This is a genomic window from Paenibacillus sp. EB106-05-06-XG162 (assembly GCF_058791655.1).
In genome coordinates this window covers 1-230,686 of the sequence record NZ_JBYTDT010000005.1, presented here as the reverse complement: position 1 = coordinate 230,686, position 230,686 = coordinate 1, and the positions used below count along the sequence as shown (strand labels likewise).

General features: G+C 45.5%; 192 protein-coding genes, 4 tRNA genes and 4 pseudogenes (1 of these 200 cut by a window edge). 43 read left to right on the top strand and 157 right to left on the bottom strand.

What is annotated here, in order from left to right; genetic code table 11:
* A protein-coding gene (gene guaD, locus AC3WU2_RS14065) for a guanine deaminase (protein ID WP_492455063.1) crosses the window boundary here: on the top strand, positions 1-980 show its 3' portion. 385 nt of this gene lie to the left of the window's left edge; 980 of the gene's 1,365 nt are visible here — the last part of the coding sequence; its start codon lies beyond the left edge, outside the window; the stop codon is at positions 978-980.
* Positions 981-1,173: 193 nt separating this feature from the next.
* Positions 1,174-1,302, top strand: a complete 129-nt coding sequence (locus AC3WU2_RS14060) for a YjcZ family sporulation protein (RefSeq protein ID WP_492455061.1) — start codon at positions 1,174-1,176, stop codon at positions 1,300-1,302.
* A 241-nt stretch (positions 1,303-1,543) separates the two neighbouring features.
* Here the strand turns inward: AC3WU2_RS14060 and AC3WU2_RS14055 are convergent, their stop codons facing one another.
* Together AC3WU2_RS14055 and AC3WU2_RS14050 are read right to left on the bottom strand one after the other, a co-directional pair.
* Positions 1,544-2,380, bottom strand: a complete 837-nt coding sequence (locus tag AC3WU2_RS14055) for a DNA alkylation repair protein (RefSeq protein ID WP_492455060.1) — start codon at positions 2,378-2,380, stop codon at positions 1,544-1,546.
* 70 nt (positions 2,381-2,450) lie between these two features.
* Positions 2,451-3,128, bottom strand: a complete 678-nt coding sequence (locus tag AC3WU2_RS14050) for a Crp/Fnr family transcriptional regulator (protein WP_492455058.1) — start codon at positions 3,126-3,128, stop codon at positions 2,451-2,453.
* Positions 3,129-3,381: 253 nt separating this feature from the next.
* Between AC3WU2_RS14050 and AC3WU2_RS14045 the strand changes: the two genes are divergently transcribed.
* Positions 3,382-5,139, top strand: a complete 1,758-nt coding sequence (locus AC3WU2_RS14045; RefSeq protein WP_492455056.1) for a glycoside hydrolase family 35 protein — start codon at positions 3,382-3,384, stop codon at positions 5,137-5,139.
* A 62-nt stretch (positions 5,140-5,201) separates the two neighbouring features.
* Here the strand turns inward: AC3WU2_RS14045 and AC3WU2_RS14040 are convergent, their stop codons facing one another.
* The 28 genes from AC3WU2_RS14040 to lpdA all read right to left on the bottom strand — a co-directional run bounded on the left by AC3WU2_RS14040 (position 5,202) and on the right by lpdA (position 42,970).
* The gene (locus AC3WU2_RS14040) at positions 5,202-10,571 is read right to left on the bottom strand and encodes a glycoside hydrolase family 2 TIM barrel-domain containing protein (RefSeq protein WP_492455318.1); all 5,370 of its coding nucleotides are present in this window, start codon (positions 10,569-10,571) and stop codon (positions 5,202-5,204) included.
* Between the two features lie 285 nt (positions 10,572-10,856).
* The gene (locus AC3WU2_RS14035) at positions 10,857-13,223 is read right to left on the bottom strand and encodes a glycoside hydrolase family 95 protein (protein WP_492455054.1); all 2,367 of its coding nucleotides are present in this window, start codon (positions 13,221-13,223) and stop codon (positions 10,857-10,859) included.
* Between the two features lie 83 nt (positions 13,224-13,306).
* Positions 13,307-14,884: an extracellular solute-binding protein gene (locus AC3WU2_RS14030; RefSeq protein WP_492455052.1), complete on the bottom strand. Its 1,578-nt coding sequence runs from the start codon at positions 14,882-14,884 to the stop codon at positions 13,307-13,309.
* A gap of 31 nt (positions 14,885-14,915) precedes the next feature.
* The gene (locus tag AC3WU2_RS14025) at positions 14,916-15,809 is read right to left on the bottom strand and encodes a carbohydrate ABC transporter permease (protein ID WP_492455050.1); all 894 of its coding nucleotides are present in this window, start codon (positions 15,807-15,809) and stop codon (positions 14,916-14,918) included.
* Positions 15,810-15,813: 4 nt separating this feature from the next.
* Positions 15,814-16,755, bottom strand: coding sequence for an ABC transporter permease (locus AC3WU2_RS14020; protein WP_492455047.1), 942 nt, complete (start codon positions 16,753-16,755; stop codon positions 15,814-15,816).
* Between the two features lie 496 nt (positions 16,756-17,251).
* Positions 17,252-18,970 carry a sensor histidine kinase gene (locus AC3WU2_RS14015; RefSeq protein ID WP_492455045.1) on the bottom strand — a complete coding sequence of 573 codons (1,719 nt, stop codon included), beginning with the start codon at positions 18,968-18,970 and terminating at the stop codon, positions 17,252-17,254.
* 26 nt (positions 18,971-18,996) lie between these two features.
* Positions 18,997-20,571, bottom strand: coding sequence for a response regulator (locus tag AC3WU2_RS14010; protein ID WP_492455043.1), 1,575 nt, complete (start codon positions 20,569-20,571; stop codon positions 18,997-18,999).
* Positions 20,572-20,710: 139 nt separating this feature from the next.
* Positions 20,711-23,044 carry a family 43 glycosylhydrolase gene (locus tag AC3WU2_RS14005; protein WP_492455042.1) on the bottom strand — a complete coding sequence of 778 codons (2,334 nt, stop codon included), beginning with the start codon at positions 23,042-23,044 and terminating at the stop codon, positions 20,711-20,713.
* A gap of 116 nt (positions 23,045-23,160) precedes the next feature.
* Positions 23,161-24,789, bottom strand: a complete 1,629-nt coding sequence (locus AC3WU2_RS14000; protein ID WP_492455040.1) for an extracellular solute-binding protein — start codon at positions 24,787-24,789, stop codon at positions 23,161-23,163.
* A 65-nt stretch (positions 24,790-24,854) separates the two neighbouring features.
* Positions 24,855-25,748 carry a carbohydrate ABC transporter permease gene (locus AC3WU2_RS13995; protein WP_492455038.1) on the bottom strand — a complete coding sequence of 298 codons (894 nt, stop codon included), beginning with the start codon at positions 25,746-25,748 and terminating at the stop codon, positions 24,855-24,857.
* 24 nt (positions 25,749-25,772) lie between these two features.
* Positions 25,773-26,648 carry an ABC transporter permease gene (locus AC3WU2_RS13990; protein ID WP_083927156.1) on the bottom strand — a complete coding sequence of 292 codons (876 nt, stop codon included), beginning with the start codon at positions 26,646-26,648 and terminating at the stop codon, positions 25,773-25,775.
* Positions 26,649-26,735: 87 nt separating this feature from the next.
* Positions 26,736-29,186, bottom strand: a complete 2,451-nt coding sequence (locus tag AC3WU2_RS13985) for a glycoside hydrolase family 2 protein (RefSeq protein WP_492455035.1) — start codon at positions 29,184-29,186, stop codon at positions 26,736-26,738.
* Positions 29,187-29,345: 159 nt separating this feature from the next.
* Positions 29,346-30,335 (bottom strand): serine hydrolase domain-containing protein, encoded by a 990-nt coding sequence (locus tag AC3WU2_RS13980; RefSeq protein ID WP_492455033.1) that lies wholly within the window; start codon positions 30,333-30,335, stop codon positions 29,346-29,348.
* A 19-nt stretch (positions 30,336-30,354) separates the two neighbouring features.
* Complete coding sequence (locus AC3WU2_RS13975) at positions 30,355-31,350, bottom strand: ComEC/Rec2 family competence protein (protein WP_492455031.1); 996 nt, start codon at positions 31,348-31,350, stop codon at positions 30,355-30,357.
* Between the two features lie 20 nt (positions 31,351-31,370).
* Positions 31,371-32,204: a carbohydrate ABC transporter permease gene (locus AC3WU2_RS13970; RefSeq protein ID WP_018755956.1), complete on the bottom strand. Its 834-nt coding sequence runs from the start codon at positions 32,202-32,204 to the stop codon at positions 31,371-31,373.
* Between the two features lie 11 nt (positions 32,205-32,215).
* Positions 32,216-33,130 (bottom strand): carbohydrate ABC transporter permease, encoded by a 915-nt coding sequence (locus AC3WU2_RS13965; RefSeq protein ID WP_492455028.1) that lies wholly within the window; start codon positions 33,128-33,130, stop codon positions 32,216-32,218.
* Positions 33,131-33,259: 129 nt separating this feature from the next.
* Entirely contained in the window at positions 33,260-34,576 is a 1,317-nt protein-coding gene (locus AC3WU2_RS13960; RefSeq protein WP_245583784.1) for an ABC transporter substrate-binding protein, read from the bottom strand.
* A gap of 481 nt (positions 34,577-35,057) precedes the next feature.
* Positions 35,058-35,807, bottom strand: coding sequence for a glycerophosphodiester phosphodiesterase (locus tag AC3WU2_RS13955; protein WP_492455026.1), 750 nt, complete (start codon positions 35,805-35,807; stop codon positions 35,058-35,060).
* A 143-nt stretch (positions 35,808-35,950) separates the two neighbouring features.
* On the bottom strand, positions 35,951-36,505 hold the full coding sequence (locus tag AC3WU2_RS13950; RefSeq protein ID WP_379350006.1) for a glycerol-3-phosphate responsive antiterminator: 555 nt from the start codon (positions 36,503-36,505) through the stop codon (positions 35,951-35,953).
* Positions 36,506-36,617: 112 nt separating this feature from the next.
* On the bottom strand, positions 36,618-36,773 hold the full coding sequence (locus tag AC3WU2_RS13945) for a hypothetical protein (RefSeq protein WP_492455023.1): 156 nt from the start codon (positions 36,771-36,773) through the stop codon (positions 36,618-36,620).
* 15 nt (positions 36,774-36,788) lie between these two features.
* Positions 36,789-37,199: a VOC family protein gene (locus AC3WU2_RS13940; RefSeq protein ID WP_492455021.1), complete on the bottom strand. Its 411-nt coding sequence runs from the start codon at positions 37,197-37,199 to the stop codon at positions 36,789-36,791.
* Complete coding sequence (locus tag AC3WU2_RS13935) at positions 37,196-37,693, bottom strand: GyrI-like domain-containing protein (protein ID WP_492455019.1); 498 nt, start codon at positions 37,691-37,693, stop codon at positions 37,196-37,198. The genes AC3WU2_RS13940 and AC3WU2_RS13935 overlap by 4 nt, the downstream gene beginning before the upstream one ends.
* A 73-nt stretch (positions 37,694-37,766) precedes the next feature.
* The gene (locus AC3WU2_RS13930) at positions 37,767-38,768 is read right to left on the bottom strand and encodes a hypothetical protein (RefSeq protein ID WP_492455017.1); all 1,002 of its coding nucleotides are present in this window, start codon (positions 38,766-38,768) and stop codon (positions 37,767-37,769) included.
* Positions 38,769-38,814: 46 nt separating this feature from the next.
* Complete coding sequence (locus AC3WU2_RS13925; RefSeq protein WP_492455315.1) at positions 38,815-38,982, bottom strand: hypothetical protein; 168 nt, start codon at positions 38,980-38,982, stop codon at positions 38,815-38,817.
* On the bottom strand, positions 38,961-39,587 hold the full coding sequence (locus tag AC3WU2_RS13920; protein ID WP_492455015.1) for a sigma factor: 627 nt from the start codon (positions 39,585-39,587) through the stop codon (positions 38,961-38,963). Before AC3WU2_RS13920 ends, AC3WU2_RS13925 begins: the two co-directional genes overlap by 22 nt.
* A 185-nt stretch (positions 39,588-39,772) precedes the next feature.
* Positions 39,773-40,945, bottom strand: coding sequence for an ABC transporter permease (locus AC3WU2_RS13915; RefSeq protein ID WP_492455013.1), 1,173 nt, complete (start codon positions 40,943-40,945; stop codon positions 39,773-39,775).
* Positions 40,929-41,561 carry a biotin/lipoyl-containing protein gene (locus AC3WU2_RS13910; protein WP_492455011.1) on the bottom strand — a complete coding sequence of 211 codons (633 nt, stop codon included), beginning with the start codon at positions 41,559-41,561 and terminating at the stop codon, positions 40,929-40,931. Before AC3WU2_RS13910 ends, AC3WU2_RS13915 begins: the two co-directional genes overlap by 17 nt.
* Positions 41,558-42,970 (bottom strand): dihydrolipoyl dehydrogenase, encoded by a 1,413-nt coding sequence (gene lpdA, locus AC3WU2_RS13905; protein ID WP_492455009.1) that lies wholly within the window; start codon positions 42,968-42,970, stop codon positions 41,558-41,560. The genes AC3WU2_RS13910 and lpdA overlap by 4 nt, the downstream gene beginning before the upstream one ends.
* A 156-nt stretch (positions 42,971-43,126) precedes the next feature.
* On the opposite strand from lpdA, the gene AC3WU2_RS13900 reads away from it, so the two are divergent.
* The 4 genes and pseudogenes from AC3WU2_RS13900 to AC3WU2_RS13885 form a co-directional block, all read left to right on the top strand.
* A complete protein-coding gene (locus tag AC3WU2_RS13900) occupies positions 43,127-43,693 on the top strand; it encodes a TetR/AcrR family transcriptional regulator (protein ID WP_492455007.1) in 567 nt (188 codons plus the stop codon).
* Between the two features lie 453 nt (positions 43,694-44,146).
* Positions 44,147-44,740 carry a TetR/AcrR family transcriptional regulator gene (locus AC3WU2_RS13895; protein ID WP_492455005.1) on the top strand — a complete coding sequence of 198 codons (594 nt, stop codon included), beginning with the start codon at positions 44,147-44,149 and terminating at the stop codon, positions 44,738-44,740.
* Between the two features lie 39 nt (positions 44,741-44,779).
* Positions 44,780-47,779: a YhgE/Pip family protein gene (locus AC3WU2_RS13890; RefSeq protein WP_492455003.1), complete on the top strand. Its 3,000-nt coding sequence runs from the start codon at positions 44,780-44,782 to the stop codon at positions 47,777-47,779.
* Between the two features lie 177 nt (positions 47,780-47,956).
* Positions 47,957-48,333 (top strand): annotated as a pseudogene (locus AC3WU2_RS13885) (LysR substrate-binding domain-containing protein); the annotation flags it as partial.
* Positions 48,334-48,406: 73 nt separating this feature from the next.
* On the opposite strand, the gene AC3WU2_RS13880 reads toward AC3WU2_RS13885, so the two are convergent.
* Positions 48,407-49,243: a YitT family protein gene (locus AC3WU2_RS13880; RefSeq protein ID WP_018755972.1), complete on the bottom strand. Its 837-nt coding sequence runs from the start codon at positions 49,241-49,243 to the stop codon at positions 48,407-48,409.
* A 158-nt stretch (positions 49,244-49,401) separates the two neighbouring features.
* Entirely contained in the window at positions 49,402-49,647 is a 246-nt protein-coding gene (locus AC3WU2_RS13875) for a hypothetical protein (protein ID WP_492455001.1), read from the bottom strand.
* Positions 49,648-49,957: 310 nt separating this feature from the next.
* On the opposite strand from AC3WU2_RS13875, the gene AC3WU2_RS13870 reads away from it, so the two are divergent.
* The 3 genes from AC3WU2_RS13870 to AC3WU2_RS13860 all read left to right on the top strand — a co-directional run bounded on the left by AC3WU2_RS13870 (position 49,958) and on the right by AC3WU2_RS13860 (position 52,363).
* Positions 49,958-50,419: a CcdC protein domain-containing protein gene (locus tag AC3WU2_RS13870; RefSeq protein ID WP_492454999.1), complete on the top strand. Its 462-nt coding sequence runs from the start codon at positions 49,958-49,960 to the stop codon at positions 50,417-50,419.
* A gap of 283 nt (positions 50,420-50,702) precedes the next feature.
* Positions 50,703-51,692: a sensor histidine kinase gene (locus tag AC3WU2_RS13865; RefSeq protein ID WP_492454997.1), complete on the top strand. Its 990-nt coding sequence runs from the start codon at positions 50,703-50,705 to the stop codon at positions 51,690-51,692.
* Positions 51,689-52,363, top strand: a complete 675-nt coding sequence (locus AC3WU2_RS13860) for a response regulator (protein WP_492454995.1) — start codon at positions 51,689-51,691, stop codon at positions 52,361-52,363. The genes AC3WU2_RS13865 and AC3WU2_RS13860 overlap by 4 nt, the downstream gene beginning before the upstream one ends.
* 70 nt (positions 52,364-52,433) lie before the next feature.
* On the opposite strand, the gene AC3WU2_RS13855 is transcribed toward AC3WU2_RS13860, so the two are convergent.
* The 25 genes from AC3WU2_RS13855 to AC3WU2_RS13735 form a co-directional block, all read right to left on the bottom strand.
* Complete coding sequence (locus AC3WU2_RS13855) at positions 52,434-53,063, bottom strand: hypothetical protein (protein ID WP_492455313.1); 630 nt, start codon at positions 53,061-53,063, stop codon at positions 52,434-52,436.
* A gap of 80 nt (positions 53,064-53,143) precedes the next feature.
* The gene (locus AC3WU2_RS13850; RefSeq protein WP_492454993.1) at positions 53,144-54,712 is read right to left on the bottom strand and encodes an extracellular solute-binding protein; all 1,569 of its coding nucleotides are present in this window, start codon (positions 54,710-54,712) and stop codon (positions 53,144-53,146) included.
* Positions 54,713-54,742: 30 nt separating this feature from the next.
* Entirely contained in the window at positions 54,743-55,609 is an 867-nt protein-coding gene (locus tag AC3WU2_RS13845) for a carbohydrate ABC transporter permease (RefSeq protein ID WP_379350039.1), read from the bottom strand.
* Between the two features lie 12 nt (positions 55,610-55,621).
* Entirely contained in the window at positions 55,622-56,557 is a 936-nt protein-coding gene (locus AC3WU2_RS13840) for an ABC transporter permease (RefSeq protein WP_492454991.1), read from the bottom strand.
* A 171-nt stretch (positions 56,558-56,728) separates the two neighbouring features.
* The gene (locus AC3WU2_RS13835) at positions 56,729-59,089 is read right to left on the bottom strand and encodes an AraC family transcriptional regulator (protein ID WP_492454989.1); all 2,361 of its coding nucleotides are present in this window, start codon (positions 59,087-59,089) and stop codon (positions 56,729-56,731) included.
* A 27-nt stretch (positions 59,090-59,116) separates the two neighbouring features.
* Positions 59,117-60,028: an NAD(P)-dependent alcohol dehydrogenase gene (locus tag AC3WU2_RS13830; RefSeq protein ID WP_492454987.1), complete on the bottom strand. Its 912-nt coding sequence runs from the start codon at positions 60,026-60,028 to the stop codon at positions 59,117-59,119.
* Positions 60,029-60,104: 76 nt separating this feature from the next.
* Entirely contained in the window at positions 60,105-62,783 is a 2,679-nt protein-coding gene (locus AC3WU2_RS13825) for a winged helix-turn-helix domain-containing protein (RefSeq protein ID WP_492454985.1), read from the bottom strand.
* A 151-nt stretch (positions 62,784-62,934) separates the two neighbouring features.
* Complete coding sequence (locus AC3WU2_RS13820; RefSeq protein WP_492455311.1) at positions 62,935-63,357, bottom strand: VOC family protein; 423 nt, start codon at positions 63,355-63,357, stop codon at positions 62,935-62,937.
* A gap of 220 nt (positions 63,358-63,577) precedes the next feature.
* The gene (gene tetB(58), locus AC3WU2_RS13815; RefSeq protein ID WP_492454983.1) at positions 63,578-64,393 is read right to left on the bottom strand and encodes a tetracycline efflux ABC transporter Tet(58) subunit B; all 816 of its coding nucleotides are present in this window, start codon (positions 64,391-64,393) and stop codon (positions 63,578-63,580) included.
* A complete protein-coding gene (locus AC3WU2_RS13810) occupies positions 64,390-65,412 on the bottom strand; it encodes an ATP-binding cassette domain-containing protein (RefSeq protein WP_492454981.1) in 1,023 nt (340 codons plus the stop codon). The genes tetB(58) and AC3WU2_RS13810 overlap by 4 nt, the downstream gene beginning before the upstream one ends.
* Positions 65,413-65,566: 154 nt before the next feature.
* Positions 65,567-66,178, bottom strand: a complete 612-nt coding sequence (locus AC3WU2_RS13805; protein WP_492454979.1) for a VanZ family protein — start codon at positions 66,176-66,178, stop codon at positions 65,567-65,569.
* Between the two features lie 200 nt (positions 66,179-66,378).
* Positions 66,379-66,693, bottom strand: coding sequence for a DMT family transporter (locus AC3WU2_RS13800; protein WP_492454977.1), 315 nt, complete (start codon positions 66,691-66,693; stop codon positions 66,379-66,381).
* Entirely contained in the window at positions 66,693-67,034 is a 342-nt protein-coding gene (locus AC3WU2_RS13795) for a DMT family transporter (RefSeq protein WP_492454975.1), read from the bottom strand. The genes AC3WU2_RS13800 and AC3WU2_RS13795 overlap by 1 nt, the downstream gene beginning before the upstream one ends.
* A 65-nt stretch (positions 67,035-67,099) precedes the next feature.
* Entirely contained in the window at positions 67,100-67,747 is a 648-nt protein-coding gene (locus AC3WU2_RS13790; protein WP_492454973.1) for a MerR family transcriptional regulator, read from the bottom strand.
* 181 nt (positions 67,748-67,928) lie between these two features.
* Complete coding sequence (locus tag AC3WU2_RS13785; RefSeq protein ID WP_492454971.1) at positions 67,929-69,179, bottom strand: MFS transporter; 1,251 nt, start codon at positions 69,177-69,179, stop codon at positions 67,929-67,931.
* Positions 69,180-69,356: 177 nt separating this feature from the next.
* Positions 69,357-69,893, bottom strand: a complete 537-nt coding sequence (locus AC3WU2_RS13780; protein ID WP_492454969.1) for a PadR family transcriptional regulator — start codon at positions 69,891-69,893, stop codon at positions 69,357-69,359.
* Between the two features lie 151 nt (positions 69,894-70,044).
* Positions 70,045-70,746 carry a formylglycine-generating enzyme family protein gene (locus AC3WU2_RS13775; protein ID WP_492454968.1) on the bottom strand — a complete coding sequence of 234 codons (702 nt, stop codon included), beginning with the start codon at positions 70,744-70,746 and terminating at the stop codon, positions 70,045-70,047.
* A gap of 27 nt (positions 70,747-70,773) precedes the next feature.
* Positions 70,774-71,427 (bottom strand): TetR/AcrR family transcriptional regulator, encoded by a 654-nt coding sequence (locus AC3WU2_RS13770; protein WP_492455309.1) that lies wholly within the window; start codon positions 71,425-71,427, stop codon positions 70,774-70,776.
* A 284-nt stretch (positions 71,428-71,711) separates the two neighbouring features.
* Positions 71,712-73,304, bottom strand: a complete 1,593-nt coding sequence (locus AC3WU2_RS13765) for a hypothetical protein (RefSeq protein ID WP_492454966.1) — start codon at positions 73,302-73,304, stop codon at positions 71,712-71,714.
* Complete coding sequence (locus tag AC3WU2_RS13760) at positions 73,301-74,185, bottom strand: ABC transporter ATP-binding protein (RefSeq protein WP_492454964.1); 885 nt, start codon at positions 74,183-74,185, stop codon at positions 73,301-73,303. Before AC3WU2_RS13760 ends, AC3WU2_RS13765 begins: the two co-directional genes overlap by 4 nt.
* Positions 74,186-74,264: 79 nt before the next feature.
* Positions 74,265-74,948, bottom strand: a complete 684-nt coding sequence (locus AC3WU2_RS13755) for a DUF4386 domain-containing protein (protein WP_492454962.1) — start codon at positions 74,946-74,948, stop codon at positions 74,265-74,267.
* Positions 74,945-75,862 (bottom strand): NAD(P)-dependent alcohol dehydrogenase, encoded by a 918-nt coding sequence (locus AC3WU2_RS13750; RefSeq protein ID WP_492454960.1) that lies wholly within the window; start codon positions 75,860-75,862, stop codon positions 74,945-74,947. Before AC3WU2_RS13750 ends, AC3WU2_RS13755 begins: the two co-directional genes overlap by 4 nt.
* A 22-nt stretch (positions 75,863-75,884) precedes the next feature.
* The gene (locus AC3WU2_RS13745; protein ID WP_492454958.1) at positions 75,885-76,109 is read right to left on the bottom strand and encodes a helix-turn-helix transcriptional regulator; all 225 of its coding nucleotides are present in this window, start codon (positions 76,107-76,109) and stop codon (positions 75,885-75,887) included.
* A 1-nt stretch (position 76,110) separates the two neighbouring features.
* On the bottom strand, positions 76,111-76,557 hold the full coding sequence (locus AC3WU2_RS13740; protein ID WP_492454956.1) for a hypothetical protein: 447 nt from the start codon (positions 76,555-76,557) through the stop codon (positions 76,111-76,113).
* Positions 76,558-76,737: 180 nt separating this feature from the next.
* Entirely contained in the window at positions 76,738-77,523 is a 786-nt protein-coding gene (locus tag AC3WU2_RS13735) for a CPBP family intramembrane glutamic endopeptidase (RefSeq protein WP_492454954.1), read from the bottom strand.
* A 124-nt stretch (positions 77,524-77,647) separates the two neighbouring features.
* Here AC3WU2_RS13735 and AC3WU2_RS13730 point away from each other — a divergent pair, with 124 nt between their 5' ends.
* Positions 77,648-77,914: a hypothetical protein gene (locus AC3WU2_RS13730; RefSeq protein ID WP_492455307.1), complete on the top strand. Its 267-nt coding sequence runs from the start codon at positions 77,648-77,650 to the stop codon at positions 77,912-77,914.
* A 26-nt stretch (positions 77,915-77,940) separates the two neighbouring features.
* The gene (locus AC3WU2_RS13725) at positions 77,941-78,219 is read left to right on the top strand and encodes a hypothetical protein (protein WP_492454952.1); all 279 of its coding nucleotides are present in this window, start codon (positions 77,941-77,943) and stop codon (positions 78,217-78,219) included.
* Between the two features lie 190 nt (positions 78,220-78,409).
* Here the strand turns inward: AC3WU2_RS13725 and AC3WU2_RS13720 are convergent, their stop codons facing one another.
* From AC3WU2_RS13720 to AC3WU2_RS13700, 5 genes are all read right to left on the bottom strand, one after another.
* Positions 78,410-78,700, bottom strand: coding sequence for a hypothetical protein (locus tag AC3WU2_RS13720; protein WP_492454950.1), 291 nt, complete (start codon positions 78,698-78,700; stop codon positions 78,410-78,412).
* A gap of 3 nt (positions 78,701-78,703) precedes the next feature.
* Complete coding sequence (locus AC3WU2_RS13715; RefSeq protein WP_492454948.1) at positions 78,704-79,312, bottom strand: 4-hydroxybenzoate synthetase; 609 nt, start codon at positions 79,310-79,312, stop codon at positions 78,704-78,706.
* A gap of 20 nt (positions 79,313-79,332) precedes the next feature.
* Entirely contained in the window at positions 79,333-80,355 is a 1,023-nt protein-coding gene (locus AC3WU2_RS13710) for a bifunctional 3-deoxy-7-phosphoheptulonate synthase/chorismate mutase (protein ID WP_492454946.1), read from the bottom strand.
* A gap of 52 nt (positions 80,356-80,407) precedes the next feature.
* A complete protein-coding gene (locus AC3WU2_RS13705; protein WP_492454944.1) occupies positions 80,408-81,649 on the bottom strand; it encodes a phenylacetate--CoA ligase family protein in 1,242 nt (413 codons plus the stop codon).
* Between the two features lie 77 nt (positions 81,650-81,726).
* Positions 81,727-83,070: a phenylacetate--CoA ligase family protein gene (locus tag AC3WU2_RS13700; RefSeq protein ID WP_492454942.1), complete on the bottom strand. Its 1,344-nt coding sequence runs from the start codon at positions 83,068-83,070 to the stop codon at positions 81,727-81,729.
* A 305-nt stretch (positions 83,071-83,375) separates the two neighbouring features.
* Between AC3WU2_RS13700 and AC3WU2_RS13695 the strand changes: the two genes are divergently transcribed.
* The 3 genes from AC3WU2_RS13695 (at position 83,376) to AC3WU2_RS13685 (ending at position 85,272) form a co-directional block, all read left to right on the top strand.
* On the top strand, positions 83,376-83,900 hold the full coding sequence (locus AC3WU2_RS13695; RefSeq protein ID WP_492454940.1) for a tetratricopeptide repeat protein: 525 nt from the start codon (positions 83,376-83,378) through the stop codon (positions 83,898-83,900).
* A gap of 61 nt (positions 83,901-83,961) precedes the next feature.
* Positions 83,962-84,981, top strand: coding sequence for a hypothetical protein (locus AC3WU2_RS13690; protein WP_492454938.1), 1,020 nt, complete (start codon positions 83,962-83,964; stop codon positions 84,979-84,981).
* Positions 84,982-85,059: 78 nt separating this feature from the next.
* Positions 85,060-85,272 (top strand): hypothetical protein, encoded by a 213-nt coding sequence (locus AC3WU2_RS13685; RefSeq protein WP_018756016.1) that lies wholly within the window; start codon positions 85,060-85,062, stop codon positions 85,270-85,272.
* Between the two features lie 287 nt (positions 85,273-85,559).
* Here AC3WU2_RS13685 and AC3WU2_RS13680 read toward each other — a convergent pair whose 3' ends face one another.
* From AC3WU2_RS13680 to nrdR, 15 genes and pseudogenes are all read right to left on the bottom strand, one after another.
* Positions 85,560-85,991, bottom strand: a complete 432-nt coding sequence (locus AC3WU2_RS13680) for a hypothetical protein (protein ID WP_492454936.1) — start codon at positions 85,989-85,991, stop codon at positions 85,560-85,562.
* Positions 85,975-86,448 carry a MerR family transcriptional regulator gene (locus tag AC3WU2_RS13675; protein WP_492454934.1) on the bottom strand — a complete coding sequence of 158 codons (474 nt, stop codon included), beginning with the start codon at positions 86,446-86,448 and terminating at the stop codon, positions 85,975-85,977. Before AC3WU2_RS13675 ends, AC3WU2_RS13680 begins: the two co-directional genes overlap by 17 nt.
* 333 nt (positions 86,449-86,781) lie before the next feature.
* On the bottom strand, positions 86,782-89,220 hold the full coding sequence (locus tag AC3WU2_RS13670) for an S-layer homology domain-containing protein (RefSeq protein ID WP_492454932.1): 2,439 nt from the start codon (positions 89,218-89,220) through the stop codon (positions 86,782-86,784).
* A 487-nt stretch (positions 89,221-89,707) separates the two neighbouring features.
* Positions 89,708-91,198, bottom strand: coding sequence for a serine hydrolase domain-containing protein (locus AC3WU2_RS13665; protein ID WP_492454930.1), 1,491 nt, complete (start codon positions 91,196-91,198; stop codon positions 89,708-89,710).
* 397 nt (positions 91,199-91,595) lie between these two features.
* Positions 91,596-92,582, bottom strand: a complete 987-nt coding sequence (locus tag AC3WU2_RS13660; RefSeq protein WP_492454928.1) for a glycoside hydrolase family 130 protein — start codon at positions 92,580-92,582, stop codon at positions 91,596-91,598.
* A gap of 30 nt (positions 92,583-92,612) precedes the next feature.
* Positions 92,613-92,720, bottom strand: a pseudogene (locus tag AC3WU2_RS13655) (SDR family oxidoreductase); the annotation flags it as partial.
* Between the two features lie 176 nt (positions 92,721-92,896).
* Complete coding sequence (locus AC3WU2_RS13650; RefSeq protein ID WP_492454926.1) at positions 92,897-94,114, bottom strand: M24 family metallopeptidase; 1,218 nt, start codon at positions 94,112-94,114, stop codon at positions 92,897-92,899.
* 38 nt (positions 94,115-94,152) lie between these two features.
* Positions 94,153-94,905 (bottom strand): amino acid ABC transporter ATP-binding protein, encoded by a 753-nt coding sequence (locus AC3WU2_RS13645; protein ID WP_492454924.1) that lies wholly within the window; start codon positions 94,903-94,905, stop codon positions 94,153-94,155.
* A 14-nt stretch (positions 94,906-94,919) separates the two neighbouring features.
* A complete protein-coding gene (locus AC3WU2_RS13640; protein ID WP_492454922.1) occupies positions 94,920-95,564 on the bottom strand; it encodes an amino acid ABC transporter permease in 645 nt (214 codons plus the stop codon).
* Between the two features lie 27 nt (positions 95,565-95,591).
* Positions 95,592-96,425, bottom strand: coding sequence for a transporter substrate-binding domain-containing protein (locus AC3WU2_RS13635; protein WP_492454920.1), 834 nt, complete (start codon positions 96,423-96,425; stop codon positions 95,592-95,594).
* Positions 96,426-96,448: 23 nt separating this feature from the next.
* Positions 96,449-97,093, bottom strand: a complete 645-nt coding sequence (locus tag AC3WU2_RS13630) for a TetR/AcrR family transcriptional regulator (protein ID WP_492454918.1) — start codon at positions 97,091-97,093, stop codon at positions 96,449-96,451.
* Between the two features lie 173 nt (positions 97,094-97,266).
* On the bottom strand, positions 97,267-99,000 hold the full coding sequence (cysI, locus tag AC3WU2_RS13625; protein ID WP_492454916.1) for an assimilatory sulfite reductase (NADPH) hemoprotein subunit: 1,734 nt from the start codon (positions 98,998-99,000) through the stop codon (positions 97,267-97,269).
* 75 nt (positions 99,001-99,075) lie between these two features.
* Complete coding sequence (locus tag AC3WU2_RS13620) at positions 99,076-100,935, bottom strand: assimilatory sulfite reductase (NADPH) flavoprotein subunit (protein WP_492454914.1); 1,860 nt, start codon at positions 100,933-100,935, stop codon at positions 99,076-99,078.
* Between the two features lie 929 nt (positions 100,936-101,864).
* Positions 101,865-101,940 (bottom strand) — tRNA-Ala (locus tag AC3WU2_RS13615).
* A 291-nt stretch (positions 101,941-102,231) separates the two neighbouring features.
* Entirely contained in the window at positions 102,232-102,699 is a 468-nt protein-coding gene (nrdR, locus tag AC3WU2_RS13610) for a transcriptional regulator NrdR (protein ID WP_018756034.1), read from the bottom strand.
* Between the two features lie 114 nt (positions 102,700-102,813).
* Here nrdR and AC3WU2_RS13605 point away from each other — a divergent pair, with 114 nt between their 5' ends.
* The gene (locus AC3WU2_RS13605; protein WP_018756035.1) at positions 102,814-103,032 is read left to right on the top strand and encodes an alpha/beta-type small acid-soluble spore protein; all 219 of its coding nucleotides are present in this window, start codon (positions 102,814-102,816) and stop codon (positions 103,030-103,032) included.
* An 85-nt stretch (positions 103,033-103,117) separates the two neighbouring features.
* Here AC3WU2_RS13605 and AC3WU2_RS13600 read toward each other — a convergent pair whose 3' ends face one another.
* From AC3WU2_RS13600 to xylA, 18 genes are all read right to left on the bottom strand, one after another.
* Positions 103,118-103,687 (bottom strand): lytic transglycosylase domain-containing protein, encoded by a 570-nt coding sequence (locus AC3WU2_RS13600; protein ID WP_379350137.1) that lies wholly within the window; start codon positions 103,685-103,687, stop codon positions 103,118-103,120.
* Entirely contained in the window at positions 103,684-104,286 is a 603-nt protein-coding gene (gene coaE / locus AC3WU2_RS13595; RefSeq protein ID WP_492454911.1) for a dephospho-CoA kinase, read from the bottom strand. Before coaE ends, AC3WU2_RS13600 begins: the two co-directional genes overlap by 4 nt.
* Before the next feature lie 41 nt (positions 104,287-104,327).
* Positions 104,328-105,023 (bottom strand): sporulation membrane protein YtaF, encoded by a 696-nt coding sequence (ytaF, locus tag AC3WU2_RS13590; RefSeq protein ID WP_492454909.1) that lies wholly within the window; start codon positions 105,021-105,023, stop codon positions 104,328-104,330.
* A gap of 111 nt (positions 105,024-105,134) precedes the next feature.
* Positions 105,135-105,965: a DNA-formamidopyrimidine glycosylase gene (gene mutM / locus AC3WU2_RS13585; protein WP_492454907.1), complete on the bottom strand. Its 831-nt coding sequence runs from the start codon at positions 105,963-105,965 to the stop codon at positions 105,135-105,137.
* Positions 105,966-106,019: 54 nt separating this feature from the next.
* A complete protein-coding gene (gene polA, locus AC3WU2_RS13580) occupies positions 106,020-108,683 on the bottom strand; it encodes a DNA polymerase I (RefSeq protein WP_492454905.1) in 2,664 nt (887 codons plus the stop codon).
* 385 nt (positions 108,684-109,068) lie between these two features.
* Positions 109,069-109,950, bottom strand: coding sequence for a phosphate ABC transporter permease PstA (gene pstA / locus AC3WU2_RS13575; RefSeq protein ID WP_492454903.1), 882 nt, complete (start codon positions 109,948-109,950; stop codon positions 109,069-109,071).
* On the bottom strand, positions 109,947-110,897 hold the full coding sequence (gene pstC, locus AC3WU2_RS13570) for a phosphate ABC transporter permease subunit PstC (protein WP_314586873.1): 951 nt from the start codon (positions 110,895-110,897) through the stop codon (positions 109,947-109,949). Before pstC (AC3WU2_RS13570) ends, pstA (AC3WU2_RS13575) begins: the two co-directional genes overlap by 4 nt.
* A gap of 73 nt (positions 110,898-110,970) precedes the next feature.
* Positions 110,971-111,831: a phosphate ABC transporter substrate-binding protein gene (locus AC3WU2_RS13565; RefSeq protein ID WP_492454901.1), complete on the bottom strand. Its 861-nt coding sequence runs from the start codon at positions 111,829-111,831 to the stop codon at positions 110,971-110,973.
* Between the two features lie 33 nt (positions 111,832-111,864).
* Positions 111,865-113,298, bottom strand: coding sequence for a TolB family protein (locus AC3WU2_RS13560; protein ID WP_492454898.1), 1,434 nt, complete (start codon positions 113,296-113,298; stop codon positions 111,865-111,867).
* A gap of 316 nt (positions 113,299-113,614) precedes the next feature.
* Positions 113,615-115,036: an alpha-L-fucosidase gene (locus tag AC3WU2_RS13555; RefSeq protein WP_492454896.1), complete on the bottom strand. Its 1,422-nt coding sequence runs from the start codon at positions 115,034-115,036 to the stop codon at positions 113,615-113,617.
* A 174-nt stretch (positions 115,037-115,210) separates the two neighbouring features.
* Positions 115,211-116,716, bottom strand: coding sequence for a xylulokinase (locus tag AC3WU2_RS13550; RefSeq protein ID WP_492454894.1), 1,506 nt, complete (start codon positions 116,714-116,716; stop codon positions 115,211-115,213).
* Between the two features lies 1 nt (position 116,717).
* Positions 116,718-117,542, bottom strand: a complete 825-nt coding sequence (locus AC3WU2_RS13545) for a tryptophan synthase subunit alpha (RefSeq protein WP_492454892.1) — start codon at positions 117,540-117,542, stop codon at positions 116,718-116,720.
* Positions 117,539-118,513, bottom strand: coding sequence for an ABC transporter permease (locus tag AC3WU2_RS13540; protein ID WP_492454890.1), 975 nt, complete (start codon positions 118,511-118,513; stop codon positions 117,539-117,541). The genes AC3WU2_RS13545 and AC3WU2_RS13540 overlap by 4 nt, the downstream gene beginning before the upstream one ends.
* Before the next feature lie 277 nt (positions 118,514-118,790).
* Positions 118,791-120,287 (bottom strand): sugar ABC transporter ATP-binding protein, encoded by a 1,497-nt coding sequence (locus tag AC3WU2_RS13535; protein ID WP_492454888.1) that lies wholly within the window; start codon positions 120,285-120,287, stop codon positions 118,791-118,793.
* A 71-nt stretch (positions 120,288-120,358) separates the two neighbouring features.
* On the bottom strand, positions 120,359-121,285 hold the full coding sequence (locus AC3WU2_RS13530; protein ID WP_018756050.1) for a sugar ABC transporter substrate-binding protein: 927 nt from the start codon (positions 121,283-121,285) through the stop codon (positions 120,359-120,361).
* A 39-nt stretch (positions 121,286-121,324) separates the two neighbouring features.
* Positions 121,325-122,296 carry a sugar-binding transcriptional regulator gene (locus tag AC3WU2_RS13525; RefSeq protein WP_018756051.1) on the bottom strand — a complete coding sequence of 324 codons (972 nt, stop codon included), beginning with the start codon at positions 122,294-122,296 and terminating at the stop codon, positions 121,325-121,327.
* Positions 122,297-122,516: 220 nt separating this feature from the next.
* A complete protein-coding gene (gene xylB, locus AC3WU2_RS13520) occupies positions 122,517-124,010 on the bottom strand; it encodes a xylulokinase (protein WP_492454884.1) in 1,494 nt (497 codons plus the stop codon).
* A 25-nt stretch (positions 124,011-124,035) separates the two neighbouring features.
* On the bottom strand, positions 124,036-125,349 hold the full coding sequence (xylA, locus tag AC3WU2_RS13515; protein WP_492454882.1) for a xylose isomerase: 1,314 nt from the start codon (positions 125,347-125,349) through the stop codon (positions 124,036-124,038).
* Between the two features lie 212 nt (positions 125,350-125,561).
* Between xylA and AC3WU2_RS13510 the strand changes: the two genes are divergently transcribed.
* Positions 125,562-126,704, top strand: coding sequence for an ROK family protein (locus AC3WU2_RS13510; protein ID WP_492454880.1), 1,143 nt, complete (start codon positions 125,562-125,564; stop codon positions 126,702-126,704).
* A gap of 8 nt (positions 126,705-126,712) precedes the next feature.
* Here the strand turns inward: AC3WU2_RS13510 and AC3WU2_RS13505 are convergent, their stop codons facing one another.
* From AC3WU2_RS13505 to AC3WU2_RS13475, 7 genes are all read right to left on the bottom strand, one after another.
* On the bottom strand, positions 126,713-127,339 hold the full coding sequence (locus AC3WU2_RS13505; RefSeq protein ID WP_492454878.1) for a hypothetical protein: 627 nt from the start codon (positions 127,337-127,339) through the stop codon (positions 126,713-126,715).
* 559 nt (positions 127,340-127,898) lie between these two features.
* Positions 127,899-128,552: a phosphate signaling complex protein PhoU gene (phoU, locus tag AC3WU2_RS13500; RefSeq protein WP_018756056.1), complete on the bottom strand. Its 654-nt coding sequence runs from the start codon at positions 128,550-128,552 to the stop codon at positions 127,899-127,901.
* Between the two features lie 30 nt (positions 128,553-128,582).
* Positions 128,583-129,338: a phosphate ABC transporter ATP-binding protein PstB gene (gene pstB, locus AC3WU2_RS13495; protein ID WP_379350178.1), complete on the bottom strand. Its 756-nt coding sequence runs from the start codon at positions 129,336-129,338 to the stop codon at positions 128,583-128,585.
* Between the two features lie 61 nt (positions 129,339-129,399).
* Positions 129,400-130,275: a phosphate ABC transporter permease PstA gene (gene pstA / locus AC3WU2_RS13490; RefSeq protein ID WP_018756058.1), complete on the bottom strand. Its 876-nt coding sequence runs from the start codon at positions 130,273-130,275 to the stop codon at positions 129,400-129,402.
* 4 nt (positions 130,276-130,279) lie between these two features.
* The gene (gene pstC / locus AC3WU2_RS13485) at positions 130,280-131,209 is read right to left on the bottom strand and encodes a phosphate ABC transporter permease subunit PstC (RefSeq protein ID WP_492454875.1); all 930 of its coding nucleotides are present in this window, start codon (positions 131,207-131,209) and stop codon (positions 130,280-130,282) included.
* A gap of 26 nt (positions 131,210-131,235) precedes the next feature.
* Positions 131,236-132,183, bottom strand: coding sequence for a PstS family phosphate ABC transporter substrate-binding protein (locus AC3WU2_RS13480; protein ID WP_492455305.1), 948 nt, complete (start codon positions 132,181-132,183; stop codon positions 131,236-131,238).
* 160 nt (positions 132,184-132,343) lie between these two features.
* A complete protein-coding gene (locus AC3WU2_RS13475; RefSeq protein ID WP_492454873.1) occupies positions 132,344-133,432 on the bottom strand; it encodes a methyl-accepting chemotaxis protein in 1,089 nt (362 codons plus the stop codon).
* A gap of 140 nt (positions 133,433-133,572) precedes the next feature.
* On the opposite strand from AC3WU2_RS13475, the gene AC3WU2_RS13470 reads away from it, so the two are divergent.
* Genes AC3WU2_RS13470 through AC3WU2_RS13450 form a run of 5 tightly spaced genes read left to right on the top strand, consistent with a single transcriptional unit; the run spans position 133,573 to position 136,552 of the window.
* Positions 133,573-133,698 (top strand): hypothetical protein, encoded by a 126-nt coding sequence (locus AC3WU2_RS13470; protein WP_379350189.1) that lies wholly within the window; start codon positions 133,573-133,575, stop codon positions 133,696-133,698.
* A 16-nt stretch (positions 133,699-133,714) separates the two neighbouring features.
* Positions 133,715-135,058, top strand: a complete 1,344-nt coding sequence (locus AC3WU2_RS13465) for a cytochrome ubiquinol oxidase subunit I (protein WP_492454871.1) — start codon at positions 133,715-133,717, stop codon at positions 135,056-135,058.
* A 3-nt stretch (positions 135,059-135,061) separates the two neighbouring features.
* A complete protein-coding gene (locus AC3WU2_RS13460) occupies positions 135,062-136,084 on the top strand; it encodes a cytochrome d ubiquinol oxidase subunit II (RefSeq protein WP_492454869.1) in 1,023 nt (340 codons plus the stop codon).
* 18 nt (positions 136,085-136,102) lie between these two features.
* Entirely contained in the window at positions 136,103-136,204 is a 102-nt protein-coding gene (gene cydS, locus AC3WU2_RS13455) for a cytochrome bd oxidase small subunit CydS family protein (RefSeq protein ID WP_492454867.1), read from the top strand.
* A gap of 60 nt (positions 136,205-136,264) precedes the next feature.
* Positions 136,265-136,552: a hypothetical protein gene (locus AC3WU2_RS13450; protein ID WP_492454865.1), complete on the top strand. Its 288-nt coding sequence runs from the start codon at positions 136,265-136,267 to the stop codon at positions 136,550-136,552.
* Positions 136,553-136,557: 5 nt separating this feature from the next.
* Here the strand turns inward: AC3WU2_RS13450 and AC3WU2_RS13445 are convergent, their stop codons facing one another.
* The 4 genes from AC3WU2_RS13445 to AC3WU2_RS13430 all read right to left on the bottom strand — a co-directional run bounded on the left by AC3WU2_RS13445 (position 136,558) and on the right by AC3WU2_RS13430 (position 141,780).
* The gene (locus tag AC3WU2_RS13445; RefSeq protein WP_018756066.1) at positions 136,558-137,283 is read right to left on the bottom strand and encodes a response regulator transcription factor; all 726 of its coding nucleotides are present in this window, start codon (positions 137,281-137,283) and stop codon (positions 136,558-136,560) included.
* Between the two features lie 121 nt (positions 137,284-137,404).
* Positions 137,405-139,210, bottom strand: a complete 1,806-nt coding sequence (gene pnpS, locus AC3WU2_RS13440; RefSeq protein ID WP_492454862.1) for a two-component system histidine kinase PnpS — start codon at positions 139,208-139,210, stop codon at positions 137,405-137,407.
* Positions 139,211-139,237: 27 nt separating this feature from the next.
* Positions 139,238-140,233, bottom strand: a complete 996-nt coding sequence (locus AC3WU2_RS13435; RefSeq protein WP_492454860.1) for a bile acid:sodium symporter family protein — start codon at positions 140,231-140,233, stop codon at positions 139,238-139,240.
* An 8-nt stretch (positions 140,234-140,241) separates the two neighbouring features.
* On the bottom strand, positions 140,242-141,780 hold the full coding sequence (locus tag AC3WU2_RS13430; protein WP_492454858.1) for a fumarate hydratase: 1,539 nt from the start codon (positions 141,778-141,780) through the stop codon (positions 140,242-140,244).
* Positions 141,781-141,973: 193 nt separating this feature from the next.
* Here AC3WU2_RS13430 and yfbR point away from each other — a divergent pair, with 193 nt between their 5' ends.
* Entirely contained in the window at positions 141,974-142,567 is a 594-nt protein-coding gene (gene yfbR, locus AC3WU2_RS13425) for a 5'-deoxynucleotidase (protein WP_492454856.1), read from the top strand.
* Positions 142,568-142,910: 343 nt separating this feature from the next.
* Here the strand turns inward: yfbR and AC3WU2_RS13420 are convergent, their stop codons facing one another.
* From AC3WU2_RS13420 to citZ, 4 genes are all read right to left on the bottom strand, one after another.
* Positions 142,911-143,783, bottom strand: a complete 873-nt coding sequence (locus AC3WU2_RS13420; protein WP_018756071.1) for an SDR family oxidoreductase — start codon at positions 143,781-143,783, stop codon at positions 142,911-142,913.
* Between the two features lie 127 nt (positions 143,784-143,910).
* Entirely contained in the window at positions 143,911-144,852 is a 942-nt protein-coding gene (gene mdh, locus AC3WU2_RS13415) for a malate dehydrogenase (protein ID WP_492454854.1), read from the bottom strand.
* A 26-nt stretch (positions 144,853-144,878) separates the two neighbouring features.
* Positions 144,879-146,171, bottom strand: a complete 1,293-nt coding sequence (gene icd / locus AC3WU2_RS13410) for an NADP-dependent isocitrate dehydrogenase (protein ID WP_492454853.1) — start codon at positions 146,169-146,171, stop codon at positions 144,879-144,881.
* Positions 146,172-146,240: 69 nt separating this feature from the next.
* A complete protein-coding gene (gene citZ / locus AC3WU2_RS13405; RefSeq protein ID WP_018756074.1) occupies positions 146,241-147,353 on the bottom strand; it encodes a citrate synthase in 1,113 nt (370 codons plus the stop codon).
* 281 nt (positions 147,354-147,634) lie between these two features.
* On the opposite strand from citZ, the gene AC3WU2_RS13400 reads away from it, so the two are divergent.
* Positions 147,635-149,173, top strand: coding sequence for a Ppx/GppA phosphatase family protein (locus tag AC3WU2_RS13400; protein ID WP_492454850.1), 1,539 nt, complete (start codon positions 147,635-147,637; stop codon positions 149,171-149,173).
* A 117-nt stretch (positions 149,174-149,290) separates the two neighbouring features.
* Here the strand turns inward: AC3WU2_RS13400 and ppk1 are convergent, their stop codons facing one another.
* The gene (gene ppk1 / locus AC3WU2_RS13395) at positions 149,291-151,375 is read right to left on the bottom strand and encodes a polyphosphate kinase 1 (protein ID WP_492454848.1); all 2,085 of its coding nucleotides are present in this window, start codon (positions 151,373-151,375) and stop codon (positions 149,291-149,293) included.
* A 196-nt stretch (positions 151,376-151,571) separates the two neighbouring features.
* On the opposite strand from ppk1, the gene ytvI reads away from it, so the two are divergent.
* Positions 151,572-152,693 (top strand): sporulation integral membrane protein YtvI, encoded by a 1,122-nt coding sequence (ytvI, locus tag AC3WU2_RS13390; protein WP_492454846.1) that lies wholly within the window; start codon positions 151,572-151,574, stop codon positions 152,691-152,693.
* On the opposite strand, the gene AC3WU2_RS13385 is transcribed toward ytvI, so the two are convergent.
* From AC3WU2_RS13385 to AC3WU2_RS13350, 8 genes are all read right to left on the bottom strand, one after another.
* Positions 152,690-153,082, bottom strand: a complete 393-nt coding sequence (locus tag AC3WU2_RS13385) for an FxsA family protein (protein WP_492454844.1) — start codon at positions 153,080-153,082, stop codon at positions 152,690-152,692. The two genes, ytvI and AC3WU2_RS13385, sit on opposite strands and share 4 nt — an antisense overlap.
* A complete protein-coding gene (locus tag AC3WU2_RS13380; RefSeq protein ID WP_492454842.1) occupies positions 153,075-153,578 on the bottom strand; it encodes an acyl-CoA thioesterase in 504 nt (167 codons plus the stop codon). Before AC3WU2_RS13380 ends, AC3WU2_RS13385 begins: the two co-directional genes overlap by 8 nt.
* Positions 153,579-153,659: 81 nt before the next feature.
* The gene (pyk, locus tag AC3WU2_RS13375; protein ID WP_018756080.1) at positions 153,660-155,084 is read right to left on the bottom strand and encodes a pyruvate kinase; all 1,425 of its coding nucleotides are present in this window, start codon (positions 155,082-155,084) and stop codon (positions 153,660-153,662) included.
* 126 nt (positions 155,085-155,210) lie between these two features.
* Positions 155,211-156,176: an acetyl-CoA carboxylase carboxyltransferase subunit alpha gene (locus AC3WU2_RS13370; RefSeq protein WP_492454839.1), complete on the bottom strand. Its 966-nt coding sequence runs from the start codon at positions 156,174-156,176 to the stop codon at positions 155,211-155,213.
* The gene (gene accD / locus AC3WU2_RS13365) at positions 156,166-157,071 is read right to left on the bottom strand and encodes an acetyl-CoA carboxylase, carboxyltransferase subunit beta (protein ID WP_018756082.1); all 906 of its coding nucleotides are present in this window, start codon (positions 157,069-157,071) and stop codon (positions 156,166-156,168) included. The genes AC3WU2_RS13370 and accD overlap by 11 nt, the downstream gene beginning before the upstream one ends.
* 238 nt (positions 157,072-157,309) lie before the next feature.
* Positions 157,310-157,498, bottom strand: coding sequence for a hypothetical protein (locus AC3WU2_RS13360; RefSeq protein ID WP_018756083.1), 189 nt, complete (start codon positions 157,496-157,498; stop codon positions 157,310-157,312).
* 86 nt (positions 157,499-157,584) lie between these two features.
* A complete protein-coding gene (locus AC3WU2_RS13355; RefSeq protein ID WP_018756084.1) occupies positions 157,585-158,088 on the bottom strand; it encodes a phosphatidylglycerophosphatase A family protein in 504 nt (167 codons plus the stop codon).
* A gap of 705 nt (positions 158,089-158,793) precedes the next feature.
* Positions 158,794-162,414 (bottom strand): DNA polymerase III subunit alpha, encoded by a 3,621-nt coding sequence (locus AC3WU2_RS13350; protein ID WP_492454836.1) that lies wholly within the window; start codon positions 162,412-162,414, stop codon positions 158,794-158,796.
* A 101-nt stretch (positions 162,415-162,515) separates the two neighbouring features.
* Between AC3WU2_RS13350 and AC3WU2_RS13345 the strand changes: the two genes are divergently transcribed.
* From AC3WU2_RS13345 to AC3WU2_RS13335, 3 genes are read left to right on the top strand one after another with little or no spacing between them, the layout of a single operon-like run.
* Entirely contained in the window at positions 162,516-162,842 is a 327-nt protein-coding gene (locus tag AC3WU2_RS13345) for a YtrH family sporulation protein (RefSeq protein ID WP_018756086.1), read from the top strand.
* A 7-nt stretch (positions 162,843-162,849) separates the two neighbouring features.
* A complete protein-coding gene (locus tag AC3WU2_RS13340) occupies positions 162,850-163,350 on the top strand; it encodes a sporulation membrane protein YtrI (protein WP_492454833.1) in 501 nt (166 codons plus the stop codon).
* A 55-nt stretch (positions 163,351-163,405) separates the two neighbouring features.
* Positions 163,406-163,708 carry a YtpI family protein gene (locus AC3WU2_RS13335; protein WP_018756088.1) on the top strand — a complete coding sequence of 101 codons (303 nt, stop codon included), beginning with the start codon at positions 163,406-163,408 and terminating at the stop codon, positions 163,706-163,708.
* Positions 163,709-163,803: 95 nt separating this feature from the next.
* On the opposite strand, the gene AC3WU2_RS13330 is transcribed toward AC3WU2_RS13335, so the two are convergent.
* The 5 genes from AC3WU2_RS13330 to AC3WU2_RS13310 form a co-directional block, all read right to left on the bottom strand.
* Positions 163,804-165,141 carry a DRTGG domain-containing protein gene (locus AC3WU2_RS13330; RefSeq protein ID WP_492454831.1) on the bottom strand — a complete coding sequence of 446 codons (1,338 nt, stop codon included), beginning with the start codon at positions 165,139-165,141 and terminating at the stop codon, positions 163,804-163,806.
* Positions 165,142-165,225: 84 nt separating this feature from the next.
* A complete protein-coding gene (locus tag AC3WU2_RS13325) occupies positions 165,226-167,952 on the bottom strand; it encodes an Ig-like domain-containing protein (protein WP_492454829.1) in 2,727 nt (908 codons plus the stop codon).
* Between the two features lie 164 nt (positions 167,953-168,116).
* Positions 168,117-168,410 carry a hypothetical protein gene (locus AC3WU2_RS13320; RefSeq protein WP_018756091.1) on the bottom strand — a complete coding sequence of 98 codons (294 nt, stop codon included), beginning with the start codon at positions 168,408-168,410 and terminating at the stop codon, positions 168,117-168,119.
* A 112-nt stretch (positions 168,411-168,522) separates the two neighbouring features.
* On the bottom strand, positions 168,523-168,858 hold the full coding sequence (locus AC3WU2_RS13315; RefSeq protein WP_018756092.1) for a YlbF/YmcA family competence regulator: 336 nt from the start codon (positions 168,856-168,858) through the stop codon (positions 168,523-168,525).
* 62 nt (positions 168,859-168,920) lie between these two features.
* The gene (locus AC3WU2_RS13310; protein ID WP_492454826.1) at positions 168,921-170,087 is read right to left on the bottom strand and encodes a DUF445 domain-containing protein; all 1,167 of its coding nucleotides are present in this window, start codon (positions 170,085-170,087) and stop codon (positions 168,921-168,923) included.
* Positions 170,088-170,234: 147 nt separating this feature from the next.
* Between AC3WU2_RS13310 and AC3WU2_RS13305 the strand changes: the two genes are divergently transcribed.
* From AC3WU2_RS13305 to AC3WU2_RS13280, 6 genes are read left to right on the top strand one after another with little or no spacing between them, the layout of a single operon-like run.
* The gene (locus AC3WU2_RS13305) at positions 170,235-171,599 is read left to right on the top strand and encodes a YheC/YheD family endospore coat-associated protein (protein WP_492454824.1); all 1,365 of its coding nucleotides are present in this window, start codon (positions 170,235-170,237) and stop codon (positions 171,597-171,599) included.
* Positions 171,600-171,612: 13 nt separating this feature from the next.
* Positions 171,613-172,743, top strand: a complete 1,131-nt coding sequence (locus AC3WU2_RS13300; RefSeq protein ID WP_492454822.1) for a YheC/YheD family endospore coat-associated protein — start codon at positions 171,613-171,615, stop codon at positions 172,741-172,743.
* Positions 172,740-174,113: a YheC/YheD family endospore coat-associated protein gene (locus tag AC3WU2_RS13295; protein WP_492454820.1), complete on the top strand. Its 1,374-nt coding sequence runs from the start codon at positions 172,740-172,742 to the stop codon at positions 174,111-174,113. The genes AC3WU2_RS13300 and AC3WU2_RS13295 overlap by 4 nt, the downstream gene beginning before the upstream one ends.
* A complete protein-coding gene (locus AC3WU2_RS13290) occupies positions 174,114-175,226 on the top strand; it encodes a YheC/YheD family endospore coat-associated protein (protein WP_492454818.1) in 1,113 nt (370 codons plus the stop codon).
* A 21-nt stretch (positions 175,227-175,247) separates the two neighbouring features.
* Positions 175,248-175,715, top strand: a complete 468-nt coding sequence (locus AC3WU2_RS13285) for a GNAT family N-acetyltransferase (RefSeq protein WP_492454816.1) — start codon at positions 175,248-175,250, stop codon at positions 175,713-175,715.
* Between the two features lie 7 nt (positions 175,716-175,722).
* The gene (locus AC3WU2_RS13280; RefSeq protein ID WP_492454814.1) at positions 175,723-176,922 is read left to right on the top strand and encodes a YheC/YheD family endospore coat-associated protein; all 1,200 of its coding nucleotides are present in this window, start codon (positions 175,723-175,725) and stop codon (positions 176,920-176,922) included.
* Positions 176,923-177,032: 110 nt separating this feature from the next.
* Here the strand turns inward: AC3WU2_RS13280 and AC3WU2_RS13275 are convergent, their stop codons facing one another.
* The 5 genes and pseudogenes from AC3WU2_RS13275 to AC3WU2_RS13255 all read right to left on the bottom strand — a co-directional run.
* On the bottom strand, positions 177,033-178,172 hold the full coding sequence (locus AC3WU2_RS13275) for a YheC/YheD family endospore coat-associated protein (protein WP_492454812.1): 1,140 nt from the start codon (positions 178,170-178,172) through the stop codon (positions 177,033-177,035).
* Positions 178,173-178,189: 17 nt separating this feature from the next.
* Positions 178,190-179,536, bottom strand: coding sequence for a YheC/YheD family endospore coat-associated protein (locus AC3WU2_RS13270; protein ID WP_492454810.1), 1,347 nt, complete (start codon positions 179,534-179,536; stop codon positions 178,190-178,192).
* Between the two features lie 188 nt (positions 179,537-179,724).
* Positions 179,725-180,480 carry a GntR family transcriptional regulator gene (locus AC3WU2_RS13265; RefSeq protein ID WP_018756102.1) on the bottom strand — a complete coding sequence of 252 codons (756 nt, stop codon included), beginning with the start codon at positions 180,478-180,480 and terminating at the stop codon, positions 179,725-179,727.
* 38 nt (positions 180,481-180,518) lie between these two features.
* Entirely contained in the window at positions 180,519-182,264 is a 1,746-nt protein-coding gene (locus tag AC3WU2_RS13260; protein WP_492454807.1) for a class I mannose-6-phosphate isomerase, read from the bottom strand.
* A gap of 222 nt (positions 182,265-182,486) precedes the next feature.
* Positions 182,487-182,606, bottom strand: a pseudogene (locus tag AC3WU2_RS13255) (serine hydroxymethyltransferase); the annotation flags it as partial.
* Positions 182,607-182,769: 163 nt separating this feature from the next.
* On the opposite strand from AC3WU2_RS13255, the gene pdxR reads away from it, so the two are divergent.
* Positions 182,770-184,200, top strand: coding sequence for a MocR-like pyridoxine biosynthesis transcription factor PdxR (gene pdxR, locus AC3WU2_RS13250; RefSeq protein WP_492454805.1), 1,431 nt, complete (start codon positions 182,770-182,772; stop codon positions 184,198-184,200).
* A 22-nt stretch (positions 184,201-184,222) separates the two neighbouring features.
* On the opposite strand, the gene AC3WU2_RS13245 is transcribed toward pdxR, so the two are convergent.
* The gene (locus AC3WU2_RS13245) at positions 184,223-184,966 is read right to left on the bottom strand and encodes a YggS family pyridoxal phosphate-dependent enzyme (protein ID WP_492454803.1); all 744 of its coding nucleotides are present in this window, start codon (positions 184,964-184,966) and stop codon (positions 184,223-184,225) included.
* A 20-nt stretch (positions 184,967-184,986) separates the two neighbouring features.
* Positions 184,987-185,523, bottom strand: coding sequence for a pyridoxamine 5'-phosphate oxidase family protein (locus tag AC3WU2_RS13240; protein WP_492454801.1), 537 nt, complete (start codon positions 185,521-185,523; stop codon positions 184,987-184,989).
* Between the two features lie 232 nt (positions 185,524-185,755).
* Here AC3WU2_RS13240 and AC3WU2_RS13235 point away from each other — a divergent pair, with 232 nt between their 5' ends.
* Positions 185,756-186,376, top strand: a complete 621-nt coding sequence (locus AC3WU2_RS13235) for an NAD(P)-dependent oxidoreductase (protein ID WP_492454799.1) — start codon at positions 185,756-185,758, stop codon at positions 186,374-186,376.
* A 112-nt stretch (positions 186,377-186,488) separates the two neighbouring features.
* Here the strand turns inward: AC3WU2_RS13235 and AC3WU2_RS13230 are convergent.
* The 4 genes and pseudogenes from AC3WU2_RS13230 to AC3WU2_RS13215 all read right to left on the bottom strand — a co-directional run.
* A tRNA-Leu gene (locus AC3WU2_RS13230) sits at positions 186,489-186,568 on the bottom strand.
* An 11-nt stretch (positions 186,569-186,579) separates the two neighbouring features.
* A tRNA-Gly gene (locus tag AC3WU2_RS13225) sits at positions 186,580-186,654 on the bottom strand.
* Positions 186,655-186,667: 13 nt separating this feature from the next.
* Positions 186,668-186,742, bottom strand: a tRNA-Glu gene (locus AC3WU2_RS13220).
* A gap of 91 nt (positions 186,743-186,833) precedes the next feature.
* Positions 186,834-187,193 (bottom strand): annotated as a pseudogene (locus tag AC3WU2_RS13215) (manganese catalase family protein); the annotation flags it as partial.
* Positions 187,194-187,262: 69 nt separating this feature from the next.
* On the opposite strand from AC3WU2_RS13215, the gene AC3WU2_RS13210 reads away from it, so the two are divergent.
* Positions 187,263-188,756, top strand: a complete 1,494-nt coding sequence (locus AC3WU2_RS13210; protein ID WP_492454797.1) for a recombinase family protein — start codon at positions 187,263-187,265, stop codon at positions 188,754-188,756.
* A gap of 519 nt (positions 188,757-189,275) precedes the next feature.
* On the opposite strand, the gene AC3WU2_RS13205 is transcribed toward AC3WU2_RS13210, so the two are convergent.
* The 8 genes from AC3WU2_RS13205 to AC3WU2_RS13170 all read right to left on the bottom strand — a co-directional run bounded on the left by AC3WU2_RS13205 (position 189,276) and on the right by AC3WU2_RS13170 (position 203,896).
* Positions 189,276-191,396: a DUF5054 domain-containing protein gene (locus AC3WU2_RS13205; RefSeq protein WP_492454795.1), complete on the bottom strand. Its 2,121-nt coding sequence runs from the start codon at positions 191,394-191,396 to the stop codon at positions 189,276-189,278.
* A 36-nt stretch (positions 191,397-191,432) separates the two neighbouring features.
* Complete coding sequence (locus tag AC3WU2_RS13200; protein ID WP_492455303.1) at positions 191,433-192,302, bottom strand: carbohydrate ABC transporter permease; 870 nt, start codon at positions 192,300-192,302, stop codon at positions 191,433-191,435.
* A 2-nt stretch (positions 192,303-192,304) separates the two neighbouring features.
* Positions 192,305-193,033: a carbohydrate ABC transporter permease gene (locus AC3WU2_RS13195; protein WP_492454793.1), complete on the bottom strand. Its 729-nt coding sequence runs from the start codon at positions 193,031-193,033 to the stop codon at positions 192,305-192,307.
* Between the two features lie 237 nt (positions 193,034-193,270).
* Positions 193,271-194,566: an ABC transporter substrate-binding protein gene (locus AC3WU2_RS13190; protein WP_492454790.1), complete on the bottom strand. Its 1,296-nt coding sequence runs from the start codon at positions 194,564-194,566 to the stop codon at positions 193,271-193,273.
* 137 nt (positions 194,567-194,703) lie between these two features.
* On the bottom strand, positions 194,704-196,254 hold the full coding sequence (locus AC3WU2_RS13185) for a response regulator (protein ID WP_492454788.1): 1,551 nt from the start codon (positions 196,252-196,254) through the stop codon (positions 194,704-194,706).
* Complete coding sequence (locus AC3WU2_RS13180) at positions 196,235-198,052, bottom strand: cache domain-containing sensor histidine kinase (RefSeq protein ID WP_492454786.1); 1,818 nt, start codon at positions 198,050-198,052, stop codon at positions 196,235-196,237. Before AC3WU2_RS13180 ends, AC3WU2_RS13185 begins: the two co-directional genes overlap by 20 nt.
* A 267-nt stretch (positions 198,053-198,319) precedes the next feature.
* Positions 198,320-202,825, bottom strand: a complete 4,506-nt coding sequence (locus tag AC3WU2_RS13175; protein WP_492454784.1) for a glycoside hydrolase family 2 TIM barrel-domain containing protein — start codon at positions 202,823-202,825, stop codon at positions 198,320-198,322.
* A 780-nt stretch (positions 202,826-203,605) separates the two neighbouring features.
* Complete coding sequence (locus AC3WU2_RS13170) at positions 203,606-203,896, bottom strand: hypothetical protein (RefSeq protein ID WP_492454782.1); 291 nt, start codon at positions 203,894-203,896, stop codon at positions 203,606-203,608.
* 651 nt (positions 203,897-204,547) lie between these two features.
* Here AC3WU2_RS13170 and AC3WU2_RS13165 point away from each other — a divergent pair.
* Both AC3WU2_RS13165 and AC3WU2_RS13160 read left to right on the top strand, forming a co-directional pair.
* The gene (locus tag AC3WU2_RS13165) at positions 204,548-206,038 is read left to right on the top strand and encodes an MFS transporter (protein ID WP_492454780.1); all 1,491 of its coding nucleotides are present in this window, start codon (positions 204,548-204,550) and stop codon (positions 206,036-206,038) included.
* A 169-nt stretch (positions 206,039-206,207) separates the two neighbouring features.
* Positions 206,208-206,966 carry an IclR family transcriptional regulator gene (locus tag AC3WU2_RS13160; protein ID WP_492454778.1) on the top strand — a complete coding sequence of 253 codons (759 nt, stop codon included), beginning with the start codon at positions 206,208-206,210 and terminating at the stop codon, positions 206,964-206,966.
* A gap of 673 nt (positions 206,967-207,639) precedes the next feature.
* On the opposite strand, the gene AC3WU2_RS13155 is transcribed toward AC3WU2_RS13160, so the two are convergent.
* The 3 genes from AC3WU2_RS13155 to AC3WU2_RS13145 are packed head-to-tail and all read right to left on the bottom strand — an operon-like array spanning position 207,640 to position 211,520.
* Positions 207,640-208,728 carry a GerAB/ArcD/ProY family transporter gene (locus AC3WU2_RS13155; RefSeq protein ID WP_492455301.1) on the bottom strand — a complete coding sequence of 363 codons (1,089 nt, stop codon included), beginning with the start codon at positions 208,726-208,728 and terminating at the stop codon, positions 207,640-207,642.
* Between the two features lie 27 nt (positions 208,729-208,755).
* Entirely contained in the window at positions 208,756-209,946 is a 1,191-nt protein-coding gene (locus AC3WU2_RS13150) for a Ger(x)C family spore germination protein (RefSeq protein ID WP_492454776.1), read from the bottom strand.
* Positions 209,943-211,520, bottom strand: coding sequence for a spore germination protein (locus tag AC3WU2_RS13145; protein ID WP_492454774.1), 1,578 nt, complete (start codon positions 211,518-211,520; stop codon positions 209,943-209,945). The genes AC3WU2_RS13150 and AC3WU2_RS13145 overlap by 4 nt, the downstream gene beginning before the upstream one ends.
* 400 nt (positions 211,521-211,920) lie before the next feature.
* Between AC3WU2_RS13145 and AC3WU2_RS13140 the strand changes: the two genes are divergently transcribed.
* Positions 211,921-212,094: a hypothetical protein gene (locus tag AC3WU2_RS13140; RefSeq protein WP_492454772.1), complete on the top strand. Its 174-nt coding sequence runs from the start codon at positions 211,921-211,923 to the stop codon at positions 212,092-212,094.
* 402 nt (positions 212,095-212,496) lie between these two features.
* Here AC3WU2_RS13140 and AC3WU2_RS13135 read toward each other — a convergent pair whose 3' ends face one another.
* From AC3WU2_RS13135 to AC3WU2_RS13110, 6 genes are all read right to left on the bottom strand, one after another.
* Positions 212,497-214,941 (bottom strand): glycoside hydrolase family 2 protein, encoded by a 2,445-nt coding sequence (locus tag AC3WU2_RS13135; RefSeq protein ID WP_492454770.1) that lies wholly within the window; start codon positions 214,939-214,941, stop codon positions 212,497-212,499.
* Positions 214,942-215,009: 68 nt separating this feature from the next.
* Positions 215,010-215,372: a hypothetical protein gene (locus tag AC3WU2_RS13130; protein WP_492454768.1), complete on the bottom strand. Its 363-nt coding sequence runs from the start codon at positions 215,370-215,372 to the stop codon at positions 215,010-215,012.
* 344 nt (positions 215,373-215,716) lie between these two features.
* On the bottom strand, positions 215,717-217,489 hold the full coding sequence (locus AC3WU2_RS13125; RefSeq protein ID WP_492454766.1) for an alpha-1,3-galactosidase-related protein: 1,773 nt from the start codon (positions 217,487-217,489) through the stop codon (positions 215,717-215,719).
* A 12-nt stretch (positions 217,490-217,501) separates the two neighbouring features.
* Entirely contained in the window at positions 217,502-218,383 is an 882-nt protein-coding gene (locus AC3WU2_RS13120; protein ID WP_492454764.1) for a carbohydrate ABC transporter permease, read from the bottom strand.
* 18 nt (positions 218,384-218,401) lie between these two features.
* Positions 218,402-219,292, bottom strand: coding sequence for an ABC transporter permease (locus tag AC3WU2_RS13115; RefSeq protein WP_492454762.1), 891 nt, complete (start codon positions 219,290-219,292; stop codon positions 218,402-218,404).
* A gap of 83 nt (positions 219,293-219,375) precedes the next feature.
* The gene (locus AC3WU2_RS13110) at positions 219,376-221,007 is read right to left on the bottom strand and encodes a type 2 periplasmic-binding domain-containing protein (protein WP_492454760.1); all 1,632 of its coding nucleotides are present in this window, start codon (positions 221,005-221,007) and stop codon (positions 219,376-219,378) included.
* Positions 221,008-221,198: 191 nt separating this feature from the next.
* On the opposite strand from AC3WU2_RS13110, the gene AC3WU2_RS13105 reads away from it, so the two are divergent.
* Entirely contained in the window at positions 221,199-222,938 is a 1,740-nt protein-coding gene (locus tag AC3WU2_RS13105; RefSeq protein WP_492454758.1) for a sensor histidine kinase, read from the top strand.
* A 168-nt stretch (positions 222,939-223,106) separates the two neighbouring features.
* Here the strand turns inward: AC3WU2_RS13105 and plsY are convergent, their stop codons facing one another.
* From plsY to pyrH, 4 genes are all read right to left on the bottom strand, one after another.
* Positions 223,107-223,730, bottom strand: coding sequence for a glycerol-3-phosphate 1-O-acyltransferase PlsY (gene plsY, locus AC3WU2_RS13100; protein WP_492454756.1), 624 nt, complete (start codon positions 223,728-223,730; stop codon positions 223,107-223,109).
* 295 nt (positions 223,731-224,025) lie between these two features.
* Complete coding sequence (locus AC3WU2_RS13095) at positions 224,026-224,694, bottom strand: HAD family hydrolase (RefSeq protein WP_492454754.1); 669 nt, start codon at positions 224,692-224,694, stop codon at positions 224,026-224,028.
* A gap of 232 nt (positions 224,695-224,926) precedes the next feature.
* Positions 224,927-225,835, bottom strand: coding sequence for a VOC family protein (locus AC3WU2_RS13090; protein ID WP_492454752.1), 909 nt, complete (start codon positions 225,833-225,835; stop codon positions 224,927-224,929).
* A gap of 326 nt (positions 225,836-226,161) precedes the next feature.
* Entirely contained in the window at positions 226,162-226,899 is a 738-nt protein-coding gene (pyrH, locus tag AC3WU2_RS13085) for a UMP kinase (protein ID WP_018755729.1), read from the bottom strand.
* A gap of 272 nt (positions 226,900-227,171) precedes the next feature.
* Between pyrH and AC3WU2_RS13080 the strand changes: the two genes are divergently transcribed.
* Positions 227,172-227,408 carry a hypothetical protein gene (locus AC3WU2_RS13080; protein ID WP_492454749.1) on the top strand — a complete coding sequence of 79 codons (237 nt, stop codon included), beginning with the start codon at positions 227,172-227,174 and terminating at the stop codon, positions 227,406-227,408.
* 108 nt (positions 227,409-227,516) lie between these two features.
* Here the strand turns inward: AC3WU2_RS13080 and AC3WU2_RS13075 are convergent, their stop codons facing one another.
* Positions 227,517-228,503 carry a phosphotransferase enzyme family protein gene (locus AC3WU2_RS13075; protein ID WP_492454747.1) on the bottom strand — a complete coding sequence of 329 codons (987 nt, stop codon included), beginning with the start codon at positions 228,501-228,503 and terminating at the stop codon, positions 227,517-227,519.
* Between the two features lie 421 nt (positions 228,504-228,924).
* Between AC3WU2_RS13075 and AC3WU2_RS13070 the strand changes: the two genes are divergently transcribed.
* Positions 228,925-230,163, top strand: coding sequence for a hypothetical protein (locus tag AC3WU2_RS13070; protein ID WP_492455299.1), 1,239 nt, complete (start codon positions 228,925-228,927; stop codon positions 230,161-230,163).
* The last annotated feature ends 523 nt before the right edge of the window (positions 230,164-230,686 follow it).

Sequence of the window (230,686 nt, the reverse complement as noted above, 5' to 3'; positions counted from 1 at the left end):
CCAACGGAACGACGACAGCCCTCTACTTTGCAACAGTTCATAAAGAAGCAAGTATTCGACTTGCTGAGATCTGTGCCAAACAAGGACAACGCGGTCTGGTTGGGAAAGTGGTCATGGATCATCCTGAGAATAACCCTGAATATTATCGTGATAAGGATACGGCGTCCGCACTCGCGGATACCGAGGAATTCATTCTTGCGATTCAGGAATTAGCAAGAACAACCAAACAAGGCGTCTACCCAGTCGTAACACCGCGCTTCATTCCTAGCTGTACCGATGAGGGCTTGCAAGGACTTGGCGCTTTAGCAGCAAAGTATGATACCTATGTGCAATCACACTGCAGCGAGAGCGACTGGGCGCATGGCTATGTGCAGGATCGCCACAATAAGAACGATGCATTTGCATTAAATGATTTTGGACTCCTACGTGAGAAATCTATCATGGCGCATTGTAACTTCCTGAATGATGAGGACGCAGATCTATTCGCGGAAAAGGGCACGGCGATATGCCATTGTCCGGTCTCGAATAGCTATTTTGCGAATAGCGTGATCCCGATTGCGCATTTGCAAGCCAAAGGCGTTGAGATTGGACTTGGATCCGATATATCAGGCGGATTCTCACCAAGTCTCTTCGATAATGCGAGACAAGCTGTGATCTCTTCGCGCATGCTCGAAGACGGCGTGAATCCAGCTCTTCCTGCAGCCGAACGTGGTGTTCCGAATTCACGTATTACCATTAACGAAGCTTTCTATCTGGCAACAGCCGGGGGCGGTGAGAGTCTCAGCTTACCGATCGGCCGCTTGGAAGCGAACTATGCATGGGATGTACAGATGATCGATACGACATTAGCGACAGCTAAATTGCCGATCTATCAAGCGGATGAGGATTTGAATGATGTGTTCCAGAAGATCATGTATCTGGCACGTCCTGAGAATATTCGTGAGGTGTGGGTACAGGGCGAGAAGGTTCATACGCGGTAAGTGGATGCTTCTAGCGTATAATTAGCGAAACAATATCATTTGTAACGTTTTCTATGAAAAAGCCCTGAGTTTCAGGGCTTTTTTCGTTCATTTATTAATATAGTGAATTAACCAGTAACAACTACCCAAACAAAGAGAAATCAGCCTTCATAACATAACGAGTAATCAAAATAAGGTTTTGGGAGGTGTTCACATGTCCGGTCTTGGTGGATCTTTTACAAGCACAAGTACAATCCTTGTATTGTTCATCTTGTTAGTCATTGTCGCTTGTGCTTGTGTTGGTGGTATTGGTGATATCGGTGGTGTTGGATGCGGTTGTTAGAGCCTAATGTCGATCATACTACGAATCGACTTAACACATTCTTACTCACAATATATCTCTAGATCACACCGTTCACTTTCCAAATAAAAATGCACTCCTTAGAATCCATCGGATTCCCCCTGTGGGTTTTTCCAATGCCTATTCTAAGGGGTGCACTTCACTTGAAATATGGGTGCTTTAATTTCGGATTGGACGAGACTCGGATTGCTGACCCCGTGAAGTTCATAACTGGACTCCATCGTTATTTCAATTTATCCAAGCTTCGCTTGGCCTTCATCACGATTCTTTTCGTTTCCTTGGTATCCGAGACCTTAAGCCACTGATCACAAATCTGCATAACCCAATCCGGATTCGTCTTGCTGGCATCATTTAACCAATTACCTGCGGAGTCTTGCACATATTTGACTGAGTCAGCCTTTACCCTGTCTAGTAAGGGGAGCGCTATGCGAGGGTTTACTTTTAACTCTTGTATATGTTTGGCCCAGACACCTACGGGACGCGTCGACTCAATGGCAAATCGCCGGATATTCGCATCTGGATCGCATACCCAATCAGCCAGAAGGGCAATCGATTGCTCTAATTCCTTCGCGATCGATTCCCTCACGGCCATCCAAGCAATCTCACGGACTCCAAAATGTGCATCTGCTGCAAATGGACGAATCGATGCTAGTTTCTCTTCAAGGCTTAATCGATGATCTAATCCAATGATGTAAGCGGCCCAGCAGCGAACGCTATCAGAAGGATGTGCAGTCAGTGTGCGGAAGATTCGGGAGCTGTCATGCTGAGGCATTTGATCGAACAATTGCAGCCACTCCGTTGCGATGGAGGGGATCGTCTTCATAATTTTCGATTCCTTCGCTTCATGAAGCCTCTGCATCATGGCATGTGCCTCTTGCTCCAGACCAAGTTCAGTCAGAATGTGCTGGAGTAATGTTAAATGATCTACCGCCAGCCACTCAGTCAAATTCACCGATTGAAGTTGTCCTTGCTGCAGCAGATTCACAACTTCACTCGGAATATCTGCTAGTTTCCTTGCACCTATTCTCTCTTGATAGGCATTTCCATCCTTCGCGGGCATGTTCTCCACTCCATCGTTCATACTTTAATATAGAATACTTCTTTTTGAGGAAGATAAGATGTAGTGTGGATTACAGCTTTTCAAGTTGATCGCGATGTAGATAAATCGTTTTAAATCCTGTTTGAATCAGGTTCTCTTTCACCAATTCTTGCAAAGCTATCGTAACAGCTTCTCTAGTCGCTCCAACAAGATTGGCGATTTCTTGATGCGAAAGTGCGTAATTTATTCTCAAATACTCCTCATCGTGAGTCGAATATCCAAATTGATCCGCCATCTTTTTGACGACATAGATAATTTTTGAATGTAGATTTCCCAAGGCTAAATTTTGCGTTAAATGACTCATTCCAACAATACGATCACTCAATACTTTGATCATATTCATCATAAATCGAGGTCGTTGCATGAGATAACTCTCGAATCGATCTTTATTCATAAGGCAAATATGGCTTTCTTCGATCGTTTCAATGTAATGATCCCGTGTGCCGAGTGAGATCATATTCATCTCGCCGAACACGTTGCCTTCACACAGGATATCCGAAGTAAATTGTTTCCCTTCCGCATTCAACTTGAACAGACGTACCTTCCCTTGTTTCACAAAATAAAGACCTTCTTTGAACGTATCAGGTGTTTGTATATATGTACTTTTTGGCATGATGGTTATCGAAGTTAATTCATCCATCTCGATTAAATCTTCATTAGATAGCGACTTTAATAGATTAAATTGCGATAAATATTCAATGCGATCCATGTCTCCTCCTTGTTGACTCATTCCATATGATCATTATACATAAAAACAAATACGAATTACGATGAGAAGCATTTCAGAGTGTAGTATCGACTTCGTTGATAGAATACAGAAATCGTTGATGAGGAAAGTAGTTATACCTGTTGAGAGACTATAAAATATAGTACATAAGGCGGTGCTAGTGACATTTCAGGAATCGCTTTCATGACGAATCTAGTAGATGATTCTATACCATAAATGAACGGAGGGTATTACTGTGTCTATATTTGCAGTGGAAGGTAATCAATTTGTTTTTGACGGCAAGCCGGTCAGGCTTATTTCAGGTGCAATCCATTATTTTCGCGTCGTTCCCGAATATTGGCGGGATCGTCTGATGAAACTGAAGGCTTGCGGCTTCAATACGGTAGAAACCTATATACCGTGGAACTTGCATGAGCCAAAGGAAGGACAGTTCAACTTTGAAGGCATCGCCGACATCGTCAAGTTTATCGAGACGGCCGGCGAATTGGGGCTATATGTTATCGTTCGTCCAAGTCCGTATATTTGCGCAGAGTGGGAATTCGGCGGATTGCCGGCATGGCTGCTGGCCGATCCCGGCATGCGGTTGCGCTGTTTCCACCAACCATTCCTCGACAAAATTGACGCCTATTACGACGTCTTGTTACCGAAGTTTGTTCCGCTGCTCTGTACCAATGGCGGGCCGATCATCGCGATGCAAATCGAGAACGAATACGGCAGTTACGGCAACGACACGCAATATCTAGAATATTTAAAAGAAAGCAAGATCAAGCGCGGTATCGACGTATTGCTGTTCACCTCCGATGGACCGGGAGACTTTATGCTCCAAGGCGGCATGGTGCCGGGAGTCCTCGAGACTGTCAATTTTGGTTCGCGGCCAGAGGAATATTTCCCTAAACTGCGCGAATATCAGCCGGAAGGCCCGATCATGTGCATGGAATATTGGAACGGCTGGTTCGATCATTGGTTCGAGCAGCACCATACCCGCGATGCCGCTGATGTGGCAAAAGTATTCGACGAAATGCTGGCGATGGACGCTTCGGTCAACTTCTATATGTTCCATGGAGGGACGAATTTCGGCTTCTGGAGCGGCGCGAATGACGACGGCACCACTTATATGCCAACAATCACAAGCTACGACTACGATGTACCGATCAGCGAATGCGGCGATTTGACGGACAAGTTCTATGCCGTACGCGAGGTTGTATCCAAATATGTGGACCTCGGACCACTGGAACTGCCTGAACCGATCAAGAAAAAAGCTTACGGCCAAGTGAACATGTCACAGCAGGCTCCGCTGTTAGAATCGCTTGACAAGCTGTCGACGCCGGTGCAAAGAACTTGCACGGACCCTATGGAGCTGCTCGGACAAAACTACGGGTTTATCCTGTATACAACGCGGATATCCGGACCTCGCCCAGAGACGAAGCTAAATCTGCAGGATGTGCACGATCGTGCGCAGATCTTTGTCGACGGTGAATTCAAAGGTATCGTTGAACGCTGGAACAAAGACGCGGAGCCGATCACTTTCAGTATCCCGCCAGAAGGTGCGCAATTAAGCGTGCTAGTCGAAAATATGGGTCGAACCAACTACGGTCCATCCTTGCGAGATGTGAAAGGGATTACGGAAGGAATTCGCTTCGGGGCGCAGTTCCTGTACCATTGGACGATCCATACACTGCCTATGGAAGATTTGTCGAAGCTGGAATATACGCATACAACCGCGAAATGCGAAGGCAAGCCGACATTCTACAAAGGGACGTTCCAAGTGGATGAGGCGGCAGATACGTTCCTTGAGCTGAAAGGCTGGAACAAAGGCGTCGCGTACATTAATGGCTTCAACCTTGGTCGATATTGGGAAACAGTAGGTCCGCAAAAAACGTTGTATATCCCGGCTCCACTTCTTCGCAAAGGAGAGAACGAGCTCGTGCTCTTCGAGCTGCATGGTGCCGAAGAGCCGGTCGTAATGCTGCGAGACAGCGCTATTCTCGGATAGAAATCCACAAGAAAAAAGGAGAAGGCGATATCACGCCTTCTCCTTTCCCAATTGGGGGGCCTTTACTCAATAATTTTCTGTGCCAGTATTGCTAGGTCTTTAATGTCTACTTGGCCATCGTTATTCAAATCGGCTTGCTTATATTTCGCCCAATCTGGATCCGCTGTTGTCTTGCCATAAGCTGCTGCGACGATTGCGAGATCCCCGATCGAATATTTGCCATCGCCGTTCAGATCGCCCGGCTTCCCTTGGATCATGCTATCGGTAAAGGCCTTCAGTGCTACTGTCAATGCCGATACCGCTTGCTCGACCTGCTCCTTACTCGCATCGTTTAGATTTGCTACAGCTTTGGCTTGATCGATCGCTGCTCGAAGTATCGCTTTGGAACCTACTGGATACTGTCCAGCGCTCGTGCCTTCCACAGCCGCATCATAGATATGCTGTGCTTCTGTAATTAATGCGAGGAGGGCTCCTTTGTCGACTCTTTCTTGAATGATAGTCTTATACGTCGAACCGGTTAGCGGCATTTCCTTACCTTCACCATCCGCCAACACAAGATTCGAAAGTCCAACCGAGGCTTCACCCATCGATTTGGCAGTAAACCGCAGTTTTAATAGATCACCCTGAGCTTGTGCACCCGATGTATTCGCCAAGAGGAGCCGCAGCTTCCCATCAGATGCTTTCTTCTCGACAATTAACGTCTTCTCTTCTACAGTGCTGACGTCCATCAATTCCAACTGCTTCGCATCATAGTTGAACGTTAGATCTTGAGCGTAAACGCTCTGTGTTACATTGTTCAGTCGGTAAGTTAGATCAAAGGATTGGCCTTTAACGGTTGTCGCAGGACCTGTTAGAGATGCCTCCGGCTTATTTTTGATGCTAGGAACAAGTATGGCATCCGCCCAATCGCCATGATCTTCGGAAATGCCGTCACCGTAATCCGCGACGACGAGCTTCAGTTCCTTGACGCCTTTCACAGGGACTTCAATCGCTTTCGCTACCGTCGTCGCCCGCATTAAGCCACTGTCGTAAGCCTTCACGCCGTCCAGGAACACTTGGAAGACAATCGTGTTGCGATCCGATCCTGTTCCGCCGATTTCCTGATCCACCCCGATGACAGCCTTGAAAGCTTCGTAGCTCCGGTCGCTTAGATCATAGACGATTTCGGAGTTCGCATGCGTACCGAGCCCTTTATCGTACGTTACTGCGCCCGAAGGACCACGCAAACGAATCGGATTGCCTTCTACGCTCTGATCCTTCTGCACTGTAAGCCACCCTGACGTAGCACGAACCCACTCCATGTCGCTTAAATATTGATCCGTCACATTGAATTGAATCTCATACGTCTTTGAGAGCAGCCCATCCGAAGAGCTTGCCGTAACAATCGTCTTACCGGATAGATCTGCAGCCGGCGTTACCGTAATCCGTACATCTTTGCTCGTCGCAATAGCTTCAACTGTAGGTACCTTCTGTGTGCCGCGAAGCACGTTGTGCGTGTAGCTCGTTTTCTCCGGATCGAATCCAGTGAGCGCCCGCCCATCTACTTGAATTGAGCTGATCAAATTGACGGTCGAGATCGCTTTGCTCAGTTCCATCAAATTCGAAGTGCCAGCCGGGATCGGACGAAGCGTGTAGCTGTAGCTATATTCCTTGTTCGGTAGCAGAAGGTACGCTGGATGCGGTTTGGCTCCCCAACTGTCGTCACCGCCGACGCCCATTTGCTTATAATTCACGCGCAATGTGATGTCATCACGATGTGTAACTTGATACGGATGCAGCGGTCCATCCAGATCGTCTGGTGTGTAATGCAGCGCATTCGCCTCGATCGTCGGGGAGCCAATGGCCATAATTCCCGCGCCTTCTGGATTGGTTAGCGCTACGAATCGCACATCGGTCTTGTTCCCTGTCTCCGACGGCTCGATGTACGGGAAGAATTGCTCCTCTACCGTACCGCTGTATAACCCGACATCCGATCCCGTATTGCGGTCCTGATAATTTTCGTAAGGTCCGCGGCCATACCATGCCATTTGCTCAAATTCCTGCGGAACGGTCATGAGACTTCCTACTTCAGGAATTTCCGGAAGCGTGCTTGCCCCCGGCTTCAAGCTGTTCGAGACGGTAATGTCGCCATTCCCGAAGATCGTATAAGACGTCTTATACGAGGAGACGGTCGTCGTTGGCAGCGTCCCTTCCACATCGATCCTCACGATTTTTTCGCCGATCTTCGTTACATTCACCTTGGTAACATTTCGATTCTTCCCAGCGTTCTTCCAAGTCGCCATCCGGGATGGGCCGCCGTTACCTTTGTCATTGTCAATCGGGGCACGCCAGTAATTCGGTATCGGCCCGTTTTTGATCAACGATTTGCCTTTATAATTGAAGCTCTGAATCGTTCCTGCCGCTTTATCAAAGGTCAATTCGATGTCGTCATTCTGGATCTTCACTTGCGTACCCTGCTCTTCCGTCGTCAGATTCGGCATCTTCGACAGATCAAGTGCGGTCTGCGCTGGCGTATTCACCGGTAATTTGTACTGCTGCTTCGCCACCACATGGCCCTTGGAAGCCCATAACGTATCGTTCTTCAACGTGAAGCTGATATTGAGCCAATACTCGACACCTGGTTGCTCTTTCGGCCACACATAAGGAACTGTAACTTGCTTAGACGTTAGCGCCGGGATATCCAATCCCGTTAGGTCTCCGTGCTGAACGACTTGATGATCTGCTCTTAACTCCCAAGTAGCATCGTATTGATTAACATTGCTAAATAGAAATTCATTCTTAATCTCGACGAGCCCTTTCTTAAGATCTACGTCCTTCACGTTAATGTTCTGGTAGACCTGCTTAACTTCCCATAGCTCAGGCTGTACGGTGCGATCAGCCGAAATCAAGCCATTGGCCATAAAGTTGCCGTCATTCGGATTGTCGCCGAAGTCGCCGCCGTAAGCGAGATATTCATGCGACTCCAGCGGGATGGACTTGGCATCCGATACATTGAAATCCATCCATAACACGGTACTTGAATCCGGCGAGCGGTCCATATTATTTAACTCCGTTAACGATAATCCGCGATTATAGACACGAACTTTATCGAAGCTCATGTTGGAAGTTCGGCCTCTCTCCGCATCTTTGCCGATCGTAAGCGGATATGAACTTGCGGCAAGACTTCCTGTATAGACTTTAGTTGCGACGATTTGTCCATCAAGATAGAGACTCAAGTTCGAGCCGTCATAAGTACCTGCCACATGATGCCATTGATTCAGCCAATTCGCAGGCAAGTTCGCCGTCGCCGCGGTCCAGACGCCACCTTTGTAGACGAAAAACTCCAATTTGTCCGTACCGTTCATTTTCAGGGCAAATTGCGTGTCGCCTTTGGCGATGATTGGACTATTGGCGATGCTCGCGAGCGGTTTCACCCAAGCCTCGACGGTCAGTGGGCCTGTTAGGTTATACTTGGCATCGTTAGGTAGCGTAACCGAAGCAGAAGCCCGATCTTTCGCCTGTAGGACGCCAGTTACACCATCAGCCTGTTCCACGACACTTCCAGTGTAATCCGCTTGATAAGACTGATTCGCATCCGTCAGATAGAGCTTTTCTGACGGCGTCTTCATGCGCACCGCTTGATCCACCCAATCCCATATGAACCCGCCTTGCAAATTCGGATATTTCTTGATCATATCCCAATATTCTTGAAGATTGCCCGTACTGTTCCCCATTGAATGCGCATATTCGCACATAATATAAGGTCTTGGATCACTACTCTTCGCATACGTTTCAAGCGTCGAAACTACTGGATACATGTGGCTGACCATATCCGTGACCTTCGCGTCATTATAGCCTTCATAATGAATCGGGCGCGTCGGATCTAGACTGCGGATATAATCCGATTCCGTCTTGAAATTCGATCCTTGGCCAGCTTCATTGCCAAGGGACCAGATGAGGACAGACGGGTGGTTCTTATCGCGTTCGACCATGCTGCGGGCCCGATCCTTAATATTCTCGGTCCACTCCGCTTTGTTCGTCGGGACAGATCCGTTGACGCCGTGCGTCTCCAGGTTCACCTCGTCCAAAATATAAATCCCATATTGATTCGCAAGCTCATACCAGAATGGATGATTCGGGTAATGCGAGGTACGGACCGCATTAATGTTAAACTGCTTCATCAATTTGATGTCTTGAATCATCAGATCCAGATCAATCGCATGACCCGTATCCGGACTGCTCTCATGCCGATTGGCACCTTTTAGCATAATCGGCTTACCATTGAGCATCATTTGTTGCTTGCCGCTGTCGCCCACCATCACCTTCACTTCGAATTCCCGGAAGCCAACACGTGTACCAGCTGTCTCAATGACCTTCCCCGTGTCATCTTTAAGACTAAATACGAGGGTATACAAATTCGGTGTCTCGGCTGACCACTTGAGCGGATTCGCGACTAGTTTGGAGCCGCTAGCCTGAACTTCAGCTTGACCGTTCAGATCTGCCTTCATCACGACGGGCTCCGTCAGCACGGGTTGATTGTTCGCGTCATAGAGCATCGCTTCAACGGTATGCTTTTCCTCTGACGCACTCGCACCATCTTTTTTCACGTTGACCTTCAATTGCAGATCTGCATCTTTATAGTCCGCGTCCAAGTCCGTCACGATTGTGAAATCCCGGATATGAACCGACGGCGTACTGTACAAGAACACATCGCGTTGAATGCCACTAACGCGCAAGAAGTCCTGATCTTCAAGCCAACTGCCATCTGACCAACGGTAGACTTCTACGGAGAGTGAATTCTCACCTTCCCTTAAATACGGCGTAATATTGAAATCCTTAGCCGTATAGCTGTCTTCAGCGTATCCGACCTGCTGGCCGTTCACCCACACATAGAATGCGCTTTCAACACCTTGGAACGAAATAAATGTCTGCCGATCCTTCCAATCTGCCGGAATCGTGAAGGTACGCTTGTAAGAACCGACTGGGTTGTACTGCGTTGGAGCGAAAGGCGGCTGGACATTCGGCGTATTGCCGTTGCCCCAGAACGGGTATGTAACATTGGTATAAATCGGAAAATCATAGCCTTGCATCTGCCACTCCCCTGGCACTTTAATGTTCTTCCAACCACTGGAGTCATATGTATCCTGGTAGAAATCCACTGGGCGTGTGGCTGGGTTATTCGCCAGATTGAATTTCCATTCACCGTTCAACGAACGATAATAAGGCGACGGATGTTCGGTCATCGCTGAGATCATATCTGCACCTTTCAATGCGGAATCGACATCCCCAAAGGGAATAAAAGATGCATGTGCTGGCTCACGGTTCACCTGAAAAACGGTCGGATTGTTATTCCATTCGGGGTAGCCATTCGCAGGTGCAGCCCCCGCAGTTAATCCCCAAAATGTATTCGCCACCATGAGCAGCATGAGTAGTAACGACAATCTTTTTTTCATCAACGTTACAAAGCCTCCTTCTCAGATAATTAATGCCGTCCTCCTCTAAATTCTTGCTGTGTGCCTTACAATACCATTATTACGTTGCCCCCGTCGCAATTACATCCAAAATCCTCATATGTTCTAGGGAAATTCTCATCAATTCGTAGGAAAAGAAAAAAGGCAACTCCGTCGAAAGGAAGTTGCCTTAACGTGCATGTCTTCGTTTGGTTCGTCACTACTGATTTAACTCCGGAAGCTCGTCGGCAATTTCATAATCGATGACAAGCTCAACAGGTAATTCCATTAAAACTGAAGAGACACCTTTTGATCTTTGCTTATCTCCAAGGACAGATAACCATCGATCGGTTCAAGGGTCCAGTCTTGCTTCCCATCTTCTTGGACAATTGCCGATTTATCGGATTTCATTCTAAACGTATTGTCGACACAGCAAGAGACCTCCAGCTGACAGACTTGCATGCAATCCCAGACAAGGGATATTTCGAACCCTCCGCGAACGCGAACGCCCGATAACGATCCACTCTGCCAAGCGGAAGGAATCGCAGGCAATAATTCGACATACCCTCTGTGGGATTGAACAATCATCTCTGCAATGCCCGCCGTATAGCCGAAATTTCCGTCAATTTGAAAAGGAGGATGGGAGCCGAGAAGATTCGGAGATATACCGCTGCCTCTCCCCCCATAGGCTGTAACGACGTTAAAAATGCGCTCTAGCAGCAGAAAAGCACGTTCCCCATCCTTCAAACGAGCCCATAAACAAACCTTCCACCCAAGACTCCAGCCTGATCCAGCATCGCCGCGCCTGTTCAACGTTTGCCGGACGGCATCCAGCAAGACACCGTCAGTCAGTTGATTCCCCGGAAAAACTCCGTAAAGGTGGGAAACATGACGATGGTCTTGATATTCATCCTCATAGTCTATGAGCCATTCTTGCAGTTGGCCGTACTTGCCGATTTGCATCGGATGCAGACGTGCCTTGGCCGCAGCCATATGCATCACCCATTCATCTTCAACTCCAAGAATAGCGACCATTTTTAAGCCATTTTCGAATAAATCGTTGATCATCTGAAGATCCATCGTCGCTCCCTGTGTGACAGCTCCCAACTGACCTTCATTCGAATAAAAATGATGCTCCGGTGAGGTCGACGGCGATGTAATCAAATATCCGCTTTCATCCTCTACCAGCCAATCCAGGCAAAATTGAACCGCGCCTTTCATTAACGGATACACTTCTTCGGCAAGAAATTGTTTATCCTGCGTGTACTCGTAGTGCTCCCATAAGTGGCGGCACAGCCAAACCCCGGACATCGGCCAGAACGCCCACGCCGGATCTCCGTGCCGCTCTGCGCCTACAGGCTGTGCATGTCTCCATAAATCCGAGTTGTGATGCGCCGTCCAGCCCTTTAGTCCAAACCGCTCCTCAACCATTTTTCTGCCGTTTACTGACAGCTCCTGAATCGCCTTAAGCAGCGGACGGTGGCATTCGGACAAATTCGTCACTTCCGCAGGCCAATAATTCATTTCCGTATTAATATTCAGCGTGTAATTGCATCCCCAGGGCGGCCGTACCATATCGTTCCATATCCCTTGCAGGTTGGCCGGCTGCGTCCCTTCCCGGGAAGAGGCAATCAGCAAGTAGCGTCCGAAATGAAATAACAAGGCAACCATTGCCGGGTCGCTAGCACCATATTTTTGGATCCGCTTATCGGTGTCAAGTATATCGTCCCCCTGGTCAGTTTCACTTAGAGTGAAATCGACTCGATCAAAAAGCTCGCGGTAATCGCGTATATGCTCTTGTTTCAATTGATCGTACGGAATTTCCATCGCTTTCGAAAGAATCGACTCATTCAGACGGGTCAGCACGTCAAAATCGGTGCCGGGCAATTGATCGTAGCCGTTGAAGGACGTCGCAACCGCAAAGTAAAGAACGACCTTCGTCGCGTGTTGAACGGATAGCTTGCCGTTTCGGTATGCAGCTTGGCCATCTTCGATCGAAGCACCCAATCTCCCCTCGAAATGAATCGCTTTCGTGTTGCCTAATTCTCCATACACAATCGGCTGCAAATCCTCTTCGTAATAACCCGGTGCACAGTATTCGGGACATATCCCTTGCACGAACAATGCATTGTCATCTTGCAACGTAAATGCTCTGTGCGGACTGTCCAAGGTCACATCAAAGTTAAGCTGCTTGGGAATGGAGCTTGTCAGTCGGATTGCCAACACTTGATGGGGATTGGATATGAAAGCTTCACGCGTATATTCGACCGGACCGATCGTGTACGTTACCGAAGAGAGCGCGCGTTCAAGATCTAGCGACCGTTTATATCCCCGGCCTTCCTCGCCGTGCATAAAGCGTATGGTCAAGTTACCAAGAGGCATATACACTTGCGCATAAGGGCCGAACATGTTTTTCGTCTCCTCGTCCGCCTCGCTGTATTGATGTTCTCGAAGGAGCTGCCTCACTTTCTTGAGCGATTCCCGGTCATCATGAGGCTTATACCGATTTGGGGGACCAGACCACAACGTATCTTCGTTCAACTGAAAGCGATCCTCTCCTACGCCTCCAAAATGCATGGCACCTATTCTCCCGTTGCCAAGCGGCAATGCCTCCGACCAATGCATCGCAGATTTGCTGTATGATAAACGTTTCATATCGTTCTCACAACTCCTCATCTCCAATTACAACAAGGAGCGTGACAACATCACGCTCCTAAGTTCAACTCAATTCATATCCATTATTTCTTAAAAGTCTCGTCATAGGCTTTATTGATTAGCTCAAGAGCTCGGTCAGATCCAAGTTTTTTAACCTGTGGAATAACTTCCGAATCCCATTTATCAATGCTTTGCTTACCGATAATTACATTTACCGAAGCTTCCTCTACGTAGGTATCAATAGCCGTTTTGAGGTCGGTATATTCTTTTTTCGCATTCGTATCGCTAAATTTCGCATCAAAGGATGGCTTGCCAAAACCTTTGTTTTCTTCCAAAAATGCTACCGATTTTTTCATGGCAGCACCATTTAACTCAAAAGTATTAATAGCAGCTTGATTTACAACAGCGAAAAGGTTTTGGTCGTTAAGCCCCTGGTTCTTGATCGAACCATTTGGTGTAGCAGGAGTTTGGAAATCCTTTAAAAATTTCACAGTATCATCGGAATTCTTTTGATAAGATTCGCCTTCGATACCAAATTGCATGGCATCGATACCTTGCGGGCTGTACATCCAATTCAGAAAATTAACCAATTCATCTTTGTATTTCGATTGGTTTGAAATTACTTTGTAACTTCCTAAATAGCCACTTAAAACACCGGTACCAACTCGAGTATTGTTGTAAGCAGGTTGAAGCATAGCCGTAAATTCAAAGCCTTGGGGAATTTTGCTTCCCATTTGTTGAACAATCTCGTCGCCAACTTGTGGGTAGTCAAAGGTCACAAAACCTTTGTTTGTAGCTAACATTTCATTCCATTCATCATCTGTAATCGTAGTAAAGTTTGGATTTAATAAGCCTTCAGAATACAGTTTATTCAAGTAAACCAACGTCTCTTTGTAGGCTGGGATTTCTGGACCGAATAAATATTTGTGCTCAGCATCGTCAAGATAGAAAGTGTTATACGTTCCTCTATAGTAAGCTTGGTTGGCAATGAGGTGAGTCGCGCCCCATCTTACAAAATATGGGTAAGAATCAGGGTAAAGTTTCTTCAGTTGAACTAAGGTCTTGTATAAATCGTCAAACGATTCGAACTTCGTGGATAGATTGTTTTTTGCAAAAATATCAGTTCTGCCGAGCATAACTTCATCGGCACGATATGGCACATCATACATTCTTGGGGCGCCATAATATTTGCCGTTAGGCGAACGAGTCAGATCCATAGCAGGTGGATATTTTTCTAACATTGCTTTGTAATTATCAAGCTTCCCTGATTCCAAATACGGCGTTAAATCTAAGAATGCTCCTTGTGGACCATAACGGTCCGCATTATCGACTCCTAACGTAATCAAATCCGGTAGCGATCCAGATGCTAACATGGTATTCAATTTTTGTTTATAATCTGCACGGGCTACAGTAATGGGTTTGATTTTAATATTCGTATACTTTTGAATGGTCTTAAAAATTTCTTCGTCACCAGTGTATGGGGTATTACCCTGTAAGAACCAAGTCACTTCAATTGGTTTTTCGCTAATTTTTTGTTCGGCGGCATTTGAGTCTGATGTCTGTGACGGCTCTGTGTTTTTGGCAGATTCGCTTGGCTTGCTGCTGCACCCTGCAGCAAACAACATCATAACAGCTACAAATAAGACCAATAATCTTTTCATGATATTTCTCCTTTTTAGTAAATTTTATGAGTTACCCTTTAATTGAGCCAATCATAAGACCCTTGACAAAGTACTTTTGTATAAAAGGATAAATACACATAATAGGAAGGGTAGTAATGACAATAGATGCCATTTTCAAAGACTCCGTTGCCGCGTGATTTATATTACCATAGGCATCTTTATCGCTTGGATCGAAGGTTGCAGATACCAAAATACCTCTTAAAATCATCTGCAAAGGATACTTTTCAGTGTCGTTTAAGTAAAGCAACGCATTGAAATATCCATTCCAAATGCCAACAGCTGTAAATAAACCGATGGTTGCCAAGATTGGCTTGGAAAGCGGTAAAATGATTTTTACTAATATTTGAGGATCAGTGGCCCCATCAATGTAAGCAGATTCACTTAAGCTTTCCGGTATATTCCTAAAGAAGGATCTCATGAGAATAATGTTCCATGCGGACAACGCCCCCGGAAGAACCATAACCCAAATGGTGTCTAATATATGCAGGGACTTATAAGCCAGATAAGTTGGAATCATACCGCCACCAAAAAACATGGTTATCAGGTATACCTTGGAGATAAATGAACGCATTTGAAACTTATCTTTGGAAAGCGGATATGCTGTTATGGCTGTGAAAACTAAGGTAAAAAACGTTCCAAGCGCGGTATACACAATCGTGTTTTTATATGCGGTAAAAAAAATAGGATGGTTTATCATGGTCTTGAATGCACCTAGATCAAAACCTTTTGGGAAAAAAGTAACTTTCCCTGCAATGACTTCTGCGGGATCGCTAATAGACACAGAGACAACGTAAACAAAGGGATAGAGCATAGCTAGTACAACAATAGCCAAAATGATGTACACAACGGAAAGAAAGACCCGATCTCCCAATGGTTCTTTGATTCTATAAGGATTTTTCTTCATGACATCACCATAAACTTTCCTTTAGAAGTTTTCTGGAAAAATAGTTTGCTCCAAATACAAAAACAATGGAAACCAAACTGTTAAACAACCCAATCGCACTTGAAAATCCATAATCTTGGTCGATTATACCTTTGCGGTAAACATAAGTAGAAATAACATCGGCAACATCATAGGTGGCAGGGCTATACATTAACAGAATTTTATCGAATCCAACACTGACAATACCGCCAATGGATAAAATTAACAATGTAATGATGGTTGGACGGAGGCTGGGCAAGGTGATGTGAATAACCTGTTTAAACTTAGAACAGCCATCCATCTTAGCCGCTTCATACATTTCTGCGTCAATCCCTGTAATGGCCGCCAAGTAGAGTATGCTGGAATAACCAATTTCCTGCCAAATACCTGAGCCAACATACAAGCTTCTAAAGTAACCGGATTCGTTAAAAAATTGGATCGGCTCAACACCGAAATTTGCTAGCAATTCATTGACAATTCCACTACCACTAAAAATGGATTTCATAATGCCCACAATGACAACAATCGAAATAAAATAAGGCAGATACGTAGCGGTTTGAATAAATCTCTTCATTTTGGGATGTATCACTTCGTTAATTAACAAAGCCAGAATAATGGGTGCGGGAAAAGACCAAAGCAAGTTAGTAAGACCAAGAACAAACGTGTTTTTTATAATTCTAAAAAAGTTTGGATCATTAAAAAATCGAATAAAGTTGTCAAATCCAATCCATTCAGAGCCTTTAATTCCTAAAAACAAACTGTAATTTTGAAAAGCTGTTACGACACCGACCATGGGATAATAAGCAAACAAGGCAATCATAATTAACCCTGGGAACGACATCAACAGAAGAAAGCGGTTACATTTCCAATCATAATTTAACTTAGAAATAAATGACCTTTTGGATAATTTTTCGGTAGTCGTCGACAAGAGCTCACCTCATCCCCTTTTTTTGAAACAATCGAATTGCTTGAGGATCACGCATTCGCTGCCCTCGATCCCCTGGACGGTAGAACTCCTTTCGCGAACGAAGCCCTCATTATTTTACATGCTCTACTAGATGTAAGCGGATTCAAACTATGTCATGAATATCGATGAATCCATGTCATGATTAATACTTAAATCTTACTCTCCCGCCAATGTGAGGTTAATGTCTTCATCCTGGATTCCACATTAAAATAGCGCTTTCAATATGTCTCTACCGAGTTCGTTATCAGCCTCCTATTAATCACATTTTATGGGTTTTTGATATAGAAAAATACTGCACTCAGCAACGATTTCTGCACTCTATCAACGAAATTCATCGCAATGAGTGAAAAAAAGAAAAAATAAAAGGTCAGCCAGAATTGGCTAACCTTTTAGCGCGATGTCCCCATGAACTTGGGCTTCAATATGCAGTTGATAGAATGCAAAAATGGAGGGCTGATTAGATCAACTCTCCATCCTTGTTTCTAGTTAGAACAGACAGCTCCCGGTATAAAGGGATAACAACGCGAACCGTCGTCCCTACACCCAATTCGCTCTCGATCGTGATACCGAACGATTCTCCGAATTGCAGTTTGATCCGTTCATTCACATTTCGGATTCCATAACCAATACTCTGACCTTCAGATCCAAATATTTTACTCACCGTCTCCTCGCTCATCCCGACGCCGTTATCGATGACTTTCATGACGATGGTTCCTTCTTCCTGATAGGCGATGATCCGGATATGAAGGGGCTCTTCGGACATGGCATGCTCCAAGGCATTTTCAACGAACGGCTGTAAAATCAGCTTCACTGTATCGTATTCCAAGACAGAGAATTGAATGTCATAGCTGACATCCAGCCTGTCGACATGCTTTATCTTTTGAATGCCAATGTACGAACGGACCTGCTGAATTTCCTCGCGAATCGGGATGATCGATCTCCCTTGATTCAGGGTTAGACGATAGAACATGGCCAGCTCTGTGACCATTTGGTGGAGCTTCTCCGTTTCGCCTAAACGCGCGAGTCTGCTAATCGAAGATAATGTATTGTACAAAAAGTGCGGTTTAATTTGAGCCTGAAGTGCATCCAGCTCGGCTTCTTTCTTCTGCAAGTTGCTGATGTAGACCTCCTGAATGAGGTCTTCTATATTCTCAGCCATTTCATTAAATGCTATGGCAATTTGCGCAAACTCATCCGATCCAGAATATTGGACCCGCTTCGCAAAATTCCCTTCCTGAAAGACTCGGAGTGAGCGAACAATCCTGGAGATTTGCTTCGAAAACGTATTCGATATAATCGCGCTGATCACCACGAGTACCAAAAAACTTGCTAAACAGACGAGTAGTGTAACATTCTTTACTTTCTGCGCAGCATGTTCCAACTCCTGAAGCGGAACAAGCGCCATAATACGCCATTTTGTTCCGTCGACGGGCTCATGAATTTGCATATAAGCTTCCGCCTCAGATTGCCAATGCTGCGGGAGCGGATTGCTCCTATTCTCGTATACAGTTTCGTTCTGCTCGTTGATCACGGCGAAATACCCTGGGATGCCATCTCTGCTGTCGCTATAATTCAGGTTTCCGAATAAATCATCCATTTTGACGGTAATCCGCATCGTACCAATCGGCTTAATGGTCTGGAAATCCATCATCTTTCTAAGCCAAGAAACATTCCCAAATTTCGAATCCGAACCAACCTGCATCCATATGGAGTCTACAGGCATGTCATCAAAACTTCTCACCCAATCCAACTGCTCGATGCGATGATAATGAATCAGATTATACCGTTTGCCATCCAAGAGCGGGTCTTCACCGGTCTCTGTATCATAAATTTCCGGTAAGCTTTCATTATGCAATAACAAATCAATCACGACGTTATTCGGAGACAAGTTCAATGCCGATTCCAGCTTTGGAATGATCTTATCCTTAACGGTCTGATAACTTTCCAAGGGCTCATACCGTTTGTTGAATGCCCGCTGCAGCGACTGGTCCAGATAAAGCTGATTATCGACCTGCTCTACCGTTTTCATTCTTCTCTCAACATTATCATTAGCCTGCTTTAACGTGCTTTTCACATTTTGAATCGTCTGTTCTTTTACATATTGTACAGAGGTATTATAAGCATAATAACCGATCGTAATAACTGGCACGATAACCAGAAGCATATAAGAAGCCATTAATTTATATCTGAAAGTGAACCGTTTCATAGTTGACCACGGCCTTGCTTACGATAATCGACCGGCGGAAGACCGAAGCTTTGCTTGAAATGTCTGCTGAACATCGTCAGATTCTGGTAACCTACCAGGTGCGCCGCTTCAAATATTTTCAATTTCGGGTCCTGAAGTAATTCCCGCGCTTTCTCCATCCGTTTCTTCGTAACAAAATCACTAAACTGTTCATCGGTTACCTCTTTGAACAAATAACCCAAATAGTTGGGTGAAAATCCGAACAGCTTGGCTACATTCCTGAGTTGCAGTGATTCTACCAGATTCGCTTCAACATATCTTTCAATTTCATCAATCAGCTTCCGGTTCGGATTTTTCTTCTTGTTATGCAGATGCTCAGAAACCTCATACAATTGCTTACGAAGCCACGACTTGATGTCGTCAATCGTCTCAAAATCGTACAGTATGTTCAAATTTTTCAGTTCGATGCTTAATAGGTCATATAGACTGACGTTCAGTGATTGCAGGAAAAAATCCGTTTTGGAAACGACATACAACGCAAAATTATAAACTGATAACTTGTCCTTAAGGCGTTGCACCAATTCGAAAAGCTGTTCCAAGCTGTCATGAATGCGTACAAGGTCATAGTTAGCGGTGGCCTCAAACATCTTGTCCATAATCTGCTCCAGGTTAAGCGATGTTTGAACGATCTCGCCCGCCGTTTGCTCCTGCGTGATGACCCGACATTTGCCGATGAACATTTTCGTTGCAAGCGCCTCACGGGCTTGTAGGTAGGACTCAGGGGCGTCTTGAAGGGAGGCGACCTCTGAGCCCAGTCCAACCGTAATGGTCAAATTAGAATGGTTACAGACATGTTCAACCAAAGACTGCATCGCTTCCGCAGCATCGAGCCTTGCAGCGTTAATGACGATGACAACCTTGTCATCACCTGTTTTACAATAAATCCCCAGCTGCCGGTCTTGAAGATAATCACTGATCAACCGAAATCCATGATCGATGGCGAATCTTCGCTGATCATCTGAAAACGCCTTCAACTTCCAGGCCATGTCATCCATTTCGATAATACCAACGCAGCATGGTCCGCCATGCCAATAGATTCCGCTTCTCTCATAAAGTCTGTACAGGGTGCTATAATCGATCGTCCGCCGAAGCCACTGATACATCATTTCATTCTGCAACAGCGGAATCGATGAGTCCAGTTGCTCTTCCTTCTTCATTTGTTCCTGTTCGTACTTCAATTGCTCTCTGACAAGCTGCAGCGTGTTCAGCAGCTCTTGATCATCCACAGGTTTTAGAATGTAAGAACTGGCATTCATCGCAATCGCTCTTTTGGCATATTGGAAATCCTGATGACCACTAATAAAAATGATTTTCAAATGGGGAAGCAAACTTCTTGCCTGCTCGGCCAGCTCCAATCCAGACATAATCGGCATCTGGATATCGGTGATCAGAATATCAACTGGCTGTTCACGCAACAGGTTCAAGGCTGCCCCTCCCCCGTGTACTGCACCAACGATCGCCATGTCAAGCTGCTCCCAAGGGGTAAAACGCTGCAATACTTCCAAATCTAACTGTTCATCATCTACTAGCAATACGTTATATATGGCAATCAGTCCTTATAAAAATGTATAGAGTATACTATAATAGTATACTCTTCCATTCGACAATTCTGTAGGTATTTGTTTCTATTTGTTACTATTTGTTACTATTTGTCGTTTAATTATAATCAGATTATCCTGCCACTTCTTCTGAACATGTTTCAGCTTTAACTTCATTACTCCATTCACTATAACCAGCAACGTTTTTAGCCCTTACCTGTACCGTATGACTGGAGCGCGGTGAGAGACCCGTTTGTGAGAAATCACTAGTAACATTGCTAATAACACTGCCATCAAACATCATGTCGTATTGCAGAGCTCCCGGTGATTCATCCCATTTTATATTTAGAATGGATTCATTTTCTGCCGCGACTGTCAAATTTTCTGGAACGGGAGGGATTTGAGGAAATTCCCCAGAACCAAACATAAACCAGTTCAGTTTGCACAGATCGTGATTCGCACCATGAAACACAAGATATACCTTTTGAATTCCAATAACTTTTGTAGTAAGATCACTCTTCACATTGACATACTGGTTGATATCACCTGTGTTTGGAATAGGAAGTATACTAATTAAATCACCATCAATGCTGTCAAGTCTTACCTCCATCGTACCTCCAGTGAATGAACTTGCTACACGTGCATTAAACCATGCTGCATCACCAGCACCAAAATCGACCTGATCATATTGCAACCAATCTCCGTCTTTCAGATTAGATATACTTAGATCATATTCACGGTTTGCATCATCACTTGTCCATTCTGTTTTGGCGTTGATTTGCAGTTCCTTATCGGATACAAAATTTTGATCGTCATAGCGCTCTGCATCAATCTTTCTATTGATACCGAAGAGGTTACCCTGATTTTCTGTCGTTGTTAATTCAAAGGAATCTACATCTACATATCCGCCAAGCTTGATGGTTGCATAATTGAAAATACCGAATCTCATTCCGACATAGGTTCCATATTGCATATCGTATCTTCCACCAAGTCTTGTAAAGTGGATGCCGTCTATACTATAGGTAAACTCCATTCGATATTCGTTTCTTGGCGTCTCAGCTCTGAACCATACTTCTTGAATGCTTTTGGGTAAGGTCACGACTGCATGCTCAATCGAATTATCGTTAATCACGATCGATTGATGACCTTCATCATATTTCATTCCGATAAAAGTAAATTCTTTTTGCATCAAGCATAGACCCGCTACATCACCATTCGCCATATGACTCACATCGAGCTTCACGGTCCCTACACAATCCGGCCCAACGACGCGTTGCGTGAGCGTATTTCTCGCGTAGGTTAAGTTATCTGTTACACTTGAAGTATGAAGTCTCACAAATCCTGGTCTTTCTTCAAGACTCCATTTCCTGTTATCCGGATTGTGATTCCATTGCCACTGTAACCCTATCTTATTCGTGCTGAAGTTATCCGAAGTTGGAAGCGCCTTTGGTTCAACATGCTCTAAATTGGGTATGTTAGGCTTTCTATGCGTAACAACAGCTTTTTCACCATCGACCTGCCCCATATACGGCCAGCCATTCTTCCATTCAACAGGCTGCAGTGTAGGTACTCTTCCGAGTTTAGACCGATCTTGGAAGATGATCGCCCACCATTCTGAAGTACCATCCTCCTGAGGAACATCAACAATTCCCCCTTGATGAATGCCATTACCCCAGAAATTCATAAAGCTTGTCATAATATCTTCAACTTCATAAGGTCCATTTGCTAAATCCTTTGTTCGAATGGCAACTTCTTTTTTGGAGCCATGCTTCCAAATCGGCGTCGTTAGAATATAGTAGAAACCATTGATTTTATATACATGAGCGCCCTCATTATACCCATTGTAACGATGACCGGGAACTGGATAAGCATAAATCATCTTCCCGTTTCTCCGGGCATCAGGTTCTCTCTTAGATATGATAGATAGTTGCCCTGATTCTTCATTCACGATCTCTAATTCACTAAGATAGAGTTCTCCTTGTCCATGCACGACATAGATTTTTCCGTCATCATCAAAAAATAATCCTGGATCATAAAGTTCGTCTTCCAGTTTATACAGTGTCCATGGACCTTTTGCGCTATCTGCAATACTTACATATGCAGCATCTCTATTGATATTAAACATAAGATAGAACTTACCGTTATGATATCTTAAACTCGTTGCCCACGGACCCTCATCATAAACATCACCATTGATAAGGTCGTATGGGTCACCTTCCATGCGATCTACAGCATAACTTTCATATTCCCAATTCACTAAGTCTTTAGAACTCATAATGGGACATCCTGGAAATAAATGCATACTGGTGGATGACATATAATAGGTGTCGCCAACTCTTATAATATCATTATCCGGATAGTCACCCCACATGATTGGATTTGTATAGGTACCATTCCCATTGTCAGCAATCCATCCATTTGTAGGAATCATTGTAGTAGTTGCAAGATCTGTAACTTCTCTTCTCATCGTTCGTAGTACCTCCATTTTTTAGAAATTCACGATATTACGCAATAGGCAAAAATATATCAAAAAATGTAAGAGCATACACCAATAGTATACTCTTACATTCGACAAACCTGTAGTTATTTACCGTTTATTTTATTCAGGTTATCCTGCCATTTCTTCGCTACAAAATCGAGTACTTTAGGGAAACCAAGCTTTTGCATTTCTTCATTCGTCTTATTCAGGATCGACTCCACTTCCGCGTCATTCTTGGCATAAATCATGGTGGAGAACGCTTGATCAAACATATCTTTCACCGACTGCAGAATAATGCCTTCTTCAGAGTCCCCTTGCGGGTCCGTATTCGCAAATGCTGTAATGTCCATAGACGTCTTCCAAGCGACGTTCACCTGCTGCTGCGTTTGGAAATCCTGCTGCTCTTTAGGAAGAAGACTTTCTCTGGCTACTTTGGCTAGATCGACCCAAGTTGCATTTCCGGCCATCATGTTGTCGGAAATGTGCAGCTTATCCAATTCTGCTTTGTCCATCGTTTTATATTTGTCATTAGGGATTGGAATCCCGTTCTCGTCCTTCGTATCCCACAGGAATCCCGGAGGTCCAAACCAGAGAACTGACTGCCCCTCGTTGCTTGTCGCCCAATCCAGATAAGCGAAAATTCGTTCAGGATCTTTCGCATTCTTCGTAATGACGATTTTGCCGCCGCCTTCTCTACCTGTATAGTTAGGATAAATTTTGTTCTTGTCCAAACCTTCTTTGTGGATTGGCCAAATAAATTCATATCCACCATCAGGATCTTGTGCGCGGAGCGTAGAGTTCGGAACACGCGCTCTGCCCGATAAGTTCGCACTAATGGAAAAAGCTACTTTCCCTTGGCTAAGCTTCTCTATCATTTGATCAGCCTTTTGTGTGAACACATCTTGCGTCATCAGCTTGTCGCGATACAATCGGCTAGCAAACAGCATAAACTCTTTGAAAGCAGGGTCTTCTGTAATCGGCTTCAACGTGTTGCCTTCCGGATAGAACATTCTGCTCATAAAATACGGCGTGCCGTTCTCTTTAAACGCGGAATACATCATCTTGATATCGTATGGAGCGCCAACTTCAAGCGGGATTACATTCGGATATTTTTCTTTGACTGCACGCAGATAGCTCTCTAATTCCGTTAACGTCTCCAGCTTTGGCGAGCCCATTTCTTTATAGATTTTCCGGTTCACAGCCCAACCGCCGTTCCCGTTCATATGATCGCCACCAACATACCATTCCGGAAAGACATACAGCTTGCCGTCTTCCGAACGGTTAATGTTGATAATCTGGTCGCCAGCAGCCTTCTTCAAGTTCGGATATTTGTCGAGATACGGATCAAGCTCCACCAATTGGCCTTCACTGATCAACCGATCCAGCTCGGGTCCGGGACTAAGCGAAATCACTTCAGGCAGCTCGCCGCTAGCATACATGGCGTTGAATCGTTGTTTGGCGTTGCCGTTCGTTGGAAGATAATTAATGGATACCTTCTTGTTTTCCTGAATCCACTTGGTCGTAACCGTCTCTCCCCAAGGAGCAGGCTGCCATCCGTCATCAAAGTTGTACATCGAAAACTCTAGCGGTTGGTCTTGGCTTGCAGTTTCTCCGACATTACCATTCTCTGTTGCAGCTTTGCTCTCGTCTTTGTCGCTTCCGCAGCCAGATAACAGTGTACTGACTGATAGAACCGTAACCAATAAACAGGTCAGCCATTTTTTCTTGTTCATTGTTTCGATTACCCCTCTCGAACAATCTTTTTATATGTTATCACCTATCGGCGTATAACATCTCCCTATTCTTTCAATGATCCGACAAGTACCCCTTTGACAAAATACTTCTGCACGAATGGATACACCATAACAATTGGAATGGTTGCTACCATCGTAGTCGCCATAACGATAGATTTATGCGTGACACTCTGCGCGTTCTGCAGAAATTCCTGTTTGGTCGCACTGATCACCGTTGAGGATTCAAATGATAAAATCGATTGTATGGTTTGGTTCAGAATAACTTGTAATGGCAGCAGTTTCTGATTCGAAATATAGATTGAAGCATCAAACCATGAGTTCCAGTGACCAACCGCCGTGAACAGCGATAGCGTCGCGATGACCGGTCCTGATACCGGCAGAACAATTCGGAAAAAAGTATTGATGTGATTGCATCCGTCGATTCTGGCCGATTCCTCCAGTCCGTCAGGAAGCCCTAGGAAAAAGGTGCGGAAGATGATCATATTCCAGACGCTGATGAGACCAGGTATAACCATAACCCAGAAGGTGTTCATCAAATGCAAATCTTTGATTAATAGATAACTCGGGATGAGACCTCCGCTAAAATACATCGTAATGACGCACAGGATCATATAGAACTTTTTGCCGATCAATCCGCGCCTGGACATGGCGTAAGCAAACATGGCGGTAAACAGAATCGATAGGATGGTTCCCGTAACGGTTCTTGCAACCGTGATCCAGAAAGCGTTAACTAATCGGGCGTCTTTGAAAACATATTTATAGTTCTCGAGTGTAAATTCTCTCGGCCAAATGGTAACGCCCCCAGCCGCCGTATCATTTCCTGCATTAAAGGAAATAACCAAAGAATTCCAGAACGGATACAAAGTGACAATGGCAAGCAACAATAAGATTGCGTATACCACAATATCGATTATATTATCTTCGAGTGAGCGTTTCACAAGCTGCCTCCTTTCTTGAAGCCGTTACCATAAGCTAGAGTTCCCCAGTTTTCTAGCGATCCAGTTCGCGATTACAAGCAATCCGACGCTGATCACGCCCTTGAACAAACCAGCCGCCGTCGCATAGGAGAAGCGATAATTCTCGATCCCGACACGATAGACATAGGTATCGATCGTCTCCGCCACCGGCCGCAATACGACGTTCTGCCCCTGATTGGTAAGCAGCAATATTTCTTCAAAGCCTGCATTTAAGATTTGTCCTACCTGCAAAATGAGGAATATGATGATCACGGGTGCGATGGACGGAATTGTAATGGATACCAACTGCCGCATCCGGCCAGCGCCGTCTATCGAAGCCGCCTCGTACATGTGGGGATCGACTCCCGTAATTGCTGCCAAATACACGATCGCGCCGAAGCCGATATCTTTCCAGATCCCCGACGAGATCAGAATACTCCAGAAGTACTCGGGAATCGACAGCCAATGGACAGGCTCATCGATGATGTTAAGCTTCTGCAGCAGGATGTTCACACTGCCGTTATCAACCGACAATAAGGAGATGACGAATCCCGACACGATGACCCACGAAATAAAATGGGGCAAATAACTGACCGTCTGAACGAACCGCTTAAAGAACGCGTTTTTTACCTCATTCAGCATCAGTGCCAGAAAGATCGGCGCAGGAAACGCTATGAACAGCTTCAGAAGACTGATCACAATCGTGTTCCGCATGATCTGCCAAAATTCTGGAGCGTTAAAAAACATCCTAAAATGTTTGAACCCTACCCAATCGCTTCCAAAAAAACCTTTCGCCGGACTATAATCCTGAAACGCGGTAAGGACACCCCACATAGGGATATAAGAAAATATAATGATCATGATGATCGCAGGGATGACCATAATTTGCAGGTCCCACTGCTGTATTAAACGTTTATTCAAACGACTCACCTCCTGCTATTCTGTGAAGTTCTGTTGAATCCAGATGTTCTATTTGATTGTGAATATGGTGACAGCAGAGGATAATCCTTTCGCATGGGCCTTCAAGATCACTTCGCCAGGTACCGGACGCGATTGCAGCAGTACCGTCGCGATGCCCGCTTCGGCCTGAACCGGATTCTCACCAATAATGACAGCTGATCCTTCCACTTCAAAAGTCACTTCATAGTCCGCAGAAGGGACGACAGTCCCGTTCGCATCCTGAATCTCCGCATAGACGAAGAAAAAATCGGATCCGTCTGCCGCAAGTTCCTTGCCGCTTGTGTCGATTCGAATGGAGATCGTTACAGGATCAAGCGGTGTACGCACGGTGAATTCGGCCCGATCCATGCCTTCGATTCGTCCAACCGCTGTCAACTCTCCAGGCTCATAGGCCACGCCTTCAAACGTAAACGGCGCCCTAGCTAGATTGCGGCAATTCCCTCCATCATGTCTGTTTACCATCACAATGCCGGTGTCGTCTTTAGACTCCACACTGCCTTCTTTCCACTTATGCTGCTCCTCGTCGGTCAGCCAATAATCGACTTCATAGCCCGTTACGCGTTCACCGTATTCCGTGTCGGGCCCTTGGTCAGGCTTCCGTACACCCACCGATTTTCCATTAACAAACAGTTCGATTTCATCACAGTTGGAATACACGACAATCTTGGCCGGTGAGACACGTTCCGTCCACTCATTCGCAATGAACACCATCGGTCCGCTATCGATTTGCGCGTGTTTAACATCCGGTCTTCTCTGACTCTGATAGAAATAATACACGTATTTAGGCAAACGGAAGGTATCTAACGCTCCACATTCCGCCACCCGCGGATAGCAGCCTCGGTTATGATCAATACCCACCCAAGAAGCGTCGCCCAGCGACCAGCGGTTACCACGGTTCCGATTCAGCGACCATTGATAATTCCACGCTTGCAGCAGCAGCTTCTGCTCTCCAGCGCCGCGCGGCACACGACTCGTACTCTCATGACCGCCAAATTCATAATCCCCGTACTCCCTGTCAAATCCTCCCTTATCAGGCAGGACATCCTCCAATGGGCGGGATAAGTTACTATCTTCCCACATGGTATATGGTACGTCGTAATTGACGTAGGCAGGGTCTAACCTACCGATTGTATCTCCCGATGTGTTCATTTGATCTCCCGGATATTCGTCATGAGCAATCAGATGGCATTCGTGGAAAAATTCATCTGTCGCGCCTTGCCGTCTGTTATAGGTCTCATTCAGACTGACCTCCCACATGATCATGCATGGATGATTCCGATCGCGGCGAATCATATCCCGGATATTCTGCTTGACGATCTCCTGGAATTCTCCAACCTCGCAGTACTGCCAGCCAGGAACCGGTTCAACCGTCATCAGTCCGAGCTCATCACAAGCATCCAGGAAAGCCGGAGCCTGCGGATAATGGCCGAGCCGAACGAAATTGAATCCGCCTTCCTTCAACTTCAACGCATCGCGGTATTGGGCGTTGTTCGAAGCCGCATTGCCGATATATGGATATTGCTGATGGCGGTTCGTCCCGCGGATGACCAATCTTTCCCCGTTGATCATAAAGCCATTCGACTTGCTGAACGAAATCGTGCGGATTCCGATTGGGGTGCGAAGTTCATCTGCCGTTCGACCTTCACCATCGACAATTTCTGTCAACAACGTGTACAAGTAGGGATGATCCGGATGCCAAAGCTGAGGATCTGCGAGCGTAATCATTTGTGTGAATGTGCAATCACCGCCAGTAGTAACGCTTTCGATTAAGCTTTCAGTCGTCCCAACGATTCTGCCTTGCTTGTCCAAGATCGATGCCACGACTTTGACATCCTTGCCATGCTCATACTCATTCAGCACGTGAGTCTGTATTTCAACGGTAGCAGCTGCTTTCGAGACGTTCGAATATTTGACGAAGACCCCGCCTCCCGCCGGTTTCCCCGCATATACCGCATCAGTAACATGGAGCTTGTCCATGATATGGAGCTTCACGTTGCGATACAGTCCGCCGAAGTACGAGAAATCCAGACTCTCCAGCGGCTTGCCGGGTGGTATTGCACCGTTGTTGCGGTTATCGAGCCGGATGGCAATCACATTCTCTGCCCCGAATTCAACATCCTCGGTGATGTCGATCATAAACGGCAAGTAACCACCTTTATGAACCAGCTTGAAAGTTCCGTTAATCCATACATGAGCTTCATGCATGGCCGCCTCGAATTCAATGTAAAGCTTCTTTCCTTTGTATGCTTCGTCTGCGAGAAAGCGCTTACGATACCAACAAAGACCTTGATAGTGCAGATCCACATGAAGGGATTCAATTTTAGGTGTATGCGGCAAACAGACGCATTCCCATCCATCGGCGGGAAATTGCTTCTGCTCAGCCCCCAATTTATCTTCAAGGATAAACATCCAGTCCCTGTTAAAATTTTGTGTGATTCTACTGAGATTCGAACATTGCATTGTGACTAGCCCCTCCCTTATGAATCATATTTTATAGTTTCTCGACATGTATAACTACTTTCCTCATCAACGATTTCTGTATTCTATCAACGAAGTCGAACAAAACAAAAAAACACGTGCTTCAATGAAATGAACTTTCATTTTAGCTCGTGCTTATTTTTACCCACTGAACACCAAGGCGCTCAACTGGTCCATTATGTCCTCTTCTTGCACAAAGTCATGATTTGCGAGCAATACGAGCAGGATCCGCTCTTCAGGATAACGTCTGATCTTGCACCAATACCCGGGCAGCCAACCTTTATGCTCAGCGTATTTCGGATAGATGTTCCAGCCGTATCCATAATGGTGGCTGTCGCTCACGTGTGCGTGCGGGGTGAACATCTGCCGGATGGATTCGGAGGATACCAGCTTTTCCGTGTACAGGCCTTGGTCCCACTTCAGCAGATCGCAGGCCGTAGAATAGAGATCTCCGGACGCCATGACGGTCCCGAGATCATAATACATCGCCGGAACGATGTCCCCGTGAGCCGTACTATAGCCGTCTGATCGATGCTTCACGAATTTCGTGTGTGAATCGCAGCCGGTATCGTTCATCCCAAGCGGCTCGAAAATATGCTGGCGGAGGTACCGCTCATACGACAAACCGGTGACCGCTTCAATGATATAGGCAAGCATCGTATACCCGCAATTCCCGTATTTCCACCCCTCCCCTGGGGCGAAAAAGGGCGGCAAATCCTTGTACAACCCAATAAAACCTGGTTTATCGTAAGACAACTTTTCCAAATGTCCCGTAAATTGAGGTACGTCTTCAATATCACGAATACCGGACGTATGCGTCAGCAGGTGATGCAATGTGATACGTTCGTCCAATTCAGGGTATTCCGGCAAATACGTTCGTAATTTGTCCTGAAGCGAAAGGGAGCCTTGCTCCGCTAACTGCAGTATCGCCAAGGCTGTGAATGCTTTGGTTAACGAGGCGATCCGGTATTTGGATCCAATCCGGTTCGGAACCTCGTGCTCCCGGTTCGCGAGTCCGAAAGCTTCCTTGTAAAGGATATCTCCTTCTTTCGCTGCGAGTACCGTGCCACTGAAATGATTTTCTTCCGCGAATCGATGCATCAGATCCGAGAACTTATTCTGCAAATGCATGTTGTCTCCTCCCCTACAGTCATTTAGCACTCCAATCTTTTTCCGTGATGACATTCATTTCTTTGCCGTCAGACGTAATCAAGATATTGCCATGTAGTCCCGTAACATATACCTTCACATCGTTATTCTCGTAACGCTTGACGATATCCGACGACTGAAGAATATTGCTGCTGATAATGGCGATTTGCGGAGATACCGCTTTAACAAAAGAAGGTGATGATGACGTCTTATTCCCATGATGCGGCACGTGCATCATATCCGCCTTCAAAGCCTGTGCCTTGCTATCGACCAATTGATATTCACGCTCCTTGTAAATATCACCTGTGAACAAGAATGTTTTTTCCTTGTAGGTTAATTTCAAGACCATCGCTTGATTGTTGACCTCAGCAAAACTGAACCGTTTAACTGCACCCGGCAGCGCGCCTTTCGGCGGATTCAGCACTTCAACCGAGACATCCTTGCCGAGATGGAACGTTGCGCCATCCTCCAAATATTCGATTTTGACCTTTTTCTCCTGCAGCGCTTGGACGGCATTGCGGTATGCATTCGAATCATACGGCAAATTCTCCATCACCATGGTGGAGATCTCCTTGGACTGCAGCACCGCTGAGAACCCGCCGATATGATCGGCATGCGGATGCGTATTTACAGCCACGTCAATTTTCTCAATGCCAAGCTTATCCAAATACTTCACGACTTGCGAACCAACCTGAGGGATCCCAGCGTCGATCAGCATGGTTTTACCGTCCGGCGTCTCAATCAGAATGCTGTCCCCGGTGTCTTCCGCCGATTGCAAATCAAAGTAACGAATCGTCAGTTGATCTTTGTATTTGGCAGCATCGAATATGTCATTCGTTCTCGAAGCCTCCTGTTTAACTTGAACAACAGGCTCGGCCTGCACTGGATTAGTAGAATCGGTATGGTTTGTTGAACATCCCGACAGAAGCAATAAAGCAGCCATACCCAGGACAGCAGCATTTTTCACCAGCCGCAGCCATTTATCTAAGCTGAACATCCATTTCACTCCTCTCGGCATTACTTAAAGGTAGAATGGGACATCGCAGAAACGATATATTTCTGCGCAAAAACGAACAAAATTACGATTGGAGCAATGACGATTACACTGCCTGCCATCAGCAAATGCCAGTTCAGCATTTCCGAACCGCCAACCGAATTCTTGAGCATGGCGATCCCAACCGTAAGCACGCGCATATCATTCGTATTCGTCATGATGAGCGGCCAGAAATACGAGTTCCAACTACCGATAAATTTCAGAATGATGACCGTCACGACCGTCGGCATCGCCATCGGCACGAGGATGCGGTAGATGATATGTAACCGATTCGAGCCATCCACCCTTGCCGCCTCCAGCACATCGTTGTTAAGTGACTTAAATGTTTGGCGTAGGAGGAAAATACTATAGGCCGAAACACCGTTCGGAATGATCAATGCTAGAAACGTATTCAACCATCCCAGCTTCGCCATCATCACATACACAGGCACGAACGTGACCTGATCCGGCACGATCAACGCTGCAATGACGAAGAAAAACCATTTATCTCTGCCCCAGAAGTTCCCTTTGGCGAAAGCATATGCTGCCAGCAAACTAATATTCAATTGCAGAAAAACAATACCGACCGTTTGAATCAGCGTATTAAGCGCATATCTCCCGAACGGTGCCGCGCGAAACGCATCTCGATAATTTTCCCACGCCAGCCGCTCCGGCCAGAAGGTCGGGATCGCCGCCTTCAGTTCATCCGGGGATTTCAAGGAAGTAATCAGCAGCCAGTACATCGGAAAAAACATCAGCAGTGTTATCAGGATCGCCACCGTATATCTCGTCGTTATGAGTAGTCCTTTAGTCGACATCTGTTGATCTCCTATCCTTCATAATGTACCTTCCGCTTGGACAGCGAAAATTGAACGAACGTAAAGAAAATAATGATAAAGAAGAAAATAATAACAAGTGCGGACGCCTTGCCCGCTTTGAATTGCACGAACGCCATCTCGTAGATCCACATGACCATCACCTTCGTTGATCCTAACGGACCGCCACCCGTCATCACACTCACAGACTGGAAAACCTGCATCGAAGAAATAAAGGAGGTGATGATGAGAAATAGGGTTGTTGGCGAGAGAAGCGGAATCGTAATGTGAATTAGCTGTCTCCATTTACTAGCCCCATCGATACTGGAAGCCTCGTAATATTCCGTCGGAATGCTGCGTAAGCCGGCAATAAAAATAATCATCACAAATCCGACGCCCTTCCACACCGACACACTCACGACAGACCATAACGCCGTGGACGTATCATTCAGCCAAAAGACCTTGTCGATGCCGAACACCTCGAGCGCCTTATTCAGCACACCGTATTCTGGATTCAGAATCCAGACGAACACCATCGATGCGATGACCATCGAAATGTAATACGGCATAAATATTAGCAATCGCATGGCACCGAATGCCTTGGATCGATGGTTGAACAGCAAGGCCAACCCCAATCCGATCAACAACGATAGTGCCACATCCAGAACCGTGTATGTAAACGTAATCTTGAGCACGCGATAAAATTGATCGTCTTTTAACAACCGCTCGTAGTTCAGTAAACCAACGAATTTTTTAATCGGCTTGATTAAATCCCAATTGGTCAGACTGATATAAAATGATGATATGAGCGGGAAATATGTAAAAATCGCCAACAGCAGCAATGCCGGCAAAGCTAGAGAAAAATCCTTCCACTTCTCGAGCGTACTAAAGCTTAGCAATCTTTTCTTCGGCGTGAGTTGTCCACTCATTCTCATCCCTCCATCCCATGAAGTGTAGTTCGTTCAAACATCAGTCATATAAGCACAGGAGAGGAGAGACCGATGTCTCTCCTCCTGCCGAATGAACCGTCGATAAAAGCGATAACGCAGCAGGTAGGATTACTTCGTTGCGTATTCCGCCAATACATCATTCATCTGTTTGGCCGCTTCCTTGAAGGACGCTTCGACATCCGCGTTCTCAAGAACGACCTTGCCTAATGCTTGCACATAGAACTCGCTGACTTCGTCATATGCCGGGTGCTGATCACGAGGCATCACGTTGTCGAAGTTATCGAACACAGCTTTATATTGCGGATATTTCGAGAAGTACTGTTTGCCTTCCTCGGATTCGATCGCCGACTTGCGAGTTGGCAGGTAACCGGTAAACTCCGCCCACTTGATATTGTTCTCGGGTGCCGTCATAAACTGTACGAATTTCCATGCTGCTTCTTTTTCTTTCTCCGATGCCATATCCATCACGGCAATACCGGCCCCACCAATTTGCGAGATACGCTTCTTATCACCTGGCAAGAAGGACACACCAACTTCGAATTTCGCTTTTTCCATATACCATTTGATCAACGCAGATGTGTGCTCCACCATACCGATTTTACCGTCGAAGAACATCTGCCGCATTGTATCGGAAGCGCCTTTGCCGTAGCCGATATGCATGTAGCCTTTGTCTTTCCACTCTTTGAACTTATTCATGAACTTCATGCTGTCCGGCTGATCGATGGCAGACATGTTATCCTGAGTCAATACCGATCCACCGCCATTCATAATCCACGGGTCATAATACCACGAGGACCAGCCCGGTACGGAAAATGCAAAGCGCGTTGTCTTATTGCCTTCTTTCTTTGTCAGCTTCTGAGCGAACGCCTCAATTTCGTCCCATGATTGCGGAGGGGTAACACCTTCTTTGTCAAACATCGTTTTGTTGTATACGAATACCGACGTACTGACGATAAGCGGCAAGCCGTATTGCTTGTCTTGATAGTTATAAGCCTTCAGCATCCCTGTGGAAAAGTCAGCCGTATCCATCTTATCGCGAGCGATGTAAGGCGATAAATCCGCCAGCATACCGCTTTCGGAGAAGTTCGGAACTTTCGCCACTTCAACGTTCGTCACGGCTGGAACTTGCTTAGCAGCAACGGCAGCCATCAGCTTCTGCTGCAGCTCGTCATAGTCGCCTTGGAATACCGGTTCAACCGTAATGTACGGGTATTTCTTATTAAACTCCTTGATCATGTAGTCAAGTCCCGCCGTTTGATCTTCATCATGACTATGCCAATATTGAATCTTAATCGGTGTCGTATCCTCTTGAGCCGGTGCGGGCGGAACCGTCGTTGCTTCCTCCTTCGCCTGGCTCTTGGAACAACCAACGGCTGATGTGACAGTCATCATCAACAGAGTTACGAGCAACAACCACTGCTTCATTTTCACGGGTAAATCTCCTCTCAGAAATGGGGTTTATGTATGAGTAACGTCGAATTGACGTTCATCATTGATATAGGAATAAAAGGAAAACAGCAAAAAGAGACAACGAACAAAAAGCCCTGAGCAATAATCTTTCTAACACCGAAGCGCAAAGAAGAAGATTATCGGCCCGTAGGGTTTTCTCATTGTCTCTGCCCTTATATCCCGATCGAATCATGTGGATTCACTATTCAATTCCATATTTCTACTATAACAACCATTTGTTAACTCTATCACAATCATTTGTAAATTCTACATTAATTCGATGTAGAGGTACTCCTAATGTTAGGTTAGAACAGATCAATCATAATTGTAAATCTGTTCCAATTACGAATATAATATTACTATATTATAGAAGATGTCAATTATTAATTACAAAAAGGAGAATGCTGCAAATAACTCGTATTAAATAGGAAGCAACGCATAGGGAATTCTTCTAGTTTTATGAAGATAAGAGCTGCTTCAACACACCCGGAAAATCCGTTATGATGCCGGATACGCCTTTATCGATCGCCTGCTGCATCGCATCCTTGGTATTGATCGTCCACGGATAGACCTGCAGGCCGTGGCTTGTGGCACGGAAAATATCTTCTTGGTCAATCAGCTTGCCATACGGGTGCAGGGCGTAGACCGGTACTCCTATGAGATTAGCTAATTCATGATGATCCACGGCGTTCATGGTATAGAGCAATCCGATTTTCACTTCAGGTTCGATGTGCTTCAAACGACGAAGCGACTTATGGTCAAAGGAAGAAACGACAACTTGATCCAGCCGATTGCTGTCCCGCAACAATTGCAGCAGCCGCTCTTCGATTTGCCCCTCGTACGTTTCTTTGATTTCTACATTGATCATGATGTCTTGTGGTACGAGGTCAAATACCTCTTTAAGGAGAGGAATCCGTTCTCCTGCATACTTTTCATGAAACCATCGTCCAGCATCGAACTGTTTCAACTCGGTAACGGTCATTTCGCGTATAGCGCCGGAGCCGTCGGTTGTACGGTCGATTGTACGGTCGTGGCAGACGATCAGTTCGCCATCTTTGGACAGGTGAATATCAAGCTCGATCGCATCGCAGCCTTGCCGAAGGGCAAGCTCAAATGCCGCCATCGTGTTCTCAGGCGCTTCGCCTGCAGATCCCCGATGTGCGATAATCAAGGGGGTACGGATATTCATGGAACTTGGTGATTTCATTGGCTATCATCCTCCTGGTTAAAATTCTATGTGATAAAAAACCCCCTTCGGGAAAAGGCATGCTTAAATAAAGCAATGCCTCTCCAAAGGGGGTTCTCTTCATCTCTGTCCGCTTTGAGAGTAACATGATATGAAATATGTAATTACCACAGGTCGCTTCTACCGCACGATACGGCGAGTGCGCCCGCCTCCAGCGCATCCATGATTTCCTGCTGCGTTCCGATCAGACCGCCTGCGATGATCGGTAATGGCGTAAGATCCGTCATCCGCCGAATTACTTTAGGCAATAACCCAGGCATAACCTCCACGGCATCCGGCTGGCATTGCTCGACTGCCTTAATACCTTTGGTTACCGCATTATGATCGATCAGAAAAGTTCGTAGAATGGCCATCAGTTTCATTTCCTTAGCGAACCGGATCAAGTGGATCCGCGTCGAGATAATGCCAGTAGGCTTAATGTGCTGCGCCACGTAAGCGACGCCGCTGCGGTCCGCTGCGATACCCTCGATAAATTCCATGTGCAGAAAAACATGTTTGCCCGCATCTTTAATCCGGTCGACCATCGGTTTAACATTCATAATCGAACCGACCATCAAAAAAATGATGTTAACCTGGCTGTTTAAGGCAAGCTCCAGATCTGACTCATTCTGAATTGCAGCAATCGTTTGATGTTCTACCAAATCAACAATAGGATACATGCTGCCACCTCTGTTCTTCCATTCGTTTATCTATTGTAGCACGATACAATGCATATTTGACCTGATTTACAATTTTTATATATTTAGCACACATTGCCTTGTCTCTCCATCTTCAGCACTTCGCGCCCGCCGCCAGCTTCTGATCGTATACTATCAGCTTGAGATCAATGTCCGATATCTCCCATACCTGATCATAAGAGAGACTTCCGAAGAGAACAGCTGCGATTACCTGGTCATCCTTATGAATCTTATCGATGAACCGACGCAAATTTCACCCGATATGTTACTTCATCTTAAAATCTTCTGATAATTCACTCCATACATCGTAACGATTTCCATCCGGATCTGTAATAATAAAATTTTTGCCTTGATGGCCCCTATCTTCAATTTCTCCTACACAAACATTCTTAGCCGTTAATTGTTGATAGAGCTCCAATAACGCTTTCTCCCCATAAACTTCAAACGTAAAGGGAAACATCAATCCATCACGGATTGTTTGAAAATTGGCCGTTACTCCTTTCTGACTTTGAATCAATATAAAGCTCTGATTTGCTAGATTAATAATTGCGTGATTGTTTCCATCGTCTAAATAAGTCATCTCCGCCCCTAGATTTGAACAAAACCACTCGGACGATCTCTTTGGGTCTGTTACTGGAAGATAATTGGTTCCAACTCTTAATAGTTTACTGGTCATATCGCAGTCTCCTCTTGCTTCTTTACTGGACAATATATTATGAATTCGTTCGCTTCATCGTCATGGCTTACGATCGTTCTTTCATTGTATCTTTCAAAATAGTGCTCCACTTCATCATATGTATATCCATTTTCCTTCAACCAATTTGAAGTATAATCATATGCTGTTTCAGTCTTACTGATCGGTCCTTTATAATAGGTCTTTGAATATGTCCGAGGCAATATATGAATGTGCACCATACCATGAGGTACATTTGCTATAGGACTAACTTCATAACAACAATAAAAATCTACCATGCCTTTATTTCCTTTATAATTAGGGGGACTGATGCCAAAAGTTACACTTGAATTAACAATGTTCTTTATTTCATCTTGCCTATTCATTAACTCTTTAAATGCAGGATTAATACTCTGACCTAAATTCGAAAAGTATTCTGTAGCCCTAATTCCTACATACGATGTAATTTTAGGGATATCTACAATTTCCACCTTCACTGAAATCACCTCTATTAAATAGTATTTTCTTCGCGGATTCGCCTAACTCCCATTTTTCCGCAATACAACGACGTCAATTAACCCACTGTTCTGACCAATAGGCTTTCATAAAATCAAGAAGCGTCTCAAGTACCTCAATCCCCTTCTCTTCAGCCTCTTTCGCAGTAAGAAGCAGTTCTATCGCACGTACAGCGGTCTCCTGATCGTCTGGCTGCCCACCTTGCGGGAAGGGGAACATCTCTCGCATCTCGACCAAAGCTTCCGCCGTGTGCTCATAATGCGCTGCCGCTTGGGAGGCCAATCGGCGAACCGTTCGCTCCACAACGTTCTCGCCATCCCAACGGTTCGCGAGCTCGCGTAGAAATTGTACAGCAAACTCACGCGCATCACTGACAACAGCGATATTATAGGCGTTGCCGAACGGGTCGGCAACGCGCCGCTCCATACACGCGATCCACGCATCGTAGCCCGCCATACCAATCGCATATTGGCCTTGGAAAATATGCTGCCACTCTCTGCCTCTCGTATGGTCGACGATCATATCCAGCGCCATGCGAAGAATTTCGTATTTGGAATGCGGAAGGCTCTCGCTGATCGTTGTCACCCATAGCATGTTCCGCTTCTCCACAAAATCGGTATAGGTGATCGTGCCTTCCTTGGAGACATCCTTCGCATGAAATCGTTGTCTCTCATCATCATATCCGTATATCAATCCAAACTCGGGCATGAATAAATCAAATGTAATCGCTGGGTATCCCTTATCGATGGACTGTTGAATAAGCGCTAGTACCTTCTCTACCTTCTCCGGTGTGTAAGGCTTCATCGTATCGGACAAATTGCTGATAAATCCCAGATTGCATAGGTTTCGTCTAACTAAGAAGCCGCCAGGGAACATGGTTGGTCCTGCGACATCAATATGATCCGGATCAATATTAATTCGGAAGGCATGCCCTGTAATGCCCATAACATCCACCAACGAGTAGTGATGTTTGTCTGTGTAAGCGATCGCGCCGTGAATCGCCATCGCGGCGGTCGTCCATGTTCTCGTCCAATACTTGTTCAGCATCTCGCTCATTGCGAACCTCCAAAATATCGATAGATTTGAGGAAGGCTGGGGTGTCTTATATATGAGGCGCACGTAAAATATGAACCCGCTTCTGTCCTGTCTCGGCGCGTTGCTGCACATAATTGCGAATGCTGACGCGTATCCGTTCCTTTTGGACCTTGGCGCGGGATCGAGAGAGCAGGTTGTAGACATTGGCCGTCGTTATGCCGAATAAAGAAGCGATTTCGCTGGGAGACAGCTCGCTAAAAAAATGCGCTTCGAAGATCTGCCGCTCCGCATGCCGAGACCATGCATCAACATGCGAAGATTCTCTACCAGCTCACGGCGAAGCAGCCCCTTCATCGGATCACTGCTTCGCTTAGCCTCCTCCGCTGCGGAACGGGATAGCCGGAACAAAATCTGGTCGATATCTCCCCAGTCTATCGCCTGGTTGTCGCTGCCGAAGTCAACCGCTGCGCTGGCCCCGGCCGATCCAATCGTTGTAAAAGGCTGCTCTTTGCCGAACGGCCCACCGCGCCTAAGCTTCATATATGCCTGGTTGCGAATGATGCGCTGCAGCCAGGGCAGGAACCGGTTCGAATCCACCAAGGTGCCCAGGTGTAGAAATGCCCGGATTAACGCATCCTGCACAATATCCTCAGCTAGATGCGAATCCCGCGTGATCTTGTTCGCCCATCCGTAGGCCTGTGCGCGGTGCGCTCGGACAAGCCCACTGAAAGCCTCTTGATCCCCCTTGCGCGCTCGTTCAACCAGTGCTTGATCCGCCACTTTTTGATGCTCCTGCAGCAACGCTGGCAGTCGGTCTTCTGCGATCAGTTCATGGCCCACATCATTCCCTCCTTCCCCCTCTACATCACTTGATGCCAATCACTGCGAAAATCTATCATCTGTATCCTTAAATTTCTAATAATTTAGATCATACCATTATTTCCCTTTTTAAAATAGAATACTTTATACGATTTGCTACAACAAAAAAACGCAACCTGAAGTGAGTTGCGTTGCATTGCTGCTACTTAGATAACAGCGGATAAAACGTCCGATTCTATATGCTTTTCCCGTGATAAATTTGCTTGACGTGCCTCCCGATACACAAGCAATCCGATGAACAAAGACACAACGCCAATAATGATGAGCAGTGCCCCGATCTCAAGGCCATAGGTGGTTAACCCTCCACTACGAAGTGCCATGCCGCGTAGGAGTCGGTTCAGCCAGTTCATGGGTAGCGGCCATGCCGTAATTTGAAAAAATAACGGAAACGCAAGCGGAGTCAACTGAATTCCAGTCGCAAGAAACGACGGATACAATACAAAGCTCGTTCGCAGACTCACCTTGGATGGATCTTGGGCAGAATAACCAATCAATATCCCCATGAGCGACAAGGCAAATGTATAAATAAGCAATGGGATCACAAAAAGGTAGGGCTCCGCTTCAAACCGCATATTTCCTACTTGCTTGAGCAAACCATAGCATAGAAGCAGTGAGATCGCGCTCAGAACAGCGTAAGGTACACTGCGAATCCATAACTGTGCAGGCGATGTCCCATTTACAAACAACCTCCCCTCCCCCCTGAGTCGCGGGGCAATCGATCCCGCCGCGGTCGTGGTTATCATTAACACGACGATGTTTACAAATCCTAGCACCATGAAGCCGACATAGCTCGTGGTCGGATTAAACAGCATCCGTTGTTGAAGAGATAACGGAGATATAAGCCCTTTCGACGCGTCAGCAGCCATCCCGCTCTGCGCCAGCCGGGTCATAGAAATTGTCATATTTTCCGTGGTGATGATCTCCTGAATTGCCGTTCGGATCCCGGTTAATCCTGAAGGCATCGTGTTATCCATTAGAATGCCAATATTCGAGGATAAACCCTGCAGCCGACGCATCTCCAATCCGCTTGGCAGTATGATGACCGCGACAGCTTGCTCGTTCGCTAACAAGTCCTCGGGAGCCATGCGGCTCGCAAATACATTCGTGACATGCATATATTGGGACGCATTCAGTTTCGTAATCAGTTCCCGCGAATATGCGCTATGGTCCTCGTCAATCACAACCACCGGCGATTTGTTAATTTGGTTATGGGAGAACATCAATCCAAAAAACAAAGCTGCAACAAGCGGGCCGATAAAGATCCCCTTCAGAAATTTGCTGCCTTTCACGTATTTCCATTCATCAATCAGCGAGTTCATTAAGGTCCACCTCCGCTGTCATACCCGGAAGCAGATCAGGACTTGCATCGACAGATATCCGGACAAGGAACATACTTAAATCGGCTTGCCCCCTCTCCCGCGTCATACGCAGGTTGGCAAATTGCGGAGCAGCTGCGACGGAAGCGACAACGCCATGGATTTGATTCGGATGGTCCACATACGGAAAGTGAACCTTAACGCCTTGATCGAGCGCAAGCTTCTGTATCTGACCTTCTTGGACATAAAGATCTGTATAATAGACGGACTTCTGTATCATCGCAACGGGCATCCCCTGCGCGATCTGATCCCCTGGCTTTACGACGATTTTGCTCATCCGTCCCGTCTCCGGCGCGAGGACGTCCTCTTCGGTCCCTTCAGCAGATTTCACCTTAAATAGTAGCTCTCCTTTTTGAACCGCTTCACCCATCGCTTTGTTGACCTGAACGATCGTTCCAGGGCTTTTATCATACATCATGATCTTCTGCTCTGCTTCAAGGATTCCTTGCTTGCGGTTCTCCGCTTGGCTGACCGCATCTTTCCCTTTCGCGACCAGAAGCGATCCACCTGCAATAAGAATGACAGCGATACCAATATACACACCTATCTTGAGCTTCATTGAGAGATCTCACTTTCCCTACGGGCGTTGTGAACCCTGAGTTTCCGAACGGCATTCTCTGCAGCCTCCATGATCACTTCTCCCAATGTGGGATGGGGATGGATTGTCATCGCCATATCCTCCACGGTCGCTCCCATTTCGATCGCTAAGGCAAGCTCCGATATGAGAGATGATGCCTCGACGCCTACAATCTGCGCACCGACTACGATGCCTGACGTCTGATCTGCGATGATTTTGACAAAACCTTCCCCTGATTGCAGCGCCAATGCTCTGCCATTAATTCCGAATGCGGATTTGCCAATGACAACGGGAGTGGCTTTCGCCTTGGCTTCTGTCTCACTTAAGCCAACGCTAGCCAATTCCGGCTCCGAGAAAACGACAAGCGGGATGGCTTTGTAATCCACGACAGAAGGCTCTCCAGCAATGGCATCGGCTGCAACCTTCGCTTCGTAGGATGCTTTATGGGCTAGCGCCGCCCCTGCCGTGATATCCCCTATCGCAAAAATATGCGGAAACGCTGTCCTGCACTGTTCATCCGTTTCAATCAGACCTCTATTCGTGACAGGCAAGCCGATGCGATCAAGACCTAATCTCCCATCCGTATTCGGTTTCCGACCGACCGTTACTAACGCATAATCCGCGCGAATCGTATGCCGCTCTTGATTGGTGACATAGTGTAGGGTAATCGCGTCTTCCTCCTGCTCCGCCGCTACCGCCGCAGCTTCGGTGATAATCGTGATTCCGTCCGCCTTCAACTGCTTCATAACCGGTGCCGTTAGCTCCGTCTCGAACCCTGGCAGCACACGCTTGCCGCCCTCTAGAATGGTCACCTTGGCGCCGAATTTGGCATACATTTGTCCTAGCTCCACGCCGATATATCCACCGCCAACAATAATCAGGCTCATGGGAACCTGTGACAGCGACAGCGCTTCTGTCGAGGATAGAATACGTCCGCCAAACGGCAGAGCCTGCAGCTCAATCGGACGAGAACCCGTTGCCAGGATGGCATGCTTGAACGAAATCCGTTGTTCTGTTCCTTGATATTCTATTTGCGCTGTGTGCGCATCCATCAAGCTTGCTTCACCCTCAACAACCGTTACCCCAGCAGCCTTTAGCAGATACTTGACCCCGCCGGACTGCTTATTCACAATCATTTGTTTAAAAGCTTGCGCCTCCTCAAAGGAAGCTGAAGGAACCGCCTTATTCCACTGATGCAGCAATTGATAGCGATGCGATTCTGCAATCAATGCTTTGGAAGGAATACAGCCCACGTGGGTGCAGACTCCACCTATTTGATCACGTTCCACAATGGCCGTCTTCATGCCAAGCTGAGCGGATCGCAGCGCCGCCACATAACCTCCCGGCCCCGATCCAATAACCAATGTATCTACCGATATAAGCTGACTCATACTTCATACCTCCTACAACTAACTTTAAAATATGATGATCGTAATATATTATAATCATCATATTTTATAATCGTCAACCCCCCCGGTGAATTGACACGCTTTAATATGATAAATATAATATTTTAAAGCGCATGACGAATGAATGGAGGGATTGCCGTGCCTTATCCTGAAGGCCATAAGATCAAAGTGCGAGGCAAGATCATTGAAAGTGCTGCGCAAGCCTTTCGTACGCATGGAATACGCGACATTAGCGTTCCTGCCATTATGAAAGGAGCAGGCCTTACGCATGGCGGGTTCTATTCCCATTTTGAGAATAAAGAGCAACTGGTCGCCGAAGCCTGCCGTTATGCCATCAGCGACACGATTGCCCTGCTGCAAGAAGCCGCCAATGAACGGACGAATGGGCCCAAGATCCATGCGGTTATTCAGTACTATTTGAGCCAACAGCACCGTGATCGAACGGAGATTGGATGCATTATCCCTGCCCTTTCCAGTGAAATCTCTCGATCTTCGGAAGAAGTTCGGCACACCTTCACCCAAGAGGTAGAACGCATGATTGATTTTCTCTCCAGTGTAGCGGAAGTCGATAAATCTACAGCCAGTGCTCTGCTCAGCTCGATGGTCGGAACGCTGTTACTCGCCCGATCGGTTAGTGATGCCATGCTGAGTGACAGTCTCCTCACCGCGGGTAGACAGCATGCTAAAGAGCTCGTTAAGACTTGAAGTATCCTTGGATATCGATCCAATACCCAAATGTGGCTTTATTAATTCTATTGTGGTAAGAAAAAACTCCAATAAGTTGTTGGAGTTTGATCGAGCCAGAGCAGCTTCCTTTGCGCCAGCGAAGTCGTCTGCCTGGCTCACCATAGTATACGTATCCGGAAGCAGACGCCTCAATGTTGCCTGACAATCCTGCACCTTCATAACCTTCAACACTTCTCTGAAATCCCGGTCCGAGCTGCGACTGCTGCCATAGATCGTGATCCCCTTCTCCAGCACATCCCGTGTATTAATAGGAACACGTTCCTCACTAACTCCCATCTGACCGCCTGTCGTTTCTTGCAAATTTATTTTAGTAGAAGTATAATAGCAAGTCTGAGTGACCGAAATTCACAATTAGTTCTGTAGTTCTAGAACCTGTTCGTAATCGCCTCTTTGCAGAAAGGAGGAATCCGTATGATCGTAGATCGAAGAACGAGGATTATAGAGGCAGCAACACAGTCATTTTCATTATATGGTTATAAGGGCAGCACAATGGATCAGATTGCGAGACTTGCTCATGTGGGCAAGGGGACGATTTATCGTTTTTTCCCAACGAAAGAAGAGCTGCTGGAAGCCATTATGGATAGATTCATTCAAGACATACTGGAGGTTGCACAGTCATCCGTTCAGGCTGGGAGAACCTTCACAGAGAACTTGCACCGTACTCTGCACAATGTGTTGGAATTCCGATCCAAGCATGAGATGATGGTTATTCTCTCACACGAGATTCGGGAGATGGGGACCGAGATTGTGATGTCTGAGATGAGCAAGGCGGAAGATGCGCTTCAGCACTTTGTGAAAGAGCAGGTAGAATTAGCTATTGATTCAGGCGAGCTGCAGAGTTGTGATGCCGAGCTGACTGCTTTCCTATTTATTAAGACCTACGCAGCGCTTGTAGTGGAATGGCCGAAGCGTGCGAAGGCTATCCATCAGGATCAAATTCCTCATTTGCTTGAATTCTATTTGCTGAATGGGGCAGCTCAGAAGGGGATTGCTAGAATTGGATAACGCATTTCATATTATAAGTAGAACGGTGGTGGCAGTGGGATGAAGAACATCTTACACATTTATAAAACGGATCTTCGCAACATTATTACAAATCCTGCTGCAATTATTGTTATTTTAGCAGTAGTGATCCTGCCCTCCCTATATGCATGGTTCAACATTCTCCCATCATGGGATCCGTACTCCAATACGAAGGATGTTTCGGTTGCGGTTGCGAACTTGGATAAAGGTACCAAGGTAGAAGGCAAGGATCTTGATGTTGGGGCAAAGGTTATCGAACAGTTAAAGGAAAATAAGAAGTTAGGTTGGCGATTTGTTACGAAGGATGAGGCAATCAAAGGGGTTAATCATGGCGATTATTATGCAGCCATTATTATCCCAGAGGATTTCTCTCAGAAGATCTCTTCCGTCATCTCTGATCATCCGGAGAAGGCACAGCTTGATTATTATATCAATGAAAAGATTAACGCGATCTCGCCGAAGGTCGCTGGGGCAGGAGCCTCGACGCTGGTGTCGAACATTAGCAGCAACTTCGTAGAAACGGCGAACAAAGCGATATTCGATATTTTCAATGATGTCGGCCTTCAGCTTGAAACGAATGAGCCGGACATTAAGAAGCTAAGAGATAACATCTTCAAATTGGATGAGAAGCTGCCGGAGATCGAGAAGCTGATGAAGACAGGCCAAGTCGATATTATCAAGGCGAAGGACTTCATTAGCAAGGCAGAGTCTGCCATCCGTGTCATCAAGCGCTACGAGAACCGACCGGATTCGGTAATTACAGATGCAGAGAATTTGCTCGATAAAGGCAGTGATTCTTTCCATAAGGAAGTACCAGTTGTCAAAGACAATCTGCGGAATCTTCAGGGTGCCGTAACAGATACATCGAAGGTCGTAGAGAATATCATGAACTCTGACTTCGATCTTGGCAAGGTAGAGACAGAGCTGGCCAAAAAGAGCGTCGAAGTGGAGTCAGGGATGAATTCCTTACAGCGTCTCATTACGAAAGTTGAAGATGTAGATCGGAATTTGAAGAATAATGGTCTGTTCGATAATGTGCTCACGTCCTTGAATGATGCGAAACGGGGCGCGGAGGATCTGAAGACGCGTCTGGATGAAGCACAAAAAACAGTTGAGTCTGCAAAATCGATTGCTGATGATAAGCTGAGGGATATTCGCAATAAGGCAATCGAAGTCAACTCGATTTTGGATAAAGCCAGAACAAGCTTGAATTCACAGATTGCACCGACAGTATCAAAGGCGTTCGATGATGCAGAACGATTAGGCAAGACGTACCGAGAGCATCTCGGTCAGCTGCAAGAAAAGGTTGATCGCGTCAACAAGCTTATTCAGGGTAGTGAGACAGATGCGTCACTGACCGAAAAGCTGAATGCAGCTGTCAAGGATATGACGAATCAGTTGAAGCTCACATTAGGCTCCTTAGAGAAGTATAAGGATCAGCTGAATAAGCTGGCCCAAGTGACAGGTATAGACACTGATATGTTGATTACTCAATTGAAGGGCATGGAGACGAAGCTCACACTGCTGCAGGAGCGATTGGCTGGCGGCAAACAGATTGGCGCAGAAGCGGCAGCAAGGGCAAGTGAGGTCGTTGCTCAGCTCATTAGCGATTATGATAATGGAATTAAACCAAGATTCCATACGATCCGCGGGGATATGCAGGCATTGAATCGTGATGCTTTGAAGATGATCGATAATATGCAGGCAAGCACTAACAATGTCATCGAAATGACAGATAAGATCATGAACCGGAATACGGCGAACAAGGTAATTGATCAAATCAATAATGCACAGAAGCACATCAGTAACGGTCAGAATCTAGCGGATAAGCTTATCACCGCCACTGAGAAAATGAAGCAAACGGTAGATGATGGTGCGATTACAGACATTGTCGATAGTATGTATAAGGTAAAAGGGAAACTGGCCGATTTGTCGGATATGCTGAAGCGTGCAAGTGAAGCGGCCGGCAAGGCGAATCAACCGACGAAGGATGCGCTGCAAAAGATATATGATGCCACGAAGGATACGAGCGCGTCAATCGATAGCGTAATCGGGAAGATCGATTCGGATGTTGTCCCTGCCTTCGACAAGGGTGTCATAGATTCCCGCAAAGGCTTGGACTTCATCAAGAATGTGAAAAAAGAAGTATTCTCGATGATTCCAGAAGTCGAGGCAACACTCGCTGATGTGAAGGGCAAGATTCACACTGGGGACGTGGGACTGGATGAATTCAGTGATAAGTTCCCAGAAATCAAAAAGAAAGTGAAAGACATTGCATCCAAAATCCGCGAATTGGAAGCGAAAGGTGATCTGGATCAAGTCATTGATTTGCTTCGTAAGGATGCGGCTAAGGAAAGCCAGTTCTTCGCGGAGCCGGTATTGCTTGATCAGCATGAACTGTTCCCTGTACCGAACTACGGTTCAGCGATGTCACCATTCTTCACGACATTGGCATTGTGGGTCGGCGGCTTGCTGCTCATCTCCATGCTGATTGTAGACATCGAGAACAAACATGACTATAAGAGCTACCAAGTGTACTTCGGACGTTGGCTGACCTTTGTGACGATCGGTATAAGTCAGAGTATGATTGTGACAATGGGTGACATGTTCCTGCTCAAAACATATGTCGTTCACAAGTTCTGGTTCTTCGCGTTCGGGATTTTCATCAGTATCATATTCGTCAGCATCGTCTATACGTTGGTATCGGTATTCGGTAATGTAGGTAAGGCGTTGTCCATTGTATTGCTTGTGTTCCAATTGGCGGCCTCTGGTGGTACATTCCCGATTCAAATGACGCCGAAGTTCTTCCAGCAGCTGAACCCGTTCCTGCCGTTCACACATGCGATAGCCATTATGCGTGAGGCCGTGGGGGGAATACTATGGGATGTTGTGACGAAGCATGTACTTATCCTGTTGATCTATATCGGAATTGCCTTTGTACTTGGTATAGGCTTGAAGAAGACAATTAATAAGAACAGCGATAAGTTCTTGAAGAAAGCGAAGCAAAGTAAGCTGTTGTAAGTTTGCAGGCGAATAGACCTGTAGAGGAACAGCAAGAGGTTTTATTAAGATAATAATAGCGTATTATGCAATCATCATATGGTTATATAAAAAATCGCTGCCTGGATTATCAGGCAGCGATTCAGACTGTCGACAAAGTACCGTCGATAGTCTTTTTTATGTCTCTTTGGTTTAGCGAATCACCGCGTTAACCAGCGAGTATCCCTCGAAGAGATGATGAAGGAACCGTTCGTCATGCGGGAAGAAGGAAGCTCGACACGCGAGAGATTACTGGCGCTCTGCCGCACTTATAACACTCCAGCCCCGCAGATTCCCCTGCAATTTAATGGATTACACGAAGCGATTACCGCCGTCATTGCCGGATACGGCGCGAACTTCGTGCCGTCGACGTCGTCCGTGAATATGTCGAGCGTGGCGAGCTGTGCCGTGTGTATGTAGAGGGTATCCATTTGCAGAATACGATTGCCATTTGCACGCGTAAGAATGAGCCGCTATCTGCTGCAGCAACAAACCTGATTCAGAGAATTCGTCAGAATCCCATTCCATCATCGTAAACGCAAAAAAACGCTGCTGAGCGAAACCACAAAAAAAACCCACCAGCCGCAGCTCATGGGGTTATAACATGAATTATTTCGATATATCTAAGAATCCTTCGCCAAACACATCACGAACGTCATGAATGGTAATAAATGCGTCTTTATCCGTCGCTCTAACGATTTTCTTGAGTGTAGAAACTTCCTGCTTGCTGATGACGATATAGAGGATTTCTTTCGGTGTTTTCGTATAATAACCATGTCCAGATAGTACCGTAACACCTCGATCCATAACGACATTCACTTGCTCAGCAATTTTATCCTGCTCATTGGAAATGATAGTGACTGCTTTCTTCGGATTAAGCCCTTCGATTATAAACTCCATCACCTTCGTCCCTACGAAGAGCAGCACGATCGTAAACATAAGCTTCTCGGCACCAATAATGAAATAAGAAGAGAAAGCCACAATCAAATCGAAGAATAATAACGCGTAGCTAACGCTCCAGTCCAAATACTTATTCGCAATTCTTGCGAGGATCACCGTCCCTGCCGTGGTTCCTCCAACGCGAACGATTAAGCCGATCCCAACGCCAGCAAAGACCCCGCCGAAAATCGCATTGATCATTAATTCATTCGAAGCAATACTCCAGCTCTCCGTTAAATGAAGGAATAAGGAATTACAGAGGACAGCGATAATGGTATAATAAGTGGTCGTCTTGTCCAGAAACTTATAACCCACCACCAGCAATATAGCATTAAATATTAGATTAACGAGTCCGGGCGACCACTGGAAAAGATAGTAGAGGATGATCGTAATCCCTGTGACGCCCCCTTCACCGAGCTCATTAGGAATGACGAACAGATTCACCGCTAATGCAAAAATAAAAGCACCGAGCATAATAAAAAGAATGTCTGCTAACCTTTTTTTCACCGATTTCACCTCATATGATGTCTAAAAATAACAATGCCTGTCCACAATCCGAATATTATAGCTTAAAACAACAATTTTAGCCAACAACAATCCTGTCATACAAAAAGAGCCACATCCATGGATGTGACCCTATAATCGATTATCCAAAATCCATACAATTAATGAAAATTCGTTAATTGTATCCCTGCAACAACATCTCTAAATCCTGGCTCGTTAAAATGAATGACCTTAATCGTGCCTGTTTGTTCTAATTCATACAGCTTGATCTTAATATCGTACTTCCGTCCCAAATCGTGGTGCGATAAAGATTCATAAATTTCTGGAAAACAAATGAGTGCCCCATGATCCCGGTCTTGCTGACAAGGCAGCGTGTGTAACACTTCTAGAATTTGATCATGATTCATTTGGAATTCCCCTCTCTGAGTAGAATGCCTTAGACACCTTCATTCTAACAGCTAATGGTAACGCTTACAGTGATATAACTCATACCCTATAAAATACTTAAGCCAGTCGAATCCTGGAGGATCAGTTAGCCGATAGTATCGCCATTGGCCGTCCTCTCCTTCGTGACCCGGATTATGCGAAACTACTATTAATTCCTGACTCAAAGAGCATGAGCACTTCCTCATAAAATCAATCTAGAGGTGGACTTTTTCCTTTCGTCCTTGACTTATACTGGCACTAACGAAATGGAAAAAGAAAAGAGGAACCGTATTGAGCACACTATCGATTTATCTCATTGTCCTAGTTATCATCCTTCTTCGCATGGGGAGAGAGAAAGAAATTCAGCCCTCCCGCATGTGGATCACGCCGGCGCTATTTGTCTGGCTAGCTTATTCGAGTATTTCCCATTCCTTGAACCTGACTGCACTAAGCTTCCTGCTTTATTTGTTATGTTTAGTCGTTGGACTTGGTATAGGCGCATGGCGTGGATCGATGGATAAGGTTCGGTTGAATCCTTCCACTGGTAAAGTAACGTCCCAGAGCTCCATCGGCGGCATTATCATTTTCATGGCTGTCATGCTTCTTCGTCTGCTGGTAGGATATTGGGGAAAAGAACTTGCTCTGGTATCATTAAGTAATGCGCTCCTATTCATACCACTCGGGAGCATCTGCGCTCGCCGGTATGTCATCTATATGAAATATCAACGATTACAGGGGCAGCGTAGATACTAAATGCCTTATCCTTACGGGCGGAAAGTGTGATTGAAGACAGATGCCTTCCAAGCCATGGTCACAACTCATTCAAACCATATCATCGCGTTCGAGAACCATCACATTAAGCTCAATTTTAATTGTTTTACTAGTACAAACCATCAATCGAACATCCTTTTCAAGTGCGGCACTAGAAACGATATGTTTCCTTGCTTATTTGGTTCTCATTTGGACAACCGACGAATGGCTTAAACGTAACCGAAATCGCACATTAGCCGTCATGTTCATTTGGTTATTGATGGCATTGTCATGGATAGGTTTCGATACCTATAATTCTTCGGTTGTACTCATCTTCTGCATTGTAGCCTATATCGCTCTTCGATTGCCGGGCAACCTCTCCGTGCTGCTAACCGGTACCATCATCGTATTGGATGCGTCTATTTGGTTCTTTACGCAGCGTGCCGACGTTCATGAAATTCTGATGTACTCGATTATTCATGCAGGAACGTACGGATTTTTCTGGGGAGCCAGAATGAGGCGAGAAGCCAACGAGATTAAACAACAACATTATCAGGAGCTGCGTGAGATGCATACGCAATTAGAGAAGACACATCGCGCGCTCCAACAATCGCATTTGGAATTAGAAGAAGCTGCTGTCCGATCATTGCGATATGCCGTCCTCGAGGAACGTACGCGCATTGCGCGGGATATTCACGACAGCATCGGCCACGGGCTCACCTCAGTCATCGTCCAACTTCAAGCACTGCCCTATATGATCAAAGCGAACACGGCTGAAGCCGATACAACCCTGGCCAACGTGCTCGATGTCACCCGCAGCTGCCTTACGGAAGTACGCACCGTAGTTCATCAGATGGCGATAGACGATGACGGACTCGGATTGCTCGCGCTGAAGAGTCTTATCAATTCCGTGCAGGAACAGAGCGGGTTGACGGCCCATTTCGATGTATCCGGGACCATAACGCCATGGAAGCCTGAGCTATCCGAACTCCTGTACCGTGTGCTTCAAGAAGCGTTAACCAATGTCATTCGGCATGCGCATGCGACACAAGTCGAAGTATCAATCCGTGAGCATATCCAGGAGATTACAATGACCATAAAAGACAATGGAATATGGACCTTGGATACCCCACCTTCCCCCGGCTTCGGCATATCGAGCATGCAAGCGAGATGTGTACGTGCAGGTGGTTCCTTCCGGATTCGGACAAATCAACCACATGGTCTCATCATTATCGTAACAGTGCCGGTGGATAACCATTCGATGGAAGGAGAATGACAATGCAACCGATTCGGGTCGCCATTATCGATGATCAGCCGTTCGTTCGACATGGTCTGAGTTATATCATTAATGCACAAGATAACATGGAAGTGGTAGGTGAGGCTGCAAATGGACGAGAAGCTGTTGATCTGGCTACGCGTACTCGTCCTCAGGTTCTGCTGATGGACGTACAGATGCCAGAATACAGTGGGATTGATGCTACACGCGAAATATTATCCTTGCTGCCGGACAGTAAAATCGTTATTCTGACCACGTTTGATACGGAGGAATATGTATATGGCGGAATTCGTGCGGGGGCTGTCGGTTATTTGCTGAAGGACGCAGCTCCTGATGAGCTCATTGATGCGATTCGGGCCGCACACCGAGGGGAGGCCATCTTCCGAACGACGATCGCAGCTAAAGTCATCGCTCAAGCTCTAAATGGTGCAATTGAGGCGCCGACCAATCCGTCTTCTAACCATATTCATATGTTGGATTCCTTCACCGAGCGAGAGCATGAGGTGCTTCAGCATATGGCGTACGGATTACGTAACGAAGAAATCGCAAGCCAGCTTCATATCAGTGAAAGTACGGTAAAAACCCACGTTCATCGCATTTTACAGAAATTCGGTGTCCAGGATCGTACCCAAGCCGTGGTGTATGCGATTCGCAATCGAATCGTTCAATGATGAACAGCCTTGTTAAGCAAGGCTGTTTTTGTTCAATAAATAAAAAAAAACGGCATTTCTGCCGTTCGGATCAAGCCTCTAACCCATGGTCTTCTTGAATTTTGTATAACCCTTCGAGAATCAAATCCGCAGGATCCCGATTCAATAGTAGCTGCATCATCAAGAAATGGATCGGGAAGGCACAGGTGTTGTTTCCCTCAATGATCGATGGGAATCCAGCTTCGAATACCGGACCATGTTCTTCATTCCAATCCAGCCCCGCATGAACATGCTCAGGGAACTCATCTTGAACTGCTGCAAGACATTGCGGAATGAGCACTTGATCAATGAGCGCCTTCGCTTCGTCCTCATTCTCTGGAGATTTAGGCAGCAATTTCCCACCCTTGGTCTTCATCAGCTCCACGAAGAAGGAAGCCATCCATTGTTCCGGCTTATCGCTCGATTGGAACTTCTCGATGAGCTCACGAAGGAAAAATCCACATACATACCCGTCGTTCGATTCGTCCTTGACTTGATAAATAAAGATAGGGCCGTAAACTTCGTGGTTCAACACCTGTCCTTGGACATCATTGTAGTATCTTCGTAAAGCAACAAGGCCATTATGATGAACAGCATTGACCAATTCCGTAAATTTCTCTGCCGAAGCAGTTTCTTCATTGCTGTTGTTCGTTGTTTCATTGTTTTTGGTTTCATTTGTCATCTTATTCACCCATTATCCATCATATCATTCGATAACTTCGAGCGTCTAGTCCTACACCCGATTTCATGAACCAACAGCGCCTACTTCTTGGCCAAAAAAGCATCGATTTGCTTTTGCAATTCCACTTGTACACGCTTCAGTGAAGGTCCGGCCTCCGCCTCGAACTTCTTAAGCGTCTCCTCGGGATCAAGGACGCCATTGACCAATGCAGGGTAATACTTCGCCTCTACCGTATTGTATTGGCTAAGGTCGTTCTGTACCGCGGAAGGATCGAATTCAAATCCAGTCAAAATATCCTTTGTAAAGCTGTCGGCATCGCGGAGCACGGCATCGAAGTGCTCATGTGTCTTGTCTCCATTCGCATCCGAGCGTTCGTCGACTGGATTCCATACCCACACATAGCCAAACTGCCAATACCCCTTCGTATCGAGCAATTTATATTCCTTGTCACCAACCGACTCCCAATGCTTCCCTTGAATCCCGTAGGACAGCAGATCATAGTTCTCCTTCTCATTGGCCCAATTCATGAACATCACCGCACGTTCCTTGTTTTTGCTGACTTTCGGCACCGCAAGGAAATTCCACTGCTTGAAGTTTGAAATATTAGCCCCTTTGGTCGGATCGAAGAACGTAACGGTTTCCAGATCACCGCCTGGCACATTGCTCTTGAACTGTTGATCAAAGGAAATTCCTGTACCAAACGATCCTTTTGTATCGATTGCCACTTTGCCGCTTAAGAAAGGCTGGAAGAAGTCCTTCGCCGCCAAGATATCCTTATATACAAGCCCGTCCTTGTACAGCTGTCTAGCATCCTTCATCCACGTCAAAACCGGCTCTCGATCCTCGAATAAGTTGTAAACCTTGCCGTCGTTGTTTTTGTAGTACAGCATCAGACTGCTTCCCAGCGCATGCGTAAAACGAACATGGGTATCATAATCGTTCAAGCTGCGCAGACCTACAATGGAATACGTCTGCTGTCCTGTAGTCCCCGCTGCCATAAACGGCGCAATGCCAGGCTCCTTTTCCTTCACCTTGTAAGCAAAATCAACTAAATCCTTATAGGTCTTTATCGGCGGTAAGCCCAGCTTCTCGCGAAGGTCTTTGCGTACGATATAGCCGTTGCCTTCCATATACGAGAGCCCGAGCGGTACCGCCATAATTTTGCCACCGTACTTGTTCGCATCCCACATTTGCTGCGGACGTTTCTCCAGCACATTCTTGCCGTATTGGGCAAGCAAGTCGTCCAATGGCTCATAGAAGCCGTCGGCAATCATTTGATTGATGTGAAGCCACGGCGCATCGAAGATCAGGTCGATATTTTCCCCAGATGCAAGCGTCACTTGTGTCTTCTGACTCAAGTCAGCCCATGGCACAAACACGATGTCCAATTTGACATTGATTGTGTCCTTCATTCTTTTTTCCGCCTCTGCAATGACCAGATCCATATCTGGCGGACGGTCCCCCGGAATCATAATTTTCAGTGTAACCGGTTCCAATTTATTGTCTGCTGTCTGATCTCCCTTTGGTGTTTCTGATTCTGATGTTGTTGTTGGCGCTGCCTTCTCATCCGACGCTTTCGAGCAGCCCACCGCTATAGATAGAACTAACAACAATACAAGCGAAAATGAAATCCAACGTTTCATTCGCATTTTTCGTTCCTCCTCATATTTGATCTAACATTATCCTTTAACTGATCCTAGCGTCATGCCCTTAATAAAATACTTCTGCACGAAAGGATACACGAATACAATCGGCCCAATCGTAATACACACAATGGCAAGCTGCATGCCATAGGTCGGAATCATGATGTTGTAGTCCGTTTGGCTTCCACCGACGTAGGACATGGCATTCAAGTTGGACATCAGCTGCCTGATCATCATTTGCAAGGGGTGCAACTTGTAATTATCGATAAATAACAGCGATAGGTACCAATCATTCCAATATTGCAGCGCATAGAACAGGGCAACCGTAGCAATCACCGGCAACGATATCGGCCATATGACTCGGAAGAAGATATGAATGTCATTCGCCCCATCCACGGTAGCTGCTTCGTTCAATTCATAGGGCAAGGAGCGATAATAGGATACAAGGATGAACGCATAGAAAGGATTCAGCAAGTACGGGAGGATAAGCGCCCATAAGGAGTCCTTCAACCCGAGCCAGTTCGCAATGAGCATATAGAATCCAACAAGCCCTGCACCGAACAGCATCGTAAAAAAAGTCAAGAATGAAAGAACATGTCGATACTTCACTTTCGGATGGCTGAGAACATAGGCGAAGGACGCCGTAAGAAGAACACCAAGCACCGTTCCTGTCGTCGTAACGAACAACGTGACGCCATAGCTTCGGAATACTTGATTTCCTGACAAGAGCATGGCGTAGGCATCCAAGCTGAATGACGTCGGAAACAACTGATATCCCGAGGTTTGAATAACTGTTTCATTAGCAAAGGAGTTAATCAGTACGATCCAAAACGGGATGAAGCAGATTAATGCAAAAACGGTCAGTAGCACGTACACAAAACCAAGGAAAAAACGTTCTCTCATTCCAATCACACCTTAGAACAATCTAGAATCTGGATCTACCTTGCGTGCAAGCCAATTGAAGAAAATAACTGCGATAAGCCCCATAAAGGACTGATAGAGAATGATGGCGGAGGACATGCTGAAGTTGCCCATCTGCCGAAGCGCGCGATACGCATACGTATCAATCACATCCGTCGTCGGAAACAATACCCCAACATCCCCGATAATCGCGTAAATCATCCCGAAGTCTCCATAGAATATCCGACCGATGCCAAGGAGCGTCATAATAATGATGATTGGCCGTAACAGCGGAAGCGTAATGTAGATGATTTGCTGAAAGCGGCTGGCTCCTTCCATTTTGGCACTTTCATAATACTCCGAAGAAATACCCGTTATTGAGGCAAGAAAGATGATCGAATTGTAGCCAGCGACTTTCCATACGTATACGAACGTCAGAATAAATGGCCATACACTCGGTGTCAAATACCAATCCACCCCTTCTGATCCAAGGGCAGTTAATGCCTGATTCATCATGCCTTCTGTTGAGCTGAACATCGTCTGCACCATCATGCTGACGACCAGCCAAGAAATGAAATACGGCAAGAATACGAACGACTGTGCCGTTTTCTTGAACCACTTGCCCGTGACTTCATTGAGCAGCACCGCGAGCACGACAGCGGTTCCTAGACCGAACACCAGAAACAGCCCATTCAAGAACACGGTGTTCCACGTCACACGCAGCCAATCCTTGCTACCGAAGAAAAACTCGAAATTTCTAAACCCTACCCACTCGCTTCCGAACAGCCCATCAGAAAGCCGATAGTTCTGAAACGCCAGCAAATGCCCAATCATAGGCGTATAAGCAAATATGAGTAGGAATAGAATGCCTGGCAGTGCCAGCAAATACAAATACCGATTCTTCACGATTTCGTAGATAAAACCGTTTCTCCTTGTTTTAATGCTCCTCAATGACTGCCCCCCTCTATGTCCATGTGATGATCGTCTGTCGGAGTTATCGTAACAGCCGCCAAGCAGTCACGGATAGTTCTCAATGTCCGAATGAAGTTCTCTTGCGGCGGCTGCATAGGTCACCATTAGCCCAGTCAGGTTCTATATCCGTCCGTGAACCCTTCCTGCACTTCAACCGCTTGCTTCGTTGGCGTCTGGCTGTTGATATCGATACTGCGCTGGCGTCATGCCGGTTGCCTTTTTAAAAGCCGTAAAGAAATGGCTCTTCGTCAGGAAACCCGCCTGCTGTGAAATCTCAGCAACGCTCATATCCGAATGTTGAAGCAATTCCTTCACCTTCTCAATCCGCATATTCAGAATGTAATTGGATAATGACACACCATACTGATCAAGAAACAATTGGCGTACATACTTGGCAGATAGTGCAATGTGATCGGCGATATCATCCACAGACAACCTTGGATCGTAAATGTGACACTGAATATATTCAATCACTTCCTCAACGTTTTTCCCTTTGCGATTCAAGCTTTTCTGGTCGCCGAGCTGGGAGATCATTCGAACAACTTCATCTTTCATCCATCTATGTATCTCTTCGAGCTTCGTGAATTTCTTCAACGTATTTTCAATGCCTTCAATACTGTGCAGGGTAGTCCGTTTGCTAAACGCTTTGACGAAGGAGAAGAACAGCAATCTGAGTTGGAATTGGCATTCGGCGAATTTCATCGTTTGCAGCCGGGCAAACAATTGTTCCAGCAAGTTAAGGGATTGCTCCTGCTTGCCGCTGCGTATGGACTGAATGAGGAGATCTAGTATGGTGTCATCCGGTTGAATCTGTAAATCTGCGTATCGCTCGTATTCTTGCTCGGTGTATATTTTGTCATCGCCACTCACGAATTTGAACAGCGTCCATTCGCATAATTCATCGTAAATCGAACGCAAATCATCTCGAACATGTCTTGAAGTACTGCATGCTACTATGATATTAAGATGAACGTATTGCTTGACCCGACGGCGCAGCTCTTGTAGTTCCTCCATCATGTCATCTGCCTGATCGACAACACCAATAAGGATCAACAAATGATCGCTTCCGAAATCCACGACCTCGATGGAACGATCCTTACAGCTGAGCATCTCTTCCGCAATGTTGCCAATGGCGTATTTCAGCAGTCTCCGGGAGGCGAAATCGTATCGTTCCGAGATCTCGTAGTAAGCATCGATTTTGACAACGGCCAGCCTTATCCATGTATGGTCGAGTATCTTGGATTCACGAGCCAGAGCCTCTCTTGCCTGGTCGCCCAGTTTGCCCTGCAATACCCATTGTCGCAAATATTCTGTCTTTATCAGTGTGTAGTGATCGCGTAATAACATGACGCTTTGCTGAATCGCATCATAGTCGCTTTTGGCGCGGATACGCAGCTTGCCATGGATTTGATTCGCCAGTATCCGGAGCGGCTTAAAGAAGCTGTGCGAGTTCCAGAATGCGGCCAGCAGCAGCAGGATGAGCAGCAGAATAGAAGACAGCATAATCGCCTGTCGGAAAGCCGTTGCCTGCTTACGGAACTGCTCCATGCCAGATAGCGAATAGAGGGTCCAATCCTGGGAATCTAAATCGGCATAATTCACGTAAGCCTGTTCCCCGTCTACCTTCAACTGGAAGGAGCCTTGTCTGGCGGCTGTTCTCGAATTCATGACGTTCTTCATCATTGCTTCATCCATCTTCCCCAAAATGACCTGTCCCGACCGATCCATCAATGTCACTTGATTATCCGCGTCACCTCCTCCTGAGATGAGGAACTGTTGCATGGCATGTTTATTTAAGCGTACAACCAAGTATCCATATTGTTCTTTCTTGACATAAGAAGGCGGAAGCAGCAATGTCATATACGATTTACTTCCTGCTTCATGGTGAGAATACCGTAGTAAGGAAGGATCCTGCTTCTTAACCCGTTCCAACATGGTCTTATCCGAAAATTCTTCAAATGGAAGAAGACCCACATCGAAATCGATCACTTTCTCCCTGCGCATATTAAATAAGTAAGCGCCTTCAAAAAAAGATTCTTTGGATAAGTATTTGGATAACGTTTGAAGCGCTGCTGCATCCAGCAATGGATCATCCTTCTCTGAATACATCCAGTTCTGAATCGTCTGATCCTCATACATATTCAAGCTGTACCATTTCAGCTTAGCCAGGATGAATTCCGTACGATCCAATGTTTCTTCAATTCGATCTCGGTTGATCGATCCAATCTGAGATGAGGCATAACCTTCGAATCGTTGGATCAGAAAGAATGAAAATGGGATGATAATGAGGATGATAAAGATACCGCTCCACACAAAAATGCGCAAATACGTGGATTTGAACATAAGCCAATCGCTCCCCCAACCTTTACAAGGATCATGGTACTGAGCAGTATTATAGCTCAGCCCCATTGTCTTGCCCAGTTCTCGTTCGCCTGTCAAGTTCTCAATTGGTACCTGCAAAAAAAATAAACGACCGCTCCCCGATTGAGTGTCGGGAAACGGTCGCTTCATCGTACTATTTCACTTCCATCATTCATCCTATCTCACCGTGATGACGACATTCCCCTTCTTGTGCCCTTTCTCCACATAGCGATGGGCCTCAGAAATCTGCTCAAATGGATAGATTCGATCGATGACTGATTGGAGTTTCCCTTCCTCCGTAAGCGCTTTGAGGTAAATTAAATCTTCCTTAAGCATCTTCGCCATGCCCTGCCCAACCACGGTAATGAATGTGCCGTTCGGCTTTAATGCCTTCTTACAGCTTGCTTTGGAGCTCTTCCCAACGGCATCGAAGATCACATCATAACGTGCTTCCCCCTGTGCAAAATCCTCTTTCGTATAATCGATAATATGATCAGCTCCCAGAGACTTCACAAATTCAAAATTTGCCGAGCTGCATACCGCCGTAACGTCGGTTCCAATAATCTTTGCAATCTGCACCGCGGAGGTCCCTACCGATCCCGATGCGCCATAGATCAGAACTTTTTGACCCGCCTTTACATTTGCTTTTCTGAAAAAATGCAATGCAGTAGTGCCCCCAAAAGGAATGGCTGCCGCTTCTTCGTAGGTCGCATTCGTCGGTTTTAAGGCGATGCTGCTCTCCTCAGGCATACAAATATATTCCGCATGCGCACCAAATCGCATCCCATTTAAAGCATACACCTGGTCGCCTTTTTTGAATCGCTTAGCCTGTTTCCCTACCGCTTCAATCTCCCCGGCGAACTCTACCCCTAGAATCTTATTTCTAGGTTTGGTGATCCCTAAGATTAGTCGCATGGGGATCCAGAATAGAATCGGGCTTTTGAAGCTTCGTACGCGAGTGTCGCCTGACGTTACGGTTGTTGCATGAATTTTCACCCGGATTTCATGATCCTTGGGCGTAGGCTTCTCGACCTCTCTAAGCTCCAGAACCTCTGGTGATCCATATTTGGTACATACTATCGCTTTCATGAGTTTCCTCCAAACCTCAATTTGCAATAAGTATATCGAGCATAAGGTATTGTCATATAGCTACTAAAGTATGGTTTTACAACAGACCTAACTCGCGCGCACGTGCTACCGCTTCGGTACGCCGCTTGACCTGCAGTTTGTCAAAAATAATCCGGTTATGCCCTTTGACTGTCGTAAGTGCGATGAACAGCCGCTTGCTGATCTCACGATTCGATAGCCCTTGGGCGACGAGGCGCAATACTTCCAGCTCCCTAGCACTCAGCGGCTCTACAAGATGTTGGGGCGGTATCGTTCGAAGTCGTTCGATCGCAACCACAACCTTCGATTCCACCAGTCCAAAAGCTGCCAGCAGCTTACTAATATAGTGCGGCATCGTTCCTCGTTCAGCCACTTCGCACAACAACTGATGCATCGGCATTCCTTCGTCGACAAAAGTACGTATGAATCCGCCGGGCTCGGCCATCACGAGTGCATCCTCAAGGAGTTGTACGGCCTCCCCCTTGTCTCCATTCGCGTCCAGAGCGACCACCTGCAGAACCATCAGTTTAAGCCGTTCATCTCGAAGTCCCTTGGCCTCCGCCTGCTCACACAATAACTGTAGCATCCTTAGCGCTGCACGGGGTTTCCCCTCTGCAAGTTGCACACGAGCCTGACTTGCGTGCATTGCCAACGGCTGCGGATGTTGAACGGCTGCGGTAAGATTCCCTCGTTCCAGCTGAGCGCGTACATAGAGATTGGCGATCTGCGGAAGGAGATTCACGAACTTCCGCTCTCGAGCTATCTGTTGTGCTGTCTCTGCTGTCGCAACTGCGCTGCTCACTTTCCCTCGCGCGAGCTCCACGCTCGCTAGGAACACTTCGCCTGCAATAGCGTGGTCCGTCTGTTCGAACTGCTGTGCCAGTCGAACACTCTGCTGGCCGTGCCGCATCGCAGCCTCAAGATCGTTCCATTCGTAGCAGATCCGAGCAACGCCCAGATGCGCTTCGCAAGCGACCGGCAGCGGCGGTTCCCCTGCCAACTTCAGAACGTGCTCGTATGTCTCAGCCGCTGCAGCGAGTTGGTTATCAGCCTCCTGAATCATCCCAAGTCCAAGTGTCGACATCATCGTGATCATGACATGCCCAATCATCTGGCTATTCGCTAACGCTTCGGCATAGGCGTTGCTCGCTGCACTACGGTCCCCCTGAAGCTGATAAGCATAACCCAGCGCCCAGGTCGTCGCTGTACGGACAGGCAGGTTAGCGGGGTGCAGATGTTTTAGGGCGCGGAGCGACTCCGCCATAATCGAGTCGGCTTGGTGCTTGCTGACAGCTAACGCGGCACGGATTGAGGCGATATGCCCGATCAGATCTAGGGTCTTCTCATCTTGTACAGTCCCTTGCAGCGCTTGCTCCGCAGCTTGCAGCTTCTGTTCAACGCCTAATGTCTGACCCACTAAGAGTAAGGAAGAAGCATACATGACCCATAGGGACGGAATAGCATCCATTTTCTCACGCGGCAAACCGCTAAGCCAATGCATGACAGGTGCCACCGCCCCACGAAAGATCAGCGGCATGCCTTCTCCCTCTAACAGATGCGCAGCCAGCAGCGTATCTCCAGCTTCCGTTGCATGGTGAAAAGCTTCAATCGCAAACCCATTTTCTTGATACCACTTGCTAGCACGTCTATGATAGGCTGCCACGCTTCGATCATGATCCCCTTCTTCCGAGGCACTGCTCTGCGCCATCAACCGTCTCCGCAACAAATCTGCAAAGAGATGATGGTAACGATACCACTTCCGTTCGTTGTCCAGCGGCACAATAAATAGATTGGCACGCTCGAGATATGCTAAGGTTTCTTGCCCTGATTCTGTGATGATCTGTTGTTCCTGAACACCTCTATCCAGCACGGAATCACACAGGGTCCCGCACATTCGGTCAAGAATCGAAGTATGCAGCAAGAAATGCTGAATCCTTTCGGGCTGCTTCTGCAGCACTTCTTCAACCAAGTAGTCGAGTACGAAAGGATGGCTGCCGCTGAAGGATTGGATGATGCTGTCGGGATTTCCCTGCCCTTGCACGGACAATGCAGCTAATTGCAAGCCGGCAGCCCAACCTTCTGTCCGGGAGAGGAGGAGGGCAACATGGTCCGATGAAAGGTGTAACCCCATCACCTGGCTAAGGAATTCAGCGGCTTCGGAGGACGTGAAGCGCAAATCAGACGCACGCACTTCTATTAACTGATTCCTGACACGCAGCCGTGACAAAGGTAAATGGGGATCCTCACGTGTAGTCAGGACCAAATGCATCTGTGGAGGCGTATGTTCCAGTAATATGGCGACAGTATCTTTAACTTGATCAGATGTGATTACGTGATAATCATCCAGAACGAGAACGAAAGAATCTGATATAACCATCATTTCATTGATCAAAGCCGTTATCATCGCTTCGGGTGGCGGCAAATGAGACGATTGCAGCCATCCTAATACGCCTTCTCCTATATTCGGCGCTACCTCTCGCAAGGCAGCGATAAGATAATTCAGAAACCGCGCAAGGTCATTATCCCCCTCATCAAGCGAGAGCCATGCCGTTGGTTGTGGATACGCAGCCAGCCATTCGCTGACTAGCGTTGTTTTACCATAGCCGGCGGAAGCAGAGATCAGCGTCAGCTTGCGCTTAGCGCCTTCGCTCAATCGCTCAATCAACCTTGGCCGAGTGACAAGGCTAGCGCGGAGCGGTGGGATATAGAGTTTGGTTGAAATGATAGGTATCGACATCGGAGCCTCCGTTCTACGCCCTCTAATCCAGTGTGATCTATTTTATGATTATGTTCGACGGTATCACGGTATTTCCTTTTCGAATAGGATGAAGCATCGTATATTAAAAAGCCACCCAAAGGTGGCTTTCGTTGTCATTAGCGCATGGAATCTATTCCTCGAACTCCCATGCTGGATTCCAAGCAATTTCCCATAGGTGACCATCTGGATCTTGGAAATGGCCCGAGTATCCTCCCCAGAAGGCAACATGTGCAGGGTCCGTGATGACCGCACCTGCCCGCCCGGCAAGTTCCATGATTCGATCCACTTCTTCTTTACTGCCAACATTATGACCGATTGTCAAATCGGTCGAGCTAGGCGTTGATAAGGGAACCTTCGTCTCGTGCGCGAGATCTCTGCGATCCCAGATCGCTAGCTTTAACCCCACCTGCAAGTCGAAAAATGCGACCGCTCCATGTTCGAACTCCCTCCCGATAATCCCTTCTGTCGGGAACCCTAATCCGTCCCGATAGAAAGTCAATGATCTTTCTAAATCATCTACGCCTAAGGTGAGTACGGTAATGCGTGGTTTCATCATTTTATATAACCTCCATCGAACGAATTAATTTCATACTCGCTTCCATTATGACCCATTTCATTCTTGATGAATTGTAAAAAACGGACATGATTATTTGAAAACTTGATTCGGTACCAACCCGTAAAAACGTTTGAGTTACCGGTCCTATGAGAACAATTATTGGCGCAGCAGCATTAGACACGAAAAAAAACAGCCTTGCGGCTGCTTTTTACTGCATTTATGTCCGGCGCATATAGGCACGTACCGTGATAGGCGCGAAGATCGCTACAATGACAGCAGCTCCGATGAGAGAGATCACGAGATCCCAACCCACGGTACCCGCGTTAGTAAGGTCCCGGACTGCCGAGACAAGATGCGAAATCGGATTGATATTCACAAACCACTGGAGCCAGCCAGGCATGGTATTAACCGGAACAAACGCATTGGATAGAAACGTAAGCGGGAACAGCACAATCATCGATATCCCCTGTACGCTGGAGGCCGTGCGGGCAATAACGCCGAAGAACGCGAAAATCCAGCTAATCGCCCAGGAGCATAAAATCACAAGAAGCGCGGCGATGGCGACATTGCCAAGGCCTCCAGCTGGATGATAACCCATAAGATATCCCATTGTAAAAGTGAGCACTGTCGCAATCGTATAGCGGATTGTATCTGCCAAGAGGGCTCCAGCTAGCGGTGCAATCCGTGCAATAGGCAGTGACTTAAATCGATCGAACACACCTTTATCCATGTCCTCACGCAGCTGTACACCTGTAACGATAGAGGTCGTAATCACGGTCTGAACGAGAATGCCAGGTATGATGACTGGCAAATAGCTCACGACGTCACCGGAGATGGCTCCGCCAAAGATATAGGTAAACATCAGAGTAAAGATAATAGGTTGCAGCGTAACATCGAACAATTGCTCCGGCGTGCGCTTCAGCTTAAGCAGACCTCGATAGGCCATCGTTAACGAGTGGCGTACAGACTGACCAAAGCTCGTGTAGTTTTTAAGTTGCCGATTTACACCTGGCTTAATTGACGAGCTGCTCATGCTCTTGCCACCTCCACTTTGTTCGATTCATTGGATGCGAATGACGCACCTTGCTTCACACCTTCACCCGTTATGGTAAGGAATACCTCATCAAGCGTCGGCTTCTGTACACTCACCTCTGATAAGTGGATCCCCGCTTCACGGAGAGCAATTAACAGGTCCGTGACCCGATCAGCGTCTGCCATCGGTGCCGTAATCTTCGCTGCTTCCGATGACACACTAGACGGAACACAAAGTATTTGTTCGACGGTGTGGCGAGCGCTCTCGATATCTAGCGGATTCTGAACTCTCAAATGCAGGGATGAGGTACCAACAGATGCCTTCAACTCATCTGCCGTGCCTTCGGCGACAACATGACCTCGATCGATCACCGCGATCCGATCTGCCAGTTGGTCCGCCTCTTCAAGATACTGCGTTGTGAGCAAGACGGTAGAACCCGTATTCACCAACCGACGAATCGTATCCCACATCTGTGAACGCGTACGTGGGTCAAGCCCCGTAGTCGGTTCATCCAAGAAAATGAGCGGTGGCTGTGCAATGAGGCTCGCCGCCAGATCTAACCTCCTACGCATACCGCCTGAGAAATTTTTGAGCGGCCGTCTCGCTGCCTCCGTTAATCCGAACTCCTCCAGCAGCTCCGCTGCTTTACGCTTGGCCTCTGCGCGCCCGAGCCCGAGCAATCGAGAGAAGATGATCAGGTTCTCAGTCGCGCTAAGCGATTCGTCAACGGAGGCGTATTGCCCTGTGACGCCGATCAATTGACGGACGATTTGCGATTCCTTCTGCACATCGTGTCCGAAGATGCTTGCCGATCCCGCATCCGGTCGAAGCAGCGTCGCCAGCATGCGAATGGTCGTCGTCTTCCCTGCTCCATTCGGCCCAAGTACGCCGTATATCGATCCGGCACGTACATTCATGTTGACACCATCTACCGCGCGATTATCGCCGAACGTTTTGACAAGTCCACGTGCTTCAACGGCCCAATCGCCGTTATTTGGCTCTATTTTTCTATAATCCATCGTAATTCCTCCCATACAACTGATGATGTAGTGATGTTAACACCTCTTTTTAAACAGAATATAAACGGAGTTTAGAGCTGAAAAGCAAAATACCGCCGAAGCTTGATCAGCCCCAGCGGTTTTCGCATGCATTTACATTCCATTTATTCGTACGCTATCCCTTAATCGCACCATCGGCCATGCCCTTAATCCACAGTACTGATCCATCGTTTATCGCAAGTTTATTGAGGGCTACGACTTCGTCAGTCTCGTTTTCTAAATAATAATTCACGCTACCAATCATGACAACGAAACTCATCGAAAGCACAATCGCGATGAGGATGATTCGACAGATGCCCTTCAAGTGATCTCGATCACGTGTCACCAAACGCTGTGCCCAAAATCCGACCGCAGCCCCCATGGAGTTAATCAGGATATCGTCGATATCGAAGGCTCCTAACTGTGTAAGCATTTGAATAATTTCAAGAATCGTAATAGACAGCACGAATAAAGAAATGAACCGAATAAAATGACAACGGTACAGAAGTGGGATGACAGCCCCAAAAGGGATAAATGCTACAAAGTTCCCCAATTCAAAAAACCAACCATCAAAGCTTCTCCCCATTGGAAAGTGCAGCGGAATTCCTTTAGGGACTAGATTATACCGCAAGCCAGGAATACGATCAAAAGCAATTCTGTTAAAACCTATATACAAGAAATAGAGCGTCAACAGGGTATATAAGACTAACAGGACAATGGTGATTTTACGTAACTTTCCTTGATACATGATTACATCCTTTCTTCCTGCAGAGCGCGGCACAAATGTCTTTGAACCCATTTTAGAGACGAAAGCTTAAGGGTTTGATACGCATCTCTAATTTTTTTATTAAGATCATGCCGAATCTCACTGGCCGAACACACAAAACAGGAAGTACAGAGAAGAGAACAAAAAAAACGGCATTCCTGCCGTTTGTGTACGCATGTATTTTAGCTAACTAGCTTTAAACCAACGACAGCGAAGATAATTCCAAGAATGCTACCGATACGAAGCCAGCTTTTGGATTCTTTGAAAAAAATCATCCCCACAATCGCAGCCCCAACCGCTCCAATCCCTGTCCACACCGCATAAGCCGTTGCGAGCGGGATGGTCTCCATGGCACGAACAAGCAGCTGAAAGCTAATGACGAATCCTCCGATGAGGATGAGGTTATTGGTCCAGTTGTTATTTTTCGCAACCCGTTTAATCCCGATAACCCCGACAATCTCCATCAAACCCGCCGAAATGAGCAACAACCAATCCATCAAGCTTCACTCCCTTTGCTCGACAATTTCAAGGTAACAATGCATGCCAATAACAATAAGACGAATAAGATCCGCAGTAGACTGACACCGCCAGATAGTATAATTTCTACAATCGTCGTTCCTAGCGTTCCAATTCCAGTGAATACAGCATAGACCGTGCCGACAGGCAATATTTTAGTGGCGCGAATGATTAAATCGAAGCTTGCAAGCAGGGATACAAGCACGACAACACTTGGAATGGCCTCGTATTTGAACCCGCTTGCCCACAAAACCTCCAATAGTCCTCCTATGAAAACATACGTCCATGCTCTGCCATTTTGCTTAGCTGTTGTGGCTGTCATCGTTGTCTCCCTCCTCCAAGTGCTCTAGATAATAATTAACAATTCGATCGATATGATCCATGACTTCAGTATCCATGCCGTACACCTTGTTCATCCTGCTGGAACCATTCCATAGAAACTTCTATGATTTGTTCCGCAAGCTTCTGAGATATGATAGAGGAAGGAGGCTCGTGCAGATGCTCCTTCACATTCCGAATCAGCTTCGCCCAGGCCATGCTTCGTGGATCATTTAAGCTGAGGTCCGGCAAATTTTTAATAATCTTTATTTCATGTTCCGAGAAATGCCGGGCAAGAAATGTATCTCTAATCTCTAAGGGAGACTGAAGCGCCTTGATGAATAGAAAGATATCTTCTGCTTCAATCTCCCCTTTCATTTCAATGGCAAACCTTGCCGTCTGCAACAGCTTCTCCATCTCATCCAGACGTTTCTTCTCTTCCTGAACCGTTGCCAGTTCAAAATCCAGGTAATCTCTCCAACGTTGCTCATGCGAATTCTTATCCGTACTCAACATCTCTTTGATGGATGCCAGCGTAAATCCCAGCTCTTTCAAGGCTGTAATATGCTGGAGCACATTAATCTCCTCGTCGGAATAGTACCGGTAGCCCGAATCGGCTACCTTCGCAGGCTTCAATAACCCGATCTCGTCATAGTATCTTAGCGTTCTTATAGATATATTTGTATTTTTGGACAACTGTCCAATGCTGTACATCATTTCATCACCTCTTCCTACTCGAGTATACACTCTCCAGTGCACGTGAGAGTCAAGCGTTTTTACGCAAAAAAATACCACGTCAATTGACGTGGTTGGAGTTAACTGCTTCTTATGGACCCAGAAGCCGGTAATCAGTCCTGCGGCTCCGACGAGTTGACTCATTCTTGACAATCGGTAAACATTATGACTCTTGTGCAGTAAGTGCATGATCCGGCGCTTTTTGGTTCATGATCGGCACCATGGATAGTGCGCCGATAAGGAATAATAATCCAGCTCCGCTATAGATCGTACCCAGCGAAAAGGCGTCCTTCAAAGCGCCTGCGAAAGACATGGATATGACCATCATGCCAACGAACATTGGATTCAGAACCCCATTTACTCGGCCAACAATGGATGAATCTGACCATTTCAGAATCATTGTGCTGATCCCGATATGAATACAAGGGAAAACAAGCCCATTCAGAAATTGAACGGTCAGCGTGATCGGAACGCTCGTCGAATACCCGACAATGACGGTGCAGACCGCGCCTGCCAGCATGCCTATGGCAAGAAGCAACTGCGGCGGAACCCGTTTCGCAAAGGTGGCTACAATCCCGCCACCGATCAGCATGGCTACGCCATTCACCATCAGTAAGTATTGCAAGAACTCCTTACTCTTGCCTAGCCGTTCTGTTACGATAAACAGGTTGAGCGCTTGAGCTACGCCAACAGCGAGTCCTGCGAGAATAAACGCGAGTCCGAGCATTCGCAGCACTTGGCTTTGCCAAACATAGCGGAAGCCTTCAATAAAATCTTTACGGAACTGCCCTTTGACAGCGACCGTTTGAGATTCCATATTATCCTCAGGCAAGCGAATAAGGACGAGAGCGGAAAGAAGGAAGACTACACCCATGATCGCGATCGATGTTTCAAGGCCAAATGTGCTGTAAACAAAGGTGCCAAGCATGGGGCCAAGCACCATGAAGATAGCCATTAGAGATTGGAATAGAGCCATCCCTTGCTGAAGCTGTTCTTCAGGCACATGATACTTAAACAATCGCATGCTTGATGGCTGCGAGAACTGCGAAAGAATAGCTGAGATGAATGCGACAAGGTAGACCGAGTGCCACGAACCGAAATGTATGGTCAGAAGTACTGCGAATACCGATACCGCAGATAATAAATCGCACCAGATCATCGTTCGCTTTGGCCGCCAGCGGTCGGCAAATGTACCTCCGATGAATGAAAAAACAAATATTGGCGCGAATTCTGCCACGCTGATTAGCGAAATGGCGTATGGATCATTGTTAGTTCTTTCGGCAACGTATAGAAGAATAGCAAAATTACGTACCCAAATGCCGATCTGCAGGAGCACGTTGGATAATAAAATCGTCTGCAGAAACCGATTGCTGAGAAGGCTTGGTGCTTTCGTGCTTTTTTCGTGCCTATTCAATCTTTTCAACCTCCATTTTGTCTATAAAGATGCCCAACTTGAGTAATGGTATGACTCTCCTCTCATTTCCTAATTATACCGATCTCATCATCGTTCACCTCCTACTACAGACTGAAATTACGGAGTCCCAAAACTAATTTTTTCCTGTAGCTTCTTCGGGGCTCTAGCCTCGATCCATTATCTTTCATAGAATTCCTTGCGAATTCCTTGCACCCAATTCAGTTCGTTCTGATAGAAGGATATCAGGTTCTCGGAAATCTTATCCCACAAAAATGCTTCACGCTCGTTTCTATGGGGTGAAAGAACTCCACGCTTGATTTTTTCCTGCTGGTACACAAGCTGCATGTTGATCCTGCTCTCATATTGGAGCAATAGTTCATTTAATTCCTCATCGCTTAGCTGGTCTGCCCACGCTAATTGAACGAGAAAAGTATTCTTGAACTCCGGAAATTCCGGTTCAGAAAGAACCCATTCCCTCAATCTGGCAAGTCCTGCATCCGTAATATGATATATCTTCTTGGATGGAGAACTCTCCTGATGTTGGATTTCGTTGGTCACATAACCTTCGTCCAAGAGCTGTACGAGAGATTTATAGATTTGATTATTGTTACCGGACCAATACATCGTTGAAGATTCTTCAATAATCTTTTTTAATTCATATCCTGTAGCAGGTCTCCAGCTAAGAAGACCAAGGATTGCAAATTGAATAGACATTATCTCACCTCTATATGTTACTTGTAACATAGGTTAATAATATCTTATGTTATTTGTAATGTAAATATGTAGCAGCAAAAAAAGATGACTCTAACCAATCAGAAGTCATCTTTGAACGGTTTAATCACGGCGTTTTTCAATGATACTCACCTTACCTAGACCTGGCAAGGCGAAAGCCGAGATCATCAATTCGAAACGTTGGGTGACTGCGCCGGCGGCACGTCGCCCCACATCCCCGCTCCTCTTCCGCCCAGCTGCCACCGCGGAAAATTCTATAGGAATCGTATACTTTCGCATCGTATATATCAAAGCACCACTCCCACACATTTCCTAGCATATCATAGAGCCCCCACGCATTCGGCAGCTTTTTACCTACTTCATGGGCCTTGCCCTCAGCGTTTTGATGATACCAAGCAATTTCAGCAACCTCGCCGTACCGATATCCTCCCGTACCTGCTTTACACGCATACTGCCATTCCGCTTCTGTAGGAAGACGATAACCATCCGCCTCCCAATTGCAGACAACATGCGCTCCATCCTCACTTATCGAATAACATTCCTGTAGACCCGAGTGCTGAGAAAGCAAATTACAAAATGAAATTGCATCATGCCATGACACATCTACCACAGGAAGCTCAGTTTCGTCGTAAGATTCAACTGTCCTTGGCATGATCGAGAAATATAACCCCTTCGTAACAGGAACCGGAGCAAGTAAAAAAGAATTCACCTGAACCGTCCATGTCCTCTTTATTCGATCGTCCCTTAAATCAATTTCACCTGCAGGAATTTCCACCATTGGATAATCTACCTGGCTGCGCCGTTCGTGTGACACCCTATCTTCCTCCCGTTTCATCTAGCTCTCCTGGTTCGCTAATCCTCGTCATCCATTGGTAAACTTTCTCACGTAATCCTCGCAAATGTAGCGATTATCTTCACCATGATTGGGCGAAATGTTCGCGACTCTAAAGAAGCTTAGACCTACTACCATCGCTAACAGCCCATATGCGGCGCTTTGGGAATCTTCTACTGACATCTGCCTCGTCCGATTCCCATAATCAAAAATCTTTGCTATCCCTTGGAGATCAGCCATATAGCTCTTGGATACGACTTCCTGCAACTTGCGATCCAATACGGCTTTGGAGAAAAACTGTAGAAAGAGCTTTGCTTGAGCTTCATGCGGGATAAACATCTTTTCAATCCCATCCAGCTGCGAAACATTGATTCTCTTCTCCGTGTCATCACGATATGGCGGTAGTATATGTTGCAACGTAACGTCAATCATTTCCCCGGCTGTCATTGTATTTTCAATTTCTGACTCGATCTTTAGACCATAATAGGCCAAGAAAGACTTAAAGGCTTCAATCGTCAGATTATCCTTATTTTTAAAATAATAACTGACAACTCCCTTCGAACAGTCAGCATACTCAGCAACCTTATCCAGTGTCATGCCATCTATCCCGTGAATGCTAATGCAGGTTAACGTGGCGTTTATGACATCTGCTCGGCGCTTTGGTTCCATACCTAATTTGGGCATCATTTCACCTGATCCATTTATTTATTCTGAACAGTCAGAATAAATAAAGTCTACACAATGATTGAGCATGTTGTCAATTGGTCTGGCTCCACTAGCAAGCTAACAGAGTTGTTTAGGCGGAGCGCAGAAAAGAATATGAGGACCGGGTGATTTGCATAAAAAAAAACAAAACACCGGGAAAACCCGGTGCAGTAAGGTATTTTTTTGGTCGAGCCAGGGGGCTATCTGCTCGTTCAACTCGCTATCCCCTTCAATGGGATGTCCCATTCCTGATTTAACCTTAATTAATTATACATTTTCACTTGACGTACTCTTCCAATTAGAGCCAGCACGAACAGAATAATTGTAGCTAGCAGATAATACCTATAAAATCCACGGTCCAGAGATTGCTGTGAGACTCCCATAAAATCCATAACATCTAGTTTGTTTAAGGGGCCCACATACCACATTAACATATATACCACTTGAAAAAGCTTGCCATTTCCCGACCATATGCCTAATGCTACAGCTAGCGTTGGAATAAATAAGCCGCCTATTGCCATTGCCTTTAAGCTTTCCCATTCACCTACGGCAAGTAAATGAATCATAGCCCCACTGCCTGTCAAATAGGCAACAATGATACCAGCCAGCCACATTACAATAAATTGATTCCGAACCGGATGTAGAGCAGTAAACATCAATTGATGGGTACGGTAATACTTTTCATTGGTACCCATTGCCGACCAAATCAGAACAGGCCAGACCCAGGTAAAGGGTAATACAAACTCTTGTACGGACTCTACTGGCAAAAATAAACCAAACACGATCATGACCAAAGCTACCAAGTACCACCAAAGACGCAACCCTTTGAGCATGAGACGAAGCTCCAGGGCTAATGTTTTCACGTAGTTGGATTGCCCTTGTACATGCGTATAAGGAGTTAATTTGATTTCAATGTCATTCTTATGTTCAGGCTCATTGTCCGCCTCCGCTGTTCCTGATTCGTTCGGTTTACTTTTTTTATTACTTTTGGTTGAACGTGTTAGATCAAACCGATGAAAGAAAATGGAAGCTACTGCTACAATCACTATTGCCACAGCTAACCAAATATAACGTTCTATAAACATAGGTATAGTCCACTGTACACCTGTCCAAACGTAGGTTACTATTTCCCCCTTAAATGGAGTGATATCCGTGACATGGCCCACATCGTTGTGAGGGACCCTAGCATTCGCCTCGATCGATAGCCTGGTTAAGATCGGTGAAGTCCCGAACATATCCTGGCTAGAACTCATGGCAGACGTAGAAAGTTTAAGTGAAAAGATCCACAAAACAAAATAAATGACATTCCCCAATCCCTTACGCAACAAAGGCACGGATTCAAAAAAGATTGCAATTGAAGCCACCATCGCCATCGTTGGCAATGTAGAATAAATAAATGGAAGTAAAAGTCTTACCACATCAACTGTATAATCTTCCCCTCTAATAAGTTGCATAGCAAGAGCAGTTACAACTAATACAACAACAATAGACATCAAGAGAACGAAATTACTCCACATTTTCCCCATAGTGTATAGCCACCGGGTAATCGGGGTCGTTGCTATAATTTGTCCCACCCCGGTCTGCACATCTCGCTCAATTGCATTTTTTACGAGAAAGAACGCTGGAAGACTTAGTAACATGGATGCTATTATGGCAATTGTGCTGCCTACCCATGCGGAGTTATAAATACCGCGTACGCCGTTTAGGGAAAAAGTTAAATAATTATCGTGACTTGAAGGTATATACTTAAACACGATAAAAATCGATACTAACACTGTAATCAAAAAACTGTATCTTCGGATTCTTTCTAAATAATCAGCTTTCATCATGTGGAATAGAATACGAAGCGATGTCATGAAGTTGTCTCCTGCATATTTGCCGACATATAATACAAATACGCATCTTCCAAAGTCGGAGTCACCAAATGGCTTTCTGCTGAAGGCTGAATATCGGCAATAACTCTCACACGCACCCCTTCACTACTTTGAATTGTGCTGCTGACTACCAATTGTTTACGTGCTTCCATCCATGTATCGCTCGGCAGCAACCACTCCCACACTTTTCCTACAGACGCAGCCAGTATTTTGCTCTGATCTGCCTGCACCACGAGTCGCCCTTTATTGACAATCGCGATGTCTGTTGCGGAAGCTTCGATATCGGATACGATGTGGGTTGATAATATAACAATACGATCGCCTGACAATTCGGATAGAAGATTACGAAAACGAATACGTTCTTCGGGGTCAAGACCAACCGTTGGCTCGTCAACGATTAATAGCTTGGGATCGTTCAATAACGCCTGTGCGATACCTACACGTTGTTTCATCCCGCCTGAAAGACTATTCAATGGTTTTTTGCGAACCTCATGAAGATTAAGCAAATATAGTAACTCGTCAATTCTTTTTCTTGCGATTCTATGATCCAACCCTCTGATCGCCGCTAAATATTCCAAAAACTCAACCGCATTTAAATGAGGGTATACGCCAAAATCTTGTGGCAAATAACCTAATATGCCCCGCACAGCATTAGGATTTTCAGTGATATTAATTCCATTCCAACTCACCTTACCAGCTGTAGGTTGGGTAATTGTCGATAAGATTCGCATCAATGTTGATTTTCCGGCACCATTCGGCCCTAACAAACCCAATACGCCTGTTTGAATATTTAGAGATAAGTCACGAAGCCCGTAAAAATCACCTTTATATTTCTTGCTTACACTATCAACAATTAATTCCATATATTCCCCCTATATTACTTTGTTTTCTCATTACATTATGTTACATTATCCCATAAATTTCCTCAATGTGTTTTTATCGCTATAACTTGACAGATACATTGAAGCCTTTCACGATGAGCCATACCGCTAGAATCATTTCATAAGAGGCTACTGGAATCGCCAACACGACTCCCCATGTTGACAGTTGAAGAATGATACCGAACATTTCTAGCACGGCTGCAAGAAGAATGAGTGTTGCTCCAGCAAGACCCATGACTGCGATAGGCCGGGGAACAAGTTTGGATTGATAGAGTAGATAACTGCATATCAGCGTATTTATGCCTAGCATGAAATTGGGGCCAAGCAAAAAGGTCCAGTCATGTACGGCTTTTAATAATGTGCCTGCAGTTTGAAAAGAGGTTGCATGCGGAGCTACTGCTTCTACAAATTTCTGACTTAGGGTCAATAGAGACAAGACGCTGACTATACTAACAGTAATGATAACGGCTTCAAGAAGCCTGAAACAAACGTACCCAAGAGCTAAGCTTTCACTGTGCTTTTTGAAGAATGGGAACAGCATAATCGAGGTACCGACAGCGGAACAGACCAGAACTAACTCACACAGCGCGCCTAGTATCACCTGATTTTTATGTTCAAAACCTGTAATCAGATAATTGGGATCTTTTAGAATCGGATCGTATAAAAGAACACCAATGATCGACGAAACCGTCGCAAGTATAAATAGGATTCCTACAATTTTTGCTGCCTTCTTGCTAGGATTCATTGGTTTCTCACCCTAATTACGACGTTCCCTTTTTTATGTCCGTTTTCGACATACGTATGAGCCTCAGCGATCTGTTCCAACGAATAACAGCGATCGATGACCGATTTTACCTTTCCCTCTTCAATTAAACGTGTGAGGGAATACATATCTTCCATCTTAAGCTTGATCGCGGATTTAACGGAAAGATACCTCCCCTTGTTCTTAAGGGCGCTTTTACTGCGTGAAGACGAAATTTTCCCTACCGCATCAAAAATAAGGTCATACGTCTGGCCGCTTTGAGTAAAATCCCCCTTTGTATAATCCAGGACTTTATCGGCTCCCAGCGCTTTCACCATTTCCACGTTCGCGGTGCTGCATACAGCAGTGACCTCTGCCCCGAATGATTTGGCAAGCTGAACCGCAAAAGTGCCGACGCTTCCGGATGCCCCGTAAATAAGTACTTTTTGTCCGCGCTCAATCCCTGCTTTTCTAAGAAAACACAGCGCTGTAAGTCCCCCGACAGGAACGGCGGCTGCTTCCTCGAAGGTCATATGGGCAGGTTTCATGGCCACAAACCCTTCATTGGCCTTCGCCCCTTCTTCTGGCAGGCAAATGTACTCAGCATAAGCGCCAAATCCAAGGCCGGTATATGCGAAAACAAGGTCGCCTTTCTTAAAACGTGTCACGTCCTTGCCGACGGCTTCAACCTCTCCTGCTAGCTCAAACCCCAAAATGGTTGCCTTCTTCGGCCTGAAAAGTCCGTTGAAAAGTCTTGCCGCAACGGGATCGGCCTTTCTCATGCGCCAATCCGCTGCCGATACGGTCGTCATATGGATTTTGATTAATAGTTCATGATCCTTGGGCGTCGGCTTTTGCACCTCTTTCATTTCAAGTACATGCGGCGGTCCGTATTGTTCGTAGACGATGGCTCTCATGTCGCTCCTCCTCATAAATTAATTATTGAACTGGATCTTCCTCGTAAGTGAAGACGTCCTCCAGAGGCATCTGGAACACGCGTGCGATGCGAAAAGCTAATTCCAACGAAGGCGAATATTTTCCCTTCTCAATCGCTACGATCGTCTGCCGTGTCACCCCTACTTGGTCGGCGAGCTGCTGCTGGGTCATTTCGTTATGGTTGAATCGCAAGCTGCGAATGTGATTGCTAATGTGACTTTGGCCCATCTTATACTCCTTTCCGATAGTGATAAAGCCGCGTAACGCTGCTGGCAACATCGGATATGAATCCTGAGAAAATCAAAATGACGAACATAACGGAAGGCGTCATTCGCAGGACTAATGAACTCATCGCGAGTAGAAATCCGAGAATGAAGACGAAATAAGACATTCTCATGGCCTTCAATTCGATCAACTTGTCGAGCTCGTCAGCGAAGGAAGGTTCCACTTCTTTCGTCGCAATCCGGTTAATGATGATGAATACGATCTCAATGATGACTTTGGCTACGATCGTTACCGGGATGAGGATTAAGATAACGGCACCCCAGAAACGAAAAAGCTCCACCTCCGTCAGATTCACATCATTGTACCTGACATATACAGCCCCACAGTAGGATCCAAAAATCAAAATCGTGCTGATTAGCGATATAATATTTTTCTTCTCTTGATAGGACATGGAATACCTCCTCTGCTAATCCGTCTGTTTATTAGTAAAGTTTTCCATACACAATGTAACATTAAGGATACACCATGTCAAATATTTTTTACATTCAAATCTCCAATTTTCTGCGAGCTCAGCTTTTCTAAGAAGCACAAATAACCTTCATTCAGCACGAAGGTTATTCCCTACTGTGAATTACAAGAGGAAACCGCTGAAAATCATAAGGACATTAATCCATGTATGCCAGATCACGACTGGAATGATACTTCTGGATTTGATCGTAATGCCTCCGAAATACAACCCTCCCAGCGCATAGGCGATGCACACGCCCCAAGAGAATCCAAGGGAATAATGCTGTAAACCAAACCCTGCGCTGGTCACAATTACTGCCCACTTATCACCTAATTGTTCTGAGAACCGACTAAGAAGCATCCCTCGCCAGATGATCTCCTCCAACACATTTATGATGGAAAAAGCGATCGTGAATAACCAAATCTCTTGTACGTTACTCCATCCGTTTCGAATAACAAATGGTATAAAAGTAAAAGTAATCGCCGCAATTGCGATGAGTAAGAAATAGTTAACTTTTGATTGACGGAAGCCTGACCAAATAAATGGTATACCTATCTTCTCGTTCCAATGCGGTTTTTCCGCATACAGCATGAAGGGTAATTTTTGAATAAACGCTAAGATAAACAAGGGAATGATTATACAAATTAGTGACAATCTGTTTAGAAGGATATGCCATTCCTTTGGCTTCAAATCGAGGATCCAACTTGAGTTTATGAATAGATATAGAGCAAATCCGACACCCAAACCTATCGTTGTCAGTAGAAATGATCGCATTGGCTTGTAAATGAAGAGCAAGCCGGTGCAACTTCCCCACAAACACATCAATAAGTAGTTTTGCGTTTGAAGAGAGGTAATAAGTAACCCAACTAAGAACAGACAAGCTAAATTCCTAAGTAATGTGAAATTCATTTTATCCTCCTTATGGATTAGACAATCGTGGAATTACGCTGGAGGGTTCTCATTTGTCCATATTATCGAGGTACTCCATACATATACTGCATTATTGTGAGAGGATGTGAGAATTGACTTGGATATGAAGAAAATGGGCTTTGCAGATCGCGTAATCTTTATTCTCGGACTAACCTTAGCCGGTGTACTGACATTTGTCCTTGTGATCGGAGTCATTGTTGCAGTATTAAAATTTTACATGGACAGCAAGGAACGAACAATACAAGTTCAGCCAGATCCAATGCTAAAGGATGATCCGAGGTCACCTTCGGGCAGCGTTTCGACAAGTAAGCATTTATCTGAAGACGAAGAATGGCAAGTCAATGATGAGCAAGAAAGGCCACCGAATTAGGTGATTTTAGAAAGGAGATGACGCAATTGGCAACGAAAAATCAAGGGATGTCGAAGTTCTTTCGTGATGCGAAGAAAGGATTTCTAAATTTCGCCAATAACTATTCCATAGCGGTGAACAATGGCGCGAAAGTGGCAGGGAAGCAAATTATTGAAGGTATGGAGGGATTGAATCAACCATCCGATATTCCTGCTGGAAAGCTGTTCACAGCCGTTAAAATTGGCGTACAGCATGCCAGTGAACATATAGTGAATTCAAGTATGGAATTCGTTGAACAAATGAAAAATAATCAAAAAAACAAATAGGAAGTTTGACTCTCTGTTACGTGTTTTCTCCTCTTGGTTGATGAACTTACGTTATTGACCAGAGGTTTTTTTGAGTTGAAACCCCGAATGCCTACATAGACTAAACGGTTTGGATTATAGAAAAAAACGTAGGACCACTTCCTTCCTTTAACGAAAATAAGAAAGCAGTCCCTATTTCATTTTCATGTATTTATTCCTCTTTATTTTCCTTATCTTTTGCTTTTTTTTCTTTTTCTTTTTCCTTTTTTTCTTTTTCTTGCTGCTGTTTCTCAATCTTTTTTTGTTCTTTTTCTTTCTTTTTCGCTTTCTTTTTTTCTTTTTTCTTCGCTTTTTTCTCAAGCTTCTTCTCTTCTTTTAGTCTCTCTTTTTCTTTCTCTTCTTCTTTTTTCTTTGCTTTTTTCTCAAGCTTAGCTTGCTCTTTCGCTTTTTCTTTTTCCTCTTTTTTCTCTGATTTATGCTCTTTCATTACTTCATCACTCATGTTTTATCCCTCCATTTTGGAATTAATAACCTGGTTCAAACGGTGTCTGACAGCTTCTGGATTAAAATATTCAATCATATGAATCCCTGGCACTAACTGAAAATAAATGTCATATATCTTGTAAGGAATTTTAGCGTGCAGTTCAGGAATACGAAGATTGATCGGCTTTTGGAACAGATCGACAGCCTCTTCTTCGCTCTTGAGCCCAGAGTCAACCACTTTTCTGTAGGATTGTAAACCAATCGAGCTGATTGATTTGCCAATCCCCTCTTGTCTGTGAGCAATTTTCTCAAATAAAGAAGCTGGTACGTACTTCGAATTCACAATTGCTATATTGTGAGAAACGATAAAATCACTTTTGTCACTTATCAAAATCGATTCTCTCAGATATAAAGGAGCGCCGGAGAACCCCCCTTGATGATCAGCATGTTCTTCATTCAATTGCTCTTGTCGAATGACCGTTACGCGCAGCTTTTCGTTCAACAAGGTTTCTAGCAAATCTGTGGTCCTTCCGTCTGTCACTAATAGCAAATCGAAAATCAGTTTCTGCAAAAAATCCAATGTCTCCCCCGCATGCTGCGAGTCTTTGCCATCAGTATTCCTATCTGTCATACAGTTTCCTCCAATAGCCGTTAACGATACAGACCAGAATCGCGGAGCCCCTGCAAAAATGTGTTAAATTCGTCAAGATTCAACTGCTGCTTCGCATCAGAAAGTGCAACCTGCGGATTCGGATGCACCTCGACCATGATACCGTCTGCGCCAGCCGCAAGCGCAGCTTTCGCGCATGGAAGCATAATATCCTTTCGACCCGTGGAATGGGTGACATCTACGAGAACCGGGAGATGGGTCTCTTGTTTCAATATCGGAACAGCAGAAATATCGAGTGTATTACGCGTCCATTTTTCATAGGTGCGAATTCCGCGCTCGATTAACATGACTTGGTTATTCCCGCTGGATAGCAGATATTCAGCCGCCAACACGAACTCCTCGAGTGTGGCGGAGAGGCCACGTTTCAGCAGGACAGGCTTTTGGGTTTGGCCAACGGCTTTCAACAGATCGAAGTTATGCATGTTGCGGGCACCAATCTGAAAGATGTCAATGTAACGAGCAGCCGTGTCGATTTGCAAAGGGCTCATGAGTTCACTGATCGTCACCATACCCGTTTCATCAGCCACTTCCTTCATGATTTTCAACCCTTCTTCGCCAAGGCCTTGAAAATCATACGGTGAGGTTCTCGGTTTGAACGCGCCTCCTCGTAAGACGGTAATGCCGGCATTCCTCATTGCGGTAGCAACTGTTAATAGCTGATCTCTGCTTTCAATTGAGCAGGGTCCAGCGACGGTGACGTGCGAAGAACCGCCGATTTCGGCATGCTTTACTTGAATAATCGTATCCTCACTCTTATACTGGCGGCTAACAAGAAGCTTGCGCTCGGCTGGAGCCTCTTTTTTTACTTTGGGATTCGCAAAAGTATGGGTAGCAAGCTCATTCAGTAGTTGTTGATTGCCAACTGGCTCCGCTTGTGAAATGCCCTGTTTATTCTTTTCTTGAACGATTTCCGAAGCCATTCGTGCACGCTCGTTCATCAGATCGAGCAATTGTTGGTTAATTCCATCCCATTGCGTTATTAATTGTTGCCATTTGTCGCTCATGACGAGCACACCTCTCTTTTTCACAATTGACTGTAGCCTGACCCTCACCAGCTTAAATTTTATTTCGCTTCTGGATATATACCGGTTTGGTCGATGGCACGTTATTCACGAGCCCAACCCGATCGAGAAGCGTTGCGTCGGTAATGATTTGAAGGGTGACAGGCACATGAAGCTTTTCAGATAATCGAGTTTGGATGTCCTCCATACTCCATTGTCCAGCATCGTGCGAATCAAGAAGAACGTACAAACCCTCCTCTTGCTCCAATACCTTCCATGCATCTGGGGCAGGTGTCAACGAATAGACAGCTTCTTGGATGTCATAAGCATCTAGAATGGTATCACCGATCACGATTCGATCCTTACTTCTGCCGTAATGCACCAACTTGCCCATTGCTCGTCCACAAGCACACATGGAAGGTTCGACGGAGATAATATCTTCATTAAAATATCGCAACAGAGGAGAAGCTTGATGAGAGAGCGTTGTTATCGCCGCAAACCCTCTCTCGCCTTGAGTAACAGGACCTGAACCATCTTCATGCAACACTTCTACGCAAAAATCCTGTTCCACGATATGCATCGAGCCAAACTCACACATGGCTGCAATATTCGCGGTTTCAGTAGAACCATACATATTGTATACAGGTACACCCCACAGCTTTTCTATATGCTCTTTGCGTTTATCGCTCATTAACTCACCTGCAACGCAAATGGCCCGTAGCGCTGGTAAATCTTTGAGCACATCCAAACCGATGAGACGCGCTGTCTCAGCCAGAAGCTCCATCTCGCGCGGAAGTCCTGCTAATACGGTGACTTGTAGGCGCTTCATTAGACTTAATACTCTCGGGTATGGCGTAACTACCGTACGTCCGCTTGCAGGTACAACCCCTGCTCCTGTGTGCCAGGCAGCTTGCTGCATTAAGAAGGCGGGTAACGCCAAGGCATACGGGAATCGAATCAGCACAAGATCATCCGCTGTCAATCGAACTCCACATTCCTGCAGCTGTCTTCCGCCTACTCGCATATCTTCTTGCGTGAACCAAGAAGCGGAAGGTTCTCCGGTTGTACCCGTGGATTCGTGGTATTGGGCAATCTTACTTATTTCGACAGCTAGGTGTCCGAAAGTACCGGCATTCCGGAGATCTTCTTTCGTTGTCAAAGGCAGTGTTTGGATGTGTTCCATTCCGATATTATCGATGTTATATTTCGCTAATCGATCCTTATATAGAGGGGATTTCGTTAGGCGTACTAATAAATTCTTGAATTTTCCCTCCCGCTCCCTCTGAATATCGGTCATAAGGGCACCTCCTCTCGGCGTTACACGGCGCTTTGGGATGGCTAATGCGAATCCTTGGCCCCATGCTCCTGGCCGCCTTAATTGAATATTCGCGTTGCTTTGCCAAAAGTACGAGGAATATCATGTCTGATTTCTACTTCGCAATCAATCCCGATTCGATCTGCCATATGCTTCCGGATTTTCGTTACCAATTCCTCATCTGTTAATTCCGTCCGAAACGGTTCAGCTTCAATCTTTAATGATCCCTGATTCAATTTGAAGTGATACCACATACCCACATCCGGAATTTCCATCAAGAATTGTTCTAACATGAACGGTGAATAGTCTTCATCCCCCAATCGAAGCATGTTCTCCATTCTTCCTCTCAGATGCAGGACGTCCATCGTGATACCACAATCACATTTAGATTTCTGTAAATACCCGATATCCCCACTGCGGTAACGCACCATTGGCATGGCTTCACGCAGCAACGTCGTTACAATGATTTCTCCCGTCTTGCCGTAAGGGAGCTTTTCCATCGTAATTGGATTAATGATTTCGACTTTTACATGTCCTTCCATCACGTGATAACCTTTGTGCTCACTGCATTCAACCGCAACGACGCCGCATTCGGTCGATCCGTAGAAGAAGGATACTTCGCATCCCCACCATTTTTCCAAACGCTCACGGAATTTATTGGAGCAGCCTTCACCTGTAAGCAGTATTTTTTTCAATCGTATATCTTCTCCGATTTTTATGCCGAACCGCTCGCTTTCTTCAGCCAAAAGTGCCGCATAGGAGGGGGTCGTAGTCAGAACTGTAGCTTGGAACTCCTTCATCAATTCTAATGACTTATCGACGGGAGCCATGTAACCGCCTTTGCCAAGTGATAGTACTGCCGTTCCAAAAGCAAATTGATACAACCGCTGAAATCCAAGTCCAGGCAGAGCAAATTCATAAGGCAAGGCGATGGCCGCCACATCAACATCCGTTTCCTTAAACAATTCCAAATATTTCGGCAGCAAATCATAGACATACTGATCAGCTAACGAGTACGAGGTATAAATAGGTTTACCCGAAGTACCGCTCGTGAGGTGAACCTGACCGATTTCTTTTGGATCTAGGCATAAGATTTTCTGCTTATCGCCTCGAATGACGTCTTTATTCAATAGCGGTACTTTTGTTAATTGCTCCAGACTTTCAATTTCTGGCACTGTAAAGCCTGCTTCTTCCAGCTTTGAGCGATAATATTCATTACGGTTCCAAATATGAGTAAGTGTTGCGTTAATCGCTTTTAACTGATAATCTTCAATTTTTTGCCGAGGCAGCTTCTCAATGGTGCTTCCATCCTCATCCAATTGCTTGAAAAAAGCTTTGAATTGTTCTAAATGGGATGTATGGTCGTCCACGGATACCTTCATTTTATGGGTTTGTGCTTTCATAAAAATCCTCCTAACCATTTTCAATCCAAACCTGCGGCATGGTAATTCGTCTAGCAATCTCTTATTGATTACTTGTAGTGTAGTAGATACGCTCCCTCCTCCCTAGTCACCCTAATATGAAATGCAAGCAATGTCAGGCTTGACTCGGACAGCCGTATATCTTCAAAAAAGTGATTATTTCATCCAATCATAGTAATAGGGCCTCACATATCGTAACAAGTATATAGTCTTCGAGATCATGAGAAGTTGGCATAGAGAAACTCGGCTTTCAAAGAATGACGAAGCAAATTGGAGGTTAGGTAAAAATGTCATATGACAGCAATCCTGATAAACAATTTAAGGAAGCAATAAAGCTCCATCAAGATGGGGTTGAAGGGGATAAAAAGGCAGCGAAAAGAGCGAATGAGAAGCTTTTAAAGCTCCGTGAGACCCAGCCTCATAATGCGCTTATTGAAGCCTATTACGGTAGTTCATTAGCCCTCTTATCACGTGATGCCGTTAAGCTTGTTGAGAAAGAAGAAAAAGCACTAGAGAGTTTGGAGGTATTGAATCATGCAGTAGAAATGGATCCGAACGAAAAAGAAATTCGCTTCGTGCGCGGAAGCGTCTGCCTGCAACTGCCCGAGTCTTATTTCTATTCTTCGAAAACAGCGATCGAGGACTTCACATTCCTCCTTGACCGTTATCATCAACAAGGTTCAAATTACCTTACCCAAAAACAAGTCAGAGAAGTACTTCGAAACCTGAGTAAAGCCTATCAAAATATCGGAAATCAGGACAAGGCGAATGAAGTCTTACAGCGTCTTGCCTCCATGCATCCGAAAAAATGATGATTAGAACCATGCAAGCGAGCGATGTGATCATGCATGAGTACAGAGAGGATGAAATCTAGTGACAAACCTTAACACCAGCGATATGGAAGGATCAGACTTGAATGAGACCGAAAATAACCTAAGTTCCGTATCAGTTCTGGAGTCTACTCCGTCTGACCCGTTCAATGAGAGACTCACCCTAGCTATCCAACTTTATATGGATGGCGTAGCTGGGAATGTAACTGCTGTTCAAGAAGCACATCGGATTTTAGAACAGCTACGCGTCGATTATCCAGATAAGCCTCTTGTTGATGCTTACTATGGCAGCACAATGATACTGATTGCAAGAGATAAAACAGAGGCTTTTGATAAATTGAAATGGTCAAAACAAGGATTGAAAATGCTCGACAATGCGGTAGCCGCTGCCCCACACGACAGTATGATCCGGCTGCTTCGCGGCAAGTCCTCTTACAAGCTCCCAGAGCAACATTTCTATCGGACGAAGACGGTGATTGAAGATTTCACCCTCGTCCTCAATACACAATCTGACACGCTTGACACCGAAAAACAATTAGAACTCATCTATGAACTCGGTGAGGCTTACACTAGGATAGGTCAGAACCAAGAGGCGGCTACGCACTTTAGAAGATTGGAGAGTCAAACACAAAGTTCGGCATGGAAACAGCTATCCAAGCAAAAACTGCAAGTGCTTGAAGGAAAACCAGCAATTGAAAATCTACCAAACTTCAGTCCCACTTCCATTTTGATTGAAGCTACTCGGTCTGTAGGCAACGCCCTCCTTACCTGGGCTGATGATGAAAAGAAGAAAGAAAAGAAGAAAGAGAAGAAGAAAGAAATAGACCAACAAAAAGCAGAAGAACGGGCTAAAGAACGGGCTTTAGAAAAAGATAAAGAAGAAGCGAGAGAAAAGGCTAAAGGACGTGCGAAAGAAAAAGCCAAAAAACCGGCGAAGGAAATGACCAAGGAACTACCGAGAGAAAAAGCCAAAGAACTAGCAAGAGAAATGGCCAAAAAACTTGCGAAGGAACAAGCCAAAGAACTAGCGAAAGAAATGGCCTTAAAGAAGAAAAAGAAATGACCTTTAAGAAAGACAACTGGCGAATTCACATCAGACTTTATCTCAGGGATTCCGTATTTTCGGAAGGAGGTGAGATACATGTCTACTAAACACAGCAAATTCCTCAAGAGTTTCCTTGAATCTGCATTAAAAAGCGGCGCGAACAACATCGGCAGACAACTTCTAGATGCAGTGAATGATGAAAACCAACCAGCTGATGTTGTTTTAGGGAGAGTCGTAACTGCCCTTAAGAGCGGTGCCGTTGCAACTGGCCAAGAAGTGTTGCGGACTGGACTTAGTCAGCTTAAGTAGTCAACTTGGAAACGTAAATAGCCCCAAGTCAAAAAGGGGTTGTTGACAAAATGGGTTGAGGATCTTGTCCTCAACCCATTTTGCTGTATTAATATAGTTTTCGTTGAATGGAAGGGCACCAAAATCTCCCGTTAGGAGAAAGTAGGCGATGCTTAGAAAGGAGGAGACCGTTTCTTCTCGATAACAACACGACTTTAATCATAAACATGTTTGATCAAGAAAAACCAGAGATTGCTTACTTGCTTTGAGTGAGTCTGCAGAGCTAGAAGACAACTCGAACATCTCTGTTACTGTGGCTGTTGACCACCGAACTGTTTTTTCTTCATTCTTATGCCCAGTATGATGATGGCGACATAGATTACGATGGCAATCGAATCTATAAACGTATCCGTAAGCCCCGAAGCGTCTAGCAATGCCGTTACGCTAAGAATGACCAACAGTCGGACGATCAGGATCACCACGATCATCCATCCGGCAAATCGGATCTTCAATGGCTCACTTTGGAATGACATGAAAATGAAAGCGATGCCGATGACCAGATTTTCCGCCGTGATAATGTGCCAAACATACGTGAATACCGTCTGGGTATCCATGGATATCGCCTTAATGTCAAGCGTCGGTAGCACCGCGGATTGCCCGTTCCATGCGTGCGTGACGGCAAACAGCATCGCAAGAACACCTGCAATTAGATAATAAAAATTACTAACCTTGATGTTCATCACAACCCTTCTTGGAAATTCCCGGTTCATTCTTTCGGATATCCTTGTAAATCTCGCGGACGAATTCTGTCAACTGTTGGTCGCTTTCATTATTAAAGTCCCTTATCGTTTCGGCTGCCATGTTGAGCAACTGACTGACCATTTCCAGATGGGCAATCTTCTTGCGCGTTTCTACGTTCTTGGCATCGAGGAACGTAGCAACCTCTTCGCAGTACGCGGGGTCGATATTTTCCATCTTACGGAGACCTAATTTCCCTCTGATTTCGTCAAGAGAAAAGTCCGCATACTGCATGATCTGAATATTCATCAAGTCTATGAGGTCGTCCTTCGAATACCTGCGGTACCGATTGTCTTTCCGGGACGGCGAGACGATCCCAATCCGGTCATAATACCGAAGCGTATCCTTCGATACCCCAAGTATCCGCGAAGCCTCTTGGATAGAGTAAAGTTTTTCCATGAATTAAGAATATCATTGGAGTTGACTCCAATGTCAAGTCGTTTTATTTTTTCTCGATGCGTATTGAAGCGAGGAATGAAAGATTGATTGTGTTAGATGTTGGTATATGATTTGAAATACATTCTACGAAGCATGCTCTCTTCATTCCGTCCGCGCAGATCGAACCCCTGACCTCATCGCTGCCAGCGAAGTACTCTCCCGCCATAGGGTGTTATACTACCCCTAAACAGAACAAGAACGGAAATAATTATCGCTTTAGGACCTATCTCCGAAACCACAAATAACGGTAGATACTGTTTTACGAGTACCTACCGTTTAAGAAATATTAAACTTTTATTCTATATCTAACGAAAGACCGAGACTGACGTTTATCATGCGCAAGATCATCAGTAACGACTCAGACCTCGTAGCATTAGCATTTGGTTTGAATGAACCATCCGTTGTACCTATTACGATACCCAAATCGAATAACGTATCAATCTCAGCCTCTGCCCAATGATCCTTAATATCCTTGAAATTAGCTTTTTTCACAAAAGTAATGTTCATTACTCTTGAAAGCATAGCCACTATTTCTGCTCTGGAGATGGTCTGATTCGGTTTGAATGTTCCATCGAAGTAACCCTTAATAATACCACTTGCTTTTAATGTAGCAATTGCATCTGCTGCCCAATGACCTTTGGTGTCAATAAAGCTGGAATCACCTTTTGACGTTAAACCAAGTGCTTTTAGTAACATAGTCGCATATTCTGCTCTAGTTACCGTAGCATTAGCTTGGAATGAACCGTCCTCATACCCTGTAATAATTCCAAGGCGAGTCGCTAATTCGATTACTTTAGCGTTTGGTGCATTTACAGGTACATCATTGAATGTTACGGCAGGTGCAGATTTTCCTTTTTCTACTAGAGCTTTGATTACATCAAGATTAACCTTTTCGTTGTAAAAAGGTTTAGGGCTTGGTGATGGTGATGGTGCTGGTGTGGGTGATGGTGATGGTGATGGTGATGGTGAATCGCCGCAGTTACTGCATACCCCGCCTGACGGTTCAGGTAAGATAATCTTCACCTTTCTGCTTACCCGCTCAGCAGCGTTTCCAGCTCGGTCGGTTACGTCATAGTGAACCATATAGTCCCCTAGCTTACTGGTATCTACAGAATCACCTGATTTGACCACTTCCGAAGTCAAATCCCCATCGAATTCATCATAGGCGCGTACGCCAGGATCCGTATACCCGGTTCCGCGACTGATCTCGATCACGGGATTACCGATTAAACTAATAGTCGGTTTCTTACGATCAATCGTCGTTATTTCTACTTGCTTCACGGTTTCGTTGCCAGCATGGTCTCTGGCATACATGCTCATCCAGCCATTGTCGATGACGGCAATTTCTGCAGTTCCATCTAGAATCGTGAGCGGTGTTCCTGCCCCAGCAAAGTAGCTGCTGGCCTGTTGCCCCAAAACATACTTCAACTCTTCAACCCCGCTCTGCGCATACACGGCAGCAGTCACGCTTACGTTTCCTCTCGTCGACCCGGATGGATTCATCGTCAATTGAATTGTAGGGCCTACGGTGAAAATATTGCTAATCGTTATCGTTGCAATGGTCTCATTTCCGGCAACATCTTGCGCATAAACCGTATAGGTTCCGTTCTCCGCAACATTAAAGCTGTCACCGCTAAACGCAGTTCCGCCATTAGCGAAATAAGAGACCTCGCGGTTGCCTTCCGCCCATTTCTGCAACGCAACCCCACTCTGCTCATCATAAACGTTCGCCGTAACAGAAACTAGCTGATTCGTAGGAGCAGTTGAAGCGACGCTTAATTGAATGACGGGTGGCGTTCTTTCAATAGGGAAAACGTTTGAATGAAAGAATGTTTTATTACCGTTATTCTCCACGAACTGAACATGTAAATACCAATTTCCATTATCTAAAGGCGTAGAGATCTGAACGTTTCCATTAAATATCGTCCAATCGGAAGAATCAGGCACATCCGTCGTTGTGGTCCATTTGTAACTTTTTGCCGTTGGAATGTATGACGCTACCGTTAAATCTATCATTTGAGAGTTCGACCATGATATTTTGCCGTCCGGATTAAAACCGACTGAAATCATATTTTCATAAGCAAATCCATTATCTTCCGCATACTTTTTCGCATTGTCATAACCGACAATTTTTGATAACTTGTCGTTATTTAAAAACAAATCAGGGCCTAAAGTTATTAATCTTCCTTCAAAGATCACGATTTCTAATTCGTTAGTCATAAAGGCCATTTGCCCTATACTGGTTACTGTGCTCGGAATAGTGATGCTTGTTAATTTGTTATAGCTAAAAGCTAAATAATCGATGTTAGTGACACTGGGGGGGATGATTACGCTTGTTAATTTGTTATCTCCAAAAGCATTATTCCCAATGTAGGTTACTTTGTCCGGGATGATCACTTTTACTAAATTGTTTTTGTAAAATGCATTTGAACCTATACTAGTTACACTGTCCGGGATGGTCACGTTGGTTAATTGTTTGAACTTAAATGCCTGCACCCCGATCTTGGTTACTTGGTGCGCATCAAGCATAGCAGGGATAACTACGTCTCCCCCACCGCCTGTATAATCTGTAATCGTCGCTGTTCCATCCCCATTCAATTGATACGCAAAATCACCCGAAGCAGCAGCCTTTGCTTCCCGAATTTCTGAGTTTGTCCATGTTCCTACCATGCCCATAGCCATAATAATCCAGCAGATAAATAACTTCTGAATTCCCGTAGCAAAGCCCCTCATGTGTCAAGCTCCTCATTATTAGATTGACTAGCATCATTGTACTATTTGTCGAATTATGTAAATAATACTTATTCAGTATATATGCTGATATGCTATACATCAACTAAAAACTGGTAGTTTTAAAAGAAAAAGAACAAGAGTAACATAGGATTGAGCTCTTAATTTTGAATAACTCTAATATAATGCTAACAATATTCTCAATTGAATCACTAGTTCTTTTAGAATGATAGTTAGAGTCTAGAAGATTTAGTTTTCGAACATCTTTATCAAAAACATAACGATGTCGTACTCCTCCACCTCCGGCTCCGTCCTTGCGGAACGACCCAGTTTGGTTCGATCTTCGCTAGCGCACCAAATGCAAAAACACGCCTCATTTGGCGTGTTTTTTGCATTTATGTTTGGTGGGCCCTACGGGGATCGAACCCCTGACCTCATCGCTGCCAGCGAAGCGCTCTCCCACGATGATTAGGCACACTACCCATTTGATTCATACCGATACGGGTTGTTTGGTTCTCAAGTAACTACGAATAAATAATATTGTTTTTATCCCCCCAATAAGAAGCAATATTATAGGATAAATAATCAAAAAATGACCTAATCCTGTTGAAAATCCTATAATAACGGACCAAGACGCTGAGATCAGTCGAGGAATCATTATAAGTGCCCCAACGGGCAACAGTACATTAAAGATAAATAGAACCGGTATAAACCTGAGCATAAACTTAGACTTCAACGAGAATCTTTTTTCCCATTTCAAGAGGTTCATGACAGAAAAGATGAGTAAGGCAAGCAGGATCACTACGACAATGCCAACTGTTAAATAGAACGATGAAAAGCTAGGTAAATTCTGAACTGAAGTGTCCTCTCCCTTTAGAATTTTGTAAACGCCTTGGAAAACGTCGTCATAACTCACAAAAGGATCTGCAGCGTTAAACAACGTCACGATACCGTATTCTCCATCAAACATCATATCTGAACTGAAATTCTCTGTTCCTCCATTGTGCCAGACGATCCCATTATCAACAGCAATCCATCCCATTCCATAAGAAACTCCCTTATCAAGGGATACAGCAGGCTGATGCATGAGATCGGTTAATTTCTCTGGAAGGATAGCAATATTGCCAAGCTGACCATGATTCATTTGTGCTATCAAATAATTAGACATGTCTTTTGCTGATGAAATCAGGCCGCCTGATGCAATTCGCGCCTCGGGATTACGCAGCTTGGTGGGCATCATCGCCCCAAACATGGACTGATACCCCTGTGCCAAACCGTTTGATTCTCCCTCCTTTAAAGACGTGAAACTATGCTTCATATCTAAAGACTTGAAGATATGCTCCTTGATATATTCTCCAAAGCTTTGGCCGGAAACAACCTCTACAATACTTCCCAACACATCGTAGTTAAGATTGGAATACTGGAATAGGGTACCGATTGGCTCAGCCAAGGCAATGTCACCCATCTCCTCAATGTGTTGTTTCAATGATATATCCTCTTTTTCCAAGGCTCTGCGGCCATCATATGTGGAAAAACCGCTATTTTGCACAAGCAAGTTACGAACTGAGATTCGGGCTGAATCTTTTTCACTGCTAATCTTGAACTGGGGCAAATATTTTCGTACCGGTGCATCCAAATTGATCTTCCCTTCATCAACCAACTGCATGATCGCAAGCGCGGTAAAAGACTTGGAAGTGGAACCGATCAGAAACGGGGTATCCGGAGTAACAAGGCGATCATTCGGGCCTGCATTTCCGTACCCTTGTAAATAAATAATCTCCTTATTTTTGATAATTCCTATGGCAGCGCCGGGAATATGAAGTCGTCTCATGGCCTCCTTCATATATCCATCAATCTTTTCATGATCCAGACCCGAGGCCGCATGAGCAGGCTGTCCGCTAAGTTGAAGAATCAGCACAATCGTTGCAACCAGGCAGAATATCGCTCTATGATAATATCTACAATTTGATCTTATTTTCATCTGACGATGCTCCTGATTCAAGATTAGTATTACCTTTATCTACTAAGAAGAAAGATAAGGGGATTATCCTATACTTTTTAATGATTCAATCATATCAATACCAGCAAGAGCCTTGATCGTCACTCCTCCTATTTTGTATTCTTTCGTTACGTTTTTGAATTCGACCAGCTGCAGCGGAAACTTGATTTACCATCTCTATTGCTCCAGATCTGAATTAAATTACCATATTATTCAAATTGATTATACGTAGGCAAGAGAAGGGAAACACCCATCTATAGTCTCCACTTCAGCTAGACCAAAGTCGGGTTCAAACACAAAAAAAACACGCCAGTATTTGGCGTGTTTACCTGACTTCATGAATAGTCAGGGTTTTTTCGTTATGTCAGAGCGCTACTGCTTATAGCGGGTACTGGTTCATATAATCCAACAACTCGTCCACGGTTGTGAAAGCGACTCCTGTTACGGTGTCTGCGCAACCGTAGTATATAGCGATGCGGCCTGTCTCTGCATCAGTCAAGGCTGCGCATGGGAAGGTTACATTCGGTACATCTCCTACGCACTCATACAATGTCTCAGGTCCTAAGATATAGTTGCGTGAGCGGGCCAATACCTTCCAAGGCTCATGAATATCCAGCAGCGCTACGCCCATCCGATACACAAACCCGTTACATGTGTTAATTACACCATGATAGATCAGCAGCCAGCCACGATCCGTTTCAATCGGCACAGGTCCCGGACCAATCTTCTTCGATTGCCATGCTGAAGCATCGGAATTAATCGTTCCCATCACGTAGCGATGCTTACCCCAATACGTAAGATCTGGACTCTCGCTAAAGAAAATATCTCCGAAAGGTGTATGACCCGTATCGCTTGGACGGCTCAACATCGCATATTTGCCATTGATTTTACGCGGGAACAGCACACCATTCCGGTTATACGGCAAGAATGTATTTTCTAGTTGGTGGAAGGTTTTGAAATCATATGTATACGCAAGTCCAATGGTTGGACCATGATATCCATTGCACCAAGTGATATAGTATTTGTCTTCAATCTTGCAAACGCGCGGATCGTAACGATACTCACGCTTCGTAATATATTCGTCACCTTCAAATTGAATGGCATGATCTTGAATCTCCCAATCAATCCCGTTCTTACTAAAGCCTACGAAGATATCCATACTGACGGATCTGGAATCGCAACGGAAAACACCTGCGTATCCATCTTCGAAAGGAACAACTGCTGAATTAAAAATACTGTTTGAGTTCAACTGTCCGTCTCGCTGAATAATCGGATTCTGAGTATACCGCCATACTGGCGCCTTACAACCATTCGGCTTATCTTGCCACGGCATATTTGCTAACGCTTCACCAATAATTTTACTCATCCTGTAATCCCCTTCCTTATCACTTCAATATTAATACAATACCATACCGCCATCTGCAAAGATTGTAACTCCGGTCACATAGCTGGCCTCTTCCGATAATAGCCATGCCACCGGTGCAGCAACTTGTTCAGGTGTCCCTACTTTGACGGCATGCACGAGCATGAACGTGGGTAGATTAGCTTGGAGAACAAGCAAATAAGCATTTTCATGGTAGACTTGAGGGAATTGTAAACTCCGAAAAATCAAGAAGCACCGGAAATATCCGGTGCTTCAATGTTTCACTGCCTAATTGATTCATAGCGTTATCTAGCCATTTACAGCATAATAAGGTCCCGAGACAACTTATTCAGCCTCTCGCACCCGTTGTCGGTCACAAGAACCATATCCTCAATCATGATCGAGCCTACGCCATGGCCATAATAGGGTGTCTCCAAGCAAATCACCATGCCCGAGCGAAAAATGGCTTCTTCCGATGGACCGATAAAAGGAGCTTCCTCTGCCGCGAGGCTTAGTCCTGCGCTATGTCCTAAATGGCCTCGGTTATAGTGTGGAAGTCCCGATCTGCGGATGAGCGCCATCACTTCATGAAAAGCGCTGCTCATCGGTCGCCCAGGTTCAATCATCTGTAGGAGACGGTCGTGCCCCGCCCGCAATGCATCGTATACGCGCTTCACTACATCGGATGGAGAACCAAGTACGAATGTACGGGCGATATCCGAACCGTATCCTGCCACGTCGACACCTACATCAAATTTAATCACATCTCCCGGCTCGCACGGACGAGTATCAAAGCGATGCGTTGGTGCGAAATCAGCTCCGACAGATATCATATGAAAGCGGGCATTCGAGCCATCCTCATACTTCATTAATGCTGTCCTAAAGTCATTAACGATTTCCAAGGCAGAACTGCCCGCGCGGATCCGGCGGACCGCTTCCGTCATGCCTGTTTCTGCATACGTGCAGGCCTTACGCAGTTGCTCAATTTCCCACGTCGTTTTGATAGCACGCAACGCTGTAAATATCCGATTCGCTTCCACGAGCTCAGCCGAGTGGATCGCGTTCTTCAAAGCCAAGACGGGGGAATGACGCATGGCGCCTAATTCAACGGCAACCTTGCCATGGGATACGCCATGTTCATCAAGCACCCGCTGGAGCAATCCGAACATTTCATCCGCCTGGGGAGAGACGGGGCGTTTGCCCTCGAACGATTCCCCCGTCAATCCGTACGGATCATCGATATCGACCCATGTAGGGTATGTTCTGATCTCGCAGGGAGGCAAACCTTCTGTCGCTACGCCCGCCGCCTCAAAATCATTTACGATCAATATGGTCTTATGGTTTGGATTCCGAAACATGACAGCCAGTGCAATTTCATTCATGCGCAGCGTATACATGAACGTGCTTGGATGCCCGGACAAATAGTAGAAGTTCTCGCAGGTCGATGCAACGATCGCATCGATCTGTTCCTTTTCCATGATCAATCTTGCCCGTTCCGCAATATCCGTAAAATGTTCTGGATCAATACGAACCACGACTTCATCTCCTTCTATGCTGTACCGTACCTTGCCTTTTAGTCCGGTTGATGAGCCATCTGTCGCAAAAATTTACGCGCTCGCTCGGTTTTGGGATGGTCAAAAAATTGCTCTGGCGTCCCTTCCTCCTGAATGACTCCGTCGCTCATGAAAATAATTCGGTTCGCGATTTCACGCGCAAACTTCATTTCATGAGTCACCACCAGCATCGTCATCCCTTCCGCAGCCAGCTGCTTCATCACGGATAAGACCTCGCCAGTCAATTCCGGATCCAGTGCGGACGTCGGCTCGTCAAACAACATAATCTGCGGATTCATGGCAAGCGAGCGTGCAATGGCTACCCGCTGTTGCTGGCCTCCGGAAAGCCGGGACGGATATTCGCCTTTCTTGTCCGCCAATCCCACTTTGGCGAGCAGGGCTTCACCCACAGCATTTGCCTCATGCTTGGGCATATTTTTGACGGTGATCGGAGCCATCGCGACATTTTCCAATACAGTCATATGCGGGAACAGATTAAAGGATTGAAACACCATGCCGGTTAATGCGCGAATATCCTTCAACACTTGTTTTTTCTGCTTCATGTTCATCGTGGCATCCCATTGCACGCCGCCAACCTGGATCGTTCCGGCCGTGGGTTCCTCCAATCCATTGATGCAGCGCAGCAATGTGCTCTTGCCAGATCCGCTCGGTCCAAGTAGGACGACGATCTCTTGCGAACGGACATGAAGGTCAATCTGTTGTAATACGGTCAAATGGCCAAATTGTTTGCTGAGACTTGTTGCTTCAATCATGCTTACACACGTCCTTAATAAGCTTTGGATAATTTGACTTCGATGCGGTTCAGAATGTTGGAGAACAGCAGACTCATCAGCCAATACATTATCGCAATCGCAATATAAAATGGCATGGCCGTATAATATTGCGCGATGAGCAATTGGGCGGATCGCAGCAGTTCCGTTACCGTAACGATCGACACGAGCGAAGTCTCTTTTAACATGCCGATAAACGTGTTGCCCATTGGGGGAATAGCCACCCGGGCTGCCTGTGGAAGAACAACCTTAACCATGGTCTGCCATGGCGTTAATCCGAGTGAAGCCGCCGCTTCCGCCTGTCCTTTGTGCACAGAGAGAATCGCGCCCCGGAAGGTCTCCGATAAATAAGCGCCAATATTGATGCTGAGTGAAATGTAAGCCGCTGTTAACGGTCCGAGCGTAATGCCGAAATCAGGTAAACCATAGTATACGATAACAATCTGTACAAGAATCGGCGTTCCGCGAATGATGGATACATAGAACTTAGCCAACGTGCGGATCAGCCAATTTCCTTTTAGACGAGCGATCGCCGTAATCAGTCCAATGATTAATCCGAAGAACATAGAGACGACCGTGATCAGCATCGTATAGTACGCACCAGTTAACAAGAAATTGATGTTCTTAAAGACGAGTTCCATGCATAAAGCCTCCTGTTGCGCTACTCGTTAAATGTTCGGTTCAACATCAAACCACTTCTTGAAAATGGTCTTGAACGTGCCGTCTGACTTCATCTCATCCAATGCTTTATTGATTGCTTCCACGAGCTCCGGATTGCCTTTACGAACCGCGATTCCGGCAACATCTTCCTTGATCGGCTCGCCTACAGCTTTCACTTGAAGCTTGTTTTTTTGCAGGATCGGTTGGATCGCAAATGTATTGTTAATGGTGGCATCGATTCTTCCCGTATTCAAATCCATTAAAGACGTGATGACATCGTTGTACGTTGCGATTTCGAATTGTCCGACCTTAGGCATCGCGACATCACGCAAATATTTCTCATCGTTGGTGCCGAGTCCGACGCCAATTTTTTTACCTTTGAAATCTTCCAGCGACTGAATGGCGGTATTGTCGCTCTTGACGATCACGTTAACGGCATTTTTAATATAGGGTTCGGAAAAATCCATCGTTTGTTTGCGATCATCGGTAATCGTGACTTGGCTAACGAGAGCATCGTACTTATCCTTCTGAAGCCCTGCAATCAAGCCGGAGAATTCACCAGTAATAAATTCCACCTGCACTCCTAAGCGTTTGGCAACTTCTTTGGCCACATCGGCATCAAATCCATCCACTTCATTCTTATCATTCATAAAGTTGTATGGCGCATAAGTGCCCATTAATCCTACCCGAATTTTACCGGATGACTTGATTTTCTCCAGCTGGTTGGTTGGGGCAGCCGTTTCTGTTTTTTCCGTTGACTTGGCCCCGCATCCGACTAATGCCAATGCCAAAATAAGTAATAGAGATATTGCTTTGAATGCAGGTTTTCCTTTTAACAACATGGTTGATACATCTCCTTTATTCCTCAATGTTTAAATGATCCTAGTAATCCGCCGAATTCGAACTTTGCGGTTTCCGCAGCGATTTCCGAAGGAGGATATGCTGATTGAAAATCGACATCGTGCATAGGGCCGAACAGCCATTTGGCAAGTACACCCGTGATTAAAGAGACAAGGATATTGACACGAAGAGACAAATCCGCCGTGTCTGGAAGCATCCCTAACTCAAGTGCCCGCTTGACATTTTTATTAAAAGCTTCCTCGAACGCAATCCAGGTTTGCGATACGGCTTCCCGCACCGATGGATCTGCGCCTTGGCCTTTGATCAGCAAGAATGCCATCAGGTAGCGGTTCTGGTCTGCGAATTCGAACAAATCCGTTAACAATCGCGTGGACGATTCCAACATGTCATTTACAGTCCCTGCATGATTACGATAACCTTGTTCGATCACTTTGATTAAACTTTGTTTACCTTCTTCGATCAGTTGAATTGCTAACTGCTCTTTGCTCTCGAAATACCAGTAGAACGTACCCTGCGATACCCCGGATGATTTGACCACATCGGATACCTTCGTATTGTGGTACCCTTTGCGCGCAAATAACTCGAGGGCCGCATGACTCAATTGCTGCTGCCTATCCTGGTCGCGATTGGATATCGTAGACAAATGCATAACCTCTTCTCTCTATTAACTGACTCGTCAGTTAGTTAATTCCGATGGGATTACTATACTTTAATACGAATCTTATTGTCAAGCTTCATCATATATACCATGTCCTCCATCTACGACAAAATACAAAAAGCGATGCAGATTAGATCTGCACCGCTTCCTCCTCCACCCTCATCCTAATCGTGGAAGTTCATTCCATTCGTTACCGCTGCGACATACCCTGTGCGAATGACAAAATCTCCAAAGTGCTCTCCCTGATTCCGATCAACCGCATAGTGCTGAATCATCGGTCTTAACGTATCGATAATGTCATCTTCGCCAATGTTCTCGCGATATAGCTTGCTCAGACGATCCCCAGAGAACCCCGCGCCTAAATACATATTGTACTTGCCAGGTGACTTGCCAATGAACGCAATCTCGCCTAGCGCTGGACGCGCGCACCCGTTAGGGCAGCCTGTCATGCGGATATTAATTTCTTCATCCAAAATACCGGCTTCCTCAAGGATCGGCTCCAGCTTATCGATGAGTGTCGGCAGATATCGTTCCGCCTCGGCCATCGCAAGCCCGCAGGTTGGTAGTGCTACGCAAGACAACGCACTCCGGCGCAATGCCGAGTACTTCGAACCTTCGGCAACGCCGTACTGCTGCAGCAAGGCTTCTACGGCTTTCTTCTTCCTGGTGTCTACACGCGCGATCATTAAGTTCTGATTCGCCGTCAGGCGGAAATCCCCCGTGTGTATCTTCGCAATATCACGCAAAGCTGTTCTCAGCTTGTAGCCTTCTCCATCCGCGATACGACCGCTTTGAACATAGAGCGTCAAGTTCCATTTGCCATCCTTGCCTTTAACCCAGCCGTAGCGATCTCCCGTATGTTCGAATGTAAACGGACGCGCAGCTTCCAACTTCCACCCTAACCGGTCATGCAATTCATCCACGAACCAGTCTAAGCCATGTCGATCGATCGTATATTTGAACCGGGCATTCTTCCGAACGGAGCGATTCCCGTAATCACGCTGGATCGTAACTGTCTTCTCCGCAACGTCCAGAATCCGGTCTGGCGTTACAAAACCGATGCTCCGAGCAAGCTGAGGATACGTACTTGTATCGCCATGTGTCATGCCCATCCCACCACCGACGACGACATTGAATCCGACGAGCTTGTCGTTCTCCACGATCGCGATCAATCCAAGATCCTGCGAATAGACGTCAATATCGTTAGACGGCGGTACCGCAATCCCAATCTTAAATTTCCGAGGCAAATAGACTTTGCCATAAATCGGCTCGACTTCCACAACTGCTTCTTCTTGCTCTAGACTGTCGACCACCTTTTCCCCATCCAGCCAGATCTCATGATAGGCAGGTGTCTTCGGTGCCAAATGCGTCGTCAGCTGTTGCGCCCAGTAGTACACCTCGTCATGTAAATCAGATTGGTAAGGATTCGGGTTGCACATGACATTCCGACTCACATCGCCGCACGCCGCCAATGTTGTCAGCAGCGCTTCATTGATATCTTGGATGGTCTGCTTCAAATTCCACTTCAATACGCCATGCAACTGGAATGCTTGCCGCGTCGTTAGACGAATACTTCCAGTCCCGTATTTATCGGCTAATTCATCCATCACAAGCCATTGCGCAGGAGTCGACACCCCGCCTGGCGTAACAACACGAAGCATAAACTGATAGTAGGGTTCTAATTTCTGCTTTTCCCGTTCATTACGATAATCTCGGTCGTCCTGCATATAGCTGCCATGGAATTTCAGTAGCCGATTATCCAGCTCGGGCAATCCACCCGTTATTCGATTGCCCAGCGATTCCGTCAATGATCCTCGCAAATAGTTGCTTTCTAATTTCAATTGTTCCACGTCACTCGGCGGTCCACCAATAGGCTCCACCTTTTGCTTATTTACCATGGCTATCAGCTCCTCTACTTGCATGATGCGGTCATGTTATTACACCGATTAAACCTTGTGCCATAGCACAAGCGCTTAGTATACATCCCGTTGGTAGCGTCCCTGCTCCTGCAGCTCGGATAAATATGCTGCCGCCACCTCAGGCGATTTGCCGCCGTATTGCCCAATAATATCAAGCAATGCGGCTTGAACGTCATGTGCCATATGCTTCTCATCGCCACAGACGTACACATGTGCGCCGTCTTGCAGCCAGTTGTACACCTCTTCGCCATGTTCCAGCATGCGCTGCTGTACATATACCTTCTCTTCCGTGTCGCGGGAGAACGCGACGTCCAGCTTCGATAATACGCCATCCTTCAACATCCGATGCCAATCCGTCTGATACAGGAAGTCTGTGACAAAATGTCTGTCGCCGTAGAACAGCCACGATTTCCCTGTCGCACCCAGCTCTTCTCGATCCTCAAGAAATGCACGAAATGGGGCAACGCCCGTACCAGGTCCGATCATAATGACTGGTGAATCTGGATTCACAGGAGGTTTGAAATTCGGATTCTGTTGAATAAATATCGGAAGTTTATCGCCCGGCACCAATCGTTCAGCAATATAGCTTGAAGTTACGCCTTTACGTTCGCGGTCATGGGCTTCGTATTCCACCTTGCGAACGGTCAAATGCACTTCATCAGGGTGTGCGTTAAGGCTGCTCGCAATCGAATACAAACGCGGCGGCAGCTTACGAAGCAGTGTCGATAGATCTCCCGGGGCAATTGTCCACGGCTGGAAATCACGAAGCAGATCAAGCAAGTCGCGTGCTTTGACATATGCTCTCAACGCCTCTTGATTGCCTGGGTTCACCAGCACTGCCAATTTGTCGCTGCCAGAGAAGGCAACGGCTTTCTCCAATAAAGGCTTCGTTAACACTGTAATTTCATAATAGTGCAGAAGTGCATCACGTACAGAAGAGGTCTCTCCATTCTTACCGGTACCAACGACCTCCTCCGGATTCCAGTTCAGAAGCGAGATCAGCTCATCGACGAGTGTTGGATCATTCTGCGGATATACGCCAACCGCATCGCCGGGCGAATACGTCAAGCCCGAATCTTCTAACGAAATCTCCACATGACGCGTCTCACGATCGGAACCTCTTCCGTTCAAGTCTAGATTCTCCAGCACTTCTGCCATATACGGGTTATTGCGCGAATAGATTGGTTCAACAACATTTGGTTCATCTGCAGCGCTAGCTGCATTCGTAGTCACATTCGTGGATGCAGGTGTCGAAGAAGAACTTACCGCGCGATTCACAGCGTCAATCCAGCTTGCAGCAGAATCTTCAAAGTCCACGTCGCAATCCACACGATCTGTCACTCGCTCTCCGCCTAGTTCTGCAAGCCTGGAATCGAAATCTTGACCTGTTTTACAGAAAAACTCATACGATGTATCCCCTAAGGCAAGTACCGAGAATTTCAAGCCATCCAGCTTCGGAGCACGCTTACTATGCAGATATTCATGGAATGTCAGTGCGTTATCCGGTGGATCACCCTCGCCATGCGTACTGACAAGCAAAAATAGATAATCAACCTTCTTTAAATGATTTGTCTTATACTGATTCATGGCCGACAGTGTTACTGTGATCCCTTGCGCTTTCAAAGTTTCTGCCAATCGACCTGCTAATCTCTGCGCATTCCCAGTCTGTGAGCCGAACAGGATCGTCACTTCGCGTGGTACTTGCGTCTCGATAGAGACGGGTGCTGCTGTAGGTATCGCCGATACGTCGTTTACCGTCAATGGTGCTGTCACCGTATTCGCACACACCATACGATAAGCAGATAAATAACCACCTAGCCAGCTTATTTGGACATCCGTTAAAGTTGGGAGCAACTTATTAATTAGCTCTGTTTGCTCACTTGTAAATGGACTATTCGTAACTTGAAGTTGCAACACGAACCACCTCACAAAAATATATAAAATCCGATAAAACCACTAGGTATTATTTAATATTTATACTAAAACAGATTTGCAAAAGGTTCAACCTAAATATCGACAATTATTTATTAGATATTTTTAGGTTTTTCATATTTTTACTTATAAAGCTGTAAATGCTATGAACCAGGCTAGATTTACCTATTAAAAAATGCACCCCCTGTGAATTCATTGATCTACCCGAGGGGGTAATACCCATGATTTTATGAGTGCATTTTGTTGATTTCCGTTATTCTATACTTTTCAAAGATTCAATCATGTTGATTTTGGTGACTTTTCTTCACCGGGGTTCTCACCCCCTAAGGTTTCCACCAATTAAAAAACGCAACCCTCATCAGGTTGCGTTGTGTTTACAATTTGGTGGAGCCTAGGGGCTCCGCTCGTACAACTCACTTCACCTTTCAGCGGGATGTCCCATTCCTGATTTCACTTGCTGCCGATGATGACTCGACGAGGACTACCTTATAGGTAGAATAAGAACGCCGTGCTCCTGCATTAGAAGTATTTCTTCGAAGCCTAATCATCCATTTCGTCCGCGCGGACTGAACCCGGGGGTTCTCACCTCCTAAGCAATCCACCAAATAAAAAACGCAACCCTCATCAGGTTGCGTTGTGTTTACAATTTGGTGGAGCCTAGGGGGATACCGCTCGTCTAACTCGCTATCCTTTTCAATGGGATGTCTCATTCCTGATTAAGCTTGCTGCCGATGATCACTCAACGAGTTCTACCTTATAGGTAGAATAAGACGCCGTGCTCCTACATTTGAAGTAAGTTCTCCGAAGCTACTCATCCATTACGTCCGCGCGGACTGAACCCCAGGGTTCGCCCCCTAAGCAATCCACCACAACAAAAAAACCACGTCCGAAGACGTGGTTAATATTCATTGTGGTGGAGCCTAGGGGGATCGAACCCCTGACCTCATCGCTGCCAGCGATGCGCTCTCCCAGCTGAGCTAAGGCCCCATTTGCAGGACAAGCATAGCATAATTCGAAAAAAGTTGTCAATACAAAAGTTGGATAAACTCGGCGGACTATAGATCCGTTAAACGTCGAATACTAACCCATCATAACGAATAAGCGGACACAGAAGCCTTTATATGACCTATGTGAAGCCCCTCAAGGCTCCAAACCAATACATAAGCGCGCTACAGTCCGTTAGATCCGAAATCCAAGCAATTTTGGCGCATATAACGTCCTTTGTGTCCATTAACACCTGCATTACTCATACCCACAACCATGCGTGCCAAGTCCTACTTATTCATCAATCGTATGCTTCGATAACAACCCCGTTAGCTCTTTCATGAACATATTAATGTCCTTGAATTGACGATACACGGAAGCAAAACGCACATACGCGACTTCGTCCACCGGATAGAGCTGCTCCATCAGAAGCTCACCGATTGCACGGCTCTCTACCTCAGGATTTGCTGTGTTCCGCAATGCCTTCTCGACTTCAGAGACGATCATCTCCAGACGCTCCATTGGTACGGGTCTCTTCTCACACGCGCGAATGAGGCCGCGCAATACTTTGTCGCGACTGAATTCTTCGCGGTTACCTTCTTTTTTGATGACAATGAGTGGCGTCTCCTCGATCATTTCAAAAGTTGTAAACCGTCGACTGCAGCTCTCACATTCTCGACGACGTCTGATGGATCTATTCTCGTTAGCAGGCCGTGAATCCAGCACCTTTGTCCCCGAATAATCGCAATGCGGACATTTCATAAATAAATTTCCTCCGTCTCAAATCAATTACTTTAAATTTCCATTCGTCACCTGAATAACAATCATCGTTAAGCACATAATACAATTACCAACCGCAAGGAGGTGAATACAGAGATGAGCGGAAACCGTTCTAGCAACACACTTGTCGTTCCTCAAGCAACTGCTGCTCTTGATCAAATGAAATATGAAGTTGCTCAAGAGTTAGGCATCGCTATTCCACAAGATGGTTACTATGGCAACATGGTAACACGTGACACAGGTTCTATTGGTGGTTACATCACCAAACGCCTTGTAACGATCGCCGAGCAACAACTTGCCGGTCAACACAGATAATTATACTTTTGGAGAGAAGCGTTGGTCAGGCTGTTTCTACAGCTTGTCCCACGCTTTTCTTGTTTATCCCATGAAAAACAAGCCGCTACAGTTCATTCTGATAAAGATCCTTATATTTATTATAATAATAAACGACACGCTGTACATAGTTTTTCGTCTCCCCGTAAGGGATCTTCTTGACGGTCTCGAATTTGCCGTCCCATGTCTCGTTCTGAAGCCACTTCGCAACCACACTCGGTCCTGCGTTGTAAGCGGCTAGCGCGACGTATGTATTATTGTTGAATTTCGTTAATAATGACTTGATATACCACGAACCGATCTGAATATTCGGTTCGGCTTCATGTTTCACCTCGTCCATCGTCACGGAATCGAACTTCCCCTTCTCAATGACCCAGCTCGCCGTATTCGGCATCACCTGCATGAGCCCGAGCGCTCCCTTCCGCGATTCGCTACTTAACTTATAATTACTTTCCACCCGAATAATTGCAGCAATCAGTAGAGGATCCACATCGAAGGTCTTCGCATGCTTCACAATGGCTTCTTTATAGTGAATGGGATAAATCCATCTCCCCATCCAGCTTGAGTTGAAGAACAATACGGATACCAAAGCAATGAAAAGAACGAGCAATACCCTTTTTTTTCGTAATACCTTCATTCGATCCCCTTTCTGCGCAAGAATTGATCGATTTGTTCCATCGTCTGCTCAAGTCCAAAGCGGTTATCGATGACAATGTCGGCTTTTTCTTTTTTACGTTCAATATCTAGTTGCGCGTTCAGCCTTTTGACAGCTTGTTCTTCCGTAATCTCATCCCGCTTCATCAGACGTTCGATCTGTAGCTCCCGCGGGACATAGACGACCATAATCTCATCGAAAAACCCTTCATATGCTGCACCTGCCTCGTACAACAAGGGAATGTCTGCCACGATCAGTTTCTCCGGATGTTCCTTCTCATACGCTGTCATCCGCTCCTGAATGCTCGTCCGAATCGCAGGATGCGTAATGCTCTCCAGCACTTGACGTTCTGCCGGATTCGAGAATATGATCTCACCAAGCCGTTTGCGATGAAGCGTTCCATCTTCTTGTAAAATATCTTGTCCAAAATGTGCTGCTACTTGCGCCAGAATGGGAGACCCTGGATCCATAATCTCTCGCGCAATTTGGTCTGCATCTATAAGTAAGGCACCCCGAGCAACAAGGAGCGACGAGACTGTACTCTTGCCCGTCGCAATGCCACCAGTTAACCCAATATTCATATTTGTCACCTCAGAATATAATACCTCAATGAAATCAACAACTAGAAAAACCTTAGGATTCCCATAATGATAAGCACGACACCTGGAATAAAGGACAGTTTGCGCAGCCATTGCAGTCCCGCGAACATAAGTCCTACCCGCGTCCCTAAATAGAGGAAGCTGCCGCTGGCAATCGTGATCGAAATACAAGTCCATAATGGCGAGAAGCCTAACAATGCAGCACCTAATCCGGCGCCAAAAGCATCCAGCGACAACGCAATACCTAGCAATGCCGCTTCCGATGCCGATATCACACCCGAACGGTCGACATCCGCCGCCGACGGGGACTTCAAAATTTGAATGACAAGACCAAATGCCCGAATCTCAAACGTGAATACCGTCTTCTTCGTTGCCATTGCATCTTGCTTAACCGCGCTATCCTCTGTAGGTCGATTTAACTCAGTCCCCGCATCCACATCGCGATCCTTGGAGCCAATGAGTTGAATCAGCGCCCAACCTCCGATGCCCATCAGAATTAAGGCACCAATCCATTTACTAATCTCAGGCGATACATAATTGGCAATCCATACCCCAATCAACATGGAGGTATAAATAATAATGCCTGAACAAGCGGAGATAATGATAACCGATAAGATTGGAATCCGTATTTTTCGCAAGCCATACGTAACCCCAACACCAAACCCATCCAGGCTCAGTGCGCATGCGAGCAATACTAAAGACAACAAATGCACTAGCATTCCATTCCCTCCCGCCTGCAGCTCTATAAGTCACCATCGTGTTGGTGCAACTGTGCCGCAATGTCTTCCACATCATATGGGCGGGGGGAGGAATAAGTGCCTACTATTTTATTAGGAATCGGGCTGGCAGTGCGGACAATAATGTGTACCACGACCGCCGACGACTGTCTTCACAATGGCTGTACCACACGTTACACACGGCTCGTCTTTCCTGCCGTAAATCTTCAAATATTGTTGGAACATGCCCATCTCACCTTGTCCATTCACATACGATTTGATCGACGATCCTCCTGCTTCCACGGCTTCTTGCAAGGTTGCGATCACGGCATGATAGATGGCTTCAAGCTGTTCATCCGAGAGCGTATTCGCTTTCACTTCCGGATGAATACCTGCTCGAAATAGGGCCTCATCGACATAAATATTCCCAATCCCGACAACATATGACTGATTGAGCAAGGTTGGCTTAATAGGCGTAGCACGTTTACCAATGACAGCACGGAACTTCTCGAATGTAAATTGCTCATCTAGCGGTTCTAACCCGAGCTTGTTCAGCGGTGCCATCACGAACTCTTGACCCGGCTCGAAAAGGTGCATCGTGCCGAACTGTCTTACATCCTTATAACGAAGCTCCGTCTGATCGGTAAAGTGAAAAATAACGTGCGTATGCTTCTCCACCGGCTCGTCCGAACGATACATCCCGTACCGTCCTTCCATCCGCAAATGCGATACGAGCACTAGCCCGTCCAATACGAGGCGCAGAAACTTCCCCCTGCGCTCGACCTTCTGGAATGTATGACCTTCCAGAAGATATGCGAACTGCAGCACATCATCTGGACGTTGTATGATTCGAGGGAGCGATACAGTGACTCGTTCGATCGTCTTCCCTACAATTAATTGATTTAATGTTCTTGTTACGGTCTCGACTTCCGGTAATTCCGGCATATGACTTCACCTCATCCTCCATTATACCGAATTCAAAGGATCTTTTCTCTTGGATTATTTTGCTTCATACCAGTTCGCACCGAAGCTCACGTCGGCTTGAAGCGGAACATCTAGCTTAAGGGCTCCCGCCATCACATCTGGTACGAGCTTCTTCATCATCTCCAGCTCCTCAGCTGGTACTTCGAACACCAATTCATCGTGTACCTGAAGCAGCATGCGGCTCTTGAGCTTCTCATCTTCAAGGCGCTTCGCCATCTGCACCATCGCCAGCTTGATAATATCTGCTGCCGTCCCTTGGATCGGCGTATTCATCGCTGTCCGCTCCGCAAAAGAACGAAGGTTGAAGTTTGACGCCGTAATCTCAGGCAAATACCGTCTGCGTTCAAGCAACGTCGTCACATAGCCGTCCTGACGCGCTTGCTTCACAATATCGTCCATATATTTGCGAACCCCTTGGAATACGGCAAAATACTGCTCAATGAACTGCGCCGCATCTCGACGCGTAATGTTCAAGTTCTGCGACAAACCATAATCACTAATCCCGTACACGATACCGAAGTTGACCGCTTTCGCTTGGCGACGCATATTCGCATCAACCGCTTCAGCCGGTACCCCGAATACATCCATGGCGGTCTTCGTATGTATGTCCATATTATGAACGAACGCTTCAATTAACTTCTCATCTTGCGAAATATGCGCCAAAACCCGCAGCTCGATCTGCGAATAGTCCGCTGCGAGAATCGACCAACCCGGTTCAGACGGCACGAATACTTTCCGGATTTTGCGTCCTTCTGCAAGACGAATCGGAATATTCTGCAAGTTCGGAAACTGACTGCTAAGACGCCCTGTTGCCGCGATCGTCTGACGATAGTACGTATGCACTTTCCCAGTCTCTGTGCGTACCTCCTTGAGAAGACCTTCAACATACGTCGATTGCAGCTTCGCAATTTGACGGTAGTGGAGAATCTGTTTCACGATATCATGATAAGGCTCTAGCTTCTCGAGGACTTCCGCATCTGTCGAATAGCCTGTCTTGGTCTTCTTCATGACCGGCAATCCTAATTTATCGAACAGGATCTCTCCAAGCTGCTTCGGCGAGTTAATATTGAACTCCATCCCTGCAAGGCGATAAATATCCGCAGCCAGATGATTAATGATCACTTCAAACTCACGCCCGAGATCTCGTAGATCTTCCACGTTAACAGCAATCCCCTGTTTCTCCATATCTGCGAGAACTTTGGACAAAGGAAGCTCCAAATCGTAATACAACATATGCATCTCGTTCTGTTCCAGAGCTGCTTGCTGTTTCACCATAATCTGTTGAACAGCCATTGCCTTCCTGCCTAAATGCTCGCTAAGTGTCGCTAGGTCCGGCACTTTGAACTTGGCGCCTTTTCCGAACACATCCTCATCACGTCTCAGCGATGGTAATTCATATTTGGACGCCAAATAATCAATCGTCTGGTTCGAATCCGTCGGATCCAGAATGTAGGCTGCGAGCTGTACATCAAAAGCGGCACCTTCAAAAGCGATCCCTTGCCAATGCAGCGCAAGATCCGTCTTATGCAGATCATACCCACGCTTCGGAATGGATCCGTCTGCAATCCAAGCACGAAGAGGAGCCGATTCATCTGATTTCAGCTGTGCGTAAGGTACATAATAGCTTGTATCCGACGTCCGGAAAACGACACCGATCACATCCGATTGATGCGGGTTCTCTCCGATCGACTCGGTATGGAATACTTCTACATTCGTTAAGTCCGCGACAAGGGCAGGAAGCGTGTCCGAATCAACGACGACCAAGTTCAGTGGTGCAACCACTTCAGGCTCCATACCCTCTATCGCTTCTCCAGATTCGTCTAATGCAGCAATCCGCTCAATCAACGATTTGAACTCCATTTTGCGGAAGAAAGGAATAGCTTGTACAGCCGGAATACCTTTGAACTGAAGGTCATCCCACGACTGCGTCAGAGGTACCTCGCGGAATATCGTAGCGAGTTCTTTACTCATTCGCGCAGAATCGGCATGCGTCTCGATGTTCTCCTTGATCTTCCCTTTTAATTCTCCAGTACTCGCGATCACATTCTCAACGGTTCCAAATTGATGGAGCAGCTTGAGCGCTGTCTTCTCACCGACCCCAGGTACGCCAGGAATATTGTCCGATGCATCTCCCATAAGACCTTTCAAATCAATAATCTGATTCGGAGTCAAGCCGTATGTTTCCTGAATTTGCGCAGGGTCATACGCTTCGATCTCCGTAACCCCTTTACGCGTTATGGCAATCGTGACATGATCGGAAGCCAGCTGCAGCATATCTTTATCCCCGGAAATGACCATCACTTGCTTCTGCTGCTCGTCCGCTATACGCGTAAGTGTCCCAATAATATCGTCCGCCTCGTAGCCGTTCAGTTCGAAATGGGTAATCCCGCACGCCGTCAGCAGTTCACGCAGCAGCGGAAATTGCTCGGACAACTCCGAAGGCGTCTTCGCACGACCACCCTTATAATTCTCGTAACCGGCATGACGGAACGTCACTTTCCCGGCATCGAACGCCACCATCAGGTGGGTTGGTTTCTCTTCTTCAATTAACCGCAGCAGCATTGTCGTGAAGCCATATACCGCATTTGTATGTAATCCGCTGGAATTGGTTAATGGCGGCATCGCATAGAAGGCGCGATTCGCGATACTGTTTCCATCAATCACAATCAGTTTGTCCATTGTACACCCCTAATTTAAGCGTCATGTGTTGTAAAAAAAGTAACTGCCTTTGCTCGTAGCCCGCTCCGCATCTGAATCGTTCTTCCGATCGCTCTTGTCCTCAGATTTCTTGGATTGACTAGAACCGTAATAGGTTGAAATCCGATGACAAAGGCGAACGCTATCGCTTCTTCAGTACGATTTCAGCCGCTCCGCTCTCAAACGACGGTTTACATGCGACATTTTACTATTTTTCTACAAAAGACACACACGCTTCATTCTTCCCTCCATTTTACCATATAGAAGGGGGAGTTAAAAATGCAAAGAAAGCTTTCCTGCAAGGTAGCCATGACCGGCCAGCAGAAAAGCTTACGTATCGTTGTATGTTGTGTATCATCACACATATCTAGCGTTTTAACTTGCGATTGTTGAACCAAAGCGGAATGCGGAAGACCATATTGATCAACAAGACGACGAATACAAGAACCGCGGCGGATTTGTCCGCAATTTGCCGTGCATCCTCGACGATGGCTTCCGATTGCACGTACCAGAGATGAACCGCAAGGGTCTCACCAGGTGCGAACAGACTGAAATCCCACATTTCGCCCGATGTACTTAGCCCCGCTGTTAGAATAATAACCGCAGATTCGCCGAATGCACGTCCTGCGACGAGACATACACCGGTTACAATCGCATTCATTGCGACAGGCAGTACGACTGTACGAATACACTGGAATCGAGTAGATCCTAGCGCATACGATGCGTTCCGTAGCTCATTCGGCACCGCACGAATCGCCTCTTCCGTAACACGCGTCAACATCGGCAAGTTCAAGAATGCCAAGCTGATCGAGCCGCCGATAATCGTAAGCCCTATGCCAAAGTATTCTGCGAAAATTGCGAGTCCGAGCATCCCGAACACGATCGAAGGAACCGAAGATAGCGCCTCAACGCAAATACGCAAACCTTCCGTGAATTTGTTCGCTGGTGCATATTCCGCCATGTAAATGCCTGCACCAACCCCAATCGGTATGGAGAAGATCAAGGAGAGGATGAGAACATAGAACGAGTTGAACAGCATAGGCCCAATCCCGCCGCCCGCTTCAATCTCGTCTGGCAAATCAACCAAGAACTTCGGTGTAATCTCAGGTAACCCTTTATGCATAATCGTATAGAGCAGCCAGAAAATAAGCAGCAAAATGAGCAAGCCAATACCCCAGAACAACCCGGTTGCCATGCGATCCATGAAGCGTGCACGCATATTGCGCTTTGTCGCTGTGAATCCACTCATGCCTGTGCACCGCCTTTACCCCGTAAGAATCGAATAATTAGAATCAGAATCATGGATATCGCTAATAGCAGGAACGCCATCATATGTAACGCATAGTTCCAAGTCGACTCGAACTCCACATTCGAGATCTGCATCACGATGTTACTCGTCAGCACGGAAGTAGGTGTGAAAAGGGTCTTCGCAAGCTGCGCGGTATTCCCGATCACCATCACGACGGCCATCGTCTCCCCAATCGCACGCGTCATGCCCAAGATCACCGCCGTCATAATGCCTCGACTCGCCGCAGGCACAATCACTTTGAGAATCACTTGTAATCGTGTTGAACCTAGCGCGTAAGCCGCTTCACGATACTTCTTCGGCACCGCTGTGATCGCATCATCACTGATCCGGCTAATCGTTGGTAAGATCATAAGCGAAAGGACAAGCGCAGCCGCGAAGATCCCGTCTGCAAGCCCTTCACCCGTCCAATCACGCAAGAGCGGAATCAGGACAGTTAGACCTAGATAGCCATACACAATCGAAGGAATACCGACTAGAAGATCCAGTACAGGTCGAATGAAGCTGCGGAACCAAGCTGGAGCAATCTCCGCATTGAAGATCGCAATCGCAATCGAGATCGGCACGGAGATCAGCAGCGTCAATCCCGTCAACGTAATCGTGTTCACGATGAAGGCTGCAGCACCATAATGCTCTTCTTCCGGTGCCCAGTTGAACGAGAGGAAGAACTCCTTGAAAGATACCGTCTCAAAGGTTAGGAAGCCAGTTTTGGCAATAAAGACGATGACGAGCGCTAAGACGAAGCATAGTGCAAGGATACTGAATAAAAAGTAGCTCTGGAACAGCCGATTCGTAAATCTTACGCGAGCTGCACGATTGAACTTCGACTTCGACGTAACATCGCCAAGGATCGACGACTGTGGTGCCTGTTCAGAAATAGGCGTATGCATAAGGTTCCTCCCATAAAGCAACCAGCCTGATTCCTCTCAGGCTGGCCGCAAGGTTGTTCATGAATGATTCGAATTATTGCATTGCAGAAAGTGGAATGAATTTCATTTTCTTCGCTGTTGTTGTTTGGAACTTTTTGTTCTGAATGTACTCGATGAATGCTTTCACTTCGCCTGTTGGTTGACCTTTTGTCATGTAGTAGCCATAGGACCAAATTTTATATTTACCGTTGATAACATTTTCTGCTGTTGCTTCAACGCCATTGAACTTCACAGCTTTAATATCGCTGTTCACGTATACCAAGTCGATGTAACCGATCGAGTTTGGTGTCGTTGCTACGGCTGTTTTCATATCACCGCTGGAGCCTACTTCTTTATAGTTCTTGCTCTTCTTCACGATATCGCCACCGCCAAGTGCTTTAGCTTGATAGTTAACGCGTGTACCGGAACCGAAAGCACGAGTGATCACGACGATATCTTCATCCGAACCGCCAACATCTTTCCAGTTCGTAATTTTACCGGAGAAAATGCCTTTCAATTGCTCTGTCGTAAGGTTATCTACGCCTACGTTCTTGTTTACGACTGTTGCGAAAGGAATGACAGCGACTTTGTTCGCCACTTGACCATCAAAAGCTTTGAATCCTGGAACGTCTGTGCTTGCATCCCAGTCACATGCGCCGATGTCCGCGATCCCTTTTTTAACCGCTTGAGGGCCTGTTACGGAACCTTTACCGGATGCTGCGAAGGATACTTTCGGGTGAAGCTTTTGGAATTCTTTTGCCGCTTGAAGCGTTAATGGAAGAAGGGCTGTGGAGCCGTTAATCGTGATTTTCCCCTTCAAAGTATCGCCAGCCGCTGCTGCGGAACCTGCGAATGCTGATGTGATGACGAACATTGTTGCTAATGTAAGCACAGTGAATTTTTTGAAAACGTTCATGTGTATATTCTCCTCTCGAGATTCAGGTTTAGTTTATTTCGTTAACGTCGTTGCTTGACCGTTCTGTACGATAACAACTTTACCGTCAGCGATCAATGCGATTGTGGAACCATCTGCCGATACTGAAATTTCTGATACTTCGGCTTTGATCTTGAATAATTCTTTACGCTCGCCTTGCGCAGATACTTGAGCGATCGTCACACCAGATGCATCTTCCGTAGCAACTACAAGCGTATCTTGCGTTGTTACAGCGCTCCAAAGTACATTTTTATCTGCGATAAGATCTGATAGATTCTTTCCGTCTGCGGAGATCGCCTTCAAGACATCATTCTCGACTTTGCCGTCTGGATCTGCGCTGATGTACATGACACGACCATCATTCAAGACATTCGCGAACAATTTGTTATCGAGCGCTTTCGTCAATTGAACCGGCTTCGCATCTTTCTTCGTCAGGTCGAACACGAACAACTGGGAGCCCGCTTTGGAATAGTCAATTTTGAGTGACTCTTCCGTGCTCTCTTTGTCGCTATCCGCAACACCTGTTACGTTCACTGTATACACCATTTTTGTTCCGTCTGCCGATACACGCGGCTCTGCTTTGTTCTCTACTTTATCCGATAGAATCGATTTCACCGAAGAACTGCCTAGCTCGATGACGCCGATTTTCTCTTGCTTATCGCCTTGTGCGAAGTATACTTTTTTGCTGTCTGCCGTCCATACCAAATCCATTTTGACAGAGTTATCGCTGCTCCACACATGAGATGTTCCTGTATGTAGGTTCACGAGAATCAGTTGAGCTGATGCGTCAGCATAGACACCATATTGACCATCTGGCGATACGACCATCGATGCAGCTTCATCTACTGTTGATAGAATCTCGTTCTTGTTGTTGGCAGTACGCAATTGATAGATTTCTGTTGCATCTGCATCATCTTTGTTCACGATCACAGTTGCGTTATTGATCAAACGCGGTGCGGAGAAAATACCTTCAAGGACTTTCACGCTCTTCACTTCTGTACCGTCGATTTCGCCACCTAGCGCATCTACGATCGCAGGCAATTCAACATACAAGACGCCTTGAACCGTTTGCGGTGCTGTAACGAATTTCGCTTCTTTGCCATTTGCTTTGAATTCTGTGCTGCTTGCAAAAATTTCAGCCGTGTGGAACTCGTTAAGCAACGTAGTGCTGCTGCCACTGCTGATATAACTTGCACCGAGTGCATTCGCAAGATCCGATGCGGCATAGAGCACTTGACTGCCTGATTTGATCGATTTCACAACAGACTTGATGCCATCAACCGATAACGTTGCGTTCACGACCGGGTTCGCAAGCACGTTACGCGCTTCGATACTTGCAGTTCCTTGCGTAGGTTTCTTCTCTACTGGTGCTGCGCTTGCAGCAGTTGTTGTTACAACAGCAGTGACTAAAGCAGATGCAATGACCTTACCCAACATGTTCTTTTTCATGGATTTCTTTTCACCCATTCTTTTCGGATTATGTAGCGGATTTGAACTTCTAATGTTATTTTCACATGGGATTGTTAAAAGACTTCGCATGAATTGTTCGCCAGATATTAATATTCGGTGAAGGAATTGTAAAGAAAATTGTAAATTTTATGAAAAATACGATGGATTTCTTGTAAATAGTAGTTCTTTATACCTTATAAACGTAAAGTGATTAAGAAATAATCCCCATAGCAAAGAAGCATGCAACCGTAACAATGATTCTAACGGTCACATGCTTCCTGCATGTCTACTAAAATTTATGATTATATAGTAATGGTTATAGACTCGAATAGACCCCGATGCTGGAAATTGTCGGACACCATCTCGATTCAGTAATCGATAGCCGGATATAGCGGGATCTCACGGCATCGAATCGGCAAATCCGCTTATAACCAATCACTGTCCCACGAAATAACGACTTCCATTCTTCTCCGTCACGGTACTCTAAGACGAATCTTTCAATACGCTGCCCTGATCGAATGTGTTCCTGTAGGATAACATGGTCAAACGTCGCTTCATGTTTCAAATCAACTTCAATCGTTGCTTGCTCCGTGCCTTCTTGCGGACACCAGTATGTATCGTTATTCCCATCAACCAAGTTGCTTGCAGGTTGTCCTTCCATCGATTCCGAGGATTGCACACATGCATGAGCTGCTAGATTGTCTTTGAATGTATTACGGATCAATTCACCGAGTTCCTTCAGGCGTGCTACATCATTTTCGTGAAACAGTCCACGGCGATCAGGCGGAATATTCAAGAGAAACATTGCATTGCCACCAACAGACCCATAGTAGATACGCCGTAGTTCATCTAGTGATTTGACCATATCATCTTCCGAAGCATGATAGAACCATCCGGGACGAATCGATGTATTCACTTCCGCGGGGTACCATACCAGCTCTCTCTCATGTTGTATGACCTCTCTACTGCCCAAATCCTTGTCTTCCGAGTTGTATCTTCGCGCGAACTCCGCTTCATCCACCTGCTGCGATTTCTCTTGGATTCGCTCATTATCCCGAAGTGATGCAGGCACAACGCTCCACTCCGATTCTCGGCAGTGACCCGCTTCATTGCCGCACCAACGAATATCCGGACCGCATACGGAGATTGCCGCATTCGGCTGCAGCTCCCGGATCAATGCGTAGTAGCTCTCCCAATCATAGACTTGACGTTTACCGTTCGGTCCTTCACCGCAAGCACCGTCGAACCAGACGCAGAATAGATCCCCGTAATTCGTCAGCAACTCTCGCAATTGATTTCTAAAATACGCATTATACAAGGGCGAATCGCCATAGGATTGTTCATGACGATCCCATGGTGATAGATAGATTCCGAATTGGATGCCGCCCTTGCGACAGGCTTCGGATACTTCTTGTACGATGTCCCCTTTCCCGTCCTTCCATGGGCTATGTTGGACGGAATGCTCCGTATACGCACTTGGCCATAAGCAAAAACCATCATGATGTTTGCATGTGAGGATCAAGCCTCTCATTCCCGCCGCTTTACACGCTTCCACCCATTGATTTGCATCAAATTCTGTAGGATTAAAAATCGAAGGATCTTCGTTCCCCATCCCCCATTCTTTGTCGGTATACGTATTGACCGTAAAATGGACGAATGCGTAAAACTCCATATCCTGTACAGCCAATTGGCGATCCGACGGCCTAACTTGTGCAGCATTTCTAATCATGCTGTTCATGACGATTCCTCCCTCGTTGGACAAAAACGAACCTCTTCTATACGGATCTTCCGTCGCTTTTCAAATCCATTGTAGAATACGATGACGAGGTTGATTAGCATTATAATAGTCTTCTTTTGAACAAAAATAACCGAACCCCCAGGTCATAGGGAATTCGGTTATCGCTGATGCCTCTTAATTGTCTATAAATAAACTCTTCACAGAAGGATAAATGCTTTTATAACGCTCGAACTTACGTTGATAATGCGTATGAAGCGCATCATCTGGCGTATACACCTCTGCCTCCGCTGTAGATAAATATTGATCCGCGAATTCGGTATAGCTATTCACCCAACCCAGAGCAATGAATCCGCCTGATGCTGCCCCTAGAGCCGGGAGGTATTGCGAATCTTGCGGAACTCGAACTTGGACGCCGAAAATATCCGCGATCATCTGACACCAGACAGGGCTTTTCGTTCCACCGCCAATGAGAACAAGCGGCTTCTGTAGCGCGTTACCATCGCCGAGCTGCTGCTGCACTTGCTTCATCGCGAAGGCTACCCCTTCCAGCACCGCACATCCCATCATCGCCTTCGTCGTTGCCTGCTTCAGACCTATAAAACAACCTGCAGCCTGCTGATCTTGAATCGGCGAACGTTCCCCGTTCAGATAGGGCAGGAACAAGACGTGATTCTCGAGTCGATTGGTCGCCCGAATGGCTTCCTCAAACGCTTGATAGGCTGAGTTCGATCCATCCGCACCTTCGCCAAACGTTGTTACCGCCCACTGATGTGCATTACCCGCATTAAGCAGCGGTGCAACAGCGATCAACACACCATCCGCCGCATGGGCCAAATGGAATACCCGACTCTCTGCAGGCAGCTTCTGATTGGACGTCATCCCAATCCATCCTGTCGTCCCAATGTAGCCATACATTTCACCGGGAGCCGTTACGCCGGCACCTATGGTCGTTGCTCCAGCATCGCCAATGCCGCACAGCACCTTCGTTCCTGCCCGGAATCCGGTCATCCGCGCAGCTTCTGGATGCACCTCGCCAGCGACCGCTTCCGGTGCCAGAATCGGCGGCAGCTTCTTCGCATCAAGTGCATAACGTGATAACCAGGCCGTTTCCCATTCCCGTATATGAAGGTTCATCATCCCCGTTGTCGCCGCAGTTGTCGCGTCCGTGACCGCCTGACCCGTAAGATGATAAATGACATAATCTTTGGAGCTGATTAGGTACCAAGCTGTCTTCACATCAAGCTCCGCTTCCCGCTCCTGCATCCATAACAGCTTCGCCAGCGGCGACGTGCCATCCAAAGCATTCCCGGTCACCTGGAATATCCCCTCATGACCGAGCTCCTGATTCATTCGTGCTGCTTGTTCTGCAGCACGTCCATCAGAATAGAGGATGGCAGGCCGGACAGGGAGGCCATCTGCTCGGATGGGAATGATATCTTGCATTTGTCCGCTAAATGTAATGAGTTCGATGTCATGGGCACGAATTCCACTGCTCCACCATACATCAGCAATCGTACACACGGCTTCCATCCATTGCTCTGGATGTTGTTCGATCCATCCTCCTTGAAGGCGTGTATGCATCGGAACATCCTGCTCTTGATGTAATCCCCCATGCTTGTCCACCAACACACCTTTGGCATTCGTCGTCCCGATATCAAAAGCAGCAATGTAGCCCATCATCTCACTCCTTCATATCTGCAAGCGTTGTGTTCTCTTTCATCTCCGAAATCAGACGGTACAAATAATCCTGCTCCCCCGTCTCGCAGCGTGCTACAAGAACCGATCCTACGACAGCACCTTCGAAGCCGCTAGCCACGACGGACTTCACCCGGTCCCCCGATCGCAGTCCGAACCCGGCAACGATCATCGCTGTCTTCGTGAACGTTCTAGCCTTCGCATACAAATCAGACAAATTCGTACTGGAGTTCGCCAGCGGATTCCCTGTCGTTCCCGTGTAGAGCTGGGCATAGAGAATGTTGAGCGCACTGCAGACCCGTTCCATCTCTTCGTCCGGGAGCGCATCGTTAACGAATCCAACGACATCGACGCCATGCACCGCGAGGGCGGACTGCAATGCGATTTGATCCTCGATGCTCGCATCCGGGATCACCAAACCATCGATCAGACCTGCTTCTGCGAGCTGCAGCGCAAGGCCCTCTTCGACGAGCTCCTTCTTGTATCCCATCGCCCAGATCGGCTCTTCCATCTGCAGGCGAAGACGCGTCATATAAGGCATGAGCCAGTCATTGCCCGCTTGATCCTCGGCATGTGCTTGAACCCGTTCATGTCCACGCTTAATGACAGCGCCGTCCATAAACGGATTCGCGCTAGGGATACCGATCTCAAAAATATCAATTCCGGCCGTCGCGGAATCCTTCACGATCTCGAGGGATTTCTCCACATCCGGATCTCCGGATACGAAGTAGCCAATCAACAGTGCTTCTTGCAATTCTTCAATCCGTTGCCAAGCTTGTAAGTTTCTCTTGCTGTTAAAGTGATTGCTCATCGCGAACCACGTCCGAACTTCTGCATAATAACGGCTGCGATAACGATCAACCCTGTGATGACGTCCTGCATAAATGTCGGAACCTGCATAATCGTAAGTCCATTCGCTAGAATCCCGATAATCGCGGCGCCCACGAAGGTTCCCCAAATGTTCGGTACGCCTTCCTTGAACGATGTCATGCCAAGATATGCCGCTGCATAAGCCTGTAGGAACAATCCGTTCCCTGCAGTCGGATGCGCAGAGCCAAGACGTGAAGCCATAAGTACGCCCGTTAATGCCGCAAGTGCCGCACCTAAGGCGAACGCTGCGTTCTTATTCCATTTCACGCGAAGGCCTGCAATCCGGGAAGCCGATTCATTGCCGCCAATCGCATAGAGACGTCTGCCGAAAGCCGTCTGTGTCATCACATACCAGAACAGAATCGTAATCAGCAGCATGACGATGGAGAGAAGCGGTATCCCGAGCAGCGATTTCTGACCGACCAATCGGAAGCTGTCTGGAATATTCTCGAAGATCGTCGCGCCGCCTGTTAACCAGAAGGTGAATCCGCCGAGAATGGTACTCATCGCAAGTGTCGTAATGAATGATAATACGCGGAACTGCGTTACGATCCATCCGTTGATGAAGCCGACAACCAGTGCCACAAGAACCGGTGCTAGAAAAGCGATCCAGATCGGTCCGCCGCTGGCTGCAATTTTCGCCGCAATGACCCCGCCAAGACTTGCAATCGCTCCGATCGATAGGTCAAATTCACTAACGGACATGACAATCGTCGCGCCAATCCCAATGATGACGAGGAAGGATATTTGGCGACTAATGTTGATGGCATTATCCAGTGTCGCGAATGAGTCCGGATTCAATACGCTGAAAATAATCGTGATGATCACACCGGCGATCACTGTGCCATAGGATCTAAATATTTTGCTCCACTCGATTGAAGAAGAGCTTTTAGTTAGTTTCGTAGTTTCCATGATAGGTCTTCCTTTCATCGATAAAATCCAAAGTTCAAAAAGTCGACTTATTAGCACCAAGAAGGTTGTATGAAACTGAAGCCATGCTTTCGAAGCTAGTTTTTCTACGAAAAACTTTTAGGAGGAGCGGAGTTTAGGCAGAACCTAAATTGAGCACCTGAAATGTTTCTGGAAGGAAACATGCCTCGTAAGCATATGCTCTTCGAAGTTGAGTGCAAGATTCGATGTCGGTTTAGCTCCCTGATAATACTTCGTGATCATAAGGTGACTTTTTAAATTACCGATTATAGCAAATTTGTAAGAGTTGTTCGGAGGTAACTTCCCCACCAGGCACTTCAGCCACGATAGTCCCTTCCCGAAGCACATAAATCCGATCACATAAGTCCAATATTTCGTGAATATCAGAAGAGACATAGACCACCCCGCGCTTATCGCGCGCTTGCTGCCTAAGCAGGCGATGAATTTCTTCGCGCGTCATGACATCAACCGCTTGCGTTGCCTCATCGCATAAGAAGAGCTCCGGATTGTTCATCATTGCTTTGGCAAAGACGACTTTCTGTTGATTCCCACCACTAAGCTCGGATACGTTCTGCTCACTGGACGTTGCTTTGACATTCATGTGATCCATAAAACGCCGCACTTCGCTCTTCTCGAACCGCTGCCGCACGTAGAATCCCGTTGAGAAATGTTTCAGACGAGGCAGTGTCATATTCTCGCGAATCGTCAGATTCATGACGAGACCTTCCGATCTGCGATCTTCAGGGATGAGTACCATGCCGTTCTCCAAGGCTTGCTGCGGTGAGGCAATGCGCTGCGCTTTCCCTGCGACTGCCATATCACCACTCTGAATTGGCCGCGCGCCATAGATCGCTTCGAGTAATTCCGTACGTCCCGCTCCAGCCAGACCGAAGATACCGACAATTTCACCGCGATGGACACGGAAGCTGGTATCTCTCACCGTACCATCGACGGTAGATAAGTTTCTCACTTCAAGAAGTACAGGCTCATGCAAGGCATTCGTGCGCTCTTGTGCTGTTGTTCCTTGATAGTCTGTATCCGTCATATAAGAAATCACTTTCTTGAGATCGGCTTCTTCCCGTTGAAGCGTACCTGCCCACTTGCCGTTCCGGAATACGATAATTCGATCGGATAATCGGAAAATTTCCTCCATCCGGTGCGAGACATACAAAATCGCTGTCCCTTGGTCCGTCATCCGCTCAATCAGGCGGAACAGAACTTCCGTCTCCTGATCGGTTAACGATGCTGTCGGCTCATCGAGAATTAGCAGCTTGCAATCCTGCATCATAACCCGCATCAGCTCGAGCATCGTACGCTCTGGCGGGGACATCTCCTCTGCGGTTTTCGTCAAATCCAACTCGATCCCAAGCTCTTTTTTCACAGCCTCAGCACGTTCCTTCATCTGGTTCCACTTGACCCGAAGTCCGAATTTCAGCTGTGGAAGCGGAAGACCGAGATACAAATTCTCATATCCTGAGAACGAAGGGATTAAATGCCGCTCTTGATGGATTACATGAATGCCCAAACGATGCGCATCACGCGGTGAATGAATCGTAACGGCTTGTCCATTCCATGCGATGCGACCGCCATCCGGTGTATAGACACCTGTTATAATTTTGATGAACGTCGATTTACCTGCGCCATTCTCCCCCACTAGACCCACAACTTCGCCTGACGCGATCGAGAGGGAAATGTCCGAGAGGGCGTGATGTAGACCGAACTTCTTATCCAGTTGTTGAACCTCTAACAGTGACATCCAGGTCATCCTCCTGCCATGGAAGGAATAAAGCGGCTGGAGACCAGCCGCTCTACCTTCATCCATTTGTGTTATCCTTGGTCTTTCGTAATTAAGCTTGCTGGTGCGTACAATTCTGTACCTTCAACCGCTTTGCCTTGGAATACGAGATCAAGCTGTTGCGCTACGATCTCAGCCATTCCAGGGAAGTTCTGTTTGACGGTTGCGATCAATGGTGAACCCTTCTTGATCATTTCTACCGCTTGACTGTTGCCGTCGATTCCGATAACGACGATATCTTTACGTCCAGATGCTTCGATCGCTTGTGCTGCACCAATTGCTGGCTCATCCCATCCTGTCCATACCGCTGTGATCGAACCTGGCTCTTTATTCGCGAGCAATAAGCTCTCCATTTGTTTACGTGCGCTCTCGATTGGCCCAGGAACTTCAACTTGCATTTCCGTTACTTTCTTCACATCTGCGTTCTCGCTTAGCATTTGATCAAGGAAAAGCGTACGTTTCAGAACACCTGGATGCGCACGGTACGTTAACGCAACCAAATTCCCTTTTTTGCCGATTGTATCGAATAAGTGCGTTGTAATCATTTTCGACATTTCCGTATTATCGCTTGTCGCGTTCATCGTCATGCCTTCAATATATCCAGCGTCACAGCCCATAACCGGGATATTCTTCTCTTTCGCCGATTGAATCTGTGCTTTCAATTGGTTCGGGTCCGTACTTACGATGATAATCGCATCCGTCTTGCTCGCGATGACATCCTCCATGCGGCTAGCTAATTGACCTACATCACCCTTCGTATCGATGACATTGGCTTTCCAGCCATGATCAGCGGCTTGCTTCTTCAGCGCCTCGACCATCTCATTCGTCGTTACGGATGATAGGAATGGCGTCATGATGGACACGTTCTTCTCGCCATCCTTGCTTGAATTACCGCCTGAGCACGCTGCTAGACTGATGATAAAAATGATGGATAATAACACGGATACTGCCTTTTTCATTATTGTTCCCCCTATTCATTTCTTTCTCTTGATATGGTTCTATGTAACGGGATGAGCGTGATGCCACTCTAACACAGCCTTGGCTGTAGCCATATCCGTGACGAGTACATTGACCCATTTCCCTCGCAAGACAGAACATATGGCTGGGACTTTATCCATACCACTCGCGGTTGCGATCACATTCGGTATTCGCCGTAATGTCTCCGCACTCATGCCGATCATTCGCTGTTCAGATGGATAAGAAATCACATGACCCTGCTCGTCTAGAAACGAAGTACAGATGCCGCCGACCGCGCCCATAGACTTGATCTCATTCATTTCTTTCGTGCCAAAATACCCAAACTTCACAACAGATGCTTCGTCGGTCACTTGACTGATGCCTACGACAGCCACATTTACCTGATCCCACATGTCCACGACCTTCGATATCTCCGGCTCATTTACAATCGTATCGCGCACTTCCTTGGACCCTACAACCGCGGGTGCATTGAGCTGCAGATACTTTGCCTTCAACTTCTCTCCAATGACGCGTGCATTCGAATTCGCATGCCATGTTGCGCCTTCAGCACCCCAGCCTCCGATCAACGGAACGATCTGCATATGCTTGCGGCTGAAATAATTCAGTTCTTTGCTGAGCTCAGAGACCGTTCTCCCTGCCATAATCCCTACGGTGTCATAGTCTTTAAGTACGGATTCAAGCAGTGCGGCGCCCGCTCTTGCAAGCTTCAAATCGACCAAATGCTGTTCTTCTTCTGGCATTTGAATAATAATCACATCATGGATTCCGAAGGTTTCGGCAATCACCCTCTCATACACCTGTTCCTCAGAGTACGGGTTGCGAATCGAAATCTGTACGATTCCTTGCGCTTTCGCAGCACTTAACATGCGACTGATCTGCGGTCTGGAAATTCCGAGTCTCTCCGCAATTTCTTGTTGATTGAGGCCATCCATGTAGTACAAATGGCTCACTTTGACGAGTAACCTCGTTCTTTCTTCTGCGATATCAGTCATGCTGAAAATTCCCCTTTCTGGCACAAATGTTCAAAAATGAAATATTGTTCGTTTTTAATCTTAAAGCCATTTCATATATTTGACAAGGTATTAATTGGTTTTCATTAGACAAAATCATACAAATTTCGTGTAAATGCCTCAAAAATCGATTTTTACAGTTCACGTAAAAAAGCCCTAATCCAAATGAAATTTGGACTAGAGCTTGAGATACAACGTTCAGTTATCGAAATGCGGCTAATGACTCAGATAATACCTTCGTTTGATCATATACTTGCTGGTAAAGTCGATAGAGTTGATTGTATTTTGCGACATTTTCCGGGTTCGGCTGATATCTCTGGGCAGGTCTTAAGAACTCATTCGCGCAGGCTTCCAGCGATTCGAACCAACCGCAGCCGTGAGCTGCAAGCATAGCCGCACCCATCCCTGGACCTTGCTCGCTCGTAAGACGCACAATTTCTGCATCGAACACATCCGCTTGAATCTGCAGCCAGGTCTCATTCTTAGCACCGCCGCCAATCGAGATCATCATCGGAATATGCTTCCCTGCATCACGCAGAATATCAAGCGACTCCCGTAGTGATAAAGTAATGCCTTCGATCACAGCCCGCGTGAAATGCTCTTGTGTATGTGAGGCGTCCATGCCGATGAAAGAGCCACGAATATTCGCATCCGGATGCGGCGTACGCTCACCCACTAGATACGGCGTGAATAGCAGCCCCTTCGCGCCAACATCTGTGGATGCTAGACCGCTCAGCATTTCCGGGAACGACTGTGTCTCGCAGAAAGTATCATGGAACCACTGCAAGGAATAGCCAGCAGCGAGCGTAACCCCCATGGCATAGTAAGCGTCCTGCTGCGCATGGTTGAAGAAGTGAACTTTGCCTGCAACAGGGAGTGCCTTATTCTCCTCATAGGACAAGATCACCCCGGACGTACCGATTGAACACATCGCCTTCCCATCCGATAGAATTCCTGCTCCAATCGCACCACAAGCATTATCTGCACCGCCAGCGAACACTTTTGTATGCACGGATAATCCCGTCGCCGCTGCAAAGTCCGCCGTTACATACCCTACAAAGGCATGGGATTCGACGAGTGGCGGACAGAGCCGTTCCTCCACACCCACTGCGCTGCATATCGCTGAACTCCAGCGTTTATTAGCTACGTCCAAGAGCAGCGTCCCTGCCGCATCGGAATATTCTTGAGCAATGTGACCCGTCATACGGTATCGAACGTAGTCTTTGGGCAAAAGGAATACATCCGCCTGCGCATAAATTTCCGGTTCATGCTCCTTCACCCATAGCAGCTTCGGAAGCGTGAAGCCTTCGAGCGCCGCATTCCGGGCTGTATCCAGCAGCATTGGCCCCAACAGATCCTCAATCTGCCGACATTGCGGTGTCGTACGTGTATCATTCCAGAGGATTGCATTCCGCAGCACTTGGTGGCTTGCATCCAACAAGACAAGGCCGTGCATTTGGCCCGAGAAGGATATCCCGTCGATGTCCTCTGCATTCACGCTCCCCATGGCGAGCAGCTGCTTCATGACGTCCATTGTACCTGTTACCCAATCTTCTGGCCGCTGCTCGCTATAACCGGATTGTTCATGGAATAAGGGGTAACTCGCACTCGCTTCATGAACGACATGCCCGTTTCGATCAACCAACAGTGCCTTAACGGCGCTTGTACCTAGGTCAACCCCGATTACATATTTCATCGCCATCTCTCCTATGGTCTGCTTCTTACTCTGACAACAAATATTCGTTCACAACCGCTTTAATCCGCTCCTGACGACCTGACACATTTCGGATCGGATGGTTCTGGTATGCATATGCTTCGAGCGATTTCAAAGTCGCTGTACCCGCTGCAATCTCTGCGCCAATTCCTACTTGGAAGGAGCGGTAACGACTCTCTACAACCTCTTCGAGCACACGATCTTCGATCAGTTTGGCAGCTACCTTCAACCCTTTGGCATAGGCGTCCATTCCCGCAATATGTGCGAAGAATAAATCTTCTTGTTCAAAAGATGCACGACGGACCTTCGCATCAAAATTGACGCCGCCACGGCCAATACCGCCGTTCTTCAAGACTTCATACATCGTTAACGTTGTCTGTGTCAAATCTTGCGGGAACTCATCCGTATCCCAGCCGAGGAGCATATCCCCTTGGTTCGCATCGAGCGATCCCAGCATTCCGTTGATGCTGGCTACGCGAATCTCATGTTCAAACGTATGGCCTGCAAGTGTCGCATGGTTCGCTTCCAAATTTAATTTAAAATGATCTTGTAAACCATACGTGCGTAAGAAGTTCATCGTCGTCGCAGCGTCAAAATCATATTGATGTTTGGTTGGCTCTTTTGGCTTCGGCTCGATCAAAAATTGTGCGTCAAAGCCAATTTCCTGTGCATAATCAATAGCCATTCGGTATAGATGCGCCAAGTTATCCAATTCAAGCTTCATATTCGTATTGAGCAGCGTCTCATAACCTTCACGTCCGCCCCAGAATACATAATTTTCCGCACCGAGTTCTTTGCCGATTTCAAGACTTTTCTTAACTTGTGCCGCTGCATAGGCGTATACATCTGCATTCGATGTCGTCCCTGCACCATGTACGAACCGCGGATTCGTGAACATGTTCTGCGTGTTCCACAGTAATTTGACGCCCGTGTCCTTCATGAACTGCTTCATCATCTCTACAATAACATCTAGATTCTTATTCGTCTCTTGCAGTGTTGCACCTTCCGGCGCGATATCGCGATCATGAAATGCGAAGAACGGCACGCCAAGCTTCGTAATGAATTCGAAAGAAGCCTCTGCGCGAGCTTTGGCGAGATCAAGTCCCGTGTAACGATCCCAGTTCCGCACCATCGTCCCTGCACCGAACGGATCCGTTCCGTTAGCTGTGAACGTATGCCAATAAGCTACAGCGAAGCGCAAGTGCTCCTCCATCGTTTTGCCTGCGACAACTTCCTTCGGATTGTAATGTTTAAATGCTAGCGGGTTCTTCGAGCCCCTGCCTTCATATGCAATCGTGGGAATACCTTCGAAATAAGTCATCAATGATTACCTCCAACTGGTGAAATGTCTTGCTTATGGGTTCAGTATACATTCATGAACTTAGTTTGTCTATTGGTTAAACTAAGTTATTATTGTTTTGATAATCGCTGAAAATATGTCATTGATTTCAAGAAATTTCTTCATTATGCTGATATAATGACAACAACGATAATTTATCGGTTATACGAATGAACGTACAATCAGGAGGTTTCATGAAGACAACAGGTGATCAATTTCTCGTCAAAAAAATCAATAAATCCATTGTTCTTGATACGATTCGGGAGCACTCCCCCATTTCGCGTGCAGCCGTGTCCAAAATGACCGGATTAAATAAAGGAACCGTCTCCTCTCTCGTACAAGAGTTAATCGACAATGGTCTCATTCTCGAGATCGGTACAGGTAAATCAAGCGGGGGCCGCAAACCTGTCATGCTGCTATTTCATGAGACAGCTGGCTATGCGATTGGTGTTGAGCTGGGTGTTTCGAGTATTAGAACGATATTAACAAATTTGAATGGCGATATGATCGAAGAAGATCAACGTCCACTTGATACGACGGATCGCGATCAGGTCATTGAAGAGCTGTTCGCAACAATTCAAGCGATGATCGAACGAGCACCGTCCTCTCGTTATAGCATCGTGGGCATTGGCATCGGCGTGCCTGGCATCGTGGATGAGAAGGGGCAAATTCTATTCGCACCAAACCTTGATTGGGAGCATGTCGATCTGCATACACTCGTATCCGATCAGTTCGGACTCCCTGTTACCATTGATAATGAAGCCAATGCGGGTGCAGTAGGAGAACTGCAATACGGCGCTGGCCGCTCTGCATCGAATATCGTCTATATTTCCGTTAGTGAAGGGATTGGTACGGGCATCATGATTGGCGGAGAGCTCTTCCGCGGTGCTGCAGGCTTGTCTGGTGAAATGGGACATATGACGATTGAGGCGAACGGGCGCAAATGCCGCTGCGGGAATAAAGGCTGCTGGGAGCTGTATGCATCTGCTAGCGCCCATCCGAATTTTGACTTTAAGACCTTGCTGCGCTTGGCTTCTGATGGCGAGGCGGATGGCATCCGCGGATTTTATGAAATCGGTGAATATCTCGGGATTGGCATCAGTACGATTATCAACACCTTCAATCCAGAGCTCATCATCATTGGAAATCAAATATCCAGAGCGGAACGCTACATCACGAGCGCAATTCAACAGACGGTGGCATCACGTTCCTTATCCTATCACCGCAAACATACGACGATCCGATTCGCGCAGCTCGAGACACGCTCCACGCTGCTTGGCGCAGCGTATTATGCGATCTCTGGCTTTTTCTCGAAGGATCGTGCGACATTGGTGTAGTATGATGATTACTCTACTGCGATGACCTGGATATCGATGAGACTGTCATGACTATATTCAGCTCCTTTGGTGTGCCTGCCCTTAAACGTCGTGTTAAAAGTCGCTTGGGAGTGTGGCTCCATCTGGAGTTCAAATGGATCGAACGTTGCATCGCGCCATTCAGGATCATGCGAGAGAGGAACAACCTTCATTCTCGTCGCTTGACCATAATTGTAAATTCTGAATTCTTGGGATGAAATGGTCACATCACCCGCTTCATTGCGCACAATGTAGGCTCGTCGATCCTTCGGAACGACTTGAATGGAGCCTGTGTCCTTCACATTGTAATGGATGAGGTACATCGTATTCTCCGTCACCCAGGGAATCGCAGAAAATAATAGAATGATGCCAATCAACAGTCGACTAAAAATCTTTGGATAGATAGGACGGTAACCGTTGACGACACCAATGAAGCTAATTACCAACATTACGAGGCCGATAATATTCGGGATATGTAATCCTTGCGTCCCTTCGGACCACGGCGACAACCCGATCGCTCGAAACGCGGCTTCACCAAGTGATTGATTCAGATGACTTCTCGCGAGCCAGATGAGTGAAATCATAAGCAGGAGCAAAAAAACATGCCGCTTCTTCATCTTTGTCCCTCCTAGCGCGAAATGCAGGGAGAATCTCCCTTAAGTATATAGCATAGCTCATATTTACAGATAAACCCATAACAATCTGCTCTTGGTTGCCTCTGATTCGACATGCCTACGGCTAACGAACCCAGTAATCGCTATTTGTCCCAAAATGGGCATTTTGAAATTATCACGAATCGGTGACACGCTATTCCTTACATTTGAGCCTGATTACGCTCATTTTGAGCACAATAGCGTGTCTGGGATTCGTTAGCTCGATAAATGATCCAATTTGAGGCGAATAAGCTCTTTACGATTCGTTACACACCAAATCCCCTTGCGCTCTTTGGCAAGGGGATTTGGTAACTTCACAAAGGCGAGCTACCAAAGTGAGAGGGGTATCTCTTGGAGGAGTTTACGTTCGATCTTTGGGAGCCATTTCCCTCCTTCTATCTAATCCAAGGAAATGGCGGACAAGAATCGACCGGAAAGAGATACCCCTTCACTCCCACTCTGCTCGCCTCACGCGCCTCTTACGCAACAAATCCCCTTGCCAACAAGCACAAGGGGATTCCCACTAATTGAGTTCTGGCCGCTTCCCCGTTACGAGGAACACGACACTCTCACCAATATTGGTCGCGTGATCCGCGATCCGCTCGATGTAACGTCCAACGAATGTTAAGAGCATCGCTTGGGATACCGTCTTCGGATCTTCCACCATCAGCGTGAACAACTCACGCACGATTTGGCTATAGAGCTGATCGACAACATCATCGTCTTTGGACATTTTATAAGCCAGATCCACGTTCTCTTCCATATAAGCACGAATCGATTCAAAGATCATCTGCTGTACCGTCTCGCCCATCCGCGGAATATCGATCAATGGCTTGACAAGCGTCTGCCCTTCAAGACGAACGACAACTTTCGCAATATCTACGGAGAGATCCGCCATACGCTCCAAATCGCTAGAGATTTTGAAAGCCACGAGAATGCGACGTAAATCTTTAGCCACCGGCTGCTGCGTGAGAATCAACTTGGAGCCCACATCCAGGATACGTTCCTCCATGTGGTTGATCTCTGAATCGCGGGCGATAAGCGCTCGCGCATGATTTACATCCAAGCGCTGCAGCGATTCGATCGATTCTTTCAGCATTTGTTCCGTTTCGTTACCCATCGTTTCTAACAGCTTCGTCAGTTCATTGAGCCCTGAATCAAATTCTTTTCTAGGCATTGCCGTCTCCTCCTGCACATCGATTTCTGATTAGCCGAAACGTCCTGTAATATAGTCCTCGGTACGTTGGTCCGTTGGATTCGAGAATAATTGCTCCGTCTGCGAGAACTCGACGACTTCCCCGTTCAAGAAGAACACGGTCTGATCCGAGACACGCGCGGCCTGATGCATGTTGTGTGTAACCATAACAATGGTATAGCGATCTTTCAGCTCTTGTACCAACTCTTCAATCTTCAGTGTCGAGATTGGGTCAAGGGCAGAAGTCGCCTCATCCATCAAGAGAATATCTGGATTGACAGCTAGTGCACGCGCAATACATAGACGTTGCTGTTGACCGCCTGAGAGACTAAACGCGGAACGCTTCAAGTAGTCTTTAACTTCATCCCACAGAACCGCCTGGCGCAAGCTTTGCTCTACGATCTCATCAAGCTTCTGTTTACTCCGAATGCCGTGCAATCTCGGGCCGTATGCAATATTGTCGTAGATCGATTTTGGAAAAGGATTCGGCTGCTGGAACACCATGCCAACTTTCTTGCGAAGCGTCTCCACATCCACCTCATTGCTATAAATGTCCGTACCGGTAATTTCTACGCTGCCTACGATTTTCGTGCCAGCAATCATGTCATTCATACGGTTTAATGTACGCAGCAAGGTCGATTTACCACACCCGGATGGTCCGATAAACGCCGTGACCGCCTTTTCTGGAATCGTAAGAGATACATCTTTAAGCGCGTGGTACGTGCCATAATATAAATTCAATTTTTTAATATCGATCAACGTATTCATACGTTATTTCTCTCCTTTAATTACAGCTGGAATCGAGCGTCGAGCTTGTTGAAATAGTACATTACAAATTTTTAGAGTATTTGTTTCTGAGTAGGATCGCCGCAAAGTTCATAATAAGCAGCAATCCAAGTAATAGAATGATCCCTGCAGCTGCAAGTTCATGGAAAGCTTCCTGCGGTCTCGAAATCCAGTTAAAAATCTGAATCGGCATAACAGTGAATGAGTCCATAATGCCATTTGGCAAAAATGCCACGAAGGTCAGCGCACCAATCATAACAAGCGGAGCCGTCTCTCCAATTGCACGAGATAAGGCAAGAATCACACCCGTCATAATCCCCGGCATCGCGGATGGAAGTACCGAACCGGATACCGTCTGCCACCGTGTTGCGCCAAGTGCGAAGGATGCATCACGGCGTTGTCTTGGCACCGCGCGCAGCGCTTCTTGCGCAGATACGATAATAATCGGAAGGACCAAGAGCGTCATCGTCAATGCGCCGGATAACAAGCTCCGTTCCAAATGCATACCGCGTACGAAAATCGTAAGTCCTAAGATCCCGTAGACGATGGAAGGTACGCCTGCTAAAGTACTAATATTTAATTGAATAAGACGTGTAAGCCAATTCTTATTCGCATATTCTTCTAAGTAAATGGCTGCTCCGACACCCAGAATGAAAGAAATTGGCGTCATGATCAGAACCATATAGATGGAGCCTACGATGGCGGATTTCAGTCCAGCCTTCGAAGCCATCCGTGACGGATAGTTCGTGAACAAGTCCGGGGACAATCTCGATAACCCATCCATCATAATATTGACGAGGAGCGCCATCAGCGCTAGGATTCCAACGGCGGTCGCTGCGATAAAGAGTATATGCAGAATCCAATCGATTTTACGTCTACGGCTAATCTGTTCTCTGTTGGCATCTTGTAAAATACTCATCTGCTTAGTACTCCTCTCTGAACCGTCTCGCGACCCATAGTGCTAGAATGTTCAATAAGAATGTAATGACGAACAACGCCATCCCTACCGCATAAATCGTTCCATATTCGATAGACCCGTGCGGGATATCCCCAAGGCTCACCTGTACGATATATCCTGTCATCGTCTGAATGCTCTCTAGCGGATTGAATGTCATCTTCGGTGTTGCCCCTGCTGCTACAGCAACGATCATCGTCTCTCCAATGGCTCGAGAGAACGCGAGAACGGCGGAGGATACAATACCGGAGAATGCCGCCGGGACGACGACCTTCAACGCCACTTCAAATCTGGTTGCGCCAAGTGCATATGCACCGTGACGTAAACTGCGCGGTACAGCCTGCATCGCATCTTCACTTAAGGAAGATACCATCGGAATAATCATGATCCCGACAACGATACCGGCACTCAGTGCATTAAACACCCCCGTGTCCGGGAAAATGATACGAATCAATGGCGTTACAAATGTCAGTGCGAAATATCCATAAACAATCGTTGGAACGCCTGCCAACACTTCCAATATCGGCTTCACAATTTTACGCACTCTCGTCGGTGCATATTCACTCAGATAAATTGCACAAGCTAGACCTACGGGAATTGCGAATAGACATGCAATGATCGTAATCATCATCGTACCGCTGAGCAGCGGGAGAATTCCGAATGATTTCGGCGCGATGAGCGGACTCCAATTCGTTCCGAAGATGAAATCGAAGATCGGGATTTTACGGAAAAAATCAACGGTCTCGGATAACAACGTGTAGACGATCCCGATTGTAGTTACAATCGAGACCGCAGCACATAAGAACAGGAATAGGGGCATCGCACGATCTAGGATGTACGTCTTCTTATTTTTGAAGGAGATGCTGGTTATGCCTGGGCGTTCCTTCGCTTGGTTCATGGTGTATGCCTCATTTCTATATCGTTCTACTTGTTAAGCGATGCAATTTGCTCGTCGTATTTCTCTTGCGGTAGAGCAATGAATCCTACTTCTTGCGCGAAGTTAGCTACATTTTTCAAATAGTATTCTGTGAAAGCTTTTACTTCTGGTTTTTCCAATGCTTTTGTGTTCAGGTATACATAGAGCGGACGGGAAAGCGGCGAATAAGAATTATCTTTGATCGTCTCTGCCGATGGTGATACAACAGCCTTTCCGTTATCGATAGGGACTAATTTCAACTTATCTTGGTTCTCTTCGTAGAAGGAGAATCCGAAGTATCCGATGGACGTTTTGTCGCCTTCAACACCAGACACAATCGAGTTCGTATCTGCTGCGAATGTAATTTGCTTGTCGTTACGGCTTTCTTGTGCTTTACCGTTAATCACTTCTGTAAAGTAATCGAATGTTCCATGCTCAGATCCTGGCGAGTAAATTTTGATCGGCTCTGCTGGCCAGCCAGCGCGTACATCCGCCCAAGTCTTCGCTGTAGCTTCTGGACCATAGATTTTCTTCAATTCATCCAGTGTTAATTTATCAACCCATGTATTCTCTTTGTTCACGACGATGGATAGACCGTCGTAAGCCACTTCTAATTCTTTATAATCAATACCCGCTGCCTTTGCTTCTTCAGCTTCTTTATCTTTGATTGGACGAGATGCATTGCTCATCGCAATTTCACCTTTGACGAAGCGTTTGAATCCGCCGCCTGTACCTGCTGTACCCACCGATACGCGAACGCCTGCATTTTCTTTACCGAATTCCTCTGCTGCTGCTTCTGTTAATGGGAAAACTGTACTTGAACCGTCAATTTCAATCGTACCGGATAATGCTGTTCCAGCGCCTGTATCCGTTGTACCTTTTCCTGCTTCTTCTTTCTTACCTCCACCGCATGCTGCAAGTGCAACGGCAACGATCAACAACATGACTAACATCATGTAACTTTTTTTATTTTTGTGTAGCAATTCTACCACTCCTCTAGTTGATTGATTAACTTCTATAGCTGTATCATAAGATTCGAATGTTAAGGCTATTGATAGAGTTTGTTAACGGATTGTAAATTTTGAGTTTTTATTAAGATTTCGTGAACGACGGGTGCTAGCTTGTCTTCTGCAACTGCTCAACGATCTGAGAGAGCGAACTCGTCACTTCGGATGTCTTCTTATCTGCAATGACCGATTGATGGCGAATATCCGACGCTTGCAGGCGATTCTCTTCTGCGGCATGAGATAACCGTTCGAATAGGTCCTTCGCCCCAGTAACGAGCATGGCGCTATTGGCCGTCTCTTCCCGTCCGCTCTGGACATCACGCACCGTGCTCGTTACCGCTTGCGCGATCTGATCGATCATTTCCGTAATCGCAAGTGCCGAGCGCTTCGTCTCGTCTGCTAACTTCCGTACCTCCGCTGCAACAACAGAGAAGCCTTTTCCATGTTCTCCGGCTCTCGCCGCTTCTATCGCTGCATTGACAGCCAGCAGATTACTCTTCTCTGCAATTTCACGGATAAAATGAGAAATCTCTGATACCGAGCTTGTCTTCTGCTGCAATTCATCAATCTGTCTCTCTTGCCTTTCCGCCTGCAGGGCAAAATTATTGAAGAGTAGCGAGACTTTATCAAGTTCACTCTTGCCTTGAAGCGTCAAATGCACCATGTCCTCGGATTGCCTCATCCCTTGATCCGCTGCACTTGCTACTTCCTCAACCGAAGCATGAATCTGCTCGATTCTCTCCTCCATACGATGTGCAATCCCAAGCTGATCTTGGATCGATTGCTGCTGCTGCATCCGTGCGATGTGGAGCAGTACCCCCACCGTCAGAACCCCAATGAATTGTCCCTGGTTCGTCACGATAACGCAGTCGTACATATGTTTTTCCTCACGATTTAACGCCATATCAATCATCTCTTGCGGCCTTATATGTATATCCACGATCAACGGATTGGGGTCCATGATCTGCGTGATCGGTTTCTCATAATACAGATCTGCACCGTATTTTTTCCCTAGAAAACGGAAGAAGCGATCCTTCATCACAAGCCCCACAGGTTCATTGGTGATCTCATGACATACGACAAGGCATTCGCTATCAATTCCGCGATGGATCATCTGGACGACTTCACGACATGGTTGATTCGGCGAGATTACGCTAGGTACAGTAATAAATTTGTGAATCATTAGTGCTTTTGACATCGCTGTTCCTCGCATTCTTTGCTTTTGCTAATCAATTTACCATCCAACTATTAAATCAAGAGCTGCACTTTGTACTAAAAGTGTAAAATTTGGGCAAATTACGACTGAAGCTTATTTCGAATTTGAACAGAGGTGCAAAGGTGACGCAGCACAAATCAACCAATACCATACACAAACAAGAACAACGTCTCATCAAACTCTGTCTCGTCGTGGCGATCATTATGCTGCTCGCTTTAACACGGATGTTGATGAAATGGTTCTTATAAAGGAGGCGTGGTTCGCATGAGTCACTATGATCCCGTCGTATACAGTCGGATGCTAACATCCATCACGCTTGGATTTCACATAATCTATGCCACCATCGGTGTGGGCGTCCCTATGCTCATTGCGCTCGCGGAATGGATGGGCATCAAGCGCAAGGATCCTCATTATCTATTACTCGCAAGACGTTGGGCACGCGGTTATACCATTACCGTCGCGGTAGGTGTCGTCACAGGAACGGCGATTGGACTACAACTAAGTCTATTGTGGCCAAGCTTCATGCTCGTCGCGGGACAGTCGATTGCACTGCCGCTCTTCATGGAGACGTTCGCATTCTTTATCGAAGCGATCTTCCTTGGGATCTATCTATACACATGGAATCGATTCAAGAATCCTATCCAACATTTCATGCTGCTGATCCCCGTCGTCATCGGTTCATCGGGATCAGCCTTCTTCATTACTTGCGTGAATGCGTTCATGAACACCCCCCGAGGTTTCAATATCTCAGACACGGGGAAGCTTACCGATGTTCAGCCATTCCTTGCGATGTTCACCGCGTCCATGCCGACCAAAGCCGCACATGTACTCGCTACGGCGTATGTCACAGCTTCGTTCATCCTCGGCGCTATGGCGGCGATGGCTTTACTTAAGGGCAAGAACCATGTCTATTATCGAAAAGCACTCAAGATCACGATGGTGGCAGGGATCATCTTCTCTCTTACGACAATTCTTATCGGAGATTTGTCCGGAAAATATCTCGCAGCCTATCAGCCTGAGAAGCTCGCAGCAGGAGAATGGCATTTCGAGACGGAACGTTACGCCCCGCTCATTGTTGGCGGTGTCCTCGATAGTCAGAACAAGGTGCACTATGCACTCAAAATTCCTTTTGCTTTAAGCATTCTGGCGCACGGGCTGCCAAGCGCCGAAGTCCAGGGATTGAATGAGACACCCAAAGATCTTCAACCGCCGCTCTGGATCCACTACATGTTCGATCTGATGGTTTCCATTGGCATGCTGCTGTTATTTATTGGTCTCTGGTTCGTCATTGCGATTCGAAGACGGCGCAAATCAGTAGAACCAGCCAAACCGTTGAACAAGCTGTTGCTATCGCTTATCATTGTCGGCGCCCCACTCTCGGTCATCTCGATTGAAGCGGGGTGGATCTATACCGAAGTCGGTAGACAGCCTTGGATTCTCGTTGGATTCATGAAAACAGCAGAAGGAGCGACCAAATCTGGACAAGTTGATCTTATGCTCTGGGTCTTTGTCGCATTATATCTTGTTCTCGGTGTGAGCAGTGCTTATGTCCTGCGGAGAATGTTCAAGCATCATCCGGCGGAAGAAGAATTGAAGGAGGAGGTCTAGCGTATGAGTTATGAAATCTTGGGGATTACCGTATTGTGGATTTTTCTATATGGGTACCTCATCGTTGCATCCATCGATTTTGGAGCTGGCTTCTATAGCTTCTTCAGTCTTATCACGGGGAAAAGGCATCGCATCCACCCGATCGTTGAACGGTATCTCGCCCCAGTGTGGGAAGTGACGAATGTCTTCCTCGTCTTCTTCTTCGTCGGCATCATCGGCTTTTTTCCAGAGACGGCGTATTACTATGGTACGTCCCTACTCGTCCCTGGCAGTATTGCAATTGTTCTCTTAGCCATTCGAGGGGTCTACTATGTCTACAGCCAGTATGGGAACCGCAACAATAAATTCTATATGTTCCTCTACGGGGTTAGTGGATTGCTGATTCCAGCATCATTGTCCATTGTGCTGACGTTGTCCGAAGGTGGATATATTCACGAGAACAACGGAGTCGTCTCTCTGGATTACCACGCGCTGTTTACGAGTGGATATTCATGGTCAGTCGTAGTGTTAGCCATCGTTAGCGTATTGTACATCTCTGCCATGTTCTTGTCGTACTATGCCGGCAAGGCCAAAGACAAGGAAGCCTTAGAAATATTGCGGCGTTATGCGCTGTTCTGGTCCGTACCAACCATTCTCTGCAGCTTCTGGGTGTTCTTCTCGATTCAGCGTCATAACCTGGAGCATTTCAACAAAATGGTGGATAATGCCTGGTTCTTCGTCGCATCGTTCATCTGTTACGCCATTGCTGTGTATCTCGTGTGGAAGCGGAGACGGCTCCAGGTATCCTTCGTCATGGTCATGCTTCAGTTCGGGTTCGCCTTCTTCGGGTATGGCAAATCGCATCTGCCTTACATCTTGGTTCCTTATCTAACGCTGCACGAACACTTTACTAACAAATCGATGGCCCTTGCGCTCGTCATTGTTTTCCTACTCGGACTGCTCGTTCTGGTTCCTTCCTTGTACTTGCTGCTGCGCTTGTTCCTATTCGATGCGCACTATGTTCGAGGCAAGCTCAGTAAAAAATAACGCGGAGGTTCACTGCCTATGGAAATATTTCTGTTGTTCGTCGCACCGTTTATCATTATTATTCTCGCTGTTGCAGTGCTGTTCTGGTGGGGAACGATCGTCAAAGAGGATCAGGCTTGAAAGGACTATAGCTAGTTGGAGGAGGGCATTACGATTGCACGTTTAGAGGGGGGGATAGGTATGTGGGGGGCCCAGTCCGCTTTCGCTCACTGTGCAGGCAAATTAACTGCTTTTGGGCAGTTATTTGAGCCATTTTCGATCACTGCGAGCGAATTAACTACTTTTTTACAGCTATTTGGTCCGCTTTCGCTCACTGCCGGTAAATTAGCTGCTTTATTGCAGCTATTTGAGCCACGTTCGCTCACTGAGAGCGAATTAACTGCATTTTTGCAGTTATTTGCCACCGCTACCCTTCCTACAATAAAAAAACGCCCAACGTTAATTCAAACGTTGGGCGCTATTTATTAGCCACATTAACGCGGTGCGCTTACCTTCTTGTTCATCACAAGCTTGTAACCTACACCCCGAATGGAGTCGATCTGCACGGATTGTTGATTCATCTCCAGCTTCTTCCGTAGCGAACTCACATGGACATCGACGGTTCGTTGTCCGCCAATATAATCGAATCCCCAAACGACGTTCATCAAGTCATCGCGCGTGATGACCATACCTGGTCGCTGGACCAAATAGAGCAGCACTTCGAATTCTTTCGGACGTAGTGGAATGGCTTCGCCATGCAGCACGACTTCATATTTCTCCGGATAGATCAGGAGCTCTCCGGCATGAATCACGTTCTCCTTGGAAGCGGTTTGGGTTAACGAAGTATCATCGCCAGAAGTTCTACGCAGTACAGCCGAGACTCTTGCAAGCAGCTCTGCCACGCCGAATGGCTTCGTAATATAGTCATCGGCACCATGCTTCAAGCCTTGTACAACTTCTTCTTCCGCATTACGCGCTGTCAGAATAATAATTGGCGTCCGCATACCGGATTGCCGGATTCGACTCAAAATCTCAAACCCGTTCATCCCTGGCAGCATAATATCAAGAATAATCAAATCGTACATTTTCTGAAGGGCTGCCTGTAATCCCTCCGTGCCATGATCAATAACCGTAATCTCATATCCATCTTGCGACAAGTTATAGGAGAGTAATCGAGCTAAGGTCGGCTCGTCCTCGATAATTAATATTTTTTGCGGCATGTGAGTCGCAACCTCCTCGTCAAGCTCTTACCGGTCTATTCGCCTCATTCATCATACCATGATTATGTTAACGGAGTGTAAATGTTTTGTAAATCGAAATTAATATTTACGAATTCACTTACTAAAATGCATGCTCTTGAACAACAGGAATTTCAATGACGAACCGAGTACCTACTCCAATCTCGCTGTCCACCGTAATGGTACCATCATGGGAATCAACCAGATGCTTCACAATCGAGAGGCCAAGCCCTGTACCACCTGAACTGCGTGATCTTGCTTTGTCCACCCGATAGAACCGCTCGAAGATCCTCGGCAGATCCGATTTTGGAATCCCAATGCCAGTATCGGAGATCGTGAATCGAATCCGTTCATAATCGCCTGCTGCGTTCAAATCGACCGGCTCCAAAATCACCTTCACCTGACCACCCTCTGGTGTATAGGAAATCCCATTCGATACCAGATTCAAGATGATCTGGCGCAGCCGATCTTCATCCGCTTCTGCATAGAGATGTTCAGGAACCTGGACATATAGATCAATGTGTTTCTTCGACGCTTCTGTTCGAAGCACATCAACCGTTGATTCTACGAAGCTTTGCAGCTCTACAGGAGAGAATTGCAGCGGTACACGTTTCGATTCAATTTTGGACAACTCTAGAATATCGCCTATTAACCGGTTCAAGCGTTCACTCTCATCATAAATAATCTGTAAGAAGGAGTTCGCTGTCGCCGGATCATTTACAGCTCCACTCAGCAAGGTTTCCGCGAACCCTTTGACCGCTGCAATCGGTGTTTTTAGCTCATGGGATACATTCGCGACAAACTCGCTGCGCATCCGCTCCAACCGCCGAATGGCAGATAAATCCTGCATCAACACAAGAATGCCGCCGAAATCTTCTTCCCAGATCATCGGGACGACATCAATCTCTAACAATCGCTCCTCGGGAAAATAAATCGTCACTTCGTCTCGCATCATTTCACGCTTCTCAAGTCCTTCGGCGATCATCTTCGTCAATTCATACTGCTGCTTCACTTCAGTATACCGATGTCCGAGCAAATATCCCGTTTCTTTACCTAGAATATTCTCGGCCATCTGGTTGACAAGCACGATTTTGCCTGTAGGATCAACCATAACAATGCCGTTAATCATATGTTCGAGTACATTTTTCAATCGGTTCTCATTCTCACGAATCAGATTCATCTGAACTTGTAGACTATCCGCCATCGCATTAATCGCCGAGCCAAGCTGCTCAATTTCATCGACATTTTTCACATCGACACGCGTACGGTAATTCATATGTGAAATTTGGTGCGCGACGCGCGTTATTTTCTCAATCGGACGAGTAAGATTATGGGCAATGCGATAACTGATGATCCCTGCAAGGACAAACATGATCGCTAGACCCACGGTTAGATAGATCCATAAGGCACGAATACTCGCCTCTACATCTTTAATGCTCATCGCAAGGCGAATATAACCTTCGAAATAAGGCTTATTCTTCACTGGCAACGCAACATATAACATGTTCTCACCCAGCGTATTGCTGTAGCGAATTTCACTGCCAAATCCCTTCGCCTTCGCATTCATCACTTCAAGTCGGTCCAAATGGTTATCCATCGACGCCGGATCATGGTCCGAGTCACCTAATACTTTGCCATCCTCACGAATGAACGTTACCCGTGCGCCTGCGGATTTGCTGAGTAGATGAGCCGCCTCCGTCAATTGCTTCATTGCTTCCGGATCCATCGCTTGAATTTGATTCCAATGATAGGTCGCATCAACAATTTTTATTTCCCGGGTCATATTATCTTCCAAAGCCTCGATATGCGACTTCTTGAACATCTGCACCATATAAAAGCCGGAAGCAGCCATCGATAAACCAATAAGGACGATCATGATCACCGTTAGTCGAACTTTGAATTTTTTCATCACACGCATCCTATCTGTTATTATGGTTTATCTCTTATCGTACCGAGACATGCCTTTTTTGGCTAGACGTCGTATTGTTAAGATTTTATGAAGCGCATGAAAAGCAGTTGCCATCGGCTGCTGGATAAGAATGGACAGGACGACCGGAATCGATGCTTGAGGCGTAAAATACCCCATGGCAATCACAATCCCAAGTGAGATATTCCGCATGCCTGTGGCGTACGCAACTGTAACCTGAAGCGCGGGATCGATGCTTTCCTTCGTTACCCATCGTGAACCAACAGCTCCGACCCCATAACAAATGGCTACTAATAGAATAACCATTGGTACGAGCTTCATCATATCCTGTGATAAATCCTTTACGTACGGTGCTATCGCAGAAGCGTTCAATAGAATCACCGCCAGAAAAGCCAGTTTGGAAGTCGGCAGCATGAACGGCGCTGTCTTCGTCTTGGCTTGCCCCTTCGATAATTCATACACTGCGACGCCGATTACTGTAGGGAGAACGACAATCCAGATTAAATCCAGCATAACACCCCCCGTATCAATCGACAACATCTGGCCGAACATCCACTCGATCGAATGAGGGACAACCAACGGACTTAACGCCGAATCGAGTACGACCAAGGCTAAGATTAGCGGCACACTCCCTTGCGACAGACCTACCCATATGACGGATGAGAGGCCAAGTGGAATCACCGTGAACAACACCATGCCAACGACATAAGGTGAATGCGCACCGAATACAGCCGAACCGAGCAAATAGGCAATTATCGGTGACAGCAGATGAGCTAACCCTAATGTCAACAACATTAAGCCTGGTTTACGGAATACCTGTCTCACATGTCCCACACCGCATCCTATCGCCATCACGAACGTCGAATATCCGAAGAGATATGGGATAGCGCCAATAGCCGGCTGCAGCAATGGAGCAAAAAGAAACCCCAGCAATAAAGCACCCGGGGTCAGTAGGAACATGTATTTATCAACAAATTGACTGAACTGTATGCCAAAGGACTGCATAGCAGATCCTATTTGAACACTGGGTCTTTGAATTGAGATAATTTCGTTAAAGAGTCTTGCTCAACATCTGCATGCAAACTGTTGCCATGGGAATCCATCGTTACAATCGCTGCAAACCCTTCAACCTGCAAATGCCACATCGCCTCTGGTATACCGAACTCCATAAAGTCCACACCATTTACCTTGTTCAGGCATTGCGCATAGTATTGCGCTGCGCCGCCGATAGCATTCAGATAGACTGCACCATGTTCTTGCAGTGCCGCGAGCGTCTTTGGACCCATGCCGCCTTTACCGATAACCGCACGGATTCCGAACTTCTTAATGATATCGCCTTGGTAAGGCTCCTCACGAATGCTCGTCGTCGGTCCAGCAGCCTTCACATGCCAGCCGTCCTCATCCTTCAGCATGACAGGTCCGCAGTGGTAGATCACCGCACCATTCAAATCAATCGGTGCATCGTGATCCATCAAATATTTGTGAAGCGCATCTCGACCCGTATGCATTTCCCCATTGATTACAACAACATCACCAACGCGAAGAGAGCGAATTTGCTCTTCTGTAATCGGTGTTGTGAGGACAACTTCACGTCGTTCCGTCGGTTCAACCTCACGAACCTCTTCTTCAGCAGCGTCGTTCATCGTCACTTCTGTACCTTGCTCATAGATCCATTCTTGAATTTCACCATTCTCTGCGTTAAGCAATACCCCTTGTCTGCGGTAAGCCCAACAGTTGTATGCCACGGATACGAAGAAGCTTGCTGGAAGACGATCCATCACGCCGACTTTACAGCCCAGCAGCGACACTTGTCCGCCAAAGCCCATCGTTCCGATCCCTAATTTGTTCGCATTCTCTAGAATATAATCTTCAAGCTTCGCCAGATCTTCAACCTCGTTCACATCATCAACATGACGGAACAATTGCTGCTTCGCCAGTTCATATCCCGTTGTCCGATCTCCACCGATTCCAACGCCGATAAACCCAGCACTACAGCCTTGGCCTTGCGCTTGATAGACGGCATGCATAATACATTTGCGAATCCCATCAAGATCGCGTCCCGCTTTGCCGAGCCCTTCGAGTTCGGTTGGCAGACTATATTGGATATTTTTGTTCTCGCAGCCGCCGCCTTTAAGGATAAGACGCACATCAATATCATCCCGTTCCCATTGTTCGAAATGAATGACCGGCACGCCAGGACCAATATTATCACCGGAGTTCGCACCTGTTAAGGAGTTCACGGAGTTGGGACGCAGCTTGCCGTTCTTCGTCGCACGTTGAATGGCACTTTTGATTTGCTGCTTCATTACGATTTGGTTCGCCCCAACGGGGGTATGAACGATAAATGTCGGCATCCCGGTATCTTGGCAAATCGGAGATACGTTACATTCCGCCATCTCAATATTCTGGGCGATTGTCGATAGCGCAATCCCTGCACGGGTCGCCTGATCTTCCGCCTCACGCGCTCTCTTCACTGCACGCCGTACATCCGCCGGCAAATTCGTCGAAGTCTCTACAATCAACTGATAGACGCTCTCTTCAAACTGCTGCATGTTGTCCATTTTCCCCTCTCATGATTCACGAAATCCTATTTTAACCATCGCTACTATCATAGCATAGCTAGCTGGATCTATAAACGCTTTCATGTCCAATGGATGTAAATTGTTGTTTAAAATAACCATTTCGAAGCTGACCCAGATCGACTATGATAAGAGTATACGAAAATGGATAAAGGAGCCCAAATGGATGGAGAAGCATTTCTCAGCCTATATGTATAGGCTTCGCTATATTGAACGATGGAGTCTGATGCGCAATGTCATGCCCGAGAATGTCGCTGAGCATTCTTATCATGTCGCCTTGCTGACGCATATGCTCTGCACGATTGGAAATAGGGAGTTCAACCAGCAAGTGGATACCAATCAAGCCGTCACCATGGCACTGTTCCATGATGCGACGGAAGTCTTCACTGGGGATATCCCTACCCCTGTCAAACATCATAACCCACGAATTCTCGCGAACTTCCGCGAGATTGAAGAAATTGCCTCAGAGCGGTTAATTAGTATGGTTCCTAACACACTGCTGCCTGTATATGAGTCTCTGCTCGACAGCAAGAGCGACCAACATCCCGAACTTCGTGCTTATGTCAAAGCGGCCGATTTACTGGACGCCTATCTCAAGTGCGTCACCGAACTCACGGCAGGGAATCGGGAATTTGCTGAAGCGAAACGCCAGACCGAAGCGAAGCTTCAAGAATTGGCGATGCCAGAGGTCGACTACTTCCTGACCTACCTCGCGCCTAGCTTCGAGAAGACCTTGGATGAATTGTCGGAAACAGAATAATTTTTCAAAAGTAAAAGAACCGTCGTCCCACAAGCCATTAACGATGTGGGACGCGGTTCTTTTGCTTTACTCTGCGGAGCGAACATTATTGGGATCAGAGATTCTTTGTGAACGAATTTCTTAGCTTAAGCTGCGAGAAACAACGGAGAGGAAGGTTGAAACTGGAGGAGTGAACACGTTCGCCTTTGTTTTCGGATTTCCCCCGTAGACGATTCATTCAAGAAATCCGAAAACAACAGCGGCCGGAAGTTCAACCTTTCTCGGAGTTACATCGCGCAGCCCCCCACCTCCAGATTAGAGAACAACAGAGCACTGAGGCCAATAATGAGAGCGGCTGAGCGTTCTATCCGTTCACAATGTCCCCACCATTGACATGAATCATTTGCCCTGTGATATAGGATGCATCATCACTTGCGAGGAAGACATAGCTTGCAGCAAGCTCTTCCGGTTGACCTGGCCGTCCCATTGGCGTATCTGATCCAAAGGTACTAACCTGCTGTTCATCAAAGCTCGCAGGGATGAGTGGTGTCCAGATCGGCCCTGGTGCCACTCCATTGACACGAATGCCCTGTGCGACCAAGGAACCAGCGAGCGAACGGGTGAAAGAGACAATCGCACCCTTCGTTGCTGAATAATCAATTAACTCTGGACTGCCTTTATAAGCCGTAATCGATGCCGTATTCACGATGCTGCTGCCCTGCTTCAGATGAGGGAGAGCCATCTTCGTCAAATGGAAATAACCAAAAATATTGGTCTTAAAGGTTCGTAGCAGCTGTGCCGTCGTAATATCGGATAATGACTTCTGCGGATATTGCTCAGCAGCATTGTTCACAACAATATCGAGCTGATCCCATGCATCAATCACCTGCTTCACGGCTGTCTTACAGAAATGCTCCTCCCCAATATCACCACTGATGGCAATACACTGCCGCCCGAGCTGCTCGACGGCTTGCTTCGTCTCTTGTGCATCTTGCTCCTCATTAAGATAAAGAATGGCTACATCCGCGCCTTCTTTTGCGAAAGCAATCGCAACGGCTCTTCCAATCCCGCTATCTCCGCCGGATATGATCGCTTTCTTGCCTGCTAATTTCCCAGCTGGTTTATAATTTTTGCCCTCAAAAGCAGGTCGCGGTGTCATTTCTGCTTCAATGCCTGGCTGCTGATTCTGATGCTGTGGCGGGTTAATGGCTTTTTGCTTGGGCTGACTTTGTGGCATATTCGTTCCTCCTACACTAACATATTCCTTGGTAGGTTACCCCGAATTGGCTGGCCTATAACAACATAGCAAAAACCCCGAGACCATGTGATGGTCTCGGGGTCCTCATTATATATGGGAGATGGAATTAACCTTGAACGACTTTGATTACGTTACGTACGGAAACAGCCGATTTATCAAGCGCCGCTTTCTCATCTGCAGTCAATTCAAGTTCGAATATTTTCTCGATACCGTTACCACCAAGGATTGTCGGTACACCTAAGAACAAGTTGTCATAGCCATATTCGCCTTCAAGCAATGCGATAACTGGAATGATACGTTTCTTGTCCTTGATGATCGCTTCAGCCATTTGAACCAAGGAAGCTGCTGGTGCATAGTATGCACTGCCGTTACCGAGCAGGTTCACGATCTCGCCGCCGCCAACGCGTGTACGTTGAACGATTGCTTCAATTCGATCAGCTGAAATCAATTTCTCGATTGGGATACCGCCTACGTTCGAGTAACGAACGAGTGGTACCATGTCGTCGCCGTGGCCGCCAAGTACGAAACCACGAACATCTTCAACCGATACATTGAGTTCTTGCGCGATGAATGTGCAATAGCGAGCTGTATCCAGAACACCGGATTGACCGATAACACGGTTTTTAGGGAAACCAAGTGTCTCGAACGCTGCAAATGTCATGGCGTCAACGGGGTTACTAAGGATGATGACAATCGAATCTGGGCAATATTTTTTAATATTTTCACAGACCGATCTCACGATACCTGCGTTTGTGTTCACAAGGTCATCACGGCTCATGCCCGGTTTGCGAGCAATCCCTGCCGTTATGATCACGATATCGGAATCTGCTGTATCTTCGTAATTGGAAGTACCGATGATATTGCTATCGAAGCCTTGTACTGGACTAGCTTCCAACATATCAAGCGCTTTGCCTTTCGTTGGGTTCTCAAGTTGAGGAATATCAAGCAACACAACATCGCCAAGTTCTTTTTGTGCAAGCATAAGTGCTGTAGTTGCTCCTGTAAACCCTGCGCCAACGACGGTAATTTTCTTACGTTGAATAGCCATGATTACGATTGCCCCCTTAAATGTAACTACATGTTTTTGATAATTTCATCTGCAAATGCAGAGCATTTCACTTCTGTAGCGCCTTCCATGAGGCGGGCAAAATCGTAAGTTACTGTCTTGTTGTTGATGGAAGCCTCCATACCTTTATAGATAAGGTCTGCAGCTTCCTGCCAGCCCAAATGCTCAAGAAGCATAACGCCGGAAAGGATCACAGAACCTGGGTTAACCACGTCAAGGTCCGCATATTTCGGAGCTGTACCATGCGTAGCTTCGAAGATCGCGTGTCCAGTCACATAGTTGATGTTCGCTCCTGGCGCGATACCGATACCGCCAACTTGTGCTGCAAGCGCATCGGACAAGTAGTCACCGTTCAAGTTGAGCGTAGCGATCACGTCGAAATCTGTTGGACGCGTCAATACTTGCTGCAATGCGATATCCGCGATTGCGTCTTTAACAAGAATTGCACCTGCTGCAAGCGCATCAGCTTGTGCTTTGTTCGCTGCGTCTACGCCGTCAGCTGCTTTGATGCGATCATATTGATCCCATGTGAATACTTTATCGCCGAACTCTTGCTCAGCCACTTCATATCCCCAGTTCTTGAACGCGCCTTCTGTGAACTTCATGATGTTCCCCTTATGTACAAGGGTTACACTCTTACGTTCATGTTTAATTGCATATTCTACGGCAGCGCGTACCAAACGTTTGGAACCCTCTTCGGATACAGGCTTAATACCAATACCAGAAGTCTCTGGGAAGCGAATTTTCTTCACGCCCATTTCTTGTTGCAAGAATTCAAGCATCTTCTTCACTTCAGCAGAACCTGAAGCATACTCGATTCCAGCATAGATATCTTCTGTATTCTCACGGAAAATAACCATGTCTACAAGCTCAGGACGTTTCACAGGCGAAGGTACGCCGTCGAAATAACGCACTGGACGCAAGCAAGTGTACAAATCTAGTTCTTGACGAAGTGCAACGTTCAAGGAACGAATACCGCCGCCGATTGGCGTTGTAAGTGGTCCTTTGATTGCTACGATATATTCACGAATTGCTGTTAACGTATCATTTGGCAACCATTCGCCGTACGCATTGAATGCTTTCTCCCCTGCGAACACTTCGTACCAAGCGATTTTCTTGTCGCCGTTGTAAGCTTTCTCTACCGCTGCATCTAGCACGCGTTTGGAAGCTTTCCAGATATCACGGCCTGTGCCGTCGCCTTCGATGAACGGAATGATCGGGTTGCTAGGAACCTGAAGTTTCCCGTTATCGATTGTAATTTTGTCGCCTTCTGTTGGTAAAGCAAATTTCTCAAGTTGCATGAATTAAATCCTCCTTCATCTTCTTACAAATTCTTTCTATCATTACTACCTATGATCATACCTGAAAAATTAACGATTTTGAATCGGAATATATTTTTGATTCGTGAGACCTGTATATTCTGCACGAGGACGGATGAGACGGTTGTTCTCATACTGCTCCAAGATATGCGCTGTCCATCCAGATACACGGCTAATTGCAAAGATTGGTGTAAATAGCTCACGTTGAATGCCAAGAATCGTGTAAACCGAAGCAGAGTAGAAATCAACATTCGGCTTGAGGCCCTTCTGGCCTGTTACCATCTCTTCGATGCGAACTGACATATCGTACAATTCCGTGTTGCCTTGCAGCTGGCTCAAATCCTGTGACATCTTCTGCAAGTGCTTCGCACGTGGATCGCCGCCCTTATACACGCGATGTCCGAAACCCATAATTTTCTCTTTGTTATCCAGCTTCGTCTGTACATAATCTTCAACACGGTCGAAGGATCCGATCTCTTCGAGCATCACCATAACCGCTTCGTTCGCTCCGCCGTGAAGAGGTCCCTTCAACGCGCCGATAGCTGATGTCACACCAGAATAGATATCTGACAACGTCGCAACCGTTACGCGAGCAGCGAATGTGGAAGCATTCAATTCGTGGTCTGCATGAAGAACGAGAGCTTGGTTTAGCGCTTTCACAGCTAGTTCGCTAGGTTCCTCACCGTTTAGCATGTACAAAAAGTTATGCGCGATGGACACACCGGATTTCGGCGCAATTGGTTCAAGACCTGCACGAAGACGTGACAAAGTAGCAACAATTGTCGGCAATTGAGCTTGCAGCTTAATCGCTTTCCGGAAATTCGCTTCAGAACTCATTTCATTCGCTGTTTCATCATACAAAGCAAGTGCAGAGACGGCTGATCGCAATGCTGCCATCGTGTTCGTCCCCGTAGGATATAATCTCATTTGTTCAACCAATTCGGATGGAATCGCAGCGGATTCACTTAGGTCGCGAAGCAATTGATCCAATTCGGATTGCACAGGGAATCTTCCATACCAGAGTAAATAGATTACTTCTTCAAAAGATGCATGTACTGCAAGATCATCAATATTATAGCCACGGTATGTCAGAACACCGTCAATAATGGAGCTGATCGATGAAGTTGTTGCAACAATTCCTTCCAAGCCTTTTGTCGCTGTCATATACTTCTCTCCTTTGCAATGTTAGCGAAATAAACGTTAAAAAAAGATAAAGCAGCGTGAAATTTGTCTGAAAATGAAAGCGGTTGCCGATTAGATACCTCTATTTGTCAATACTTATTGCTATACTAATAATATAAGACTTTGGATGTTATGTGAACATGAAAAGACGGAAAAGCGAATAGAATTGTTTATCACACCCATCATCTTTTTTTGTAACATATTTCATAGAAGCTATTATTGATGGTACAATAAGCGAAAATCTTCAAAAAAGGGGCATCCGTATGCGCAATTCATTAAGCATCGGCATCATTGACATCGGATCCAACTCCATTCGTCTCGTCGTATACAATCGTTCAGAGAACGGGGCCTTCCAAGTCATTGATGAGAGTAAATACGCAGCAAGACTTAGCCAACTTGTCGATTCGGAGAATAAGATCGATTTGGATCAACTTCAACCTTTGATTGAACGTTTAAATCACTTCAAACGGATATGTGAAATCCATCAAGCAGATACAATCCGCGTAGCAGCGACAGCTGCGATACGCAATGCGGGCAACCGCAATGCGCTCATTACGTATTTGCAACAACATACTGGTTTAACGATTGAGGTATTATCGGGCGAGCAAGAAGCCTACTACGGATTTATTAGTATGGCGAACACCATGGATGTCCAAGACGGATTTCTTATAGACATTGGCGGTGGCAGCTCCGAAATCACATTATTTAGAAATCGTAAAATTGTGAATAGTGTGTCCTTCCCGTTTGGTTGTGTAAATACATCTAGAACATTCGGGCAGAGTGATCCGCTCTCCGATTCAGATATGAAACGAATACAATCCATGGTAAAACAAGCTATTCAACAGGAGCCGTGGCTTACCAATGCACCTGGCTTACCTATGATCGGTTTAGGAGGGGCTGCACGAACCATTGCCAAAATAGAGCAGCTGCGCACGAAATACCCGCTCCAGCGTATTCATCAATACCAAATGGAATCCCAGCAAGTGTCAGACATGCTGGGGCGGCTACGAGATCTCCCGCTCGCACAGCGCACCAGTGTGCCCGGATTATCCAAAGACCGTGCGGATATCATTATCCCAGGCATAATTATTCTACAGACGATGTTCCAGCATTGTGGTTGCAGTCATTATATGATGAGCGGATCTGGTATTCGAGACGGCTTGTTCTACGAGACCATTATGCCGGAAGCACCGATTGTCCCGAAGGTATTGGAATATAGCCTGAGAAACTTGATAGCTCTGCATTTATCCGCTTTACCAAAGGATCATGTCGAACAGGTCAACCGGCTTGGGAATCAGCTCTTCCATAGCCTTCATGAGGACAAGCAATTTAAGTTAACTGTGCAGGACGGGCTGTATTTGCACATCAGCTCCTTGCTCTATCGAATCGGTACCATCATTGATTATTACGGTTACAGTCAACATACGTTCTATCTGATCATGAATGCACGTCTTTATGGTTTGACGCATCGGGAGCTAATCCTTTGTGCCATGATTGCCTCATATACGACCAAGAGCCGTGCGCGTCAAGTCGTTGCCGAGTACAAAGAAATACTTGATGAGAGTGATTATCCACGACTATGCAAGCTAGGGGCTTTGTTGCAGCTTGCTATTGCACTCGACAAAAGTGAAACGCAATCCATAGAATCATTAAACATTCAGATTCGAAAAAATAAATTACGAATTCAGGCCTTGCACCATCACGGTATCAGTATCGCGTTTGAACAAATGGAAGTGCAAGGTGTAGCAAAAGAGTTCAAAAAAGCGTGGGATCTTACCCCTATACTAACATCTGAGCTTTGAACCACTCGTCTCATCTTGGGTCGCTTTACGAACCAAAAACAGGGTGTTCTCCGAACTGTCACAAGTTCGGAGAACACCCTGTTTGCGTTATTTCTTTCGCCCTATGATTCCCAATTATCAGACACGAACGGGCACAGACTTCCATGCTTCAATATGCATTGCTTCGAACTGACTGCGGCAAGCTTGATTCTCCTGTCTCACACGCGTATACGTTCCATTCAATTGCAATTCCCTTGCCTTTGAATTATCTCTTAATTTCAAATCCAACATTCGAATCAAAGACTTCCGGAGCGCCTTATCGAACACAGGACACATCAGTTCAATACGACGCGTCAAATTCCGTGTCATCCAATCGGCACTCGATAAATATACTTCTTCGTCTTCGCCGTTCTTGAAATAGATGATTCGGGAATGCTCCAAGAAACGATCCACAATGCTAATAACACGAATATTCTCACTTAAGCCAGGCACTCCGGGTCTTAAACAGCACACCCCTCGAACGATAAGATCAATTCGAACACCCATCTGTGAAGCAGCGTAGAGCTGATCGATCATTTCTTGATTGGACAACGAATTAATCTGTGCGATGATATGCGCTTCTTTACCTTCTGAGGCCCATTTCATTTCGCGTTTGATTTTGCTGATTAGCTTGTCCTTCAATTCCGTCGGTGCCACGACGAACGCCTGCCAATCATGCGGTGCAGAATATCCGGTCACCTCATTGAACAGCAGCGACGCATCTTCGCCGATCACCGAATTGGAAGTGAAGAGACCAACATCCGTGTATAGCTTGGCCGTATTTTCGTTATAATTACCTGTCCCCACATGGACATACCGACGGAGCATAGATTGTTCGCGCCGTACGACAAGCGTAATCTTCGCATGCGTCTTTAAGCCCACAAGTCCATATACGACGTGACATCCTGCTTTCTCGAGCTGACGTGCCCATGCAATATTCCGTTCTTCATCGAACCGTGCCTTCAGCTCCACGACGACGGTCACTTGCTTCCCGGATTCCGCGGCCCTCGCCAACGCTTGGACAAGAATAGAGTTACCTGAGACGCGGTATAACGTCATTTTGATCGCTAACACATCGGGGTCATCCGCTGCTTGACATATAAAATCGTTCACCACATCAAATGACTCGTAAGGATGATACATTAGCACATCCTTCATCCTCAACACACTGAACAAATCATCGGCATCTGCGAGCTCTTCCGAATACACCGGATCCAGCTTCGGATATCGCAGATGGTCCGCATTCTGAAGTGACATCGTGAACTTCATCAGAAAGCTTAAGTCAATTGGACCGTCAATCGTAAACACATGCTCCATAATTTCGAATTCTTCTTGAAGCAGTTGAAGTGCATAGGGGTGCATCCCCGATTCAATTTCGAGTCGGACCGGAACGCCCCAACGCCGCCGCCTTAGCTCCTTCTCAATCTCTTCCAGCAAATCTTCTGCGCCTTCTTCATCCAGGGTCAGGTCGGCGTTCCTAGTCATTCGGAAACCATGAACGGCAACAGGAATATAGCCGCTGAACAGAATCTCGATATGTACTTTGATCAAGTCTTCTAACAGGATGAATTCCTGCTTCTTGCTGTTCGTTCGATTAGGTACATGAATATACCTCGGAAGGATCGACGGGACCTGTACGACCGAAAAGAACGGCTCCTGTTCGGGTTCCTGTAATTTATCCGGCCCTTGTACTCTCCGCTGCAGCACGACAGCTAGATACAGCTCATTCGTATGAACAAGCGGGAATGGACGGCTCTGATCCACCGCCATCGGAGTTAATACCGGGAATACAATTTCATCAAAATAGATCTGCATGGCCTTCTGCTGCGTGCTATTTAAATCATCAAAGGTCGTAAATACCAACCCTTCTTTATGCAAACTTCGGATTAATTCACGATACGTTCGATACTGATCGGTCACCGCTTTGCTCGTGCGCTTCATAAGGCGCTTTAATAACCCTGAAGGCGTATAGCCGGTAAAATCTTTTTTGTGATATCCAAGCCGTAATTGATCATGAATCCCTGCGACACGCACACTCATAAACTCATCCAAATTGCTAGATACAATCGATAAAAATTTCACCCGTTCCAATAGCGGCGTCTCTGGATCCTGCGCCTCTTCCAGTACACGGCGATTAAATTCCAACCAGCTTAAGTCACGATTCACATATTTTGCAGAAATCATCCGTGTCCGAAGTCCTTTCTCCTCAAGGGATTCCCCTTAATCCTGTAATGAGTCTATTATCCATCAAGAATGTTCGGACAGTTTTAAGATTTTGTAAACGGAGTGTAAACACAAAATAAAGTCGTGATTTGAAAGGAACAAGCATAGATATCAATAGACAAGTCCAAATCGGAAATTCTGCAAAGGAGCGATCTCCTTGGATCACTTAATTGTTAAAAAAATCCTTCGCGGCTGCTGGGTGTTATTCATCTTTATTGTGTTTATTTATGCGCTTTACTGGGTAACCCCACTCATCTATCCGTTCATTCTAGCTTGGATCATCGCTTATTTCCTGAATCCAATCGTTAATATGCTCGAACGAAAGGGGAAAATGCCAAGGTGGCTTGCTGTGACCATCGCAATCCTTGGGTTCGTCGTTATCATGCTCACTATCGTGTCCGCTGTCATTACACGCATCATTATCGAGATCTTCAACCTCTCGCAATCACTCGAAGGCAGTATTAATGATCTAAAAAATATGCTCGTGAACATTCTAGAGAACGAACAATTGAACAGATTCATCACCCAAATCAGCTCATTCTATGAAAATAACCGAAATGTGCAGGACACAATCAATAACAATATGAATCATACAGCGCAAACCTTGACCGATGCCGTCTCGAATCTCATCAGCTCCATGCTCAACAGTATCCTGTCGATTCTCTCGTCGCTCCCCAATATTGCAACGATCTTCATCGTGGTGATCCTTGCCGTCTTCTTCATCAGTAAAGATTGGGCGGATCTCATGCGATGGGTACGTAAATGGCTGCCAGAACGTGTCCAGCAGCCAATATCAATCATATGGGTTGATCTTCAGAAAGCGCTATTCGGATATCTCCGAGCGCAGTTTATCGTCATCTCATTAACAGCTATTGTCGTCATCATTGGTCTCATTATTCTACATATTCAATATGCGATTACAATTGGATTACTTATAGGACTATTGGACCTCATGCCTTACCTCGGGGTTGGCATCGCGATGATACCGTGGATTGCTTATTCTTACATGAGTGGAAACCATAATCAAGCCATAGGTCTCAGCATACTCTATTGCGTCGTTCTCATTGCAAGACAAATTGTAGAGCCTAAAGTCCTTGCTTCAAGCGTGGGGTTAAATCCGCTTCCTACACTAATCGCCATGTTCGTGGGACTTCAACTCTTCGGCATACTGGGACTTATCATTGGTCCGGTGACACTTGTGATTGCATCCGCGATCCAACGCGCGAACGTGTTCCGTGACGTATGGCACTATATTTTCAGAGGCGGTCGTCAAATCTAACGGCGATAAATTGTAAATTTGCCATTCTGCATTTTCTTCATAATCCACATCAGAATCAACCAGCGGTACAAAGGCCGGGTCAGCGGAAATGCCAACGTAAACCCAATAATATCGGTAATAAAGCCAGGGATGATGAGTAACCAGCCGCCAAGGAGCACACAAATGCCGTCAATAAAGGTGCGTCCAGGGACTTTCCCCTCACTCATTTGCCGCTTGGCATCTTCCAGCACCTTCATACCTTCAAATCGCGTGATCGCAATACCCAGTAGAGAGGTTAGAGCTATCAGGAGCAAGGTGTAGAGGCCACCGATCCAGCTGCTTACAAGTGTAATACCAAAAGCTTCAGCTACAAAAACCGCTAACACGATCCATATGCTATTTCTAAGCATCCGGGTCCATCCTTTCTACAGCTTGTTCTAAACAGACAAATAGTTCTGGCGCTTCCTTATCCATACGCACTGGACGAAAATCGCGATTGACCCAAACATGGTGTGTCTCACCGGATACGAGAAGTTTGCCTTTAGGCACCGCCCATGATGGGGAGGAATCTAATGCATTGCGCTCCTCATCCGAGAAAAGGCGGACCTCCGATTGGAAATGCAGCTTCCGTGAACTATAAGCAGCGATCCGGGTACATACAGTGATTTGGTCATCATATCTCGCAGGCATCCGGAATTTTGTCGTTAACTCCGTCACAGGCAGCAATAATCCACGTTTCTCGATATCAATGTATTGGATTCCTAACTCGCGAATGAGCTCTGTCCGCCCAATTTCGAACCAGTTCAAGTAATTCGCATGATACACGACACCCATCTGGTCTGTCTCTTGATATCTTACCCGTAATTGCGTATAAAACCAACGGCTATATTGCTCCATTTCCATCATTGTACCACGGCTCCTTTTTGCAAAAAAAGAGCAATGGCTTGTCCCATTGCTCTTCCTATTTTGCTTGCTATCTATAATGAATTAACGTTTTTTCGCGTGGCAAACTTTGATCAAGTTCGTCGAACCGGATTGTCCTGTTGGTACACCGGCAGTAATCACGATAAGATCATCCTCTTCAACAAGACCGGAGTTAAATCCACCTTGGATCGCGCTGTCGAACATGCTATCTGTCGATGTTGCAACTTCGCCTTTAACCGGGATAACACCCCAAGTTAACGCAAGACGACGCATCACTTGATCTTCAGGAGTTACAGCAACAATCGGTGCTTTCGGACGGTATTTGGATACCATACGTGCTGTGTAACCGGATTGAGTCGAGCTGATGATTGCTTTTGCATCCAAATCTAATGCAGAGCTTGCAACTGCTTGGCTGATCGCTTCTGTAACGGAAGCTTGTTGTGCTAAACGTTGTTTGAAGAACAGCTCACGGTAATGAAGTGCTGACTCTGCACGCTCAGCGATACGAGACATCGTCTCAACGGACTCAACAGGATATTTCCCTGCTGCTGTCTCACCTGATAGCATGATTGCATCTGTACCGTCGAAAATCGCATTCGCTACGTCACTTGCTTCAGCGCGCGTAGGTCTTGGGTTACGTTGCATGGAATCAAGCATTTGAGTTGCTGTGATAACCGGCTTACCTGCACGGTTACATTTCTCGATCATCAATTTCTGTGCAAGAGGTACTTCTTCAGCTGGGATCTCAACACCAAGATCACCACGAGCAACCATTAGGCCGTCAGACACTTCAAGGATTTCATCCAAGTTGTCAACACCTTGTTGGTTCTCGATTTTGGAGATGATTTGGATATGCTGAGCGTTGTGCTTCTCAAGCAATTCACGAATTTCAAGCACGTCGCTAGCTTTACGAACGAACGAAGCCGCGATGAAGTCGATTCCTTGCTCAATCCCGAAGCGAATATCGCTTGCATCTTTTTCTGTGATCCCTGGCAAAGAAATTTTAACGCCTGGAACGTTAACACCTTTCTTGCTCTTGATTGTGCCGCCATTCACAATTTTACACTTGATTTCAGTTCCTTGGATCTCAGCAACCGTTAGACCAATTAGACCGTCATCGATAAGAATCGTGGATCCAACTTCGACATCATTCGGCAACTGTTCATATGTAACCGAAATGCGATCTTTATCGCCAAGGATTTCTTCTGTCGTTAATGTAATGAATTCGTCTTGAACCAATTCGATCGGCTCAACAGCCAATTTACCAGTACGAATCTCAGGACCTTTCGTGTCTAGTAGAATCGCAACCGTTTTATTTAATTCCTGGCAGGCTTGACGAATCGTCTTGATTCGATTGCCGTGCTCTTCAAAATCACCATGGGAAAAATTAAGACGTGCTACATTCATGCCAGCTAGAATCAATTTCTTTGTATTCTCTAGGGATTCGCTGGATGGTCCGATCGTACATACAATTTTAGTTTTGCGCATTATGGTTTCCTCCGTTTTCAAAGCATCTCTTCACAACTAATAAATTTACAACAAAATAGCATTTTTGTACATGAGAATTGTCATAACTACAATATCATCAGTCTCTCCAACTGAACCTTCGGCCAATCATTGAACTTCATCAAAGGTAAACTTACCAATTTTCCGAAATTTATGATAACGGTCTTCAAGTAATTGTTCGGTCGACATTTCTCTTAGCTCAGATAATTGCTTCTCTATGGCAATCTTGATCCATTCCGCCTGCGAAGTCAAATCTTTGTGTGCGCCCCCACGCGGTTCTGGAACGATCTCCTCAATAATTTCCATCCGCAGCAAATCTGAAGCCGTGATCTTCAGAGCTTCTGCCGCTTGATCGGCTTTGCCTGCGTCTTTCCATAAAATTGAAGCCGCACCATTCGGTGAAATTGCGGAATAAATCGCATTCTCTAGCATGATCACGCGATTTCCAACGCCGAGTGCAAGTGCGCCGCCGCTTCCGCCTTCCCCGATCACAACGCAAATAATCGGTACCCGAAGCAGCATCATATCACGTAAATTTCGTGCGATAGCTTCAGATTGACCGCGTTCTTCAGCGGTGTTCCCTGGGTAAGCGCCTTTGGTGTCGATAAACGTAATGATCGGACGGTTAAACTTGTCCGCTTGCTGCATCAAACGAAGCGCTTTGCGGAATCCTTCAGGATGCGGGCTCCCAAAGAAACGCGCGATATTATCTTTCATATCTTTCCCGCGTTGGTGTCCAATAACCGTAACCGGCAAGCCGTTTAATTTCGCCAAACCGCCTACGATAGCCATATCATCGCCGTACAACCGATCACCATGAAGTTCCATGAAGTCGGTAAAAATCGCTTGAATGAAGTCAAGCGATGTCGGGCGCCCCTGATGACGTGCAAGATGCATTTTCTGAGAAGGGGATATGTTCGTGTACACTTCTTCCTCTAATTGCTTATAGCGCTCTTCAAGGCGCGCAATTTCGTCCGTGAAATCGATACCCTTCTCTGAGCCAAATTGCTTCAGTTCATCAATTTTTTTGCGCATTTCGACGAGAGCCGTCTCAAAAGGCATTTCATTCGCCATGTGAAACATCCCCCTTCACCGTGTGGAAATCAAGCAATTTGGTCAATGTACTGCGCATATCTTTGCGATGAACGACCATGTCGAGTTGTCCATGCTTCATGTTAAACTCCGCCGTCTGGAAGTTATCAGGCAGCTTCTGACGAATCGTCTGTTCGATAACAATACGACCCGCGAAGCCTGCACTCGCGCCAGGCTCGGCCAAAATGAAGTCGCCCAGCATCGCAAAGCTCGCCGATACCCCACCAAAGGTCGGATCGGTAAAGACAGAAATATAGAGCCCGCCTTGTTCATGGAATTTCGCAAGTGCCGCGCTCGTCTTCGCCATTTGCATGAGGCTAATAATCCCTTCTTGCATCCGTGCACCGCCGGAAGTCGAGAAGATAATAAGTGGATATTTCTTCTGCATTGCTGTCTCAATAGCGCGCGTCACTTTCTCGCCGACAACGCTACCCATACTGCCGCTGAAGAAATCGAAGCTCATAACGGCAAGGACGACCGGATACCCTCCGATCGTTCCTTCACCGGTTACAACCGCTTCTTGTAGACCTGAATTGGCCTTTTGCTGCTCTACTTTCTTGGTATAGCCAGGGAACTCCAATGGGTCTTCCGAAATCATATTCGCATCGTATTCGAAGAAGCGACCTTCGTCGACCGTAAGTGCAATACGATCTCTTGCACTTAGACGCATATGATGTCCACAGTTCGAACACACCATAAGACTCTTCTCTAATTCCTTCGTAAAGTGAATCGTGCCGCATTTGGAGCACTTATTCATAAGTCCTTCAGGAATTTCGCGTTTCGGACGCTCGCCTTCTTCCGCTCCGCCCGTGCGTACCGTGCGTTCGGAAGGAACCGTTGCGTACTTTCTTTTTTTCTGGAATAAGTCTTTTAACACAACTACACCCCACAAAAGCCTTATTTTTGTTACCTATTTCGAATAGTATCTTAATCAAGTTCAAAAAAATCAACTTATTAGCACCGAGAAGGTTGCTTGAAACTGAAGAAGGAGGAGCGGAGTTTAGGCAAAACCTAAATGAGCACCGGACTTCGAAGTTGAATGCAAGATTCGATGTCGAATCAACTTCTCGGGTAGTCATCGTGATCATAAGGTGACTTTTTTTGAATCACCAAAATTACGAATTTAAAATTGAGTTTAGTACTTCTTGAACTTCCTCCAGTTCGCCTGAAGGAACTAGAATTTCAAACTGCTGCTTCGATAGATTAATAGGGCGGACTTGCACCAAAAAACCTTCTTCGGACAGTTTCGACTTCAGTCTGTCTGCAATCTTCGCTGTAGGAGCAATATAAATAACCGTCCACATGCGCTTCGTCCTCCTTAACCTCACAAATTAGCCCAATTAATGCAATAATGATAACATAACTCCCATTTTAACATCAAGAATGCTTCTTACGTAGCATCGGGAGGATTCAGTGGATATTCAATGGCTCGCGGATCGGCATGCGCGATTCTGGCTGATGCCGCAGCGGCTAACCCAGCAACAAGATCATCCAGAAAAACATGAATATGCGGGCCCTTCGAATTTAGATGATGAATGATTCCTATCTTCTCTTTATCCAAATAGCCAAAGCTTGTCAACCCGATCATCCCGTATACATTCGTAATGCCGAGAGCGAGTGTCTCATCAACGCCAAAAAGGGATTCATCTGCTTCCATAATGGCTTGCAATGGCTGTGGCAGCTTCTTCTGCTCTGCAAGTTCATCCAAAGCAATGCCGGTATACAGTGTATATTGGACTTCCCGCTTATGCAATACCGCAATCACACTATCTTCACAATCTTTCATGGTTAATCTAGGGTTATATGCAATCTGCAGCTTGTGAACAATTTCCGTAATCGATTGAATCGTAACTCCGCGCCGCTCCAGCATTTTTACTACGATTTCATATGACATACGCTTCTCCCACCTGTCCTTTGAGTGTAACCTAAATGTATGCAGATGGAAGATCAAATGTTCATAGAAACGTAAAAATTTATTTTTTTAAAATTGAAAGAATGCGTTGTTTTCAAGGTGCTTATCACCAATATTTCCTTAATATAGGATGAGCAACCACAAGATTGAAAGTCAGGCTGTTCGCCTTGCACAAGACCGGATCAATTGCTCGGATCACATGTACTACTAACGAACTTCATAAGCCTTATTCGTATCAAAAACAGTCTGCAGACTCGCTAAGGAACTCCAAGATCGTTATTTCCTTCAAAATTGCATGAAATCATAACTTTTGAGCGCAATAACGCCACTGGAGTTCCTTAAACTGAAAATCAACCGTTATTTGTACGAATAGCGCGTCTACGATTCGTTACACGCTAGCTTCGTGGTAAAGGTTGTGTGAACCTGATGTGAGCGTCGCATAGGAGGAGCCTACATGGCTACTTACCTTCGAGTTTGAATGCAAGATTCGACGCCGAGTAAACTGCAAAGAATACACATCGCGATCAAAGGTCGCAGGGGCTTTTCAGCACCAAGAAGGTTGCGTGAAAACGAAGAAGGAGGAACGGAGTTTAGGGAAAACCTAAATGAGTACCGCACTTCGAGTTTGAACGCAAGATTCGACGCCGAGTAAGCTTCTTCGAAAATACTTCGTGATCAAAAGCCCACTCACTTGATGCGGATGGTTGAGGGGCCAAGGAGAGCCTCAACCTGCTGCAGCAGAATCGGCGAAGGCTTCGTATGGAACGCCTCGCTCAGCGCCATCGCCTTCTGCTCCCGCTCATAGAACAGGACCGTCGGTATCTGTCCTGGATGCTCCTGCAGCAGCTCCTTGAGCTGCGCCAGGATCGTCGCCGTCTCGCGATCGGCGGCGATCTTGATGTACACGCGCTGCCCCGCATGCGCGTGCTTGCCTGCCGCGCCGCGAGCCGATGCTGCGCTCGGCTGCGGTGCTGGCGGTGCCGCCTGCGCTGCGCCGCCTTGCGGGGCGCTGGCGCGCGGCGCGGTGCTGCTGCCTGGCCGCGTAGCGGCAGCAGGCAGCTCGCGCTGTTGCTGCGGCCTGCGACGCCGCAGCAGGCCCTGGATCGCGCCGGCGTCAAGCGGCGCGACGTCGTCAGCCAGCAGCTTAAAGTCTTCGTCTTGCTGCTGCAGCTTGGCACGAACCGCGAGCAGGGCGCCTTTGTCGATCAGATCATGGCATCGCTCCCATACCTTCGGGAAGAGTACCACTTCCGTACGAGATATACGATCTTCGAGTTCCATAAAGCCCATCATCTTGCCCTGCTTGGTCGAGATTTGCTTCAACGATACGACCATACCCGCTACGACCACTTCGCTCTCATCAGGCGCTTCCATTAGATCCATGAGTCGATCGAGCTCAAGCTTGGATAACATTTCATCATGATCATCCAAGGGATGTCCTGAAATATAAAGACCAAGCAGTTCCCGTTCAAATTCCAACTGCTGCGTTATCGTATATGGACGAATGTCCGGGTATTCAATGGACCAGTTATTCACTTCAATGAATCCGAACAACTGAATTTGGAGATCATCACGTTCTTTACGCCATTTCACCGCGGCTTCCACGGTCTCATCGAGCATAGCAATGAGCTGTGCCCGGTGCCCTGGCAGCGAATCGAGCGCTCCGCCTTGGATCAACGATTCCAACACCCGCTTATTGCACACACGCAGGTCAATACGTCGACAGAAATCAATCAGACTATCATACGGCCGTTCTTCCCGCTCCTTCATAATGCTCTCAATGGCTTGCGTACCAACATTTTTAATTGCAGCAAGGCCAAAACGAATCGCTTGCCGCCCATCCTCAAAAGCAACAGGTGTGAATAACACACCACTCTCGTTCACATCGGGAGGCAGCACATCTATGCCCATATGCTTAGATGCATCCACATACTCCGCCACTTTCCGGTGATTTCCCATCACCGATGCGAGCATCGATGACATGAATTGCACCGGATAATGGGCCTTCAGATAAGCGGTCTGGAACGCCAATACACCGTATGCTGCCGCATGCGCGCGCGGGTATCCGTAATTGGCGAAGCGAACAATCATATCATATACATGATTCGCTTCCTCTTCCGTAAACCCTTCTCCAATACTCCCTGTCACGAAATGTGCGCGCTGCTCATCGAGCACTTCCCTTTTCTTCTTCGATACGGCCCGACGTAATAAATCCGCTTCACCGAGTGTGAAGCCCGCCATCTGCGAAGCGATCTGCATAATTTGCTCTTGGTACACAATGATCCCGTACGTATCCTTCAGAATCGGCTCTAACGAGGGATGCGGATATTCCACTTCGATCTGTCCGTGCTTCCCCTGAATATACTTCGGAATGAATTCCATCGGGCCTGGACGATACAAGGCAACGACTGAGATGATATCTTCGAATTCGGATGGTTTAAGGTCTTTCAACACTCTTCGTACCCCAGAAGACTCCAACTGAAAAATCCCTGTCGTATCCCCATGTCCTAGCATCGCGTACGTATCCGGATCGTCATCCGGTACCTTGTGGAAATCAATCGTCTGTCCCGTCTCCTCACGAATCCATGCGAGCGTTCTTTCAATGATCGATAATGTCCGCAAACCGAGAAAATCCATTTTGAGCAGACCCACAGCCTCTAGATTTTCCATCGAATACTGCGTTAGCGCCGTCGTCTCCGAGCCTTCCTGCAGCGGTACATAATGCATAAGCGGCTCCTCCGATATAACGACCCCTGCGGCGTGCGTCGAAGCATGGCGCGGCATACCTTCCACTTTCATCGCCATATGAACCAGTTCCATAACCCGCTCACTACGGTCTTGAAGCGAAGCCAAATCCGGGTTAAGTTGCAGCGCCTCTTCAATCGTAACCCCAAGCTGATTCGGGATCATTTTGGCCACACGGTCAACTTCACCAAAAGGTATATTGAGTACGCGACCGACGTCCCTGACCGCTGCGCGAGCCGCCATCGTTCCGAACGTAATGATCTGGGCCACATGTTCAGAGCCGTACTTGCGCACAACGTAGTCAATCACTTCATCTCGCCGCAAATCACTAAAATCGATATCGATATCAGGCATCGTCACCCGCGCAGGATTCAAGAACCGCTCGAACAATAGCTTATATTTAATCGGGTCCACATCGGTAATATTCAGTACATAGGCGACCAAGCTGCCGGCAGACGAACCCCGTCCCGGACCTGTCGCAATCCCGTTCTCATGGGCGAATCGAATGAAATCCCATACGATGAGAAAATAATCGGAATACCCCATTCGAGCAATAACATCCAGCTCATATCGAAGCCGTTGCCATACCGTCTCCCGGTACGATGAATCTTCCCAGACGGGTAACGAACCATAACGGCGTTCAAGTCCTTCTTCACACAACTCCGCCAAATACTGTCCCGCCGTCTGCCCCTCTGGGATCGGTTGAAATGCAGGGAGAATCGACCGACCGAATTCAAGCTTCATATCGGCACACTTGGCCGCGATCCTCTCCGTATTTGCAATCGCTTCCGGGACATGAGGAAATAACTTAGCCATCTCCTCTTCACTTTTCAAATACAACTGATCCGTCGTGATTCGAAGCCGGTCTTCGGCGTCGACTGTTTTGCCCGTCCCAATACAGATCAAGACATCCTGCATCGCCGCATCCTCAGGCGCAATATAATGCACATCATTCGTCACCACGAGCGGAATGCCTGTCTCTTCGCTTAATGCGATCAACTGCGGATTTACCCGCTTCTGCTCTGAAATCCCATGGTCTTGAAGCTCCAAATAGAAATCTTCGCCGAAAATATCCTTATATCGCAGCGCTGAAGCTTTTGCTTCCTCCTGTCGACCATGCAATAAATGCTGCGGAATCTCACCACCAAGACAAGCACTCAGGCAGATAATCCCTTCTGAATACTGCCGCAGCGCCGTGAGATCAATGCGCGGTTTATAATGAAATCCTTCTAAATGCCCGAGTGAACAGAGCTTCATCAAGTTCCGATACCCTTGTTCATTCTTCGCGAGCAAAATAAGATGATAGATCGGATTCTCCTGACGCGTTCCCTTATCCTTCATCGAACCCGTCGTCAAATACGCTTCACAGCCGATGATCGGCTGAATACCATGCTGAACACATGCTTTATAAAAAGGAACCACGCCATACATTACACCGTGATCTGTTAATGCGAGTGACTTCATACCGAGGCGTGCAGCTTGTTCCACCATCTTGTCAATCCGCGCCGCGCCGTCTAGTAAGCTATATTCACTATGAACATGCAAATGTACAAATCCGCTCATCGCCTGTCCTCTCTTTCTAGTCTATTCCTTGGACAACACCCATAAGCTTAAGTATACACGATAACGGGGCGCAAACAGAGAGGAAAGGAGCCGAATTTAGAATGGAATCCTTCGCAACCAAGGCATTATTAGATTTTTTCATTGCTTTTGGCATTGTACTCGGGGGCGCAATGCTCGGCGGCATCGGGGCTGTTATTGCATTACAGCCGCCAACGCTTACGATGCTGAATGTCGCCAAATCGCTCAAAATATGGGCGCTTGCCGCTGCTGTGGGCGGAACCATTGATCCATTGCGCGTCATTGAGAGCAATTTTTTCGACGGCAATCTATCACCCGCCATCAAACAAATTCTCTATATTATCTGTGCCTTTCTAGGTGCCCATATGGCGACAGAGCTTGTAGCCTGGATCTGCCGAGAGCGAGGGTAGGTTCCCGATGCGAGTGCCGCCTTTTAGCCGATATCGCCATCTGATGCGCTTCGTCGCCATCTTCCTCTGCGGAATGATTGTCGGGAGCGCTGTGTACAATGGTTTCTTTCACCTCCAATTTACGCACCTTACGAATATTAACAGTGATTTGCGTGCACAAATCGAGCAATATAAAGACGATATTGAAGCACTCAACAAATATAAAAATCAGCACAAGTCCATTCGTAAAATTCAAGTCTATATTATCAAGCAAGCGAATGAAAAAGACCAAATCGATCTTGAAATAGAAAATGAGCTCAAAAAACAAATACGTGAAGATCTGCAAATCTTCTTAGGACGCGACATGTTCAAAATAAGCTCTGACGCCAAATTCGCCAGCGAGCTAATTAAACATAAAGTCTACAAAGACATCCATGATCAAGACTTCAAAATCCAAATCCGAACGATGCTCGTCAATGATGGATTGTTACAAATTTGGGTCGACGCAAAACGCCATGATATCCCCTGAGGAAATATGTTACAATAGACGGAGCAATTGACGAAAAAAAGGGGCTACAATACATATGACAAGCACAATCTTCATCGTTCTCTACTTCCTGCTTGCTGTTTCACTCGGCTTCTCCGTATTCAATAGCTGGAAGTCGCATCGCTCCAAGGATTCCATGCAACGCGGCTTATACGGGGCACGCATGAATATAAGTCTTGGCGCCATGTTGATCCTGCTCGCTGTCATCCAACTGTTCATGTTCAGCGGTTCATCGACACGCGTCGTGATCGGTGCATTGTTCTTACTTCTCGGATGCTTCAACATTTATGCAGGACTGCGAAATCACAGCCATTTCAACAAAATGAATAATAACGCCTAACAGCTGTTCAATGATTAATAACCCTCTTGCTCGCATCTTCAACCGATGTCCGAACAAGAGGGTTATTTGTGTACCTTCTTACTATTCGAATTATTTCATGCCTCGCCAAAAGCCTGTGCCGTTATCATCACCTTGCAGACGATTTGATCGTCACATTTCACGACGACATCGACCTTGCAGAATCGTCGACTTGCCTCGATCATTTCAACGCGAACCGTCATTTCCTTCTCAATCTGAACAGGTCTTAAGAAATAGAATGTCATGTTCTCCACGTCATGATCGGTGTGACGCTCGTCTCGAATGAAACGGTACACCACTTGGGTGACAATGGTCGTAAAGACACCCTTGGAGAGTGATCCCAAATGACTTGACATCTGCGGTGTCACTTGGCCGCGGAAGTACAACTTGTTCTGCTCATCCCGCTCCTCCTCGAAGTGGCTCCAGATGAGATCATCGAATGTCTCTCCAAGCTGCGGCAGCTTCTGTGCATCCCGCATCGCCTGAAGAACCTGCTTCCGCGTCGCGGTCGAGAGCAGCTTGCGATTACGATCGACGATCGGCAGTACTTCGATGCCTTCCCACGCCATCATATGGGCGGCAGAGGCCAGTGAAGTACTCATGGTAACCGTGATCGGATTCCGCGTGTAATGCTTGTCGATGACATGATCCGGCTGCAATCCGGAGATATCTTTGTACGTGATCATCCCGATGACATGGTTCCATTCATCGACCACTGGGAATCTGGATTGACCTGTCCGTTCGCGCAGCTCTTGGAAATCCCCAATTGTGCTGTGCGATTTCAGTGCATTCACTTTTTTGCCGAGCTCAACGATGTCTTCAATCAGCATAATTTTTTTCTTGATCAATCGGTCATAGATCGCCCGGTTAATGAGCGAAGCAACAGTAAACGTATCATGCTTACACGAGATAATCGGCAGATCGAGCGCATCGGCAATCAGCTTCACCTCACGGCTCGCCTCAAATCCCCCTGTAATGAGCACGCCTGCGCCTTGCTGCAAGGCTAAACGATGTGCGCTCTGCCGGTTACCAACGATCAACAGGCTTCCCGCGTCAATATAGCCGAGCATATCCTCCAGCTCCATCGCACCGATCACATATTTGTGCAGCGGTTTGACGAGCCCCTTGGAGCCTCCGAGAACGTGCCCGCCAACGATCTTGACGACCTCCTCGAAGGTTAAGTGCTCAGATAAATGACGGCGTGAAGCCTTATCGACTCGAATCGTTCCAATCCGATCTTTCGTTAAGACGTAACCGATATTTTCTGCTTCCTTTACGGCGCGGTAAGCTGTCCCCTCACTGACCTGCATTTCTTTGGCGAGCTTTCGTACCGATATTTTGGAACCAATCTTCAGTCCTTCAATATGCTGCAACAACAGCTCATGCTTTGTGAGCGTCTCTTCATGAAAATCCACGCTGTATCACCTCGAATCCGAATCTGTACTATTTCACTAGTATAGCATTCGAAAGCGATTTTTTACACATGAATCCTCACTGTATTATTTCGTACGGAAGCTAACCCATTCTTGATCCATACCAACGTGATTCACATCTACGAGATAACCCGATCCTTGATCTGTCACACGAATCTGTCCATGGTTCCGCTTATCCAAGCGTTCAACCGTCAGCGTGATGGTCTTGCCGTCTTTCGAAATTTCACCTGCCGTAGGCGTGACACGATTCCCACTAATCACGATTTCGAAATCATCGGTCCGACCTTTGAAGCCTTGCACAGGATCACTTAAGGTCAATACGATTTTAGTGTTTTCCGCATTTACGCTCTCGATATATGATGCATCGTGCTTGCTTCCTTTGGCCTTGAAGCTGGACTCGTTCGCGCCTTGTGCCGTGTCATACCCTTTACCCTGATCATCCACGATCCGGCCAGAATCCGTGTTATAGATTAATTTGTAATCATCGTTTTTCTTCAGGCCATCCAATTTGTCGGCAAATAAGTGAATGTAGAGCTTGGTACGGTCTTCCGACACTTCGAACGTAGCATTCTCGCCATTTTTCAGATCCAGTCCTTTCCGTTCCTCATTCCATATTGTAAAAGGACCCTTCTCCGCATTACGTACAGGTTCGCTGAATTGCACGGTAATATTATACGGATCTGTCGAAGCTGTGCTTGCGATACGCGGCGCTGCATTATTGTCGCCAATGCCTCGGAACTGTACACTGTACGGATTCGATCCATCGGTAACCTTCATGCTGTTCCAACCAGCTGCATCTGTCACGGCACCCGTAAAGGTCATCGTGTAGACATCCCCATCCGTCGGCGAATCGAGATAAAGAACAGCTTCATCGACCACTTTATTGCGATTATTGATAGAATCCGATTTGATGGTCACGTAACCGCCTTTTGCATCTTTAATGATGAACCCATCGCGCGACACATTACGAACCGGCTCGCTGAATTGCACAAGGACAGAACGTTGATCGAGCGCCTTCACCTGCTTGATCGTTGGAATTGGATTCGCATAATCCGTACCCGAGAACGACTTCACATTCGCTTGATTCCGCGTATTCAAGTTCGGCAGTCCATAGACGGAGGCTTGGATCGTATGCTGCTCACGGAACAGATTCGGGTTCCCGTTATCCGCCGTTCTGAATTGTACACGGATCGTTCGGCTGTCTGGCTGCGTCACATAGGATTGCCATCCAGACATGGAGACGGCATTCCCATTATCCCGGTTCACAACCACGTTCAGCTGCGCAAGATCAGCAGCGGTAAGCGGATCATCAACCCGAATCTCGAGCGTATTCCAATCGATCGACCGAATGCTCTGCACATTTAATGTCATCCATGCATCATCATTCACGCCTGTAAAATTAACCTTCGTCGGGTTATTTATTTTGTTCCCGAAGCGATCTTCGATATATTTCATCGAGATCGTATATACTTTCCCATTCACTTGATCTGGTGTTGTTAACGTGACCGATTGGTTCGAATCATTGTAGCTGACACCCGATGGATATCCCAAATCTCCGTTCATGCTGTAGTTGTACTTATCCTCAGCGGTTCCACGGTCCAGACGTTCATCGAACCAGATGGTTACACGATTCGAATCGGAGGTCACCTTCTTTACGGTCGGTCCCGATCGATCATCATCTTCCCCGAAGCTGAAGTTAACGGGATCGAGTGTATTGCCTGCCTTATCCGCGACCCGATAAGCAACAAAGGTATAGCGTGTATTCGACTTCTGTTCTGAAGTCTGAATCGTAACGGTACGGCCGTCATTCGAGAGATCTGCGCGATATAGATAGAGGTTGTTATTCACGGAGTAATTGGATAAGTCTGTCGCAGAGCTTAGATCAACAGGCTCTGAGAAGGTAATCGACAGCCAATAGTTCGAAGCGGTATGGAAATCGGTGATTCGAGGCTTCGTCGTATCCACAGCAAGCGAGACGAATGGCTTCGTATTGTCATCTACTGTTAATGTGTATTGTGTGGATCCTTCTTGCGGATCGGTTATAATCTCAACCTTCTTCCCGTCACTGCTCAGGACAGCTTGGCGAATGGTGAGTTTGCTATTGCCATAGGTCTTGCGAATCGTAATATTCTCCGGTTTAATGACAGACACCGCTTCATCGAGGTTCAAGACCAGCTTCGTATTCGAAATGACGTCTAGTGATTTCACCTTAAGCGTCTTGTATTCAGGCTCAGCCATCTTCTGATAAGCGGCGTACGTCGCGTCCACGAGCAGTGCTCTCGTCGCATTCCCGGTGTAATCGTACATAATCGGAATAATGCCCTTATCGAGTGCGACAGCTACCGTACTCCGCGCCCAAGATGATACTTTGCCACCAACCCCATTGCTGCTTGATCCTTCGATACCATAGGCACGCACAAGCATAGTAGCAAGCTGCTCGACCGTCACCGGCGCTGTAGGTCCGAACTTGCCTGCTCCAAGGCCCTTCATGAGACCTGCTTGCGTCGCTGCCTCTACGTATCCATAGGACCAGCGTGTCTTAAGTACATCGTTGTAACTCGGTGAACCGGGAACTTGCTTCAAGTCCATCAATCGGAACAAGACGGCCGCGAATTGCTCGCGTGACATTTCCTCATTCAGTCTTGCACTGCCGTCCGAGAATCCCGTGAATATCCCCTTATCTTTCAGAATTTGATACTTCTCTAGTGTCGTCTGCGCAGCTGCTGATACGTGATTTGAGATACTAACGGAAACGAGCATGAACGTTAATAAAACCGATACCCATCTTCGCATGATGCGAACCTCCCCCATTCTCACTGGTCTGCTTTGCAAAGCATGGATATAGACGTTCTTTTTTCCAGAAAGTTTCAGTTCTGAGGGCCCAAATATTGTTCGACAAAAACGATTAAAATTCTACCCCTTCGCCTCGACAAAGATCTTGCTTAACAAGGAAAGGATCATTCCCCTCTGATTCGTGTCTTCCGTTCGAGTGACTGCGATAGCTTCTGCTGCCATTGTAAACGGCGATATCTTCTTAGGCGCTGAATTTTCTCCTCCTGCTGCTCGCTCGATAGCAATAAATAATGAAGCTGCGATAAAATGATTAAGAAAGCAAATAAGAGCCAGACATAGACGAATACCGTACCAGCTGACCACGACAATAATAGATGAAGTTTCGGCCAAGCGAAGAGCAGCATGCCGAGAGCAACCCCCAAATAAATAACCGATTTTGCTACTTTCCAAGTACGCATACGCAAAAACTCCTTTGCATGTTTGTCCTATTCTTCACCCTATGTGGATAAGAATCGAAATATGACAAAAAGCAAAGGAGCTCGCTATAGAATTATTCTTTTTTCGCTCAACTTATTGATATAGGAACTCCAAGTTCTGAAGCACAATTTTGTTAATGTCTTCAATAATTACACTAAGACGACGCTCTGCATCGAACAATCGACTGATATGTTGGTTCATCTGGAGCAGTTCGAACATTTTCTCCATCTTCTCCATCTCTTCCGGATTCGGCATATCGCCTGACATCATTCTTTGCTGCATCTCAGCTTGATTCGCACGGAACTCATCCAGCATACGTTTGCTGTCTGGGTCTGCAGCGATCAAATTCATCATACTTTTAACTTCAGCCACCTCTGGGCAATCTTTCAACGCTTTTGCAAGCTCATGTGCTTTATCATATACATTCATTCTTCTTCTCTCCCTTATAAAGGTTGTTCAAAAAGTCATCATCAATCTGTTATGAGATTCCATCACCCTAACCATAGCATGAACAGAGCCTGAAATAACCCAATAATACCACCGAGCAGTGCGCCAAGCCATGTTATCGCTTGGAATTCTCGTCCCGACACACTCAGAATAATATGTTCCAAGCGTTCGATCGGGAATCGCTCAACCTGTTCGCGAACGAGCTGAGGCAATTGAATCGACTTGACGATATTCGCCATATTACGTTCCAACATGCCTAGCGCCACCTGAACAACACGAGGCATAACCAAAGTTAGACGTTCTTCAAATCGACTTACGAGCGACCCGATATGTATTTCTTCTGCCTGCTGAACCCATTGCTTCCATTGTATCATGTTCTGGGCATGGCGTGATATCCAGTTCAATCCATCCTCGCCCGCCATAGAACGAAGCACCTGATCGAGTGGCAATGTCGACAAGGATTCAAGTCTACGTTCGATCTTCGTACTAAGAATAACCCGAACATGTTCCGACTCTAGCTGCTCGACCAAGACAGGGGTCATCTTCTGAACGATCTTCTCCTCATCCATGAACATGGAAGCCATCGCGCCCAGGAATCCACCCGACTGGCTCACGAGCCCCGAAGCTACACGTCTGAGCATCCGTTGACCTTGCAGGGAAGTAATCTCTTCACGAACAGCGCTCATAATGCCTTCCGCGGCCATATCGGACCACCGTGTCATCAGCTCAGGCGACCAACCTGGAATTAGTTCATGAAGAGGCTTGTCCGCCAGTTCATATCGATTCCACGCCCACTTGATACCCTGATCCACCGCGCCCTGAAGCCAGAGGACCGTTCGATCTTTGTAAGCTTCCCACGCTTCTTCTGACATATATCCAAGCGCGAATTGTTTGAGTGTTCGCTCATCTTGACCTAACCGCTGTATACCCTCAATCAATCTGTTCTCAATTTGGGCTCGGAATTGAGGCTTTTGCAGGAGCTCTTGCAGACCTTCCGTTGTTACGAGGTAATCCGAGACAATTTCGCCAAGCGAACCTGCAATTTCTTCTTTGCGCTTAGGAATTAATCCTGGCGTGAATGGAACGCGCCAACTCCCTAGATAAATCGGTTTTCTCGGATGAAATAACATTTTAATGGCAAAATGATTGGTCAGACCGCCCACAAAGGCGGCGACTGCTATACTAATAAGAATATATAACCATGTCGGCATCCTACTCCCCCATTTCTTGTTGGTTTCTTTGTTTTTCATAAGTGGGTCAATCACCAAGGGAAATATGTCCTCATATGATGAATCTATGCAGTGTAGTACAGTAGGCCACTCTAGTCCCATTAAGTTGTAGTTGAGAGGAGCTCCACAATGTCTAAAAGCAAATTCCCCATCCAGGTGACCAGCTCCGGCATCATACAAGAAGACGTGCTCATGATTGGGGAAAGTACGATCAAACAGTGGAAAATCCCTACCCACCAATACTTGATGCTCCATTTCGGTTCATTCAGACAACACGTGAAAGTCATTCCCGTACCAAAGTACGACGGAATCCGGATCCACCCCGCTTTGGCGCGCAAAACAGGGCTGTTCTCGGGTGTTCAACTTCGATTGAATTACAAAAGCGGAGTACTCAAGATGGGGCCACTTATTAGCGTGTTGATCAGTCGTGACTATTCGGAAGATTCGGATAAACCCTTTGGCACCATCACGAGCTTCTGCAAAGAACTCGTCGACGCCTGCCGCGTACAAGGTGCTTTTGTGTATTTCTTCACTCCGGATCACATCGGCTCGAGCACATGTCAACTTCAAGGCTGGGTCTATAATGGCCGTTGGCAGAAGTCGATACTTCCCATTGGAGATGTCATCAATAACCGACTTACATCCAGAAAATTTGAGAACAAACCTAGCGTACAGCATTTTCTGAAAGAAGTAAAATCCCGTTACAAAACCCCATTCTTCAATGAGAAATTTCTCGATAAGTCGGAAGTCTTCGAGGCCCTTCGCAAAGATACGTCCTTGCAGCGATTTTTACCAGAATCCCATATGCTGCGCAATTTTGCGGGATTGAAGAGCATGTGCGCCAAATACAGCCATGTGTTCCTCAAGCCTATTCGCGGGAGTCTCGGGAAAGGAATCATCCGTGTGAGCAAGCAAAATGGCGGAATCGCATATCAAGCGCATTATGCCACGATGAACGGTACGCGGCGAGCCACCTATCCCTCTTTACCGAAACTGTTCACTAGCCTCTCAGTCAAGATGAAAACGACCCGCTATCAGATGCAGCAAGGACTCAATCTCATCGAGAATACCAAGCGTCCCATTGACTTCCGTGCCTTGGTGCAGAAGAATGCAACAGGCAAATGGAATGTCACCTCGATTGTCGCAAGGACGGCTGGGGATCATCACTTCGTATCCAATCTCGCACGAGGCGGAACGCTGAGTACAGTGAAGGAAGCGGTGAGTAAATCCAACCTCCCACCCGGCAATAAAGGGGATGCACATCTTCGTCTTCATAAAGCGGCGCTTGAAATCGCCAAGGGTGTTGATGATTTCATTCCCGCACACTTTGGTGAACTCGGCATCGATCTCGCACTCGATACATCGGGACATATTTGGCTGCTGGAAGTCAACTCGAAGCCATCCAAGAATGACAATACACCACTTAAAGAGAATAAGATCCGGCCTTCTGTTAAGCAAATGATTGAATACTCGCGTTTCCTGTCCGGATTCTAAAGGAGTCTTGCCTGTGTCAAAAAATAGAGCCTATAAGCCCGCTCAATATCTTGGCATTATGGTATGTGAGACGAGAGGGGACCTCCCGATTCCTGAGAAATCATTCTGCCGGCGATTGTGTGAAGTCGGGCGTAAACATGGTATCACCGTCTTTGTCTTCTCCCCGACCTGGTTACGGCCCAAGCTCGGGTATATCGTTGGCTACGCCTATACCGATAAAGGTTGGGAACGTGGTGCTTTTCCTATTCCGAAAGTCGTCTACGACCGTTGCTATTATCCAACGCTTCACAAATACCTGGAAACCCAACGTGCCATCCAGCGACTGAACGAACTGGCTTCCATTACATTCCTCGGCCGTGGATTGAAAGGCAAGTGGGATGTCTATCAGATCATGTGTGGGTATGAAGCCGTGAAGCCCTATCTGCCTGAAACTGTGCTCTACGAGTCGATCACTACATTGCGGGAGTGGATTGAAGCCTGTGGTGGTGAAGCCTTCCTGAAGCCACACGGCGGCAGTCATGGCAAGAACACATTATATGTGCGAAGACAGGACGGCAAATTACGCATTCGCGGACGCAACGCGAGCAACGATATCATCGAACGCGTGTTTAAGCAAGAGGAAGCAGGGTATCGCTGGATTCATAAGTGGATTGGAACGCGTAAGTTCATTATGCAGCCCTATTTGTATTTAAATAATCGCAATGAAGAACCCTTTGATATTCGATCCCTTGTTCAGAAAAATGAGCATGGGGAATGGCAATTGACGGGGATGGCTGTAAGACGAGGAAAGCTGGGTTCACTAACCTCCAACTTGCATGGCGGCGGGCATGCAGAAGCAGCGATCCCGTTCCTTGAACGTGAGTTCGGCATCGACAAGACGGCAACCCTCATAGAGAGCATCAAGGAACTTTCACAGCAGATTCCCATTCTGCTCGAAGAATGCCACGGCAGATTAGCGGAGCTCGGTATTGATTTTGGTGTCGATCGTAACGGAAATCTCTGGGTATTGGAGGTTAACTCCAAGCCAGGACGATCCATCTTTCTGCAAATGAATGACCGCTCCACCGCCTTGAAATCTGTTGAGAATCCCATTGTATATGCCCGTTATTTATTGCTTCGACAACTTAGGAGGGTCCATTCATGAGTTTAATGGTTTGTAATGTTCATTTTACGCAGCAGCCCGAGAAGGTCGTCTATGTATCCAATGCTCTGATGAAGACATTGAAGCTATCTGGCAAAAAGTCTATTTACCTCAGGCTTGGGAGAGTATCGATTCCTGCGACAATGAAGCCGATCAAGAAGTCGGGGAAACACCTCTATCTCACAACCGGCCTTCGTAATTCCATTCGGGTCCCGAAATCCGGTAATGTCTACCTGCTGAATAGCAACGCAGATGAAGTCCAGATCGGCCCGCTGATTGGTGTCCTCTCGGATGCTTCAGTACGAACGGCGACGAATCCTTTTGGCAGCCGCACCGATTTTATTAAATCACTGCTGCGTGAAGGCAATAAGAAAGGGTTCTTTTTCGCGTTCGCCCCCCGGGATATTAACTGGGTTGATGATACTGTCCTCGGCTATTTCCTAAGTGATTCTGGCACGTGGACGCGCAAGACCGTCCCACTTCCGGAGGTCGTCTATAATCGGCTGCCGAGCAGACGCGCAGAGACGGGGTCGATGATTGCCAACTTACGTGACCGCTTCATCAAACGTAAGATCCCCTTCTTTAACTGGAGTTTCTTCAATAAGTCGGATGTCTACGAGCTGCTCAAGGACGACGAAGAAGCGAACCAATATGTGCCCGAATCGGTCATGGGGCCGACATCGGAGGAGGTGAAGGAGATGCTCGAGAAGCATCAATTCCTCTACTACAAGCCGACGGCGGGAAGTCTTGGTATCGGCATTTATCGTCTGACCCATAATCCCAAGAAAGGGTATTTCGCCAGGTACCGTGCGAAGGGAAGCAATGTGCTGCTGCGGTTCAATACCTTCAGCAGCCTCATGCGCATGCTCCAAGCAAGGCATGGCCGTTCCCTGCATAACTATGTCATTCAGCAAGGGATTCGACTGATTGAGATTGATCAATGCCCGATTGATTTCCGATTCCATATGCATAAGAATGGCAGCAATCAATGGGTCGTCGTCGGCATCGGCGCGAAGAAAGCCGGGAAAGGCAGCGTCACGACCCATATCAAGAACGGCGGCCAGCTTCTTACGCCAGAACAAGCATTAAGCCGGACGTTTGGGGCTCGAGGCAATGAAGTGCTCCAGAAGGCCAAAGAAATCTCTATCAGCCTTGCGGAATCGATTGAGAAGAATTACCCCCACCTGCTCGGGGAACTGGGCTTCGACATTGGTATTGACCAAGATGAACAGGTATGGATGTTCGAAGCGAACGCGAAGCCTGGAAGATCGATCTTCAAGCACCCTGCGCTGCGCAAGGAAGGGAAAGCTTCAATCGTTCACATCATCGAACACTGCATGTATCTCAGCAAATTTCGGAGAGGGGAGAGCTAGATGGATGCAAGCACCCAAGAGGCTGCAGCAAAACCTGTTATCGCCATTCTAACAGTCGATGATGACCATCTGATGTTCCGGGGGAACAGGGACAATTTCATTGATATCTTACGAACAGGCAAAGAACTCGGGTATCTGGTCTACGTCGTGACAGTTAAGGATTTAAAGCTCAATATGGCGAAAGTCACTGGCTACACATATTACAACGAATCAAATCAGTGGGTGCAGCAATGGTTACCTGCGCCCCATGTCATCTATAATCGTATTCCTCTTCGGGAAGATGAGATCGAACCTGCTGTACAGAGCAAAATTGCAGAATGTTTGGCGAATCCGAAGATTAAACTGTATAATCCTTACTTTTTCAATAAGTGGCAGCTATTCGAATGGCTCAAGAAGTCCAAATCCACGAAACCGCATATCCCAAATACGCATCGGTTAACAGGCTCGACGGAGCTCGGCAAACAGCTTCTGCGACACTCCTATCTCTATCTGAAGCCGGAATCCGGTAAAGCTGGGGTCGGCATCATGATGGTGAAATACCAGCCGAGCAGATCGCTCCCGTTCCGTCTAAGGATACAGGATAAGAAGAACAGCATCACATACAAATGCTCTACCCTTAACAAGCTCTGGACACGAATTAAGAAAGAGGCAGGACAGAACCAATATATTGTTCAACAAGGGATCGAACTGGCCTCGATTCAACGGAGGCCCTTTGATTTGCGGGTTCTCATCCAGAAGAATCGCCGAGGACAATGGGAAGTATCGGGTATCGGAGCTCGTATGGCAGGCTCCCTTAGCATTACAACCCATGTTCCACGCGGCGGAAGCATCGAAGATCCCGAGAAGCTGCTCATCTCGGCTTTCGGGCAAGTGCCAACCCGAAGAATCCTCTCCCGTGCCCGGAGTACCTCCTTAACGATCGCCAGACAGCTTGAACGTGGGTCTGGCTTTCAATTGGGTGAGATGTCCATGGACCTCGGTGTAGATGGTCAAGGTCATATTTGGTTCTTCGAAGCCAATTCGAAGCCAATGAAATTTGATGAACCGCATATTCGAAAGCGCTCGATTGAACGTATTTTCCAATACAGCACATTCCTCGTGCAGCAAGCTTAGAGGGAGACAGGAGGAACCCCTGTGGACATTCGCGTCATTCGCTCTCCGCACGAAGAGAAATGGCCTGTGCTTCGTGCTAAATTTATCCAATTTATTATTAACGCTGGCGATCAACGAATCACCACCGATGCGTTGAAGAAGCTGGAATCATTACCTGTACGCGGATTACAAGAAAATGGAACACAGCTCTTGATTGCAACCGAGCGAACATCACGTGCGAAGGCACGTCTAATCGGGCTATCTTTTGTCGAAGACTTCGGCAATACGACATGCCTTGTCGTCGTTCATCCCGAATTCCGCGGGAATCACATCGGCACGATGCTGATGCAAGAACAGATTAGTCGGCTCGGAAGTCTTACCTGCCACGTGGCCATAGATAACCTGTCCAGCTTACACATGTGTTTTCAAGCGGGCTTAATCGCACATCATCTCATGGAAGGGCCTACAGGGAAACCTACATTAGCATTTGAATACGACGCAAGAGGGTGAATTAGCCTTGTCTCAACCAGTCCTCGGTATACTCACGCTATATTTGAATGAGAAGAAACATTTGGAGGAACGTCCCATCTACCAGCGCATGATTGCAGCGAGCCACAAACTGGGGATGCAGACTTTTGTCTTTACACCGCAAGATGTCGATTCGAATAAGAAACAGATTTATGGGATGTTCTATCACCCCAAATCGCGTACTTGGTCGAGGAAATGGACGCCTTTTCCACATCTTATATTTGACCGCTGCCGCATTCAGAATACGTATCGCTTCAAGGAATTACTGAAATTCCGGGCAAGATATAACTCCTTATGTTTCCTGAATCGTCCGCTTCGAAACAAATGGACCATCTACCAAGTTCTGCGTAACCATCCCTTGATTCAACCTCATTTGCCTTATACTAAATTATATAACTCTGCGAACGATGTACATCTGCTGATGAATAAGGAAAGGCTCGTCTTTCTCAAGCCGATCAACGGTACAGGCGGGCGCGGAATTCTGCGCATTGAACGCCTGATTGGAAGTCGTCGATATGATATTCAAGGACGAGACCATAGACGTCAGATCATCTCCCCTCAGCGTATTCTGCCCTCACAATTAGCCTCAAAGCTCTCTAGCTGGAATGCGAAGAATCGCTATATCCTGCAGCAAGGGATCGCCATCAAGCTGCCAAATGGCCGCGTTCACGACTACCGTCTACTCGTCCAGAAGGACGGCAGCGGGGAGTGGACGGTAACTGGCTGTGCCGGTCGGGTAGGTCCATTACGGAGTGTCACCTCAAATCTGCATGGTGGCGGAGAAGCCTTCCCGATGATGAAGCTCTTGAACGAGTGGATCGAAGACCCCGAGAAGATCAGAACGGTCAAGGAAAAAATGGAGACGCTAGGAATTGAGACGGCAAAATTCCTGGAAGAGAAATACGGCGCGCTCTGTGAGCTCGCACTCGATATAGCGATCGATCGCAGCGGGCACGCTTGGCTGCTCGAAGTCAATCCGAAGCCAGCGAGGGAAGTATTCGCCAAAGCCGGTGAGAAGGATACTTACAATCTAGCGATAATAAAGCCGATTGAATACGCCTTCTTCGTCTACAATTCGATGTTCAAGGGAAAAGTCAAACCTATAGCCCGCGAAAGAATACGGAGAAAAGAGAGCCGGGTTACCTCCTTCGATACACTGCTTAACTTAGAAGATATTACGAATCTATGAGATCAACCTTGACCCTTATTATAGAGCCCTCCATACGATTATGGAGGGCTTCTCATTATCGTTTCATTACCGAACTTCGATAACAGAAAAAAACCCTTAAATCACTGGATCTAAGGGTTCTCCGTATAGTTATCTGTGCTCAGCGAACTGAGATAAATACAATATTGGATTAACGTCTTGAGAGACTTACGATGTATACGCGGTTCGTCGAATTTCATCGGCTTCGAATTGGCCTCGAAAAACCACAGCTTCCCGTTGCTATCCACGCCGATGTCCATCGACATCTCACCCAGTTCATATCCCGATGATTTCTCAATTTGTTCCGCAATGACGAGTGCTAATGTTCCCGCATTCTCTTTGATATCTCGCGCCCTTTTCGCGCCAAATACCGCCTTAAGCACTTTGTTTACGCTCTGAATTGATCCTCCCCTTGGCACATGGGTCGTAATGCTTCGCTTACCTGCAACACGTGCGCCAATCCCTGTCAACTGCCACGTATTCGTCTGATTCTTCTGTACGAGAATCCGAAGGTCGAATGGATCACCATGCGATTTCGTTAAATCAATCGCTTGCTGCACGATATATTCTTTGGCCCCCATTTTCTGCCTCAGATGCAGCCACATCTCGAGAATCGTCCAGAAATTATGAACGTGCCGCTTCTTCCCCTTGGTATAAATAAGCCTGTATTTCGGACCGCCTTCATTCTTCAGTCTTTGCCCCTGCATGATGCCTTTGCCGGCTTTCCCATGAATTGGCTTCAAATAGATAGCTGCGTGCTGCTCCAAATAGGTCTCCAGGATGGAGGAGGACGTGAGCTTCTCTGTCTTCGGCAGCGATGTCTTCGTAGATTTGGCGCGAGACAACCATTCATAGAGGGTCCATTTATTGAAGAAAAACGGGTTGAATAACCTCACTTTGCGATCATGCAATAAATTGTGAATGGTCTGCTGTATTTCCGGCTTCGCCTCATATTTACGGAAGGGAATCCGGTTATAGATCACATGGGGTGCAGGAAAGGACTTCGTCATCCACATGCCAGATTGCTTACTGTAATAGAGACCCACAATTTTTTTCTGCGATGACCGGATATCCTCTGCGGTCGTGACATACACCGTTGCTCCGAGCTTTTTGCCGACCCGAATGATATCGCCGAAATTGCTGAATCTTCCGCGCATACTTCGATGTTGATCCTTGGCTGTTAAGATAGCTATGACAGGACGTCTGCGCGCCTGAGCCTGAACTGTTGTCATCACCCTACCCTCCCAGGTCAAAACTTGCTAAGGTATTTGCAATAGTCAATCAAATTGTCGAGCGAGGCACGCTCCCCGGATTTCGCGGTAGGATGTTTGAAGATGGAGCGGCCTGGCTTCGCATTCGCTTCGAACATCCAGACCTTACCGGACTGATCGATCCCTAGATCAAAGCCAATTTCCCCTAGTAAATATGGATAATTACGCTCAATAGCTCGCGCTAGATCAACCGCGGTTGACCTTGCTTTTCGCAGCATCTGTGGAGCATCTCCTCCGAATGCCTGTCGAAATACTTGCTCTGTCGAAAGCAGCTTGCCGCCGCTAGCTACATGTGTCGTAATGCTGCCTTTCCCCGCTTTTTTGGCGCCAATCGCAGCGACGACCCATTGATTCTCTCCGTCCTTAGTCATATGGAATCGAAAATCAACCGGACACGAATCTACCTGAATGAGATCAATCCCTTGCTGAGCAATATACTGATGGAATCGGCTTCGCTGATGCTTCATCAGCATGTTCAACATGCGATCCGCACTTGTATAGTGCACGACTCTATTCTGACCATGAGACCGATAACGAACCGTATAACGATGTTCTCGATGCCGTATCAGCTTATAGATGCCGACCCCGAGACTCCCTCCCGACGGCTTCAGGTAGACAGTACCGTACTTGTTCAACATTTCCTTCATCGTAATCGCCGACGGGCTCAAATGCGATTCTGGAATATGCTTCGCGAGCGGATCGTCAACAAGCAGCTTATAGACATCCGACTTATCAAAAAAGCCCCAGTTAAATAACGGAATGGATCGGCGCAGGAAACGCTCTTTGAAGCTGCCCATCGATGTCACCCGCTCGGCCTGTCGACTCTGCATTCGGTTATATACGACATCCGGCAGCGGAAGCTTCCTGCGAATCCACCCTCCTGTTTTTTGAGGAAAATAACCCGTAACGGTCTCCTCTTCCCAGTTCACATCCTTTGGACTAAAGGCAAAACTATAAGATTTACCCTCGCCTGCGCTGATCTGCTGCCTGAAAAAACCTGACATTCCTCCGAAGGAAATCCCTCCGTGCTTCGTACGTCCTGCCAGGATCCCAATGAGTGGACCAATTTGAATCTCGTTGTCACCTCGTTTGGTGACGAGACATTTCCCCGCATGGGGAAGCTTCAGTTCATTAGACAGCGCTGAGGATAGACGCAGGGAATGACCTTGTCTGTGAGTCAGAACCAAATCAGAAGTTATTAATTTACTACCAAACTTGAGACTGATTTGGCGAGGTTTCCCAATCCCGAGCGTCTTGAGTAGTAGAGAAGAAATACGAATACCATGCCCGGGAGCGATCTGTATCGAACAATTTGCAGAACTCATCGACAGCCTCCCACACTTCTACGAATGTATCAACAGTCTATGGGATTTGACCCTGAAAGGTCACTCATCCGCTGGAAAAAAGTAATCCTACTGCTGAACCGCTGATTCCTTCGTCAAAAAATTAAAAAAGGGCTGTTCCTTTGGTCATACTTCATGACCTACGGAACAGCCCCTTATCGTAAAAGCTACTACTTTGATATTTGATCAAACTCCAGATAATAGCGATAACGCTCCCCAATGTAGTAACATTCCGTATACTCCGAGAAATGCTTCTGTTCATTGAACGTGCTGCGCACGCGTTTGAGAATCGGTTGGTTCGGTTCGATATTTAGGATTTGCTGCAAGCTTTCACTTGGATTCACAGCTTCAAGGTACTCCTGCACTTTCTTAACCTTAATCCCAAGACCAAGCAGCATCTGATACAACGATCCGTAATAATCCTCTGGCTTCAGCGAGAGCTCAATCGGAACGTGGATGTACGTCTTGAAAAACACGATGGCTGTATCCCCTACGCCTCTGACGCGCTGGATTTCATAGATAAGCTCACCCTCTTGGACACCAAGCTGCTCCGCGATAAATGCACTCGCTGGAGTACGCATCACTTCTGCCTTTAAGGTCCCCGCTTCCTTGCCCAGCTCTTTCATCTGATGCGTAAAACTCCGAAAATGGGTTTCATAGACATCCGAATCCTGCCGTTGCCCTGGAACGCCAAGTACATACGTCCCTTTAGCTCTTCGCCGAATGAGATACTCTTCCCATACCAGTTCGTTCAGCGCGTCCCTTACCGTCGTTCTGCTTACATCGTATAGCTTGCACAAATCAAGCTCATTTGGGATCTTATCTCCCTCGTTCCACGTCCCATTCAGAATCTTCGCTTTGAGATCCTGTTTGATCTGAATATATAGAGGCAATGCCTCCTTACTCTGGTCTAGCTCAAAGGCCATTGATATTCCCCCTAAACCCTATCTATATCTCGATTCCGTTACACTCTTACAAATGCTTTTAGCGTCGCGATCGTCTTGCCAACTGACGGGCCATGCGGACGAATCGTGTACGTTTTGACCGATGATGGAATGAAAAACGTCTCTGCATAGTGGACAATGAACGGTTCGAATGCTTGGGAAGGACTTTCGACGATAGCTTCTTCCCCCTCCACCAAGTTTAGCACATTCACGCTCTCATGGGTGTCATGCATTACCGTCTTGGAGAACCAATGTCTTCTCGTCTCGATAAATTGCCGATCATGCAGTCCCGTTCTCTCTTCGATCCATCCATCACCTTCTGCAATCTTCTCGAACCGATTGATCAAATTGGTATCAACCCACTTCGTATCCCGCTCCCACTGAATAACCTTCTCACCATGATCGATATGAACCGGGCGAGGTCGTCCATCCAAACCGAGTCGGTCCCAATCCCACAACTTGAACGTAAAGATATAAGGGGTTGCGCTGATCTCGAGGACCATCGTATTTTCCCCTGAGCAGTGAATCGTACCCGCAGGAATCAGGTAGTGATCATGCTTCTTCGCGACGTATGTGTTAATGTACTTGTCATCAGGGAAAGAGGACTCTCCTCGTTCAGCTTTTCGCAGATCTTCCATCATTTCTTCTGAATTGATGCCTTCTTTGACGCCCAGATACACGAGCGCTTGATCTTTCGCATCCAGAATATAATAGCTCTCATCCTGCGTGTAGTGCATGCCAAAGTTCTCTTGAATGTACTCCGTTAATGGATGCACCTGAAGACTTAGATTCTGGCCGCCCATCGTATCGAGGAAATCGAACCGAATTGGGAATTCTGTTCCGAAGCGAGCATGTACCTTATCGCCTAGAATTTCGGCCGGATGTCTGAACACCAAGTTAATCGATGGCACTTCAATTCGAACGTCGCCATACGTGAGATACAAGCTGTTCTCCTCCGGCACCCCGTCGAAACTCCAAGCAAAATTGATCTTATCTCGATCAAGGTCACAGACTTCTTTCATCCATTGACCGCCCCATATGCCGGCATCAAAATACGGCACAACGCGGAACGGACGACGACTAGCTTCTGCAAGACCTGCCAAAAAGGCTTCCCCGGTAACCATTTTGGGTTGATTCAACACATTCGTGTCTACGAGATAATCGATTTGTTGGTATAAGCGTTTTTTATGTCGATCGGCAATACGCCATTCAACGAAATAACCTCGTTTATATTTGCGCAATATATCTTCGTTATGATTATCAACCTTCCAGTTCCCCATCTCCTTGGAGCGGTATCGCTGTTGAATCTCCCAACGCGCGAGGTCCAAATATACGAGGAGATCCGGCTGGTAGACGAGCGAAGCACCCACACCATAGATTACGATTAATCCTTGGTTAACACCATTTATTTTGTTTTTGGCTTCAGCTATTTTGGCTTGATCATAAAATTCATGCAGCTGGTGGCATGACATGACACCGAATACGCGATCATCCGTTAGATTACGCTCGATCATTGCTGTAATCTCATCACCGGAATAGGCTAAGTCATCAGAATGAATCACAAGATCCGCGTTCAGCGGCTTGATCATTTGCTCTAGAATCTCTTCATATCGAACACCGGGATAACAATCAATGACCAATACTGTTCGCTTACCCAGCTTATTCAATGTGGTATTTAGTTCAGCAACAATCGAATCATAGCCTTTCCATGCGCTTGAATCTTTCCCCGTAACCCGAACCTCTGGAAACTTATCATAATTAGACATCTGTTCTTCCTCCATATCCGAATCATATGTTTTGTTTGTATATTTGTTATAATGTTATAACATTATAACTTAATATGATCATAGCCTAACACAGGCGCACCATATAAGCAATACAACAACGAAAAAGATGATATCCGCGCTCTTACGAGCAGATATCATCCTCATTGTTTAATGCCGTCCTTCATATAAAGGAAACTGAGACGTAATCTCACGTACACTTCCCATGACGGCCTGACTGACAAAATTCTCCGATGCAATCAGTTCTATCGTATCCCGCTGTCTTCCAAGCTCTTGACTTATCGCATTAGCGACTGCTTTGTCTTGCTGTTCTAAATGAATCATGAGAATCTTAGTTTTCTATCTCCATAAATTCACTTTTTGAATTATTGTTATCGTTGCAAGGCTATTATCATCATGCTAGTATCAAGTATTGGAATGACTCTAATACTCATAAATCAATAATTTGAACAATCCATATTTCAAAACATACATGGGGGTGCAACGAATGTTAAAAGTTAACCGTGACGACGATCGCCCAATATGGCAACAATTGCTGGACCAAGCAATTTATAATATTTCAACCGGGAAATGGCCTCCGGGCGAATTGCTGCTGCCGTCTCGCGAACTCGCTCCATTGGTTGGTGTCTCTCGCTCCACCATACAGATTGTATATGAAGAATTATTCAGCCGTGGTTACACCGTTACGTCTCGGCGCGGCGGCACAAGGGTGAGCGATTGGACCTGCATGACTAATTTTACGAAGGATGATAACCCCCAAGGCCCTGTCACCCCCGAGTTACCTTTATTAAACGATGCAGTCGGCCATCTGCATAGCTGGTTTAGAGGCAAGGAATACCGAAACGTGGAAATCGATTTTAGTCCACACGAACCTTATTTGGATGCACAATTTCAAAAAAATTGGAGGCAATCGTTTCTGCTAGCTTCTGCAGAAACAGATCTGGCCAGTTGGGCTTACGGTAACGCCTACGGTTTCGTACCGCTGCGGGAACAGATTCAGCGTTATTTGTCTCTTGAGCGAGGCATTCACGTGCATATCGATCAAATTATATTAACTTCAGGCGCACAGCATAGTATAGATTTGATCGCCCAAGCCCTTTTAACTGAAGGAGATACGGTGTCTGTTGAAGATCCCGGTTTCCCCGCGGCCTGGATGGCAATGAAGTATCGGCGGATGAATGTTGTTCCCGTCCCTGTCGATGAATACGGACTCCAAGTAGAGCATCTTCATCCAAATTCCAAACTAGCCTTTGTTACGCCTTCGCACCAGTGCGCAGTTGGCGTGATCATGTCGGAACCCCGCAGACAGCAATTACTGCACATGGCCGCTCAACGTCAATTCTGGATTGTTGAGGACGACTATGATAGCGAGTTTCGATATCGCGGCGACCCTCTCACAACTTTGTTCAGCCAGCAACCTCAGAATACGTTGTATATGATGAGTTTTTCCAAAATGGTTGCTCCTGGTATTCGTATATCGGCCATCATTGGCCCAACAGAGGCCATTCGTCAGCTTGCTCAAGTCCACGAGTTAACTTATCGCCATCTTCCGATCATGGAACAATTAACGCTTGCTCATTTTATCGAACACGGTCATTTCATGCGCCATATGAGAAGAATCCGAAATGTATATCGCCGCAGACACGAAGCCATGACGAAGGCCATCCTTTCGACCGGTCTAGGTGAACGCTTCACACTCAGCGGTGTAGAGACGGGATTGCATATGCTTCTTGAAGCGGAAGACTCGTTTGACGAAGAAGCTGTGACAATCCAAGCGCTTGAACAAGGAATCCGTGTCTATCCACTCAGTATGTATTGTTTGGAAAGCAATCGAAAAGGATGGGTACTGGGCTTTGCGAAAGTAGATGAGGCAGCAATTAAAGAAGGCATTTATCGTCTTGCGGAGATGCTTTTATAACACAATCATCCCCGCCTCTCACCTAATCATCCTGCTGGGCGTGTTCATTCCAGTAATACACGTCCGGCAAATAACGTTGACCAAATACGCTTGTCCCAACTCTTATGATGGTAGCTCCTTCTTCGATGGCCACCTTGAAATCCCCGGACATGCCCATCGAAAGTATATCCATTTCTACACGCGGAAATTTCGCCTCCATCATTTGCAACTGAATTTGTTTTAATAATCGGAAGCATTGCCGGGTCTCTTCGTTCGTGGCACCCAGTTTCCCAATCGTCATCAAGCCTTTGATGTTCAACGTTTCGAATTGAGACAATTGTTCTACCAACGCCAGTGCCGATTCTGGCGAAGCACCGAATTTACTTTCCTCGTAGGACGTATTGATTTGCACCAAAATATCCATGGTCCTGTTCTCTTTGACGAGCTGATGATGCAACGCCTGCCCCAATTTCAGACGATCTACCGAATGAATGAGCGTAACATATTTGACAACGTCCTTCACTTTATTCGTTTGCAGATGGCCGATAAAATGCCATTCCACTTGGTTGTGCTGCTGCATAAGCGGAAATTTGTCCCGAAGCTCTTGTGCTTTGTTCTCACCGAATAGTACCTCGCCCACCTGAATGGCAATTTGTAATTTCTCGAGCGGTACTGTTTTTGTCGCCAACAACAATTTCACATCTTCTATCTTGCGTCCTGAAGCTTCGCAGGCTAATTTCATCTGCTGCTTTACGGTTTCGAGATTTTCTTCGACGAGATGCCCCATGTTCTCCCCTCTTTTTTCCATTAAATTAATTTTTCAGGTTTGTACATTTTTTCTTCTTCGATTGGATTTTCCTTTGCCGTGATATGGTAGGGATCAATGCGGTACACTTGAACTGGCCCACCGAATACAGCAGATCTGTATTTGTCTACGTGCTGCTTGGATAATGGACGGTTATAGTAACTGGGTACATACTTATTAATCATTTCCTGCAACATATGTGTAGCTTCGTCCAGGTCGACGATGGGCTCTGCCTTGCCAAAAATCATGACACTCATATACGCAGTATCCGTCTTGGCTGGCACCGGATCGGTAATGGTTCCATACTCTTCGCAAACCGTAAGACATACCTCTGGGTTCGTACTCATGACCTGATTGCGTCTCCCACCCGTAGCTCCATGGAAATAAAGCTTTCCGTTTGTCCACACAAAATTGAGCGGAACAACGTAAGGCAGTTGACCATCAACCATACCCAGATGTCCAATTCTTGCTTTACGGAGGAAAGCTTCTATTCTGTCTTGGTCCAATACTTCTCTTATTTTGTAACGAACCTCATTCATTCTTAACCACTCCTATACTGTTAACGTGTTTCGCTAGTATATCAATCATTGGAGTGAGTTTATATATCCAAACATATGGTGTTTGTGCAATCCATAACTTTCAGGAATGAGTTTGTGATCTTGTACTTCCCTCATGCGCGACTTCGCTGTAAAATGGGGTAACTGTAATGGAAAATGCGCTGTTGGCGGGGTTTAAAACACGATTTTCCTGACAGCATTAGGGAGGTACTCTATGAACATTTTAATTTTGGGAGCAACGGGGCGAGTGGGAGGCCATATCGTCTCTCATGCTCTTCATAACAACCACCATGTTAAAGCGCTAGTTCGCATGCCAGAGAAGCTTCAAGTTAAGAACGGAAATTTAACTATTATTCAAGGTGACGTATTAAATAAATACGATCTCCTTAACGCCATTTCAGGAACTGACGTGGTCATTAGTGCACTGAATACAGATGGTACAAATACATTATCAGAAAGTATGCCGCTCATTATGGAAGCAATGGAACACGAGGGGATAAAACGAATAATTACTGTAGGAACTGCTGGTATCCTGCAAAGCCGTACCTCACCTCATTTACTGCGTTATCAGTCGAGCGAGTCTAAACGCAACTCCACTCGTGCAGCCCAAGAACATCATAAAATGTATGATCTCCTCAAACGATCGACATACGATTGGACAATTGTCTGTCCTACGTATTTACCTGATGGAGAACGTGTGGGGAAATACCGCGTTGAACGTGATTTTTTGCCAGAGGGTGGCGTTCAAATTTCTGTGCCGGATACAGCCGAATTTACATATCAGCAAATAAACAGTAATGATTATATAAAATCACGTGTGGGTATTGCTTACTAATATATTTTTCGTAGGAATGGCGTCTGCCGAAGGGCGCAAGACATGAACGAATGCCTTAAAAATAAAAACGAAAAGAGTTCATCAGGATATCCTGATGAACTCTTCGTTACAATGCCGGTGAAGGGACTCGAACCCCCACGGTTTCCCTCACGATTTTGAGTCGCGCGCGTCTGCCAATTCCGCCACACCGGCTTATGAAGTTATGGAGCGGACGACGGGAATCGAACCCGCGACCCTCGCCTTGGCAAGGCGATGCTCTACCGCTGAGCCACGTCCGCATGTTGTTAAAAATGGTGACCCGTAGGGGATTCGAACCCCTGTTACCTCCGTGAAAGGGAGGTGTCTTAACCCCTTGACCAACGGGCCTTCATATCAATTCCGTATTTACCGGACAGTTATTTACTTTATCATAAGTTATACGGCTTGACTAGAGGTATTTTTTTACAAATGTTTTATCTTAAAATACCCGTTTCGTATTCCAATCTGCTTTAATAATCTCAACCGCTTCCCGGAAACGCAGCGAATGGATGATCTCGCGCTCCCGAAGGAATTTCAAGCTATCCTGCAGATCGACATCATCCGTTAGATCAATAAGCCATTGATAGGTCGCACGTGCTTTCTCTTCCGCTGCGATGTCTTCGTATAAGTCAGCCAATGGATCGCCTTTGGCCTGGATATAGGCCGTTGTGAACGGTACGCCTGACGAGTTACTGTAGAATACACCACGGTCATGCTGCGCATACATCTCTGAAAGCCCAGCTTCCTTCATCATCTCTACCGTCGCATCTTTGGTCAGCTTATAGATCGACACCATAATGCAACTATGATAAAATTACATTATAAGTTCATTTACTAAAGGGTGATTCGCTTGAGCAGGATTAAGAAAGTGGCAGTATACAGTCGCAAAAGTAGACCTGATGAAACGGATGAAATGTTACAAAGACAGCTTAGCATTCTTATTGAAATGTGCGTAAAGAACGATTGGACATTCGAAGTGTTCTCTGAGGTGGGTTCTTCTCAAGACATTAATAGACCCGAACTAAATAAAATGCTTGCCAAGGTGCAGACATACGAATATGACGCTATTGTCATTACAGACCAAGACAGGTTAAGCAGAAATACAGGTGGTTTTGGTCAGATTAAAGAAATCCTTACCAACTATGGCGTACAAGTAGTCACAACATCCAAAGTATATGACTACAGCACTCAAGAAGATGATATGATGTCCGATATGATGTCCGTTGTAGCAAAGCAGGAATATTTAAACATCAAGAAAAGGCTAGTACGAGGTAAGCGACAATCAGCCAAAGAGGGAAACTGGGTAGGTGGCAAAACTCCTGTAGGTTACAACTACGATCACAAAACCAAGAAGCTACATCATAACGAACATGCACCAATTATTCAACGGATATTCACTCTTTACCTGTCAGGGAAAACTTCAACAGATATTGAAAGAATATTTGAATTAGAGGGTGTATTGACCCCAAGCGGTTCAAGCTGGAACAAGGCGAGAATATCGGTCGTATTGGCTAATCCAGTTTATAAAGGAACAGTCGTTTTCGGAAAAACCAAAGTTTCAAAGACGAGCAAAAAGCCATCAGGCGCTCCAAGACAGTTTAAGACCGAGGCTACTGAACAAATCGTCATTGAGAACGCACATGAGCCTATAGTGTCCATAGAAGTTTGGGAAACAGCAAGGGATATTAGAGAAAGTCGATTGACCAAGGCACCATCATCGCGGATTGGAAAAGTCAACTTCACTGGTCTAATTAAATGTGCTCTCTGTAATAGAACTCACAGCTTCCAAAAACGAAAAGGTAAGGAACTCAGAATAACATCTTGTCAAACAAGAATATACGCGAATGATGGAACGTATACAGTCTGTGCAAATAAAGGTGTTAGGTTGGAGCTATTCGAAAAAGTATTCTACGCGAGTTTCTCTCAATACGTTGATAAGTTGGAACAATATCTTGAGGATGTAAAGGCCAATATGAAGATGGACGATTCCAATCCTGCTGATGAGAAAGCTATCTTGACATCTGCGATCAAGAAGATTGATCAACAGATCAAAAAGGTTCAACAAGGCTTTCTTGCAGAAGTATACACGGAGGAAGAAGCACAAAAAGAGATTAAACAGTTAAAGGCTCACAGACAGCAGTCAGAGACACAACTGGAGCGATTAGGCGCTGTGTCCAAGGATGATCAGATAGATAAGTTACAAAATACATTGAACAGATTAAAAGAAATATTAACTGGTACGACAAAAATGGAAACGAAGGAGATTAATCACCTTTTGACTTCTCTTATTGATCATGTGGAATATAAAAGAATCGGAGATAATAATGCAGGGATAGAGATCAAAATTCATTACAAAGGATAGGAACATATAACGAGAAGGACGACTGTGAATAATGATCGCCCTTCTGTTGGTTCTCTATTCTAATGTCAGTATTGTAGCCGTGCAAGTAAGCCTCGTTAGCATCATCTTACTTGAATCAGGGGGTCAGATCAAATCTTTAGAGGGGATTTCATGATTAACTTTGTTCGGATTTTAAGGTTTTAGTTCTACAGTTGAGACCGAATAAGTCATTTTCTTAATAGATCGGCCCTCGGCGGGTCGTTAAAGAGGTAACAGCTAAAAAGCTCCATGTCAAAAGCCCAGCAACCTCGCCGATTATGATGCTATTTAGCGTTAAACGACTTAAACTTAATAATTTCATCTTGTATTTCCCCTTCTTCCGTCAAAGCTAATCCTTGCTTGCTGGATTCGTTGGTTTTGAATTGAATAATTATCCTAAAATTACGGATCATCGCCATGCATGGCACAGAAAAAGAAGCAGAGCGATACTCGTCCCTGCCTCTCGATAGAATATTGCTATATGAAAAAGTTACAACCAACCTATTTAATCCACTCCAACGTAAATCGGAATTGCGCATCTCCTTCAACCCACATTGGGAAATTGGTTCCCCAAACATTGTTATGTAGATTAAAATGCATCCCGCCATCCAGTGAGGCAAACGTTTGATCGAACTGAAGTAGTCTTGGCTCTCCTGGCGATACTAACGGAGCATCCAAGGTGGTGATCTGCACATGTCCGTTGGTTCCTAAGTATCTTACGCCCTCTTGTACCGCATGCATGTTGCGGTTGCCATTCTTCACAACGAACAGCGGAGACAGCCACTGCCCCATCTTCCCAAGCTCCCAATGGTTGGGATTATCTACAATCAAGTTGATCGACATCCATCCTGCTTCTGGTAATCTAAACGCTTTTTTGTCCTTCCACAGCAGGGTGACATCCATAAGGTCGCATGATTTCGAAAAAGTATATTTCAGTACAAGCTCCTTAGGTGCTCCCGTAACTTCCACGGTATTGGAAGGCATGGTTAATCTTACAATGACCCAATCCTCAGAGCAAGAGCTCATATGCTGTAAACTTTTCAAAATCGGGGTATGAAACTGGTGTACCGACTTAGGCAGAGCAAATTCCATGCCCGGCTTGCCGAAATCCCCCTCTGACCATGGATGCGTCACGCTTATATTCTCTAAATACTCCTCAAACCAGCGGTCATAATTCGCTTTGCTGAACGTTTCATACCGATATGATCCAATCGTGTGCTTGGTATCTGCCCATACTTTCCCTTGCATGTCCTTAAGGCCATTCACAGAACCGTCTGCTGCAAATCGAACGTCAAAGGTGCCGAGGCGATACCACTCACCAGCGACAAGAGATATGGCTTCTTCCACCTGCTCTTGCGGAATCTCGCAACAGCATAACTTCTGAAGTGCCGATTTGGCCTCATCTTGTAAATGAACAGGCAATGCATCCATCGCTTGCTGGATATATCCAAGCTGTTCCTGCCAAGAGCTTTCAAATAAGCTGTAGGATTTCGACGCAGCCCCGCCATTAAATAAATCAGAGGAGCGCTCATCTAGCTCATCCATGGCAAAAGCCCCGATATAATCGTATTTACGTGAAACGTTGGGCTGTACACGGTCGATTTTTCTTGCTGCTTCAAAATCTGTCACCGAATAATGTTCAAAGTCAGGAAGATACTTCTTCTCATCCATTCCCCACGTATGCTCTGGTATAAGCATCAACCGCTCGCTAAAGCGATAATAAGCTTCGCTTTCCATGTCTAGTAGCCCCGTGTCGATCCAGTGACTTCGTAAGCGAAGAAGCTCCCTATATAAAGATACCTTAAGCGGATCACTGCCTACGCCATGAATCCAGCTATCGCCGATTTCATCCTTAATAATCGGAAGCTTGTCACGCACCGTCATCAGCCGTTCCGCAAAAGCGTCCAGCGTCGAGGCCTGTATGACCGCTCCCGGGTATTGGGTTGCTAAGCTTTCCAATTGTGACTGTATATCTTCAAGGGACGGAGGGCCGCAATTATCGCCCGTATGTGCAAATACGAGCACATCCTCCAACCCGTCAATTTCTAAGACTTTACCATAATTGTCCGCGTAATTGACGATCACTTCGGACCCATCCGAAGCTTGCCAGCGGAACACCGCGGGAACACTTGGCGTTTTGGATGCCGGATTCACCCCCAGATGCAAGTATTGAATCCCGAATTTCGCCAAATGAGGGACCATCGCAATCGTATGCCCAGGGACATCTGTCATTTTAGCTGCAATCGTTTGTTTTCCAAATTGCTTATCCAATCGGTTAGAAAGCGACAATCCAAATTCAAAGAGTGAAGGATCCATGAGTTCTGTATGCGTTGTAAAAGGCAGTCCGTGCCATGCAATTCGTCCGTCTTGAATAGCTTGTTCCATCCGGAGACGATCCGACGGTGCCGCTGTTCTTAAATATTCATAAATGAGCCAAGATCCTGTCGTCCATATGAATTCACGATGACCATCCTGATGCATGGCCTGTTCAGACAAGTCCAACGCCTTCGGAATAAATTGATTCATATATTGATCCACGACTTTGGCCGCCAAGTCTGTAAACCCAATATCCAGATGTGTTTTATAGATAACATGTACGGTTTTGACTGCTGTCTTTGCCATAAGAGGCCCCTCCTCATATCCTACCAAAAAATCTATTTATCCTTTTACTGCCCCGCTCGCAATCCCTTGAATAATGAACTTCTGCATAAATAAGTACAAAATGAGAAGCGGTAAAATACTAAGCACCATCATCGGGAAGAATGAAGTCCAATCCACGGAGAATTGGCCGATATTCCGATAAACCTCCAGAAGAATAACCCCTTTTTCACGAGATTGTAAGAACAAGAGCGGAATATAAAAATCATTCCATACGCTTAATGAAGCCAGAATAGCAAGTGTAGCAATAATAGGTGTCAATAAAGGAAATACAATTTTCCAGAATGTACGCCATGTTCCGCAGCCATCGATGGCTGCGGACTCTTCCAACTCCATCGGTACCGTCTTGATAAAGTTCTTCATCAGGAAAATGTTAAACGGCATTTGGATAAATATATTAATGAGAATAACCCCAAGCAATGTATCATTTAGTCCGAAGCTTTTAACTAAACGGAACAAAGGAATCGTAGCAACTTGAAAAGGGATCATCAGGCCAATCATGAACAGAACGAAGATCCCATTCGTCAGCTTGGTCTTTCTTCGTTCCAACCCATATGCAGCCATCGATGCCAGCAATACAATGCCAGCAACAGAGAAGAACGCGATGATTACATTGTTCAGAAGAACTCTGGCATAATTCATCGTATTCCATGCGTTGATATAGGTCGTAAAATCGAGATTCGTTGGTAATGACAGCGGGGAAGCCGCAGCCTGCTCACCTGTTTTGAAGGTCGTTACTATTAAATAATACAATGGAATAAGCATGAAGATCGCTAATACTATCATGATGATTTCCAACAATATTGTATTCCGTTTCTTCTTAGAAAAAACAGAGGAGCGTGCTTTCTTCTGAGGTGATGCCATCGTCATATTCAAAACACTTTATCCTCCCATCTTTTCAGAACTTTAAGCTGTATCATTACGACAATCATGATCATGATGGAGAATACGACTGCGAATGCGGATCCATAACCATACTGCCCTTCGGAAATCCCTTTGGTCATTAGGGTCATAACGATCGTTTCTGTCGAATGACCAGGTCCACCCTTCGTCATAGAGAAGACAACATCAAATACTTTTAAACCTCCGATCATGCTCATGACGGTATTAAATGTAATCGACGGAATAAGCATAGGCAGCGTCATCTTCCAGAATTTCTGCCAGCTATTCGCTCCATCAATATTCGCAGCTTCATACATTTCCGTCGAGATACTCTGGAGATTTGCCAGATAGATAATCATCGCGTACCCGGTCCATTGCCATACTTGTGTAAAGATCACGGAGATAAGCGCAATGTTCGGATCACCCAGGAAGTTAATAGGTCCAAGTCCAATATAACCAAGCAATTGATTGATGAGACCATAATCTGTCGAAGACATTAAGTAAGACCACAAATAACCTACGATTAATGGACTTAATACGGCCGGTGCAAAGAAGATCATCCGCAATATATTCTTGCTCTTCAATTGCTGATTCAGTGCAATAGCGAGCGGGATCGCGAGTGCATTCTGAAATATGGTCATCAGGACTGCATACATGACCGAGTTCTTGATTCCTGTTAGCGCATCGGTATCTTGAAATAACTTAGTGAAATTCTCCATGCCAATGAAGCTCATCTTAGGTTTAAATAATGACCAATCTGTTAAGCTGTATACGAAGGTTAAAAGAATAGGGAGAATATAGAATATTAGATATCCTATTAATGCTGGTAAAATAAATGCTGTAAATATCAGGTTACGCTTCGTATTTAATCGATTTGTTCCCACGTACCATCCACACCTCATTTCGATAGAACAGGAGTGTGAACCTCATCAGTACACACTCCTGTTCTAATTCTCTTACTTTTGAGCTACTTTTCTGAATTCATCTGCTTTTTTATCTGCTTCTGCTAGTACTTTATCAATATCCGTGCTGCCTACAATATAATTTTGCAATTGCTTTCCTAGTTCGATAATGACGGAGTTCCCCGCAAGCACTCCCCAGTTAGGCCATGGAGCATATACATGTCCTAATTTGAACGCTTCAGCACTATCGGCATATTGTTCTGGAAGAGTATTCGACTGTATCTCTTTCAAGAAGGATGTACCAAAATTATCTTTAATGAGTGCTTCTTGCGCTTCTGGTGTTGAAGTAAACTCCAATATTTTCAACGCAGCTTCTTTATTCTTACTGTTGCTATTAATGGAGAAGGAGCTGCCTGGACCGCCGATCAACCAGCCTGGACCTGCTTCCTTCCCAGGAATCGGGAACATTCCCAGCTTGATATCCGGATTCTTCTTCATGATGGCTTCATAAGACCAAGGACCGGATTCATACATCGCTGCTTTGCCTGTAGCAAATTCACTCTCGGCCTGTTCAGTCTCATAACCCAACATTTCTTTGGTGACATTGCCGCGCTTAACGGTCTCGCTCCAAATTTTGTAGCCTTCCGTCCAATTTCCGCTTAATTTTTTCGTTCCTTTTCCGAATTCCTCATCAAAGTTCTTATTCTCTTCTTTGGAATAAAATTCATTTAGTACGACAGCCGCTGACTGCTTCATCATAGGCTCCCAGCTCTTACCGCCCATGGTTTGCGGCTTGATCCCGGCTGCACGAAGTTTATCGTGAATATCCATCCACTCATCGAACGTTTTTGGTACACTCAGATGGTTTTTCTCAAAGATCTCTTTGTTGTACCAAATACCCTCGAACCAAGATTGAAGTGGAATGCCGTATACCTTACCATCAAAGGTAAATGGTTTAAGACCTGTATCATGATACTTCTGTACGAAAGACTGTCCTGATAAATCTTCTAAGAAACCGGAATAGGCAAACTTGGAATCCGTACCCTCAATAATGTCCGGTCCTTCGCCGGTTGCAAAATACGTGCCCAAAATATTTTCATATTGACTATTCTCTACGAATTGATATTCAATGTCGTATTCAGGGAATTTCGTCCGAAGTAAATCCAAATACGTTTTCCGCGTATTTTCAGCATTAAATCCCATAATTTTGATTTTGGTTACTGTTTTTTCCCCTGCTTTGGCATCTCCTGCATTCGATGTACTGCCTTCATTCTTTGCATTGCCACATCCCGTCAAGAAGACGGAAAACATTAGAGACACGAGCGTTAACATTGTAAGTACCTTTTTCATAAAATCCTCCCCATTTAATAATTCTGTTTGTTCTATATTTCGACAACGCTTACAAGACCTATTGTATATGAAGAAAAGCGCAACCATTGATACGAAGTTACGCTTTTTCTAGCACTATATTATGCTCATGATTACGCTTACACCAATTTTTCCTTGACTAGCATTCTGTATTCATTTGGCGAGGATCCTGTCGTTTTCTTGAACATCTTGGTGAAGTAGCTCGGATTATCGTAGCCGACCTCTATTGCAATTTCATAGTTTTTCATCGTCGTCTGCACGATGAGCTTCTTAGACTGCTCCATTCTCAATTCCGTCACGTAATCCCACACATTCATGCCCGTTTCTTTCTTAAACAAGGAACTAAAATAATTTTTGCTTACGGCAATATAGCCGCAAATCGCTTCCAACGTAATATTCTCGTTATAATGTTTCGCTATATACCATTTCGCCTTATCGATCAGCTGACTGTTTACGGATTGATTTTCTTTGGAGGCAACAATATCCGCAACCAGCTGGCTCATAAACCTTTTCAGCTCAATCCATGTTCTATACTGATGTAGTTTAGATGAGGTTATTCCATTCACATATACGTATGCTTGATCCCAATTCATTTCCCATAACCGCATTTTCAGCTGCATCATCATACGGTAGCACAGCTCGTACATCTGCTCCGGTTCAGTTCCTACTGCATCGCTAATATGTTCGAACAACTGATCCAGCATCACATGGCCTTTGCTTATATTTGACGCCAGAATGGCCGTTGTAATCTCTTCCATCCAGTTCATTTCATTCCAATCGTAATGCGCTTCCTCCCGGTGCTGCAGCAATTCTTCACTATCAAATATAAATTGATCAGCCAAGTAAAATCGCAGTCTTGTCACTTCTACGGTTTCTTGATAGGCTTCCCACAACTGCTCCCAGCTCTGTTTCACTTTACTAATTCCAATAATATAGGTGACACTCTGATTCATTGCGTTTGATTTCAATTCTTCCATGATGGTGTTAAATTCCTCTTCTTGAATCATGACCACCCATTCAGCCGCAAGAATCTTAATAGGTTTATTCCAAATTCCATACCCGGTTATCTCACGATCTCGAATTTGCCTCACGTATTCCCATAAGAGCTGCTCCTCGTAGCTGTTCCCTTCAACACGGATATTCACAACACGGTAGGGCTGCAATAGATCGGTATGATTTCGCAGCAACTCCGTTACTCGATTCGAGTCTGATTGAAGGTGACTTAACAAAAAGTCTCTTATCAACATCTCCTGCTGCATCTCCTGATCCCGCCATACACATTCATGCATTTCCTTCAATCGTTCCACTTCGATCATGGCATCTCGGAGCAAACCAATAAGTTCTTGCTCATCCACAGGCTTCAACAAGTAACCCATCACACCATACTTCAGCGCTTCAACCGCATAATTAAATTCTCCATAAGCGCTCATAATAATCATTTTCAAGTCAGGGTATATGGCATTGGCAGATTTAATAAGCTCCAATCCATCCATCCGGGGCATTCGAATATCGGTGATCAGAATATCCGGTTTCTTTGCTGCAATCAGTTCCAACGCTTGCTGGCCATCCGTAGCCTTTCCGACAATTTGAAGCGATAGCGCTTCCCAATCAATTAAATTTTCCATCATACTCAGTGTCAGAACCTCATCATCAGCCAATAGAACTCTCATGGTCTATATTGTCTCCCCTCGGGAAAATGATCGTAATCGTAGTTCCGATATTCAATGTCGATTCAATCCATACACCATATTGGTCTCCATATTTACGAATAAGTCGCTGGTGAACATTGCGTAATCCAACACCACCATCATAATCACCTTCAACATGATCTAGCAAATCTCGGCAGATATCCTTTAATCTCTCAGGCGGAATCCCTACTCCATCATCTGAGATTTCTATTTGAATTCCCTGGGTGCAAGGATGAATTTCGATCTTAAAGCGCCCTTGATCATGATGTTCAAAAGCATGGGAATAAATATTCTCTACAATAGGCTGAAGCGTAAATTTCAGGCAGGGCTCTCCAAGCAATTTCGGATCACAACAAATCTCGCTCGTAATCTGATTAGGGTACCTGAAATTCTGAATTTCCAAATAACTTCGAACATGGTCCAACTCCTGCTTGATCGTCACAACTTCCTGCATATTATTGATCGCATAACGAAGCATAAGTCCGATTTGCGTCACCATCATACTTATATCCTTTGTGCGCTCCAGTACCGCCAATGCCTTAATCGATTGCAAGGTGTTGAATAAGAAATGAGGGTTAATTTGATTCTGCAACACTTTAAGCTCCATATTCTTACTTATCAACTGATACGAATATACATCCTGATTTAATTGCTGAATGCTCTGAATCATGTTATCCATGCGCTGACTAAGCTGCTGAACTTCCTCGGTACCATTCGAGTCATACAGAACAATATCGAATTGGCCCTGTTCTATTCGCTTCATCTTTTTCATTAGCGTCATAAGCGGTTTGGTAATTTTTGATGAAAGTAACATCGACGTAAGTAAGACTAGGATTAGCGAAATAATGATCATGACAATGATAATCTTCTTAATTGGACTAACATGACTGAAAATCTCATCTAGCGGGATGAAAGCAGCAATTTTCCACCCCGTTACGTTGGATGTTTGATATGCAACCGCATATTCTTTATTTTGAATTTTTACGGTCATCCGACCTTCTTCATCTTTAAATTTTATATTCTGAATTTCCTGCAAGCTTGATTTGAATTGGGAAGGAATAGGATTCACTGTCTTATTGTCATGATCCAGAATAAACAGGGACCCTGTTTTCTCGAGCGTAGGCTTATTTAATAGACCATCCAGATTATCCACCTTCAGATTGAATAGGACCATGGAGTTCATCATTTCACTAGGCTTGAAAAAATCAACAACAGGTGCGACAGCTGAAATTACCTTTTGGTTGAGTGCATTGACTCCTTCTTCGGGGTGAATATAATAATCCTGCGGATGGACGCCAATGAACTCTACTTTAAAGAGCGGATACTTTTTATTCTCAAACCAAGGTTGATTGTAAAAATTGTAGCCTTTATTTATTGCTTTACCGACACCCTCGATGATTTGCCCATCCTTATTTAGAATCCCAATCTCTTTGATTTGCGGATTGAAATTGACGACATTCTGCATCAAGCTGACGGTTTCCCGGCTGTAGTACAGTTTGCGTTCATAATTGTCAGATGACTCTTCTCTTACTAGCCCGATCGAATTCGAGTTCGCTGCGACCAATTCCACCAAGGATTTTATTTGGTTAAAGTAAGTGTCCATACTTATTCGTTTTTCATCAATGATTTTTTGCGTATATGCATATGTTTCTGTGATTAGCCTATCTGACATGAATCGATAGGTTATGATCCCTAATAATGATAGAACAAACAGAAAAATAATACTAAAGTAAACAACGATTTTGACACGAATCGTATTCATTTTCCATTTGCTAATCACGATATCACCGCCTAGAAAATATAATAGTTCATTTTATCAAAATTCATCCCCTCCAACTATGAAAATCTCAAGGTGTTGAGCGCATAAAAAAGACAAGAGTGACCGCTCTGATCTTAACGTATTGGCTAAATCTTCGATTCGACACCACCTTCGATAGAAATGCTAGCAGGAATGCTGACGTCTGCGGTTCATTTAGAACCTCTCCATTTCGGGTAATAAGCTAAGGGGGAGACATATCTCCCCCTCTTAACATTTGCAAAATAATGTTTATTGCAGTATCGCTTTGGCTACGATAGCGAGGTCTTCAATATCAACCTTACCGTCATGATTCACATCCGCTTTGTCATTCCAGCCCGCTTGACCTGGTTGTTTGCCGTATGCCCCTGCAACAATAGCCAAGTCTCCAATAGAGATGCTTCCGTCTCCATTGACATTTGCGGTTATTTTCTTGCTGTCGAATACTTGGATGGCCGCTTCCAATACGGCTTTCGCGCTATCCACCTGCTGCTGAGTGGCATTTGGATCGTTTGCTGTCGCATGCGCCGTATTGATGGCCGACTGCAATTGTGCTTTGGAGCCCGTCGCATACAGGCCGTCCCCATTGCCTTCCACCGCTGCATCGTACTTCGCCTGAGCGTTTGCGATCGATGCATTCAGGAGCGACTTATCTACAGGTGTACTAGGTATACTGATTTGTATTTCTCGGGAGGATCCGCCGACCTGCAGCTCATTCCCCTGTCCGTTCGCAATCACTACACTTCCTCCGGAAATGGTCGTATTGGTTGCTTGGGATAAAGATTTGGCCTTGAATTTGAACGCAAGCAGATCCCCTTGGGCAGGCACCCCTTGGTTCGCGCCCACACTGGCAGCCACAATCCGGATTTGTCCCGGCGCTGACTCCTTTTGATCGATGACTTGGAATCCATCTTTAGACGATGTAACCGATTCGAACTGCAACTTCGCTGGATCATAGTGTAGCGTCAAATCTTGAGCGTTCATTTGCTGGTACACGCTTTGTGTGACGTTGCTAATTCCCATCGTTACTTCAAATGTTTGACCAGACGTCACCTTATCTGCTCCGGATATAACCGTATGAGGCATTGTCAACGGCTCTATACTTACACCAATCTCCGCTGCGCTTGCCCACCCGTTGACACCCGCCGTTGCTTCGAGCTTAACATATGACGCATTTATCGATGTAAAAGCTACGTTTTTCTCCTCGTTGTCAATTGCCCAGTTTCCGCTTGCAACCTTGGTAAAGGTTACCCCATCCGTACTTACATATATATTATAGGCTGTAATAATTCCGTTGCTGCCTGATTCCCTTGGCAAGTACGTCAACTTATTAATTTTGTAGGTTCCTGCAAGATTTAACGTAATCGATTGTGGAAGAGGATCGGATTCATCCCATTTGGTATGCCATATCGTAGTTGGGTCCCCATCAATCGCCATGGACGCACTATTATCTTCGCCGTCCGTTTCCTGGCTCGTCGCTGTTGCCGTCATTTGTGTAGAAGGAATCTTATCTACAGTCACGTTAATACTTGTTGTCAATGGCACGTTGTTCGGGTTTTCAAGTCCGTTAGGCAATGTTACAGTACCAGGTACCGTAAAGGCCTGCGCCGTTTTGACAACCGGATCGTAGCTAATGCCGCTTAAATCCCAAGTCACATCAGCATTCGTACTTCCCAAAGCTGCCTCAGTTATTAGTCCTACTTGTTGGGGCAAACCAAGGGCTGCCGCGGTTTTTGCAGATCCGATGACCGCTTCGATAGGTGCAGGCGCTATTATGCTTGTAAGCGCGTTGCTCGTCTCTGTATAGTTGTCATTATCGGTTAAACGCATTTTAACCGTATTCGAATACCCTGAACTTACGGATATTTTTTTCGTAATATTGGAACCTGCCCCCCAGCCTTGGGTCATTCCTGCCCATTCATTATTCATGTTGAACCGAATTGTACCATTCGGATTAATACTAGCTCTTGCAGAACCCTCACCATCGCCTTCCATTTTCACCCGCTTGTTAGATCCAGCAAGTATTAATGAGGCGAAATAAACGTTTCTCTTGGAAGCTCTGAATTCATTCGTTCCCCTGCCGCCGGTGTCATTGATTCCGAACTGGAAGTAATCTTTTTCATCCTGCGACCATGCCCATTGCGGTTTGGCAAGATACGTATCGCTTCCAGTGACCTTCACCTTACTTGCGGTGCCTTCGTTCTTCGCGATATAATCCAATGGATAGGCACTCCATGTGCCGTTTCTCTTCCACGAAATTCGATCGGCTGTGTTTACAACATCATAGCCAACCCCTACTTCAGACAGACCACCAGATAAGGTTGTCGGCATTGTTCCACTTAATGCATAGCTTGTTGTTATGAGACCGCTACCATCGATTTTGACCGTAAAGGTACAATTCAAAGTACCACCATACTTGCCAACAATGGTCATCACTGCTTCGCTGCCAACAGTTGCCGAGTGGTTAATAGATGTAAACGTCCATGCACCTAGGTTCGAATTGCCCAGATTCAGGTACGGCCCCCCAGTCAATATGTTACTTCCATTGTAATCGGCGCTCGACACCATGCCCGTAGTTTTACTGAATGTGATCGAGAAATTGCTGCCATTTACATAATAATTGGAGGTATCCGATGTAACAGCTGGTGCTGTTCCCTGCGGTCCTGGGAATTTAATCACACGTGATCCGAGCGTAAAGTTGTATTCATCGACATATTCAGTACCATTGTACACCTTGACATTCACAACATCGCCGTCCACCCAACTTCTGGAAGGCAATACGAGGAAACCTTTGCTGCCGCCTGGCGCCATATCCGGACCCGTTACGCTGCCAGTACTCGTACCAACGGTCCATTTAAATTGGATTTGATTTAAGTTCGTATGATTGTATCTGTTCTGAATAGGTATCGAAAGCGGATTACCCGTTCCTGGATTTAATACTTCTTTCTTATTTTCATTAATAACGACTGGAGAATACGCCTTTTTCACATTCCACCATTCCGGTTTCTCCCTGTTCCATACATCAAGAATACCCCAATCATAAAGCGAGCCTCTATGATCACTATCTCTGTATACAGGACCATTCGCTCCATAATAGGTGGCATCATTGGACATCCATATGGCCCCGCCTAGATTAGTAGGCGCTTTATACATTTTCTCCCAAATATATTTCAGTTCCTCGCCGTAAAAATCTCTTACGCTCGGGTCTGTTTTCATATACGCTCCATCATTGTCTCCAAAATAATTAATATGAGCGTACTCTTCCAAAAATAGGGGCCTATTATAGGTGCCTGTCATACTATTATTGACATCCGGGTAATGCCAAGAACTAATATCTTGTAGGGTACTATCCCATTCGTAACTGAAAATGATCGGTCTACTCGGATCTTCAGCCTTGATATAGTCATATTCTTTCTGAAAATTGCTTCCCCACTCTGTGCTTTCATTGCCGATCGACCACATAATAATCGAAGGATGGGATCTATCTCTCTCCACCATTTCAGACAATTGATTAACGTACCTGCTCGTAAAAGCTGGATCACTCGAACTGCCCGGAGCTACCCCCTGACTTCCAATAAAAAACACCGAATTTTCCGACTCTACATACAGCCCGAGTTTATCACATAAGTCCAATACATATTCGGTTTGTGGGAAATGGGCCGTTCTGATCATGTTGATGTTGGCAGCCTTCAATTTTCTCAAAGATTCTTCATCGTTTGCATTATTAGATGTGAGCCCTAATGTCGGGTTTGTTTGATGCCAATTTACGCCCCTTAACACAATTCGTTGACCGTTTACAAACATATCTTTGCCAACCCATTTGACGCTTCTAAAGCCAACGTTATTGCTCACTGTCTCAACGACACTACCGCCAACTGTAACCTGAGCAGTCAGCTTATACAAGTTCGGATGCTCCTGATCCCATTTCACGGGAGCGCTTACAGGTATGTTTACGGTCGCTTCGGGCGATGCGGATGTAAGATTGATCGATGACGGACTAATTGCGACCGGATTGCCGAGCGGGTCTTGCAATTTCAAATTAATAGTCCCGCTATTAGCAACTCCAAACTCCATTGCTGCACTAACGTTCAGTGTACTGTTCGTATACGTGGAATCAAAGAGCGTATCAAAATGCAACCTTGTCAAATTGTCCTTCGGAAGGGCAATCAAAGAGACATCTCTCACAAGCCCTCTCGAATGCCTGTATTCCACAGCTGTATCTGCATTACGTGCCGTTAGTCCGATCGTTACAGTAGCCGTCTGTCCAGGCGTTACATAATTGGTAATATCGCAATCCCATGTGGTAAAAGCACCCTCATGATCTCTAACAAAATTACCATTCACCCATACTCGGGCGTAATCGTATCCGCCCTCCAAACGAAGCAGAATTTTTTTTCCGCTGAAATCGGCTGGAATACTGATTTCTTTCTTGTATGGGTATTCGACGTCTCTATTGATCGTAAATCCTTGAACTGCCAAATCTCCTGGGACAATAGCATTTGACCAGTTTGACGGATCAACTGTATTGGACCAAAAATTCGTTGGAACATTTGTTGTGAATTTCCATGTACCGTTAAGAAGCACCTTCGAGTTTGCTACGCCTGTGACTGAATCCGGAATGGGAACAATAACCGGACGTGGCCAAACGCTATTAGCCGATGCCGTATCCGAGCTTACAATCTGTGTTGATAAGATACCTATCGTCGCTAATGTGACAATCAACACAAGTTGGAGCGATCTTCTAATTCTGAAGCCCATTTAACTACCTCCCTTAGATTGGTTACGCTTACATTTTATCGTGTTTTACAATGCAGATATTGAATCACCACCCGAAAAAAATAGAAAATATTTACAAAACTTAGTTACAATACTTATTCTACCTTTGTTATACCGCAACTAATACGACAATATTTCTATGTTTCTAACACAATATTCCTCTCTTCAGTACGTTTGCACTGCCAAGCGCACAAAAAAACCAGTAAAGCAGCTTCATAGCAATAATGAGATTCTGCAGTGGTTTGAGCATATCTTGAAAGAGCCATAGCAGAAATAATATAAACATTGTACAGACGTCGGACAGAACAATAATTAAAAGCTTCAAGAATTGGTTTGCATCCTTGGTGACAATGCTCTCATCTAAAATATTTACTATGTACCAATCTGTTCTCTCAAACGGATATAGTTTGACCATCTTCTTCTATTTCAATTGTGATCGAGTACAAGTCAAACACCGGTCTGGATGAATATGTGTTTTTATTTTCCTGCATTGGTGTTGATAAGATTACCTGAGCAAAGGATTACTAGAGTTTGGTGCTGCCTGTTTTATTTGTCGATCAAAATTAAAAATAATTTCTAAAGCATCGTATGGATCGAAAACTGCTACTATACATTATTATCTATGAGATAACATCGATACTTTCTTGAATTCTTCTCTAGATTTAGAAGACAAAAAATCCACCGAAAAACTAGTGGATTTTCATTTCAAACTAATTAAGTATCCCTCATAGCCCTTACCATACGTACGATTCAACCACCAAGTTACTTCTCATTTTCATCTATACTATCATCACCATCATCCCCGGCTTCACTCTCTAATTTCTTTTTCAAATAATCTAAATTACCTAACTGAATCTCTTTTATAACATCTTTAATATCAATTCCTCGATCTTTGATAACGATAATTGTATCTTCTATACTTTTCACCTTCTGCTCCTGCTCCAGGTCTTTAATTTTCTTGCTAACGGTCTTTAGCTCCTCATCGAGCTTTTCTTTCTTTTTTAGCAAAAATTCTTGACGTTCCAATAGCTTTTGCAATTTGATATCATCCATGTTGTCAAACCCTCCCATATTCAACAATCATAATAATCATGTTTATAGGAAATTTATCTGTAGAGAAACAATAACAATGTAAATTAGTCCAAAAATGGCTAAACCCATAATTACTTTAACATGTGAATCTGATAGTGAAACTTTCGCTGCAGCTGTTGGTTGGCTGAGCGTTGTAGGGTTTTCAGGAAGGGCAATAGAATCAACCGGCCCAATACTTCGATTGATGTTCCTTACATTAGGAATAGAAGACGGTTCGAGGTTTAATACAACTTTGGTATCCAATACGGGCGATTCAACTTCCTTTGAAGGTTCGTGATTCTGAGGGCTATTCTTCAATGACAACTTCAATGGTAATTGAGTTTCCCTCCCTGCAATAACTTCAAATGTATTCGTAACTTCAATGTTATAGTCCGTTACATTCCCATTTTCAGTTCTTCTCCAACACTTTGAGCAACTGCCGCCTTAATTTTCATTTTGAAATTCCTCCCGTAATAAATTCCAATATGTTTTACATCACTTTTTTTATATACACCCGGACAAAAAAGTTGTAAACTATTAATAAACTAAGTTTACTAATGATAAACAAATTTCGGGATTTATAAAGAAATTAATATAACCCCCCAAATTTAGACAGTTTAGAAAGGGAACTACATGAAATTGCAAAAACATTGGAAAATATCTTTGTTGGCTATTTTAGCTATTGGACCAGGATTCATCCTAAATGGTGCCCTCACATCAGTCCAAAGCCTTATTCAAAAAAATTTTGGTCTAGAGACAAGCTCTTTGTTTAGTCCACTTATCATCGGCTCTATAGCATTTGCTTTATTTATTCCACTAGGTCCTTTACTAAAACATAAACTTGGAGTTCGTTTAACTTATCAAATCTCAATGACCCTTTTTATTTTAGGGGCATTATTGGCGGCAAGCGCCACGGATATGCAATGGTTATCAGTTGGACGTTTTATGCAAGGTATCGCTACAGGAGTCATGCTTATGATCATGATTCCAATGCTTGTCCTTTCTTTCCCAATCGATAAACGAAATTTGTCATTAACTATACTTTTGGGTGGATTTTTTGGTTCTGTGATTATGGGGATGTTTCTAGGGAATGTTGCAATCATGATTAAACAATGGAGATGGTTATTTTATATAGCTGGGGCAATTTCCTTAACTGGGATGATGTTATGCCGTCTTTTTTTACAAGATGAACATCCCCATCATCCGGAGAGTCATCATCGATCAATGGATATACTAGGTATAACCGTTATGATAATTATCTCTGTTTCAACCTTAGCCGCATTCAATCACCTTCAAGAATGGGTTGGTTCACCATTTAATGTTTGGTTCACAATTGGGGGAATCTTTCTAACTTTAATTGTTTTATTCATCGTTGAATATAAGGCGAAAAATCCTCTTTTAGATTTCCATTTGATTATGCATCCAAAACCCCTGTTAGGAATGCTGATTACCATTACAAGCAATACCGTGATGGCCGGTACGTTATTAGCATTACAGGGACTACTTCAAAATGTATACGGTATCCCTACAAAACAGCTGTTATTATTGTATATGTGCCAATTTATTGGTGTAATCGCGGCTGCGTTGCTCTGCACCTTACTATACGACAAATTAGGTCCCGGACTGCTTGGTATGATTGGCTCGCTTGCAATAGCAACAGTCAGCCTTCAATGGTTCTACTTAAAGGAGCCCTATTCGTTCATGTTGATGGCCTTGGATTTAACTCTTTTGACTGCTGGGATCGGTATAACCACGGGATCTGGACTTATGGGTGCAGCTTTAGGGGGGGCATTGCCCGATTTAGTAAAGAGAATGACAGTTGTTCAGTTTATTAGATATTCCTTATATATTGCATTAACTGTATTCATCGGTTGGGTTTTAAAAGAGGATTCTGCTTCCAATCTTAAAATGATCGTTCTGACAAAAACGATTCAAAATGAACAAGAAAAACAATCCATTGCTTTATCTATGACTTATCATGACTTTTTCTTAGCATCGTTCATTTTAAGTTTGCTTTTATTGTGTTTATGCCTTGGTAAGCATCTAACAGGCAAAGGCCACAAATTAGCTCATAAACCTCACCACGAACAGAAAAACAAACAATTTAACTCGTCCATCCAATAAATTTTACTGTAATTAACACATAAAAACTGAGCACGACGAAGCGTTCTTCCAATCTGTTTTTTCTTCCTTTCGAAAGCCTGTTCAAAAAGTAAATTTCTCATTATTGAAGTGTGTGAAGGATGAGTGTTAATCTAAAGATATAGAACAGGAAAGGTATGATTTAATAACAATGATTGAAGCAAAAGGACATGGTATCCAGTCCCTTGAGTTGGGATTGGATATTCTTAAAAGAATAGCGGAAGAGGGACGTCCCCTTACTGTTACGGAAATATCCGTTTTGTGTAACATTCCGAAAGGTAAACTTCATCGTTATCTTACCAGTTTTACCCGCAGTGGTTTTCTCCATAAAAGATCGGATTTAAAATATTGTTTGGGCATGGATTTGATACTTCTCGGTCTTAAAGCGTCAGAACAACTTGATATTCAAGAGATTTGTCTTCCCTATCTGATAAATTTAAAAGAATTCCTAAATGAAACCGTAGCCCTAGCGATTTGGGGGGAAAATGGCCCTTTCTTTCTAAGATGGGAAGCAAGCAATCGTGCTGTCAATTTAGGTATCAAGGCCGGTTCACAGGTAAGTATGACCGAAAGTGCACCTGGTAAGTTATTTGCGGCTTATTTACCAAAGGAAAGAACAAAACAATTAATACAAAAAGAATTAAAAGAAGCTGGAAAGAACTCTGCCTTATTTTTTGAGGAATTACAAGAGATTAAATATAGGGGATTCTCTGTAACAACGGGGACAGTTTTACCAGGAATCACTGCAGTAAGTTGTCCAGTATTTGATGTGAATGGCGATATTTCAGCCGCTTTAACCGTTGTATCTATGGTAGGAGTACTTGACTCATCTGAAGGATCAGACTTCATAAATACTCTAAAACTAAAAACTTTTGAATTGTCCCAAGCATTAGGGTATAAACCAAAGTAAAATATCCCATAGATTAAAAACCAAAGTACTGCCTAAATCACGCCTAATAAATATTAGAGAAGACTCATTATGTCTCTAAAAATAGCTTAGAGAGATAAATGTATTACGAATACTGCCCCTATTATCAAACTCCTTCTCGGGGGAATACCTCGATAGGCACTGCATGGATAACTCAGGAATCAGCTATCTTGTATGTAAGTGAGGAATTTGGGTGATGAAGTAGTATTAAATCGAATTGTATATATTAAGGAAAAGAACATAGATAAGCATTTACGGTATGGCTTCTACAACGGAAAAATGAGGGGTCATCACAAGTCTTATGCTTCATCATCTGACCCTAGTAAATAAACTCCGAACATTGAATGAAGTTTTCTGCATACTAAAACCACAAAGTGAACTTCACATAGCGGATTTGAGAAAAGCGCAAAATGGACTGATGCGCATTGCGGTCCTTTCAATCCAAGTCCTTGATGGTTTTAATACGACAGCGGATAACGTAACCGGCCTTGGCTCCTGAAATACAGCCCATACTTTCTTTTGCAAACCGAAATAGAGAACAATGAAATAGAAAAAAGACTTATTAAACCTCTGATCATACTACCATCTGAAAAAAAATTAGAATATCATTTAATAAACCCTTTCACCATTACATTTAATCAAGCTACCAATTGAGCTAAGTAAATTTTCTTCGGATCTTGCTAACCACCAACAACAGCAAGGGAATCCCTAACTCATAGACGGGAAATGCAATTGGAATTACGAAAAACATGTAATAATAATGGGTAAATACCTGGATATTTTTAATCGACACAGCCATGATAAACGAAATAGGAGCAAGAAACCAAGCTACTTTTCGCCAATCCTTCAGGTGTAACATTTGTGCTGTTCCATAACATGCGAGAAACATGTATAACGACAGTTTAACAAAAATACTAAAAAACCAAATAATAACAATCAGAATATCCACATTTTGAATGAATTCCATGACGGATATGAAACGGCTCAAATCGTAAACCGGATACAAAAATCTTGAAGGCAAATTCGGACCGAATGTTAAAATCACCGCTAATGTTCCGATCGTTACCAAGAAAACGGCCAGTCCTACTCCCCACATCGCCCGTGATGACGCTTTGTCCGGTTTGTCCATAAAGAAGACGAGCATTGTCATCATGACAGATTCTCCAAAAAAAGCCGCTACAGGGGTATAGGAACCTTTAAGGATTGGTAGCCATCCAGAATCCTGATAAATGGGTAGCATATTATGCCAATTCATATTTCCAAGATTCAAAATGATTACAAACGTTATCATTAAAAGCACCATGGGCCCAACGATTTCACTTAAGCGTCCAATGCCTTCCACCCCACCCTGGTAAATGATAAAAATAACCAGTAACATAGCAGTAAAGACAATAACCCACAAAGGTGTATTATGAAACAACGCGGTAATAATGAAATCACCAAATTCACGGACGGTTATCCCATTAATCTCGTACCATACAAGTAAGTAGGGAATCACCATCAGCTTTCCTAGCCATTTACCGAGAATGGTTTGACTAAATTCAATCATGGTTTGATCCGGATAAAGCGAACCGAGTTTGGTTGCTAGAAAAGTAATGGCAATCCCAACAAGCCCTGCAATCAACATCGAGATCCATGCATCTTGTTTAACAGTACGGATTGTAGATGGGATGATCAGAAGAATTGTTTGACCCACTTCTAATGTGAACATCATCCAAAAGATTTGCGTACCAGAGATTTTCATTGTAATTCTCACAATCCATATACCTCCTTATTTTTTTATTTCATTTTTCTTTAACTGCAAAGATGGTCCGGTCAGACCTGCTCGCCGAATGGTCAGATTTGCATGGACAGAGACCTGTACTTTTCGAAACTGTTTGGCCCAATCTTTCTTTAGTACTTTCCATTTGGATGGATATTTTTGATGAATAGCTTCTCCCAAGCCAAAGATATCGGTTCCGTATTGTTTTTGCACCTTTTTAATGGTTTGGAGAGCTTGTTTCTCGGCCTTTTTTTCCAATACATGTTCTAAAAGAGTAAGATTTTTAGGCAGCGTAAGATCTAAATTCGTATTGTTCTCTTGAATGGTTCCTTCACCAGAAAGAACAATGTCACACTTGATGGTGTTCCCGCGAATAATGGGCTTTATTTTACTGGCGATTTTCGTCATATATAAACTGGCATTTCCATTTCCTTGTGGGACTGTCTCCGTAATAGTCTGTTTACTTAATCGATTAGCCACCCAAAGCAAGGTTGACTCTTCCTGTCTATTTAAAAATCCTACCAATTTAAGATCTTTGTTAAAAATCGCTGCACCTACAATTTGAAATCCTTTGGTACCCGGTTGATCTTGTTCATTAGAACTAGGGATCATTTCAATAACTGGCAAGATAGGAGTGATTCCCTCACTCGTGCCGGCAATAAGAAAATTGACTAAAGACCTGTCTCCCAATCCACCTGTTTGTTCATGTTCTTTTTGTGCCCCAAGTGCAGGGATTTTCTCTAAAGGGGAGGATGCTTCCAGAAACTGTTTTGCAGAACTCCCCTTTACTACGAGCGCATCTGCCCGTAATCTAATATCAGGATCGCGGCTATAGTTATCTAATACATTAGCGAGACCGTGTCTAGCCAATTGTTCTCCAATCACAATCACACGATGGTGCCCTCGAAAGACTTCTCTTGACAATTTTGTTTGTATCATTTGTATAGCTTCAAGTGTGTCCCTTCCAGTCCCCGACTCTATAAAAAATGGTTTTCCTGAATCACTTCTACCACTCTGTCCCATTCCCATCTTTGAAGGTATGATAAATTGAGCGCTGATTTCAAGCTCGTTATTTTTCGCTTGATCAAGTCCCAAGCCTAATTCTATTGCCAGGTCGTTTAACTCCTTACGATCCCAACAGCCCGTCAAGAAAAATAAAGAAACGACCAGTATCATACAAAGTACCTTGTGCAGAATCATTCTGTCTCTCCCCCCCGTTTCGGACCTGGTTGTTGTCCATCTGGAATACGCATTTTATCCTCTCCAGATACTAATTTGGGGCGGTGGGTCATGTTCCACCGAGGTGTTCGGATCAAAACGTCCTTCAACTCACGAGGAATCTGAGGAGCAACCGGGCTTAGATAAGGAATACCGAAAGAACGAATGTTGGTTAGATGGATCATAATCGCAATGGTGCTTATAGCAACGCCATACAGCCCAAGCATCCCCGCCAATAGCAGCATCGGGAAGCGCAGCATCCGGTAAGCTGTTCCCAAGTTGTAGCGTGGAAAAGCAAACGACGCAATACCAGTTGTAGCCACAACAATGACCATGGGTGCCGAGATAATGCCTGCTTGTACGGCAGCTTGTCCGATGACAAGTGCTCCTACGATACTGACCGCTGACCCAATGGGTTTTGGCAATCGAACGCCAGCTTCCCTCAAACCCTCAAACATAAATTCCATCAACAGCGCTTCTATGACAGCTGGGAATGGAATGCCTTCTCGTGCCGATGCAATACTAATAAGTAAATTTGTCGGGATCAATTCCGGATGAAAGGTTGTAATAGCAACATAAAGAGAAGGAAGAAATAATGAGACATTGATTAATGCCAAACGTATCCATCGAATAAAGGTTGTGTAGATGGATCGTTCATAATAGTCCTCCGCTGCTTGCAGACCTGTCCAGAATGTCATGGGAACAATCAGAACGAAAGGTGTGTTATCCACTAAAATGGCGACTTTCCCTTCTAATAGGCTTGCACACACTGCATCCGGCCGTTCGGTATTCTGAACTTGCGGAAAGGGAGAAAAAGGTTGATCCTCGATAAACTCTTCAATGAAGGCTGAATCCAACACCCCATCAATTTGGATTCGCTGAACCCTTTGTCGAACTTCCTCCAAAACCGAATTTGGAGCAATCCCTTCAATGTAGGCAATCACCACATCTGTCTGTGATAATTCCCCAATCGAATAGGGTTCCATTTTTAGCCTTGGGCTCCGAATTCTTCGGCGAATAAGGCTCGTATTTACCCTTAGCGTTTCCGTAAACCCATCTCGAGGGCCACGAACAGAGATTTCGGCAACAGGCTCTTCAATACTACGTTTTTCAAACCCTTTTAAATCAGCAATCAGGGCTTGATTCTCCCCATCTATTAGAACAACGATATTAGCTTTCATTACCCCCTCTATAACCTCACGAACCTTTGAAACCGTCTTTAATTGAGAAACAGCGATAAGCTGATTTTGGATGATTTTCCCTATTGAATCCACACTTTTTAATCCATTAGGCATCCCTTCGAACATCATTGGTTTCAAAACAACCTGATCCACTATTTTTGTATCCGCTAATCCATCTATATAAATCAGAAGTATTTTGGTTTGCCTATTTACGAGGATTGGACGAAAAACAACATCCGAACAATTGTCAAAAACTTGTTTCAAAACCTCTTCATTCACGGATATATTCTGTTCGAGTTCACAATCTTGACCATTTTGGAGCAGTACGCTGGCACTCTCAAGTTCCTGAATATCCTTTTGAATTTTTTTCATCATACTCCCCCATTTACCATATGTTTTACGTTTTTTATATTCGGATCTTAATATTAATGATTCCTTTACAGCTAATTTTTACATACCTTTCCACCAAATCGTTTTGAATAAATAATGATGTTCGGAAGGTAAAATCATTTGTCAGAAAAATTCTAACAAGAAAATACACCCTCGACATTCTTCCTATATTTCCTCCCGCACAGGAAAATTATTCAAGTATTTCTGTAAGTTGGTTAACCTACAAATTGGGAGCCTAACTCTTTACCGTGTGTTTTATTTATGTACCCTTGGAATAATGTGTAGTCAAATTTTTATCCCTAAGCAACAAAAAAACCACCTATCCTAGGTGGCTCAAATATACTTTCGATGAATATTTTTTTCATCAACTAAACAAAACAAAGTCATGAGGGCACAAGTAGAAGGGACCTTCTCGACAGAGGACGGAACGAAGTCCATTAAGGCTTATCAGAAAAGCATCGCTTCCATTTCCGTTCCGGAATACGAGATTGATATCGATTGCACGAAGCTGAACGTAACCGCGCCCGAAACGCTGCCGATTATGGAAGGATACTTTTAATTGCACAAAATAGACGGCTTCAAGACTGTTCATGATTGTTCTTTTTAAACTCAAAAAATGTTCAATAAAAATAGCTATGCATCTGGCTGTCCACTCTCACCTCTACTACCTTCATTTTGCAAATTTAAAACCAAATATGATCCCATCACTATCGGTGTTGGAGATAGGTAAGAGCTATTAAACTGATATCATATTGAACTAAGATGAGGACATCTATGAATGATGGCCTCATCTGCTAAAAACCCGAACGATTAGTTAAATAATCGTTCGGGTTTTTTCTTTAGGATATGTTCGGCTAATTCGGGATCAACCAACCTGTATCATATTCGCTAGATTAGCAATGACTGTAAGTTACATGTTTATATCTGATATTGATATGGATTTTAGTAAAAAAAGATACGCTCAGATTACGCTTGTTAGTTTCTCGACCGCCGAAAGTAACTTATCAGCGCTTACAGATATCGTGATTATCCCGGGGATGGGTCTTGATTGCAGCATTATCGTAGCTATACCGGCTTCCGCACGGATCGGCCCTGGATTGATGACGAGTGCAGGTCCTTCGATTTCAACGCAAAGCTCAGGTTCGGCTGTCGGAACGACTGTGCCGTTTGCATCCAAAACTTTCACGTAAACGAATATGAAATCAGATCCGTCAGCAGTTAGATCTTTTCCACTGAAATCACATTGGATGGAAAGAGATTCAGGTGCAAGCGGAGTGCGCACGATCGCAACCGCTGTATCGACCCCGCCGATTCGCCCTACTGCCTTTAATGTTCCAGGTTCGTAGTCGATGTTGTGAAACGTAAACGGAGCTTGTTCCAGGTGAACACAGTTGCCCCCGTCATGTGGACTAACCATCAGTTCACCAGCTTCTGTGAGGGTGGTAACACGATTGTCATTTTCTTTATGCTTGTGCTGTTCAACGTCCGTCAGCCAATAATCGACTTCGAAGCCGGTAATGACTTCGCCATATGCTGTATCAACGCCTGCATCCGGACGCTGTAAGCCGGTCGATTTACCATTCACGAACAATTCTACTTCGTCACAGTTAGAAAATACGACGACCTTGGCTGGCGAAGTGCGCTCAGTCCAATAATTTGCAATGAATATAACGGGCCCACTTTCTACATCCGTATGAATGATGTCGGGTTTTCTTTGACTTTTATAAAAGTAATAGACAAACTTCGGAAGGCGGTATGAGTCTAGAGCGCCACACTCCGCCGCTCGTGGAAAGCAGCCGCGATTATGATCAATTCCGACCCATGAAGCGTCGCCTAATGACCAATGATTACTGCGGTTCCGATTGAGCGACCACTGGTAGTTCCATGCTTGCTGCAGCAATTTAGCTTCTCCTGCATTACGGGGAACTCGACTTGTGCTATCATGTCCGCCAAATTCATAATCACCATATTCGCGATCGAATCCGCTTTTATCGGGAAGTACATCCTCCAAAGGTCGACTTAAGTCTTCACCTTTCCAAAGTGTATAGGGTACGTCATAACCGACGAAAGCAGCATCTTTCCGCCCCATTGTATCACCAGCAGTGAACATCTGATCACCCGGAAATTCCTCATGGGCAATCAAATGACATTCACGGAAAAACTCATCCGTAGCCCCGCTCCGTGAGTAATGCGTTTCGTTCAAGCTGACTTCCCACATAATAACGCAAGGATGGTTTCGGTCCCGTCGGATCATATCCCGAATATGCTGCCGAACGAGCTCCTGTAATTGTCCTTCCTCGCAATATTGCCAACCGGGCACCGGCTCAACGACCATAAGACCGAGTTCATCACAGGCCTCCAAAAAAGCAGGTGATTGCGGGTAATGGCCGAGCCTTACAAAATTGTATCCGCCTTCTTTCAGTTTCCTTGCATCGCGATAATGGGCATTGTCAGAAGCAGCATGTCCAATATGCGGAAACTGTTGGTGTCGATTCGTTCCTCGAATGACCAGCTTATCGCCATTAATGACAAATCCATTCTGCTTGCTGAACGATAGGGTACGTATGCCGATACGCGTACTAAAATCGTCCACTGGCTTTTGATCGTGTAAAATTTGCGTACGAATCAAATACAAGTGAGGAGTATCCGGATGCCATAACTGTGGATTCAACACAGTTAATGATTGAACGAACGTACAGCTTTCATGTCCCGGAATCATTTCAGGAGTACTATTTGCAACTGCGACTACATTGTTGTCATGATCGACAATAGATGTAATAACAGATCCAAGCTTGGTGGAATCGTAATCGTTGCGGACATGTGTATCAACGTTTATAGTAGCCGAGTTTCGCGATACGTTCGAATACTTGACAAATATCCCCCCGCCTGCAGTAACGTTTGCGTGTACTGCATCCGTCACGTGCAGTTTGTCTGTGACATGGAGGTAGACATTGCGATATAGCCCTCCGAAATAAGAAAAGTCTAGACTTTCCAGTGGTTTTCCTGGAGGTATGCTGCCATTGTTGCAGTTGTTAAGCCGAACGGCGATCACATTGCTGGCGCCATACTCAACATCTTCAGTCATATCGATTGTAAAAGGTAAAAAACCACCTTTATGTGTCAGCTTATGAATTCCATTTACCCACACATCGGCCTCTTGCATAGCGGCTTCAAACTCCACAAACAATTTTTTTCCTTTATCCTCTTTTGGGATTATAAAATGTTTGCGGTACCAGCAAATACCTTGAAAGTGCATATCAATGTGAAGCGTTTCGATTCGCGGAGTATGTGGCAAGCTAACCTCTTTCCAAAGTTTATCCTCTGCTTGCCTCTGCGAAGCGTTCACCTCATTGTCGCAGATGAATTTCCAGTCTTGATTAAAATTTAACTTTTTCCGATATTTCATTTTTCTATACCTCCTCGTAAGATTAGAGTCGAGCTGTATCACTTCTGGACAGTGAAAAGTTCTAAACATTAAGAAGCCAGCGAATCACCGGGACTATCAGTGATTTCCTGCTTGGCTTGAATTATTTTTGTTATGGATAAATGCGGGTTGCGAGCAAACATACGAAAAATAGATTTACGTAAATAAACCATGACCAATTCTTCGGAAACAATGGTCTTGGAAGGCGTTCTCAAGTATCGGAAGAATAAGCTTGGAACAAGGGATGAACGGACGGCGACCAGTTGCAACAAACCCATGGCGATACAACTACACATGACGTAGCCTTCAATGGCCTTGCCCGTCAATCGAATGTTCTCCTTCTCCCGTTCATTGGTCACGTACTCTAGTGGATGGGGTTCTCCCTTTCTCAAGTAACGCTCCAGCTTCAGCATGGAATTGCTCCAGACTGGTAGCTGAATCCGCCAATCACCTGTTTCAAATCGGTATAATCAGGATTATATACTTCAAAATATCCCCGAACTCCTAGGTAATCTACGTCAGCTCCGTATAGTTCAGCATTCTTAATGCCTTTCTCATAAAAATCCGGGTCGATATCTTACCCATCGATAAACTAACCCTTCATTAATTTTGAGATTACCAACCGTTTGGATAGGTATATGCTTCATTAACCGGATGCCAGCAATGAACGCGATCTTTATATCTTTGAACGGTGTATCGAACATGCTTTTCCAGTTGCTTGACGACAAGCTTCGGATCATGACATGATCTATTCTCCTTAAGTGTTATTATCGATGAATGACTGGACTAGGCTATCCGTAAAATTGACATCCTCTTCAGTCATTCCAGAGAGTGCAGCTTCATTAGAAAGCAAGTCTCCTGTCACCTCATTTTGAGAGATAACCACCTTCGTGCAATTCATCAAGGTTAGCAGCTTTTTGTCAGGATATCTCGGCGGATAAGTATAGCTCCTGATCAGCTTATTGCCAATAAGCAAAAGCCCGTCAGTACTTTTTGCATATAGAAGCGCACTGTCATACAGATAAAAGACGTTCTCCATAATACGAATATTTTTATGAAAAGGTAGTTTCTGATCCGGACAAGGAACTTCCGGATAAATGCTGATAATCGCCTCGCAGAACTGATAATCGGAGGTCAGACAGCTTTCCTGAAAAATGTTGCGCCTGATCAGTACGTCCTTGCATCCCCCAGACTCATACCACTGGTTGGCATCTCCAGCTATAAGAATTGCTGAACCGGAAGACTCAAACGTATTTCCCTCAATCAAAACCGAACCAGGCGTAGAAACTAGTAGACCACGTGCCCGACAGCTTCCAAAGAAACTGTCCCTACAGGTGAAAGAAGGAACATTGCTTAGATTTTCCAACGCATCGCCAGGGCTGATTCGTTCGGGTATCGGCTCTTCAAAGGAAATGGTAAAGCTGCGCAGATCCAATAGTTTAAAAGAACGTACATGAAGAGTTGCATAAGACGCCATACTTTCGTGATCAATGAAAGAAATGGCTTGGCTTGGAGTTGCCCAATTGGAAAAACCCATTGCCATAGAATGCGCGAATTCTCCACATAACGTGTGCGCGTCCAACTGCTTACAAATCCGCACAGCAGTTCCGTGAACGTTGATCGGATCGTCCATCAAGCCATGGAAGTAGCAATTCTCAACGGTAATCTGCCCCCGATTATTGCACAGGTGCAAGCCGTCATCATGTCCCGAAACCGCCACACGCCCACGTTTCCTGTTAGGCAGCATTTGGATGCCTTTAAAGTTTATGTTTTCACAGAATTGGCATAATACCCCTAATCCACTGGTATGGTGCAGTGTTATACGTTCTAATTTTAAATCGGAAGAGTTCTCAGCGAAAATACCGCCATTAATTCGTTTTGTATGTCGGATGACCAACACATTCCCCACTTGTGGCTGAGAATGGAACTGCGCAAGCAGCCTTACCGTATTTGGGGCAATCTCCCGTGCGGTCATATTCTCATAATAATCGCCGGTTGCAAAAGCCACCTTATGTGCTGCTGCATCGAACTCAATCATGCCTCTATAAAGCGGTTCCTCCCAATCTTCTCCGAAGAAATACAACCGTCCCTCTCTGATGCGATACGGAAAATGCACCGCGTCGATCTCCACATCAACAAAGCCATTCCCGCTGGAAACGACACGTCCTTCGGCAGTCAGGGGAATCTCCCAATCAATCGTTAGGTTCTGAATGGTAACATTCCGGCATTCCGCAATCGCTAGTGGAAGGATTTGACCATGGAAAATAAACTCAGATCCGTTGCCGTCTAGCACGATATTGCACATATATTCCATGGCAAGAGCAACTTTTCTATTTTCCACATAATCAGAATTCGACAAAATATAATGCCGATCCAATCCATCATTCGCGTAAAAGTCGTATCTTCCGTTTTCCAAGATAAAACAGGTATCCTCTTGATGTTCGGCGAACATTCTTACAAACCGGTCAACATAGTTTTCCTTACTGTTCGCGTGAATCCCGTAATCTCTGGCAAATACAATCTCCGGCATTCAATGCCCCTCCTATTCTTTCACGCTTCCAAGCACTAGACCTGTGGTGAAGTATTTTTGCAGGAACGGATAGACGACGATCACTGGTATCGCACCTAAAAACAACTGTGCTGCTCTGCCTGTTCGAGCATTCATTTGGGACATCAGAAGCTGCAAATCATTTCCCGATTGCTGCATCAGCTGGTCGAAATTGAGCAGCATGGATTGTAAATAGGTCTGAAGCGGATAATTATCTATGTTATCCATGTAAATCATGCCACTGAACCAATCATTCCAATGACTCACAATGCAGAACAACCCCACTGTCGCAAGCGCCGGCTTCAATAATGGCAATAGAACCTTTGTTAAAATTTGGAATGGGGATGCACCATCGATCATGGCCGCCTCTTCTAGGGCTCCCGGAATACCGCGCATGAAATTCATCAAAATGACCATATTGTATACAGGCAAAGCTCCTGGCAGAACGAGCGCCCAGATGCTATCCTTGAGTCCCAGCCCCGAAACTACAAGATAAGTAGGTATCAATCCGCCACTAATAAACATAGTTAGGACGAAGAAAATCATATAGATATTCCTGCCTGCAAATTGTTTGCTTCCCTTTGCAAGAGGGTACGCTGTAATGACCATCAGAATTATATTGATACTCACGCCTAATATTACGCGCTGAACAGAAACCATCATCGACTGAAAAAAATTCCCGCCAAAAGCAAATTCATAGGACATCAGAGTAAAATCCACTGGCCAAAAGGTCACACTTCCTGAAGAAACTGCAGCACTGCCGCTAAAAGAAACGGCTAACAAATTGATAAACGGCAATATGCAAAGCAAGCATACAAGGGACAAGAAGATATAATTAAATATCTGAAAAGCATTAGACTTACCATTGCTAACCATTGATGCCAGGCCTCCTTATTAAAAAATCTTGTACCCGGCGAATTTACTAGCCAAGTAGATGGACAAGCCAATCAGCACGCAGGAAACGCCGGATTTAAACAGTCCTACCGCGGCTCCTACTGAGTATTGCGCCTGCTCAATCCCCATTCTATACATATAAGTATCGATTATATCGCCAGTTTCATATACGATAGGCGAATATAAGTTAAAAATTTGGTCAAATCCCGCATCCAACACACTCCCCAATGACAAGGTCATCATCAATAGAATAATTGGTGTGAGCATCGGAAGTGTGATGGATAGGGTTTGCCGCCAACGTGAAGCGCCATCAATCATGGCTGACTCATATAAGCTCGGGTCAATCGAGGTCAGTGCAGCCAGATAAACCACTGTTCCAAAACCGAACCCTTTCCAAATATCGCTGATAATCATCATCCACGGAAAAATGGATGGATCGCCCAACAAGTTAATTGGTCCTACTCCGAAAGCAACTAGTAAGTTACTAACAATACCATCTCTTGCAAGAATATCCATTAATAAACCGGCCATAATAACCCAAGACAAAAAATTAGGTATGTAAACTAACGATTGGAATAACCGTTTAAATTTATTTCTTCTTACTTCATTTAATAGTAGAGCAACAACTACAGGAACGATAATCCCTCCAACGATCTTGAAAAATGAAATATAAAAGGTATTCCATATGGTTTTCAAAAAATTGGGCTGGCTGAATATATATTCGAAATTTTTAAACCCAATCCAAGGAGAAGAAAAACCTAGAGCTGGGTTATACTTCTGAAAGGCAATTACAAGACCGTATAAGGGAAAATAACAGAAAATTAACGTAACGATAAAACCAGGTATCAGCATCGCATGATATTGCCATTCACGGGCTAAATGTTTTCTCACATCGATCACACCACTTTCACTTGAGAAATATCGGACGGAGCAAGAATTTCAACCACTCCGTCCAACCATTCTTCGAATATCAATTATTTGTAAACTTCATTCATTTCTTTGGTCGCCTGTTCTCCACCCGCAGAGAGCCAACTTTTTACCAAAGTATCAAAATAATCCACTGGCTTCTCTCCTACGATGATCTGCGTAAAGCCTTGGATCAGGATATCGTCTAGTGTACTTCCCGAACTCTCCAAGGTAGCTGGCGGTGCACCCCATAGCGCATCCTTAACGATATTTCCATCATCTAGAATTTTCTTCGAAACGCTATAAGAACTGCGAACATCTCCCAGCTGGAGATAATCGGGTAAAGAACTCGGAGTACCTTTCTCCATAAAGTCTACTACCTTATCGTATTTTGACTTCGTAATGCCTACCAGCTTTGATGTATCCTTAGTACGTAATGCCTCGTTAACATCAATGAACTGTTGATAGTCGGTCATTGGGTTAATTATGCGGAAAGCATAAGGAATTGTCCCCATACGATTGAATTCAGTCACAAGGCTATTGTCCAATTCTCCGCTAAACATTGCTTTTGCATAATAGTTGATCAGCTTTATTACGGCTTCAGGGTTCTTAAAGTTCTTATTCACCACAATATAGCCAACGTTTGAGAATGAAATGGGCGACTTCACAGGTTGACTAGTGGCGGAAGGAATTGCATATGCCTGGAAATAGCTGTTCTTCCCATTTTTGGTAACGGTATCTACACCTGCGTACCAGCCCCACCACTGTCCGAACGGTTGTACGCCAAGCTTTCCGTTAATATTATGCTGAGATATTTTTGTGCTGTCACTGGTAGCAAAATCCGGATACAGAATTCCATCTTTATACCACTGTGCAAAAGTACTCAACGCGGCTTTCATTTCAGGCTGAACAGACCCGTACGCTAGTTTGCCTTCCTTTGTTTTTATCCAAATACCCGGGGATGCCCCCCAAGCGGGTGCCAACAATGTAAGGCTATCCAAATTTTGGTTTTCCCCGATTCCATAGGCTCCATACTCCTTCATAAATACCTTCGCAATGTTCACAACGTCATCCATCGTTTGAGGAGCAGATAGTTTTTGCTCTTCCATCCAGTCCTTTCTCAACCAGATCTGTGAGGGCTGGTCGATAATCCCAAATCCAAGCTGTGCAATGCCGTACAGTTTGCCATCCTTGTAGCCCGTTTTAAATGTTTCTTTGTCTAGAGACACATATTTTTTAATATCATCCGATGCATATTTATCAAACACTTCCGTCATATCCGCAATTAGATTGCCCTCAATCAATTGATTCAGCATAGCCGTTTTGCTAACTACAAACACATCTGGCAGTTTCCCATCGACTACCGATAAATTCAACTTAGTTGAATAGTCCTGTGCCACCCAAAGATTTTTGACTTCAATATTGAAATTTTTCTTAAACTCGTCATACCAAGGATTTTTGTCATAATTCTCGCCATCCTTAAACGGAATTCCCTTATTTAGTGGTAGCACTGTATTTATGGTAACGGTTTCATCATATGGCGCCCATATATCCACTGGACCGTTATCTACTACTGGTGTACTGCCATTTCCATTTTCTGTCCCGCTGTTTGCAGGATTAGTGCTCTCTGTACTACAGGCTGTTAAGCTTATTGCCACGTACAAAGAAAGAATTATTGTAACCGCTTTCTTTTTTAACATTCTTTACATCCCCTTTAATTTAGGTTTCGCTTGAAATCTTTTAAGATTGTGCTAATAATGTTATTATCCCTAGCACACCGAATTGTGTATATATATTATCTTTACATTTGTGCAATTTATTGAACTAATAGAGGAAGCCATCAAGAATTTATACATAACACAAAATATTATACATAAGGGGGGGGATTCCCTTGAAAATAAAAAATAGCACCTTATCGAAAATCATTCTATTATTCTTGTTAGTAGTTATCCCAATTGCAATTTTTAGCTTTATTGCTGTCTTTAAAAGCAACCAGAAGCTGGAGAATGAAATTTATCAATCACTCGATGCCTCTTCCAGGTCCTTCTCCACTCAACTCGACAATGCCCTCAATAACATATATATTTCCAATGTTCCTTTGTCCTTCCAATCGAATATATTGCGCTTCGTTACGACGCATAATAACCTATCGGACTACTCAAAAATTTCCATAATTAATACGATTAGGGAGCAACTCTCTATGATTAGCAGTACGAACAACTATTTAGATTCTGCGCATATCTATATCCGCGATATGAAGAGAGTCTATAACTCGGACGGATCAACTGAGGGAAGCTTTCAAGAATTTTCGGATTCTGAATATGCCAAAATTGTCTCGCTTGCCAACCGTCCAGAACGTGTTCAACATTACATAAGCAGCGCAAATAAGCAGGATGTTTTTTCCGTATTCATTACACCGTCTAAGAATTCTGATCCAGCATTTATTATTGAAATGAGAATTTCAATCGCACAAATTCAGTTATTGGTAAATACCCACAATACGCTAAACAACGATCTTTATTATGTAAAAATGAATGACACACCAATCGCCACGAATATGACATCCGATTCACTGCATACGATCCATATACTTGAAGCATCCTATGGGGCGGATGATTTCCCCTCGTCCATTGTGCTAGACAAACTACGTTACTATGCTCTGCGATATCCACTTCCATATAGCTCGGGTTCCTACATTAGGCTAGTTTCCCACGATAGCCTCATGCAACCAGTACAATTATCGGCGAATGCTTTATCCTTATTTTCGGGTGTATTCATTATCGCATGCCTAATTTTCTTTTATTTCATGTACCGAATGGTTCACAGACCGCTTATCAAGCTTACAAATGCTTTTATCAGTGTAAAAAAAGGGGACTTTCAAACAAGGATTAAAGATGTCATGCCATCTGATTTTTCATACCTTTATCAAGCGTTCAACAGCATGACGGAAAATCTGGAGAAACTGATCGACCGGGATTACAATCAAAAAATCTTGCTGCAAAAAGCAGAATTGAAGCAATTGCAAGCTCAAATAAATCCACATTTCCTATACAATAGCTTCTTTCTTTTGCAGCGTATGATAATATCCGGTCTTATAGAAGAAAGTCAGCAGGTTAGCGAAGCCTTAGCGCTTAATTTCAGATATATTACTAAGAACAGTATGGACTACGTCACATTAGAAGAAGAATACGAGCATACCAAGATATACATATACATCCAATCACTTCGTTTTGAAAAAAGGATTGTAACCGAGACTGATTTAATCCCTGAGAAATATCTCCACATTATGGTTCCAAAGTTAATACTTCAACCGATTTTAGAAAACGCCTATAACCATGGGATGCGAAATAAAACTAAGGATGGTTACATAAGCATTCGTTTTATAGAAAAACCCAAGGGATTAATAATAACAATCCAAGATAACGGAAGCGATCTTTCTGACGAAAATCTTGACTCTCTGCGTTCAGCTTTAGCAGATGCCGTAACTGCCTCCAATAAGCATGAAATGTCAGGAGTATTAAATATCCAAAGACGGCTGACAATCTACTCCGAATCCAACAGCACTCTTCAAGTTTCGCGTTCTTCACTAGGCGGACTACAGGTTGACATTACGTTGATTCGAGATGTCTAAAAGAAAATAAAGTTTTAGACTTGGAATTATCAAGACCTAAACTTAAGGAAATCAAATAAAATAAAGGGTTCTACATATTATGCATGACTAATATGTGGAACCCTTTATGTTTAACTATCGTGTCCCGTTAGATTAACCCAATCATCTTCTTTGCCTCAATAAAATAGTTCAAAGAATAAGTTTACTTTCTGTTCCTGAAAGCAGTCTTTTTATATTTCCCGTATGCCTGAAAATAGTCATAAACGCCATTAGGCATGCAAATAAATAAAAATATAAGGTATTCCCAAAAACAGGAATAAATGAAATAGCCGCAAAAAGCATTGTAGCACATATTGTACCTAAAGAAACATAACGGGTTAAAGCTACTATTATCACAAAAAAGCCAAGGCATAAAAGGGCCATAACCCAGTTAACCATAAACAGCACAGCCACTGCTGTAAGTGCCCCCTTTCCTCCTTTAAACTTAAAATATACCGGCCAGTTATGCCCTATAACTGCTCCTTCGCCTGCCGCTAAAAGGCTTACGCAATCTTTAGCCTCTCCCGAATAAAAGTAAACGCCAAGGAACAAGCCTATATAACAGGCAACTACCCCTTTTAATATATCTCCCGCAAGAACAAACACCGCGGCAGATTTCCCAAGTACCCTCAGAGTATTGGTAAGCCCGGCGCTTTTACTTCCATGGCTTCTTATGTCCTTGCCGTATATTTTCCCTACAATCACCGCTGTATTAAGGCTGCCTAACAGGTAGCCCAAAGCTAAGGCCACAATAAGCTTTAAGATATCAATCATGACTCTTCTCCCTTGAAATTATTTATTACGATTTATCTTCTTCAACGACACCACGCTATTCTGCCCGTTAGCGCAACTAAGGCAGCCGATCGTTCTGGCCGGCTGCCTTCGTGTCATCGTTGAGCTATAGTGTCCCGTTAGCTTAATCGACATTACGCGCAGAGTCCGACGGACTTAGCCTTGCATTGTCGCCTGAATCTCCTTCCTTGAGGCAACCAAGGGACAGATAGCGGCCCGATGCGTGAATGCATTGTTATCCGATGGAAACCGCTTCTTCGAAATACACATGATGTCTTTAGCTCAATGCTTTAATAAGTTCTTTCGGATTTGTTAATTTCTTGAATTCACTCTGAATATAAGTATTGAACCATATCGCATGATAAACCTTTAATCCCGATTTAAAGGCTCCATCCAACTCGTTTGACCCGCCATCACCTATAAATATACTCTCTTCTGGTTTAACTGCTAATCGATCACATGCTAGTGAATATATACTAGTCTCTGGCTTACAGCATTTCACCTCAAATGAAAAAATATAGTCATTAAAATATTGAGCAAGTTTTGAATCTGACCAATATTTGACTTCCTCTTCCGTGCAATTGCTAATTAGACCGATCTTGATATTAATATCTCGTAGATATTCCAATAGTTCTAATACATCAGGATTAATATTGTTAAAAGGAATTATTTTCTCATTAATTCGTTCCCTATACAAATATTCAATTACTTCATCATCAACCTGTAAATTCCTACACATAATAATGTCTTTGATTACTTCGACAAAATTATCATAATAACCGTTCATCCTCTTCTCCTGACGACTTCTCCACTCAGTCTTAAATTCGTCATTTGTTATGCCTAGTAAATCGTTATAGTCATAATTTCGATTAGAAATTCTTCGACCGTTTGAAAATTCAGTGATTAATGTTTCAAACAAATCAAAAAAAACGGCTTTAGTATTCAAGGTTTCAACTCCTTGGATTCTTATTTTGATTTCGGATTCTATTTGAACGTCTTATTCACGAATTTCGTAAATAATTCCATATATAAGGTATTCGCAAAACTTTTGAACTATCCTGCCCTTTAGCTTAATAAAAACAAGAACAGCTGCCGTAGCAAACTGCTCCTCGCTCTGTTCAACTAACGTGTCCCGTTAGCTGAACAGGCTGCCAATCGGCAGCCTGTTTTGTACTATGTTAAGGTTTCCATATTTCCCACACATTACCGTCTGGGTCATAGAACTGCAAGTTCGGACCACATGTTTGCCGAATTTCACCCACTATGTTCACTCCATTTTCCTTGAAACGATTGTACATCTCTTGGATACAGGGAGTAATGAAACAAGCTACGGCCTGTCGATCACCGTTGTCAAAAGTAAATCCTAGACTTCCGGCTTCCTTGGATGCCCCTCCTCCTCCCATAAGGAATATAGCCTCGTGTGGTCCATAAGTCTTTCCTGGATAATTAGGCAATTTCAAGATCGCTAATTCCATCCCAGGTTCAACCGGATTGTGGTCTGTAGGTGTACATCCTAAATTTTTTTGATACCAATGTACGGATTTATAGACGTCATTAACCGGAACGTATATACAGCAAACTCCTGTTATGTCCTCCGCTTGCATGTTATCCGCGCCGTCTTCCCATATTTCTAATAAATTCCCATCCAGATCACAAAATCTAAAGTTAGGGCCACATGGTCTATTTTCCGGAATTTCGGTTACGATGTTCACTCCGTTTTCTTTGAATCGATTGTACATTACTTGTATACGGGGGGTAATAAAACAAGCTACGGATTGTCTATCACCGTTATCAAAAGTAAAACCTAAAGTTCCGGCTTCTTTCGATGCCCCTCCCCCTCCACCCATAAGGAATATAGCCGGGACTCTTCCTGTAGCTCCATGAGGCTTTCCAGTATGATCAGGAAATCTCAAGATCGCTATTTCCATCCCAGGTTCAACCGGATGGATGTTTGTAGGTTGGCATCCTAAATTTTTTTGATACCAATGAACGGCCTTATAGACGTCACTAACCGGAACGTATATACACGTAACGCCGGTTATGTCCCCAAGTTTTTCTTCCCGTTTGATTTCTTCACTAATTTGCATTTTCTCATTTCTCCCTTCTCATTTCACACATTTTGTGACTTACAGTTATTTTGATGCCACATGATGTCGCAAACCTATTGAAGAAATAAATCTATTAATAAATTCGTTTCCACAATCACACTATCCTGCCCGTTACCTGAATGATTGTTACAAAGAAAGACCGGATTTACTGTGCTCCGGTCTTTTCCTTATTACTATTTTAAACTCACCATTAATATTCGACTCTCCGTTTTATCACTACTTGTGATACGGTTCTCCGCGCTGTCTGTAACGGCAAGTATTACGAAAAAGAAGGAGCGCTGTTATGCCCCCTCATAATCTTCAACTCATTCCAATTCCAAAATTGACTCACCGCTAATTATCGTTCCATTATCTTTCCCTTCACAAATTTCTTTCATTGAGCCCGGCTTGTCAAAATTAAACACATGCATTGGCAGATTGTAGTCTCTAGCTAAGATGAAAGCTGATTGATCCATTACCTTCAAGTTATATTTTAAAACATCGTTGTAGTGAACTGACCTAAACTTCCTTGCTTCTTTGTCGAACTTAGGGTCAGCATTGAGAACACCATCTACGCCTTGTTTTGCAACTAACAAAGCATCACAATTAACTTCGATTGCCCTCTGAACGGAAGGATAATCTGTTGTAACGTAGGGTTGCCCGTTTCCTCCCGCAAAAATTACTATGTAGCCCTTTTCCAGATGGTGAACTGCCCTTAGTCTGATGTATGGTTCTGCAACTGATGTAATAGGTATTGCTGTCATTACACGAACTTCTTTGTTTGATTTGGCTTTAAGAACTCCTCGAAGCATCAAGCTATTAATAACAGTCGCAAGCGTCCCGATGTTATCAGCTTCTGCTCTTTCTATTCCCCAGCTTTCCGCCATATTACCGCGAAAAATATTCCCTCCACCTATAACTAATGATACCTCAACACCTAGATTCACAACTGACATAATTTCATTGGCAATATGGTCCAACCTTTCAGGCTCAAAACCAAATTCCGTGTTTCCGGCGACTGCTCCACCACTTAGTTTAATAAGAACTCTTTTGTACCTTGTCAAATTAACACCTCCGCGCAAATAAAAAACACTAAAGCAACGAATGCTTTAGTGTCTTAATGGAACGAGAATATGAAATTGTAACAATCGACTTATTGTAAGCCTCCCGTTTCCACCTCATATTCCCACTCCTTCCAGTAATTTGTCATCAATTCATTCTATACTGTGTGGGAGTAAAACGCAACACCGAAAGTGGCAGAATTTCAAACATATATTATTTCCATGAGCTCCTGTTCTAAGGGGCTCTATTTCTGTTTCTTAAGGAGGTATTTGTTTTGCGTATCATCTTTACGTATCAGGATTTAAAAGTGCTTCGCCACGCCAAAGCAATTCCGCAGGCGCTCCTCGAACTTGTCCAAGATTACTTCAACCAGCTAAGGGTTGAACTTGAAGACAAAGCTAAGAGCGAATTTATCCCAAGCCCCGCAAGGAATTACGCAAAAAACTTGCCCTTATTTATGATACGGTTCTCCTCGCTGTCTGTAACGGCAAGTTTTAAGGCCATCCTTTAAACGGATGACAAATCCGGACAGATGGCTCATATAACTTATTTGCGCAAGATTCCAGTTTGCCTAAATAATTCAATGGTCTATTATCCAGGACTATTCCATTCTTCTAAATTAGAATAAATAGTAAATCTCTTTCCCCGCCAGCCATTCTTGCCACAACTCTACTTTTCGGACGGCATGGTCTTTAATCCAGCCATTTCTGTCAGGGTCACGGATGAAGAAAACATAGGCCAGAAATACGTCCATTAATATGAGCCCTTCAACGTACCTTAAGCTCCCCTTATCAAACAAGGCTTGAGAGGAGTACCCCTGAATAAATCTGTCCCGGTGGTTGCTTTCGAACAACGTAGAAGCGCTGCCAATATCAAATAAATAATGTCCGTAGCCGGATAGGCAAAAGTCGATAAAGCAAGGCCCGCTTCTTTCATTGATAATGATATTATTTTCCTGATGATCGGCATGGATCAGCCCCCAAGTTCCTTCCCTCGAGTCCAGTTCACTCATGAACCCCTTCACTTGGAAAAGCACTTCGGTCATAATCTCATAATGCTCCAGACTATAAATGCCTGCTTCTACACCGTATCTCAGCTCATCAATTGCAGTATCGATTCTCTCTGAGCCGTATACCGGTCTAGGCAAATCCTTCAGGACCGCACACTCTCGAGTGAAATTATGTAATCGCGCAAGATTGACTCCTATTGCATATACGATATCATCCAAATTCTTTTCTTCTCGTGTAAAAGTATCCCCATCGATCCACTCGAGCAGCGTTGCATAACAGGGTGAATCCATGTCCTCAATGAACAATTCCGTTACATACTCTCCGAATCTATTCTCAACAGGTATTTGTACCCGCAGCACTTGATTGCGACCTAGCTCCTGTAGCAGCAACACCTCGGATTGAAGCCCCTCCAGCGTGTGCTGAATACCGAGCAACCCCTCTGTTGCGGGCTTATGAATTCGAAGCAAGAAGGATCTGCCACTACCGCGGTCAGTTATTTTGTATGTCAAATTCTCATTGTGCCTGATGAACTCTATATCTGGCTCTGTAACTGAATAACTCTCAAGAACTTTCCGAACCGTCCATTCATAATTCATTTTGCTCACTCTCCCAAAACCCTTCACGCAGGAAGTGTTGTCATTAAATAATCTTCTGACTCAAAGTCTACCACTTACTCCAATAAACTAATATATAGAAAACGATTATAGTTGATCTATGCTGCAGATCTCCGTCTGAAAGGGACAGAAGAAGTTACAGGGCATAGAACTCGAATTCATCGAACATATGAAAAGTTGTTTTTGGGGCTTAGGGTTTTGGGGTGTAATACGTAGTAGCTACAGCAAAACGGAGCCTTAAGAGAGTAATTTCTTGCCAGACAAGCAATTTGCAACGTTTGACCAGCTGTCACTATATCATGATTCAACTATCGTGTCCCGTTAGATCAATCCCTCCGCAACATTTTGCAACATCATTCGTCTATATAAAAAAATGAAAAGTGGTGTTCACGTCGTGCTACGAATGATTACGAAATTATTGATTTGCGCCGGGCTGCTGGCTTCTGTTGTCCTTCCGTTACAGGTCAGCTATGCTCAGGCATCGATATCTGGTCTGCCGATCATTGACAATGACGCGGCCGTGTTTCAATTGATACCGCACAAGATATCTGCAAAATTGAACAAGTCAACCATCACGTTGGATTCGAAGTCCTTGAAAGCTTCTCCGCTGCTTATGAAGAACGGTAACCTCTACTTACCGATCAAGTGGCTGGAGCTAGCGCATGTTGGAAGGATCATGAAAAGCACAAAAACGAATAGTTATTGGGTCGAGTTTAGCCCAGAGCATCCGACTTACTTTTCAACCATTCATTTCAAGCCTGACAGCCCCAAACTATATAATGAATTGAACGGCAAACTTACAGTGCTCGATGACGCACAGAAGATTCTGCCACCGTTTATGAAAAGCAATACGCTGTATGTTCCAGTTTCAATGTTGCCGTGGATGGGGATCAACTATAACTGGAGCCAGGAAACTTTGCAGTTGACGTGGAGTGAGATGTTAGCGAAGGTCCTGCACCCTGCCTATACGACAGAGTCGGATCGTATCACTTTCAGTGCATTGGTTCAAAAAGAGTACGGACGCGTTTATTTAATGCAAAGCTTTGGATTTGGCGGAATGACCAGCGTTGAGATGGGCGGCATCAGCTCGTTAAAAGGGACGGAGAAGACCATCGACAAGTCGATCAAAATTGGAAATCGTGAATTTAGTCGGGTTGAGTTTTCCGTTGATCTCCGTCCAGGACCGAATCCGCTGCAGATTCATTCCAATGATAATCCATCTGCAGACATCATCGTCAATCGGATCGTTAAGGATCCATCCTTGATACCTGTCCGATATAACCATGATACGTATGCGAATAATATCGTGTTCAATAAACCAACACAAGGCTACCTGCGGGTACATGCTGGAGAAGCCATAGAGATTAGCGGATCTGTCATCACGGAAGAGAAATTTGAGAGTCAGGTTCTTGGATTTCAATTGACAAAGTTTCAGAATGGAGACTATCAGACAAGCGGCAAAAAAACAGTCGTTCAGATGAACGAGAATAGAGAGTTTAGTGGGTCAATCGCGATCAATGAGCCAGGCACTTATTTGATTAATATACTTAGTCCGGATATGTTCGTAGGGGGAGAGACATCGCCGTACGGCTCGGTGAAATGGGCGGAGATTGCGGTTGAAGTATTGCCGAAAGGCAAGTAGCGGGAAGAGTTAAGAAGTATACGCATGCAGGGCTATCCATCGGATAGCTCTTTTATTTTTTATAGATTACACTAGGCTTATTGCCGCTAATATCCATTCAGTAATTGCACGAGGCAACTTGGAGCAAAAGGAATATGGTACATTGATACCATATTCACTAGGGGGAAACGACCCCTTAGATGGCATTAAAGACAGATAAATTTGTTGAATACAGATTTAGTGGTTTGCAACATTTTACTCATATAAAATAAATCCTCCTCGTCACTTAAAAAGTGTTTAATCGTTTTTCCGAAATCGCTTTCAAATTTTGTTAATTTCACTTTTCTCCCTACTCATTTCACATTAACTTTGTTTTTGTGACTTACAGTTGTTTTCATTCCACATGATGTCGCGAACCTGACTTACTGAAAAAATAAAACTATTAATAATTTCGTTTCTACAATTACACTATCCTCCCTCTATAGAGAAACGCTTAGCTCTTAAATACTCTCGTTTTCTCAGGTTTTGACCATCAATACTTTTA

Excerpts from the sequence above, each read along its gene's own strand:
- cysI (WP_492454916.1), bottom strand. The coding sequence starts at position 99,000 with ATGGTAAATAAGCAAAAGGTGGAGCCTATTGGTGGACCGCCGAGTGAC.
- AC3WU2_RS13150 (WP_492454776.1), bottom strand. The coding sequence starts at position 209,946 with ATGATTCTGCACAAGGTACTTTGTATGATACTGGTCGTTTCTTTATTT.
- AC3WU2_RS13830 (WP_492454987.1), bottom strand. The coding sequence starts at position 60,028 with ATGAAAGCGATAGTATGTACCAAATATGGATCACCAGAGGTTCTGGAG.
- AC3WU2_RS13360 (WP_018756083.1), bottom strand. The coding sequence starts at position 157,498 with ATGTGGACGGTTATTTATATTGCTCCTACAGCGAAGATTGCAGACAGA.
- AC3WU2_RS13465 (WP_492454871.1), top strand. The coding sequence starts at position 133,715 with ATGAGTCACTATGATCCCGTCGTATACAGTCGGATGCTAACATCCATC.
- AC3WU2_RS13775 (WP_492454968.1), bottom strand. The coding sequence starts at position 70,746 with ATGAAACGGGAGGAAGATAGGGTGTCACACGAACGGCGCAGCCAGGTA.
- AC3WU2_RS13170 (WP_492454782.1), bottom strand. The coding sequence starts at position 203,896 with ATGGATGATATCAAATTGCAAAAGCTATTGGAACGTCAAGAATTTTTG.
- AC3WU2_RS13915 (WP_492455013.1), bottom strand. The coding sequence starts at position 40,945 with ATGAACTCGCTGATTGATGAATGGAAATACGTGAAAGGCAGCAAATTT.
- AC3WU2_RS13700 (WP_492454942.1), bottom strand. The coding sequence starts at position 83,070 with ATGAAAGCACAAACCCATAAAATGAAGGTATCCGTGGACGACCATACA.
- AC3WU2_RS13985 (WP_492455035.1), bottom strand. The coding sequence starts at position 29,186 with ATGCAATGTTCGAATCTCAGTAGAATCACACAAAATTTTAACAGGGAC.
- AC3WU2_RS14060 (WP_492455061.1), top strand. The coding sequence starts at position 1,174 with ATGTCCGGTCTTGGTGGATCTTTTACAAGCACAAGTACAATCCTTGTA.
- AC3WU2_RS13235 (WP_492454799.1), top strand. The coding sequence starts at position 185,756 with ATGAACATTTTAATTTTGGGAGCAACGGGGCGAGTGGGAGGCCATATC.
- AC3WU2_RS13550 (WP_492454894.1), bottom strand. The coding sequence starts at position 116,716 with ATGATGGGCTACATTGCTGCTTTTGATATCGGGACGACGAATGCCAAA.
- AC3WU2_RS13190 (WP_492454790.1), bottom strand. The coding sequence starts at position 194,566 with ATGAAAAAGGTACTTACAATGTTAACGCTCGTGTCTCTAATGTTTTCC.
- AC3WU2_RS13310 (WP_492454826.1), bottom strand. The coding sequence starts at position 170,087 with ATGCCGACATGGTTATATATTCTTATTAGTATAGCAGTCGCCGCCTTT.
- ytaF (WP_492454909.1), bottom strand. The coding sequence starts at position 105,023 with ATGCTAGTGCATTTGTTGTCTTTAGTATTGCTCGCATGCGCACTGAGC.
- AC3WU2_RS13370 (WP_492454839.1), bottom strand. The coding sequence starts at position 156,176 with ATGGCGAATGAAATGCCTTTTGAGACGGCTCTCGTCGAAATGCGCAAA.
- AC3WU2_RS13895 (WP_492455005.1), top strand. The coding sequence starts at position 44,147 with ATGATCGTAGATCGAAGAACGAGGATTATAGAGGCAGCAACACAGTCA.
- AC3WU2_RS13505 (WP_492454878.1), bottom strand. The coding sequence starts at position 127,339 with ATGAAGAAGCGGCATGTTTTTTTGCTCCTGCTTATGATTTCACTCATC.
- AC3WU2_RS13315 (WP_018756092.1), bottom strand. The coding sequence starts at position 168,858 with ATGAATGTATATGATAAAGCACATGAGCTTGCAAAAGCGTTGAAAGAT.
- AC3WU2_RS13685 (WP_018756016.1), top strand. The coding sequence starts at position 85,060 with ATGTCTACTAAACACAGCAAATTCCTCAAGAGTTTCCTTGAATCTGCA.
- AC3WU2_RS13855 (WP_492455313.1), bottom strand. The coding sequence starts at position 53,063 with ATGACAAATGAAACCAAAAACAATGAAACAACGAACAACAGCAATGAA.
- pnpS (WP_492454862.1), bottom strand. The coding sequence starts at position 139,210 with ATGAAAAAATTCAAAGTTCGACTAACGGTGATCATGATCGTCCTTATT.
- AC3WU2_RS13800 (WP_492454977.1), bottom strand. The coding sequence starts at position 66,693 with ATGGATTGGTTGTTGCTCATTTCGGCGGGTTTGATGGAGATTGTCGGG.
- AC3WU2_RS13460 (WP_492454869.1), top strand. The coding sequence starts at position 135,062 with ATGAGTTATGAAATCTTGGGGATTACCGTATTGTGGATTTTTCTATAT.
- AC3WU2_RS13160 (WP_492454778.1), top strand. The coding sequence starts at position 206,208 with ATGATTGAAGCAAAAGGACATGGTATCCAGTCCCTTGAGTTGGGATTG.
- AC3WU2_RS13545 (WP_492454892.1), bottom strand. The coding sequence starts at position 117,542 with ATGAGCAATCACTTTAACAGCAAGAGAAACTTACAAGCTTGGCAACGG.
- AC3WU2_RS13835 (WP_492454989.1), bottom strand. The coding sequence starts at position 59,089 with ATGAAGCGACCGTTTCCCGACACTCAATCGGGGAGCGGTCGTTTATTT.
- AC3WU2_RS13140 (WP_492454772.1), top strand. The coding sequence starts at position 211,921 with ATGAGGGCACAAGTAGAAGGGACCTTCTCGACAGAGGACGGAACGAAG.
- AC3WU2_RS13755 (WP_492454962.1), bottom strand. The coding sequence starts at position 74,948 with ATGAATCCTAGCAAGAAGGCAGCAAAAATTGTAGGAATCCTATTTATA.
- AC3WU2_RS13475 (WP_492454873.1), bottom strand. The coding sequence starts at position 133,432 with ATGTCAAAAGCACTAATGATTCACAAATTTATTACTGTACCTAGCGTA.
- AC3WU2_RS13380 (WP_492454842.1), bottom strand. The coding sequence starts at position 153,578 with ATGATGGAAATGGAGCAATATAGCCGTTGGTTTTATACGCAATTACGG.
- AC3WU2_RS13205 (WP_492454795.1), bottom strand. The coding sequence starts at position 191,396 with ATGGCAAAGACAGCAGTCAAAACCGTACATGTTATCTATAAAACACAT.
- AC3WU2_RS13715 (WP_492454948.1), bottom strand. The coding sequence starts at position 79,312 with ATGACAGATAGGAATACTGATGGCAAAGACTCGCAGCATGCGGGGGAG.
- AC3WU2_RS13270 (WP_492454810.1), bottom strand. The coding sequence starts at position 179,536 with ATGAGTTCTGCAAATTGTTCGATACAGATCGCTCCCGGGCATGGTATT.
- AC3WU2_RS13600 (WP_379350137.1), bottom strand. The coding sequence starts at position 103,687 with ATGAAGGTATTACGAAAAAAAAGGGTATTGCTCGTTCTTTTCATTGCT.
- AC3WU2_RS13355 (WP_018756084.1), bottom strand. The coding sequence starts at position 158,088 with ATGTCATATGAAATCGTAGTAAAAATGCTGGAGCGGCGCGGAGTTACG.
- mutM (WP_492454907.1), bottom strand. The coding sequence starts at position 105,965 with ATGCCGGAATTACCGGAAGTCGAGACCGTAACAAGAACATTAAATCAA.
- AC3WU2_RS13350 (WP_492454836.1), bottom strand. The coding sequence starts at position 162,414 with ATGAGCGGATTTGTACATTTGCATGTTCATAGTGAATATAGCTTACTA.
- AC3WU2_RS13720 (WP_492454950.1), bottom strand. The coding sequence starts at position 78,700 with ATGAGTGATGAAGTAATGAAAGAGCATAAATCAGAGAAAAAAGAGGAA.
- AC3WU2_RS13660 (WP_492454928.1), bottom strand. The coding sequence starts at position 92,582 with ATGAGTAAAATTATTGGTGAAGCGTTAGCAAATATGCCGTGGCAAGAT.
- AC3WU2_RS13130 (WP_492454768.1), bottom strand. The coding sequence starts at position 215,372 with ATGCTGAAGCTGGAGCGTTACTTGAGAAAGGGAGAACCCCATCCACTA.
- AC3WU2_RS13340 (WP_492454833.1), top strand. The coding sequence starts at position 162,850 with ATGCGAGTGCCGCCTTTTAGCCGATATCGCCATCTGATGCGCTTCGTC.
- AC3WU2_RS13435 (WP_492454860.1), bottom strand. The coding sequence starts at position 140,233 with ATGCAGTCCTTTGGCATACAGTTCAGTCAATTTGTTGATAAATACATG.
- yfbR (WP_492454856.1), top strand. The coding sequence starts at position 141,974 with ATGGAGAAGCATTTCTCAGCCTATATGTATAGGCTTCGCTATATTGAA.
- pyk (WP_018756080.1), bottom strand. The coding sequence starts at position 155,084 with ATGCGCAAAACTAAAATTGTATGTACGATCGGACCATCCAGCGAATCC.
- AC3WU2_RS13090 (WP_492454752.1), bottom strand. The coding sequence starts at position 225,835 with ATGCAAATTAGTGAAGAAATCAAACGGGAAGAAAAACTTGGGGACATA.
- AC3WU2_RS13850 (WP_492454993.1), bottom strand. The coding sequence starts at position 54,712 with ATGCGAATGAAACGTTGGATTTCATTTTCGCTTGTATTGTTGTTAGTT.
- pstB (WP_379350178.1), bottom strand. The coding sequence starts at position 129,338 with ATGAATACGTTGATCGATATTAAAAAATTGAATTTATATTATGGCACG.
- AC3WU2_RS14025 (WP_492455050.1), bottom strand. The coding sequence starts at position 15,809 with ATGAAGAAAAATCCTTATAGAATCAAAGAACCATTGGGAGATCGGGTC.
- AC3WU2_RS13790 (WP_492454973.1), bottom strand. The coding sequence starts at position 67,747 with ATGATGTACAGCATTGGACAGTTGTCCAAAAATACAAATATATCTATA.
- AC3WU2_RS13385 (WP_492454844.1), bottom strand. The coding sequence starts at position 153,082 with ATGCTTAGAAATAGCATATGGATCGTGTTAGCGGTTTTTGTAGCTGAA.
- AC3WU2_RS13260 (WP_492454807.1), bottom strand. The coding sequence starts at position 182,264 with ATGTCTAATTATGATAAGTTTCCAGAGGTTCGGGTTACGGGGAAAGAT.
- AC3WU2_RS13890 (WP_492455003.1), top strand. The coding sequence starts at position 44,780 with ATGAAGAACATCTTACACATTTATAAAACGGATCTTCGCAACATTATT.
- AC3WU2_RS13565 (WP_492454901.1), bottom strand. The coding sequence starts at position 111,831 with ATGAACGTTTTCAAAAAATTCACTGTGCTTACATTAGCAACAATGTTC.
- AC3WU2_RS13535 (WP_492454888.1), bottom strand. The coding sequence starts at position 120,287 with ATGTCACTGTTAGAGGTTCAACAACTGGATAAGAAGTTCGGTCTACAT.
- AC3WU2_RS13445 (WP_018756066.1), bottom strand. The coding sequence starts at position 137,283 with ATGCCGCAAAAAATATTAATTATCGAGGACGAGCCGACCTTAGCTCGA.
- AC3WU2_RS13175 (WP_492454784.1), bottom strand. The coding sequence starts at position 202,825 with ATGGGCTTCAGAATTAGAAGATCGCTCCAACTTGTGTTGATTGTCACA.
- AC3WU2_RS13760 (WP_492454964.1), bottom strand. The coding sequence starts at position 74,185 with ATGGAATTAATTGTTGATAGTGTAAGCAAGAAATATAAAGGTGATTTT.
- icd (WP_492454853.1), bottom strand. The coding sequence starts at position 146,171 with ATGCAACTTGAGAAATTTGCTTTACCAACAGAAGGCGACAAAATTACA.
- xylB (WP_492454884.1), bottom strand. The coding sequence starts at position 124,010 with ATGAAATATGTAATCGGGGTTGACCTAGGTACAAGCGCCGTTAAGGCA.
- AC3WU2_RS13450 (WP_492454865.1), top strand. The coding sequence starts at position 136,265 with ATGTGGGGGGCCCAGTCCGCTTTCGCTCACTGTGCAGGCAAATTAACT.
- AC3WU2_RS13695 (WP_492454940.1), top strand. The coding sequence starts at position 83,376 with ATGTCATATGACAGCAATCCTGATAAACAATTTAAGGAAGCAATAAAG.
- AC3WU2_RS13120 (WP_492454764.1), bottom strand. The coding sequence starts at position 218,383 with ATGGTTAGCAATGGTAAGTCTAATGCTTTTCAGATATTTAATTATATC.
- AC3WU2_RS13275 (WP_492454812.1), bottom strand. The coding sequence starts at position 178,172 with ATGACAACAGTTCAGGCTCAGGCGCGCAGACGTCCTGTCATAGCTATC.
- plsY (WP_492454756.1), bottom strand. The coding sequence starts at position 223,730 with ATGATTGATATCTTAAAGCTTATTGTGGCCTTAGCTTTGGGCTACCTG.
- AC3WU2_RS13910 (WP_492455011.1), bottom strand. The coding sequence starts at position 41,561 with ATGAAGCTCAAGATAGGTGTGTATATTGGTATCGCTGTCATTCTTATT.
- mdh (WP_492454854.1), bottom strand. The coding sequence starts at position 144,852 with ATGGCTATTCAACGTAAGAAAATTACCGTCGTTGGCGCAGGGTTTACA.
- AC3WU2_RS13635 (WP_492454920.1), bottom strand. The coding sequence starts at position 96,425 with ATGTTGTTAAAAGGAAAACCTGCATTCAAAGCAATATCTCTATTACTT.
- AC3WU2_RS13070 (WP_492455299.1), top strand. The coding sequence starts at position 228,925 with ATGATTACGAAATTATTGATTTGCGCCGGGCTGCTGGCTTCTGTTGTC.
- AC3WU2_RS13680 (WP_492454936.1), bottom strand. The coding sequence starts at position 85,991 with ATGAACATCAAGGTTAGTAATTTTTATTATCTAATTGCAGGTGTTCTT.
- AC3WU2_RS14000 (WP_492455040.1), bottom strand. The coding sequence starts at position 24,789 with ATGAACAAGAAAAAATGGCTGACCTGTTTATTGGTTACGGTTCTATCA.
- AC3WU2_RS13975 (WP_492455031.1), bottom strand. The coding sequence starts at position 31,350 with ATGTTCAGCTTAGATAAATGGCTGCGGCTGGTGAAAAATGCTGCTGTC.
- AC3WU2_RS14040 (WP_492455318.1), bottom strand. The coding sequence starts at position 10,571 with ATGAAAAAAAGATTGTCGTTACTACTCATGCTGCTCATGGTGGCGAAT.
- AC3WU2_RS13305 (WP_492454824.1), top strand. The coding sequence starts at position 170,235 with ATGTCTAAAAGCAAATTCCCCATCCAGGTGACCAGCTCCGGCATCATA.
- AC3WU2_RS13645 (WP_492454924.1), bottom strand. The coding sequence starts at position 94,905 with ATGATTGAAGCAACAAGTCTCAGCAAACAATTTGGCCATTTGACCGTA.
- AC3WU2_RS13950 (WP_379350006.1), bottom strand. The coding sequence starts at position 36,505 with ATGTATCCTATTGTTGATTTGGTAGAACATCAAACGATTGCTGCAATT.
- AC3WU2_RS13320 (WP_018756091.1), bottom strand. The coding sequence starts at position 168,410 with ATGCGTACTTGGAAAGTAGCAAAATCGGTTATTTATTTGGGGGTTGCT.
- AC3WU2_RS13325 (WP_492454829.1), bottom strand. The coding sequence starts at position 167,952 with ATGCGAAGATGGGTATCGGTTTTATTAACGTTCATGCTCGTTTCCGTT.
- AC3WU2_RS13345 (WP_018756086.1), top strand. The coding sequence starts at position 162,516 with ATGGAATCCTTCGCAACCAAGGCATTATTAGATTTTTTCATTGCTTTT.
- AC3WU2_RS13265 (WP_018756102.1), bottom strand. The coding sequence starts at position 180,480 with ATGGCCTTTGAGCTAGACCAGAGTAAGGAGGCATTGCCTCTATATATT.
- AC3WU2_RS13400 (WP_492454850.1), top strand. The coding sequence starts at position 147,635 with ATGCGCAATTCATTAAGCATCGGCATCATTGACATCGGATCCAACTCC.
- AC3WU2_RS13750 (WP_492454960.1), bottom strand. The coding sequence starts at position 75,862 with ATGAGAGCCATCGTCTACGAACAATACGGACCGCCGCATGTACTTGAA.
- AC3WU2_RS13530 (WP_018756050.1), bottom strand. The coding sequence starts at position 121,285 with ATGAAAAAGGCAGTATCCGTGTTATTATCCATCATTTTTATCATCAGT.
- AC3WU2_RS13825 (WP_492454985.1), bottom strand. The coding sequence starts at position 62,783 with ATGTCGATACCTATCATTTCAACCAAACTCTATATCCCACCGCTCCGC.
- AC3WU2_RS13200 (WP_492455303.1), bottom strand. The coding sequence starts at position 192,302 with ATGACGATGGCATCACCTCAGAAGAAAGCACGCTCCTCTGTTTTTTCT.
- AC3WU2_RS13640 (WP_492454922.1), bottom strand. The coding sequence starts at position 95,564 with ATGGAACTCGTCTTTAAGAACATCAATTTCTTGTTAACTGGTGCGTAC.
- AC3WU2_RS13540 (WP_492454890.1), bottom strand. The coding sequence starts at position 118,513 with ATGGAAACTACGAAACTAACTAAAAGCTCTTCTTCAATCGAGTGGAGC.
- lpdA (WP_492455009.1), bottom strand. The coding sequence starts at position 42,970 with ATGAGTCAGCTTATATCGGTAGATACATTGGTTATTGGATCGGGGCCG.
- AC3WU2_RS13770 (WP_492455309.1), bottom strand. The coding sequence starts at position 71,427 with ATGCCCAAATTAGGTATGGAACCAAAGCGCCGAGCAGATGTCATAAAC.
- AC3WU2_RS13710 (WP_492454946.1), bottom strand. The coding sequence starts at position 80,355 with ATGAGCGACAAATGGCAACAATTAATAACGCAATGGGATGGAATTAAC.
- AC3WU2_RS13135 (WP_492454770.1), bottom strand. The coding sequence starts at position 214,941 with ATGAAATATCGGAAAAAGTTAAATTTTAATCAAGACTGGAAATTCATC.
- AC3WU2_RS13145 (WP_492454774.1), bottom strand. The coding sequence starts at position 211,520 with ATGATGAAAAAAATTCAAAAGGATATTCAGGAACTTGAGAGTGCCAGC.
- AC3WU2_RS13795 (WP_492454975.1), bottom strand. The coding sequence starts at position 67,034 with ATGACAGCCACAACAGCTAAGCAAAATGGCAGAGCATGGACGTATGTT.
- polA (WP_492454905.1), bottom strand. The coding sequence starts at position 108,683 with ATGGACAAACTGATTGTGATTGATGGAAACAGTATCGCGAATCGCGCC.
- AC3WU2_RS13290 (WP_492454818.1), top strand. The coding sequence starts at position 174,114 with ATGGATGCAAGCACCCAAGAGGCTGCAGCAAAACCTGTTATCGCCATT.
- AC3WU2_RS13805 (WP_492454979.1), bottom strand. The coding sequence starts at position 66,178 with ATGTATCAAGGAAAGTTACGTAAAATCACCATTGTCCTGTTAGTCTTA.
- ppk1 (WP_492454848.1), bottom strand. The coding sequence starts at position 151,375 with ATGATTTCTGCAAAATATGTGAATCGTGACTTAAGCTGGTTGGAATTT.
- AC3WU2_RS13240 (WP_492454801.1), bottom strand. The coding sequence starts at position 185,523 with ATGAATGAGGTTCGTTACAAAATAAGAGAAGTATTGGACCAAGACAGA.
- AC3WU2_RS14015 (WP_492455045.1), bottom strand. The coding sequence starts at position 18,970 with ATGGCTTCTTATATGCTTCTGGTTATCGTGCCAGTTATTACGATCGGT.
- pdxR (WP_492454805.1), top strand. The coding sequence starts at position 182,770 with ATGTTAAAAGTTAACCGTGACGACGATCGCCCAATATGGCAACAATTG.
- AC3WU2_RS13665 (WP_492454930.1), bottom strand. The coding sequence starts at position 91,198 with ATGAAAATAAGATCAAATTGTAGATATTATCATAGAGCGATATTCTGC.
- AC3WU2_RS13510 (WP_492454880.1), top strand. The coding sequence starts at position 125,562 with ATGAAGACAACAGGTGATCAATTTCTCGTCAAAAAAATCAATAAATCC.
- AC3WU2_RS14005 (WP_492455042.1), bottom strand. The coding sequence starts at position 23,044 with ATGAGAAGAGAAGTTACAGATCTTGCAACTACTACAATGATTCCTACA.
- AC3WU2_RS14055 (WP_492455060.1), bottom strand. The coding sequence starts at position 2,380 with ATGCCCGCGAAGGATGGAAATGCCTATCAAGAGAGAATAGGTGCAAGG.
- AC3WU2_RS14030 (WP_492455052.1), bottom strand. The coding sequence starts at position 14,884 with ATGAAAAGATTATTGGTCTTATTTGTAGCTGTTATGATGTTGTTTGCT.
- coaE (WP_492454911.1), bottom strand. The coding sequence starts at position 104,286 with ATGAATATTGGGTTAACTGGTGGCATTGCGACGGGCAAGAGTACAGTC.
- AC3WU2_RS13745 (WP_492454958.1), bottom strand. The coding sequence starts at position 76,109 with ATGGGCCAAAGTCACATTAGCAATCACATTCGCAGCTTGCGATTCAAC.
- AC3WU2_RS13860 (WP_492454995.1), top strand. The coding sequence starts at position 51,689 with ATGACAATGCAACCGATTCGGGTCGCCATTATCGATGATCAGCCGTTC.
- xylA (WP_492454882.1), bottom strand. The coding sequence starts at position 125,349 with ATGACTTATTTCGAAGGTATTCCCACGATTGCATATGAAGGCAGGGGC.
- AC3WU2_RS13525 (WP_018756051.1), bottom strand. The coding sequence starts at position 122,296 with ATGACTGATATCGCAGAAGAAAGAACGAGGTTACTCGTCAAAGTGAGC.
- AC3WU2_RS13970 (WP_018755956.1), bottom strand. The coding sequence starts at position 32,204 with ATGTCGACTAAAGGACTACTCATAACGACGAGATATACGGTGGCGATC.
- AC3WU2_RS13165 (WP_492454780.1), top strand. The coding sequence starts at position 204,548 with ATGAAATTGCAAAAACATTGGAAAATATCTTTGTTGGCTATTTTAGCT.
- AC3WU2_RS13295 (WP_492454820.1), top strand. The coding sequence starts at position 172,740 with ATGAGTTTAATGGTTTGTAATGTTCATTTTACGCAGCAGCCCGAGAAG.
- AC3WU2_RS13875 (WP_492455001.1), bottom strand. The coding sequence starts at position 49,647 with ATGAATCATGATCAAATTCTAGAAGTGTTACACACGCTGCCTTGTCAG.
- AC3WU2_RS13075 (WP_492454747.1), bottom strand. The coding sequence starts at position 228,503 with ATGAATTATGAATGGACGGTTCGGAAAGTTCTTGAGAGTTATTCAGTT.
- AC3WU2_RS13980 (WP_492455033.1), bottom strand. The coding sequence starts at position 30,335 with ATGCATTTGCAGAATAAGTTCTCGGATCTGATGCATCGATTCGCGGAA.
- AC3WU2_RS13555 (WP_492454896.1), bottom strand. The coding sequence starts at position 115,036 with ATGAACAGCATGATTAGAAATGCTGCACAAGTTAGGCCGTCGGATCGC.
- AC3WU2_RS13810 (WP_492454981.1), bottom strand. The coding sequence starts at position 65,412 with ATGGATTATAGAAAAATAGAGCCAAATAACGGCGATTGGGCCGTTGAA.
- AC3WU2_RS13560 (WP_492454898.1), bottom strand. The coding sequence starts at position 113,298 with ATGAAAAAGAACATGTTGGGTAAGGTCATTGCATCTGCTTTAGTCACT.
- AC3WU2_RS13845 (WP_379350039.1), bottom strand. The coding sequence starts at position 55,609 with ATGAGAGAACGTTTTTTCCTTGGTTTTGTGTACGTGCTACTGACCGTT.
- AC3WU2_RS13245 (WP_492454803.1), bottom strand. The coding sequence starts at position 184,966 with ATGGGGCATCTCGTCGAAGAAAATCTCGAAACCGTAAAGCAGCAGATG.
- AC3WU2_RS14035 (WP_492455054.1), bottom strand. The coding sequence starts at position 13,223 with ATGAAACGTTTATCATACAGCAAATCTGCGATGCATTGGTCGGAGGCA.
- AC3WU2_RS13430 (WP_492454858.1), bottom strand. The coding sequence starts at position 141,780 with ATGCAGCAGTTTGAAGAGAGCGTCTATCAGTTGATTGTAGAGACTTCG.
- AC3WU2_RS13195 (WP_492454793.1), bottom strand. The coding sequence starts at position 193,033 with ATGGAGAATTTCACTAAGTTATTTCAAGATACCGATGCGCTAACAGGA.
- AC3WU2_RS13420 (WP_018756071.1), bottom strand. The coding sequence starts at position 143,783 with ATGCCACAAAGTCAGCCCAAGCAAAAAGCCATTAACCCGCCACAGCAT.
- AC3WU2_RS13955 (WP_492455026.1), bottom strand. The coding sequence starts at position 35,807 with ATGAAATCACCAAGTTCCATGAATATCCGTACCCCCTTGATTATCGCA.
- pstA (WP_018756058.1), bottom strand. The coding sequence starts at position 130,275 with ATGAGTATTTTACAAGATGCCAACAGAGAACAGATTAGCCGTAGACGT.
- AC3WU2_RS13125 (WP_492454766.1), bottom strand. The coding sequence starts at position 217,489 with ATGCCGGAGATTGTATTTGCCAGAGATTACGGGATTCACGCGAACAGT.
- AC3WU2_RS13930 (WP_492455017.1), bottom strand. The coding sequence starts at position 38,768 with ATGAGCGAGATGCTGAACAAGTATTGGACGAGAACATGGACGACCGCC.
- AC3WU2_RS13605 (WP_018756035.1), top strand. The coding sequence starts at position 102,814 with ATGAGCGGAAACCGTTCTAGCAACACACTTGTCGTTCCTCAAGCAACT.
- AC3WU2_RS13765 (WP_492454966.1), bottom strand. The coding sequence starts at position 73,304 with ATGACATCGCTTCGTATTCTATTCCACATGATGAAAGCTGATTATTTA.
- cydS (WP_492454867.1), top strand. The coding sequence starts at position 136,103 with ATGGAAATATTTCTGTTGTTCGTCGCACCGTTTATCATTATTATTCTC.
- AC3WU2_RS13110 (WP_492454760.1), bottom strand. The coding sequence starts at position 221,007 with ATGTTAAAAAAGAAAGCGGTTACAATAATTCTTTCTTTGTACGTGGCA.
- AC3WU2_RS13670 (WP_492454932.1), bottom strand. The coding sequence starts at position 89,220 with ATGAGGGGCTTTGCTACGGGAATTCAGAAGTTATTTATCTGCTGGATT.
- AC3WU2_RS13730 (WP_492455307.1), top strand. The coding sequence starts at position 77,648 with ATGAAGAAAATGGGCTTTGCAGATCGCGTAATCTTTATTCTCGGACTA.
- AC3WU2_RS13480 (WP_492455305.1), bottom strand. The coding sequence starts at position 132,183 with ATGATGTTAGTCATGTTGTTGATCGTTGCCGTTGCACTTGCAGCATGC.
- AC3WU2_RS13940 (WP_492455021.1), bottom strand. The coding sequence starts at position 37,199 with ATGACCAGTAAACTATTAAGAGTTGGAACCAATTATCTTCCAGTAACA.
- AC3WU2_RS13780 (WP_492454969.1), bottom strand. The coding sequence starts at position 69,893 with ATGTCTATTCAATTTGCAATCCTTGGTCTTCTTAGCTGGAGACCTGCT.
- AC3WU2_RS13990 (WP_083927156.1), bottom strand. The coding sequence starts at position 26,648 with ATGGTCATCCCTGCGATCATCATGATCATTATATTTTCTTATATCCCT.
- AC3WU2_RS14050 (WP_492455058.1), bottom strand. The coding sequence starts at position 3,128 with ATGGATCGCATTGAATATTTATCGCAATTTAATCTATTAAAGTCGCTA.
- AC3WU2_RS13820 (WP_492455311.1), bottom strand. The coding sequence starts at position 63,357 with ATGAAACCACGCATTACCGTACTCACCTTAGGCGTAGATGATTTAGAA.
- AC3WU2_RS13965 (WP_492455028.1), bottom strand. The coding sequence starts at position 33,130 with ATGAGTGGACAACTCACGCCGAAGAAAAGATTGCTAAGCTTTAGTACG.
- AC3WU2_RS13185 (WP_492454788.1), bottom strand. The coding sequence starts at position 196,254 with ATGAGAGTTCTATTGGCTGATGATGAGGTTCTGACACTGAGTATGATG.
- pstA (WP_492454903.1), bottom strand. The coding sequence starts at position 109,950 with ATGAGTGGATTCACAGCGACAAAGCGCAATATGCGTGCACGCTTCATG.
- AC3WU2_RS13740 (WP_492454956.1), bottom strand. The coding sequence starts at position 76,557 with ATGTCCTATCAAGAGAAGAAAAATATTATATCGCTAATCAGCACGATT.
- AC3WU2_RS13735 (WP_492454954.1), bottom strand. The coding sequence starts at position 77,523 with ATGAATTTCACATTACTTAGGAATTTAGCTTGTCTGTTCTTAGTTGGG.
- AC3WU2_RS13155 (WP_492455301.1), bottom strand. The coding sequence starts at position 208,728 with ATGAAAATCTCTGGTACGCAAATCTTTTGGATGATGTTCACATTAGAA.
- AC3WU2_RS13335 (WP_018756088.1), top strand. The coding sequence starts at position 163,406 with ATGACAAGCACAATCTTCATCGTTCTCTACTTCCTGCTTGCTGTTTCA.
- pstC (WP_492454875.1), bottom strand. The coding sequence starts at position 131,209 with ATGAACCAAGCGAAGGAACGCCCAGGCATAACCAGCATCTCCTTCAAA.
- nrdR (WP_018756034.1), bottom strand. The coding sequence starts at position 102,699 with ATGAAATGTCCGCATTGCGATTATTCGGGGACAAAGGTGCTGGATTCA.
- AC3WU2_RS13960 (WP_245583784.1), bottom strand. The coding sequence starts at position 34,576 with ATGAAGCAGTGGTTGTTGCTCGTAACTCTGTTGATGATGACTGTCACA.
- AC3WU2_RS13705 (WP_492454944.1), bottom strand. The coding sequence starts at position 81,649 with ATGACCGATATTCAGAGGGAGCGGGAGGGAAAATTCAAGAATTTATTA.
- citZ (WP_018756074.1), bottom strand. The coding sequence starts at position 147,353 with ATGACAGCGACAAAAGGCTTGGAAGGAATTGTTGCAACAACTTCATCG.
- phoU (WP_018756056.1), bottom strand. The coding sequence starts at position 128,552 with ATGCCTAGAAAAGAATTTGATTCAGGGCTCAATGAACTGACGAAGCTG.
- AC3WU2_RS13630 (WP_492454918.1), bottom strand. The coding sequence starts at position 97,093 with ATGCATTTGTCTACGATATCCAATCGCGACCAGGATAGGCAGCAGCAA.
- AC3WU2_RS13675 (WP_492454934.1), bottom strand. The coding sequence starts at position 86,448 with ATGGAAAAACTTTACTCTATCCAAGAGGCTTCGCGGATACTTGGGGTA.
- pstC (WP_314586873.1), bottom strand. The coding sequence starts at position 110,897 with ATGCATACGCCTATTTCTGAACAGGCACCACAGTCGTCGATCCTTGGC.